The 230,686-nt window shown below is 72.2% G+C and carries 189 protein-coding genes, 4 tRNA genes and 1 riboswitch (2 of these 194 only partly in view); of the genes, 105 read left to right on the top strand and 88 right to left on the bottom strand.

Features of this window, described 5'->3' with window-relative positions:
* The 10 genes from LUU90_RS04835 to hemE form a co-directional block, all read right to left on the bottom strand.
* Window positions 1-134: the start of a hypothetical protein gene (locus LUU90_RS04835; protein ID WP_275002152.1), read on the bottom strand. The gene continues 544 nt to the left of window position 1, outside the view; only the first 134 of its 678 coding nucleotides appear in the window; it begins with the start codon at window positions 132-134; its stop codon lies beyond the left edge, outside the window.
* A complete protein-coding gene (locus tag LUU90_RS04830) occupies window positions 131-682 on the bottom strand; it encodes a hypothetical protein (protein ID WP_275002151.1) in 552 nt (183 codons plus the stop codon). Before LUU90_RS04830 ends, LUU90_RS04835 begins: the two co-directional genes overlap by 4 nt.
* A 2-nt stretch (window positions 683-684) precedes the next feature.
* On the bottom strand, window positions 685-2,094 hold the full coding sequence (locus LUU90_RS04825) for a hypothetical protein (protein WP_275002150.1): 1,410 nt from the start codon (window positions 2,092-2,094) through the stop codon (window positions 685-687).
* 1 nt (window position 2,095) lies between these two features.
* Window positions 2,096-2,383, bottom strand: a complete 288-nt coding sequence (locus tag LUU90_RS04820) for a hypothetical protein (protein WP_275002148.1) — start codon at window positions 2,381-2,383, stop codon at window positions 2,096-2,098.
* Between the two features lie 78 nt (window positions 2,384-2,461).
* Window positions 2,462-3,832, bottom strand: a complete 1,371-nt coding sequence (hemL, locus tag LUU90_RS04815; RefSeq protein WP_275002147.1) for a glutamate-1-semialdehyde 2,1-aminomutase — start codon at window positions 3,830-3,832, stop codon at window positions 2,462-2,464.
* Window positions 3,833-3,911: 79 nt separating this feature from the next.
* Complete coding sequence (gene hemB, locus LUU90_RS04810) at window positions 3,912-4,856, bottom strand: porphobilinogen synthase (protein WP_425596193.1); 945 nt, start codon at window positions 4,854-4,856, stop codon at window positions 3,912-3,914.
* A gap of 97 nt (window positions 4,857-4,953) precedes the next feature.
* Window positions 4,954-5,802, bottom strand: coding sequence for a uroporphyrinogen-III synthase (locus tag LUU90_RS04805; protein ID WP_275002145.1), 849 nt, complete (start codon window positions 5,800-5,802; stop codon window positions 4,954-4,956).
* Window positions 5,799-6,845: a hydroxymethylbilane synthase gene (gene hemC, locus LUU90_RS04800; protein WP_275002144.1), complete on the bottom strand. Its 1,047-nt coding sequence runs from the start codon at window positions 6,843-6,845 to the stop codon at window positions 5,799-5,801. Before hemC ends, LUU90_RS04805 begins: the two co-directional genes overlap by 4 nt.
* A 152-nt stretch (window positions 6,846-6,997) precedes the next feature.
* Window positions 6,998-8,692 carry a protoporphyrinogen/coproporphyrinogen oxidase gene (locus LUU90_RS04795; RefSeq protein ID WP_275002143.1) on the bottom strand — a complete coding sequence of 565 codons (1,695 nt, stop codon included), beginning with the start codon at window positions 8,690-8,692 and terminating at the stop codon, window positions 6,998-7,000.
* A complete protein-coding gene (hemE, locus tag LUU90_RS04790) occupies window positions 8,689-9,774 on the bottom strand; it encodes a uroporphyrinogen decarboxylase (protein ID WP_275002142.1) in 1,086 nt (361 codons plus the stop codon). Before hemE ends, LUU90_RS04795 begins: the two co-directional genes overlap by 4 nt.
* 49 nt (window positions 9,775-9,823) lie before the next feature.
* On the opposite strand from hemE, the gene LUU90_RS04785 reads away from it, so the two are divergent.
* The 3 genes from LUU90_RS04785 (at window position 9,824) to LUU90_RS04775 (ending at window position 14,074) form a co-directional block, all read left to right on the top strand.
* Window positions 9,824-11,305: a glutamyl-tRNA reductase gene (locus LUU90_RS04785; RefSeq protein ID WP_275002141.1), complete on the top strand. Its 1,482-nt coding sequence runs from the start codon at window positions 9,824-9,826 to the stop codon at window positions 11,303-11,305.
* Window positions 11,306-11,450: 145 nt separating this feature from the next.
* Entirely contained in the window at window positions 11,451-12,914 is a 1,464-nt protein-coding gene (locus LUU90_RS04780; protein ID WP_275002140.1) for a hypothetical protein, read from the top strand.
* Between the two features lie 248 nt (window positions 12,915-13,162).
* Window positions 13,163-14,074, top strand: coding sequence for a hypothetical protein (locus LUU90_RS04775; RefSeq protein WP_275002139.1), 912 nt, complete (start codon window positions 13,163-13,165; stop codon window positions 14,072-14,074).
* A gap of 54 nt (window positions 14,075-14,128) precedes the next feature.
* Here LUU90_RS04775 and LUU90_RS04770 read toward each other — a convergent pair whose 3' ends face one another.
* A complete protein-coding gene (locus LUU90_RS04770; protein ID WP_275002138.1) occupies window positions 14,129-15,454 on the bottom strand; it encodes a CoA transferase in 1,326 nt (441 codons plus the stop codon).
* A gap of 127 nt (window positions 15,455-15,581) precedes the next feature.
* Between LUU90_RS04770 and LUU90_RS04765 the strand changes: the two genes are divergently transcribed.
* The 7 genes from LUU90_RS04765 to LUU90_RS04735 all read left to right on the top strand — a co-directional run bounded on the left by LUU90_RS04765 (window position 15,582) and on the right by LUU90_RS04735 (window position 26,043).
* On the top strand, window positions 15,582-16,406 hold the full coding sequence (locus LUU90_RS04765) for a DUF5926 family protein (protein WP_275002137.1): 825 nt from the start codon (window positions 15,582-15,584) through the stop codon (window positions 16,404-16,406).
* 195 nt (window positions 16,407-16,601) lie between these two features.
* Complete coding sequence (locus LUU90_RS04760) at window positions 16,602-17,399, top strand: glycosyltransferase family 2 protein (protein ID WP_425596184.1); 798 nt, start codon at window positions 16,602-16,604, stop codon at window positions 17,397-17,399.
* A gap of 39 nt (window positions 17,400-17,438) precedes the next feature.
* The gene (locus LUU90_RS04755) at window positions 17,439-18,557 is read left to right on the top strand and encodes a diacylglycerol/lipid kinase family protein (protein ID WP_275002136.1); all 1,119 of its coding nucleotides are present in this window, start codon (window positions 17,439-17,441) and stop codon (window positions 18,555-18,557) included.
* A gap of 26 nt (window positions 18,558-18,583) precedes the next feature.
* The gene (locus tag LUU90_RS04750; RefSeq protein ID WP_275002135.1) at window positions 18,584-22,906 is read left to right on the top strand and encodes a hypothetical protein; all 4,323 of its coding nucleotides are present in this window, start codon (window positions 18,584-18,586) and stop codon (window positions 22,904-22,906) included.
* Between the two features lie 10 nt (window positions 22,907-22,916).
* Window positions 22,917-24,188: a serine--tRNA ligase gene (gene serS / locus LUU90_RS04745; RefSeq protein ID WP_275002134.1), complete on the top strand. Its 1,272-nt coding sequence runs from the start codon at window positions 22,917-22,919 to the stop codon at window positions 24,186-24,188.
* A gap of 93 nt (window positions 24,189-24,281) precedes the next feature.
* On the top strand, window positions 24,282-25,088 hold the full coding sequence (locus LUU90_RS04740) for an HAD family hydrolase (protein ID WP_275002133.1): 807 nt from the start codon (window positions 24,282-24,284) through the stop codon (window positions 25,086-25,088).
* Between the two features lie 103 nt (window positions 25,089-25,191).
* Window positions 25,192-26,043 (top strand): HAD family hydrolase, encoded by an 852-nt coding sequence (locus tag LUU90_RS04735; protein ID WP_275002132.1) that lies wholly within the window; start codon window positions 25,192-25,194, stop codon window positions 26,041-26,043.
* A 75-nt stretch (window positions 26,044-26,118) separates the two neighbouring features.
* Here the strand turns inward: LUU90_RS04735 and map are convergent, their stop codons facing one another.
* Window positions 26,119-26,898, bottom strand: a complete 780-nt coding sequence (gene map, locus LUU90_RS04730; protein ID WP_275002131.1) for a type I methionyl aminopeptidase — start codon at window positions 26,896-26,898, stop codon at window positions 26,119-26,121.
* A 289-nt stretch (window positions 26,899-27,187) separates the two neighbouring features.
* On the opposite strand from map, the gene LUU90_RS04725 reads away from it, so the two are divergent.
* The 3 genes from LUU90_RS04725 to LUU90_RS04715 all read left to right on the top strand — a co-directional run bounded on the left by LUU90_RS04725 (window position 27,188) and on the right by LUU90_RS04715 (window position 30,628).
* The gene (locus LUU90_RS04725) at window positions 27,188-28,582 is read left to right on the top strand and encodes an ABC transporter substrate-binding protein (protein WP_275002130.1); all 1,395 of its coding nucleotides are present in this window, start codon (window positions 27,188-27,190) and stop codon (window positions 28,580-28,582) included.
* Between the two features lie 130 nt (window positions 28,583-28,712).
* Window positions 28,713-29,705 (top strand): carbohydrate ABC transporter permease, encoded by a 993-nt coding sequence (locus LUU90_RS04720; protein ID WP_275002129.1) that lies wholly within the window; start codon window positions 28,713-28,715, stop codon window positions 29,703-29,705.
* Window positions 29,702-30,628 (top strand): carbohydrate ABC transporter permease, encoded by a 927-nt coding sequence (locus tag LUU90_RS04715; RefSeq protein WP_275002128.1) that lies wholly within the window; start codon window positions 29,702-29,704, stop codon window positions 30,626-30,628. Before LUU90_RS04720 ends, LUU90_RS04715 begins: the two co-directional genes overlap by 4 nt.
* 99 nt (window positions 30,629-30,727) lie before the next feature.
* On the opposite strand, the gene LUU90_RS04710 is transcribed toward LUU90_RS04715, so the two are convergent.
* Entirely contained in the window at window positions 30,728-31,276 is a 549-nt protein-coding gene (locus tag LUU90_RS04710; RefSeq protein WP_275002127.1) for a methylated-DNA--[protein]-cysteine S-methyltransferase, read from the bottom strand.
* Window positions 31,277-31,301: 25 nt separating this feature from the next.
* Window positions 31,302-32,837, bottom strand: a complete 1,536-nt coding sequence (locus tag LUU90_RS04705; RefSeq protein ID WP_275002126.1) for an AlkA N-terminal domain-containing protein — start codon at window positions 32,835-32,837, stop codon at window positions 31,302-31,304.
* Between the two features lie 148 nt (window positions 32,838-32,985).
* Here LUU90_RS04705 and LUU90_RS04700 point away from each other — a divergent pair, with 148 nt between their 5' ends.
* On the top strand, window positions 32,986-38,706 hold the full coding sequence (locus tag LUU90_RS04700) for a zinc ribbon domain-containing protein (RefSeq protein ID WP_275002125.1): 5,721 nt from the start codon (window positions 32,986-32,988) through the stop codon (window positions 38,704-38,706).
* 26 nt (window positions 38,707-38,732) lie between these two features.
* Here LUU90_RS04700 and LUU90_RS04695 read toward each other — a convergent pair whose 3' ends face one another.
* The 7 genes from LUU90_RS04695 to LUU90_RS04665 all read right to left on the bottom strand — a co-directional run bounded on the left by LUU90_RS04695 (window position 38,733) and on the right by LUU90_RS04665 (window position 44,979).
* Window positions 38,733-39,131, bottom strand: coding sequence for a GNAT family N-acetyltransferase (locus tag LUU90_RS04695; protein ID WP_275002124.1), 399 nt, complete (start codon window positions 39,129-39,131; stop codon window positions 38,733-38,735).
* Window positions 39,132-39,347: 216 nt separating this feature from the next.
* The gene (locus tag LUU90_RS04690) at window positions 39,348-40,319 is read right to left on the bottom strand and encodes an alpha/beta hydrolase (RefSeq protein WP_342469472.1); all 972 of its coding nucleotides are present in this window, start codon (window positions 40,317-40,319) and stop codon (window positions 39,348-39,350) included.
* Between the two features lie 29 nt (window positions 40,320-40,348).
* Window positions 40,349-41,281 carry an LppM family (lipo)protein gene (locus tag LUU90_RS04685; RefSeq protein WP_275002123.1) on the bottom strand — a complete coding sequence of 311 codons (933 nt, stop codon included), beginning with the start codon at window positions 41,279-41,281 and terminating at the stop codon, window positions 40,349-40,351.
* Between the two features lie 108 nt (window positions 41,282-41,389).
* Window positions 41,390-42,733, bottom strand: coding sequence for an MFS transporter (locus LUU90_RS04680; protein ID WP_275002122.1), 1,344 nt, complete (start codon window positions 42,731-42,733; stop codon window positions 41,390-41,392).
* Window positions 42,730-43,353, bottom strand: coding sequence for an ArsR/SmtB family transcription factor (locus tag LUU90_RS04675; RefSeq protein ID WP_275002121.1), 624 nt, complete (start codon window positions 43,351-43,353; stop codon window positions 42,730-42,732). Before LUU90_RS04675 ends, LUU90_RS04680 begins: the two co-directional genes overlap by 4 nt.
* A 151-nt stretch (window positions 43,354-43,504) precedes the next feature.
* The gene (locus LUU90_RS04670; protein ID WP_275002120.1) at window positions 43,505-44,266 is read right to left on the bottom strand and encodes a sulfite exporter TauE/SafE family protein; all 762 of its coding nucleotides are present in this window, start codon (window positions 44,264-44,266) and stop codon (window positions 43,505-43,507) included.
* Window positions 44,263-44,979, bottom strand: a complete 717-nt coding sequence (locus LUU90_RS04665) for a FadR/GntR family transcriptional regulator (RefSeq protein WP_275002300.1) — start codon at window positions 44,977-44,979, stop codon at window positions 44,263-44,265. Before LUU90_RS04665 ends, LUU90_RS04670 begins: the two co-directional genes overlap by 4 nt.
* Before the next feature lie 103 nt (window positions 44,980-45,082).
* Between LUU90_RS04665 and LUU90_RS04660 the strand changes: the two genes are divergently transcribed.
* The 3 genes from LUU90_RS04660 to LUU90_RS04650 are packed head-to-tail and all read left to right on the top strand — an operon-like array spanning window position 45,083 to window position 49,118.
* Window positions 45,083-46,414, top strand: coding sequence for an SLC13 family permease (locus LUU90_RS04660; RefSeq protein WP_275002119.1), 1,332 nt, complete (start codon window positions 45,083-45,085; stop codon window positions 46,412-46,414).
* A gap of 5 nt (window positions 46,415-46,419) precedes the next feature.
* Window positions 46,420-47,667 (top strand): CaiB/BaiF CoA transferase family protein, encoded by a 1,248-nt coding sequence (locus LUU90_RS04655; RefSeq protein WP_275002118.1) that lies wholly within the window; start codon window positions 46,420-46,422, stop codon window positions 47,665-47,667.
* A complete protein-coding gene (locus LUU90_RS04650) occupies window positions 47,664-49,118 on the top strand; it encodes a carboxyl transferase domain-containing protein (protein WP_275002117.1) in 1,455 nt (484 codons plus the stop codon). Before LUU90_RS04655 ends, LUU90_RS04650 begins: the two co-directional genes overlap by 4 nt.
* 69 nt (window positions 49,119-49,187) lie before the next feature.
* Here LUU90_RS04650 and LUU90_RS04645 read toward each other — a convergent pair whose 3' ends face one another.
* Both LUU90_RS04645 and cpt read right to left on the bottom strand, forming a co-directional pair.
* The gene (locus LUU90_RS04645) at window positions 49,188-49,988 is read right to left on the bottom strand and encodes a sulfite exporter TauE/SafE family protein (protein ID WP_275002116.1); all 801 of its coding nucleotides are present in this window, start codon (window positions 49,986-49,988) and stop codon (window positions 49,188-49,190) included.
* Window positions 49,972-50,529, bottom strand: coding sequence for a chloramphenicol phosphotransferase CPT (gene cpt / locus LUU90_RS04640; protein ID WP_275002115.1), 558 nt, complete (start codon window positions 50,527-50,529; stop codon window positions 49,972-49,974). Before cpt ends, LUU90_RS04645 begins: the two co-directional genes overlap by 17 nt.
* Window positions 50,530-50,648: 119 nt before the next feature.
* Between cpt and clpB the strand changes: the two genes are divergently transcribed.
* Together clpB and LUU90_RS04630 are read left to right on the top strand one after the other, a co-directional pair.
* Window positions 50,649-53,282 carry an ATP-dependent chaperone ClpB gene (gene clpB, locus LUU90_RS04635; RefSeq protein ID WP_275002114.1) on the top strand — a complete coding sequence of 878 codons (2,634 nt, stop codon included), beginning with the start codon at window positions 50,649-50,651 and terminating at the stop codon, window positions 53,280-53,282.
* A 331-nt stretch (window positions 53,283-53,613) separates the two neighbouring features.
* Entirely contained in the window at window positions 53,614-54,660 is a 1,047-nt protein-coding gene (locus LUU90_RS04630; protein WP_275002113.1) for a winged helix-turn-helix domain-containing protein, read from the top strand.
* Here the strand turns inward: LUU90_RS04630 and LUU90_RS04625 are convergent.
* Together LUU90_RS04625 and LUU90_RS04620 are read right to left on the bottom strand one after the other, a co-directional pair.
* Window positions 54,638-56,617: a septum formation family protein gene (locus tag LUU90_RS04625; protein WP_275002112.1), complete on the bottom strand. Its 1,980-nt coding sequence runs from the start codon at window positions 56,615-56,617 to the stop codon at window positions 54,638-54,640. The two genes, LUU90_RS04630 and LUU90_RS04625, sit on opposite strands and share 23 nt — an antisense overlap.
* A gap of 145 nt (window positions 56,618-56,762) precedes the next feature.
* Entirely contained in the window at window positions 56,763-57,587 is an 825-nt protein-coding gene (locus LUU90_RS04620; RefSeq protein ID WP_275002299.1) for an exodeoxyribonuclease III, read from the bottom strand.
* A 384-nt stretch (window positions 57,588-57,971) separates the two neighbouring features.
* Here LUU90_RS04620 and LUU90_RS04615 point away from each other — a divergent pair, with 384 nt between their 5' ends.
* The 5 genes from LUU90_RS04615 (at window position 57,972) to LUU90_RS04595 (ending at window position 64,404) form a co-directional block, all read left to right on the top strand.
* A complete protein-coding gene (locus LUU90_RS04615; protein ID WP_275002111.1) occupies window positions 57,972-59,489 on the top strand; it encodes an ABC transporter substrate-binding protein in 1,518 nt (505 codons plus the stop codon).
* A 25-nt stretch (window positions 59,490-59,514) separates the two neighbouring features.
* Window positions 59,515-60,462 carry an ABC transporter permease gene (locus LUU90_RS04610; RefSeq protein ID WP_275002110.1) on the top strand — a complete coding sequence of 316 codons (948 nt, stop codon included), beginning with the start codon at window positions 59,515-59,517 and terminating at the stop codon, window positions 60,460-60,462.
* Window positions 60,459-63,077 carry a dipeptide ABC transporter ATP-binding protein gene (locus tag LUU90_RS04605; protein WP_275002108.1) on the top strand — a complete coding sequence of 873 codons (2,619 nt, stop codon included), beginning with the start codon at window positions 60,459-60,461 and terminating at the stop codon, window positions 63,075-63,077. The genes LUU90_RS04610 and LUU90_RS04605 overlap by 4 nt, the downstream gene beginning before the upstream one ends.
* Before the next feature lie 93 nt (window positions 63,078-63,170).
* On the top strand, window positions 63,171-63,848 hold the full coding sequence (locus tag LUU90_RS04600; protein WP_275002107.1) for a hypothetical protein: 678 nt from the start codon (window positions 63,171-63,173) through the stop codon (window positions 63,846-63,848).
* A gap of 124 nt (window positions 63,849-63,972) precedes the next feature.
* The gene (locus LUU90_RS04595; RefSeq protein WP_275002106.1) at window positions 63,973-64,404 is read left to right on the top strand and encodes a rhodanese-like domain-containing protein; all 432 of its coding nucleotides are present in this window, start codon (window positions 63,973-63,975) and stop codon (window positions 64,402-64,404) included.
* 59 nt (window positions 64,405-64,463) lie between these two features.
* On the opposite strand, the gene LUU90_RS04590 is transcribed toward LUU90_RS04595, so the two are convergent.
* Together LUU90_RS04590 and LUU90_RS04585 are read right to left on the bottom strand one after the other, a co-directional pair.
* Entirely contained in the window at window positions 64,464-65,153 is a 690-nt protein-coding gene (locus LUU90_RS04590) for a response regulator (protein ID WP_275002104.1), read from the bottom strand.
* Window positions 65,150-66,481, bottom strand: a complete 1,332-nt coding sequence (locus LUU90_RS04585) for a sensor histidine kinase (protein ID WP_275002103.1) — start codon at window positions 66,479-66,481, stop codon at window positions 65,150-65,152. Before LUU90_RS04585 ends, LUU90_RS04590 begins: the two co-directional genes overlap by 4 nt.
* Window positions 66,482-66,676: 195 nt before the next feature.
* Here LUU90_RS04585 and LUU90_RS04580 point away from each other — a divergent pair, with 195 nt between their 5' ends.
* The 6 genes from LUU90_RS04580 to LUU90_RS04555 all read left to right on the top strand — a co-directional run bounded on the left by LUU90_RS04580 (window position 66,677) and on the right by LUU90_RS04555 (window position 71,994).
* On the top strand, window positions 66,677-67,681 hold the full coding sequence (locus LUU90_RS04580; protein ID WP_275002101.1) for a Bug family tripartite tricarboxylate transporter substrate binding protein: 1,005 nt from the start codon (window positions 66,677-66,679) through the stop codon (window positions 67,679-67,681).
* Window positions 67,678-68,283 carry a tripartite tricarboxylate transporter TctB family protein gene (locus tag LUU90_RS04575; protein WP_275002100.1) on the top strand — a complete coding sequence of 202 codons (606 nt, stop codon included), beginning with the start codon at window positions 67,678-67,680 and terminating at the stop codon, window positions 68,281-68,283. Before LUU90_RS04580 ends, LUU90_RS04575 begins: the two co-directional genes overlap by 4 nt.
* Window positions 68,276-69,778, top strand: a complete 1,503-nt coding sequence (locus LUU90_RS04570; RefSeq protein ID WP_275002099.1) for a tripartite tricarboxylate transporter permease — start codon at window positions 68,276-68,278, stop codon at window positions 69,776-69,778. Before LUU90_RS04575 ends, LUU90_RS04570 begins: the two co-directional genes overlap by 8 nt.
* Window positions 69,779-69,787: 9 nt before the next feature.
* The gene (locus tag LUU90_RS04565) at window positions 69,788-70,567 is read left to right on the top strand and encodes an SDR family NAD(P)-dependent oxidoreductase (protein WP_275002098.1); all 780 of its coding nucleotides are present in this window, start codon (window positions 69,788-69,790) and stop codon (window positions 70,565-70,567) included.
* Window positions 70,568-70,595: 28 nt separating this feature from the next.
* A complete protein-coding gene (pyrE, locus tag LUU90_RS04560; RefSeq protein ID WP_275002097.1) occupies window positions 70,596-71,171 on the top strand; it encodes an orotate phosphoribosyltransferase in 576 nt (191 codons plus the stop codon).
* A 94-nt stretch (window positions 71,172-71,265) separates the two neighbouring features.
* Complete coding sequence (locus tag LUU90_RS04555; protein ID WP_275002095.1) at window positions 71,266-71,994, top strand: hypothetical protein; 729 nt, start codon at window positions 71,266-71,268, stop codon at window positions 71,992-71,994.
* A gap of 38 nt (window positions 71,995-72,032) precedes the next feature.
* Here the strand turns inward: LUU90_RS04555 and LUU90_RS04550 are convergent, their stop codons facing one another.
* Window positions 72,033-72,809, bottom strand: coding sequence for an HAD-IIA family hydrolase (locus tag LUU90_RS04550; protein ID WP_275002094.1), 777 nt, complete (start codon window positions 72,807-72,809; stop codon window positions 72,033-72,035).
* Window positions 72,810-72,886: 77 nt separating this feature from the next.
* On the opposite strand from LUU90_RS04550, the gene LUU90_RS04545 reads away from it, so the two are divergent.
* From LUU90_RS04545 to fbaA, 8 genes are all read left to right on the top strand, one after another.
* On the top strand, window positions 72,887-73,903 hold the full coding sequence (locus LUU90_RS04545; RefSeq protein ID WP_275002092.1) for a DUF368 domain-containing protein: 1,017 nt from the start codon (window positions 72,887-72,889) through the stop codon (window positions 73,901-73,903).
* Between the two features lie 13 nt (window positions 73,904-73,916).
* Window positions 73,917-74,549: a TrmH family RNA methyltransferase gene (locus LUU90_RS04540; RefSeq protein WP_275002091.1), complete on the top strand. Its 633-nt coding sequence runs from the start codon at window positions 73,917-73,919 to the stop codon at window positions 74,547-74,549.
* Window positions 74,550-74,646: 97 nt separating this feature from the next.
* Window positions 74,647-75,192 carry a hypothetical protein gene (locus tag LUU90_RS04535; protein WP_275002090.1) on the top strand — a complete coding sequence of 182 codons (546 nt, stop codon included), beginning with the start codon at window positions 74,647-74,649 and terminating at the stop codon, window positions 75,190-75,192.
* A 3-nt stretch (window positions 75,193-75,195) separates the two neighbouring features.
* Window positions 75,196-76,299, top strand: coding sequence for an amidoligase family protein (locus LUU90_RS04530; RefSeq protein WP_275002089.1), 1,104 nt, complete (start codon window positions 75,196-75,198; stop codon window positions 76,297-76,299).
* Complete coding sequence (locus LUU90_RS04525) at window positions 76,296-76,892, top strand: SigE family RNA polymerase sigma factor (RefSeq protein ID WP_275002088.1); 597 nt, start codon at window positions 76,296-76,298, stop codon at window positions 76,890-76,892. Before LUU90_RS04530 ends, LUU90_RS04525 begins: the two co-directional genes overlap by 4 nt.
* Entirely contained in the window at window positions 76,889-77,575 is a 687-nt protein-coding gene (locus LUU90_RS04520) for a hypothetical protein (protein WP_275002087.1), read from the top strand. Before LUU90_RS04525 ends, LUU90_RS04520 begins: the two co-directional genes overlap by 4 nt.
* Window positions 77,576-77,678: 103 nt before the next feature.
* Window positions 77,679-78,914: an MFS transporter gene (locus LUU90_RS04515; RefSeq protein ID WP_275002086.1), complete on the top strand. Its 1,236-nt coding sequence runs from the start codon at window positions 77,679-77,681 to the stop codon at window positions 78,912-78,914.
* Window positions 78,915-79,101: 187 nt separating this feature from the next.
* A complete protein-coding gene (fbaA, locus tag LUU90_RS04510; protein ID WP_275002085.1) occupies window positions 79,102-80,121 on the top strand; it encodes a class II fructose-bisphosphate aldolase in 1,020 nt (339 codons plus the stop codon).
* 90 nt (window positions 80,122-80,211) lie between these two features.
* On the opposite strand, the gene LUU90_RS04505 is transcribed toward fbaA, so the two are convergent.
* Window positions 80,212-80,679: an STAS domain-containing protein gene (locus LUU90_RS04505; RefSeq protein ID WP_310243018.1), complete on the bottom strand. Its 468-nt coding sequence runs from the start codon at window positions 80,677-80,679 to the stop codon at window positions 80,212-80,214.
* Window positions 80,680-80,985: 306 nt separating this feature from the next.
* Between LUU90_RS04505 and LUU90_RS04500 the strand changes: the two genes are divergently transcribed.
* Window positions 80,986-83,292 carry a SpoIIE family protein phosphatase gene (locus tag LUU90_RS04500; protein ID WP_275002084.1) on the top strand — a complete coding sequence of 769 codons (2,307 nt, stop codon included), beginning with the start codon at window positions 80,986-80,988 and terminating at the stop codon, window positions 83,290-83,292.
* Between the two features lie 93 nt (window positions 83,293-83,385).
* Here LUU90_RS04500 and LUU90_RS04495 read toward each other — a convergent pair whose 3' ends face one another.
* A complete protein-coding gene (locus LUU90_RS04495) occupies window positions 83,386-83,790 on the bottom strand; it encodes an STAS domain-containing protein (RefSeq protein ID WP_275002083.1) in 405 nt (134 codons plus the stop codon).
* Window positions 83,791-83,921: 131 nt separating this feature from the next.
* Between LUU90_RS04495 and LUU90_RS04490 the strand changes: the two genes are divergently transcribed.
* The 3 genes from LUU90_RS04490 to purD all read left to right on the top strand — a co-directional run bounded on the left by LUU90_RS04490 (window position 83,922) and on the right by purD (window position 87,057).
* Entirely contained in the window at window positions 83,922-84,365 is a 444-nt protein-coding gene (locus LUU90_RS04490; RefSeq protein WP_275002082.1) for a DUF3151 domain-containing protein, read from the top strand.
* A 75-nt stretch (window positions 84,366-84,440) separates the two neighbouring features.
* Window positions 84,441-85,733 carry an adenylosuccinate synthase gene (locus LUU90_RS04485; protein WP_275002081.1) on the top strand — a complete coding sequence of 431 codons (1,293 nt, stop codon included), beginning with the start codon at window positions 84,441-84,443 and terminating at the stop codon, window positions 85,731-85,733.
* A gap of 34 nt (window positions 85,734-85,767) precedes the next feature.
* Complete coding sequence (gene purD / locus LUU90_RS04480; RefSeq protein ID WP_275002080.1) at window positions 85,768-87,057, top strand: phosphoribosylamine--glycine ligase; 1,290 nt, start codon at window positions 85,768-85,770, stop codon at window positions 87,055-87,057.
* A 25-nt stretch (window positions 87,058-87,082) separates the two neighbouring features.
* On the opposite strand, the gene LUU90_RS04475 is transcribed toward purD, so the two are convergent.
* Window positions 87,083-89,449, bottom strand: coding sequence for a substrate-binding domain-containing protein (locus LUU90_RS04475; protein WP_275002079.1), 2,367 nt, complete (start codon window positions 89,447-89,449; stop codon window positions 87,083-87,085).
* Window positions 89,450-89,512: 63 nt separating this feature from the next.
* On the opposite strand from LUU90_RS04475, the gene LUU90_RS04470 reads away from it, so the two are divergent.
* From LUU90_RS04470 to LUU90_RS04460, 3 genes are all read left to right on the top strand, one after another.
* Window positions 89,513-90,625: a LacI family DNA-binding transcriptional regulator gene (locus LUU90_RS04470; RefSeq protein ID WP_275002298.1), complete on the top strand. Its 1,113-nt coding sequence runs from the start codon at window positions 89,513-89,515 to the stop codon at window positions 90,623-90,625.
* 141 nt (window positions 90,626-90,766) lie between these two features.
* Window positions 90,767-92,170 carry a glycoside hydrolase family 6 protein gene (locus tag LUU90_RS04465; RefSeq protein ID WP_275002078.1) on the top strand — a complete coding sequence of 468 codons (1,404 nt, stop codon included), beginning with the start codon at window positions 90,767-90,769 and terminating at the stop codon, window positions 92,168-92,170.
* A 149-nt stretch (window positions 92,171-92,319) separates the two neighbouring features.
* A complete protein-coding gene (locus tag LUU90_RS04460; RefSeq protein WP_425596182.1) occupies window positions 92,320-93,078 on the top strand; it encodes an alpha/beta hydrolase family protein in 759 nt (252 codons plus the stop codon).
* Here LUU90_RS04460 and LUU90_RS04455 read toward each other — a convergent pair.
* Window positions 93,044-93,817: a hypothetical protein gene (locus LUU90_RS04455; protein ID WP_275002075.1), complete on the bottom strand. Its 774-nt coding sequence runs from the start codon at window positions 93,815-93,817 to the stop codon at window positions 93,044-93,046. The genes LUU90_RS04460 and LUU90_RS04455 overlap by 35 nt on opposite strands.
* Window positions 93,818-93,997: 180 nt before the next feature.
* Between LUU90_RS04455 and purS the strand changes: the two genes are divergently transcribed.
* The 3 genes from purS to LUU90_RS04440 are packed head-to-tail and all read left to right on the top strand — an operon-like array spanning window position 93,998 to window position 96,237.
* Complete coding sequence (gene purS / locus LUU90_RS04450; RefSeq protein ID WP_275002074.1) at window positions 93,998-94,294, top strand: phosphoribosylformylglycinamidine synthase subunit PurS; 297 nt, start codon at window positions 93,998-94,000, stop codon at window positions 94,292-94,294.
* Window positions 94,294-95,043 (top strand): phosphoribosylformylglycinamidine synthase subunit PurQ, encoded by a 750-nt coding sequence (gene purQ / locus LUU90_RS04445; protein WP_275002073.1) that lies wholly within the window; start codon window positions 94,294-94,296, stop codon window positions 95,041-95,043. The genes purS and purQ overlap by 1 nt, the downstream gene beginning before the upstream one ends.
* Window positions 95,044-95,070: 27 nt before the next feature.
* Window positions 95,071-96,237, top strand: coding sequence for a GNAT family N-acetyltransferase (locus LUU90_RS04440; RefSeq protein WP_275002072.1), 1,167 nt, complete (start codon window positions 95,071-95,073; stop codon window positions 96,235-96,237).
* Between the two features lie 4 nt (window positions 96,238-96,241).
* Here LUU90_RS04440 and LUU90_RS04435 read toward each other — a convergent pair whose 3' ends face one another.
* Window positions 96,242-97,048 (bottom strand): MBL fold metallo-hydrolase, encoded by an 807-nt coding sequence (locus LUU90_RS04435; protein ID WP_275002297.1) that lies wholly within the window; start codon window positions 97,046-97,048, stop codon window positions 96,242-96,244.
* Window positions 97,049-97,171: 123 nt separating this feature from the next.
* Here LUU90_RS04435 and LUU90_RS04430 point away from each other — a divergent pair, with 123 nt between their 5' ends.
* Window positions 97,172-99,664, top strand: a complete 2,493-nt coding sequence (locus tag LUU90_RS04430; protein ID WP_275002071.1) for a glycoside hydrolase family 3 N-terminal domain-containing protein — start codon at window positions 97,172-97,174, stop codon at window positions 99,662-99,664.
* 61 nt (window positions 99,665-99,725) lie between these two features.
* On the opposite strand, the gene LUU90_RS04425 is transcribed toward LUU90_RS04430, so the two are convergent.
* Entirely contained in the window at window positions 99,726-100,994 is a 1,269-nt protein-coding gene (locus tag LUU90_RS04425) for an O-succinylhomoserine sulfhydrylase (protein WP_275002070.1), read from the bottom strand.
* Window positions 100,991-101,440 carry a rhodanese-like domain-containing protein gene (locus tag LUU90_RS04420; protein WP_275002069.1) on the bottom strand — a complete coding sequence of 150 codons (450 nt, stop codon included), beginning with the start codon at window positions 101,438-101,440 and terminating at the stop codon, window positions 100,991-100,993. Before LUU90_RS04420 ends, LUU90_RS04425 begins: the two co-directional genes overlap by 4 nt.
* Window positions 101,441-101,640: 200 nt before the next feature.
* On the opposite strand from LUU90_RS04420, the gene LUU90_RS04415 reads away from it, so the two are divergent.
* A complete protein-coding gene (locus LUU90_RS04415; protein ID WP_275002068.1) occupies window positions 101,641-102,504 on the top strand; it encodes a phosphotransferase enzyme family protein in 864 nt (287 codons plus the stop codon).
* A gap of 6 nt (window positions 102,505-102,510) precedes the next feature.
* Here the strand turns inward: LUU90_RS04415 and LUU90_RS04410 are convergent, their stop codons facing one another.
* Window positions 102,511-103,725 carry a glycosyltransferase gene (locus LUU90_RS04410; RefSeq protein ID WP_275002067.1) on the bottom strand — a complete coding sequence of 405 codons (1,215 nt, stop codon included), beginning with the start codon at window positions 103,723-103,725 and terminating at the stop codon, window positions 102,511-102,513.
* The gene (locus LUU90_RS04405) at window positions 103,722-104,168 is read right to left on the bottom strand and encodes a GbsR/MarR family transcriptional regulator (RefSeq protein ID WP_275002066.1); all 447 of its coding nucleotides are present in this window, start codon (window positions 104,166-104,168) and stop codon (window positions 103,722-103,724) included. The genes LUU90_RS04410 and LUU90_RS04405 overlap by 4 nt, the downstream gene beginning before the upstream one ends.
* A gap of 163 nt (window positions 104,169-104,331) precedes the next feature.
* A riboswitch (SAM riboswitch) is annotated at window positions 104,332-104,445 on the top strand.
* A 31-nt stretch (window positions 104,446-104,476) separates the two neighbouring features.
* Between LUU90_RS04405 and LUU90_RS04400 the strand changes: the two genes are divergently transcribed.
* Window positions 104,477-105,895, top strand: a complete 1,419-nt coding sequence (locus LUU90_RS04400) for an aminotransferase class V-fold PLP-dependent enzyme (RefSeq protein ID WP_275002065.1) — start codon at window positions 104,477-104,479, stop codon at window positions 105,893-105,895.
* Between the two features lie 95 nt (window positions 105,896-105,990).
* On the opposite strand, the gene LUU90_RS04395 is transcribed toward LUU90_RS04400, so the two are convergent.
* The gene (locus LUU90_RS04395; protein WP_275002064.1) at window positions 105,991-107,532 is read right to left on the bottom strand and encodes an amidase; all 1,542 of its coding nucleotides are present in this window, start codon (window positions 107,530-107,532) and stop codon (window positions 105,991-105,993) included.
* 300 nt (window positions 107,533-107,832) lie between these two features.
* Here LUU90_RS04395 and LUU90_RS04390 point away from each other — a divergent pair, with 300 nt between their 5' ends.
* Complete coding sequence (locus LUU90_RS04390; protein ID WP_275002296.1) at window positions 107,833-108,645, top strand: mechanosensitive ion channel family protein; 813 nt, start codon at window positions 107,833-107,835, stop codon at window positions 108,643-108,645.
* A 158-nt stretch (window positions 108,646-108,803) separates the two neighbouring features.
* Here the strand turns inward: LUU90_RS04390 and LUU90_RS04385 are convergent, their stop codons facing one another.
* Window positions 108,804-109,700 (bottom strand): LLM class flavin-dependent oxidoreductase, encoded by an 897-nt coding sequence (locus LUU90_RS04385; RefSeq protein ID WP_275002063.1) that lies wholly within the window; start codon window positions 109,698-109,700, stop codon window positions 108,804-108,806.
* A 28-nt stretch (window positions 109,701-109,728) separates the two neighbouring features.
* Window positions 109,729-110,730 carry a helix-turn-helix domain-containing protein gene (locus LUU90_RS04380; RefSeq protein WP_275002062.1) on the bottom strand — a complete coding sequence of 334 codons (1,002 nt, stop codon included), beginning with the start codon at window positions 110,728-110,730 and terminating at the stop codon, window positions 109,729-109,731.
* A gap of 67 nt (window positions 110,731-110,797) precedes the next feature.
* On the opposite strand from LUU90_RS04380, the gene LUU90_RS04375 reads away from it, so the two are divergent.
* A complete protein-coding gene (locus tag LUU90_RS04375; RefSeq protein WP_275002061.1) occupies window positions 110,798-111,661 on the top strand; it encodes an alpha/beta hydrolase family protein in 864 nt (287 codons plus the stop codon).
* A gap of 149 nt (window positions 111,662-111,810) precedes the next feature.
* Here LUU90_RS04375 and LUU90_RS04370 read toward each other — a convergent pair whose 3' ends face one another.
* The 3 genes from LUU90_RS04370 to LUU90_RS04360 all read right to left on the bottom strand — a co-directional run bounded on the left by LUU90_RS04370 (window position 111,811) and on the right by LUU90_RS04360 (window position 115,574).
* On the bottom strand, window positions 111,811-112,755 hold the full coding sequence (locus tag LUU90_RS04370) for a MaoC/PaaZ C-terminal domain-containing protein (protein WP_275002060.1): 945 nt from the start codon (window positions 112,753-112,755) through the stop codon (window positions 111,811-111,813).
* A complete protein-coding gene (locus LUU90_RS04365; RefSeq protein WP_275002059.1) occupies window positions 112,752-114,119 on the bottom strand; it encodes a 3-oxoacyl-ACP reductase in 1,368 nt (455 codons plus the stop codon). Before LUU90_RS04365 ends, LUU90_RS04370 begins: the two co-directional genes overlap by 4 nt.
* Window positions 114,120-114,251: 132 nt before the next feature.
* Window positions 114,252-115,574, bottom strand: a complete 1,323-nt coding sequence (locus tag LUU90_RS04360; RefSeq protein WP_275002058.1) for an acetyl-CoA C-acetyltransferase — start codon at window positions 115,572-115,574, stop codon at window positions 114,252-114,254.
* A gap of 184 nt (window positions 115,575-115,758) precedes the next feature.
* Between LUU90_RS04360 and LUU90_RS04355 the strand changes: the two genes are divergently transcribed.
* Both LUU90_RS04355 and LUU90_RS04350 read left to right on the top strand, forming a co-directional pair.
* Window positions 115,759-116,496, top strand: coding sequence for a TetR/AcrR family transcriptional regulator (locus tag LUU90_RS04355; RefSeq protein ID WP_275002056.1), 738 nt, complete (start codon window positions 115,759-115,761; stop codon window positions 116,494-116,496).
* 98 nt (window positions 116,497-116,594) lie between these two features.
* Window positions 116,595-118,709 carry an acyl-CoA dehydrogenase gene (locus tag LUU90_RS04350; protein ID WP_275002055.1) on the top strand — a complete coding sequence of 705 codons (2,115 nt, stop codon included), beginning with the start codon at window positions 116,595-116,597 and terminating at the stop codon, window positions 118,707-118,709.
* Window positions 118,710-118,804: 95 nt separating this feature from the next.
* Here LUU90_RS04350 and LUU90_RS04345 read toward each other — a convergent pair whose 3' ends face one another.
* Window positions 118,805-119,104, bottom strand: coding sequence for a hypothetical protein (locus LUU90_RS04345; RefSeq protein WP_275002054.1), 300 nt, complete (start codon window positions 119,102-119,104; stop codon window positions 118,805-118,807).
* A gap of 282 nt (window positions 119,105-119,386) precedes the next feature.
* Complete coding sequence (locus LUU90_RS04340; RefSeq protein ID WP_275002053.1) at window positions 119,387-120,262, bottom strand: DUF2599 domain-containing protein; 876 nt, start codon at window positions 120,260-120,262, stop codon at window positions 119,387-119,389.
* Between the two features lie 77 nt (window positions 120,263-120,339).
* Here LUU90_RS04340 and LUU90_RS04335 point away from each other — a divergent pair, with 77 nt between their 5' ends.
* Window positions 120,340-120,996, top strand: a complete 657-nt coding sequence (locus LUU90_RS04335) for a hypothetical protein (RefSeq protein ID WP_275002052.1) — start codon at window positions 120,340-120,342, stop codon at window positions 120,994-120,996.
* Here the strand turns inward: LUU90_RS04335 and LUU90_RS04330 are convergent.
* From LUU90_RS04330 to LUU90_RS04320, 3 genes are all read right to left on the bottom strand, one after another.
* The gene (locus LUU90_RS04330; protein WP_275002051.1) at window positions 120,962-122,095 is read right to left on the bottom strand and encodes a T6SS immunity protein Tdi1 domain-containing protein; all 1,134 of its coding nucleotides are present in this window, start codon (window positions 122,093-122,095) and stop codon (window positions 120,962-120,964) included. The two genes, LUU90_RS04335 and LUU90_RS04330, sit on opposite strands and share 35 nt — an antisense overlap.
* Before the next feature lie 84 nt (window positions 122,096-122,179).
* Window positions 122,180-122,830 carry a response regulator transcription factor gene (locus LUU90_RS04325; protein WP_275002050.1) on the bottom strand — a complete coding sequence of 217 codons (651 nt, stop codon included), beginning with the start codon at window positions 122,828-122,830 and terminating at the stop codon, window positions 122,180-122,182.
* Window positions 122,827-123,933 carry a sensor histidine kinase gene (locus tag LUU90_RS04320; RefSeq protein WP_275002049.1) on the bottom strand — a complete coding sequence of 369 codons (1,107 nt, stop codon included), beginning with the start codon at window positions 123,931-123,933 and terminating at the stop codon, window positions 122,827-122,829. Before LUU90_RS04320 ends, LUU90_RS04325 begins: the two co-directional genes overlap by 4 nt.
* 220 nt (window positions 123,934-124,153) lie before the next feature.
* Between LUU90_RS04320 and LUU90_RS04315 the strand changes: the two genes are divergently transcribed.
* A complete protein-coding gene (locus tag LUU90_RS04315) occupies window positions 124,154-124,765 on the top strand; it encodes a hypothetical protein (protein ID WP_275002048.1) in 612 nt (203 codons plus the stop codon).
* Entirely contained in the window at window positions 124,762-125,313 is a 552-nt protein-coding gene (locus LUU90_RS04310) for a GNAT family N-acetyltransferase (RefSeq protein WP_275002047.1), read from the top strand. Before LUU90_RS04315 ends, LUU90_RS04310 begins: the two co-directional genes overlap by 4 nt.
* Here LUU90_RS04310 and LUU90_RS04305 read toward each other — a convergent pair.
* Window positions 125,295-126,215: an EamA family transporter gene (locus LUU90_RS04305; RefSeq protein WP_275002046.1), complete on the bottom strand. Its 921-nt coding sequence runs from the start codon at window positions 126,213-126,215 to the stop codon at window positions 125,295-125,297. The genes LUU90_RS04310 and LUU90_RS04305 overlap by 19 nt on opposite strands.
* Before the next feature lie 223 nt (window positions 126,216-126,438).
* On the opposite strand from LUU90_RS04305, the gene LUU90_RS04300 reads away from it, so the two are divergent.
* The 9 genes from LUU90_RS04300 (at window position 126,439) to purM (ending at window position 141,785) form a co-directional block, all read left to right on the top strand.
* Window positions 126,439-127,314: a glycoside hydrolase family 16 protein gene (locus LUU90_RS04300; RefSeq protein WP_275002045.1), complete on the top strand. Its 876-nt coding sequence runs from the start codon at window positions 126,439-126,441 to the stop codon at window positions 127,312-127,314.
* A gap of 151 nt (window positions 127,315-127,465) precedes the next feature.
* Entirely contained in the window at window positions 127,466-129,805 is a 2,340-nt protein-coding gene (gene purL, locus LUU90_RS04295) for a phosphoribosylformylglycinamidine synthase subunit PurL (RefSeq protein ID WP_275002044.1), read from the top strand.
* A gap of 140 nt (window positions 129,806-129,945) precedes the next feature.
* Window positions 129,946-130,908: an endonuclease/exonuclease/phosphatase family protein gene (locus LUU90_RS04290; RefSeq protein ID WP_275002043.1), complete on the top strand. Its 963-nt coding sequence runs from the start codon at window positions 129,946-129,948 to the stop codon at window positions 130,906-130,908.
* Window positions 130,909-130,956: 48 nt separating this feature from the next.
* A complete protein-coding gene (locus LUU90_RS04285; protein ID WP_275002042.1) occupies window positions 130,957-133,119 on the top strand; it encodes an RNB domain-containing ribonuclease in 2,163 nt (720 codons plus the stop codon).
* Window positions 133,120-133,254: 135 nt separating this feature from the next.
* On the top strand, window positions 133,255-133,668 hold the full coding sequence (locus LUU90_RS04280; RefSeq protein ID WP_275002041.1) for a sterol carrier family protein: 414 nt from the start codon (window positions 133,255-133,257) through the stop codon (window positions 133,666-133,668).
* A 363-nt stretch (window positions 133,669-134,031) separates the two neighbouring features.
* Window positions 134,032-138,594 (top strand): ExeM/NucH family extracellular endonuclease, encoded by a 4,563-nt coding sequence (locus tag LUU90_RS04275; RefSeq protein WP_275002040.1) that lies wholly within the window; start codon window positions 134,032-134,034, stop codon window positions 138,592-138,594.
* Window positions 138,595-138,708: 114 nt separating this feature from the next.
* On the top strand, window positions 138,709-139,008 hold the full coding sequence (locus tag LUU90_RS04270; protein WP_275002039.1) for a hypothetical protein: 300 nt from the start codon (window positions 138,709-138,711) through the stop codon (window positions 139,006-139,008).
* Between the two features lie 58 nt (window positions 139,009-139,066).
* Entirely contained in the window at window positions 139,067-140,614 is a 1,548-nt protein-coding gene (purF, locus tag LUU90_RS04265; RefSeq protein ID WP_275002038.1) for an amidophosphoribosyltransferase, read from the top strand.
* 61 nt (window positions 140,615-140,675) lie between these two features.
* The gene (gene purM / locus LUU90_RS04260) at window positions 140,676-141,785 is read left to right on the top strand and encodes a phosphoribosylformylglycinamidine cyclo-ligase (protein WP_275002037.1); all 1,110 of its coding nucleotides are present in this window, start codon (window positions 140,676-140,678) and stop codon (window positions 141,783-141,785) included.
* 59 nt (window positions 141,786-141,844) lie between these two features.
* On the opposite strand, the gene LUU90_RS04255 is transcribed toward purM, so the two are convergent.
* A complete protein-coding gene (locus LUU90_RS04255) occupies window positions 141,845-142,054 on the bottom strand; it encodes a DUF3073 domain-containing protein (protein WP_275002036.1) in 210 nt (69 codons plus the stop codon).
* A gap of 593 nt (window positions 142,055-142,647) precedes the next feature.
* On the opposite strand from LUU90_RS04255, the gene LUU90_RS04250 reads away from it, so the two are divergent.
* Window positions 142,648-142,857: a BldC family transcriptional regulator gene (locus LUU90_RS04250; protein ID WP_108495333.1), complete on the top strand. Its 210-nt coding sequence runs from the start codon at window positions 142,648-142,650 to the stop codon at window positions 142,855-142,857.
* Window positions 142,858-142,922: 65 nt separating this feature from the next.
* On the opposite strand, the gene LUU90_RS04245 is transcribed toward LUU90_RS04250, so the two are convergent.
* The 6 genes from LUU90_RS04245 to LUU90_RS04220 form a co-directional block, all read right to left on the bottom strand.
* Complete coding sequence (locus tag LUU90_RS04245; protein WP_275002035.1) at window positions 142,923-143,249, bottom strand: DUF3618 domain-containing protein; 327 nt, start codon at window positions 143,247-143,249, stop codon at window positions 142,923-142,925.
* Window positions 143,246-143,698, bottom strand: coding sequence for a phage holin family protein (locus LUU90_RS04240; RefSeq protein ID WP_275002034.1), 453 nt, complete (start codon window positions 143,696-143,698; stop codon window positions 143,246-143,248). The genes LUU90_RS04245 and LUU90_RS04240 overlap by 4 nt, the downstream gene beginning before the upstream one ends.
* Window positions 143,699-144,000: 302 nt before the next feature.
* Window positions 144,001-144,375, bottom strand: a complete 375-nt coding sequence (locus LUU90_RS04235; RefSeq protein ID WP_275002033.1) for a hypothetical protein — start codon at window positions 144,373-144,375, stop codon at window positions 144,001-144,003.
* Between the two features lie 99 nt (window positions 144,376-144,474).
* Window positions 144,475-144,547: transfer RNA gene (locus LUU90_RS04230), tRNA-Phe, on the bottom strand.
* Window positions 144,548-144,598: 51 nt separating this feature from the next.
* Window positions 144,599-144,672: transfer RNA gene (locus LUU90_RS04225), tRNA-Asp, on the bottom strand.
* A gap of 145 nt (window positions 144,673-144,817) precedes the next feature.
* Window positions 144,818-144,890: transfer RNA gene (locus LUU90_RS04220), tRNA-Glu, on the bottom strand.
* Between the two features lie 100 nt (window positions 144,891-144,990).
* On the opposite strand from LUU90_RS04220, the gene LUU90_RS04215 reads away from it, so the two are divergent.
* Window positions 144,991-145,335 carry a metallopeptidase family protein gene (locus tag LUU90_RS04215; protein WP_274992060.1) on the top strand — a complete coding sequence of 115 codons (345 nt, stop codon included), beginning with the start codon at window positions 144,991-144,993 and terminating at the stop codon, window positions 145,333-145,335.
* A 64-nt stretch (window positions 145,336-145,399) separates the two neighbouring features.
* On the opposite strand, the gene LUU90_RS04210 is transcribed toward LUU90_RS04215, so the two are convergent.
* On the bottom strand, window positions 145,400-146,689 hold the full coding sequence (locus LUU90_RS04210; protein WP_275002032.1) for a M15 family metallopeptidase: 1,290 nt from the start codon (window positions 146,687-146,689) through the stop codon (window positions 145,400-145,402).
* 514 nt (window positions 146,690-147,203) lie between these two features.
* Here LUU90_RS04210 and LUU90_RS04205 point away from each other — a divergent pair.
* Window positions 147,204-147,815, top strand: a complete 612-nt coding sequence (locus LUU90_RS04205; RefSeq protein WP_275002031.1) for an antibiotic biosynthesis monooxygenase — start codon at window positions 147,204-147,206, stop codon at window positions 147,813-147,815.
* Between the two features lie 32 nt (window positions 147,816-147,847).
* On the opposite strand, the gene LUU90_RS04200 is transcribed toward LUU90_RS04205, so the two are convergent.
* Complete coding sequence (locus tag LUU90_RS04200) at window positions 147,848-148,699, bottom strand: glycerophosphodiester phosphodiesterase (protein ID WP_275002030.1); 852 nt, start codon at window positions 148,697-148,699, stop codon at window positions 147,848-147,850.
* Between the two features lie 190 nt (window positions 148,700-148,889).
* On the opposite strand from LUU90_RS04200, the gene LUU90_RS04195 reads away from it, so the two are divergent.
* Window positions 148,890-149,390: a hypothetical protein gene (locus tag LUU90_RS04195; protein ID WP_275002029.1), complete on the top strand. Its 501-nt coding sequence runs from the start codon at window positions 148,890-148,892 to the stop codon at window positions 149,388-149,390.
* On the opposite strand, the gene LUU90_RS04190 is transcribed toward LUU90_RS04195, so the two are convergent.
* The gene (locus tag LUU90_RS04190; RefSeq protein WP_275002028.1) at window positions 149,365-150,813 is read right to left on the bottom strand and encodes an FAD-binding protein; all 1,449 of its coding nucleotides are present in this window, start codon (window positions 150,811-150,813) and stop codon (window positions 149,365-149,367) included. The genes LUU90_RS04195 and LUU90_RS04190 overlap by 26 nt on opposite strands.
* Before the next feature lie 156 nt (window positions 150,814-150,969).
* Window positions 150,970-151,042 (bottom strand) — tRNA-Lys (locus LUU90_RS04185).
* 222 nt (window positions 151,043-151,264) lie between these two features.
* Between LUU90_RS04185 and LUU90_RS04180 the strand changes: the two genes are divergently transcribed.
* A complete protein-coding gene (locus tag LUU90_RS04180) occupies window positions 151,265-151,549 on the top strand; it encodes an iron-sulfur cluster biosynthesis family protein (RefSeq protein ID WP_129782914.1) in 285 nt (94 codons plus the stop codon).
* A 122-nt stretch (window positions 151,550-151,671) separates the two neighbouring features.
* Here the strand turns inward: LUU90_RS04180 and LUU90_RS04175 are convergent, their stop codons facing one another.
* Window positions 151,672-152,439 carry a M50 family metallopeptidase gene (locus tag LUU90_RS04175; protein ID WP_275002027.1) on the bottom strand — a complete coding sequence of 256 codons (768 nt, stop codon included), beginning with the start codon at window positions 152,437-152,439 and terminating at the stop codon, window positions 151,672-151,674.
* A 189-nt stretch (window positions 152,440-152,628) separates the two neighbouring features.
* Between LUU90_RS04175 and LUU90_RS04170 the strand changes: the two genes are divergently transcribed.
* Window positions 152,629-154,155: a DEAD/DEAH box helicase gene (locus tag LUU90_RS04170; protein WP_275002026.1), complete on the top strand. Its 1,527-nt coding sequence runs from the start codon at window positions 152,629-152,631 to the stop codon at window positions 154,153-154,155.
* 130 nt (window positions 154,156-154,285) lie between these two features.
* Window positions 154,286-154,684, top strand: a complete 399-nt coding sequence (msrB, locus tag LUU90_RS04165; protein WP_275002025.1) for a peptide-methionine (R)-S-oxide reductase MsrB — start codon at window positions 154,286-154,288, stop codon at window positions 154,682-154,684.
* Window positions 154,685-154,700: 16 nt separating this feature from the next.
* On the opposite strand, the gene LUU90_RS04160 is transcribed toward msrB, so the two are convergent.
* From LUU90_RS04160 to acs, 11 genes are all read right to left on the bottom strand, one after another.
* On the bottom strand, window positions 154,701-155,246 hold the full coding sequence (locus LUU90_RS04160; protein ID WP_275002024.1) for a MarR family winged helix-turn-helix transcriptional regulator: 546 nt from the start codon (window positions 155,244-155,246) through the stop codon (window positions 154,701-154,703).
* A 188-nt stretch (window positions 155,247-155,434) separates the two neighbouring features.
* Complete coding sequence (locus tag LUU90_RS04155) at window positions 155,435-157,051, bottom strand: MDR family MFS transporter (protein ID WP_275002023.1); 1,617 nt, start codon at window positions 157,049-157,051, stop codon at window positions 155,435-155,437.
* Entirely contained in the window at window positions 157,048-157,551 is a 504-nt protein-coding gene (locus tag LUU90_RS04150) for a MarR family winged helix-turn-helix transcriptional regulator (RefSeq protein WP_275002021.1), read from the bottom strand. Before LUU90_RS04150 ends, LUU90_RS04155 begins: the two co-directional genes overlap by 4 nt.
* Window positions 157,552-157,750: 199 nt before the next feature.
* Window positions 157,751-159,193, bottom strand: a complete 1,443-nt coding sequence (locus LUU90_RS04145) for a sugar porter family MFS transporter (protein ID WP_275002020.1) — start codon at window positions 159,191-159,193, stop codon at window positions 157,751-157,753.
* A gap of 96 nt (window positions 159,194-159,289) precedes the next feature.
* Entirely contained in the window at window positions 159,290-160,294 is a 1,005-nt protein-coding gene (locus tag LUU90_RS04140) for an inorganic phosphate transporter (protein ID WP_275002018.1), read from the bottom strand.
* 1 nt (window position 160,295) lies between these two features.
* The gene (locus tag LUU90_RS04135; protein WP_275002017.1) at window positions 160,296-160,913 is read right to left on the bottom strand and encodes a DUF47 domain-containing protein; all 618 of its coding nucleotides are present in this window, start codon (window positions 160,911-160,913) and stop codon (window positions 160,296-160,298) included.
* A 336-nt stretch (window positions 160,914-161,249) separates the two neighbouring features.
* Window positions 161,250-161,849 carry a hypothetical protein gene (locus LUU90_RS04130; RefSeq protein WP_275002295.1) on the bottom strand — a complete coding sequence of 200 codons (600 nt, stop codon included), beginning with the start codon at window positions 161,847-161,849 and terminating at the stop codon, window positions 161,250-161,252.
* 82 nt (window positions 161,850-161,931) lie between these two features.
* Window positions 161,932-162,885, bottom strand: a complete 954-nt coding sequence (locus LUU90_RS04125; protein WP_275002016.1) for an NUDIX hydrolase — start codon at window positions 162,883-162,885, stop codon at window positions 161,932-161,934.
* A gap of 77 nt (window positions 162,886-162,962) precedes the next feature.
* Complete coding sequence (locus tag LUU90_RS04120; RefSeq protein WP_275002294.1) at window positions 162,963-165,218, bottom strand: RNA degradosome polyphosphate kinase; 2,256 nt, start codon at window positions 165,216-165,218, stop codon at window positions 162,963-162,965.
* Between the two features lie 324 nt (window positions 165,219-165,542).
* Window positions 165,543-166,505, bottom strand: coding sequence for a mycothiol synthase (gene mshD, locus LUU90_RS04115; RefSeq protein WP_275002015.1), 963 nt, complete (start codon window positions 166,503-166,505; stop codon window positions 165,543-165,545).
* Between the two features lie 100 nt (window positions 166,506-166,605).
* A complete protein-coding gene (acs, locus tag LUU90_RS04110) occupies window positions 166,606-168,636 on the bottom strand; it encodes an acetate--CoA ligase (RefSeq protein ID WP_275002014.1) in 2,031 nt (676 codons plus the stop codon).
* Window positions 168,637-168,841: 205 nt separating this feature from the next.
* Here acs and LUU90_RS04105 point away from each other — a divergent pair, with 205 nt between their 5' ends.
* Window positions 168,842-169,933: an NADH:flavin oxidoreductase/NADH oxidase gene (locus LUU90_RS04105; RefSeq protein WP_275002013.1), complete on the top strand. Its 1,092-nt coding sequence runs from the start codon at window positions 168,842-168,844 to the stop codon at window positions 169,931-169,933.
* Between the two features lie 512 nt (window positions 169,934-170,445).
* Here LUU90_RS04105 and LUU90_RS04100 read toward each other — a convergent pair.
* Window positions 170,446-171,276: an HAD family hydrolase gene (locus LUU90_RS04100; RefSeq protein WP_425596180.1), complete on the bottom strand. Its 831-nt coding sequence runs from the start codon at window positions 171,274-171,276 to the stop codon at window positions 170,446-170,448.
* A 290-nt stretch (window positions 171,277-171,566) separates the two neighbouring features.
* Here LUU90_RS04100 and LUU90_RS04095 point away from each other — a divergent pair, with 290 nt between their 5' ends.
* The 9 genes from LUU90_RS04095 to LUU90_RS04055 all read left to right on the top strand — a co-directional run bounded on the left by LUU90_RS04095 (window position 171,567) and on the right by LUU90_RS04055 (window position 177,948).
* Complete coding sequence (locus tag LUU90_RS04095; protein ID WP_275002012.1) at window positions 171,567-172,355, top strand: pilus assembly protein FlpE; 789 nt, start codon at window positions 171,567-171,569, stop codon at window positions 172,353-172,355.
* Window positions 172,352-173,512: a TadA family conjugal transfer-associated ATPase gene (locus LUU90_RS04090; RefSeq protein WP_275002011.1), complete on the top strand. Its 1,161-nt coding sequence runs from the start codon at window positions 172,352-172,354 to the stop codon at window positions 173,510-173,512. The genes LUU90_RS04095 and LUU90_RS04090 overlap by 4 nt, the downstream gene beginning before the upstream one ends.
* Entirely contained in the window at window positions 173,509-174,672 is a 1,164-nt protein-coding gene (locus LUU90_RS04085; RefSeq protein WP_275002009.1) for a type II secretion system F family protein, read from the top strand. The genes LUU90_RS04090 and LUU90_RS04085 overlap by 4 nt, the downstream gene beginning before the upstream one ends.
* A 148-nt stretch (window positions 174,673-174,820) precedes the next feature.
* Window positions 174,821-175,039, top strand: coding sequence for a DUF4244 domain-containing protein (locus tag LUU90_RS04080; protein ID WP_275002008.1), 219 nt, complete (start codon window positions 174,821-174,823; stop codon window positions 175,037-175,039).
* A gap of 3 nt (window positions 175,040-175,042) precedes the next feature.
* Window positions 175,043-175,387 (top strand): TadE family type IV pilus minor pilin, encoded by a 345-nt coding sequence (locus tag LUU90_RS04075; RefSeq protein WP_275002006.1) that lies wholly within the window; start codon window positions 175,043-175,045, stop codon window positions 175,385-175,387.
* A complete protein-coding gene (locus LUU90_RS04070) occupies window positions 175,372-175,770 on the top strand; it encodes an Rv3654c family TadE-like protein (RefSeq protein ID WP_275002005.1) in 399 nt (132 codons plus the stop codon). The genes LUU90_RS04075 and LUU90_RS04070 overlap by 16 nt, the downstream gene beginning before the upstream one ends.
* Window positions 175,771-175,827: 57 nt before the next feature.
* Window positions 175,828-176,841 carry an ABC transporter ATP-binding protein gene (locus LUU90_RS04065; RefSeq protein ID WP_275002004.1) on the top strand — a complete coding sequence of 338 codons (1,014 nt, stop codon included), beginning with the start codon at window positions 175,828-175,830 and terminating at the stop codon, window positions 176,839-176,841.
* The gene (locus LUU90_RS04060; RefSeq protein WP_275002003.1) at window positions 176,838-177,710 is read left to right on the top strand and encodes an ABC transporter permease; all 873 of its coding nucleotides are present in this window, start codon (window positions 176,838-176,840) and stop codon (window positions 177,708-177,710) included. Before LUU90_RS04065 ends, LUU90_RS04060 begins: the two co-directional genes overlap by 4 nt.
* Before the next feature lie 4 nt (window positions 177,711-177,714).
* The gene (locus LUU90_RS04055; RefSeq protein WP_342469422.1) at window positions 177,715-177,948 is read left to right on the top strand and encodes a helix-turn-helix transcriptional regulator; all 234 of its coding nucleotides are present in this window, start codon (window positions 177,715-177,717) and stop codon (window positions 177,946-177,948) included.
* A 3-nt stretch (window positions 177,949-177,951) separates the two neighbouring features.
* On the opposite strand, the gene LUU90_RS04050 is transcribed toward LUU90_RS04055, so the two are convergent.
* The 7 genes from LUU90_RS04050 to LUU90_RS04020 form a co-directional block, all read right to left on the bottom strand.
* A complete protein-coding gene (locus LUU90_RS04050; protein ID WP_275002002.1) occupies window positions 177,952-184,212 on the bottom strand; it encodes a SpaA isopeptide-forming pilin-related protein in 6,261 nt (2,086 codons plus the stop codon).
* 219 nt (window positions 184,213-184,431) lie between these two features.
* Window positions 184,432-187,038, bottom strand: coding sequence for a DEAD/DEAH box helicase (locus LUU90_RS04045; RefSeq protein ID WP_275002001.1), 2,607 nt, complete (start codon window positions 187,036-187,038; stop codon window positions 184,432-184,434).
* A gap of 148 nt (window positions 187,039-187,186) precedes the next feature.
* Window positions 187,187-189,007, bottom strand: coding sequence for a gamma-glutamyltransferase (gene ggt, locus LUU90_RS04040; RefSeq protein WP_275002000.1), 1,821 nt, complete (start codon window positions 189,005-189,007; stop codon window positions 187,187-187,189).
* 128 nt (window positions 189,008-189,135) lie between these two features.
* Window positions 189,136-189,684: a methylated-DNA--[protein]-cysteine S-methyltransferase gene (locus tag LUU90_RS04035; RefSeq protein WP_275001999.1), complete on the bottom strand. Its 549-nt coding sequence runs from the start codon at window positions 189,682-189,684 to the stop codon at window positions 189,136-189,138.
* 67 nt (window positions 189,685-189,751) lie between these two features.
* Complete coding sequence (locus LUU90_RS04030; RefSeq protein ID WP_275001998.1) at window positions 189,752-190,012, bottom strand: DUF6457 domain-containing protein; 261 nt, start codon at window positions 190,010-190,012, stop codon at window positions 189,752-189,754.
* An 11-nt stretch (window positions 190,013-190,023) separates the two neighbouring features.
* The gene (gene mobA, locus LUU90_RS04025; protein WP_275001997.1) at window positions 190,024-190,713 is read right to left on the bottom strand and encodes a molybdenum cofactor guanylyltransferase; all 690 of its coding nucleotides are present in this window, start codon (window positions 190,711-190,713) and stop codon (window positions 190,024-190,026) included.
* Entirely contained in the window at window positions 190,710-192,134 is a 1,425-nt protein-coding gene (locus LUU90_RS04020; RefSeq protein WP_275001996.1) for a molybdopterin molybdotransferase MoeA, read from the bottom strand. Before LUU90_RS04020 ends, mobA begins: the two co-directional genes overlap by 4 nt.
* 90 nt (window positions 192,135-192,224) lie before the next feature.
* Here LUU90_RS04020 and LUU90_RS04015 point away from each other — a divergent pair, with 90 nt between their 5' ends.
* Window positions 192,225-192,614, top strand: coding sequence for a VOC family protein (locus LUU90_RS04015; RefSeq protein WP_275001995.1), 390 nt, complete (start codon window positions 192,225-192,227; stop codon window positions 192,612-192,614).
* 3 nt (window positions 192,615-192,617) lie between these two features.
* On the opposite strand, the gene LUU90_RS04010 is transcribed toward LUU90_RS04015, so the two are convergent.
* The 5 genes from LUU90_RS04010 to LUU90_RS03990 are packed head-to-tail and all read right to left on the bottom strand — an operon-like array spanning window position 192,618 to window position 200,886.
* The gene (locus LUU90_RS04010) at window positions 192,618-193,835 is read right to left on the bottom strand and encodes an MFS transporter (protein WP_275001994.1); all 1,218 of its coding nucleotides are present in this window, start codon (window positions 193,833-193,835) and stop codon (window positions 192,618-192,620) included.
* A 1-nt stretch (window position 193,836) separates the two neighbouring features.
* Window positions 193,837-194,601 carry a respiratory nitrate reductase subunit gamma gene (narI, locus tag LUU90_RS04005; RefSeq protein WP_275001993.1) on the bottom strand — a complete coding sequence of 255 codons (765 nt, stop codon included), beginning with the start codon at window positions 194,599-194,601 and terminating at the stop codon, window positions 193,837-193,839.
* The gene (gene narJ / locus LUU90_RS04000; RefSeq protein WP_275001991.1) at window positions 194,592-195,338 is read right to left on the bottom strand and encodes a nitrate reductase molybdenum cofactor assembly chaperone; all 747 of its coding nucleotides are present in this window, start codon (window positions 195,336-195,338) and stop codon (window positions 194,592-194,594) included. The genes narI and narJ overlap by 10 nt, the downstream gene beginning before the upstream one ends.
* Window positions 195,335-197,014 carry a nitrate reductase subunit beta gene (gene narH, locus LUU90_RS03995; RefSeq protein WP_275001990.1) on the bottom strand — a complete coding sequence of 560 codons (1,680 nt, stop codon included), beginning with the start codon at window positions 197,012-197,014 and terminating at the stop codon, window positions 195,335-195,337. The genes narJ and narH overlap by 4 nt, the downstream gene beginning before the upstream one ends.
* Window positions 197,011-200,886: a nitrate reductase subunit alpha gene (locus LUU90_RS03990; RefSeq protein ID WP_275001989.1), complete on the bottom strand. Its 3,876-nt coding sequence runs from the start codon at window positions 200,884-200,886 to the stop codon at window positions 197,011-197,013. Before LUU90_RS03990 ends, narH begins: the two co-directional genes overlap by 4 nt.
* Window positions 200,887-201,141: 255 nt before the next feature.
* On the opposite strand from LUU90_RS03990, the gene LUU90_RS03985 reads away from it, so the two are divergent.
* Genes LUU90_RS03985 through LUU90_RS03975 form a run of 3 tightly spaced genes read left to right on the top strand, consistent with a single transcriptional unit; the run spans window position 201,142 to window position 206,512 of the window.
* Window positions 201,142-202,509, top strand: coding sequence for an MFS transporter (locus tag LUU90_RS03985; protein WP_425596178.1), 1,368 nt, complete (start codon window positions 201,142-201,144; stop codon window positions 202,507-202,509).
* A 2-nt stretch (window positions 202,510-202,511) separates the two neighbouring features.
* On the top strand, window positions 202,512-204,827 hold the full coding sequence (locus LUU90_RS03980) for a molybdopterin oxidoreductase family protein (RefSeq protein ID WP_275001988.1): 2,316 nt from the start codon (window positions 202,512-202,514) through the stop codon (window positions 204,825-204,827).
* Window positions 204,824-206,512, top strand: a complete 1,689-nt coding sequence (locus LUU90_RS03975) for an FAD-dependent oxidoreductase (protein WP_275001987.1) — start codon at window positions 204,824-204,826, stop codon at window positions 206,510-206,512. Before LUU90_RS03980 ends, LUU90_RS03975 begins: the two co-directional genes overlap by 4 nt.
* 79 nt (window positions 206,513-206,591) lie before the next feature.
* Here LUU90_RS03975 and LUU90_RS03970 read toward each other — a convergent pair whose 3' ends face one another.
* Window positions 206,592-206,774, bottom strand: a complete 183-nt coding sequence (locus LUU90_RS03970; protein WP_275001986.1) for a hypothetical protein — start codon at window positions 206,772-206,774, stop codon at window positions 206,592-206,594.
* A gap of 98 nt (window positions 206,775-206,872) precedes the next feature.
* Here LUU90_RS03970 and LUU90_RS03965 point away from each other — a divergent pair, with 98 nt between their 5' ends.
* The 5 genes from LUU90_RS03965 to LUU90_RS03945 all read left to right on the top strand — a co-directional run bounded on the left by LUU90_RS03965 (window position 206,873) and on the right by LUU90_RS03945 (window position 213,089).
* Complete coding sequence (locus LUU90_RS03965) at window positions 206,873-207,952, top strand: Fic family protein (protein ID WP_275001985.1); 1,080 nt, start codon at window positions 206,873-206,875, stop codon at window positions 207,950-207,952.
* A gap of 122 nt (window positions 207,953-208,074) precedes the next feature.
* Window positions 208,075-210,675: a nitrite reductase large subunit NirB gene (gene nirB, locus LUU90_RS03960; RefSeq protein ID WP_275001984.1), complete on the top strand. Its 2,601-nt coding sequence runs from the start codon at window positions 208,075-208,077 to the stop codon at window positions 210,673-210,675.
* Complete coding sequence (locus tag LUU90_RS03955) at window positions 210,672-211,106, top strand: nitrite reductase (NAD(P)H) small subunit family protein (RefSeq protein ID WP_275001983.1); 435 nt, start codon at window positions 210,672-210,674, stop codon at window positions 211,104-211,106. The genes nirB and LUU90_RS03955 overlap by 4 nt, the downstream gene beginning before the upstream one ends.
* Entirely contained in the window at window positions 211,103-211,945 is an 843-nt protein-coding gene (cobA, locus tag LUU90_RS03950; RefSeq protein WP_275001982.1) for a uroporphyrinogen-III C-methyltransferase, read from the top strand. The genes LUU90_RS03955 and cobA overlap by 4 nt, the downstream gene beginning before the upstream one ends.
* Before the next feature lie 52 nt (window positions 211,946-211,997).
* Complete coding sequence (locus tag LUU90_RS03945) at window positions 211,998-213,089, top strand: uroporphyrinogen-III synthase (RefSeq protein ID WP_425596192.1); 1,092 nt, start codon at window positions 211,998-212,000, stop codon at window positions 213,087-213,089.
* 89 nt (window positions 213,090-213,178) lie between these two features.
* Here the strand turns inward: LUU90_RS03945 and LUU90_RS03940 are convergent, their stop codons facing one another.
* A complete protein-coding gene (locus tag LUU90_RS03940; RefSeq protein WP_275001980.1) occupies window positions 213,179-213,676 on the bottom strand; it encodes a GyrI-like domain-containing protein in 498 nt (165 codons plus the stop codon).
* Between the two features lie 108 nt (window positions 213,677-213,784).
* On the opposite strand from LUU90_RS03940, the gene LUU90_RS03935 reads away from it, so the two are divergent.
* The 6 genes from LUU90_RS03935 (at window position 213,785) to LUU90_RS03910 (ending at window position 221,482) form a co-directional block, all read left to right on the top strand.
* Window positions 213,785-215,551 carry a SigE family RNA polymerase sigma factor gene (locus LUU90_RS03935; RefSeq protein WP_275001979.1) on the top strand — a complete coding sequence of 589 codons (1,767 nt, stop codon included), beginning with the start codon at window positions 213,785-213,787 and terminating at the stop codon, window positions 215,549-215,551.
* 56 nt (window positions 215,552-215,607) lie between these two features.
* Window positions 215,608-217,392 carry an RNA polymerase sigma factor gene (locus tag LUU90_RS03930; RefSeq protein WP_275001978.1) on the top strand — a complete coding sequence of 595 codons (1,785 nt, stop codon included), beginning with the start codon at window positions 215,608-215,610 and terminating at the stop codon, window positions 217,390-217,392.
* Between the two features lie 75 nt (window positions 217,393-217,467).
* The gene (locus tag LUU90_RS03925; RefSeq protein ID WP_275001977.1) at window positions 217,468-218,046 is read left to right on the top strand and encodes a sigma-70 family RNA polymerase sigma factor; all 579 of its coding nucleotides are present in this window, start codon (window positions 217,468-217,470) and stop codon (window positions 218,044-218,046) included.
* Entirely contained in the window at window positions 218,043-219,770 is a 1,728-nt protein-coding gene (locus LUU90_RS03920) for a hypothetical protein (RefSeq protein ID WP_275001976.1), read from the top strand. The genes LUU90_RS03925 and LUU90_RS03920 overlap by 4 nt, the downstream gene beginning before the upstream one ends.
* Window positions 219,771-219,911: 141 nt before the next feature.
* The gene (locus LUU90_RS03915) at window positions 219,912-220,463 is read left to right on the top strand and encodes a sigma-70 family RNA polymerase sigma factor (protein ID WP_275001975.1); all 552 of its coding nucleotides are present in this window, start codon (window positions 219,912-219,914) and stop codon (window positions 220,461-220,463) included.
* Window positions 220,460-221,482, top strand: a complete 1,023-nt coding sequence (locus LUU90_RS03910; RefSeq protein WP_275001974.1) for a hypothetical protein — start codon at window positions 220,460-220,462, stop codon at window positions 221,480-221,482. The genes LUU90_RS03915 and LUU90_RS03910 overlap by 4 nt, the downstream gene beginning before the upstream one ends.
* A 7-nt stretch (window positions 221,483-221,489) precedes the next feature.
* Here the strand turns inward: LUU90_RS03910 and LUU90_RS03905 are convergent, their stop codons facing one another.
* A complete protein-coding gene (locus LUU90_RS03905; RefSeq protein WP_275001973.1) occupies window positions 221,490-223,163 on the bottom strand; it encodes an oxygenase MpaB family protein in 1,674 nt (557 codons plus the stop codon).
* 333 nt (window positions 223,164-223,496) lie between these two features.
* Here LUU90_RS03905 and LUU90_RS03900 point away from each other — a divergent pair, with 333 nt between their 5' ends.
* The 6 genes from LUU90_RS03900 to LUU90_RS03875 all read left to right on the top strand — a co-directional run.
* A complete protein-coding gene (locus LUU90_RS03900) occupies window positions 223,497-224,120 on the top strand; it encodes a sigma-70 family RNA polymerase sigma factor (protein WP_275001972.1) in 624 nt (207 codons plus the stop codon).
* Complete coding sequence (locus tag LUU90_RS03895) at window positions 224,117-225,892, top strand: hypothetical protein (RefSeq protein ID WP_275001971.1); 1,776 nt, start codon at window positions 224,117-224,119, stop codon at window positions 225,890-225,892. The genes LUU90_RS03900 and LUU90_RS03895 overlap by 4 nt, the downstream gene beginning before the upstream one ends.
* Before the next feature lie 136 nt (window positions 225,893-226,028).
* A complete protein-coding gene (locus tag LUU90_RS03890) occupies window positions 226,029-227,150 on the top strand; it encodes a hypothetical protein (protein WP_275001970.1) in 1,122 nt (373 codons plus the stop codon).
* 67 nt (window positions 227,151-227,217) lie between these two features.
* Window positions 227,218-228,567: a M18 family aminopeptidase gene (locus LUU90_RS03885; protein WP_425596177.1), complete on the top strand. Its 1,350-nt coding sequence runs from the start codon at window positions 227,218-227,220 to the stop codon at window positions 228,565-228,567.
* Between the two features lie 402 nt (window positions 228,568-228,969).
* Entirely contained in the window at window positions 228,970-230,487 is a 1,518-nt protein-coding gene (locus LUU90_RS03880) for a helix-turn-helix domain-containing protein (RefSeq protein WP_275001969.1), read from the top strand.
* Window positions 230,484-230,686: the 5' portion of an HAD family hydrolase gene (locus LUU90_RS03875; RefSeq protein WP_275001968.1), read on the top strand. The gene runs 550 nt beyond the window's last position; only the first 203 of its 753 coding nucleotides appear in the window; the start codon lies at window positions 230,484-230,486; its stop codon lies beyond the right edge, outside the window. Before LUU90_RS03880 ends, LUU90_RS03875 begins: the two co-directional genes overlap by 4 nt.

Raw genomic sequence — 230,686 nt, 5'->3', positions numbered from 1 at the left:
CTGTCGTCGGCGATCTTGCCGTAGAACCCACGGAGCACGGTCGCCACGTTGGCCTTCGTGTCCCCCTGGACGGGCACCAGCACGAATCCGGGCGGCAGGACCAGCGTGTACGAGTGAGCGCGCAAGCCGGTCATGTGTCGTCCTTGGAGGGAGCGAATCGTTGTTCGGGGATCTCGACGCCCGGTGCGGGCTCAGGTGCGACGCGCCAGGAACGGGGAACGAGGCGCAGCCAGCCGAGCACGATGCGCAGCACGAGGAGTGCGATCCCGCCGAACACCACGTAGACGACGAGTGCCGCCGACCCAGGCACCGGCGCGTCCGCCGAGAGGAACGAGACGGCATGCATCCACGTTCCCCACAGCGTCATGAACCCGAAGAAGAGCAGCGCGCCACGCCCCACGACCGGCAGCCGCATGCGTCCAGCTGCCGGCGTCCTGGGGGCGCGGCCCGTGGAGCGGGGCAGGGGCACGGAGAGCACGACCATCGTGACGTAGAGCAGGGCCGGTATCCACGCCAGGGCACGCCAGACCACGAAGGCGAGGTGGTCGCCCGCTATCGGGCCGGCGAGGCTTTGCACCACGATGTTCACTGCTCCGCCGACGAGAAGCTCTGCGCAGATGCACAGGGCCAGCACGAAGAACAGGCGGTCCAGGAGCGATTGCTGCTGCTCGGCGATCTGCATCCTCAGTTGCCGACCCCTTCGACCGTCGCGCCGTCGACGCTCTTCCACCAGTCCCCGTAGGAGCCGAGGCCGTCGCCGACCGGGCCAGGGAGATCCCTGAACCCTGGAAGGCTGAGCTCGGCGTCGCCGACCGACCAGTCCTTGCCGTTGACGACGTCGTCGTGCCAGCCGATGCCGAACGCGCCCAGGCCCGCCCAGTTCATCGCGGCGGCGGACCCGGAGAAGAACGAGCCGAGTCCGCGCAGCCCGTCGTCGACCAGACCGCCGGCACCGTGGGACGTGCCGTTGGCGATCGCCCGGAAGACCGCTGAGTCGGTGCCTCCGGCCTGCCAGACCCGGCTGATGTTGCCGGTGCCGAGGTAGGCGGGGCGACCCGTGAGAGGCATCCCCCTGGGCAGCGCCCTGGCGAAGTCGTCGCTGACCTTCGCGGCCTCGTCGCCGTACCGGAAAGCGGCCCGCACCGGGCGGGTGAGCCTGGCGAAGACACCGGGCTTGGCCGCCGCCGTCCACGCGGCCCGGCTCGACCGGGTGAACCGGAGCGCCGAGGTGACGCCCTTGACGAGGCCGCCGGCCGCCGCGCCGACCCCGAGGGTAAGCAGCGCCACCGTGTCGAGGGCGACGTCCAGCCAGGACCCGTTCCCTGTCGAGGCCAGGGTCACGCTCAACAGGAGCGTGAGGCCGGCGAAGATCGCCGCGAGCAGCAGCAGACCGGGGAAGAAGAGGGAGAGCACGGCCAGCGCGGTCGCGATGAGCGACAGGACGTCCTTGAGCGCCTGGATCCAGCCCGCGTTGTCGCTCACCCAGTTGGCGAACTTGTCCCAGGTCGAGTCGGTGAGGCCGTCGGCGTCCATGGCCTCGTTGAGCCGGTCCTCGGCCGTGCGGGCCCGGTCCTCGACCGCTTGCCGCGCTTCCCTCCACAGGGTGTGGGCGTCCCGGAGCGCCTGGACGTGCGGTTCCGCGGCGGCTTCGAGGCGGCCGGCCTGCTGCTGGGGTGTGGGGCCGTCGTCGTCGGGCGTCGGCGCCGGAGCGTCCTCGGCCTCCGCGATCTGGCCCTGGTAGCGGCGCACGTCGTCGATGTTGGTGTCCCGTGTGCTGATCGCCGTCCGGGCGTCGGCCTGCGCATCGGCGAGGACCTGCGCGAAAGCAGCGAGCTCCGAGCCGGCTACCTCGTAACGGCCCTGGATCTTCTCCAGCTGCGGCACCACGTCCTCGGACTTGTCGAACATGGCGTCGGTCGAGTCAGCGATGTACCGCTCACGGTCGGCGTTGATGATCTTCAGGTCCTGGACGGCGCGCGTCACCAGGATGGCCATGTCCGAGTACTTGTGGGCATGGCTGCGGATTCCTTCGGCGTCGCCGGGGATCGTCTCGATCTCTTCGGCGTTCGCGAGTGCTGCGGAGATGTCGCTCATCTCAGGAACCCGTCAGCCCTTTGGCCATCTGGCGGTCCGCGTCCGTGAAGGTCTCGAAGATCTGCTTGCCGACCTTGTTCAGGTCCTCGACCTTTCCGATGAGCTCGTTCCGAGCACGGTCCCAGTCGTTGCCGAACTTCGAGACGCACCCGGACAGGCCGTCGTGCGGGATCATGCCGGCGAGTGCGTCGGCATTCGTCTCCGACTCGCGCAGGTTGGTGGCGATGAAGCCGAGCTTCTCCGCGGTGGTGTCGACTTGTGCCAGATCGACGTGCAGCTTCTCAGCCATCGATGCCCCTTGGTCCGGTTCGTGCCGGCCATCAATATCGCAGAGGGCGCGCCCTCTGTCGACGGGGACGACTACCCATCAGGCACGTGCCGCGGCTGCCGCTCTCGCCGCCGTGGGCAGGACGTCCAGGATGCGGTTCACCGCGGCGTCGTCGTGCGCCGCCGAGACGAACCAGGCCTCGAAGACCGACGGCGGCAGGTTGACCCCGGACTCCAGCATCGAGTGGAACAGGGCGGTGTACCGGAAGGTCTCCTGCGCCTGGGCCTGCGCGTAGTCGCGCACGCCCGACGCGGCGGCCAGCGGGCCGAAGAACACGGAGAACAGGGAGCCGGCCCGCTGCACGCGGTGCTCCACGCCGGCGGCGGACAGCGCGTCGCCGACAGCGCCCGACAGGGTCGCGGCCACCTCGTCCACCCGGGCGTACACGGCGTCGTCGGCCAGGCGGAGGGTCGTGAGACCCGAGGCGACCGCCACCGGGTTACCGGAGAGCGTGCCCGCCTGGTAGACGGGCCCGAGCGGCGCCAGGTGGTCCATGATCGACGCCGGCCCGCCGAGCGCCGCCACGGGCATGCCGCCGCCGATGACCTTGCCGAAGGTGAACAGGTCGGGCGTGTAGCCCTCGCCGCCGACGGCGCGGATCGCGTCGTTCTCGAGCCCCCACCAGCCGGACGGCCCCACGCGGAAACCGGTGAGCACCTCGTCCATGATGAACAGCGCACCGTGCTGGGCGGTGATCCGCCGGAGACCCTCGTTGAAGCCCTCGGCCGGCGGTACCACGCCCATGTTGGCGGGCGACGCCTCCGTGATGACCGCGGCGATCTCGCTGCCGCGCTGCGCGAACGCCGCCTCGACGGCCGCGAGGTCGTTGTAGGGCAGCACCAGTGTCTCGGCGGCGGTCGCCTCGGTGACGCCCGCCGAACCCGGCAGCGCGAGCGTCGCAACGCCCGACCCGGCCTCGGCGAGCAGGGCGTCCATGTGGCCGTGGTAGCAGCCGGCGAACTTGATGACGAGCGGCCGGCCCGTGAACCCGCGGGCGAGCCGGATCGCCGTCATCGTCGCCTCGGTGCCGGTGGACACGAGGCGCACCCGCTCGGCGGGAGGCACCCGGCGGCGCACCTCCTCCGCGAGGTCGACCTCCGCGAGCGTGGGGGCGCCGAACGACAGGCCGCGCGCCGCGGCCTCCTGCACCGCCGCGACCACCTCGGGGTGCGCGTGGCCCAGCAGCGCCGGACCCCAGGAGCAGACCAGGTCCACGTACTCGCGCCCCGACACGTCCGTGACGTACGGACCGCGGGCCGAGGCGAGGAAGCGGGGGTCGCCGCCCACGCTGCGGTACGCGCGCACCGGCGAGTTCACACCACCGGGGATCGCCCCCTGCGCACGCAGGAACGCGGCGTGGTTCGCCTCGGGGGCACGGCGCAGGCCCTGGGTCTCGATCGCTTCGCTCATGCCCGTCCTTCTCGTTGAGTGCTGGGTATTTGTGGTGTGGGTGGGTGCGGGGCAACAAATACCCAGCACTCAGCGGAGGTCAGCGGAGCCAGTCCGCAATCTCCAGGGCCCAGTACGTGAGGATCACGTCGGCGCCCGCCCGCTTGATGCTCGTCACCGACTCCATGACCGCCCGGTCGCGGTCGATCCAGCCGTTCGCTCCGGCTGCCTCGATCATCGCGTACTCGCCCGACACCTGGTACGCGGCAACGGGCACGTCGCTCCGGTCGGCGACGGCGCGCAGCACGTCCAGGTACGACCCGGCAGGCTTCACCATCACCATGTCCGCACCCTCGGCGAGGTCCAGGTCGGCCTCGCGCAGACCCTCGCGGGCGTTCGCGAAGTCCATCTGGTACGTCTTGCGGTCGCCCTTGAGCTCCGAGTCCACGGCCTCCCGGAACGGGCCGTAGTACGCGCTCGCGTACTTCGCGCTGTAGGCCAGGATGCTCGTGTCGACGAAGTCGGCGTCGTCCAGGGCGTCCCGGATCATCGCGACCTGGCCGTCCATCATGCCCGACGGCGAGATAACGTCGGCGCCCGCCCTCGCCTGCGCCACCGCCATCGAGGCGTAGCGCGTGAGCGTGGCGTCGTTGTCCACAGCCCCTGTGGACGTGAGGACGCCGCAGTGGCCGTGGTCGGTGAACTCGTCGAGGCAGGTGTCGGCCATGAGGACCGGAGTGGCCGTGCCCGCCGGGACCTCGTCCAGCACCGTGCGCGACGCCCGCAGCGCCCGCTGCAGGATCCCGTCCTCGGCGTCCCCCTGCGACCCGTGCGCGTCCTTGACCGCGGGGATGCCGAACAGCATGACGCCGCCCAGGCCCGCGTCCCGCGCGGCGCGGACGGCCTCGACCAGGGACTCCTCGGTGTGCTGCACCTGACCGGGCATGCTCGCGAGCGGCGCGGGCTCGGTCAGCCCTTCCTTGACGAAGAGCGGCAGCACCAGGTCGGCGGCGTGCAGCCGGGTCTCCGCGACAAGGCGGCGCATGCCCGGTGTGGCACGCAGACGACGCGGTCGGTACACGATCCCGGTGGAGCTCAAGGTGTCCTTCTCTCTGTTCTGACGATGGAGCGTGTTCTGTGCCTCAGGTCCTGACGAGTGCCTCGGTCACGGCGTCGGCGAGGGCCTCGTCCGTGGGTTCCGCGGCGACCGCGAGCACCGTGTGCCCGACGGCGCCCGCCGCGCGGGCCGACGGCTCCCCGATCGCGACGACCCGCTGCGGGCCCAGCTGGGCCGCGACCTGGCGGGCAGCCGAGCCCGAGGCGACCACGACGACGTCGTACGGCCGCCGAAGCTCCCCGGGCAGCTCACGGGTGACCGTCCGGTAGGCCGTCACGACATCGGCGGCCCACCCCTTGGCCGCAAGGCCGCCGCGGAGGGTGTCGGACGCGAGGTCTCCGAGCGGGAGGAGCACCCGTGGCGCGGGGAGGTCGTCCGGCGCCGCGGGGAAGGCCTCGGCGAGTCCCGCACCGGTGGCGGTTCCCGGGACCAGCGCGACCTCGAGCCCGTGAGCGGCCAGCGCGCGCCCTGTCGCGGGCCCGACGGCGGCCCACCGCACGGACGCGGTGGCCGGTCCTGCCGGGCGAGCCCGGACAACCGACTCCGCAGACGTGGTGTCGTCCCGGGCGACCTCCGCGTCCGGCGCGGGACCGAGCAGCGCGTCGACGGCGTTCACGCTCGTGAGGGCCACCCAGTCGTAGTCGCCCCGAGCGAGGCGCTCCCGGGCGGTGTCGAGCTCCGCCCGGTCGTCGACGGGTGCTCGTTCGATGACCGGCGCGGCCACCGGGTCGAACCCTCGCTCACTCAGCAGCGTGAGCAGGCCCGCGGCTCGCTCCGGGGTCCGCGCGACCAGCACCGCGGGCCGACGACCGGCCGATCCGGTTGACCCGGCCGGTCCGGGAAGTTCGGGAGCGGGCAGGGCCGGCTCGGTCACGCCTTCTCCGGGACCGTGGCGCTCAGCGGGGCGAGGCGTTCGGCGCCGTCGGCCAGCAGGTCCTCGGCCACGGAGGTGCCGAGCGCGCGGGCGACATCGTCGATCACGTCGGGTGCGACGTCCGGGGAGAGGAGGGCCTCGCCCTCGCTCGACATCTGCTCCGAGCCGTCCACGGCGGCGACCACGGCACGCAGCCGCAGCACGTCGCCGGACACCGTCGCGTGCGCCCCGACGGGGGCGGCACAGCCCGCCTCCAGGCGGGCCAGCACCGAACGTTCGGCGAGGACACCGAGGCGGGTCGGCCGGTGGTCGAGCCGGTGGATCGCCTCGGCGAGATCGGGCACGCGGGGTGCGTCGCCGGACTCGGAGGCGATGTCGGCCGTGCGGACCTCCACGGCGAGCGCACCCTGACCGGGCGCGGGGGCGACGACGTCGACGTCGAGCGCCTCGCTGATCACCTCGGTGCGGTCGAGCCGCGCGAGACCCGCGTACGCGAGGACGACCGCGTCGAGGTCAGCGTTCGGACCGAGCGCCCGGTCGAGGCGGGTGCCGACGTTGCCGCGGATGTCGACGACCTCCAGGTCCGGCCGGGCGGCGCGGATCTGCGCGGCTCGCCGGGGCGAGCCCGTACCGACGCGGCCTCCGTGCGGGAGGGTCGCGAGGGTCAGGCCGTCGCGGGCGCACAGGGCGTCGCGCGGGTCGGCCCGCTCGGGTGTCACGAAGGTGAGGTCGGGTGCGGGGGTGGTCGGAAGGTCCTTGAGGGAGTGGACGGCGACGTCGCAGCGCCCGTCGAGCAGGGCTTCCCGCAGGGCCGTCACGAAGACGCCCGTGCCGCCGAGGCTGGCGAGACTGCCGGTCTTCACGTCGCCCTCGGTCCGGATGTGCACCAGCTCGACCGGCCGGCCGGTCAGTTCCTCGAGGCGCTTGGCCACCAGACCGCTCTGGGTGGTGGCGAGGGCGCTCGCACGCGTGCCGAGAAGGATCGGCGCGGGGTCGCCCGGAGCGCTTCCGGAGGTGCTGACGGCGAGGGGGGTCGGGGTCACTATCCCAGTCTCTACCCGAACCCCCGTCGGGAGGAAACCCAAGGGCTCATCTCACATCCTTGCTGGCGCACTGTCAGAACGTTGTGTCAGAACCCGCCGTGTCCTCGCCGTGTCCTCGCCGTGTCGAAGGGCTCCGGCTCCCCGCCCGGGCCTCAACACCTGCCGTCCGGAGCCGCGCCCGGCTCCCCGAGCCGTTCGGCCGTGCGCCGCGCGTGCCCGACGATCGCCGCGAGTCCCGTCCCCGCGATCCAGCCGCCGGTGGCATCGAGGCCCCGCTCGGCCAGTACCGCCTGCTCGAACTGCTTGATCGCCGCCCGGTAGACCGGCGTCGGCGGCGGCAGCGACCCGTCCCAGCGCTGGTGCAGGCTGTCCCGCACCCGGCCGGTCAGGTCCACACCGAGCAGCGCAGACGCGTCGCGGGCGGCCTCCTCGGCGTTCGGCTCCGGCGTCGGCTCGCCGATCCGGCCGTAGCTGAGCCGCACCACGTGCCATCCGGGCCCGACGGCGTCGTGCACCCGCTGGGCCAGCCACGGCCACTTCGCGGTCGCGTGGGTCAGCGCCTTGGCGCGCACCGTGCCCGGCGCCGTGCCGGGAGCGACGAGCATCCCTGAACCGCGCGGGGCCGTATCGAGCTCGGGGGCCTCCAGGAGCAGCGTGACGAGGCGGATGTCCGCACCGCGCTCGGGCGCCGCCGGCGGGGTCAGGTCGCTGGAGAGCGCGAGTGGCGGAGCCGGTTCTCCGTACGGCGCGGGCGTGACTTCGGTCGGTTGCACGTCCTTCGTTCCGACTTCGGTCCTTTGCTCCGAGATCGGTCGTTCGATTGACCGATCTCGGGGCAAAGGACCGAAGTCGCGACCGGCGGTCAGCAAGGGACCGAAGTCGGGGCGCGTCGCGAGCACCAACCGTGCCGCGAGTACCGCCTGGCTCCCCTCGATGCGTACCAGCCAGTTGCCACCACCTGGTCCGGCCAGACCGGGATGGGCGGTACTTGTTCCGGCGGCTGCCGCAGCGTCACCGGGCGCCCGCTCCACCGCCGGCACCCGTTCCACACCGACCACCCGCGCGCCCAGCCGCACGTCCAGCCGCTCCACCAGGGCGTTCACGAGCGTGTGGACACCGCCGTCGAACCCGCGCACCGCCGAGCCCGCGGGAGCCGCCGCCCGCAGCGACGCCACCGCTCGCGAGAGGGACCGGGTCCGCGTGTACGCGTCGAGCAGCCCGGGCGCGACGGCGGCGACGTCGAGCCGGTCGAGCGGAGCCGAGTGCACACCGGCCGCTACTGGCGTCACCAGCCGGTCCGCCACGCGTGACCCGAGCCGCGACCGCGTGAGCGTCCCGAGGTCAGTGGTGTCGACGAGCCGCGCGGGCAGCACGCGGTCCAGCGCGCCGCGCAGTACGCCCGGCCAGCCGACGGCGCGGCGCACGTCCGCGGCCCACGGCCGCGAGGGGATGCCCAGCACCCCGGCGGCGGGCAGCGGGAACGCCCGGCCGGCCGCGTAGCCCCAGGCCGTGAGCCCCGCGGGCACCTCGACGCTCAGCCCCAGCTCCTCGGCCAGCCGCTCGACGACGCCACCCCGCACCGCGAACGACTCGGCACCGAGGTCCAGCGGCACGTCGGGCAGGGACTCGAACGCCCCGCCGCGGATCGGCCCGCCGGCCCGGTCGGCCGCCTCCAGGACGACGACGCGCAGCCCGCGGGCGGCGAGCGTGTGCGCGGCGACGAGCCCGCCGATCCCGGCCCCGACGACGACGGCATCGGCCGCCTCGGGCCCCGCCCGGTGGTCGAGCTCGTCGAGAGCGTGCGTGGTCTCGGCGGGCTCGCCCACAGGATCGGCGGGGTCCGTCACAACGAGTGCACCAGCTCGACCACGCGGGTCAGTACCGTCGGGTCGGTCTCGGGCGGCACGCCGTGGCCCAGGTTGACCACGTGCCCGGGCGCCGTGCGGCCACGCTCGACGACGTCGCGCACGTGCGCCTCCAGCACCTCCCAGGGTGCGGCCAGCAGGGCGGGGTCGATGTTGCCCTGCAGCGGCACCCCGGGCAGCAGTGCGGCGGCCTCGTCGAGCGGCGTCCGGTAGTCGATGCCGACGGCGTGGTCGGTGATCCCCGCCGAGACCAGCACGGACCGCATGGCCGGCAGCAGGTGCCCGGTGCCGGTGCCGAAGTGGATTCCGGGTACACCGGTGTCCGCGACGTAGGCCAGCGCCCGGGTCGACGAGGGCGCGACGCGCGACGTGTAGTCCGCGAGCGAGAGCGACCCCGCCCAGGAGTCGAACAGCTGCACGGCGCTCGCGCCCGCCTCGACCTGCGCGCGGAGGAACGCACCGGTGAGGTCGGCGGTCCACGTCACGAGCGCGTCCCATGTCGCCGGGTCGGCGTGCATCAGGGTGCGTGCGGCCAGGTGGTCCCGTGACGGCCGGCCCTCCACGAGATACGCGGCGAGCGTGAACGGCGCGCCGCCGAAGCCGAGGAGCGGCGTCGGGCCCAGCTCGGCGACGGTCAGCGCGACGGCCTCCCGGATCGGGTCCAGGGCCGCGTCGTCGAGCGACCGGGAGACGAGCCGCGCGACGTCGTCGGCGGTGCGGTACGGCTGGTCCATCACCGGACCGACGCCCGCCGTGATGTCCACGCCGACGCCGGCGAGCTTGAGCGGCACCACGATGTCGGAGAAGAAGACCGCCGCGTCGACCCCGTGCCGGCGGACGGGCTGCAGTGTGATCTCCGACGCGAGCTCCGGCCGCAGGCAGGCCTCGAGCATGCCCGTGCCCTGGCGGACCTCGCGGTACTCGGGCAGGGAGCGGCCGGCCTGGCGCATGAACCAGACGGGCGTGTGGCCGGCACGTTCACCCCGGAGGGCCTGCACCAGGGGCGCGGCAGAGGTCCGCCCGTCGGCGAGCGGATGAGCAGGGGCAATCGTGGTGGACTTCACGCTTCCCGATTCTGCCCTGCCGCGCCGGGGTGCATAAAGTTGGAGCACTGTGGTTCTCCTCTCCCTCACCGCCAGCCACCGCGAGCTCGACCTCGACGCGCTGGAACGCCTGTCCACGGGTTCGTCGTCAGTGGGTCGCGTCGTCGTGGGTTCGTGCGGCCCCGTCGCGGGCGCCGTCGTGATCTCGACGTGCAACCGCTTCGAGCTCTACCTCGACGTCGACGCGCCTCTGAGCGGCGACAGCGTGCGGCATGCGACGCGCCACGTGGCCGAGCTGGTTGCTCACGCGTCCGGCGTCACCGGTGACGTCGCCGCGCGCAGCTTCACCGTCCGCACCGGGCCAGAGGTCACCGAGCACCTGTTCGCCGTGGCGTCGGGGCTGGACGCGATGGTCGTGGGCGAGCGGGAGATCGCCGGCCAGGTGAAGCGCTCGCTCGCGGAGGCCCGTGAGCAGGAGACCACCTCCAAGACGCTCGAGCTGCTCTTCCAGACGGCGTCGCGCACCTCCAAGCGGGTCGGCACCGACACGGAGCTCGGCGCGGCAGGCCGGTCCGTCGTCGCGCTCGCGCTGGACCTCGCGGAGCGGGAGCTGCCGCCGTGGGACGGCACCCGCGCCGTCCTCATCGGCACGGGCTCGTACGCCGGCGCGTCCGTCGCCGCCCTCCGGGCGCGCGGCTGCGACGACATCCGCGTCTACTCGCAGTCCGGCCGTGCCGAGGTGTTCGCCGAGTCGCACGGCGTGCAGCCGGTGGACTCGCTCGTCGAGGCACTGGCGGATGCCGACCTGGTGGTCAGCTGCAGCGGCGCTCGCGGCCGCGCGCTGGCCGCCCGGCCCGAACCCGCAGACCCGGCGGTCGAGCCTGTCGAGACCACCGCACACGCTCCTGCCGGGACCCACCTCCCTGGCCTGGTCGGAGAACGCGGCCCCGAGGCGAGCCTCGGCCACGTGCTGGACGCCGCCGCGCTGGTCCGTGCGCGGGAACGTGCCGCCGACCGGGCCGGCGACGAGCCGGAGCCCCGGCCGCTCGTGATCCTCGACCTCGCGCTGCACCGCGACGTCGACCCGGGTGTGGCGGACGTCGAGGGTGTGCTGCTCTTCGACCTCGCCACGCTGAAGGCGCACGCCCCCGCCGTGGCGCACGACGTCGTCGCGCAGGCGCAGCGGATCGTGGACGCGGCCGCCCGCGGCTTCGAGGAGACCCGGCTGGGCCGCGAGGCCGACGCCGCGGTGATCGCCCTGCTGGACGAGGCGGAGGTCCGCGTGGTCGCCGAGATCGCCGACTCCGTCGGCCGGCTCACGGCCGAGCTGGCCGCGCGCGGTGAGCCTGCTCCGGACGACGCCGACGTCGACGCCATCGCCCGTCAGGTGCGCAAGCGGGTGCACGCCGAGCTGCACGACAAGATCGTCGAGGTCCGGGCGAAGGCCACCGCCGAGGCGCGGGCCGCCGAGGCCGCTCTGGTCCAGGGTGCTGAGGCCCTGACGATGGAGGCGTCCGCCCAGCGAGACGCTGATCCGTCCCGCCGCCGATAACACTTCTGGCGAGAACCGGCAGAACAAGCCGGACGGACCGGTTTCGAAGGTCCATTCCGGCCATCGTTACCTAATCGTAACAAGGGTGATTTTATTCACCCGGGGGTGAAGACTAGGTTCGGGGGCTCAAGGACCGAACGCGCTTATGCGCAACGAGATGCTGGAGCACCTTTTGAAGCACGCAGCACCCAAGAAGAAGACCGCATCGGCGGGCGCGCGGACCATCGCGACCGTCGCCATCGCAACCGCGGCCACGAGCATGGCCGCCCCGGCCATCGCCGCGGAGGCCTCGCCGCTGGACTCTCTCGGTGACCTCGGCACCACTGCCGAGGGCCTCAAGGCGGGCCTCCCCGCCCTCTCCTCGACGTCGGTCGACCTGAACGAGCTCACCGCCGCCGTTCCCGCGGCCGACGCGGTGACCAAGGCGACCAAGGCGACCAAGGCGCTTCCTGCCTCCATCGCCCCCACCACGGCACTCGCGCCGAACTACGAGCCGGCCCAGTTCGTGTCGGGCGCCGTGCAGGGCGCCGCACCCCAGGTCGTCTCGGGCGTCGTGAGTGGTGTGACCAACGGTTCCGCCGTCTCCGGCGTGACCGGCACCGCCCGCTCGGCTCTCGCGAACGTGCTCGGCGGCAGTGTCGTCGGCACCGCCACCGGCGTCGCCGGCGGCGTGCTGCAGGGTGACGTCGTGAACGGCGTCGCGGGCACCGCGACCGGCGTGGCCGGCGGGGTCGTCAACACCGCGACGGGCGCCGCCTCCGGCGTCGTCGGCGGCGTGGCCTCCGGTGACATCGTGTCCGGCGCCACGGGCACCGTGACCGGCGTCGCGGGCGCCGCGGTCGAGGGTGCGCCCTCCACCGTCGCCGACGTGATCCGCAACGTGCCGAACATCCTGGGCGGCGTGACCGCTCCGGTCGCCGGCCTCACCGCCAACCTGCCGGGCGTGCTCGGCGGCGTGGGCAGCGTGGTGAACAACGTCGTGTCGCAGGTTCCCGGCGTGATCGCCGGTGTCCCGGGTGTCGTGGCCAAGGTCACCACCCCGGCCGCCGGTGCGGTCGAGACCGTCGTGGGCGACGTCGCGGTGGACGGTGTCGTCAAGCCGGTCGCCACCCAGGTGGTCCCGGGCGCCGTCGGCTCGGTGCAGGGTTCCGTCGTCCCGGGCGCCACCGCGGCCGTGGGCAACGTGGCGGGCTCGGTCGTGCCGGGTGTCGTCGGCACCGTCAAGGGTGACGTCGTCCCGGGCGCCGTGAACGGCGTCGCGAAGCCGGTCGTCGAGGACGTCGTCCTCGGCGGTGTGGCCAAGGGTGTCGTCAAGGACAACGTGGTCGACAACGTGGCGAAGCCGGTCGTCAAGGACACGGTCGTGGACCGCGTCGCCAAGCCGCTGGTCAAGGACGTCGTCGTGGACGGCGTCGCCAAGCCGGTCGTGAAGGACGTCGTCGTGGACGGCGTCGCCAAGCCCGTCGTGGACACCGTGGGCAGCACCGTCAAGGGTGTCGCCGGCGGCGCTGTGACGGGCACCGTCGGTGGCGTCACCGGCGCCGTGGACGGCCTGACCGGCGGTGCCGTGAGCGGCCTCACCGGTGGCCTGCTCGGAGGCAACTCCTGATCTGAAAACCAAGAGGACCCCAGCCTCTTCGGACTTGACGTAGCAGGGTGGAGCGCCATTGGCGCTCCACCCTGTTTACGTTTTACCGCGCTTTGTCAAGGTTCCATTGATTCGCCTGTTGTTATCGGATCGTGACCATCGGATCAGGTTTTCCCGATCTACCCCTTTTTCCTTCTATTCCCGATCCGGTAACGTCGTCGCGTCCCCGGGTTCCGGGCCGTTGTAGCCGATCAGCTGGAGCAGCTCCCATGAAGCACGCCGCAGTCAAGCCTTCGTCCGTCGCCAGGTCCACGGCCTCCCGTGTCGTGGCGACGATCGCGCTCGCCACCGCAGCGACCGCCGTCGCCAGCCCGGCGATGGCCAACGAGGGCGGTGGCCACGGTGACCACCACGGCCACTCCGCGGACAACGGCCACGGCTACGACCGCGGTGACCGCCACGACCAGCGGCACGGCGGCCAGCAGCGGTCCGAGGCCCCGCGCTCGTACGAGCCCTCCGGCTACGCGGAGCCGAACTACGACATGCCCCGGTACGGGTCACAGCAGGGCGACTGCGACCGCGGCACCCAGAACCAGACCCAGAACCAGACCCAGAACCAGACCCAGAACCAGACCCAGAGCCATGGCGGCGACTGGCAGGGCCATGGCGAGTGGGACGAGAAGGACCGCGAGCGGGTGCGCGAGGCCATCCGCGAGCACATGGACGAAGCGGCCGCGCCCAAGCCGAAGCCGGCGCCCGTCAATGCCGCCGCGCAGCCCGCCGCGCAGCCCGCCACGCAGCCCGTGCAGGAGGCCGCCCCGGCAGAGGAGGCCGCGCCGGTGGTGGCTGAGGTCGCCGCCCCCGCGCAGGAGGCCGCACCCGCCGTGGCCGCGAGCCGGGAGCCGGCAGCGGTCCAGGCCCCCGGCCAGCAGTGGCAGGGCAGGCCGACGGCGGCCGACACCGCCGGGGCCGAGCTCACCGCCTACGTCCCGTCCGAGGGCGCGAACGTGGATGCCATCGAGCAGGAGGCGTCCGCGCTCACCGAGGCCACGCTGGACGCCCCGATCCGGCTCGCCACGACGGGCGCCGAGGCGGCTGCCCTGACGGCGGCGGCCGGCGCCCTGGTGGTCGGTGGTGCGGGCTCCCTCCTCGTCGCACGCCGCAGCCACGTCCGGGTCTGACTCCGCTGCCGGCCCTGCCGGCCGTGCCGGCCCTGCTGGGCGGGCAACCAGCCACTAGCTCGGCCGGGTCGGGAGCCAGGACGGTGCGTCCCGTCCCCACGGGTGCGCCGGGTGCGGGTAGTCGTCGTGCCCCGGGAGCGCCGGGCGTGCGGTGGTGACCCGGTCGTGCGCCACTGTCTCGGTACCCGGCGCCGGTGCGGCGGCCGGGTGCAACGGGTCCCGCCCCGGTAGGTCCAGCAGCCAGGTGCCGGTGCGCGCGAGCGACACCGACACGTCGCGGCCCGGCCCGTCGTCGCACAGGGTGAGCGCGTCGACGATCCCCGCCGCCAGCAGGTAGCCGGACGCATGGTCGAGGGCCTGGGCGGGCAGCGCCCCTGGTGCCCCGTCCCGGCCCTCCAGGAGGGCGATGCCGCTCGCCGCCTGGACTATCGAGTCGAACCCGCGTCGGCCGGCCCACGGGCCGCTGTCGCCCCATGCGGAGACCCGTCCCGTCACCACGTCCCGCGGCACCTCGAGCCCGAGGGCGTCGATCGCACCCGGCCGGTAGCCGGTGACAAGCACGTCGGCCACGTCGAGCAGTTCCTGGGCGGCGCGGCGGTCACGGGCATCCCGGAGGTCCAGGACCGTGCTGCGCTTGCCCTGACCCGTGTCGAGGTGCTGCCACTCGATCTCCACGGGGTCCGGCGGGTCGACGCGCAGGACGTCGGCACCGAGCAGCGCGAGCGTCCGGGTGGCGACGGGGCCCGCGATCACCCGGGTCAGATCCAGCACCCGGACACCCGCCAGGGGCGCCGCCCTGCCCCGCGCGGCGGTGGTGGCGAGACGAGCTCGTGCCACGGACCCGGTCCGGCGTCCGCCCGCCGCGGGCTCTGCTCGTGGCCCGGTCCGTACCAGGGGGCCGGACCCCGCGGCGCGCCCGGGCTCCGACGTCCGCCACTCCTGCTCGGTCCGCACACGCGCCACGATCGCCCCGACGTCGGCCGCGCGGTCCTCGAGCTCCTGTCCCGTCACCTCGGTGAGGCGCCGGGCGAAGGCGGGGCGCGCGACGTCGTCGGGCAGGCCGACCAGGGCCGTCAGCCGCGCCCGGTGGTGCGGGTAGTTGGCATGGGTGCGGACCCAGCCGTCGGCGGTGGGGAAGAAGCCCGAGAGCGGGGCGAACCCGTCCACGGGCCGCCCGTCGAGTGCGAGGACCCGGTCGGAGGCGAAGGCCGCGGCGAGCCTGGCCGGGTCGGGGCCGGGGTCTGGACCGGGAGTGCCGGGCCGGGTCGGATCGAACCCATCCGCCTGTCGGCCGGCCCGTGCGGACGCGCGCTGGACGGCCCGGACGGCGTCGAGGGCGAGGTCGAGGACGGGCAGGTGTGCGGCGAGCCAGGGTTCCACCGCTCCATCATCGGCCCCGTCCGTGTCGCGCCGCGGTCACGACGTGTCCAAGGACTCCGACCGACCACTCCCGAAAACATCACCGGCCGGACAGATCTGTGACCATGCGCGCGGATACACTCGCCGCATGGCCAAGAACTCCTCCCCCGACTTCGTGCTCCGGCCCTTCGAAGGTCTCCCCGGAGAGACCGACTGGGTCGCGATGCGCGAGATCGTCCCGTCAGCGACCGCGACGGCTCGTACGACCGCCGAGTACGGCTCCCGGGACGTGACGATCGTGACGCTGCTCCCGGGGGCGTGGACGGCGCTGCACCGTGCCGACGGCACCATCCTGCTCGCCGTCCAGGGGGTCCTCAGCACGGGTGACGTGAGCCGTGACCTCGCCGCGGCCCTCCTCGAGGCGCTCGAGCTCGAGCCGGGCACGGCCGTCGAGTCGGGCGAGCTGCCCGGTGCGGGACCGCGCCTGCAGGACGTGCTCGACACGAGCGTCCCGTTCGAGGTCACCGTGCACGACACGTTCGACTTCTGGCTCGACCCGAGCGCCGAGGTCACGCCGGAGCTCAAGGAGAACCTGGAGGACGCCGCCGACGGCGCCATCCCCACCGTCAAGGTGTCCTCGGTCGAGTCGGCGTACTGGTGCCGCATGACTCGCGAGTTCCTCCGCTGGGCGCGTCCCGAGCCGGAGGACGACCTGATCGACGCACTCTCTCGGCTGCACGCAAAGCGCGAGTCAGGGCTAGCAGGTGGGAAGTTCGTGGGAGCGTTTCGTGCGTCAGGGCTGGTCGTGCCCGTCTGGGAGCTGCCGAAGGGCACCGAGGCGGCCGATCTGGAGGGTCCGGCGACGGACCTCGGCGAGCGGCTCGCGAAAGCACTTTCCATCAAGGAGCCGCTTGATGCGAACGAGCGACGCGCAAGAGCAGGTATCGTCTCTCGGCAGGTCACCCTGCGTTAGTCCGGACCCCCTGGCCGGTCGTGCGCGAGCGGCCCGGAACGCGTCGGCAGTCACCGAAGATCGCCACGAGCGGTCCAGGTTTCGGCAACTAGCGGACCAAGGGAGTAGGATTCCAGGGGTAAACCTTTGCACTCACCAAGCAAAGGACTATCCGGTCACCCACCAAGGCAATTCGACGCTTCAGGCAGGACAGGTGTGAACGCTCTCCCGGTCGCGAAGACCACGCGTCCCGGCAATGCTCAGACAGGCAAGAACGTCCAACGGGTGGCGGCAGTCATCCCTGCGAAGGACGAGGCCGAGCGCATTGCCGCCACCGTGCGCTCTGCGCGTGCGATCCCTCACGTCGACCTCGTGCTCGTGGTCGACGACGGCTCCGAGGACGACACGCAGCATGTTGCGCGTGCCGCCGGGGCCGTCGTCGTGCGCCACTCGCACAATCGCGGCAAAGCGGCCGCGATGGAGACGGGCGCGGCCGTCGTCGCGATGCGCGACGCCGACGGGCGCCCTCCGCGCCTGCTCATGTTCATCGACGGCGACCTCGGCGACACCGCCGTGAACACGGCACCGCTCGTGCGCCCCGTCCGTGAGGGGGTGGCCGATCTCGCGATCGCGCTGCTGCCCAAGCAGGCCGGCGCGGGTGGCCGCGGCATAGTGGTCGGCGCGGCCCGCCGGGCGATCGAGGCGATGACGGGCTGGAGCCCGTCGCAGCCGCTCTCCGGCATGCGCTGCCTCACCCGTGAGGCCTTCGAGGCGGCGACCCCGCTCGCCCGCGGCTGGGGCGTCGAGACGGGCATGACCATCGACCTGCTCCGCAAGGGTTACGTCGCCGTCGAGGTGCCGTGCGACCTCAAGCACCGGGCGTCGACGAACGACCTCAAGGGGCAGATCCACCGGGCGGCGCAGTACCGCGACGTGCTGCTGGCCGTGAACGCGCGCAAGATGCGTGGCGCGGTGGACGCGGTGCGGCACGCGGGCTCCAACGTCCGCAGCTGATGGGCAGGTGCCACCGCACCGGCCCCGTACCCTGATCCCATGGGGTGGCAGGTCTGGCTAGGGATTGCCGCGATCGTCGTGGCCGTGCTGGCACTTGCCGTCGCCATCGGGGTCTGGACGCAGCAGGCGCGGATGCGGCGACGCGACCCCCATCGGGCGACACCCCAGAGCGTGCAGGCCGCGCCGCGGCTCGCCGTGGTCGTCAACCCGTCCAAGCACGCCGCGAGCGGCCTCCGGCTCCAGGTCCGGGCCCACTGCAACGCGCACGGCCTCCCGGAGCCGCTCTGGTACGAGACCACGGTGGACGACCCGGGCAAGGGTCAGGCACGGCAGGCGCTCGAGGACGGCGCGGACATCGTCGTCGCGGCAGGCGGTGACGGGACGGTGCGGGCGGTCGCCGAGACCATGGTCGGCGCCGGCAGGCCGATGGGTGTGCTGCCCGTCGGCACCGGCAACCTCCTGGCGCGGAACCTCGAGGTGCCGCTGGCCAGCGTGGACCACGCTCTCGACGTGATCGTGCACGGCCGCACGCGTGCGATCGACGTCGGCTGGCTGCGGGTGACGGAGTTCGCGGAGTCGCCCCGCAACGGCGACCACCCCAACCAGCCCGACCACGAGCCCGACACCGAGCGTGAGCACATCTTCCTGGTGATCGCGGGCCTGGGCTTCGACGCCGCCATGGTCGCGACCGCCGACGCCGGCCTGAAGAAGCGGGTGGGCTGGGTCGCGTACTTCGTGGCGGGGCTGTCGCACATGCAGGCCCGGCGGATGCGCGCCACGCTGCAGCTCGACGACAGCCCGCCCGTGGAGGCCCGCGCCCGCTCGATCATGGTCGGCAACTGCGGCATGCTCCCGGGCGGCGTCACCCTTCTGCCCGACGCCGTGCTCGACGACGGCGTGCTCGACGTTGCCGCCGTCGACGTCCGCGGCGGGGTGTTCGGCTGGGCTCAGCTGACGCTCGAGATCGCCATGCAGGGTGTGGGGGTGCGCAACGACCTGCCGGAGAAGCTGGGCCGCATCGACCACACCAAGGCGCGTCGCGCGCGGATCCGCGTGCCGGCGGGCGAGGAGGCCCAGGTCGACGGCGACCCGCTCGGGCGGGCGGTCGAGATCGACGTCCACGTCGAGGTGGGCGCCCTGCTGGTCCGCGCACCGTGACGGCTTGGGCCATTTACCCTGGGCGGGTGAATCCCCGTTCCACACGAGCTCTGGCCGTGCCCGCAGTCCTGGCCATGCTCGTGGCGGCCCTGCTGAGCCTGCTGGGCCCGACAGCCGCGTCGGCGGCGCCCGGGACCGACGCGGCGGATGGGTCCGAGCCCGCCGCATCCGGCTCCACCTCGTCCGCGAGACCCGCCGCGCCGGTGGTCGTGGTGGGCGTGGCGGGCCTGCGCTGGACCGATGTGTCACGCAGCACCATCCCGAACCTGTGGCACATGATCGGCGGCGGCTCGGTCGCCTCGATCAACGTCCGTACGGCGGATCCCGCGACGTGCCCGCTGGACGCGTGGCTCACGCTCTCCGCCGGCAGCCGGACGGTCTCGGCGGGTAGCGCCGAACGGGCGGAGGCGCCCGCCCCCGAGCGGCAGGACGGCGAGACGCCCGAGGCGCGCGGGGCGACGTCGTGCACACCGGTGCCCCGGGCGGTCGGCGGGGGCGCCGAGCCTGCCCCCGCGACGGTGGACCGCTGGGCCCAGCTCCCCGAGCAGGAGGAGGACCCGGACGAGGAGGAGCCCACCGAGGCCACCGAGGCTCCGGCACCCGGGCTGCTCGGCGAGATGCTCGCCGACGCGGACGCCTGCTCGACGGCGGTCGGCCCGGGCGCCGCCGTGATGCTGGCCCGCGAGGACGGGACGGTGGGCCGGTACGTCCCGTCGCTGGACGCACTGCTGGCGACCGGCGCGTCGGGGTCCGACGAGACGGGGTCGGACACGAGGCAGGGCGCGACCGGGACGGGCGAAGGACCGGCCGAACCTGCCTGGAGCGGCGTCCTCGCCGAGTGCCCGGTGACCGTCATCGACGCAGGGAGCCTTCCCGAGGGTCCCGAGCGGGCCGATGCGCTCGACGCGCTGGACAACACCCTCAGCACCCTGCGTACCGGCCTGCCGACCGGTACGCGGGTGCTCGTGGCGGGCATCGCGGACACCCCGCTCACGCAGCAGGGGCTGCAGGTGGTCGTCGACTGGGTGGTCGACGTGCCGCGCGTACGCTGGCTGACGTCCGACGCGTCGCGCAGCACCGGGTTCGTCCAGCTCACGGACCTGACGGCGACCGCTGCCGAAGCCGGCGGCGCCCTCCCCGACCCCGAGGCGGAGGAGCCCGAGCAGGGTCCCGTCGTCGAGGAGCCGGAGATCGACGGCATGCCCATCGTGGTGGGGGAGCCGCGTCGCACGACCGTCGCGCGCACCGTCGAGAACCGGCAGTACGTCAACGTGCTCGCCGACACGATCCCGGCACAGGTGCCGGCGTTCGCGGGCGCGATCGCCCTGTTCCTGCTGATCGCCGTGCTCGTGCTCGTCCTGCCCCGCCGCACGGGGCGGCCGCGCAGGGATCCCGGTCCCTACCGGCAGCGGCTCGCGCTGAGCGCCGCGCTGCTGGCGGTCTCGGCCCCGGCCGCCGCGGCCCTCGCGACCCTGACCCGCTGGTGGGTGTGGCCGGCGCCCGAGTTCGGCCTGGCCCTGTCGCTCACCGTCGCGACGGTTCTCGTCGCGATCACGGTGCGCGCCGTGTCCCGTCTGCTCCCCCCGGCCCCGTGGCGCAACGCCGTCGCCGCGGCGGGAGTCACCTGGCTGGTGTTCACCATCGACGGCAGCACCGGCTTCACCCTGCTGCAGGGTTCGCTGCTGGGCTCCTCGCTCGCCACCGCCGACCGGTTCTACGGGTTCTCCGACGTGGCGTTCCTGATCTACGCGGTGACCGGTCTCGTGCTCGCCGGTGGCCTCGCGGCCTACGTGCTGCGTGGCCACACGCGGCCCGGAGCCGGAGCTGGAGCCGGAGCCGGAGCCGCGCCGGGCGACGGCGCGCGTGCCCTCGGCGCCGAGCGGCGGTCCCGGCCCGTGTGGCGTGCGGTCGGCGTCGTGGCCGCCGTCGCGCTCGTGACCGTCGGGGTCGACGCGGCACCCTTCCTGGGCGACCGCCTGCGCGGGCTGTTCCTGCTGGTGCCGTTCGCGCTGGTCGCGCTGCTCACCGTCCGGTCCGACCTGCTCACCCGGTTCCTCGACGCGCGTGGCTGGCTGCCCTCCGGCAGGCCGACCGAACCGGTACGCCGAGTGCCGTCCGCCGTGCTCGGCCTGTCCGGTGCCCTGCTGCTCAGCCTGCTGTTCGCGGCGGCGGTGCTGCCGGTACCCGGCGCCGACGCCGCCGGTGAGGAGTCCGGCTCGCTCAGCACCGCGGCGCCGGTGGTGCCGCCGGGCGGCAGCGTCATCGTCATCGGCACCCAGGGGCTGCGCTGGACCGACGTCCAGCCGTCCCTGGACACCGGCAACGCGCCCGCACCCACCCTGTACGGCCTCCTGGCCGGAGGCGCGGACGCCGCAGGCCTGACCCTGCCCAACGGGCGCGCGGCGCGCTGCCCGGACAGCGGCTGGCTCAGCCTGTCGGCGGGCAGGCTCGCCGAGATCGCCGACGAGCGCGACGCCGACAACCACTGGATCTGCGACGACGTCTCCGTGACGCCGGCACGGGGCGACAGCCCCGCCGTCGTCGACCAGTGGGACCGCTTCCTGGAGCTGCAGCGCGGGTCGGGCTACGCCGCCCACCCGGGCACGCTCGGCGAGGCCCTGGCGGACGAGTGCACGACGGCGGTCGGGCCGGGCGCCGCGGTGGCGCTCGCCGACCGGGACGGCAGCGTGGGCCGGTACTTCGACCTCGACACGGCGGTGGCCACGGGGTCGGGCGCCTGGGACTGCCCGGTCACGTTCGTGGACGCCGGGTCCGCGCTCCTCGACGTCGCGCAGCGCGCGGAGCTGGAGAAGGAGCCCGACGGCAGGGAGCAGGTCGCGGCCCTCCGCGCAGGCCTCGTCTCCGACGTGGACCTCGCGGTGTGGCGCGTGCTCGATGCCGCGCCGGCGGACACGACGGTACTGGTGATCGACGTCGCGACCGTGCCGGAGCACGCCCTCGAGCTCGGGCTGGCGATGATGCGGCCGTCCGCGGCGAACGAAGGGCTTCCCCGCTACCTGGCCAGCACCGCCACCCGTACGGAAGGCGTGGCGCGTCTGATGGACGTGCCGGCGGCGGTGCTCGACGCCGTCGGCGTGGACCTGCCCGCCGACGTCGACCCGACGCCGCTGCTCCGTGGTGGCGAGCGGCCCGCCTCGGCCTGGCTCACCGCCGACGAGCTCGCCGACATGACGGCCCGCGACCACGTGCGCCGCGATGCCTACATCTGGCTCGTGGACGTGCCGTTCTGGGTGGGTCTCGCGCTGGCCGCGGTGTGCTGGTGGGTGCCGCGCCGACGCCGTGCGCGCGGGCTGGGTGACGTCCCCGGCACGTGGCGGCGTGCCGCCGAGGTCGCCGCTACCGCGCTCGCTGCCCTCCCGGCCGGCGGGTTCCTGGCCTCGTTGACGGGCTGGTGGCGGTTCGACCTGCCGGGGCTCGCGATAGTGGGTGCCACGGCGCTCGTGACGGCGGCCGTGGCCGGGCTCAGCCTGCTCGCCCCGCGGCGACCGCTGTGGGCCGCTCCGGCCGTGGTCGCAGGCGTCACGTTCGTCGCGCTCACGGTGGACGCGTTGTTCGGAACGCCCCTCAACCGGGCGGCGCCGCTCGGCTCGGCCCCGACGTACGGCGCCAGGTTCTACGGCTTCGGCAACCCCACGTTCTCCGTGTACGCGGTGGCGGCGATCGTGCTGGCGGCGGCGCTCGCCCAGCTGCTCGTGACCCGGGGACGCCGGATCCTGGCGGCGCTCGCCGTGACCGCGGTGGGGATGATCGCGATGGTGATCGTCGTCTGGCCGACCCTCGGCGCGGATCTCGGTGGCGGGCTGGTGCTCGTCCCGGCGTTCGTGGTGGTCGGCATGGCGGCCTCCGGGCTACGGCTCACCCTCTGGCGGTTCCTCTGGGTCGGGGCCGCAGGTGTCGGTGTGGTCGCGCTCGTCGGGGTCCTGGACTGGCTGCGGCCGCCCGAGGCGCGCTCCCACCTCGGCCGGTTCGTGGGTCAGGTGATCGACGGCGAGGCCGTGTCGACGGTGCTGCGCAAGGCTCTGTACGCGCTGAACTCGATCACCGGTGGGCCCACTGTCTGGGCCACGGTGCTCGTGCTCGTGGTGGTGGGGCTGGCGCTGTACGGCCCGGCGGCGTGGCGGCGTCGGCTGACCCCTGGCTGGTTCGTGCGCGCACAGGAGCGCTGGGAGTTCCTCCGGCCCGCACTCGTGGCGATGTGGGCGATGGCCGTGCTGGGCTCTCTGGTCAACGACTTCGGCCTGCGGATCGCGATGATCGCGCTCATCCCGGCGGTGCCGCTGCTCACGCTGGTCGCGCTCCGGACGAAATCGGCGGGACAGCCCCGATAGGCTCACCCCTGTGATCGATCTCCGACTTCTGCGCGACAACCCCGACGTCGTCCGCGCGAGCCAGGTGGCCCGCGGCGACGACCCCGACCTCGTGGACGCGGCCCTCGACGCCGACGCGCGCCGCCGCTCGTCCCTGTCCGAGTTCGAGAACCTGCGGGCGGAGCAGAAGTCCCTGGGCAAGCAGGTGGCCAAGGCGCAGGGCGACGAGAAGCAGGCGCTGCTGGCACGCACCAAGCAGCTCGCCCAGGACGTCAAGAGCCACCAGGCCACGGCGGCGGAGGCCGAGCAGGAGCTGGAGCGCGTGCTGTACTCCATCGCCAACGTGATCGAGGGCGCGCCCGCGGGCGGCGAGGAGGACTTCGTCGAGCTCAAGCAGGTGGGCGAGCGTCGCGACTTCGCGGCCGAGGGCTTCGAGCCGAAGGACCACCTGGAGCTGGGCGAGGGCCTGCGCGCCATCGACACCAAGCGGGGCGCCAAGGTCTCCGGTGCCCGGTTCTACTTCCTGACCGGCATCGGAGCTCGCCTGGAGCTCGCGCTGCTGAACATGGCGATGGATCAGGCGGTGCAGGAGGGCTTCACGCCCATGATCACGCCGACCCTCGTCAAGCCCGAGACCATGCAGGGCACCGGCTTCCTCGGCGCGCACGCCGACGAGGTCTACCGCCTGGAGAAGGACGACCTGTACCTGGTCGGCACCTCCGAGGTGGCCCTGGCCGGCTACCACAGCGACGAGATCGTCGACCTCTCGGACGGGCCGATGCGCTACGCCGGCTGGAGCGCCTGCTACCGCCGCGAGGCCGGCTCGGCGGGCCGCGACACGCGCGGGATCATCCGCGTGCACCAGTTCCACAAGGTCGAGATGTTCAGCTACTGCGCCCCGGAGGACGCGGAGGCCGAGCACCAGCGCCTGCTGGGCTGGGAAGAGACCATGATGGCCAAGGTCGAGCTGCCCTACCGTGTCATCGACACGGCAGCGGGTGACCTCGGCTCGTCGGCGGCCCGCAAGTTCGACTGCGAGGCGTGGCTGCCCACGCAGGAGCGCTGGCTGGAGCTCACCTCGACGTCGAACTGCACGACGTTCCAGGCCCGCCGCCTCGGTGTACGCGTGCGGACCGAGGACGGCTCCACCCGGAACGTCGCCACGCTGAACGGCACGCTCGGCACGACGCGCTGGATCGTCGCCCTCCTGGAGAACCACCAGCAGGCCGACGGCTCGGTGTACGTCCCGGAGGCCCTGCGCCCGTACCTGGGCGGCCTGGAGCTCCTGGAACCCACCAAGTAGCCCCACGCACAACCACGCCGCATCACCTGGTGTTCTGCCGTTCTCGTGGCTCCGGTCGGCTGGTGTTCATGTTTCGGTCGGTAGGCTGCGGGTGTGCCCAGCGACATCGACCGAAAGCTCCTCGTAGCCCTCGACATCGACGGCACGCTCGTCACCTATGACGAAGTGCTCTCCGATGCCGCGCGGGACGCCGTAGCCGCCGTCCGGGCGGCCGGGCACCACGTGGTGCTGGCCTCGGGGCGGTCGCTCATCGCGATGACGCCCATCGCGGCCGAGCTGAAGATCGAGGAGTCCTGGATCGTCGCGTCGAACGGCGCGGTGACCGCCCGCCTCGACCCGTCCGCCGGCATGGGCTACACGCTGGAGCGCGTCGAGACGTTCGACCCGCAGCCGGTGCTCCGCATGCTCAAGGAGGAGCTCCCGCACGCGCGCTACGCGGTCGAGGACGTCGGCGTCGGCTTCCGGATGACCGAGCTCTTCCCCGACGGGGAGCTGAACGGTGAGCACCGCGTGGTCGACTTCGAGGACCTCTGGGCGGGGCACGTCACGCGCGTCGTGGTACGCAGCCCCGGTGAGACCAGCGAGGAGTTCCACCAGATCGCCGCGCGCCTCGGGTTCGACGACGTGACCTATGCCGTCGGCTGGTCCGCGTGGATGGACATCGCCCCACAGGGCGTGACCAAGGCGTCCGCTCTCGAGGAAGTACGCAAGGAGCTCGGCGTGCCGGCCGAGAACACGGTCGCCGTGGGCGACGGCAGCAATGACATCGATATGCTCCGCTGGGCCCGTCGAGGTGTGGCCATGGGCCATGCGTCGGACACTGTTCAGGCGGCTGCGGATGAAGTGACCGGCTCTATCGAGGACGATGGTGTCGTAGAAGTGCTCAGATCTCTGCTTTGAGGGTAAAAATAGCCAACGGCTGACGCCGCGGGTGAAAGGTATCCGTGCAAAGGTATGGATCACCAGCCGAATGCCTGTACATTTGGGCGCGATCCGTCGAAGGGTGACGGCGCTCACGGTGCCATGGGGGTACGTGATGATCCTGGACGACCAGCCGGTGTCCATGCGTGTGCGCAACGATGCGCCTCACCTGGTCGCCCTCGACATCGACGGGACCCTGTTGGTCACCGGGCAGCGAGTGCCCGAACCGACGGTTCTGGCCGTGCGGCTCGTGCGCGGCCGGAAGCACCACGTGGTCCTGGCGTCGGGTCGGTCGTTGACGGGAATCCTGCCCGTGGCCAAGGAGCTGGGGATCACCGACGGCTGGGTGGTCGCCTCCAACGGTGCGGTGACGGCGCGGCTGTGCGACACCTGCGCCAACGGCTACATGCTCGAGGACGTGCTCACGTTCGACGTCGGCCCGGTCGCCCGGATGGCACTGAGCCGGTTTCCGGACGTGCAGATCGGTGTCGAGGAGATCGGCGTCGGTTATCGCGTGAACCGGACGTTCGCGCCGCACGAGGTCAACGGTGCGCAGCGGGTGGTGCCGGCCGACGGGCTGGGTGAGCTGCCCGCGTCGCGCGCGATACTGCGGGGCCCGGACGTGCTGGATCTGCTCGAGCCGCTCCGCCGGCACGGTGTCACCGCCACGCAGGCCGGTCCGGACTGGATCGACGTGACACCGCGGCACCTGAGCAAGGCGACCTCGCTCGAGAACATCCGCAGCACCCTCGGCGTCCCGCGGCACAACACGTTCGCCGTCGGGGACGGCCTGAACGACATCGAGATGCTGAGCTGGGCCGCTCGGGCGGTCGCGATGGGGCATGCCCCGGAGGCCGTGAAGGCGATCGCGCACGAGACGGTCGGCGACATCTCCCAGCACGGCGTGATCCAGGCGCTCAAGAGCCTGATCTGACCGACCTGTCGTTGGTCGGGCCGGCCGAGACCTGGTGAGGTCTCGACCGGCTCGGCCGACGCCGGGAAAGGCGGGTCAGTCGCGCGCCGTCAGGATCAGCGGACCGTCCTCGGTGATCGCGATCGTGTGCTCGGAGTGCGCTCCCCGGGACCCGTCCGCAGAGCGGAGCGTCCACCCGTCGGCGTCGGTGTAGATCTCGTCGGTGGTCTCGAGGAACCACGGCTCGACGGCGATGACGAGGCCCGGCTTGAGCGGGAAGCCGCGGCCGGCCCGCCCGTTGTTCGGCACGTGCGGGTCGCCGTGCATGGTGCGCCCCACGCCGTGGCCGCCGAAGTCGGTGTTGATCGAGTAGCCGGCGGCGTGCGCGACCTCTGCGATCGCCGCGGAGATGTCGCCGATCTTCTTGCCCGGCTGCGCCGCGGCGATACCGGCGTCGAGCGCGACCTCCGTGGTGCGGATCAGCTTCGAGTCAGCCTCGGCGCGGGCCGGGTCTGGCGTGCCGACCACGAACGACATCGCCGAGTCGGAGACCCAGCCGTTCAACGACGCGGCGAAGTCGATCGACAGCAGGTCGCCGTCCTGCAACGTGTAGTCGTGGGGCAGGCCGTGCAGCACGCCGTCGTTCACCGAGGTGCAGAGGGTCTTGCCGAACGGCATGGCGCCGAAGGACGGGTGGTAGTCGATGTAGCACGACTCCGCGCCACGGTCGCGGATCATCTTGTGCGCGACCTCGTCCAGCTCGAGCAGGTTCACTCCCACCCCGGCCGTCGCCCGGACGGCGAGCAGCACGTCCGCGACGAAGCGTCCCGCCGGGCGCATCTCCTCGATCTCGCGCGGCGTCCTCAGCTCGATCATGTCCGTCCTTCCGTAGGGGCACCAGGGATCTGGCGGCATAAGCCTACGTCCCGCCACCCACGCGCGAGCCGGAGGGTGAGCCGACACCTTGCGCGCAGGCGACCGCGGGTTTCACCTCGCTTGAGCCGCACGGGCGATTGCAACGGTTTCGTAATGCAAGGCGATGCTGTATGGGCTTGCATTGGACGGTGAACCACGGTTGCGTTGAGGAAGGGCAACCTGGCAGTCTGCCGGGCCGTACCCGCACGTCAGAGGGTTCTGAGCCCACGAAGCAGTGGAGGAGCACGAGATGACTATCCGGATGTCTTCCAGGCGTCGCACAGTCGCCCTAGCAGCGACCGGCGCGAGCCTGGCCCTGGTCCTGTCGGCCTGTGCCGACACAGATGACGGCGGCGGCGGCGGTGCGGGCGGCGACGGCGGCAACGCTGCGGCCCCTGAGCTCGACTGCAGCGTCTATGAGGAGTTCGGTGACCTCGACGGCACGACGGTCACCGTCTACACGACGATTGTCGAGCCCGAGGCGGAGACGCAGCAGAACTCCTACAAGCCGTTCGAGGAGTGCACGGGCGTCACCGTCGAGTACGAGGCCTCGCGCGAGATGGAGGCGCAGCTTCCCGTGCGTGTCCAGGCCGGCAACCCGCCGGACATCGCGATCCTGCCGCAGCCGGGCCTGCTGAACACCCTGGTGACGCAGTACGACGCCGTCCTCCCCGCCCCCGAGGGGGTCGAGGCCAACGTCGACGAGTTCTGGTCCGAGGACTGGAAGGAGTACGGCACCGTCGACGGCACGTTCTACGCCGCACCGCTGGGCTCGAACGTGAAGTCGTACGTCTGGTACTCACCCTCGATGTTCGAGGAGGCCGGCTACGAGGTCCCGGAGACCTGGGACGACATGATGGCGCTCACCGAGGAGATCGCGGCGACCGACGCCATCCCGTGGTGTGCTGGTGTCGAGTCCGGTGACGCCACCGGGTGGCCGGGCACCGACTGGATCGAGGACGTCGTGCTGCGCACGGCCGGTCCCGAGGTCTACGACCAGTGGTACACCCACGAGATCCCGTTCAACGACCCCCAGATCGTCGAGGCCTTTGACGCGGCCGGCGAGATTCTCAAGAACCCGGACTACGTGAACGGGGGCCTGGGCGGGGTCGACTCCATCGCCACGGCGACCTGGACGGATGCCGGCTACCCGATCCTCGAGGGCAGCTGCTGGATGCACCGTGCCGCGAACTTCTACCAGACGCAGTGGCCCGAGGGCACCGAGGTGGCGCCCGACGGGGACGTCTACGCCTTCTACCTGCCGGCGGAGACCACTGACGAGCGCCCGACCCTGGTGGCCGGCGAGTTCATCGCAGCCTTCGCGGACCGCCCCGAGGTCGAGGCCTTCCAGACGTACCTGTCGAGCTCGGACTGGGCCAACGCCAAGGCGGCGGCCACCCCGGCCGGCGGCTGGGTGAGCGCGAACAGCGGCCTGGACCCGGAACTGCTCGCGACGGAGTTCGACAGGCTGTCCGCCGAGATCCTGGCCGACCCGGCGACGGTCGCGCGCTTCGACGCGTCCGACCTGATGCCGTCCGAGGTCGGTACCGGCTCCTTCTGGGCCGGTATCACCGAGTGGTTCGCCTCGGACGCCAGCAGCCAGGAGGTCACGGACACCATCGAGGAGTCCTGGCCCAAGAACTGACCCACAGCTCTCGGCCTGAGTGACGTGCGGAGGCGCGGGACATCATGTCCCGCGCCTCCGTGGGCCCTGGGGCCGGGTACTCGGCCCGGGCGACGACGGCCGGACCGGACAACCAGGATCTGGAGGATCCATGGACTGGCTTCTGCGTGCCGGGGATGACCCGGTACACAAGTTCTTGCTGATGATCATCGCGATCGCGATGTTCGTCGTCGTGATGGCGCTGATCCTCTTCGTGGTGGACCGGCGACGGAACCCGTCGAAGTGGTTCGTGGCGGGGGGATTCGTCGGGCCTGCGCTGGTCCTCCTGACGGCCGGTCTGCTCTACCCGGCCGGCGGGACGATCGTGAACTCGTTCCAGAACCGCAACGGCTCCGAGTTCATCGGCTTCGACAACTACGCGCGGGCGTTCAGCGAGCCCGCCTTCGTGCTGGTGCTCGGCAACACGGCACTGTGGGTGCTGGTGGCCCCACTCCTCGCGACGTTCATCGGCCTCGTCTACGCGGTGGTGGTGGACCACAGCCGGTTCGAGAAGTTCGCCAAGGCGCTCGTGTTCCTGCCCATGGCCATCTCGATGGTCGGCGCGGGCATCATCTGGCGGTTCGTCTACGAGTTCAAGCCTGACCAGCCCGGCATCGAGCAGACCGGTCTGCTCAACCAGGTGATCGTGTGGTTCGGCGGTCAGCCGGTGCAGTTCCTGCTGGAGCGGCCGGCCAACACGTTCCTGCTCATGGTGGTGCTGATCTGGATCCAGACAGGTTTCGCGATGACCCTCCTGTCGGCGTCGATCCGAGCCATCCCGGTCGACATCGTCGAGGCGGCTCGCCTGGACGGGCTGTCAGGCTTCGGCATGTTCTGGCGCATCACGATCCCGAGCATCCGCCCGGCGCTCGTGGTCGTGCTGACGACCATCGCCATGACCACCCTGAAGGTGTTCGACATCGTGCGGACCATGACCGCGGGGCGGTACGGCACGTCGGTCGTGGCGAACGAGTTCTACGAGCAGAGCTTCCGCCAGAACAACGCAGGGCTCGGTGCCGCACTGGCCGTGCTGCTGTTCATCATCGTCATCCCGGTGATCATCTACAACGTGCGCCAGATGCGCCTGGCGGAGGAGGTCCGATGAGCACCACACAGCCGGCCGTGGCACCGACAGCGGTCCCGCCGCAGTCAGGCGTCACCGAACGGGCGCGCAAGGCGAAGAAGAGGCTGACCTCCCCGTGGGCGAGCGGGATCGCCGTGATCATCGCGATCGCCTGGACGGTGCCCACCTTCGGGCTGCTGGTCACGTCCTTCCGGCCCGAGCTGGACATCCGCCGTAGTGGCTGGTGGACGGTCTTCGGCGACGCGTTCGCGGGTGAGGGAGTGTTCTCCCTCCGCAACTACGAGTCGGCGTTGTTCGACAGCTCGACCAACCTGATCGACTACTTCGTGAACTCGCTGGTGATCACGCTGCCCGCGGTGTTCATCCCGATCACCGTCGCGCTGCTCGCGGCCTACGCCTTCGCGTGGATCGACTTCAAGGGTCGGGACATCCTGTTCGTCGCCGTGTTCGCGCTGCAGATCGTGCCCATCCAGATCACGCTGATCCCGCTGCTCTCCGCGTACGTGAGGACGGGGATCAACGGCACGTTCTGGCCGATCTGGCTCTCGCACTCGATGTTCGCGCTGCCGCTGGCGATCTTCCTGCTGCACAACTTCATGCGGGACATCCCGTCCTCCCTTGTCGAGGCAGCGCGCGTGGACGGGGCCGGCCACGTGAAGATCTTCTTCTCGGTGATGCTTCCACTGCTCACACCGGCCATCGCGGCGTTCGCCATCTTCCAGTTCCTCTGGGTGTGGAACGACCTGCTGGTCGGTCTGGTCATGGGCTCGACGAGCACGTCGCCGCTGACGGTTCGCGTGGCCGAGATGGCCGGTTCACGTGGTGGCGACTGGCACGTGCTGTCGGCCGGCGCGTTCATCTCGATCCTGGTCCCGCTGATCGTGTTCCTCGCTCTGCAGCGCTACTTCGTGCGAGGCATGCTGGCGGGCTCGGTCAAGGGCTGATCCGACCGATCCGGTGGCAGGCTCGATCCGGTGGTCGAGCTTGTCGAGACCTACGCAGGTCTCGGCAAGCTCGACCACCGGATCCTCTGTTCGACCAACTTAGCTTTCCCGGGCCAGCAGGCTCTCCTTGATCGGCAGCCCGTAGCGGAACCCGCCGAGCGTGCCGTCGGTGCGCAGGATGCGGTGGCACGGCACGAACAGCGCCGCCGCGTTCATCGCGCACGCCCCGGCAGCCGCACGCACCGCCGCCGGCCGGCCGGCCCGCACCGCGTACTGGGTGTACGTGATGCGCTCGCCGGCCTTCACCTCGCGCAGGACGTCCCAGGCGTGGGTCCGGAAGGGACCGCTCACCTGCCGCACCGGCACCCGGCCGGGTGCCCCGTGGTCGCCGTCGTAGAAGGCGCGGACGGCGTCCGCGGCCTCGGCGAGCACACCGCCCGACGGCGACGTCGCGGTGAGTCCGCCCGGAGCCGTACCTGACCGAAGGGTGGGGTGGACCAGGGCGAGCAGCGCGTCGAGGTCTGCGGTCCAGCCGGCGGCCAGCACCGCCTCCCGGGCCGCGGCGACGGAGGCACCTGGTGCCTCGGGCACCTCGTCGACGAGGATGCTGAACGGGCCGTCGGGGGTGGTGAGGGTCGTGGCGTGCATGGTGTTCCTTCCGTGGGACGAGCGGTCAGGCGGAGCGCCAGAGGTGCATGGCGGCGTACGAGCGCCAGGGCGCCCAGACCGCGCCGCGCCGGGCGAGCTCCTTGAACTGGTGGGGCCGGGGCTCCTCGGCGGAGACCAGGCCGAGGTTGCGGGCGCCGGCGAGCAGGGCGACGTCGCCGTCCATGAGGACGTCCGGGTCGCCGAGCACCCGCAGCGCCACGTAACCGGCGGTCCAGGGGCCGATGCCGGTCCGGGACACCAGGCGTCGGCGCAGGTCCTCGGGGTCGTCGCCGACGCTGAGGGCGAGGCTGCCGTCCGCGAGGTCGCGTCCCGCGGCGATCACGGTCGCCAGGGTCCGGGCGGGCAGGCGAAGGTGCGCCGAGGCGCCGTCGGCCACCTGGGCCGGGCCGGGGAACAGGCGCGTGAGGCCCTCGAACGCGGAGGCGTACGGCGTGCCGACACCCTTCGCGAGGCGGGTCAGGTGGGTGCGTGCCGCGGCGACGCTGATCTGCTGGCCCACGATCGCGCGGACCAGGAGCTCCGCCGGGTCCAGCGTGCCCGGCACCCGGATGCCCGGGACCGCGGCGACCGACGGCACGAGCACCGGGTCGGAGGCGAGCGCCGAGTCGACGGCGACCGGGTCCGCGTCGAGGTCGAGCAGGCGCCGTACCCGCGCGACGGCGACCGGGGCGTCGGCCAGGTCGGTGAGCTCGAGGTCCAGGTCGACGCGGCCGCTGCCCGGACGCGGCACGCGCACCTCGAACGCACCGGGGCCGTGGGGCAGGGCGACGGTCCGGGCGTACCGGAGGACGCTCAGGTCCGCCGACTCCACGCCCTCGACCGAACGAACGGCGAGGAATTCCAGTACGCCCCGTGCGTCGAACGGCTCCCGGACGGGCAGGGTGAGCGAGATCCGGACGGGCTCGCCGCCGGCCGTGGCGCCGGTCCCGCGGGCCGAGTCCTTCGCGGTGCGCCCGGAACGCCGGGCCCGCGCCCGCAGCTCCGACGGGGTCGCGCCGAAGACCTCGGCCACCGTGTCGTTGAACTGCCGGATCGAGCCGAACCCGGCCGCGAAGGCGACGTCGGCCAGCCGGAGGGAGGTGCCGACCAGGAGCGCACGTGCCGTCTGTGCGCGCTGCGCCCGGGCCAGCGCCAGCGGCCCCGCGCCCAGCTCGGCGACCAGGAGGCGGTGCAGCTGCCGTTCGGAGTAACCCAGCCTGGTCGCCAGCCCGGAGACGCCCTCGCGGTCCACCACGCCGTCGGCCACGAGTCGCATGGCACGGCCCGTGAGGTCGCGACGCAGGTCCCACGCGGGCGTGCCGGGGGCCGCCTCGGGCAGGCAACGCTTGCACGCGCGGAAGCCGGCCTCGTGCGCGGCGGCCGACGTCAGGTAGAACGCGACGTTCTCCGCCTTCGGCGTGCGCGCGGGGCAGGACGGCCGGCAGTAGATACCGGTGGTCCGGACCGCCGTGTAGAACTGCCCGTCGAAACGGGAGTCGCGCGCGGCGATGGCGCGGTAGCGCTCGGTGAACGCGGGATCGCGGAGCTCGACGTCGGTCATGGTCACCATCCTGCGCCCGGTCCGGACACGGCGGCTAGCGGGTTTCGGACACTGCGGTGGATGTCCCGGTCGGGGCGCTCGCCCGCCCCTCGGACTCACCCTGTGGATAGATGGCGCGCTTGCCGTCGACTCCGCCAGGATGGCGGGCATGCCTCCGACCTGGGCCGGCGACGTCGTCGCCCGCCTCACCGACACCACGAGGTGTCCTGCCTGCGGGGAACACCTCACGTCCGTCGTCTGCGCTGCCTGCGGGCTCGATGTCTCCGGACGACACGCGCAGGAGGTATGGCGGTTGTCCGTCGCCGCGGCGGAGACGCTCCGGGACCGGGAGGTGGCGCTCGACGCGATGCGGCGGGTGCAGGTCGCCGCGACGGGCGCTGAGCTCGATTCGGCGGTGCGAACGGCCGACAACCTGGGGCGTCCGGCCCGCGAGGTCGGTGCCGTGAACGCACCTGCGCCGGCACTCGCGTCGCCGTCGGCACCGTCCGCACTGCCGGCACCGGCGCCTGCACCGGCACCTGCACCGGCACCTGCAGCGTTCGCACCGCCTGCGCCCCGTCCGTCGGCGCCAGCCACGCCGCTACCGGTACCCACCTCGCCCGCACCAGTGGTACGTCGAGCGGAACCGGCGCGACCGATCGTGGCCGGCCCGCCGCAGCCCGCCGGCCCGTCCGGCGCCGCCGACCAGGACGCCGCACCGGCGTCACGCCCGTCCGGGCCCGGCATCTCGCTCCAGCCGATCCTCGCGGGCGCCGGAGCGGCACTGCTCGCCGTGTCGGCGGTGGTGTTCGTGTTCTTCACGTTCGGCGACAACCTGCTGCTGCGTGCTGTCGTCACGGGGATCGTCACGGCCACGGCGGTGACAGTCGGCGCGCTGCTGCGCCGAGCCGGGCTACGCACGACGAGCGAGGCCGTCGCGGCGCTCGCGGTGGTGCTGGCGTGGGTGGACGTCGAGCTCGGCATGCAGGCGGGCCTGCTCGGCGGGCTCGACCCGGCGCTGGCTCGGGCAGCGGTGCTCGCCGCCCTGGCACCCGGGTTCGTCGCGCTCGGAGCATGGCTGCGGGTGCGCTCGTGGGTGTCGGCAGGGCTGGTGTCGGCACCGACGGTGCCGGCGCTGGTGGCCATCGGCCTGCCTGCCTCGACGTGGTCGATGTGGTGGTGGGTGCCCGCGCTGCTGCTGGTCGGTGTCGTGGCATGGGCGGCTATGCGGGTGGCGCCGCTGGCCGGCGAGCGTTCCGGTACCCGGCTGGTCGCCGAGACCTGGGTGCTACGGGTGGTGCGAGCCGCGGGGCCGCCGCTCGCCCTGCTGGCCGCGCTCGGCGCCGAGGCCGTGTGGCCCAGTGCCGTGCCGGGTGCGACGGCGATCCTGTGGTCCGGCGTGGTGGCGTTCTCCGTGGTGCTCGGATCCTGGCTCCGGGTGCGCTCGTGGACCTCGGCCGGGTTGGTGTCGGCACCGGTGGTGCCGGTCCTGGTCGTGGTCGCCCTCCCGGGGGCCGCCGGGTCCGCGTGGTGGTGGGTGCTCGCGTTCGTCCTCGTCGCGGTGGTCGCCTGGGCGGCGATGCGACAGCTCCCGGTGCTCGTGCGGCGGCTCGGACCCGACATCACGTTCGACCTCGAGGAGAGTGTCCTGCGCGTGCTCCGCGCCGCTGGGCTGCCGCTCGCCCTGATCACCTCGCGAGGGGCCGAGGCGGTGCCACCGCTGACGGGGCCCGGTTCGACAGCGGTTCTGTGGTCCGGGGTGGTCGTCGTCTCCGCGCTCCTCGGGTACCGGCTGCGCGTCCGCTCCTGGACCACTACCGCTCTTGTCGCCGCGCCGGTGGTCCCCGTGGTGGTCGCACTGGGCCTGCCCGCATCCGTCTGGTCGGCGTGGTGGTGGGTGCTCGCCCTGGTGCTGGTGGGGCTCGTCGGCTGGGCGGCGGGCCGATTGCTACCGACGCTCTCGGAGCGGCACGGTACGGCGTTCGGCATCGAGACGGCCATGTTGCGGGTGGTGCGCGCGGCAGCCTTCCCGCTGGCGCTGGCGGCGTCCTTCACCGCGGAGGTCGTGCCGCCCCTGACACGGCTGGGGGCGACGACGGTGCTGTGGTCCGTGGTGGTGGTGCTTGCCGTGGCACTCGGCTACCGGCTCCGTGTGCGGGCCTGGCTGTCGGCCGCGGTGCTCGCCGCGCCGGCGGTGCCGGTGCTGGTGCTGCTGGGCCTGCCCGTCTCCGTGTGGTCGACGTGGCGGTGGGTACTGGCCATGGTGCTCGTCGCGGTCGTGGCGTGGGCGGCGATGTGGGTGCTCCCGGCACTCCTCCGGCGTCTCGACGCCCCGCCCGGATCACTGTTCACCGTCGAGGCGCGGGTGCTGCGGGTGGTGCGCGCGGCCGGGCTGCCCGCCGCCCTGGCGGTCTCGGCCCTGGCCGTCCTCACAGTGCCGGCCGCGACCCCGAACCCGCTGGGGACCACCGCCACCCTGTGGTCCGCCGTGGTCGTCACCGGGGCGGTGCTCGGCCACGTCCTGCGGGTTCGGGCATGGATGTCCGCAGCGGTCCTCGCGGTCCCGGCCGTCCCGCTGCTGCTCCTCGGCGCAGGCGACCCGCCTGATGGCTCGTGGCTGCCGGCGGTCGCTTTCCTGGCCGCGGCGCTTGCCACGCTCCTCGGGCGTGCCGCCCGCCTCGTGTCGGGACCGCGGATCCGGTCCCGGCTGCGTCCCGAGATCGCCGTGCTCGACGTCGGCGCGCTCGGGGCGGTGCCGCTTGCCGTGCTCCTCTCGTTCGTCGTCCGCCAGCCTGAGGGGCTGCCGGGCCTCGGCGGCACCGCGCTGCTCCTCGCGCTGACGGCGGTGACCGTCGCGGGCCTGCGGCGCGCCACCCACCACCGGCACTGGACGGTCTTCGGCGGTGTGCTCGCCGTCGCGGCAGGTGGGCTGCTGGGCTGGGTCGGCGAAGGGGCCGGAGCGGGCTGGGTCCCCTTCGGCGCGGCGTGCGTGTGGGCGGCGCTCGCGCTCCTGACCGCTCCGCGCCTGCTGCGCGCGGTGGGCATCGGCTCCGTCCGTGGGGCGCTGGCCCCGACCACCCGGGACGACCTGCTGCTGAGCGGCTGGCTGGTCGTGGCGGCCTCCGCGGTTCCGGCGATCATGCTGGTCCTGGCACGGGTGGCGGACGCCTGGGCGGCCGCCTGGTCGTCGCGGGGAGCCGGGTGGACGGTGCCCACCGATGCACTGGTCCCCACGGCGCAGGCCGGAGAGACGGCCCGGAACGCCGAGACCCTCTTCAGCCTGGACCTCACGTGGGCGCATCTGGGGACCATCGCCCTCGTCGTCGTCACGCTGCTGGCGGCACGGCTCGCCCCTCGCCGCCGGCGGCTCGAGGCCGTCGTCGCCCCGGTGGCCACGCTGGTGGCCGCCGTCGGGCTGGCTCTCGACCCGCGCCTCGTCGCGGTGGTGTCCCTCACCGCCGTGGCGCTGCTCGCGTTCACCCTCGTCGCCGCCACTGCCGACCGTTCTGCGGCCTGGCGTGGGCTGCGCCCGGCCGTCGCGGCGGCGCAGGGCGCGGTCAGGAACCTGGTCCGCGCGTCGGGGCGGCTGCGCGTGATCGGCGGGACCGGCCTCACCGGCGCCGACCTGCGTCTCGCCCGCGCCACGGCCCTGGTCGGGGCGTTCACCGCGACCGGGATGCTGCTCGCCTTCTCCTGGGTGTCGCGGCCCACGGCGGCCGGCGGTGCCCTCGCCGTCTGCGCGCTGCTGCTGTCACTGCGCGGCGTGCTGCGGCCGACGGCGCACCCGTGGCTGGTCGGTGCCGGGTACGCCTACCCCCTGGCCGTGCTCGGGGTGCTCCTCAGCTGGCTCGACCTGTCCACCGTCGCGGCGATCTGCACGGTCTCGGCCGTCGCCTCGCTGGTGACGATCGCGGTCACCCTCGGGGCACGCACCTCGCGGAACGAGTGGTACGTGGTGCTCGGTGTCACCGCCGGACCGTTCGCGGCGGGCGTGGTCACCGTGGTGCTCGAACGCACCTGGTGGTCGGCGGGTGCCGCCGCGGCCATGCTGGCGCTCGAGCTCGTGCTCCTGCTCACCACCCGGGTGGGCCTGGCCGGCGTCGTCCGCGCCGGAGCCGCGTTCCTGCTGCTGCCCACGGCGTCCGTCATGGTCACCAGCGCGGGCGCGATGATCCTGGAGGTCTCGGGGTCCCCGTACGTCCTGCCGGCCATCGCGGCGTGCGTGGCGGCGGTCGCCGGCGGAGCGGCGCGCGTCGCGGACCGGATATCGACCCGCGTGCCGGACGGCGGACCCGGGCTCGCCGCGGCGATACGCCGGAGCCTGGAGCGGTCCGCGCTGCTCACGGGCGCCATCACCGTCTTCCTCGCCTACGCGCGACCGGCGGCCGGGTCGGACGTCGCGGTCGCCGTGCTGCTGCTGCTCATGGCCGGCGCCGTGCTCGTCGCGCGCGAACCCGGACGTCGCCACGTCTGGCCGCTGGCCGGCGCGCTCGGACTCGCCGCGCTCTGGACGGCGCTGGGCGGTGGTGACGTCCGGCTGGTCGAGGCCTACACCCTCCCGCCGGCACTAGCCGCCGTGGCGGTCGGCGTACTCGTGGCCTGGCGCGCGGGACGCTCCGACCCGGGAGCCGCGGACGCGGCGACCACGAACGGGAGCGGCCCCGGTCCGGTCACCGCCGCGACGCATGCGTGGCGGCTCGCCGCCGTCGGAGCCGGGCTCGCCGTCGTGCCGAGCCTCCTGGTGCACCTGACCCGCGCCGAGCCCGCCGACTGGCGGGCGTTCGCCCTGGTGGGCGGAGCCGCGATCGTACTGGGGGTGGCGTACGCCCTGGACCTGCCGGCGGTGCGCCAGCGGGTCGCGTTCCTGCGCGACTCGTGGACACGTCCCGTGCGGCGCGGACTGGTCGCGGTGGGTGCGCTGGCCGCGCTCAGCGGCGTGATCGAGTCGCTGCACGTCGCACGCGAGCCGGTGAGCTGGCTCGCGTCCGCCGGGGAGCGCCGGCCCGGCCTGCCCCGGCAGACCTGGTACGACGGCGCCCCGTTCGGGGTACCGGTCGACGCCGGCTGGGTGTTCGCCGCCGGACTGGGCTGGGCGCTCGTGGCCGGGCTGCTCCTGGTCGCGGCGGCCGCTCTGGCCCGTCGGTCGGCGCTCGGCCGGACGGCATCGTGGCTCGACCGTTGGGGCATGGCACCGGGCCTGGTGCTCGTGACACTGGGTGCGGTGGCGAACACCCGCCCGGTGTGGGGCTCGATAGTGCTGCTGCTGGCCCTGGAGCTCGTGCTGCTCGCGGTGCTCGTGCTGGTCACGCGGCAGGCGGGACGCGCGGGAGTCGGAGCACCACCGTGGTTGGTCTGGCTGTGCGCCACGGCCGCCGCGATCGCCGCCTGGTCGCCGCGCGAGCTGCGCGTCGAGGCGTTCTCGGTGATGCTCGGCGCCGGCCTGATCTGGACGGGTGCGACGGCGCTGCGCCACTGGGTGGCGGCCGGCGAACCGAAGGAGACGTCGGGCACGCTCATGACCTGGCCTCTCGGCCACGGCGGTTCCTGGCGCACCATCGGCTGGGGCATCGCAGCCCTCGTCGGCCCCTCGGTGCTGTCCACCGCCACTGACCCGCTGACGATCCGTGCGTCGTGGGTGGTGCTCGCCGCGCTCGCGGCGGTCCTCGTCGGGTCGCGGCTGCGCCTGTCGGCACCGTTCTGGATCGGCGTCTGGACGCTGGCCGTCGAGGTGGTCGTCGTGTTCGCCAAGCTGGGCGTCGGCGTCTCACCGCTGCCGTGGATCCTCACGCTCGTCCCGGCCGCCGTCGTGCTGCTCATCATCGCGACGCTCGACGAGCGCAGGACAGCGGCCTCGGGAGGCACCGCGGCATATCTGCGCGACCTGCGCTGACCGGCCGGCGGGGGACCGGCGGTGGGCTAGCGGGGCTCGGGTACGGCGGCTCCAGCCGCCAGCCGGGCCTCGAGGCGGTCACGGACCTCGGGCCACTCGTCGGACAGGATCGAGAAGTACAGGGTGTCGCCCTCGGAACCGTCCGACGCGACCCGGTGCGCGCGCAGTCGGCCTTCCTCCTGGGCGCCGAGCCTCAGGATCGCGGCGCGCGACCGGTCGTTCCGCGCGTCACAGCGCAGCGCGACCCTGCGCAGGTCGAGCGTCTCGAATGCGTGCCGCAGCAGCATGAGCTTGCACGCAGGGTTGGTCGCGCCGCCCCACCAGGCCCTGCCGTAGAACGTCGAGCCGATCTCGACCCGGCGTTGCCCCGTGCTGAGCTCGTAGAACCGCGTGGTGCCGCGCACCTCGCCGTCGGGCCCGAGCACGGCGAAACGGGAGGTGGTCGGGGGCCGCGAGGGCCGCGTCCACGTAGCTCTCCATCGCCGGGGCGGTGTCCGGGGGCGCGGAGGTCATGCCGGCCCAGAGCTGGGCGTCGACCAGCCCGGCCAGGGCAGGAGCGTGGTCACGCGACAGCGGTTCGAGGCGGATGCCGTGGGTGGCGAGGCGGAGATCGTGCTGCATGGCGTCATCCCACCACGACCTCAGATGGTCGCGTCCAGCCAGTCCAGGACCGTGGTGAGGTACTTCTCGCGGGCCTGCTTCGCCGACAGCACCAGGTCGTGGGCACCGCCCTCGATGATCGCCACGTCGACCTTCCCGCCCAGCTTCGGTGCGCGGGCGTGCATGTGCGCGACGTCGAGGATGGCGTCGGTGCTCAGCATGACCGTCGCCTCCCCGCCGTCGGGCCCCGTCCGGTCGCTGGTGCACACGAGCGTGGGGCACTGCACGGCCAGCCCGCGTGCCAGCCTGCGGTGCCCGCGCCGGATCGCCGCCAGCCATCCCGCCCGCACGGGGAACCCGGCGTACGGCTTCCACCGCAGGTCGTACTCCCACTCGCCGCCGGTGGCATGGTGCAGGGCACGGCCGTAGTCCTCGCCGAGCGTGGTGAGCACGGTGCGCGGCGCGATCCGTCCGAGCACGTACACCGCCTGGGTGACGATGGTCCGGTCGGACCACTTGCCCCGCAGGTCGAACCACGGGCTGTTCAGCACCAGTGCCGTCACCTGGTCCGGCCGCGCGTCCGCGTACATCGAGGTGATCAGACCGCCGGTCGAGTGCCCCATGAGCACCAGCCCGGCGTGGCCGTCCTCGGCGATGGCGTCGGCGGCGGCATCGAGGTCCTGCTGGTAGAGCCGCAGGCTGTTGACCATGTTGGGATCGCCACCACCGGCCGTCCACGCGTCGATGGAGCGCCCGTGCGCGCGCAGGTCGATCGCGTAGAACGGGTAGCCCCGCCCGGCGACGGCCTCGGCGAGGTGCCGCTGAAAGAAGTAGTCCGTGAACCCGTGCACGTACAGCACGGGCGGGCGCCCGGCGCCGGGACCGTCCTCGGGCACGTAGCGGACGAGGGTCGCCTCGGCGCCCTGCGGCAGCCGCAGCGTGCGGGCCTCGAAGCCCACGCCCAGCACGTCCTCGGTCCAGGCGGTCCCGCTGTCGTCCATGGCACGGTTCACCGGGCCAGTCTGCCCCAGGTCGGGACCGGTCAGAATCCCGGCGGGAAGCTCGGCGGCCGGCTCGGGTCCGGCGGCGTCGCCTGCTCCTGCGGGTGCGCTGCCCCGGCGCCGTACGGAGCCGGGGCAGCGCCGTAGGGCTGGGTCGCGGGATGTACCACGGGGGCCGCCGCCTGCTGCTGGGGGAGCTGCTGGCGCGAGACGTGTGGCTGCGGGAACTGCGGGACGTCGGCCGGCTCCGGGCGCCGGTCCCGCACCCGCATCATCGCCTGCCACACGATGATGCCGATGAGCAGCAGGATGACCAGCCCGCTGAGGCCGAGCACGAGGACCATCCACTCGGGCACGACGGGCAGGGTCACCACCTCGGAGGCACCGGTCGCCTCGTCGGCGAGCTGCTCGGCCGGGCCACTGGCCGAGCCGCGTGCCCGGATCTCGACGGCCTCGCCCACCGTGGGCTCCCAGCGCACGGTGTTGCCGTCGATGGTGCCGTTCGAGCGCCTCACCTTGCCCGGGAACGTGATGTCGACGGTGACGCTCAGGTTCTCGATGGAGGCGCCGCCTCGGCTCTTGAGGCCCTCCTCCGTGAGGTCGAGCGTGCCGGACACCAGGTAGTCGCCGCCCTTGCGGACCACCTTGATCGGCCAGCCCACCTGGGCGCCGACGTCGCTGATCGCCACGTCGGGGTAGACGTACCGGGTTCCCGTATAGCCGTCCTGCTGGAAGTTCTCGGTGCGGACCGCGTCCTGCGCGGGGTCGTCCTGGCCCTGGGTCAGGGCGTCGATCACGCTGTCGGGCGACTGGCCGGTCTGGTCCAGGTACTTGTCCTCGACGGCCAGCACCACACTGGACGTCGCCGCGTCGTCGGCCTTCAGGTCCACCTCCACACCCATGCGCACGCACCCGGACAGAGTCAGGGTCAGTACGGCGAGGGAGGCGGCAGCCAGGACGCGGGTGCGGATCACCCAGACAGCATGCAGGGCGTCACCCGGTATCGAAAAGCCTGATTGAGGGGAGTTGTCCCCATGGGCGGGACGCCGGGTAGCAGGTATGAGGCGAGCTCGGCCGCCCGGTCAGGCGGCGGTGGGGGTGACGGGAGTGCCGGTCGCGGAGCCTACGTCCGCGCCCGGTGCGGGGCCGGCGGGGCCGGCCATCGCGAGCCTCCGCTCCCGCCGCAGCGCGGGCAGGAAGCAGGCAGCGCCGAGGGTGCTGAACGCTCCCGCGAGCACCATGGCCGCCTGGGTGGACAACAGGTCTGCCGCCCAGCCGAGGGCGGGAGCGGCCAGGGAGAACGCCGCGAACGAGAGCATGGACGCCATCGACAGGACCGTCGAGCGGTTCCGCGACTCGGCCTCGCGGTGCAGCAGCGCCTGGTAGGCGGGCCCGCACGCGCCGTGCAGGCTGTACGTCACGAGGTAGGCGGCGATCAGGCCGGCCGGACCGAGCGCCAGGCCCATCCACACCGCCCCGAGCCCGTTGAGCACGCGAGCCAGGATCGCCGTCCGGGCGACGCCGAGGCGAGGCGTGGCAAGGCCGGTGAGCGCCGCCCCGCCCGCGAACACCGCCCATCCCGCCGCGGCGGCCGGGCCGGCGACAGCCGCCCCGGCGGCGGTGCCGCCCAGCAGCTCGGACAGTCGGATCGGCTGGAATGTCTCGAACACCACCATGCCGACGCTCCAGAACACCTCGACGAGGAGCAGCCAGCGCAGCACGCGGTTGTCCTGTGCGAGCCGCAGACCGTCGCGGACGACGCCGGGCGCCTGGCGCGCCGATGCGAGCACGCGGCTTCGCCTCTGTGTGCCGTCGGCTGCGGGTGCCGGGCCGCGGGGCGCCTCGCGCACCAGGACCGTCACGGCGACGAGGTGGACCATCGCGAGACCGGCGTACACCGCGTAGGGGAGAGCCAGGGCCGACCAGGCGTCGAGCGGGTGCCACCAGACGAGACCGCCCGAGACGAGGGCACCGGCGGCTATCGAGACGCCCAGCACGGTGCCGTGCGCTGCCAGCGGCCGGTCGACGTCGGCACCGGGTTCGGTGGCGTGCACCGTGTCGACGAACCAGGCCTCCAGCGGTCCGGAGTCGAGCGCTCTGAAGGCGCCGGTGACCGCCGCCGCCAGGGCGAACGCCCAGAAGGTCTGCGCCGTGAGGAACAGGACGGCCGCCGCCACCTGGAGCACCGCCGCGACGACGAGCAGCGGACGGCGGCCCAGCGTGTCGGCCAGGCCACTGGTGGGCAGCTCGAGGAGGAACACGGTGAACCCGGTCACGGAGAGCGCCGTCAGGGCCTCGGTGACCGACAGCCCGCGTTCGATCGGCAGCAGCGTGGTCACCGTGACGATCAGCCCGACGGGGAACCACCGGGTGAGGGTCAGCAGCAGGAAGACCCGCCGCGCCCTGGCCGGCGTCATCGGGATCATGGCTGGTCCGTCCTGGTTCCGGCTTCGGGGCTGGTGTCGGTGTCCAGGTCCGGGATGTCGTCCGGTTCCAGCGGGTAGGCGGCGGTCCAGAGGGTCACGCGGCGCGCGTCCGGGGTGGGGTCGGCGTCCCGGTAGCGCTCGAGGACCTCGTCCAGCTCCCGGCGCAGCGCCTGGAGCTGCGCCGGGTTGACCGTGACCCAGGAGTCGCCCATGCCCGCAGCGTCCTGCCACTCGTCGGGCCACGCGTCGGCGACGTCGAGCCAGTGGCCGAAGTCGGTGCTGAACAGGCGCAGGTAGTCGCGCTCCAGCCAGCCGAGCGCGGTGGCGGCGTCCTCGTCGTGCGCCAGCTCCGTGCGCTCCCAGCTGTGGGAGCTCGTGGCGGCCCGCCACAGCCGCTGCTTGCCGGCCCCCTCGCCCGTGTCCGCCACGAGGCCGACGGACTCGAGCTTGCGCAGGTGATAGCTGGTGGCGCCGGAGTTGGTGTTCAGCTCCGTCGCGAGCGTGGTCGCCGTCGCCGGACCGCCGCGCCGCAAGGTGCTGAGCAGGCGCGAGCGGAGCGGGTGGGCGAGGACCTTGACGGCCTCGGGGGTGAGGCGGAAGTCGTCCTGGGGCGCGGTCATGCGAGCACAATAGCTCTGCACAAATGTTGTGCACAAGACTCGTGCACAAATTTTCTGCACGTGCCACAGCCCGTCACGCGGTCGTGGGTGCGATCGGGGCACCCGCAGCGGGCGCGTCGTCGCAACGACCACACTCCCGCCGAGGGTGGGGTCAGAGGAGCATGAAGACCGCGGTGCCCACGCCCGCCACTACCACGAGCACCCGGAAGACGGCCGGCGGCATCTTGCGGCCCAGGCGCGCCCCGACGTACCCGCCCACCACGGAACCGGCTGCCAGCAGCCCGATCGCGAGCCAGTCGAGGTCGGCGACCGCCACGAAGATGACGGTGGCCACGACGTTGGCGGCCAGCACGGCGAGGGTCTTGAGCGCGTTCACTATCCGCACGGGGAAGTCGGTCCCGAGCCCGAGCACGGCGGCCATCATCACGCCGGAGCCGGCGCCGAAGTAGCCGCCGTAGGTGCCCGTGAGCACGGCGAACACCACCGTGGCCGGGGACATGTCGTGCCGCAGCCGGGTGGGCTCGTTGCGGGTGCGGCGCAGCCACGCGCTGATCCACGGTTGCGCACCGACGAGCAGGCAGGAGAGCAGGATCAGCCAGGGCACGACAGCCTCGAACACCCCGGGCGGCAGCGCGAGGAGCAGGATCGCCCCGCCGACCGACCCGGCCGCGCAGGTCATGAGCACGACGGCCGTCGCACGGGGGTGCTCACGCAGCTCCTGGCGGTAGCCGAACGAGCCGCTCAGGCCGGCGGGCACCAGTCCGACGGTGTTCGACGCGTTGGCGACGACGGGCGGCAGCCCGACGGCGAGCAGCACGGGGAAGCTGAGCAGGGACGCGACGCCGACGGTCGAGGTCAGCACCCCGGCCCCGAGTCCGGCCCCGAGGACGGCGAGCTGCTCCCAGCCGGTCACTGCTCCTGGCCCCGGAGGAGGGCCACGTCGCTCACCATCTCGACGTGCGCGTGCATGGCGGCAGCGGCGGCCTCCGGGTCGCGGGCCCGGATGGCGTCCGCGATGGCCCGGTGCCCGTTGAGGGAGTTGCGGGGGCGACCCGGCTGGGAGAGCGACTCGATCCTGCTCTCCCGGATCAGGCTGGCGATCTCCCGCATGGTCTGGGCCAGGAGGTCGGAGTGGGCGGCGGCGGTCACGGCCCCGTGGAACTGCTCGTCTGCCTCCACGCCACGGTCTCCGTGGGTGATGGCCTCCTCCATCGTGTCCAGCGCCGCGTCGATCGCCGCCAGGTCCTCCTCCGTGCGGCGCTGTGCGGCCAGGGCGGCGATCTTGGTCTCCAGGGCGTCGCGGATGTCGATGATCTCGGGCATCCGGTCGGCGTGGGCGCGGATGGCCTCGACGATGCGGCTCTCGCTGTGCTTGCCGGTGAGGACGGTGCCGTCCCCGTGCCGTACGACGACGACACCGACCACCTCGAGAGCGACGAGGGCCTGGCTGAGGGTCGCCCGGCTGACCCCGAGGCGTGACGCGAGCTCGCGTTCGGGCGGCAGCCGGTCCCCGGCCTTGAGCCCGTTCTGCCGGATCCAGGCGGTGATCTGCTCCGCTACCTGCTCGTAGAGGCGCGTGCGGGTCAGCGGTGTCGGCAGTTCGGCAGAAGCCTTGGGGGTCACCAGCCGAGAATACTTGACAGAACCCCGACTGGACTATTGGCTAGGCCACTGATCCATCGTGCCACGTCGGTCAAAGGTGTCCGCCGCGATGGGAAGAGGAGTTCTCATGGGTCCTGAGTGGATCGCGATCATCGCGCTGGTCGCGTTGTTCGTCGCCGGGACAGTCCTGCCGATCAACATGGGCGCGCTCGCCTATGTGGCGGCCTGGTTTGTCGGCGTCTTCGCCCTGCACATGGATGAGAAAGAGGTTCTTGGCGGTATCAGCGCCGACCTCGTGCTGACCCTCATCGGTGTCACATATCTGTTCTCCATCGCCAAGAACAACGGCACCGTCGATCTCATCGTCTCCAAGGCGATCCAGGCAGTCGGGGGCCGGGTGGCACTGATCCCCTGGGTCATGTTCGCCGTGACGGCCCTGCTCACCGCCATGGGCGCCGCCAGCCCCGCGGCCTGCGCCATCATCGGCCCTGTCGCCCTGGGCTTCGCCCGTCGCTACAAGATCAACCCGCTCATGATGGGCATGTTCGTGGTGCACGGCGCCCAGGGCGGCGGGTTCTCCCCGATCAGCATCTACGGCACCATCACCAACTCGGTGATGTCTGACGTCGGCTATGAGGGCACCGAGATGGCGGTGTTCGTCGCGTCCCTCGCCATCAACACCGCGATGGCCGTGATCCTGTTCCTCGCACTCGGCGGACGTCAGCTGATGCAGGAGCGCGTGGACCCCGCCGAGGCTTCCGAGGCGGCCAGCCACGTCGTCGACGACCTGCACACCGGCGGTACGTCCGTGACGGCCAGCGGTCAGGGCGCCGGCGTCTCGACCACCACGCGCGGCACCGGCGTGCGCCGGGACCACGTGCTGACCCTCGTCGCGTTCGCCGCGGTGGCCACCACCGCCCTCGCGTTCGACATGAACATCGGCTTCGTCTCGATCACCGCCGCGGTGGTGCTCGCCATGCTCTCGCCGCAGCAGCACAAGGACGCCGTCAAGCAGATCGCATGGCCCACGGTGCTGCTCGTGGCCGGCGTGAGCACCTACGCGACGATCCTCACCGCGGCGGGCTCGCCCGAGTACATCGGCAACTGGGCCGCAGGCCTGGGCATCGCCGCCATCGGTGCGCTGGTGCTCTGCTACGTCGGCGGCATCGCCTCGGCGTTCGCGTCGTCGACGGCGCTGCTGCCGGTCATCATCCCGATCGCCGTGCCGCTCATCGCCGGCGGCGGCGTCAGCCCCTGGGCGATGGCGGCCGCCCTGGCCGTCTCCTCGACCATCGTCGATGTCAGCCCCTTCTCCACGAACGGAGCCCTGATGCTCGCCAACCGCCCGGACACGATCTCCGAGCAGGCCTACTACAAGCAGATCCTCAACTACGCCATCATCGTCACCCTCGTGGGGCCGCTGCTGGTGTGGGGCATCCTCGTCCTGCCGGGCTGGTGAGCACCATGACCGGACCCCTGGACGACGTCGTCGTCGTCGACCTCTCCCGGGCGCTCGCCGGGCCGCACGCCACGATGATGCTCGGCGACCTGGGCGCGCGTGTCGTCAAGGTGGAGGTGCCCGACCGAGGTGACGACACCCGAGGCTGGGGACCGCCGTTCGTCGGTGAGGAGGGTGCGCGCGAGTCGACCTACTTCCTGTCCGCGAACCGGAACAAGGAGTCGATAGCCCTCGACCTCAAGGCCGACGCCGACCGGGCGACCCTGCTCGAGCTCGTCGACCGCGCCGACGTGCTCGTGGAGAACTTCCGGACGGGCGTGCTGGAGCGGCTCGGTCTCGGCGTCGAGTCGTTGCTGGAGCGCAACCCGCGCCTGGTCGTGCTCTCGATCACCGGGTTCGGGCACGACGGTCCGGAGGGCGGCCGCGCCGGGTACGACCAGATCGCCCAGGGTGAGGCCGGCCTGATGTCGCTCACCGGGTCCGGTCCGGACGACCCGCAGCGTGTCGGGGTGCCGATCGGTGACCTGCTGGCCGGGATCTATGGCGCGTACGGCGTGCTCGCGGCGTTGCACGAGCGGCACACCACCGGCGTCGGCCAGGTCGTGCGGACGTCGCTGCTGGCAGCGGTCACCGGCGTGCACGCGTTCCAGGGCACCCGGTGGACGGTCGCCGGGGAGGTGGGGCACGCGCAGGGCAACCACCACCCTTCGATAGCGCCGTACGGTCTGTTCCGCTGCCGTGACGGCGCCGTCCAGATAGCCGTCGGGTCCGAGGTGCTGTGGCAGAAGTTCTGCCTCGCCTTCGGGCTGGACGCCGACGCGGAGGGCATGCGGAGCAACCCGGAACGGGTGGCCCGCCGCGACCAGATCATCGAGGTCGTCGAGGCGGCGTTCGCCGACGTGGACGCCGACGCGCTGCTCACCCGGCTCGCCGACGCCGGGATCCCGGCCGGCCGGGTGCGTACGCTCGACGAGGTGTACGCATGGGAGCAGACGGCGAGCCAGGGGTTGCTCGTGGACGTCCAGCACAGCAACCTCGGCACGGTGACGCTGCCCGGCCCGCCGCTGCGGTTCTTCGACACGGCCGGCGCCGAGGTCACGCGTCGGGACCACCAGGCGCCCCCGATGCTGGACGAGCACGCCACCCGCATCCGGGCCTGGCTCGACACGGCCCGGCCGGAGACGCAGGGCGCGGAGACGGACGGCACGGAGACGGACGGCACGGAGACGGACGGCACGGAGGTAGGCCCGTGACCCGCCGGTGGACCGCACGCGAGCTGCTCGACCTGGTCCTCGACGCGGACAGCTTCGAGTCCTGGGACGAACCGGTGGATACGTCGGGGCATCCCGCGGAGTACCGCGCGGTGCTGGCGGCGGCCGCGGACAAGGCCGGGACCGACGAGTCGGTGCTCACGGGCCGCGGGAAGGTCCGGGGCCGGCCCGTCGTGGTCGTCGTCAACGAGTTCCGCTTCCTCGGCGGCTCCATCGGCCGGGCCGCCGCCCGGCGGATCACCGCCGCCGTCCGGCGCGCGACGGCGGAACGCCTGCCCCTACTCGCGACGACGGCGTCCGGCGGCACCCGGATGCAGGAGGGTACGCCCGCGTTCCTCCGGATGGTCGAGATCTCCCGCGCAGTCATGGACCACCGCGACGCCGGCCTGCCGTACCTCGTGTACCTGCGGCACCCCACCACCGGAGGCGTGTATGCGTCCTGGGGCTCGCTCGCCCACCTCACTGTCGCCGAGCCAGGGGCTCTCATCGGTTTCCTCGGGCCACGCGTCGTCGAGGCGCTGACGGGCAAGCCGCTGCCCGACGGAGTCCAGTCCGCCGAGAACCTCGCCGCCAAGGGCGTGCTCGACGGCGTCGTGGCCCCCGAGAACCTCCCGGCGCTCGTCGATCGGGCGCTCGCGGTGCTGGTCGACCCGCCGGCACCGCCGTCCCTGCCGCGGCGGGCCGGCGAGCCCTCCGGCACGACGTCGGCGTGGGACTCCGTGCTGCGGACCCGCGCCGATGACCGCGTGGGCGTGCGGGACCTGCTGCGCTACGGCGCGTCGGGAACGGTGCGGCTGTCCGGCACGGAGGAGGGCGAGCGTGACGAGTCGATGCTGGTCGCGCTCACGCGGCTCGACGGCCGGCCGTGCCTCGTCGTCGGGCAGGACCGGACCAGGCAGAGCGACCGCACACCGATGGGCCCCGCAGCCCTGCGCGTGGCGCGGCGTGCGATGGGACTTGCCGAAGAGCTGCGGCTGCCCCTGGTCGCGGTGATCGACACACCGGGGGCTGAGCTGTCGCAGGATGCCGAGGAGGGTGCACTCGCCGGCGAGATCGCGCGCTGCATGGCGGCGCTGACCCGGATGACGGTGCCGACGCTGTCGGTGATCCTCGGCCAGGGCTGTGGTGGCGGTGCGCTCGCGCTGCTCCCGGCACAGGTCGTGATCGCGGCGGAGCACGCCTGGCTGTCCCCGTTGCCGCCGGAGGGTGCGAGCGTCATCGTGCACGGGGACACGACGCACGCCGCGCAGATGGCCGAGACGCAGCACGTGCGCGCCGTCGACCTGCTCGCGGAGGGTGCGGTCCAGCGAGTGGTCCCGGAACACGACGGCGACACCGCACGGGACGTGGCCGTCGCCGTGGCCGCGGAGTGCGCGGCGGTGCTGAGCCGGATGGAGCAGGGCGCCGACGCCCGTCACTCTTTCGAGGCCTAAGTTTATCCGCTCTGAACCGTTTCAGAAGCGAGGAACTTAGGCCTCGAAAGAGCGTAGGCCCGTACGTGCCTAGCGCTTCTGCTTCTCGAGGGCCTTGCGGACCTGCTGGGCCAGTGCGAAGACCAGGAGCGCGGCGAAGGCGATCGAAGCGACCCTGTCGGGCATGACCACAGACAGGCTGGCACCGCCGAACGAGAAGCCCGACGCCACCAGGCCGATGATCGCGGCGGTCCTCAGGCGGACCAGCCGGTTGCGGGCGTTGACCCAGGTCCCGGAGATGGCGGTGGGGATCATCGCGACCAGGGAGGTGCCCTTGGCCAGGGCGGGGGCGAAGTCGAACAGGGCGGACAGGCCCGGGACGGCGAGCTGACCGCCGCCGATGCCGAGCAGGCCGGACGCGACACCCATGACGAGGCCGAGCCCGATCATCCCTGCGCCGTCGAGCACGCTGGGCAGCCCTTCGGGAGTGTCGACCGATGGCGGCTCGCCGAACCCGTCGAGCAAGGACCGCACGATCCCCGCGACGAGCACCCCGACGAAGAGCCAGCGCAGCAGGGTCTCCGGGACGCGGGCCAGCAGCCGCGCCCCGACCACCGCGCCGATCACCGAACCCACGACGAGCAGCCCTGCGGCGACGAGGTCCACCGCGTCGTGCGTCAGGTACGGGATGGAACCGACGATGGCCGCGGGCAGGATCGCCGCGAGCGAGTAGGCGCTGGCGCGGCGCTGCGTGAGGCCGCCGAGCGAGGTCAGGAGGGGCACCATCACGATGCCGCCGCCCAGGCCGAACAGTCCGGAGAAGGCCCCACCGACGATCCCGACGAGGACGGCGCGAGGAGGTGTCAGGGATTCGTCAGTCTGCTCTGTCACCCCGCGATGATCTCAGGTGGGCTGCGATGGTCCGGGCGCAGTCCATCGACGCCGTGTGCGTGGTGTCGACCTCGAGGTGGTAGACGACGCCCTCGTGGACGAGGTCGGCCTGCTTGGCGGCCATGCCCGTGACGCGGTCGCCGCGGGCTGCCTCACGCTCCTCGGCGACCGCGGCGGCGCAGCGCACGCCGACCCACAGCGTGGGCACGTCGCCCAGCGCGTCGATCCAGCGGCGCTGTGACGCGGCGCCGCCGAGGAACACGTCGTCGACGACGATGTGCGCGCCCCCGCGCGCCATGGCGACGAGCCCCGTCATCCAGGCGTCCTGCAGCGCCATGAAGTCGTGCCCGACGTCGACACCCCCGTCGTTCGCGAACCCGATCCCGTCGCCGCCGGTGGTCAGGCGGGCGGGCATCGCGTCGACGAGGGTGTCGATGCTGAGGGACAGCCACGCCTCGGCGAGGACGGTCTGCAGGCTGCGCGCGATACCTGACTTGCCGGAGCTCGAACCGCCGTTGAGGACGACCACCTGGGTACTCATGCGGCAACGGTATGAGTGTGGGTGGCGCGCGCTACAGTGAATTTCAAGGTTGAGCGGAATAGACTCAACTTTGAGAGCGTTTTTCATGCGCAGACTTCAGCATCATCGTGGGAGGCCTCATGGACACCAAGTTCACGACCATGTCGCAGCAGGCGATCGGCGACGCGATCCAGTCGGCGTCCGCGGCCGGCAATCCTCAGCTCGAGCCGGTCCACCTGCTCGCGTCGCTGCTCCAGCAGGAGCGTGGTGTCGCGACCGGGCTGCTCGACGCGGTCGGGGCGAACGCGCAGGCGATCGGTCGGCAGGTGCGTGCGGCTCTCGTCGCGCTGCCCCAGGCCAGCGGGGCGAGCACCGCTCAGCCGAGCGCGAGCCGGGCCATGGCGACGGTCCTGGACCTGGCGTCCAAGGAGGCGCAGGGGCTCGGCGACGAGTACGTCTCCACGGAGCACCTGCTCATCGCCGTCGCGTCCGGTCAGTCGCCCGCCGCGCAGGTCCTGTCCGACGCGGGGGCCACCGCCGACGCCCTGCGCGCGGCGCTGCCCGCCGTCCGCGGATCCGGCCGGGTCACGAGCCCCAACCCGGAGGGTACGTACAAGGCCCTCGAGCAGTACGGCACTGACCTGACGCAGCGTGCCCGGGACGGAAAGCTGGACCCGGTCATCGGCCGCGACTCGGAGATCCGCCGCGTGGTCCAGGTGCTGAGCCGCCGCACCAAGAACAACCCCGTGCTCATCGGCGAGCCCGGCGTCGGCAAGACCGCCGTCGTCGAAGGGCTGGCTCAGCGGGTCGTCGCCGGCGACGTGCCCGAGTCGCTGAAGGGCAAACGGCTCGTCGCGCTGGACCTGGCCTCGATGGTGGCCGGGGCGAAGTACCGCGGCGAGTTCGAGGAGCGTCTCAAGGCGGTCCTGGAGGAGATCACGGCGTCGGACGGCGAGGTGGTCACCTTCATCGACGAGCTGCACACGGTGGTCGGCGCGGGCGCCGGCGGCGAGGGCGCCATGGACGCGGGAAACATGCTCAAGCCCATGCTCGCGCGCGGTGAGCTGCGGATGGTGGGCGCCACCACGCTCGACGAGTACCGCGAGCACATCGAGAAGGACCCGGCGCTGGAGCGCCGGTTCCAGCAGGTCTTCGTCGGCGAGCCGTCGGTCGAGGACACGGTGGCGATCCTGCGCGGCCTCAAGGAGCGCTACGAGGCGCACCACAAGGTGACCATCGCCGACTCGGCGCTGGTGGCGGCCGCATCACTCTCCGACCGGTACATCTCCGGGCGCCAGCTCCCCGACAAGGCGATCGACCTGGTCGACGAGGCCGCCTCCCGGCTGCGCATGGAGCTCGACTCGTCCCCGGTAGAGGTCGACGAGCTGCAGCGTGCGGTCACGCGCCTCGAGATGGAGGAGGTGGTGCTCTCCGAGTCGGAGGACGCGGCCTCCAAGGAGCGCCTCCAGCGCCTCCGGGCCGACCTGGCGGACCGCCGCGAGGCCCTCGCGGCGCTCACGGCGCGCTGGGAGTCCGAGAAGGCCGGCCACAACCGCGTCGGTGACCTGCGCGCTCGACTCGACGAGCTGCGCACCGACGCCGAGCGCAAGCTGCGCGAGGGTGACCTCGAGGGCGCCGCACGGATCCGGTACGGCGAGATCCCGGTGGTCGAGAAGGAGCTGGTGGCGGCGGAGGAGGCCGAGGCCGGCTCGGAGGACGGGTCCGGTCAGGACGGGCTGGCTCCGGAGCACACCGAGCCGCCGATGATCGCCGACAAGGTGGGTGCCGACGAGATCGCCGAGGTGGTCGCCGCATGGACCGGCATCCCGGCCGGACGGCTGCTGCAGGGCGAGTCCGAGAAGCTCCTGCACATGGAGGACGTCCTGGGGCAGCGTCTCATCGGCCAGAAGACGGCGGTGGCGGCGGTGTCCGACGCCGTGCGGCGCACCAGGGCCGGTGTCTCCGATCCTGACCGGCCCACCGGTTCCTTCCTGTTCCTCGGGCCCACGGGTGTCGGCAAGACCGAGCTCGCCAAGGCGCTGGCCGACTTCCTCTTCGACGACGAGCGCGCCATGGTGCGCATCGACATGTCCGAGTACGGCGAGAAGCACTCCGTCGCCCGGCTCGTCGGTGCGCCCCCCGGCTACGTCGGGTACGAGGAGGGTGGCCAGCTCACCGAGGCGGTCCGGCGTCGGCCCTACTCGGTGGTGCTGCTCGACGAGGTGGAGAAGGCGCACCCCGAGGTGTTCGACGTCCTGCTCCAGGTGCTCGACGACGGCCGCCTCACCGATGGCCAGGGCCGCACCGTCGACTTCCGCAACACGATCCTGGTGCTGACCTCGAACCTCGGCTCGCAGTTCCTCGTGGAACCGATGCTGTCCGACGAGGAGCGGCGCGAGTCCGTCATGACCGCCGTACGCGCCTCGTTCAAGCCGGAGTTCCTCAACCGGCTCGACGACGTGGTGGTCTTCGACGCACTGACGCTGGGCGAGCTCGGCAGCATCGTGGAGCTGCAGGTCGGTGCCTTCGCGAAGCGACTGGAGGACCGTCGGATCACGCTCGACGTGACGGAGGCGGCGCGCGAGTGGCTCGCTCTGGAGGGCTTCGACCCGGCGTACGGCGCCCGGCCGCTGCGCCGTCTGGTGCAGCGTGAGATCGGTGACCGCCTGGCGCGGCTGCTGCTCGCGGGCGAGGTCTCCGACGGCGACACGGTGGTCGTCGACCGCGCGGAAGGTGGGGGTCTGACCCTCGACCGCAGGGTGCTCACCGCCTGACCCTCGTCCCGGCGACCCGGTGTACGTCGTTCGACGTACACCGGGTTACGTCGGTCGATCGATGTGAGGTGTGCGGTTCACCTGGGATGCTGGTGACACGAGGGAACGGCCGCGAGGGAGCGGACGGGTGATCGACATCGGAGCGCGACATCGTGTGATGGTGTTGTGAAGGTGAGTGCCCGGTCGCCCAGAATCTGAAATCTCGCACGTCCCTCTGTGTGCGCGGGGTGAAACCGTGAGCGGCATGCCGCACTCGGTCCCGCGCGGTCAGGGCGCGCGGGGGGCGAGCCGACGGGGGCCATGGGAAGGGCAGACGGTCAGGGAGGGCCTGATGCTGCGGTTCCACTTCACTTCGGATGATCTTGCCCGGGTCCGGATCGCTCCGGGCCCGGACCCCATGTGGGAGGTGCTGCTCAGCGCACACGTGGTGAACCAGCGTTCGGGCATGCTGCTGTTCGGGCGCTGGCGGGAGCGTGTCGTGACCGGACTACCGCCGGCGGCACGGATGCTGTTGCGACTGACACCCCCGCGCGGGTACTCCCCGGACTTCCTCACACCGGTGACGGGCACCGACAGCTTCGAGACAGGGCTCGACGCGGTGCTGTCCACCCCGAGGGCACGGCTCCGCAACGACATCTCGGTGCTGGCACGTGGGCACAAGCCGCACCTCTGGATGCGCGATCTCGCAGACGGTTCCGCACCCGCCCTGCGTGGGCTCGGCGTCGCGATGCGCTCCTACTACGAGCAGGCGGTCGGGCCGTACTGGAGCGGTATCCGCGCCGCCGTCGATATCGACCGTGCGGCGCGCACCCGCGCCTGGGTGGAGGGTGGTACGGAGCGAGCGCTCCGGACGCTGCACCCGTCGGTGCGCTGGGAGCGCCCTGTCCTGTCGGTGTCGACGGCCGCCGACCGGGACGTCCAACTGGCCGGCAGGGGCCTGCTCATCATCCCGTCCTACTTCTGTGTCCGGGCTCCGATCACGCTGGCCGACGCCGAGCTGCCCCCTGTGCTGATCTACCCCATCGTGCACGAGCCCGCCGCGGCGGACCGGAGCTTCGAGGCCCGGGCCGACGGCGGCCGACAGCTCACCGCGCTCCTCGGCCGCACCCGGGCGGCGGTGCTGCGGGCGCTCGGCACCGGGGCCACGACCAGCGAGATCGCGCACCGGCTGGCGATCTCCCCGGCCTCTGCGTCCGAGCACGCCACCGTGCTGCGCAACGCCGGCCTGATCGCCAGCGGACGCGAGCGCAACACGGTGATCCATGCGCTGACACCGCTGGGCCGGACCCTGTTGGACGGATGCGCCGGGCAGGGGCCGGCGACGTTGGCGCCCGCCGCAACCGCCAGTGCCCCTGCTACTGCAGGAGATCCTGCGTGATCGGCTCGTCAGTGGTGGCGAGGCACAGACCGACCCGGTCGCCGTCGTCCCACGACTCCTCGCTGGGGCCCCAGACCACATAGCTCACGGAGTTCACGAGCTGGCTGGTGCGCGCGATCGGGCCGAGCTGCTTGGTGCCGCACACCTGCGCCACCCGCTTGTCGACCTCGTCACGGCCGGGCCAGACGGCGGCCTCGGCGAAGTCCGTGCGGCCCACCACCTGCGCGGTGTGCGCGGTGTCGCAGGGAACGGCGAGTACCTCGGAGATGTCGCCGTCCTCGGGGACCGTCTCCACGCAGGATCCGAGCACCAGCTGGAGCGGGTGAACCTCGCGCGGCTCCGCGATCATCGCCTCGATCGGCTCCCACTGCTGCTTGCTCACCATGTTGACGACGAGGGCGATCACCGCCACCACGGCCACCAGTGCGACCACTGCTCCGCCGATGAGCGCGAACCGGCGGCGCTTGGCGGCATCGTCGGCGGCGGTCGCCGGGCGCCAGCCGGCGTAGGTGGTCTCGGGCGCGTAGCCCTGCACGGCCGGGAACGAGTGTGCGGAACCACCGCGCGGCGACGGGAACGGCGACGGCGGCTGCTGAGGACCGGCGCCCAGGGGCTGGCGCGGCGCGCCCGGCTGGTGCTGCGGCGGTCCGGTGGGCGTCGGGAACGGGCTCGGCGGCGCGACGACCGGCGGGATGCGCGTCGAGGGCGACGCGAAGAGCTCGGGCGCCTCGGCCGGGGCCGGGGCCGTGGTGGACGGCTTCGCCTCCGCGGGCGCCTCCTGCTCGGGAGGTGCTTCCGTGGTTCCCGAGGGGGCAGGGACGGCGTCGGTCGTCTGCTCCTCGGACGTCTCGGCCTCGCTGACGACCGTGCGCGGCCCGAGCGCCTTCTTGTGTGCGGCGGAGATCGCGGCGAAGGAGAGTGCCTTGAAGTCGGAGGTCTCGTCGATGACGGGGGCGGTCGCGCCGTCCGACGACGTCCCGTGGCCGGGCTCGCTCGTACCGGCCGCCTTCGACGTGGCTGGCTCGCTGTCGGCCGTGTCGGGTGAGCCACCCGAGCCGGTCGGTTCCCCGTCCTTTGCCGGAACCTCGGGCACCGGGCTCTCGGCGGGCGGCGCCGGTTCGACCGGCGTCACGGCAGGAGACTGCGGCACCCGCTTCGGCAGCGCGGCCGGGGGCACGACGGTGATCTCCTCCGTGGGTACCGCGGCAGGCGTGGCAGGGCTCGGAGCTTCCGGCGCCGCTTCGCCGGGCTGCGCGGCGTCGGTTGCGGACTCAGCTGCGGCCTCGGTCGCGGCCTCGGGTTCGACCGCCGGCGCGTCAGGCTCTTCCTCCGCGGCAGGGTTCTCCCCGGCGGGCGCTGACGCGGTCTTCTCCGGAGCGGCGCCCTCGGCCTCCGCGTCCGCCTCGACCTGCCCGGAACCTGTTGTGGCCTCGGCAGGTTCGGTGCCCGTGGCAGCCGCGGCCTGTGTTGCGGGAGCGGCCTGTGCGGCGGGAGCGGCCGCAGGCTCGGGCTGAGCGGCGGGCTCGGCGTCCGCCGCACCGGCTCCAGCCGCTACGACGCCAGCTTCAGCGCTCCCGGCCTCAGCGTCTCGGGCCTCGACGTTTCGGGCCTCGGCGTCCCCGGCCTGCCCGGTCCCCGGCTCAGTGTCCTCGGGCTCGGGTTCGGGCTCGGGCTCCTCAGCCTCAGCGGCCCGGACCTCAGGCTCCGCATCATCGTCCCCGGCGTCCCCGGCGTGGGCCACGTCCACGTCCTCGGTCGCGCCATCGGCCGCGCCGTCCGCGTGCTCGGTCTCCTGCTCGGGAGACTCGGCGCCGTCCTCGGAACCGCGGTCGCCGGACGCGTCATCGACTGCGGGGTTCCGCTCCGCCTCGACCACGGTCGCCGAGTCGACAGGATCCGTGGCGGGGATCTTGGCGACTTCGGTGGCGGCCGGGGACTGGTCGGGCGTCGACGTCATGCAGGTTAACTTACCGACATTCGGCAACGACCTTGTCACCAGGACGACGGACGCTCCCGGTGCGCTCCGTTTATGGACAATTTCACCTGCGGATTTCCCCATCGACGGTGGAACCTCGGCGCCTCGTGCGCCGTACGCGAGGGCGTCAGTCGGCCAGGTCGACGATCACCGGGACGTGGTCGGACGCGCCCTTGCCCTTGCGCTCGTCCCGGTCGATGACGGCGTTCGTCGCACGGCCGGCGACGGCCGGTGACGCCCAGCAGAAATCGATCCGCAGCCCCTTGTTCCGCGGGAAGGCGAGCTGCTGGTAGTCCCAGTAGGTGTAGGTGTGCTCGTCCGGGATGAATTTCCGCGTGAGCTCCGTGTATCCCGCCTCGCCGAATGCGTCGAACGCGGCGCGCTCCGGCGGGGACACGTGCGTCTTCCCGGCGAAGTCGGCGACGTTGTACACGTCGGTGTCGAGCGGGATGACGTTCCAGTCACCCAGGAGGGCGACGGCGTCACCGGCGTCGGCCCAGGTCTGCGCCGCGGTGCGCAGGGTGTCCAGCCAGGCCAGCTTGTAGGTGTAGTGCGGGTCGCCGAGCGCCCGGCCGTGCGGCACGTACAGGCTCCAGACGCGGACGCCGCCACAGGTCGCGCCGATCGCCCGTGCCTCGATGGGTGGGACGACGTCGAGCAGCGGGTCCGGGCCGTCCTCGATGATCGCCTTGGCGAAGCCGGGCTGCCCCGGGAAGTGGGTGGCGACGTCGTCCAGGCCGACCCGCGACACGATCGCCACGCCGTTCCACTGCGAGAGCCCGAAGTGCGCCACCTCGTACCCGGCGGCCTCGAACGCCGCCGTCGGGAACTGGTCGTCCCGGCACTTGGTCTCCTGGATCGCCAGGACGTCTGCCTGGGACCGGTCGAGGAAGGCGAGCACGCGGTCGACGCGCGTGCGGATGGAGTTGACGTTCCAGGTGACGAGGCGCACCTGGTCAGCGTACGTGGGCACCAGGATGTCCGAGCGGTGCTCGACCGGATCACCGCGCACATCTCGCCGGACGTACTGCGGAAGGCCCGGATCGAGGCGCGTCTGCTCGCCACCTGATCGGCGACTTCGGTCCCTTGCACGCCACAGAAAATGACTTCGGTCGCTTGCTCTGAGATCGGTCAATCAAACGACCGATCTCAGAGCAACCGACCGAAGTCAGAGCCGCCCCCCGTGCAACCGACCGAAGTCAGAGCCGCCACCCCCGTGCAACCGACCGAGGTCGATGCGCTGACGCCTACCGGCGCCAGGACGGCGCAGCTGTGATTCCCGCCGCACTTCTCGGGCCCTGACCACCGTGATGTTCACCCCGACTACGCTTGCTCCGTGCAGATCCTCACCAGGCGTCGTGCCGTCGGCGCCGCCGTCGCCCTCACCACCGCGGCCCTGGTCGCGGCATGCTCGGCAGGTTCCGGCGAGGACACCGGAGGAGCCCGCACCGACGTCGTCGTCGGCCTGACGGGCGAACCGACCAACCTCGACTTCACGACGACGTCGGGCTCGGCCATCCCGCAACTGCTGATGAACAACGTGTACGAGGGCCTGGTGACGATCGACCAGGAAGGTGAGGTCCAGCCTCAGCTCGCCGAGTCGTGGGAGGTCAACGGGAACCGCACCGTCTACACGTTCGCGCTGCACGACGGCGTGACGTTCTCCGACGGCTCACCCTTCACCGCGGACGACGTCGTGGCGTCGATCGACCGGGTCAAGGAGGACTGGACGCTGAGCCTGAAGTCCAAGATGGACGTGGTGGAGAAGGCGGAGGCGACGAACGACACCGAGGTCGTTGTCACCCTGAAGCATCCGAGCAACGCCTGGCTGTTCGACATGGGCACGTCCGTGGGGGCCATGTTCCCGGACGACCTGTCCGCCGACCTGGCGACGGAGGCGGTCGGCACCGGCCCCTACACGGTCGAGGAGGTCGCCACGGGCGAGCACATCAGGCTCGCGGCCCGCGACGACTACTGGGGCGAGGCGCCCGCTATCCCTGACGTCACCGTCCGCTACTTCGCCGACGCCAACGCCCAGGCCAACGCGGTCCGCGCCGGCGACATCGACATGGCGTACAACATGCAGGCGCCCGACCTGCTGGCCGGCCTGGAGCAGGACGAGAGCCTGCAGGTCGTCGACGGCACGTCGACGGGCGAGGTCCTGCTCGCGCTGAACAACGCCGCGCCGCCGTTCGACGACCTGCGGGTGCGTCGCGCGATCATGTACGCGATCGACCGGCAGGCGGTCCTCGACACCGCGTGGGCGGGGCACGGCGAGCTGATCGGGTCGATGGTGCCGCCGACCGACCCGTACTACCAGGACCTGACCGATGCCTACCCGTACGATCCGGACAGGGCCCGCGAGCTGTTGGCGGAGGCCGGCGCCGAGGACCTCAGCATCACGTTCGACGTCCCGACCCGCCCCTACGCGGAGGCTGTCGCCCAGGTGGTGGTGTCGCAGCTCGAGGACGTCGGCATCGAGGCACGGATCGTCCCCGCGGAGTTCCCCGCCGTCTGGCTGGACAAGGTGTTCACCGAGCACGACTACCAGATGTCGGTGATCCTCCACACGGAGGCCCGGGACATGCTGACGATCTTCGGCGACCCCGACTACTACATCGGCTACGACAACCCGCGGGTCGCCCAGGCCGCCGAGAAGGCCGACCAGGGCAGCCCCGACCAGTACATGTCGGGGATGCAGGAGGTCGCCCGGATGATCGTCGACGACGCGGCGAGCGACCCGCTGTTCCTCTTCCCCAACACGGTGGTGGCTGCCGCCGGCCTGGAGGGCATCGCCGCGAACGCGACCACCGAGTCGATGGACCTGACCGGCCTGCGCTGGTCCGACGGCTGACCCGGCCCGACGCCGGACATCACCCGTGGCCAGACATCTCGCCTCGCACGTCGCCCAGCTCGTCGCCACGCTCCTCGTCGCGACGGCGGCGATCTTCGTGCTGCTGCGCGTGCTGCCCGGTGACCCCGCGATCGTTGCCCTCGGGATCGAGGCGTCCCCCGAGGCGCTGGCCGCCTGGCGCGCCGAGCACGGTACCGACGGCCCGCTCGTCGCGCAGTACCTGGAGTGGGTGGGCGCCCTGCTCACGGGGGACCTCGGTACGAGCTACGTGACGTCCCAGGACCTCACCCCGCTGGTCGCGGACCGGGTTCAGGTCACGGGCATCCTCGTGCTGCTCGGCATGCTGATCGCCCTGGTGGTGGCGGTGCCGGTGGGCACGCTCGCCGCCGTCTGGCACCGGAACGCGGGCGGCGTGACCCTCTCCGCGGTGAGCCAGGTGGGTGTCGCCGTGCCGAACTTCCTGGTGGGCGTTCTGCTCGTGGCGCTGTTCGCCGTGCGGCTGGGCTGGTTGCCCTCGGGCGGCTGGGCGGCGCCGGTCGAGGGGTTCGGGGAGTTCTGGCGGCACGTGCTGCTGCCCGCGGTCGCGCTGGGTTCCGTGCAGGCGGCGATCATCACGCGGTACGTGCGCAGCGCCGTGCTGGAGATCATGCGTGAGGACTTCCTGCGCACGGCGCGCGCCAAGGGGCTCACCTTCACGGGAGCGCTCGTGCGACACGGGCTGCGCAACGCCGGCGTGCCGATCGTGACCGTCGTGGGCGTGCAGATCGCGTCGATGCTGATCGGCGCCGTCGTGATCGAGCGGGTGTTCGCCGTGCCCGGCCTCGGCAGCCTGCTGCTCGACTCGGTGGGCAACCGTGACCTGCTCGCCGTGCAGTCGATCGTGGCGGTGCTCGTCGTCCTCGTGGTGCTGCTCAACTTCCTCGTCGACCTCGCCTACACCCTCCTCGACCCCCGGCTCAGGAGGGCGTCATGACCGACCCGGCCATGGTCGCCGTCGGGCAGCCGACGCCCGATCCCCGATCCCCGGCAGGAGCCCTCCGGCGACCTGCGGGACCGCGGCCGGTGACCCGGCGCCCCGGTGCGCACCCTCAGCTCGTGATCGGCGCGGTGCTCGTGGGACTGGTCGTCGTCACGGCCCTGGTCTCACTGGTCTGGACCCCGTTCGACCCGGAGCACGCGGGCGCCGAGCGCCTCCTGTCGCCGGGTGCCGAGCACTGGCTCGGCACCGACCGGTTCGGCCGCGACGTGTTCTCGCAGGTGATGGCGGGTGCCCGGATCACGCTGCTCGTCGGCCTGGTGGCAGTGGGAATCGCGGCGGTGGTGGGCGTGCCGCTCGGCGTGCTCGCGGGGATGCGCGGCGGACGGCTCGGCGCCCTCGTGATGCGCGGTAGCGACATCCTCCTCGCCTTTCCCGGACTGCTGCTCGCGATCGTGCTGGGCGCCGTCTACGGCGCGGGCACGGTGACGGCGATGATCGCGCTCGGCATCGGCTCGATACCGGCCTTCGCGCGCGTCGCGCGCAGCGGCACGCTGCAGGTGATGCGGTCCGACTACGTGGTCGCCGCCCGGGCGGCGAACCGCGGCGAGCTCGCGATCGCCGCACGGCACGTGCTGCCCAACATCGCGGGCACCGTGCTGGTGCAGTGCTCCGTGAACTTCGCGATCGCCGTGCTCGCCGAGGCCGGGTTGTCCTTCCTCGGCCTCGGCACGCCCCCGCCGACGCCGTCGTGGGGCCGCATGCTGCAGGAGTCGCAGCAGTTCCTCGGCGTCGCCGACCACCTCGCGATCGTGCCCGGCGTCGCCATCGCCGTGGCGGTGCTCGGGTTCAACCTGCTGGGCGACGGGCTGCGCGACGTGTACGACCCGCGGCTCTCCGCCGTCGGCCCGCAGGCCCCGGCTGCCGAGCCCGGACCGTTGGCCGAGCCCGGACCGGCTGCCGAGCACGGACCGTTGGTCGAGCCTGTCGAGACCCCGCACCAGTCGGTCGAGACCCAGAGACCCCCCGCCCTCGACATCCGTGACCTCACCGTCCGCACCGGTAGCGGCCGCCCGCTCCTGTCCGACGTCTCCCTCCGGGTGGCCCCCGGCGAACGTGTCGGCCTGATCGGTGAGTCCGGCTCGGGCAAGACCATGACGGCGCTCGCGGCGCTCGGCCTGCTGCCCGACGGCGTGGCGGCCACCGGGCAGGTGAACCTCGCCGGGGTGCCCGGGAACCTCCTGGACCGCAGTGAGCACGCCCTGGCGGGACTGCGCGGCGAGGCCGTGTCGATGGTCTTCCAGGAGCCGATGACCGCGCTGAACCCGCTCATGCGCGTGGGTCGCCAGGTCGCCGAGACGATGACCCTGCACGGTGCCACGGGCCGGACCGCGACGAGACGCGCCGCCGAGCTCCTGGCCGAGGTGGGCCTGTCCGACGGCGCCGCCCGGCGCTACCCGCACGAGCTGTCCGGCGGGCAGCGCCAGCGAGTGGTGCTGGCGATGGCCCTGGCGAACGACCCGGCCGTGCTGGTGGCCGACGAGCCGACGACGGCCCTCGACGTCACGGTGCAGCGCCAGATGCTGGACCTCATGGTGCGGCTGGTCGAGGACCGGGGCGCCGGTCTGCTCTTCATCACGCACGACCTGGCGGTGGTGTCCCAGGTCTGCGAGCGGGTGGTGGTGCTGCTCGACGGCGTGGTGGTCGAGGAGGGCACTGTCGCCGAGGTGTTCGCACACCCCCGGCACGAGTACACGAGGCGCCTGCTGGCGGCGTCGACCCTGGAGCCCCGCGCCGCGTCGTCCATCAGGTCCGAGGACCGGGTCACCGAGCCGCTGATCCGCGTCGAGGACGTGACGCGCACCTACCAGAGCCGGGGCCAGGCGGTGCACGCGCTGGGCGGCGTCTCCCTGGAGGTCCACGAGGGGCAGCGCTTCGGGATCGTGGGCGAGTCCGGCTCGGGCAAGTCGACGCTGCTGCGGATCGTTGCCGGGCTCGACCGTGCGACATCGGGCCGGGTCACCAGCGCCGGTGTGCGGCTGCCGGCCGCGCCGCACGAGCTGGGCGACCTGCGTGCCGCCCTGCAGCTCGTCTTCCAGGACCCGTACGGCTCGCTCGATCCCCGCATGACCGTGGGCGACATCGTGGCCGAGCCGCTCCTCAACCCCGCGAACGTCCGGGTCGGTGGCCCGCGGACGGCGTCGGCCCGCCGGGACGCCGTGCGCGAGATGCTCGATGCCGTCGGCCTGCCGCTCGACGCGACCGAGCGGTACCCCCACCAGTTCTCCGGCGGGCAGCGCCAGCGCATCGCCATCGCGCGCGCCCTGGTGTGCCGCCCCCGCATCCTCGTGGCGGACGAGCCGGTCAGCGCGCTCGACGTCTCCGTCCGGCGGCAGGTGCTCGACCTGCTGGCCCGGCTCGCGGACGAGCACGCCCTGACGCTGCTGCTCGTGTCGCACGACCTGGGCGTGGTGCGACACGTGTGCGACCACGTGGCGGTGATGCGCGACGGCCTCATCGTGGAGCAGGGGCCCGCCGAGCAGGTCTACGACCACCCGCGGCACGAGTACACGCGCACGCTGCGCGAGGCGACACCGGTCCTCCTCCGCTGACGCTGCCGTAGCTCGGTCCGAGTGCCGGACCCCCAGGCCACCCCGGTGACCTGCGGGTCTGCCGGCGCACGATGCGTGTAGCCTCTGCGCGACATGAGCGAGCAGACGACCAGCGGCGACAGTGATCTCCCGGGGCTCGACGCCGCCGCCCGGCGCGTGGTCGGGGTTGCTGGGAAGGCGCCGATCCGCGTGATCTTCGTGCCCGGGCTCGGCGACCGGCTGCCGCCCCTGGTGCACCTCCAGCGCGAGGCGCTGCGCACGTGGCGTGCCCTCGGCGTGCGCACCACCATGTTCCGCGTCCGCTGGTCCTCGGACGCGTCGTTCCAGGACCGGCTGGACCGGCTCGACGAGATGATCGAGCGCTACGAGCAGCGCGGGGAGCGCGTCGCGCTCATGGGTGCTTCCGCGGGAGCCGGCGCGGTTCTCGCGGCGTTCGCCCGACGCCGCTCGGTCGTCGCCGTCATCATCATCGCCGGCAAGTTCCTCGACCCCGAGGACATCATCAAGCCGGTCCTCCTGCACAACGCTCCCTTCGCGCAGTCGCTGTCGACGGTGCCGAAGCTCCTCGAGGGCCTGGGCCCGGACGACCGCGCGAGGATCCTCAGCCTGAGATCGGCCCGGGACGGTGTGGTCGACGACGAGGACACCCTGCTCGAGGGCGCGGTCAACGAGACGATGCGGGTGGTGGGTCACGTGATCGCGATCGGTTACGCGCTGATGTTCCGCGCGCGCAGGGTCGTCCGGTTCCTGCACGATGCGGTGACGGACTGACCTACAACAACCCGCGCGCATGGACCCTCCCCGGCGCTGGGCGTAGCGCGGCTTACGCACGTTTCAGAGAATGTGGGGGTCCGCCCTCTTGTCGCCGACGCCATCGCGTCCGCACACTCGGCCCATGACGACCTCTCAGGACACCTCCGCCGCCGTCGCGCACTTCGCCGGGCGGCTCGCCTTCGAGACAGATGTCGCCGACGTCCACGTCGCGCTCGACGGGAAGGACGCGGCGGACGCCCCGTTCACCCTGGTCGACGTCCGCTCCCAGGAGTCGTGGGACCAGGGCCACGTGCCCGGCGCGGTGCACCTGCCCAGCGGCAAGGTGCGGCTGCGCGCCGAGCAGGCCATCGACCGGGACAAGCCCGTCGTGACCTACTGCTGGGGCCCGGGCTGCAACGCGGCGACCAAGGCCGCGCTCGAGTTCGCGAAGCTCGGTTACGAGGTCAAGGAGATGATCGGTGGCTTCGAGTACTGGGTCCGCGAGGGCTTCGCGTACGACACGGTGAACGGCCCGGTCCAGCCGACGGCGGACCCGCTCGCTGCTCCGGTCTGATCGCTCCCGCCGGAGATCTGCTTCCACAGAGCGGTGCGACGGCCCGTGCCCACGGTGGGTCAGATCGGGCGGTAGCGGTTCTCCGGGCGGCCCGTCGCCCCGTAGCGCGGGCTGACCCGGGCGTGGCCCTCTGTGACCAGGTGCTCCAGGTAGCGGCGGGCGCTGACCCGTGACATCCCGACCGCCTCGGCGACCTCGGCCGCCGAGGCGTCGTCGGCCGGGCCGCACAGCCGTGTCAGTGCCTCCTGCACGAGGGTGCGGCTCCGCTCGGACAGGCCCTTGGGCGGCAGCGTGGTCGCGGACCGCGGCCCGGCCAGGAGCTGGTCCACCTCGTCCTGGTCGAGGGTGGTCTGCGCGCGCCGGACGTCCTCGCGCCGCTGCCACACCTCGTCGAGCCGCTCACGCAGAGCGGCGGACGTGAACGGCTTGACCAGGTACGCGAGCACACCCCCGGCCATCGCCTGCCGCACGCTGTCGAGCTCGCGTGCGGCGGTCGTCGCGACGACGTCGACGGGCGGACCCGGCAGCAGCCGCAGCCGCCGGAGCACGTCGAGACCGCCGATGTCCGGCAGGTGCAGGTCGAGCAGCACGAGGTCGGGTCGCAGCGCGGACGCCAGGCGCAGCGCGTCCGCGCCGTTCCGGGCCTCGCCCACCACCACGAACCGCGGGTGGCCCTCCACGAAACCCCGGTGCACGACGGCGACGGTCGGGTCGTCCTCGACGATGAGCGTCCGTGCCTGCTCGGTCATGGTGCCGCCTCGCCCGCGCCGGCAGCCGCTCGGAGGCGCCCGCCTGACGCGGACACCGGTACGGGCAGCTCGACGGTCATCCGCGCCCCGCCGAGGTCGCCGGTGCCGATGACCACCTCGCCGTCGCGCCGGTCCACGACCCGTCTGACCAGCGCCAGACCGATGCCACGGCTGTGCTCCCGGTCGCCGGGCACCTTGGTGGAGAACCCTGCCTTGAACACCTGGTGGTGCAGGTTGGCCGGTACGCCGGGGCCGTCGTCGTCCACCCGCAGGCGCAGGTGCGTGCCGTCCGCGTGCAGCAGCACGCGGACCCGACCCTCCGGGGCAGCCGCGTCGACCGCGTTGTCGATCAGGTTCCCGAGCACGACGAGCGCGTCCGTGTGCAGGGACGAGGCGTCCGGTGTGGTCGGCGGGTCGAGGGCGGACGCGTCGTCGACGTCGAGCGTGACGCCGCGCTCACGCGCCGTGATCGCCTTGACCAGGAGCAGGGCCGCGAGCTCGGGGGACCGCACGCCCGGTGCGACCGCCGACGCCGTGAGCAGTCCGCCGTAGCCCGACCGCTCGATGAACGCGACCGCCTCCTCGGTACGGCCCAGCTCCAGCAGCCCCGAGATCACGTGCACGGTGTTGGCGAACTCGTGCGACTGGGAGCGCAGTGCGTCGGTGAGGCCGCGGGTCTCCAGGAGGCCCGCGATGTCCTCCGGCTCCAGCAGGTAGATCCGGCGACGGACCAGGCGGGTCACCCACGCCGCGCACAGCACGCCCACCGCCGCGGCGGCCGCGAGCGCCGCGAGCAGCCAGCCGAGGTCCTCGGTCAGGTCGGCGCGCAGCTCGGACTCGAGGATGCCGACGCTGGCGGTGCCGATGACGGGGGCGGGTGAGGCGTCGTCGGCGGCGTCGCCGAAGACCGGGACCTTGACGCGCCAGGACGTGCCGAGCGTCCCGGTCTGGGTGCCGGTCCAGATCTGTCCGGACAGCGGCACGGAGGGGTCGGTGGAGACGGGTTGCCCGATCTGCTGCGGGTCGGGGTGGGAGTACCGGACGCCGTGCTCGTCGGTGACGACCACGTACGTCACGCCGGACGCCTCGCGGATGACCTCGGCGATCGGCTGGATCGTGGCGGAGGGGTCGTCGTCGTCGAAGGCGTCGTGGATGGCGGGCAGGCGCGCGACCGACTGCGCCACCCCGGCCATCCGGTCGACGTAGGCCTCACGGAGCTGTCGCTCCTGCAGGGCGACGGCCACGAACCCGGTGGTGCACACGAGCACGAGCACGATGACGACCTGCAGGACCAGCAGCTGCGCCCGGAGCGTCATCGCTCTTCTCACGGACGCCAGTGTGCACCGCGTGAGGGCAGGTGCGGTAGCCGGGAGGCCGCGATCAAAACGACCACAACCTTCGTTGCGACCACAACCGGGCCCGCGGGGTGGCCGCTCCCTACGCTCGCGCCGAGACGGACCGAGGGCCGGCAACGCAGCCGGCCCGGGTACCCGCATCTGCCGCATTCACTCAAAGGAGAAGACATGCGCATCATCCGAACCGGGGCTGCCCCCGTCGGGATCGTCCTGGCACTCGCCCTGGCGGGCTGCTCCAGCCTGGAGGCGAACGGTGGCGGCGGCAGCGACGCGGCCATCGACGAGCTCAGCATCGTGGTTCCCGCGGGGCCGGGCGGCGGCTGGGACCTCACCGGCCGCTCGATGCAGGCGGACATGCAGGAGGAGGGCCTGGTCGGCACCGCGACGGTGACGAACGTCGACGGCGCGGGCGGCACCGTGGGCCTGGCGAACATCGCCAACGCCACCGACCCGAACACGCTCCTGGTGATGGGTCTGGTCATGGTGGGTGCCGTCGAGACCAACGAGTCCCAGGCCCGGATCGAGGACACGACGCCGATCGCGCGCCTGACCGAGGAGCAGGAGGTCATCGTGGTCCCGGCGGAGTCGCCCTACGAGACCATCGACGACCTCGTCGAGGACATCAAGACGAACGGCAAGGACGTGTCGATCACCGGCGGGTCCGCCGGCGGCACGGACCACATCCTCGCGGGCATGCTGCTCCAGGCCGCGGGCATGCCCTCGGAGCACATCGTGAACAAGCTGAACTACATCGCCTACTCGGGCGGCGGCGAGTCGCTGGCGGCGCTGCTCGGCAACAACGTGAACGCGGGCATCTCGGGTATCAGCGAGTACGCGGAGCAGGTGCAGGCGGGTGAGCTGCGGGCGCTCGCGGTCTCCGGCGAGGAGCGCGTCGATGCTCTCCCGGACACGCCGACCCTGACCGAGGCGGGCTACGACGTGGTCCTGACGAACTGGCGCGGTGTGGTCGCTCCCGGCACGATCGACGAGGCCGAGAAGGAGGCGCTGACCACTGCCGTCACGGAGCTCGCCGAGTCCGACGCGTGGCAGGCGACGCTGGAGGAGAAGGACTGGGACGACGCCTTCCTCGCCGGTGACGAGTTCGACGCGTACCTCGACGAGAACATCGCGGAGATCCAGGTGGTGCTGCGGGACATCGGTCTCGTCCGGTGAGGCCCGACGACGCGGCGCCCGAGGCGCCCACCGAACCGGGTGAGCCGACGACGGAGACCGGCCCTCCGACGTCGGACACCCTCCAGCAGGGGCCGGCGGAGCGGCCGCGCCGCCGGTGGGGCGAGCTCGTGCTGGCCCTGGCCACCGCCGCCCTCGGGGTGTACGTGCTGGTGGCCGCCGGGAGTATCACGGTGCCGGGCTCGGCCAACACGCTCGGTCCGCGGGCCTTCCCCTACCTCGTGGGCGGCATGCTCGTCGCCGCTGGGGTGGTGCTGGTCGCGCTGGTCCTGAGCGGCCGGGCAGGTGAGGAGGAGGGCGGCGAGGACGTCGACCCCACCGTCCGGACCGACTGGCTGACGGTGGTGCTGCTCGTGATCACCCTGGTCGTCCACGTGTTCGCGATCAACGTCATCGGCTGGCCGTTCGCCGCGGCGATCCTGTTCGGCGGTGCCGCGGTGATCCTGGGGGCGCGTCCGTGGTGGCGTGCCGCCCTCGCCGGGCTCGTGCTGGGCCTGGTCGTCCAAGTGGTCTTCGGCGGGCTGCTGGGGCTCTCGCTCCCGGCCGGCCCGCTCCTGGAAGGGGTGCCGTTCCTCCGTGGATAACTTCTCCGCACTGCTCGAGGGGTTCGCCACCGTGCTGCACCCCGTGTACCTGCTGTGGGCGCTGTTCGGCGTGTTCATCGGGACCGCGGTCGGCGTGCTGCCGGGCATCGGCCCGGCCATGACGATCGCCCTGCTCCTGCCGCTGACCTACTCCCTGGAGCCGACGGCGGCGATCATCGTCTTCGCCGGCATCTACTACGGCGGCATGTACGGCGGGTCCACGACGTCGATCCTGCTCAACACGCCCGGTGAGTCGGCGTCGATCGTCACGGCGATCGAGGGCAACAAGATGGCGCGTGCCGGGCGCGGGGCGGCGGCGCTCGCCACTGCCGCCATCGGCTCGTTCGTGGCGGGCACGCTCGCCACGGTGGCGCTCACGTTCATGGCGCCGGTCGTCGCCCGGCTGGCCGTCCAGCTCGGCGAGCCGGACTACTTCGCCCTGATGGTGGTCGCGTTCGTCACCGTGGGCGCCCTGCTCGGCTCGTCGGTGCCGCGCGGCCTCGCCTCGCTCTCGCTCGGCCTGTTCCTCGGGCTGGTCGGCACCGACACCCTGACCGGCCAGCAGCGCTTCACGTTCGGCGTGCCCAACCTCGCGGACGGGATCGACGTCGTCGTCGTCGCCGTCGGGCTGTTCGCCGTCGGTGAGGCCCTGTACGTGGGATCCCGGATGCGGCACGGGAAGATCCAGGTGATCCCCGTCGAGAAGGGCTGGCGCACCTGGATGAAGCGCGACGACTGGCGGCGCTCCTGGAAGCCGTGGCTGCGGGGCGCCGCCATCGGGTTCCCGGTCGGCACCATCCCCGCCGGCGGGGCCGACGTCGCCACCTTCCTCTCCTACGCCTCCGAACGCCGGCTCGCCGGCAAGGAACGGCGCAAGGAGTTCGGCAAGGGCGCCATCGAGGGTGTGGCGGGTCCGGAGGCGGCGAACAACGCCGCGGCGGCAGGTGTGCTGGTCCCCCTGCTCACGCTCGGCCTGCCCACGACGGCGACCGCGGCGATCATGATCGTCGCCTTCCAGTCCTACGGCATCCAGCCCGGCCCGATGCTGCTGCAGAACGAGTCCGCGCTCGTGTGGGCGCTCGTCGCGAGCCTGTACCTCGGCAATCTCATGCTCGTGGTCCTGAACCTGCCGCTCGTCGGCATGTGGGTGCGCGTGCTGCGCATCCCGCGGCACTACCTGTACGCGGGCATCATCCTGTTCGGCGCGCTCGGTTCGTACGCGCTGAACTTCTCGCCCGTCGACGTGCTGCTGCTGGTGCTCATCGGTCTGGCGGGGTTCTTCATGCGACGGTACGGGTACCCCGTGGCGCCCCTGGTGGTCGGCATGATCCTCGGCCCGATGGCGGAGGACCGGCTGCGCCGCTCCCTCGCCATCAGCCAGGGCGACCTGAGCTACCTGGTCACCAGCCCGTTCGCCGCCACGGCGTACGCGGCGATCGTGGTGCTGCTGGCCGTGGGCATCTGGCTCAAGCGCCGGGAGCGTGCGGCAGCCTAGGCTGCCGCCATGAGCACAGCACTGATCACCGGCGGGTCCGCCGGCCTGGGTCTCGAGTTCGCGCGGCAGCTGGCGGCGGACCGGCACGACCTGGTGCTGGTGGCCCGCAACGAGGAACGGCTGAAGCAGGTCGCCGAGGAGCTCCGTGCCACCCACGGTGTGGCGGTCGAGGTGCTCCCGGCGGACCTCTCCCTGCCCGAAGACGTCGAGCGGGTCGCGCGGCGCCTCGCCGTCGTCGGGGGCCGGCCGGGCGAGGAGGGCCTGCACCCCGTGGGCCTGCTCGTCAACAACGCGGGGTTCGCCACGAGCGCGAGCTTCGCGGAGGGCCGCGTCTCCACGGAACGCCGCGGGATCGACGTCATGGTGAGGGCGGTGGTCGAGCTGACGCATGCCGCCGTCGGGCAGATGCTCGAACGGGACCGCGGCGCGATCCTCAACGTCGGCTCGGTGGCCGCCCTCACCGCGGGCGGCACGTACGCCGCCGCGAAGGCGTACGTGCGGACCTTCACCGAGTCGCTGGCGGTCGAGCTCAAGGGCACCGGCGTGACCGCGACGCTGCTGTCACCAGGCTTCACGCACACCGAGTTCCACGCACGGGCCGGTATCGCCGAGTCGGCGATCGTGCCCGAGTGGGGCTGGCTCGACGCCGAGTACGTGGTCCGGACCGCCCTGGCCGACGCGCGCCGGGGCGTCGTCCTGTCCACGCCGTCGGTGCGCTACAAGGTCGCTACCGCCGTGCTGCGGGCCGCGCCGCGCTGGGCCGTCCGCGCCGTCGGCAAGTACCGCTGAGTGACGGCGTGCCACGTACCCTTGCACCGTGAACGCTGACTTCTCCCCGACCCCGCGCGAGCAGCTGGCCGAGCTCATCAAGGAGCTCGCCGTGGTGCACGGCAAGGTGACCCTGTCCTCCGGCAAGGAGGCCGACTACTACGTCGACCTGCGCCGGATCACGCTGCACCACCGGGCGGCACCGCTCGTCGGGCACGTGCTCCTGGACCATCTCGAGGAGGTCGGGCTGGGCACCGCCGAGATCGACGCCGTCGGCGGGCTCACCCTCGGCGCGGACCCGATCGCCGACGCGCTGCTGCACGCGGCGGCCTCGCGCGGCCAGGACCTGGACGCGTTCGTGGTGCGCAAGGCGGCGAAGGCGCACGGCATGCAGCGCCAGATCGAAGGGCCGGACATCGCCGGGCGCAAGGTGGTGGTCGTCGAGGACACCACCACGACCGGGGGCTCGCCGATCACCGCCATCGAGGCGGCCAGGGCCGCCGGCGCGGAGGTGCTGGGCGTCGCCACGATCGTGGACCGTGCGACCGGTGCCGGCGAGAAGATCGAGGCGCTGGGCGTGCCTTACCACTACCTCTACGGCCTGGAAGAGCTCGGTCTCGCCTGAGTGACTCGGCTGGACTTCGCTATACCGTAACCGGGCCGTCTCGATATCACTTGCTGTGGAGACTTTTGCCTAGCCCTACGGTATCTTTAGGTTCATGGGGACATTTGTCGCTTTAGTCCTGCTCGTCATCGGCGTGGTGGCGTTCACGGTCGGTGCTGCGTACGTCATGAAACGCGGCCGTACGCAGGACGTCGCCCGGTGGGCGGAGGAGAACGGCTGGGAGTACGCCAGCACGGATCCGGTCCTCGCCCAGCGGTGGAGCGGCCGGCCGTTCGGCATCGGCCTGGACCGTGAGGCCCGCGACGTCCTGCGGGGCAGCGTCGACGGCTACGACATCGTCTCCTTCACCTACACGTGGCGCTCGGGTTCGCCCGGCGCCGACGCGCGCCGGGCCGGCCTGCGCCGCACGGCGCACGTCGTGGCGCTCGACGCGTTGCCGGGCGAGCCGGTGGTCGACCTGTCGCCCGAGGGCCTCCGTGAGAAGTGGCAGAAGCTCTTCGGTGCCCAGGACGTCCAGATCGACAACCCGGCGTTCGACGGGCAGTGGCTCGTGCGTGCCTCCGACGAGTTCTTCGCGCGCCGCGCCCTCGACGCACGGCTCGCGAACATCGTGATGCTGCCCGACTTCCACGGCTCCCGGCTGCGGATCGAGGGGCCCTCGGTGCTGCTGTGGCGTCCGGGCCGCACCGACGTCACCAACCTGACGGAGCGGGCCAAGCGGGTCGCCGACGTCGCACGGATCGTGCTGCCGCTGGAGAAGGGCGGGCCGCGCTTCGAGAGCGGTGGCGGTATCGGCGGCTTCGGGATCCCCGGCCTGACCTGACCGCCGGGTTCCTCGGACCAGGTCCTCGGACCAGGTCCTCAGACCAGGTCGACGATGTCCGCTATCGAGTTGACCACGTGGCTCGGGCGGAACGGGTACTTCTCGACCTCGTCGACCGAAGTCGACCCGGTGAGCACCAGGAACGTCTCCAGGCCTGCCTCCATGCCGCCCAGGATGTCCGTGTCCATGCGGTCCCCGACCATGGTCGTGGACTCCGAGTGCGCGCCGATCAGGTTGAGCGCCGACCGGAACAGCACCGGGTTGGGCTTGCCCACGTAGTAGGGCTGGCGGCCGGTCGCCGCGGTGATCATCGCCGCCACCGAGCCGGCGGCGGGCAGCAGCCCCTCCTGCGACGGCCCGGTCACGTCCGGGTTGGTGCAGATGAAGCGGGCGCCGCCGACGATCAGCCGGATGGCCTTCGTGATGGCCTCGAACGAGTAGGTGCGGGTCTCGCCGAGCACCACGTAGTCCGGGTCCGACTCCGTGAGCGTGTAGCCCGCCTGGTGCAGCGCCGTCGTGAGACCTGCCTCGCCGATCGCGTACGCGCTGCCGTTGGGGATCTGGTCCGCGACGAACTGGGCGGTGGCCAGGGCCGACGTCCAGATGTTCTCCTCCGGCACGTCGATGCCGCTGTAGGCGAGCCGGGCGCGCAGGTCGCGCGGAGTGAAGATCGAGTTGTTCGTCAGGACGAGGAACGGCAGCTCCTTGTCCCGCAGCGCCTTGATGAACTCGGGGCCGCCGGGCAGGGCCGTTCCCTCGTGCACCAGCACGCCGTCCATGTCCGTGAGCCAGGCTTCGGTGGTCCGTTCGATCATGGCCGTCAGCCTAGCGCCCGGGAGGTCCAGGTCGCGGGCGTGGTTCCGGCCCCGCGGTGGGCCGTAGGCTTTCGCGCGTGACCAACCTGTCCTCAGACGACACGCTGCCCCACGACGACACAGCCTCGCCGCAGGGCAGCACCACCCGCCCCGGTCCGGTCCGCCGTCACGCCGCCCCGTCCACCCGGACGCCGTGGTCCGCCGCGCTGGGCAACGGGCTCCGCGGCGGGATGGTCGGCGCGGCCGAGTCGGTGCCGGGCATCTCCGGTGGGACGATCGCGCTCGTCGTCGGCCTCTACGACGGTCTGCTCGGCGCGGCCAGCCAGCTCGTGCACGCCGCGCGCGAGCTCGTCCAGGGTGTCGCCGGAGGCCGGGGCCTGCGACCGGCCCGCGCCGCGCTGCGCCAGATCGACTGGCCGTTCCTCCTCCCGGTGCTCGTGGGCATGGTCGTGATCCTGCTCGTCTCGCTGAACACGATCGCTCCCCTGCTCGAGTCGAACCCGGTGCCGATGCGTGCGCTGTTCTTCGGCATGATCGCCGTCTCCGTCAGCGTGCCGCTGCGGATGATGCCGCACAGGTTCCGCGTGCTCGACGTCGTGCTGCTGGTCGGCGGCGCGGTCGGCGCCTACTTCCTCACCGGCCTTCCGGCGGCCGAGATCTCGGACCCGTCGCTCTGGCTGGTCTTCGTCGGAGCGGCGATCGCCATCAACGCGCTGGTGCTGCCGGGGGTCTCCGGCTCCTTCGTGCTGCTGGCCATGGGGCTGTACATCCCCGTCCAGGAGGCCCTGCACGACCGCGACCTCGCCTTCGTCGGGACCTTCATGCTCGGCGCGGCGGTCGGGCTGGGGTCGTTCGTCAAGGTGCTGCACTGGCTGCTGGAGCACCGCCGCCAGGGCACGATGGCGCTGCTCGCCGGCCTCATGATCGGCTCGCTGCGCGCGCTGTGGCCCTGGCAGGACGAGGCGGGCGGTCTGCTGGCCCCGCCCGGCGACATCCTGGTCCCGCTGCTGCTCGCCCTCCTGGGCGCCGCCGTCGTCGCCGTGGCTGTCTGGTGGGAGTCCCGCCGGGCCCCGGACACTGCGACGCCGGAATGACGGAGCCGACGGAGTGACGGAAGAGCCCGGCGAGACCCAGGTCGGCGTCGGCCCCTGGTCCGGCCCGCTGCCCGACGACCCGCGCTACGACCCGGAGCTCCTGGCCGACGGCGACCGCCGGAACGTCGCCGACCAGTACCGGTACTGGTCGGTCGAGGCGATCGTCGCGGACCTGGACACGCGCAGGCACCCGTTCCACGTGGCCATCGAGAACTGGGCGCACGACCTCAACATCGGCTCCGTGGTCCGTACGGCCAACGCGTTCAACGCGGCGGGCGTGCACATCGTGGGCCGACGCCGCTGGAACCGCCGCGGTGCGATGGTCACCGACCGGTACCTGCACGTGACCCACCACCCGGACGCGGCGGCGCTGGCCGAGTGGGCGGCGTCGGCCGGACCGGCGGGTGGGCGCCTCCCCGTCGTCGGCATCGACAACGTGCCCGGCTCCGTGCCGATCGAGGGCTACCAGCTCCCGCCCGAGTGCGTCCTGCTGTTCGGCCAGGAGTCCACCGGCCTGACGGCGGAGGCGCAGGCGGCCTGCGACGTCGTCCTGCACATCACGCAGTACGGCTCGACCCGGTCCATCAACGCGGGCGCGGCGGCGGCCATAGCGATGCACGCGTGGGCCGTGCGGCACGCGGGGTAGTCCGGCCGCCAGAAGTCGTGGCGGTCCGGACTCCACATCAGGCGGGGTGAGGGACGTCTTAAGAGGGCAAGCACATCCCACGCACCTGGAGGTCCACGTGACCAGCAGCACCCGCACCTTCCGCTCGAAGACCCTCCGACTCACCGCGATCGGCGTCGCGGCCACCGGCCTGTGCGTCGTCGGTGCCGGCATGGCAGCCGCGTCCAACCCGACCTCGGCCTTCGGCCAGGCGGTCGGCACCACCGTGCACGCCGTCGGCGTCGACTGGTCCGACATGCCCGACGGCTACACCCAGGCGCAGTACGAGGCCTTCTGGGCCGCCGAGTACAGCGGCGAGGACCTGATCGAGCTGCAGGAGCTGTGGTCCCTCGACGAGACCGAGACCAAGTCCCGCGCCGGCCAGATGCTCCTGGACGGCGAGGCGCTCCCGTTCGCGCCCGGCACGCACACCACCCCCGAGCTGCCGGCGGACGAGCAGGCGGCGATCGCGGCGTTCCTCGACGCCGGCCACACGGCCGAGGACGTCGAGACCCTGAGCGCGCTGTGGGACACCGAGTTCGTGGAGACGAAGGCCCGCGCCGGCCAGATGGTGCTCGACGGCGAGGAGCTGCCCCTGGGCTCGGCCACGCCGGCTGACAGCTGATCCGTGCGCCCGGCACCGCTGACGACTCGCCAGGAGGCGACCATCAACACCCTCACCTCGCGCATCGGCTTCGAGATCGAGCTGCTCGCGCCCGCCGGCTCGGACCGGCAGACGCTCGCGGACGCCGTCGCCGCTCGCGGTGGCGGCCGGGTGCACCGGTCCTTTCACACCGACAGCGAGCCGTCACCGGTGCCGGGCGTCGGGGTGTTCCGGCACCTGTCCCCCGCGTTCGACGTGGTCGACGGTGCCGGTTCACCCGTGGTGCGGCTCGTGGACGACATCACCATCGTGTCCGACCTGGCCGGGGCGTCCACCCGGGGGCACGAGGGCTGGTACCGCGTGCTGTGCGACGAGCCGCGCCTGCTGCGCCTGATCGAGCGGTGCACGGACCCCTACGCCGCCCTGGCCGACGTCCTGGCCCCGGTCGCCGACCTGTTCGGCACCCAGGTCGAGCTGCGGGGCGGGGCGGCGCGGGTGAACGACGCCGCGGGCGCCACCATCGCCGTCGTGATGCCGCTGCCCGCGGGCCGCGAGCGACCCTGCGAGATCGTCACGCCGCCGATCACGCGGGACCACGGCCGGAGGCTGGGCGAGCTGCTGGCACCCGCGCGTGACCTCGGGTTCACGGTTCCCGCCGAGGCCGCCGTCCACCTGCACCTGGACGGCGCTCCTTTCCGGCGGTCGCCCGCGTTCGCCAACCTGGTCCGGCTGTTCGGGCACTGGCGCGAGCCGCTGTGGGCGGCGCTGGGCACCAATGCGGCATGCCGGCGCCTCGCGCCGCTGCCCGAGGAGCTGGTCCAGCTCGTGGAGCGGGAGGACCTGTCCTGGGCCGAGCTGCGTACCGCCGCGCGCGAGACCGGCCTGACGAAGTACGCCGACGTGAACCTCACGCAGCTGGTCGCCACGAGCCCCGCCCGCGACACGGTCGAGGTGCGCCTCCTGCCCGGTGCACTGGACACGTCGGACATCGTCGGGCGGGCGGCGCTCGTCGAGCGCCTGCTGCTGCGGTGCCTCGACGACACACCGATACCGCGACCCGACGTAGCGGCGGCGCACGACCCGGAAGAGGCGCTGCTGGCCCTGACGACGGCGGGGGCCGGGCGATGACGACCTGGTTGCCGGCCGTCGGCCCGAGCAGCGCACCGACACCACGGGTGCAGGCGCAGGTGCCCGCTCGCGGTGCCGACGAGGGCGACCCGGCCCGGACGCTGGACGAGCTGGTGCGGACGCACCTGCCCGGGCTGATCCGCTACGCGACGGTCCTCGTCGGCGACCAGCACACAGCTGCCGACCTCGTGCAGGAGGTGCTGCTGCGTGCCCACCAGCGGTGGCGTCGGATCGTCCTGACGGATCGCCCCGACCTGTACCTCCGGCGCATGGTCACCAACGAGCACCTGTCGTGGCGCCGTCGCTGGCACGTGCGCATGATCCAGCCCACCGGCGACGACGCGCTGGCCCGGCACGGAGGCGCCGCGGGCGACCCCGCGGAGGACCATGCGGAGAAGGACGCGATGTGGCACCGCCTCGCGCAGCTCCCTCCGCGGCAGCGCACGGTGCTCGTGCTGCGGTACTACGAAGGGCTGGCCGACGCCGACATCGCGACCGTGCTCGGTACCTCGCCGGCCACCGTCCGCTCCCACGCCGCGCGCGCCCTGGCCACTCTCCGGCGCACCATCTCGACACACCTGGAGAAGCGATGAACCAGTACCGTCCCGACCGGCCGGAGGGTGAACCCGGCCACGACGAGCTCGCCGAGCTGATCGGTGCGGCCCTGCGCGCACGTGAGCCCGACGCCGCGGCCACCGCCGCCACGGCTCAGCGGATCGCCGCCACGATCGCCGTGGCGGCCGACGGCCGGAACGCCGTGGTGACCCCGTTCGTGCGGCGTGCGGGCGCGTTCGCGCTCACCGGTGTCGTCGCGTCCACGCTCGGCGTCGTCGGTGCGGGCGCCGCGGCGGCGGCGAACCCCTACACGGGCTTCGCGGCCGCGGTCGACGGTGTCGCACAGGCTGTCGGCGTCGAGTGGTCCGCCATGCCGGACGGCTACACCCGCGAGCAGCACGACGCGTTCTGGGGCGCCGAGTACACGGCGGGGGACCTGGTGGCGCTCCGCGACCTGTGGAACGTCGACTCGTTGGAGGCCAAGGCGCGCGCCGGGCAGCTGATCCTCGACGGCAACGCCGTCCCGGTGGCGCCGGGCTCGCACGGGTCGAACGAGGAGGTGCGCTTCCCCACCGTGGCGGAGCAGGACGCGTTCCGGAAGGCTGGGTACACCTACGAGGACGCCGAGCGGCTGGCCGACCTGTGGCAGGTCGGCGCGAGCGAGGCGAAGGCCCGAGCGGGGGACATGCTCCTCGACGGCGAGAAGCCTCCGCTGCCCTGAGCAGGCACGTCCGCCACCCGGCACCCGACCGCGGCGTCGGCCGGCGGACCCTTGCTTCCGGGCGGCCGCAGGGCCACGATCGTCGGGTGAACCGGAGCGTCGGATGAGTCCAGCACCCCTGACGCGGGACCGAAACTTCGTGGTCTTCTGGGGCACTCAGACGCTCTCGGTCCTGGGCGACTCCTTCTCCGTGATCGCCTTCCCGCTGCTCATGCTGGAGGCCACCGGTTCGCTGGTGCAGATGGGTCTGCTGACGAGCGTCATGGCGGCCGGTTCGCTCTCGATGGGCCTCGTCGGCGGGGCCGTCGTCGACCGGTTCGACAGGCGCAGGCTCCTGATCGCCTGCGACGTCGCCCGCCTGCTGCTGTTCGCGGCGGTACCCGTCTGCTGGGCGTTCGAGCCCCAGGTGTGGCTGCTGTTCGTCGTCGCGGGTGTCGCATCGGTGTTCGGGCAACTGTTCCAGATCACCTACATCACGGCGGTGCCCACCATCGTCGGCCGTGAACGGGTCGCCGACGCCAACAGCAAGCTCCAGGCCACCGCCTCGCTGGCCAGCATCGGCGGACCGGCGCTCGCCGGGCTGATCGCAGCGACGGTCGGCGTGACGGCGGCGATCGCCATCGACGCGGCGACCTTCGGCGTCTCGGCGCTCGGCCTGCTCGCCGTCCGCCTCTCGCGGGTGGCCCCCGCCGCGTCGGCGGACCGCCCCGGACTCGGACGCGATCTCCGGACGGGTTTCATCACCGGCGCGCGGTTCCTGTGGCGGCATCCGGTGCTGCGCGTGCTGACCATCTTCCTGACGGTCACCACGTTCGTCACGTACGGCCTGACCGACGTGATCATCTACCAGGTGCGCCACGGCCTGGGGGAGAGCGAGGACGTCGTCGGCTACGTGATGGCCGCCGCAGGGGCCGGGACGTGCCTGGCGGCGGTCCTGTCGGCCCGGTTGCGCCGGACGTTCGGCTTCGGCGCCTGCTGGATCACGGCCATGACCCTGTGCGGCCTGGCAGGCGTGGTGCTCGCGCTGAACCGCGACGCGGTGGTCATGGGAGCGGGCGTCTTCGTGTTCTGGTTCGGGCTCATGCTGGCGGCGGTCTGCTCGATGTCGCTGCGCCAGCTTGTCACGCCTGATCCCCTGCTCGGGCGGGTCACCGCGGCGTTCTGGACCATCCACTACAGCCTCGCGCCGCTCGGTGCCGCAGTCCTCACCGCGGCCGCCGACCGCTTCGGCGCGTCCGGGCCGTTGCTCGCGGTGGCGGTCATCTATGTGGCGGTGGTCGGCGTGGCGATCTTCACCCCGATCCGCGAACGCAACCCGGAGGACCGCCCCGCCAGCTGAGGCCGGAGCGGGTTCGAGAGGCGCCCGACGGCGACGAACAGATGAAAACCACAGTGTTCCGGCCGTTCGACTGTCGAACGGCCGCACACGGGCGCCTGTGGATCGTGGCAAGATCGATGGTGCATACCCGGGCGGCTTCGGACACTCTTGCGACCGCCCATCTCACCAGTCGTTTGGAGTTTCGCAGATGCCCATCGCAACCCCTGAGGTCTACGCCGAGATGATCGACCGGGCGAAGGCCGGCAAGTTCGCCTACCCCGCTGTCAACATCACCTCGTCGCAGACCGTCACTGCCGCACTTCAGGGCTTTGCCGAGGCGGAGTCCGACGGCATCATCCAGGTCTCCGTGGGCGGCGCCGAGTACGCGTCCGGCTCGACGGTGAAGGACCGGGTCTCGGGCTCCCTCGCGCTGGCGGCGTATGCCACCGAGGTCGCCAAGGGCTACGGCGTCAACATCGCCATCCACACGGACCACTGCACGGCCGACAAGCTCGACTCCTGGGTCAAGCCGCTGCTCGCGATCGAGGCCGAGCAGGTGAAGAACGGCGGCCTGCCGACGTTCCAGTCGCACATGTTCGACGGCTCCACCGTGCCGATCGAGGAGAACCTCGTGATCGCCGCCGAGCTGCTCGAGCTGTCGCAGGCCGCGCGCACGATCCTCGAGATCGAGATCGGCGTCGTCGGTGGCGAGGAGGACGGCCACATGGCCGAGATCAACGACAAGCTGTACACGACGGTCGAGGACGGCCTGGCCACCGTGAAGGCGCTCGGCGCCGGCGAGCGCGGCCGCTACCTGACCGCCCTCACCTTCGGCAACGTGCACGGCGTGTACAAGCCGGGCTCGGTGAAGCTGCGTCCGGAGATCCTGCTCGACATCCAGAAGGCCGTCGGCGCGGAGATCGGCAAGGAGAACCCGTTCGACCTCGTGTTCCACGGCGGTTCGGGCTCGACGGCGGAGGAGATCTCCGCGGCCGTCGACAACGGCGTCATCAAGATGAACATCGACACGGACACGCAGTACGCGTTCACGCGCCCCGTCGTCGAGCACATGTTCAAGAACTACGACGGCGTCCTGAAGATCGACGGCGAGGTCGGCAACAAGAAGGCCTACGACCCGCGCGCCTGGGGCAAGACGGCGGAGGCCGGCATGGCCGCTCGCATCGTCGAGGCCTGCCAGCAGCTCCGCTCGGCCGGCCACAAGATGTGACCCGACCGCTTGGGTGATCGGTAGAAGGTCAGGTGATCGGTAGTTCCAACTACCGATCACCTGACCTTTTACCGATCATTCCGGAAGGCGTCAGCCGCCCACACCCGCAGGGGTCGGAGCGCCGCCCGACGGCGGGCCGGACGGGCCGTCGTCGTCCAGCTCGAAGCCCGGGTCCTCGTCCACGATGTCGAGGAGGTCGCCGATCCGGGTCACCTCCAGCAGGAAGCGCACCGTCGGCGGTGCGCGCAGTACGCGCACCCGGTGCGGGCTGCGGCTCGCGAGGCGCGCGAGGAACGCGACGCCCGACGAGTCCATGAAGGTCACATGATGCGCGTCGATCTCGACCGGGAGACGTGACTCCTCGGCCGCGGCCGTGGCCTCGTGCAGATCACCGCCGATGTCGGCGTCGATCTCCCCGGAGAGCACTATCCGAGCACGTGAGCGGCCCACGATGACGTGGATGCTCGCGGGGTCGCCGATCTCGGGGGTCTGATGGCCGGGGTCCTGGGGGCTCCCGCCCTGCGGACCGCGCGGGGGGTCGTAAGTTCCGTCCTGCACGGTTCTCCTTCCGGGAGCAGTGGTCGTGGCGCTGTGTCGGTCCGATGATAGAGGTTGAGGTTCAGATCTCGGACCGTCCCAATCTACGGTTGAATGTCCTGCTGGAACAGCACCTCGAGCAAGAGATACCGTTGGGAGGGCATTTTGACCGATTCATCCGGTCTACCACCGTCCTCTCCGCCGCCACGGCACCCCGGCCTCTCCGTCTTCGGCCTCGGTCCGATCCGGGGCGGGACGTCGAACGGCAGTGCCAACGGGACGTCGAACGGAACGGCGAACGGAAACGGCTTCGAGACCAATCGGCCGGTGGTCCGTGCCGCGAGCGTGCCCCCGAGCATCCCGCCGAGCAACCCGCCGCTCGGCGCCTACCGGACGCAAGGTGCCGAGGCGCGCCGGCACACGTCGGCCACCGGCATCCCGCGCACCCTGCCGCCGTCGATCGGCGACGTGGTCCTGCGCGCCGCGGTGAACGTGGGCATCCCCGTGTTCCTCACCGGGCCCACCGAGGACGGCATGCCGATGCTCTGGGCCAACAGCGCCTTCGAGCACTACGCCGGCGTGCGGTTCACCGACTTCGCGGGGCACACCGTGCGCAGGCTCGGCGAGATGCTCGTCGAGCCGCAGGACCTCGAGCGCATGACCGAGCTGGTGAACGCCGGCCAGGAGGTGCACGCGACGGTCCGTTCGCACCTGCGCGGAGGCACCCACGGCTGGGCCCAGCTCACGCTCACCCCGGCGCGTGCGGGCCACAGCGACCGCATCACGCACTGGGTCGGGTTCAGCGTGGACGTCTCCGACCACATGGAGCGGCACGCCGCCCAGCTCGCCAGCCTCGAGGTCGAGCGGCAGCAGCGCGAGGACCTCGACCTCATCGCCCAGACGACCGAGATCCTGACCGACCTCGAGTACCCGTACGCCCTGCGCGACATCGCGGAGCTGCTCCAGTCGATGGTGCGCTGGGCAGGCTTCTACGTGAACGACGACGGCCTCAAGCACGCCGCCGGCGTCGACGTCGCGGCGCCGCCGAGCGGGCGCGGGCGCCGTCATGCCCGGTACATCGAGGGTGACAACATCGCGGACAAGACCGCGCGCCGCAGGCCGCAGACGGATGCGCTGGGCGACTCGGTCACCACGGGCCCCATGCCGATCCTCGAGGTGGTGGACTCGGTCCAGGACGTGCTCGACGGCGTGCTCGACGGCCCCGTCACCCTGCACCTCGACATCCCGCACGCGCCGCACTCGGCGTCGGGCTGGCTGCAGCGTGACCTCACCCTGCGCCTGGCCGACGAGCTGGGCAAGGCGCCTGACTCGGTGGTGGTGCACCCCGTCGCAGGACGGCGGGACGTGCTCGGGCTGGTCGTGATCGTCCCGGACGAGGACGAGCCGGGGGACTACGTCGAGGCCGACGAGGCGGACACGTTGCGCACGGTGGTGGAGGTGGTGGCCCGCCGCGCGGGCAGCGCCATCGACAACGCGCGCATGTACGCACGCGAGCACCGCCTCGCCGAGACCCTGCAGCGCGCCATGCTCCCCGAGCAGGCGGACGTCGCCGGGCTCGACGTGTGGACCTACTACGCGCCGAACGCCGAGCACGCCCAGGTGGGCGGCGACTGGTACGACGTGCTGCAGATCTCGCCGGAGCTCGTCGGGCTGGTGATCGGCGACGTCGTGGGTCACGACGTCGAGGCCGCCGCGACCATGGGGCAGCTGCGGTCGGTGGTGCGCTCGTACGCCTTCGAGCTGTCGACGCCGAGCCGTGTGCTCGAGCGGGTGGACCAGCTCGTGGCCGGCATGGGCATCCCGCGCTCGGCAAGCATGGTGTACGCCTCCCTGAAGCGCGAGGAGGAGCCGGACGTGTGGACGGTCGGCTACTCGCGTGCGGGCCACCTCCCGCCCCTCCTGCTGCGCGCGGGCGAGGTGATCAAGCTGGACGAGGGCGGTGGCGCGCTCGTCGGCTTCGGCTCGCGGGAGCGGACCACGGGCGAGGCGCGCCTCCAGCCGGGCGACACGCTGCTGTTCTACACGGACGGCCTGATCGAGCGACGCGACCGGTCCCTGCGCCTGGGCCTCGAGGCGCTGCTGGAGACGGCGTCGGCGATCACTGCGCGCGACGCCGCCGGAGTCGGCGAGGAACTGCTCTCGCGCCTGGCCGACGCGCCCGAGGACGACGTGGCGATCGTCGTCGTCCGCATCCCCGATCCGACGGGTGACGCCGGGGAGACAGCCCTGTCACCGCGGTGGCGGCGCTGGATGCTGCCGAGCGAGCCGTCCTCGATCGGCCGGGCCCGGCACGCCGTGCTGCGCACCTGCCAGGCATGGGGCATCGAGGAGTCCGCACAGGCGGAGCTCGTCGTGTCGGAGCTGGTGGCGAACGGCGTGCTGCACGGCTGGGGCCACATCGCGCTGCGCCTGTACGACACGGGGGACGGGCTGCGGATCGAGGTCGAGGACAACAACCCGGCACCGCCGGTCGCCACCGACGGGCACCCGAACCGCCTGGGCGGGTTCGGCATGCAGATCGTGGACCGGCTGGCCGAGTGGGGCTGGCGCCCGTCCGGCTCCGGAAAGCTGGTCTGGGCGAAGCTGCGCCGTCAGCCCACCCCGCCGAAGTAGGTCGGTTACCGAAGCCGGTCGGATACCGAAGCAGGTCTCGACGGACTCGACCACCGGTGGCCGAGCCTGTCGAGATCCAGGGTGGATAACGTTTTACGCAGTGGACACGTCGCGGTGGGATAACGGCGAGCCGTCGTCATCCCGCGATGTCAGGACCGCAAAACCCGAGTCAGGGGCGGAGGGCTCGCACGAGTGGTCGTCGTCGACGCGGAAGAGCTCCATCGCGCCGCACACCTCGAGCACGAACAGGTCGCGCTCGTCGGCGCCGCGGATCACGGTGGCGCCGCCCCGCTTGCGGCCGGCGTCGGCCAGCGAGATGAGGAACGCGGCCCCGGTGGAGTCCATGAACGTGACCCGGCACATGTCGATGACGAGCAGCTGTCGGCGGAGGCCGACGACGCGCGCTGCGATCTCCGGGAACTGGTCTCGTTCGGCGAGGTCGAGGTCGCCGGCGATCACGAGCGTCGTCGTCGTGGGAGACGTCGCGATCTCGATCATGTGTCGAGCGTAACGACTGTTGCTCGATCGCACCGGATGAAAGGCAAAATTCACCATCCGCGCGGGCGTCAGGGGTAATCCGGTGCGACCACCTTTGTCCACCTGTGCCCCGGAAGTGTGAGAATTTGTGCATGAGCACCCACGAGAACCTCCTGCAGGGCCCCGCCCCCACCCTGCTTCCCGACGACTTCCCGGCGGCTCGTGAGCGTCTGACCAGCGGCGACGACCCGGTCGATGTGGTCGCGTCGGCCCCGGCGTCGTCTCTCGTCTGGGCGGTCCTCGCCGAGGGCGCGCTCGCGGCCGACGACGCCGCCGGCAACGTCGAGGCCTACGCCTACGCGCGCACCGGCTACCACCGTGGGCTCGACGCGCTGCGCCGCGCCGGCTGGCGCGGGCAGGGTCCGATCCCGGCGGACCACGTGCCGAACCAGGGCTTCCTCCGGTCGCTTCTCGCGCTCTCGCAGGCGGCGCACCTCATCGGCGAGGAGGATGAGGCGGAGCGTTGCGCGAAGTTCCTCGTGGACTCCGGCACGTCGGTGGACGAGGTACGCGCCCTGGCGTCCACCACGAAGTAGACTCGGGCGCGGCCCGCGGGCGCCATCGGGCGCACCACGCGGAGCAACTCAAGCAATCCGAGAAGGTGGAGATCCATGCCAGGCGTCGTGCTCGTCGGGGCCCAGTGGGGCGATGAGGGCAAGGGAAAGGCGACGGACCTCCTGGGCTCCCGCGTCGATTACGTGGTCAAGTTCAACGGTGGGAACAACGCGGGGCACACGGTCGTCATCGACGACGAGAAGTACGCCCTGCACCTCCTGCCGTCCGGGATCCTGTCGCCGGGCGTGGTGCCGGTCATCGCCAACGGCGTGGTGGTCGACATCGAGGTCCTGTTCCAGGAGCTCGACGCCCTGATCGAGCGCGGTGTGGACGTGTCCAGGCTGCTGGTCTCGGGCAGCGCGCACATCATCGCCCCGTACCACCGCACCATCGACAAGGTGACCGAGCGGTTCCTCGGCAAGCGCCGGATCGGCACCACGGGCCGGGGGATCGGTCCGTCGTACGCCGACAAGATCAACCGCGTCGGCATCCGCATGTGGGACCTGTTCGACGAGAAGATCCTCCGTGCCAAGATCGAGGGTTCGCTCGACCAGAAGAACCACCTGCTCGTGAAGGTCTACAACCGGCGCGCCATCACGGTGGACGAGACGCTCGACGAGCTGCTCCAGTACGCCGACCGGCTCCGGCCCATGGTCACGGACACGGCCGTCGAGCTGGACAAGGCGCTCGCGGCGGGCAAGAACGTCCTGTTCGAGGCCGGTCAGGCGACGATGCTCGACATCGACCACGGCACCTATCCGTTCGTCACGTCCTCCAGCGCTACGGCGGGCGGCGCGGTGACCGGGTCCGGCGTCGGGCCCACGCGGATCGACTCCGTGATCGGCGTCATCAAGGCGTACACGACCCGCGTCGGCGAGGGTCCGTTCCCCACCGAGCTGTTCGACGACAAGGGCGAGTTCCTGCGCAAGACGGGCGGGGAGTACGGCGTCACCACCGGCCGCGCGCGCCGCACGGGGTGGTACGACGCCGTGATCGCCCGCTACGCGACCCGCATCAACGGGCTCACCGACATCGTGCTGACCAAGCTCGACGTGCTCACCGGCATGGAGAAGGTGCCGGTCTGCGTGGCGTACGACGTCGACGGTGTCCGCCACGACGAGATGCCCACCGACCAGACGGCGTTCCACCACGCGAAGCCGATCTACGAGCAGCTCGACGGCTGGTGGGAGGACATCTCCAAGGCCCGCGCCTTCGAGGACCTGCCGCCGAACGCCCAGGCCTACGTGAGGGCGCTCGAGGAGATGTCGGGCACCCGGATCTCCGCGATCGGCGTCGGCCCGAAGCGTGACGAGATCATCCCCCTCCACGACCTCATCCACCCGCGCTGAGTCCAGACCCCTCCCAAGAGAGCCCTCCGCCACAGTGAAGATCCTCGTCATCGGGACCGGTGCCCGCGAGCACGCCATCATCCACTCCCTGCACCGGGAGACCGCGTCCGGGGCCGCCGCCCACGAGCTCCACGCGGCGCCCGGCAACCCGGGTATCGCCGGGCTGGCCACGCTGCACCCGGTGGATCCGCTGGACGGCACGGCGGTCGCGGCGCTGGCCGAGCAGGTCGGCGCGGAGCTGGTCGTCGTCGGTCCCGAGGCGCCGCTCGTCGCGGGCGTGGCGGACTCCGTCCGGGCGGCGGGCGTGCCCGTCTTCGGGCCGTCCGGCGAGGCGGCCCGGCTGGAGGGCTCCAAGTCGTTCGCCAAGGAGGTCATGGCCGCCGCGGGCGTGCCGACCGCCATGGCGCACGTGTGCACGGACGCCACGGAGCTCGCCGCCGCGCTCGACGCGTTCGGCGCCCCGTACGTGGTCAAGGACGACGGCCTGGCGGCCGGCAAGGGCGTCGTCGTCACCGACGACCGCGAGGCCGCGCTCGCGCACGGCGAGGCCTGCCTGTCCCACGAGAACGGCCGCGTCGTGGTCGAGGAGTACCTCGACGGCCCCGAGGTCTCGCTGTTCTGCGTGTGCGACGGGGCGACGGTGGTCCCGCTGGTCCCCGCGCAGGACTTCAAGCGCGTCGGGAACGACGACGAAGGACCCAACACGGGCGGCATGGGCGCCTACACCCCGCTCGACTGGGCGCCGGCAGGCCTCGTGGACGAGGTGGTGAGCCGCGTCGCCCAGCCCACGATCGACGAGATGGCGCGCCGCGGCAGGCCGTTCTCGGGCGTCCTGTACGTCGGGCTCGCGCTCACCGGCCGGGGCACGCGCGTGGTCGAGTTCAACGCGCGCTTCGGCGACCCCGAGACCCAGTCGGTGCTGGCCCGGCTCATGACGCCGCTGTCGGAGGTCATGCTCGCCGCGGCTCGTGGCAGGCTCGCCGAGCTCGAGCCGCTGCGCTGGCGTCCCGAGGCCTCGGTGACGGTGGTCGTCGCGTCCGAGGGCTACCCCGAGCTGGCCCGGTCCGGTGACCCGATCACGGGCATCGAGGACGCGGAGTCGCTCCCCGGCGTCCACGTGCTGCACGCCGGTACGGGCCGCTCGGCCGAGGACGAGCTGGTCAGCGCGGGCGGGCGGGTGCTGTCCGTCGTCGCGCTGGGCACCGACCTGGCGGACGCCCGGCGTCGGGCCTACGAGGGCGTCGCGAGGATCGATCTCAAGGGTTCGCACCACCGCACGGACATCGCGCTCCGGGCGGAGCGCGGCGAGGTCACCGTCCCGTAGGACGGCGCCCGCGCCCGACGGCGGGTCAGCGCGCCACCCCCCTGCGCTCCCGGGCCGGCATGCCCGTGACGTCCATGAGCACGCCGATCATGCGCGCGCGGATCCCTGCGTCGTCGGTCACCGTGGTGGCCCGGCAGCGGACCCACATCTCGCGACCGTCGGCGGCGATCAGCCGGTGCTCCAGGTCGAGCGGCTCGGTGGCCCCGGCGAGCTGCCGGGCGATGGCCGTCTGGACCGCCCGCACGTCCTGCGGGTGCACCCGGCCGGTCCACTCCTCGATACCGGTGCACGAGGCGTCGTCGGGCAGGCCGACCAGGGCGCGCCAGGTGCGGGAGTAGAAGACCTGGCCGGTGGCGATGTCCCAGTCCCAGGTTCCCTCCAGCGCCACGTCCTGGACCAGGGCGTTGCGCTCGACCTCGGTGCGCAGGTCGAGCACGAGCGCCCGTTCCCGGCTCGCGGCCTCCGCGAGCGCCGCCTGCTGCCGCTGCAGCGAGGTGAGGCGGTCCTCCCGGTCGAGTGCGACGGCGACCATGGCCGCCCAGTGGTCGTACTTGTCGCGGGAGCTCGTGGCATGGATGTCCACGCCACCGCCGATCGCGAGCATGCCCCAGTCGCTCTGGTCGAACGTCACGGGCACCACGAACACGACGCCCTCGCCGGCCAGCGCGGGGGGCGGGAACTTGCTCACCGGCACGTGGGTTCCGACCATGGCCGTCGCCTTGCGGGACACCGCCGTGGTGCCGACGATCTCGAGCGTCCGCGCGCCGTTCATCCGGGCCGCCGCGGGCGCCGTACCGGGTACGGGCGCGCTCTCGGCGTCGGTCCAGAGGGCGAGCGTGGCGGGGCCGGGGTGGCCGCGCGGGAGCCAGGTGAGCGCGCGGATCGCCCGGCCGTCGGCGTGCAGCAGGTCGAGGTCGAGCTCGTACTGGTCGGTGATCGTCCGTTCGAGCCTGCCGGACCGGGCGAGCAGGGTCTGCGTGCACCCGGCGCTGAGGGCGACGAGCACGTCGGTGGCGGTGTGCGTGACCGCGCGGGCGCGGGCCGCGCGGCTGGGGGCGCGTGCCGCCTTCGTCCCGGCGTCACCGCCGGCGGCGACGCCCGGTTGGCCGGCGCTCCCGGGCTGGCTCGCGCTTCCGGCCGAGCCCCCGGCCGAGCCGACGGCTTGCGGACGCTCGGCGTGTGCTCGCTCGACGGGGACGGTCGGCACCTGGCCCCGTCGCACCTGCTCGCGGAACTCCTCCTCGACGGACCGCAGCGCGGGAATCAGCTGTTCGAGCGCCTCGGGGTGCGGCCGCAGCGCGCGGGTGCTCTCGGCGAGGCTGGTGAGGGTGGCCTGCGTGGGTGGCTGCCCCAGCGCCGCCGCGCTGCGGAACACGCGCTGCACGCCCCGCAGCCAGGAGTCGAGGTCGGCGCCGAGTCCGAGGCGGGCCTCCGCTCCGTCGAACGTCGCGCGTGCGACCTCGCCGAGCCGTCGCCAGGCCGTCGACCCCTCCTGTGCGGGTAGGCCTTCGACGAGCGCCCCCGCCCGCGCGTCGAGGCAGCCGCACGACTCGCGGGTGACGAGCGTCGAGCGGGACAGGTGCTGGCCCGCCACGCGTTCGCCCCGGATCCGGGCGAGCAGCAACGAGACGGCGAGCTCCCCGACCTGGTCGTGGTGCGGGTCCACCGTGGCGAGCCGGGGCCGCACGCGGGCGCCCGCCTCGGAGTGGTCGAAGCCGATGATCGCCTGGTCGGCCGGCAGGGACAGGCCCTGGACGCGCAGCGCGCGGGAGAACCCGATCGCGTTGCGGTCCGTCGCGGCGACCGTCGCCGTCGTGGGCAGGCCCGGGCCCCCGACGAGGGCCTGCGCGACGGTGGCCGCGCTCGCCTCCTGGTTGTCGGCGGTGCGGTAGAGCCACTCGGGCCGGGGCGTGATGCCGTGCGCGAGGAGCGTGGCGAGATAGGCCTCGTGCCTCTGGACGATGTCGGCCTGCCGGAGGCTGCCGAGGAACCCGATCTCCCGGTGCCCGTGCGCGATGAGGTGTTCGACGGCAGCACGGGTGCCGCCCTCGTTGTCCGGGGTCACCACGGGGGCGTCGATGCTCGTGGTGTGCCCGCTGACCAGCACGATCGGCGTGCCGTCGTCCTCGATCCGGAGCAGTGTCGCCTCGTTCACGGCCGAGGTGATGACGATGACGCCGTCGACCTGTCCGAGGCTGACGGACGCCGTGCCCGGCGGACGGTCCGGGAACTGCTCGCGTTCCAGGTCCGCCGGATACGTCTGGACCGCGACCACGCGGTGCCCGTCCGGTCGGACGGTGCGCGCGATCCCGGCGAGCACCCGCCCGAAGTAGTAGCCGCCGACCACCGGGGACAGCACCCCGATCACATACCTGCGCTTTCCAATAAGCATGCAAATACACCCGTCTTCGTTGACGCTGTGCAAAATTCACCCGAGGGTGCATGCTACGTGGTTATGGTCCCAACGTCGCGACCGAATGATCCCGAACTGTCAGATTGCCCGCCCCATCAGCGCCGACCGACGATTGTTGATGTCGCCAGAGCCGCCGGCGTGTCCACGGCGGTCGTCTCGTACACGCTCAACGGGCGCAGCGGCGTCTCCGCGACCACTCGCGAACGGGTGCTCCGGGTGGCGGACGAGCTGGGCTGGCGACCCGCCACCGCCGCCCGCTCCTTGCGCAGCGGTCCAGCGGCGGCGGCTCTCGTCGTCGTGCACGACCAGCCGTTCGGTACCCGTGCCGCGTTCCCGCTCGACCTCGTGTCGGGTGCGCTGCAGACCCTCGGCCCGGACACGCTCACGCTCGCCGTGCACGTCGCGGAGTCGCCCACGGGCGCGGCGCAGCTCATGGATCGCTGGTGGACGGAGCGCCGCTACGCGGCCTTCGTCGTCACGGGCGTCCGGGTCGACGACGCGCGGCTCGCGGCGCTGCGCACCCTTCCCGCCCCGGCGGTGGTGGTGGGGGCGGTGGTCGACGGCGCGCCCGCCACCTGGCAGCACGTGGTGCTGGACGACGGCGACGCCTTCGCGCAGCTGGGCGCCTTCCTCGCGGAGCTGGGGCACCGGCGGATCGCGATGGTCGCCGGGTCGGAGCGCCTCGTCGCGCCGGTCCGCCGGTCCGCCGCCCTGGCGGCAGCCCTCGTTCCGTACGGCATCGAGCTGCGCACCGTGGCCGGCGACGGTCCCGAGCGGGCTGCCGCGGCGCTGCGCCCGCTGCTCTCCGCGAGCGACCGCCCCACGGCGATCGTGACCGACGACGACGCCACGGCCGGCCTGGTCCTCGACGTCGCCCGACGGCTCGGCCTCGGCGTGCCGTGGGACCTGTCCGTCGTCGCGGGGACCGACTCGCCCGCGTGCTACCTGACGACGCCGTCGCTCACCGCGGTGCCCTACCCGGTCGAGGAGCTCGGCCGGGCGACGGGCAGGGCCCTGCGTGCGGCGCTCGGCACCGCGGCGTCCCGGCGTGCCGTGGGGGTCGACCCGACGGAGGGAGAGGCCCCGCCGTCGGGCACGGTGCCGGTGGGCAGGCTCGTCGTACGTGGCTCGACCGCACCTCCGGCCGGGAACTAATCGTTTAAGACGGTTCTGCCGGAGCACAAGGATAGGCAAAGTTGCGACATGCCACGGCGGAACGAGCCGCCGCGGTGCGCGTGTCGTCGCTCGGCCTCGAGCCGGTGCGGTACGCGCTCGGTACGGCCAATGGAGGTCACCGTGTTCACAGCACAACGCCGCTCACGCGGCACGTCCCCACGCAGGTCACGCACCGTGGCGGCGACAGCGGTCGGCGCACTCCTCGCCGCCCCCGCGCTGGTCGCCGTGAGTGCGCCGGCCGTCGCGCTCGAGGACAACCCGTTCGTCGGGGCCGGACAGTACGTCAACCCGGACTGGTCGGCGTCGGTCGACGCGGCCGCCGACCAGGTCAGCGATCCCGGCGTGGCCGCAGACATGCGGGCCATCGCCGACGAGCCGACATCGGTCTGGATGGACCGGATCGCGGCCATCGAGGGCACCGAGCGGCAGCACGGCCTGGAATGGCACCTCGACCAGGCGGTCGCCCAGTCCGGTGGCGCACCTCTGGTGTTCAACCTGGTCATCTACGACCTGCCGGGCCGGGACTGCCACGCCCTGGCGTCCAACGGTGAGCTGCCGGCCAGCGCGGAGGGGATGCAGCGGTACAAGACCGAGTACATCGACCCGATCGCCGCGCTGCTGAACCAGCCGGAGTACGAGAACCTGCGGATCGTCGCCACCATCGAGCCGGACTCGCTGCCGAACCTCGTGACCAACCAGTCCGACCCGGACTGCGTCACCTCGGCGCCGTACTACCGCGAGGGAGTGCAGTACGCCATCACGGAGCTGTACGAGGTCGGCAACGTCTACTCCTACATCGACGCCGCGCACTCGGGCTGGCTCGGCTGGCCCAACAACTCCAGCGGTGCCGCGCAGGAGTTCGCAGGAGTCATCGAGGGCAGCACCTACGGCTGGGACGCCGTGTCCGGGTTCGTCACGAACACCGCGAACACCACGCCGCTGGAGGAGCCGTTCCTGCCCAACCCCGACCTCCAGGTCGGCAGCGGCCAGGTCAAGTCGGCCGGCTGGTTCGAGTGGAACCCGGACTTCGACGAGGTCGACTGGACGGCACACCTCTACGACCTGATGGTCGCTCAGGGCGCGCCGGCGAGCATCGGCATGCTGATCGACACGTCGCGCAACGGTTGGGGCGGCTCGGCCCGGCCGACGGCGGTGAGCACCTCCACCGACCTCAACACCTACGTGAACGAGTCCAAGGTGGACCGCCGGAACCACCGCGGCGCCTGGTGCAACCCGTCCGGCGCGGGCATCGGTGAACGGCCGACGGTGACGCCGTCGGGCTACCCCGAGTCGCACCTCGACGCCTTCGTGTGGGTCAAGCCCCCGGGCGAGTCGGACGGCTCGTCGGTCGAGATCCCGAACGACGAGGGCAAGCGCCTCGACCGCATGTGCGACCCGACCTACCAGTCCAGCGAGCTGGGCGGAAACTACACGGGAGCTCTCGCGGACGCGCCGCTGTCGGGCCACTGGTTCCAGGCGCAGTTCGAGATGCTGGTCCGTAACGCCTACCCGGCCATCGGCTAGGAGCGGGTCGGGGGCTGAGCCGGCCGCCCGGAACGGCGGCCCGGCACGAGGGGCAGGGTCACAGCGCGGGGCTGTGGCCCTGCCCCTCCGTCATCTCCAGGAAACGTGGGTGGCGTTAATATCGCCCCCTGTCGACAGGGGGAGTGGTCGTGGCTGAGCGCGTCACGTTCGAGAGCACATCGGGGCCACGCCTCGCGGGCATCGTCGATCTGCCCGACGGCGAGGTGCGCGGCTGGGGAGTGTTCTCCCACGGGTTCACGCTGGGCAAGGACTCGCCCGCCGCGGCCCGGATCTGCAAGCAGCTGAGCTCCGAGGGCATCGGGATGCTCCGGTTCGACAACCTCGGCCTCGGTGACTCCGAGGGCGACTGGGGCGACGGGTCCTTCACGCACAAGGTCGCGGACACCGTGCAGGCGGCCCGGTTCATGGCCGACCAGGGCCGCCCGGTCCACCTTCTCGTGGGGCACTCGTTCGGTGGTGCCGCCGCGATCGCTGCCGCGGGGGACATCCCTGGTGTGCAGGCGGTCGCGACGATCGGCGCCCCGGTCGAGCCGCGCCACGCGGAGCACAACTACGACGCCGTGCTGGACCGCGTGTTCGCCGACGGCCACGCCCAGTGGATGGTGGGCGGCCGGGCGCTGACCTTGAAGCGGCACTTCGTCGAGGACGTACGCCGGGCCGACCTCCGGTCGAAGATCCGCGAGATGGGCTCGCCGCTGCTGGTGATGCACTCGCCGACGGACAGCACGGTGGACATCTCGAACGCCGGGGAGATCTTTCAGGAGGCACGGCACCCGCGCTCGTTCGTGTCCCTCGAGGGCGCCGACCACCTGCTCACCGCACCTGGCCAGGCCAAGCGCGCCGCCCGCATCATCAGCGCCTGGGCGGACCAGTACCTGACGGTGTGAGGTCGGCCCGTCCCCGTCCGGCCGTCCGGGCCGCGCCGGCGTGCGGCCTCCTGCGTCGCACCAGTGTCAGCGTCTCCGGCGTCGGCCGGTGGTCGCAGAAGGCCAGACCGTAGAGAAACGTGAGGACGACGGCGAGGACCACGAGCTCGCCGCCGTCCTCCAGCGCGGTGACGAGGACGTTCCACGGCTCGACGTGGGCGACGAGCATGTGCAGCGCGTCGATCACCACCCCGCACAGCACGAGCAGCCCGAGCAGCAGGGTCAGCACGCGTGAGGTGGCCCGCCACACCGGCGTCGCGAACCGGTGCCCGATCGCGAGGGCGGTCAGGAGCACGATCCCGACCATGCCGAACCACCCGATCTCGCCGAGCGGCTGTCCGTAGGGGTGCGGGAGGCCGAACGTCCCGTGGATCACGGTGCCCATCCGCTCGTGCAGCATGAAGTAGTCGTCGGCGAGCAGCACCGCGAAGACCGCCGACCAGGCGGCCAGGACAGCCTGCCGCTGCGTGGCGGCGAGATAGAGGGCCAGCCCGGACGCCCAGGCCGTGAACACGTACCCGATCATCTCGGGTACGGCGCGATCCTTGCCGAACCGGAAACCCTTCCAGTCGGGGACCCCGAGGAACGAGTGCGTCAGGTAGAGGAGGCCGAGGCCGAGCGTGACGGACATGGTCATCGCGAACATGCCGGCGACCGGCCGGTGGTTCAGTCCCAGGGCGGCGGCGACTCTGCTGCGCACGGTGATTCTCCTCAAAAAGGTCGGATCGGATCAGACTAACCATGCTGAAACGTGATGAGGATCCGAGGAGAAGCGGATGAGAGTCCTCTCATCGGGCGGGGACAGCGGGGCACACCGCCGCACAAGTAGACTCTCCCCGGAATTCCCGTCGCACTTTCCGCCTGTCAGCAAGGAGCCTTCGTGGGACGCGTTGTCGTCGAGGTCATGCCCAAGCCCGAGATCCTGGACCCCCAGGGCAAGGCTGTGGTCGGAGCGCTGCCGCGCCTCGGCTTCACCCAGTTCTCCGGTGTGCGTCAGGGCAAGCGGTTCGAGCTCGAGGTGGACGGTGAAGTGACGCCCGAGATCCTCGCGGCGGCACAGGAAGCCGCAGCCACCCTGCTGTCCAACCCGGTGATCGAGGACGTGGTCTCCGTCACGGAGGCCACCGAGGACGCCGACGTCGCCGGTGAGGCGAGCGGCGCGCCGGTGAGTGCCTGATGTCGGCCATCGAGCCGACGCCGGCCGCCACGTCGGTGCCCGGGATCGAGGGCGCCCGCATCGGCGTCATCACGTTCCCTGGCACGCTCGACGACCGTGACGCGGCGCGCGCCGTCCGCCTGGCCGGTGCCGAGGCCGTGTCGCTGTGGCACGCCGACGCGTCGCTGCAGGACGTCGACGCCGTGGTGCTGCCCGGCGGCTTCTCCTACGGTGACTACCTGCGCGCGGGCGCCATCAGCCGGTTCGCCCCCGCGATGGCAGCGGTGGTCGACGCCGCCAACGGCGGCATGCCGGTGCTCGGCATCTGCAACGGCTTCCAGGTCCTGACCGAGGCGCACCTGCTGCCCGGCTCGATGGTCAAGAACGACCACCTGCACTTCGTGTGCCGGGAGCAGTCGCTCATCGTCGAGAACGCGCGGACGGCCTGGACCAACGAGTTCCGCCGCGGGCAGCAGATCAAGATCCCGCTGAAGAACCAGGACGGTCAGTTCGTGGCCGACGAGCGCACGCTCGACGAGCTCGAGGGCGAGGGCCGCGTCGTGTTCCGCTACGACGGCTGGAACCCGAACGGCTCCCGCCGCGACATCGCGGGCATCACCAACGACCGCGGCAACGTGGTCGGGCTCATGCCACACCCCGAGCACGCGGTCGAGCGCGGCTTCGGCCCGGCCTCCGCCGAAGGGCCGCGCGCCGGCGTCGACGGACTGACGTTCTTCACGTCCGTGCTGTCCTCGCTGGTCCACGCGTGACCGTCGGTCCGGTCCGGGCAGGCGTGCATGGCCGCTGAGGTCCTCGCGGGTATCACCGTCGAGAGGGTGGGCTGGGACCACGCCGACGCCGTCCGCCTGCGTGCCGAGCAGCAGCAGGAGATCGACGTGCGGTACGCGGAGCCGGGCAGGCCCCCGGCGACCGGCCCCGACCCGCGCGATCAGGTCGACCCGTCCAACGTGTTCGCGACCCTGCTGCTGCGGGTGGGCGGCGAGCCGGCCGGACATGCTGCTCTGCGCGACCTGTCGGGGCGCGACGACTACCAGGGCGGCCGGCACCCCGAGGGGACGGCCGAGGTCAAGCGCGTGTACGTGGCGCCAGGGCACCGGGGGCGTGGGCTGTCCCGCACCCTGATGTCCGCGGCCGAGGACGTCGCACGCGCCGCCGGCGTGCGGCACCTGATCCTGGAGAGCGGGCTCATGCAGCCCGAGTCGCTGGGGTTGTACCTGCGCCTGGGCTACGACCCGGTCGAGCCGTTCGGGGTGTTCTCGGACGAGCCCGGGTCGCGGTGCTTCGGCAAGTACCTCGGTTCCGGATCCCGGCAGGATCGACCCACGGACGGCGACCCTGCACCGCTGGCCGCACCACATTCGCTGGTCGAGCCTGTCGAGACCCCCGCCCCGCAGATCCGCGAGGTGCCCTGGGACGACCCCGACGCCGCCACCCTCCGGCGCGCCATGTGGGCCTTCCACCAGGAGCGCTATCCCGAGCTGGTGCGCGACGTCGAGCGGCGCGGCGGCCACGACGTCGTCGACGCGGAGCGCGGGCGCTCCGCCCTGGCGACGTTCCTGGCGACCTTGGACGGGCGCCCCGTCGGCTGTGCCACGGTCGCGGCGGCTCAGGTGGGGCCGGAACATCTCGCGGCTGATCCCTTGCGCGGCGTCGCCGGGCTCGTCGCCGGCGGCTCCTCCGGCGCTCGGGACACGCGCGGCTTCGAGATGCGGACCGTCTTCGTGGACCCGGCCGCACGGCGCGCGGGTGTCGCGACGACCCTGGTCCGGCAGACCGAGGCCGAGGCCCGGAGCCGGGGCGGCCGCGCGCTCTATCTCGGCACGGGCACCCGGCAGCCGGAGGCGCTGCGTCTCTACGTGAAGCTCGGTTACCGGCCGGTGCTGCCGTACCCGCCGCACGACCCGGACAGCGCCGTGCTCCTGTTCCTCGGCAAACCCCTCTGACCGGTCAGGTCAGCGTCGCCCCCAGGTAGCCCAGCTGCGCGCGGACCGACGACCGGGCCGCGGGCAGCACCGACGGGTCGACGTCGGCGTAGACCACGCCGGTCACCGCGTCCAGGAGCTCGTCGGGGAGCGGCTCCCCGGCACCGGGCGCCCGCGTGCCCAGGGTCGCGAGTGCCGTGCGCACCTGGTCCAGCCGCTCCAGGCGGTGCTCGCGATACGCACGCACCGCCGCGCCGAGGTCCGGGATCACCGGGCCGTGCCCGGGCAGGCCCAGGACGGGGCCGGGCAGGTCCAGCGCGCTCAGCCGGTCGAGCGAGGCCAGGTAGTCCCCCAGCGCGCCGTCGGGCTCGGCCAGGACGGTGGTGCCGCGCCCCAGCACCGTGTCACCGGTGAGCACCACGCTGCCCGACGCCGGCTCGTCCGGCGCCGACACCACGAGGCACACCGAGTCGGCGGTGTGGCCGGGGGTCGCCAGGACCTCGACGCGCAGGCCCGCCACGCTGATGATCTCGCCGTCCGTCAGCGGCCCGACGGCCGCGCCGTCGTCACCGACCGCGCAGAACTCCGGCAGCGCGCCGCGCGACGGAGCACCCGTCAGCTCGCGGAACCGGGCCAGTCCGCCGGTGTGGTCGGCGTGCCGGTGGGTCACGAGCGCCAGGTCCACCGGGCCGGCCCCCGCCAGCGCGCCGAGGTGCGGTTCGAGCGCGGGGCCGGGGTCCACCACCACACAGCCTGACGCCCCGGGCGCACGCAGCACGTACGTCCGGGTGCCGTCGAGCGTCATCGGGCCGGGGTTGTCGGCGCGCAGCATCCGCGCAAAGGGGGCGACCTGGTCCACCGCATCACCTTATCCACTGGTCAACAGGGGTTGTGCCGGGGCGGACTCCGGTGTGTGATCGGTAAATCACCTCCCAAGGTCGAGAGGAACCCCAGGATGTCCGCCATCCACGGCACAGCGCGGAACCCCCGCGCCCGCACTGTTCCCGCACTCCTCGCCGCAACAGCACTCGCCGTGACACCCCTGCTCGGACCCGCCCCGGCCCAGCGAGCGGCGTCCGCGGCCGCGAACGCCGAGGTGGCCGTCAGCGGAGGCCCGGTCGTCTTCGTGGAGGACGGCCACACCGCGACCGTCACCGTCACGGTCCGGGCGGCCGACGGCGCGCCCCTCACCGCACCGGTCGACGTCGACTGGCGCACGGGTTCCGGAACGGCCACCGTCGACGCCGACTACGAGGCCGGCTCGGGCACGCTCCAGTTTCCGGCGGGCGCGCCGTCGGGCACCGAGCGCACCATCACCCTCCGCATCCGGGAGTCCGCGGCGGGCGAGACGGCCGAGACCGTCCCCCTCGCGCTGGAGTCGCGCGACGCGGACGTCAGGGCCGAACCCACGGTGATCGTGCGGGCACACGGCCTGCCCTACCTGAACGAGCGCCTGCCCACCGAGGAGCGCGTCGCGGACCTCCTGAGCCGGATGACGCTCACGGAGAAGGCCGGGCAGATGACGCAGGCCGAGCGCGGCAACGTGGCCGGCGACCCGGCGGTGATCACGGAGCTCGGGCTCGGCTCGATCCTCAGCGGCGGTGGCTCCACGCCCGCCCAGAACACACCGGAGGGCTGGGCCGACGCGATCGACGGCTTCCAGGAGCGCGCGCTCGCCACCCGGCTGCAGATCCCGATGCTCTACGGCGTCGACTCCGTGCACGGGCACGGCAACCTGGACGGTGCCACGATCCTGCCCCACAACATCGGGCTCGGCGCCACGCGCGACCCGCTGCTCGTGGCCCGGGCGGGACGCATGGTGGCCACCGAGACGAGGGCCACCGGCATCCCGTGGACGTTCGCGCCGTGCCTGTGCGTCGTGCGCGACGATCGCTGGGGCCGCACCTACGAGTCCTTCGGGGAGCACCCTGCGCTCGCGAGCGTGCTCGGCGGGGCGGCCGTGCTCGGGTTCCAGGGCACGCGCCTGGACAGCAGCCGGTCGGTGCTCGCGACGGCCAAGCACTTCGTGGCCGACGGCGACACCGCGTACGGCACGGGCGAGGGCGAGTACACGATCGACCAGGGCATCACCGAGCAGAGCCGCGACCACGTCGAGGACGTGGACCTGCCGCCGTACGTGGCCGCGCTCGCGGCCGGCGTGGGCTCGGTCATGCCCAGCTACTCCAGCATGGACTGGACCGACGACGGCCTCGGCAACCCGGTGAAGATGCACGCCCACGACGAGCTGATCAACGGGTGGCTCAAGGACGAGCACGGCTTCGACGGTTTTGTCATCAGCGACTACCAGGGCATCCACCAGATCCCTCCGCTCGCCTCCGACTCGCCCACCACCGAGCAGATCGTCACGAGCGTGAACGCGGGCGTGGACATGTTCATGGAGCCGTCGCAGTTCGAGCGGTTCCACACGCGGCTGGTGGCGGCGGTGCGGGACGGCGCGGTGTCGGAGGCGCGCATCGACGACGCAGTGTCCAGGATCCTCACCGCCAAGTTCGAGCTGGGGCTGTTCGAGGAGCCCTTCGCCGACCGGACGCACGCCGACGACATCGGCTCGGACCGGCACCGTGCGATCGCCCGCAAGGCGGTGGCGAAGTCCCAGGTGCTGCTCAAGAACAGCGGGCAGGCCCTGCCGCTGGACGACGACGCGAGCATCTACGTCGCCGGCCGCAGCGCCGACGACCTGGGCAACCAGGCCGGAGGCTGGACCGGCACCTGGCAGGGCTGGTCGGGCGACGTCACCGAGGGCACCACGATCCTCGAGGGCATCGAGGCCGCCGCGGACGACGTCACCTTCAGCGAGGACGCCTCGGTACCGACGGACGGGGCCGACGTCGGCGTCGTCGTCGTGGGCGAGACGCCGTACGCCGAGGGCTACGGCGACGTCGGGGGGCCCGAGTGGGCCTGGGACCCGGCCGACGGCGGTGTGCCCCGCGAGGAGAAGTCGATGGCGCTGCAGCCGGGCGACGCCGAGCTCGTGGAGCGGGTGTGCGCCGAGATCGAGACCTGCGTGGTCCTGGTCGTGTCGGGTCGGCCGCAGGTCCTCACCGAACAGCTCGGCGCCATCGACGCGCTCGTCGCGTCCTGGCTGCCGGGCACCGAGGGGGACGGCGTGGCCGACGTGCTGTTCGGTGAGCGTCGGTTCACGGGCAGGCTGCCGGTCTCGTGGCCGCGGTCCGCTGACGACCCGGTGGTGAACGTCGGCGACGCCGACTACGACCCGCTGTTCCCGTTCGGCTGGGGCCTGACGACGGGCGGTCGCGCGTCGAGCCTCGACCGGCACCGGCTGGAGCTGCAGGACGCGGTGCTGGACCCGGCGGACGGCGTCCCGGCCGCCGCGTCGAGGGCGATCGCCACGGCCGACGTGGCCCTGCTGGAGGGCAAGAAGGGCCGGGCCCACGGCATCCTGACCTCAGCCGCTGCCGCCGAATAGGTAAGGCCGTTCGCGACGGGCCCGACCACCGGTGGTCGAGCCCGTCGGGACGAGCCGGGGCTCAGCGCCCGGTCTGGTTGAGGGCCTGTTCCACGTCCTCGACGAGGTCCCGCGTGTCCTCCAGGCCGACCGACAGGCGCACCGTCGTCTCCGTGATGCCGACGGCCGCCCGGCCCGCCGCGCCGAGCTTGCGGTGGGTGGTCGTCGCGGGGTGCGTGATGAGCGACTTCGCGTCCCCGAGGTTGTTCGAGATGTCGATCACCTGGAGCGCGTCGAGGAACTCGAAGGTCCGCTTCTTCGCGGTCTCGACGTCGGTACCCTCCGGGACCGCGAGGTCGAACGTGACGACGGTGCCGCCGCCGCTCATCTGGGCGCGAGCGAGGTCGGCCTGCGGGTGGGAGTCGAGGAACGGGTAGCGCACCGCGCCCACCCCGGGGAGCGCCTCCAGGGCGTTCGCGACGGCGAGCGCACCCGCGCCCTGCGCCGCGATCCGCACCGGCAGCGTCTCCAGACCCTTGAGCAGCGTCCACGCGTTGAACGGCGACAGCGACGGCCCGGTGTTGCGGATGAACGTCTGCACCGGCCCGGTGACGTACTCGGACGAGCCGAGGATGGCACCGCCCAGCACCCGGCCCTGGCCGTCGATGTGCTTGGTCGCCGAGTAGACGACGACGTCGGCCCCCAGCTCCAGCGGCTTCTGCAGCAACGGGGTCGCGAAGACGTTGTCGAGCACGACCGTCGCCCCGGCGGCGTGCGCGAGGTCGACGACGGCGCGCACGTCCACGATGTCCTGCATCGGGTTGGAGGGCGTCTCGAAGAACACCACGTCGGCGGGCGTCGAGAGCGCCTCCTCCCACTGGGACAGCACGTGGCCGTCCACGTAGTCGGTGCGCACGCCCCACTTCTTGAAGATCTCCTCGAAGATCACCACGCTGGACCCGAACAGGGCACGGGCCGCCACGATCCGGGAGCCGGACCGCACGAGCGCCGCCAACGACGTGAACACCGCCGACATCCCGGTCGCCGTGGCGTAGCAGGCCTCGGCACCCTCCAGCAGGCGTAGGCGCTCCTCGAACGTGTGGACGGTCGGGTTGCCGTAGCGGGAGTAGACGAACCGGTCGATGTCGCCGGCGAACGCGGCCTCGGCCTCGGCCGCCGTGTCGTAGACGTAGCCCTGGGTGAGGAAGAGCGCCTCACCCGTCTCCTGGAACTCGGTGCGCTGGTGTCCGCCGCGCACGGCGAGGGTCGCGGGGCGGACGCCGCGGGGGAGCGGCTTGCGGCCGGACCCGCCGGGGTTCGCGTCGGGCGGGAACGCTCCGGTGACCGTCACTGCGCGCCGTCCGTCCAGGGGAGGCCGGCGACCTTCCAGCCCTGCTGGTCCCGGACGCCGTCGGCTCCCGGTGCGCCCTCGAAACCCTCCAGCACGTTGTACGACGGCGCGATGCCGGCCGCGGTGGCGAGCCGCGCGGCGCCGATGGAGCGCTGGCCGGAGCGGCACAGGAAGACGACCGGCCCGCCCGTCACGCCGGCGGCCTTGAGCTCCTCCAGGAACTGGGTGTTGGGGCGGCCGCCGGCCCGCACCCATTCGCTGAACACGGGCTGCTTCTCGAGGGATGTCGTGCTGGGGACGCCGATCGCGCGCCACTCGCCCTCGGTGCGGACGTCCACGAGGGTGGCGTCCGGGTCGGCGGCGAGCAGGTCCCAGGCCTGCTGGGGTGTGATGTCGCCGGCGTAGCCATCGGCGGGGCGGGCTTCGATGTGCGCGGGGACGCTCATGTGCTCCTCCATCGGTCGTGGCGGTAGCACCCTCGTCCGTCCTCGCCCTGCCAGGTCGACAGGGGCGGGAACGCTGGGTTGCTGCGGCGTCGTCGTGCCACGTCACTCGGCCGCTCGGGATGGTCGCTCGTGATCGTACGACACGACGTCCGGTGGGTGGGATGCCGTCTCGCTCCGCGGTCGGGGCTAATGTCTCCGGGATGGACGAGATGGTGGGCAAGTCTGTGGACAACGTTGTGGACAGCCCTGTGGACAAGGCTGTGGACAAGGCGGCGGACGACGCCGCGCACGACGCCGCGGGCGAAGCCGGCCACGAGCAGGTGCTGACCGGCGGCAACACCACCGGCGTCGTGCGGGTCGGCGACACGGTGCATCGCGCGGCCGGTCCCTGGACGCCCACGATCCAGCGGCTGCTCGCCCACGTCCGGGCCGCGGGGATGACCGAGGTCCCCGAACCCCTCGGGGTCGACGACCGGGGGCGGGAGATCGTCTCGTACCTCCCCGGCGACGTCCCCGGCTGGCCGGCGCCGACCTGGCTCTGGTCCGAGGACGTCCTGGTCGAAGCGGGTCGCCTCCTGCGGGGCTTCCACGACGCGACCGCGGGGTTCGACCGGTCCGACGCCGCGTGGCGCGTCCCCGCGACGGAACCCGCCGAGGTGATCTGCCACAACGACGCTGCGCCCTACAACATGGTCTTCCGCGACGGCCGCCTCGTCGGCCTGATCGACCTCGACACGGCCTCGCCCGGCCCGCGCGTCCTCGACCTGGCGTACCTCGCCTACCGGATCGCGCCGTTCTCCGGCGACGCCTTCGCGGGGGTCGGCTACGACGTCGGGCACCTGGAACCGATGGCCCGGCTCGACACCCTGACGGCGGCGTACGGGTCGCCGTTCCGCCGTGTGGAGGTGCTGCGCGCCATGGTCGGCAAGCTGGGCGACCTGGCCGGCTGGTCCGTGGCCCGGGCGGACGACGGCGGCCCGGCCGAGCTGCGCGAGCACGCCGCCATGTACCGCGCCGACGCCCGCCGGATCGCCGCGCTGGCCGACGCGGAGGAGCGCGGCTGACCGGCGTCAGCCCGCGGCGACCCGTTCGATGCGTGCGACGGCAGCGGACGCGCCGTCCTCCTCGCCGACCCGCGCCGCCGTCGCGCGCGCCGCGTCCGCCCTCGACGCCGCGTCGTCGATCGCCGCCGCCAGCCGGTCGCCGGTGAGTCCGCCGGTCAGCGGCGGGGCCGCGACGCCGATCTCGTGCACCCGCCGTGCCCAGAACGGCTGGTCCCCCAGGAACGGCTTGACCACCTGCGGTACCCCGGCCCGCAGGGCTGCGGCGACGGTGCCGACACCCCCGTGGTGCACGGCGACGGCGGTGCGCGGCAGCAGGAGGGCGTGCGGCGCCTGGTCGAGCACGTGGACGCTGTCCGGCACGTGCGTCGGCCGGAGCGCGCCCCAGCCGGTCGCCAGGATCGCGCGGCGCCCCGAACGGTGCAGGCCGTCGAGCACCGCGCGTGTGAAGGCCTCCGGATCCTTGGCGAGCATGCTGCCGAACCCGACGTACACCGGCGGCTCCCCCGCGTCGAGGAACCGGTCCAGCGCGGCGGGCGGCGTCCAGGCGCGGTCCGGCGGCAGGCTCCAGAACCCGGTGGGCGCGAGGTCCGCGGACCAGTCGTCCGGCGCTGGCAGCAGGTGCGGGCTCCACGCGTGCAGGACGCCGTCGCGGGCCACGCGTTCGGTGAGCCCCGGCATCGGGCCGGCCAGGCCGAGCACCTCGGACCGCCAGGTGCGGACCATGCGCCGGTACGGCGCCTCGACGACGCCGGCCAGCCGCCAGCTCGCCCGGTTGAGGAACCGCGGTGGCCGTACCGGGCTGAGGGGTGACGGGAACCGCGCCGTCGGCGTGAACAGCGGGACGGGTAGCGCGGCGATCGACGGCACCCCGAGCAGGTCCGCGAGATGGGTCGCGCCGAGCGACTTGGGGGCGTAGACCACCACGTCCGCGTCGCGGTCCCGCAGGGTGGCCAGGTCGTCGAGCCAGCGGCGCAGCAGGGGCAGCGCCGACCGGGCAGCCGTGAGCGACGCCCGGGTGCCCTTTCCCGCCACCTCCTCCTGGAGGGCGAAGATGCCGTCGTCGAGCGGTGCGACCGGGAGCCCGCGGGCCGCGGCGTCCTCGGTCAGCCGGCGCGGTGCGGCCAGCAGCGGCTCGTGACCTGCCCGGGCGAGCTCGAACCCGAGCGCGGCGAACGGTTCGACGTCGCCCCGGCTGCCCGTCGTGACCAGGAGGACCCTCATCGCGTGGCCTCCCACTCGTCCAGGAGTGCGGGGAACCGCTCGGCCATGAAGGCGTACATGTCGCGCATGTTCTCGAGCCGCTGACGGCGGCGGGGGTCGTCACCCACCGCGGCGAGACCGTGCGCCGCGAGCTCCTGGAACGCGTCGAACTCCGCCATCTTGGCCCGGAAGGCCCTGCCGAACACGTCCTCGGTGAGGCGGTACCGATCGCGCCGTTCGCCGCGGCGCCGGAACCGCTCGATCATGCCCGCCTGGTCGAGCTGGCGCAGGGCCACGCTCATGCTGCTCTTGGCGACGGAGAGCTGTTCGCACAGACCGGGGGCGTCCGCGCCGTCGTCGTCGGATGCGAGCAGGTGCCCGACGACGCGGCCCGCCGTACGGCTCAGGCCGAGCCGCTCGTAGAAGAGCCCGGCCTCCTCGGTGAAGTCCTCGATGGCGCTCATCCGACCAACGTACCGTATTGTTCGGATCGTTCCGAACCAACGGAACTCCAGGGCTGCGACATGCGCCGTAGCGGATCTCGGCGCGCGCGCGACGACCAGATCATGAGACCAGCATCTGAGACGAGCGTTGACAGGGGTTTTGGCGCAGCACAGGATGACGTCAGGTCATGAGTGCCAGCATCAAGCCCCGGCTCGCTGGTCGGCAACCCTCCTACCGCGGTGGGGTGCCCCGGGTGACGACCTGGCCGCGCGCAGCCGCGCGTGGCAAGCGCGGGGGAGCCTCCCCCAGGACTGTGCTGGAGGACGTCATGTCAGCAACCACCCTCGCCCGAGACGCCGCAGTGGCCGACGTCGCCCCGCTGCGCCCCGTGGTCGGCGGCGAGACGCTCGTTCCGCTCGTGGACGGCACCCGCGTGCCGTACGCCAACCTCGACGTCGCCGCGTCGGCCCCGGCGCTGCAGGCGGTCGCCGACCGCGTCACCCAGGTGCTGCCCCTGTACGCCAGCGTGCACCGCGGCGCCGGATACCTCTCCCAGGTGAGCACCGCGCTCTACGAGACGGCACGGCGCACCATCGGCGCGTTCGTCGGCGCCCGCGACGACGACCTCACGATCATCACGCGCAACACCACCGACTCCCTGAACCTGCTCGCCGGCTGCGTCCCCGCCCAGGCCGACGGCCGGCCGGGCCGCGTGCTCGTCCTCGACGTCGAGCACCACGCCAACCTGCTGCCCTGGCAGCGTGGCACGGACGCGACGGTGCTGACCGGCGGCTCCACCGTGGCCGAGACGCTCGCGCAGATTCGTGCGGAGCTGGCCGACGGCGCCGCCGACCGCCCGTTCGCACTCCTCGCCCTCACCGGCGCCTCCAACGTGACAGGGGAGTCGCTCCCCGTCGACGAGATCGTCGCGATCGCCCACGAGTTCGGCGCACGGGTGGTCCTCGACGGTGCCCAGCTCGTGCCCCACCGTCGCATCTCGCTCGAGACCACCGGCGTCGACTACCTCGCCTTCTCCGGCCACAAGACCTACGCCCCGTTCGGTGCGGGCGCCCTGGTGGGCCGCCGCGACTGGCTCGACGCGGGCACGCCGTACCTCGCGGGCGGTGGCGCCGTGCGGCGCGTGCGCGTCGCGGGCACCGAGTGGCACGAGGGCCCCGCCCGGCACGAGGCCGGATCGCCCAACGTCATCGGCGCCGTGGCGCTCGCGGCGGCGTGCGAGGAGCTCGCCGCGCTCGCCCCCGCCGACGTCGCGGCGCACGAGAACACGCTCCGCCGTCGGCTCGTGTCGGGGCTGGAGGCGATCGACCGCGTCGAGGTGGTGCGGGTGTGGGCGGACGCCGTCGACCCCGTCGGCGTCGTGACCTTCACGGTGGCCGGCTACGACCCGGGCCTCGTCGCCGCGTACCTGTCCGCGGAGCACGGGATCGGCGTGCGGGACGGCCGCTTCTGCGCCCACCCGCTGCTCGGCCGCCTCGGGTTCGACGCCGGCGCGGTGCGCGCCTCGGTGGGCGTCGGCACCGCCGGCGAAGAGGTGGAGCGGCTCGTCGCCGCCGTCGGCCGGCTCGTGACGGAGGGACCGCAGGCCGGGTACGACGTCGTCGACGGGCTGTGGGTCGTGACCGACGACCCGCGTCCCGTCCCGGAGGGTTCCGGCCTCGCGGGTCTCCTGGCGACCGCGGCGCTGGGCTTCGACGAGAACTTCGGCTGCCTCCCGGACGAGGACTGACCCTCCGCCGTTGGTCGAGCCCTCCACCGTGGTCGAGCCACACCCCGCTGGTCGAGCTTGTCGAGACGCCGGCAAGCTCGACCACCGACGCTCTGTCAGAGCGGGAATGCGCGGGGCCGCGGCAGCGCCGCCTCCAGCTGCGCCGCCAGCGCCAGCAGCGTGAGCTCGCCGCCGGGCCGGCCGATGATCTGCACGCCCATCGGCAGCCCGGCGGGCGCCTCGACCGTCGGTTCGGTCCAGTGCGTCGGAACGGTGATCGCGGGCAGCCCCGCGACGTTGAGCATCGATGTGAACGGCGTGTACTGGCACTGCTGCTCGAAGTTCCGCTCGGGGTTCGCGGCGTCGTACCAACCGATGGGCCGGGGCGTGAGCGCCAGCGCGGGCGTCACCACGGCGTCGTACACGCCGACCTGCGCGACGAGCGAGCGCTCGTAGTCGCTGAGCGTGCGGACGGCCTCGGCGAGCTGCCGCGCGGGCACCTCCCGGCCCGACCGGATCAGCCACTGCGTCAACGGCTCCAGCTTGCCGAGCGTCTCCACGTCGTCGATGGGTACCGCCGAGGCGCCGCCCATCCACAGGGTGCGGAACGCCGGGGCGTACTCGGGCGCCTCGGCCAGGACCGTCTCCTCGACCTCGTGCCCGAGCCCGGACAGGGCCTGCACGCCCGCGTCCAGCGCGGCCCGGGCCTCGGGTGACACGGTGATGGCGTAGAACGAGTCCCACGCCGACGAGGTGGTCACCCCGATCCGCGCGATGCCGCCGGCCGGCCCCGGCTCCCCGGGGCGCCGGGCCGGGAGCGTGGCGTGCTGGGCCGCCGTCAGGTAGGCCCCCGCCTCGTACGACGGCGCGCGCAGGGAGAACGGGTGCGCGACGTCGCCCCCGGCGCGGCGCGGGAGCATCGCCTCCAGCAGGAGGGCCGTGTCGGCGACCGTGCGGGCGATCGGCCCGTTCACGACCAGCCCGCCCAGCGAGTCGACGCCGCTGCCCGCGGGGAGCAGCCCGCGCGTCGGCTTGAGCCCGACGACGCCGCAGGCCGCGGCCGGGATGCGGACCGAGCCCCCGCCGTCGGACCCGGGGGCGAACGGCACCATGCCCGCCGCCACGGCCGCGGCCGCTCCGCCGCTCGACCCCCCCGCACCCCGGGTCAGGTCCCAGGGCGTGCGGGCAGGCGGGGCGCCGACGGGCTCGGTGTAGGCGGGGAAGCCCAGCTCGGGCGCGGCGGTCTTGCCGAGGCTGACGATGCCCGCGGCGTCGAGGATCTGGACGATCGAGTCGCTCTCCTGCGCCGGCGGCAGGTCCGCGAACGCGCGGGACCCGAACCCGGTCGGCACCCCCGCACGGTTCCACAGGTCCTTGTCCCCGGTGGGCAGGCCCCACAGGCTGCCCGACGCCGGGAAGGCGCCGTCGCGTCGCCCGTCCGGGCCCGACACGGCGCCGGCAGCCCTGACGCCGTCCCGCTGGAGCGCCGCGGCCCGCTCCCGGGCGAGCTCCGGGGTGACCGTGGCGAAGGCGCCGACGGTGGGGTTCAGCCGCTCCACCCGCTCGAGGAAATGGTCGGTGACCTCGGCGGGCGTGAGCTCTCCGGCGGCGAGGAGGTCGCGGAGCTCGACGGCGGTCCGCTCATGCAGGGCATCCATCCGGCCAGGTTATGTGCTCACTTGCGGTGGCGGGGGTCCGGGGCGGCGGGAGGAGAATTATCCCCTATGTCTCACCCGCTCTACAGCGGAATCAGCCAGATTCATGGACACGGCGACCGGCACTCAGCCGCCTGACCTGCGCACACATCCAACCGCGCGGTCAATTGATGCGCTGACGCACTGAATTCCGGCGCGCAGAATGCGCTTCTCCGGCATATGTTCGTGAGGTGCTGGCACCTTTATGGCACGCCACCGTGGTGTGCCGGAGGTGACCAAAAGGTCTCGAAGGGGGAGAGAACTATGCCATTCCTGAATGCAGGTCTCGCTGTACCGAACGCGGTCGACTGGCTGGAGCCGCTCACGAGCGCTCTCGGTGCGGTCGCGAGCTTCATACCGAAGCTGCTCGTGTTCCTGATCGTTTTCCTCATCGGGTACTTCATCGCCAAGGCGGTCGCCCGGTTCGTAGGGATGATCCTGACCCGGATCGGCTTCAACAAGGTGCTGGAGAAGGCCGGGGCCAACAGGCTCCTCGCCGGCTCGGGCATCGAGCCGATCACGCTGCTCACGAAGATCATCTACTACTTCATCCTGCTGATCACGCTGCAGCTCGCCCTGAGCGCCTTTGGGCCCACCAACCCGGTCAGCGCGATCGTGAACGACATCGTCGCCTGGCTCCCGAGCCTGGTCGTCGCAATCGTCATCGTCGTGATCGCCGGCGCCATCGCGAATGCGGTGAAGGATCTTGTTCTCAACTCGATGGGTGGCGTTTCCTACGGCCCGCTCGTCGCGAAGACGGTCTCATACTTCATCATCGCGCTCGGTGTTATCGCCGCCGTGAACCAGATCGGCATCGGCACCACCGTGACAATGCCGGTACTCGTGGCATTCCTGGCCACCGTCGCCGGCATTCTGATCGTCGGCGTCGGTGGCGCGATGATCGGCCCAATGCGTTCGCGCGTCGAGAATGTTCTCGACAACCTGTCGTCGGGCGGCGGCGCCGCTGCCACGCCCGCCGCGCAGACCGGCACCACCCCGGGTACCACGCCCGGCACCACGCCCGGCGCAGCACCCGGCACGTCCGGGTCGTTCGCGCCGCCGCCGCGCGACATCTGATCGCCTGACCGGCCGGCAACCCACGACGCCGGGGTCGCACCGTCACAAGACGGTGCGACCCCGGCGCCGTGCTGCCCGGGCTCAGCAGTCCCGGCCTGCCCGGTCGAGGTGCCGCGGGTGCCGTCCCTGCCGTACGCGCGCCACTCAGGGGGTGAGGGCTAGTCCTTGCGCAGCAGATCCTGGGCCGCACCCACCACCTCGATGAACCGCTCCAGGTCGGGGTCGTCCTCGGTCGGCTGGAGCGCCACGGTGTGCGCGCCCGCCTCGCCGTACCGCTGCACACCTTCGGCGATCGCCTGCGCGTCGCCCCACAGGGCGTACGTGGCCAGGCCGGCGTCGTCGGCGACGTCCTGACCCCACGCCGTGAGCTCGGCGCGCAGGCGTGCGACCGCGTCGGGACCGGTCGCGGCGGACACGTTCTGGATCACCGGGAACGGCGCCGACGGGTCATGGCCCGCAGCCGCCCTGCCCTCGGCGATCCGCTCGAGCACGGCAGGCAGCCCGGTCAGGCCGACGGAGCCCTCGAGGACGACGCCGTCCCCCACCTCGCCGGCGAGCCGCAGCGACTTCGGCCCGGTCGCCGCGACCGGCACCCGCACGGGCGCGGCGGGAGGCCAGTCCAGCGCGACGTCGTCGAGGGACACGTACCGGCCGGACGTGGTGACGCGCTCACCGGCGAGGAGCGCGCGCAGCGCCGTCGCGTACTCGCGCATGAGGGTCAGGGGCGAGGCGGCCTTGCCCCCGACCTGCGCCATCCACGACTGCACACCGTGCCCGATCCCGGGGACGAGCCGGCCCGGGAACATCCCGTCGACCGTCGCGACCTCCATCGCGGTGAGCGCCACGTTCCGCAGGGGCGTCGGCATGACGCCGATCCCGACGCGCACATGGTCGGTGGCGGACAGGATCGCGCCGGCCGCGGAGATGCCGCCGGTCTGGAAGCAGTCTTCCCAGAGCCAGATCTCCTCGATACCCGCCGCCTCGACGGCGCGTGCGAGCGGGATGATGCGGGACGGTGGAGTCGATGGGCGGATGATGCACGCCAGTGTGGTCATGGGCCTCACGCTGTCACGGAGCAGGCCGTCAGATCCAGCCCTTGCGCGCGGCGTGCCAGCCCAGCTGGATGCGGGTCGAGACGCCGGCGACGCCCATCAGCACCTTGACCCGTCGCTGCACCGTGCGAAGCGAGAGCCCGAGCTGGTTGGCCACCGACTGGTCGGTGAGGCCGGCCAGCATGAGCGCGAGGATCCGGCTGTCCTCGTCGTCGAGCTCGGCGGTGTCCGATCGCTCGCCCGGCCTGGGGAACGGGGTGGCGTCGCGCCACACGCTCTCGAACAGGGCGATCAGGGCGTCCAACAGCCCGGACGGGTGGATGATCAGCGCGCCCACCAGGTCGGGTGCCAGGTCGGACCCCTCGGTACCGGCCTCGACGACGGTCTGGATCGGCACGAAGGCCAGCCTGCGGTCGATGATGAACAGCTTGATCGGCACCCGCTCCGAGAACCGCACGTCCTCGCCGTTCTCGATCGCCTCGACGACGTCGTCCACCCGCAGCACGCCGGTGTCGAGGAAGACCCGGTCCACCACCACGCGGTACCGCACGCCGCGTGCGACCGCCTGGTCCTCGGCGGTGTTCTCGTCGGCGGGCATCACGAACACCGGCGGCTTGGTGAAGGACTCGACGGTCTCGCGCGCGCCCAGCTGGAGCTGCGTGATGCGGTGCTTCACGGCGTCGGCGCCGCGCACCACGTCGACGACGTCGGTGGCCGGTCGCAGCGCGGACGAGCGCCGGAACTCCTCCTCGAGCTCGATCAGCTCGACCTGCGCGGCGCGGATCTCGTCCTTGCGGCGGGCGAGCAGCGCACCCAGCGCTATCTCGGGAGGAGCCGCCTGAAAGCGGGAGTCGTCGGCGCTCTGCCGGGCCGCGAGGCCGTGGCCCTCCAGCGCACGGAGGACATCCAGGGCGTCCCCGGGGTCACAGCCGAGCCGGCGGCCCAGCTCCACCGCGTCGAGGGACGGAGAACCCACCAGGTCGCGGTACGCGAGTGCCTGCGACTGCGTCAGACCGAGCACGTCGCCGAGCATGGCATCCTCCCGCCGGATGAGGTTCGCAGCGCCCTGGCGAGGATACGGGATTGATAGCCTCCGGCACGTGAGCACCGAGGACGTGAGCTTTCCCGCCGCCGACGGCGAGTCGGTCGCCGGCCGCTGGTTCCTGCCGGACGGCGAACCGGTGGGCGTCGTGGCGATCGCGCCGGCGATGGCCATGCCCATGCGGTTCTACCGGCACCTCGCGGCCTGGCTCGCGGATCGCGGTTTCGCGGTCCTCACCTTCTCGTACCGCGGTTCGGAGCCCGAGCTCTACGGCCCGATGCGGGACTCGTCGGCGACAGCTCTCGACTGGTACCACGACGCGGAGCTCGCGGCCGGCCACGCCCGCACGCGGGCGGACGCCGTCGGCGTCCCGCTCACCTGGGTGGGCCACTCGTTCGGCGGCCAGAGCCTGGGCTTCCTGTCCGACGTCGGTGTGGACCGCTGCGTCATGGTGACCTCGGGGACCGGCTGGCGAGGCAAGGCCGCGCCGCCGATCAAGCGGTGGTCGCCGCTCCTGTGGCGCGTCATCGCGCCCGTGGCGATCGCCGCGGTCGGCTACTACCCGGGCCGCAAGCTCCGGATCCTGGACGACGTGCCCGGCGGCGTCATGCGGCAGTGGGGCCGCTGGTGCCTGCACCCGGACTACCTGTTCAGCGAGCACCCCGAGCTGCGGGACCGCTTCGCGAAGATCCAGATTCCGGTCGCGGCCCTCTGGACCAGCGACGACGAACTCATCTCCCCCGAGTCGATCCGGTACTGGATCCGGGAGTTCCCCCACGCCGAGGTCGAGCTCGTCGAGATGCGCGCCGCCGACCACGGCCTGAGCCGGATCGGGCACTCGGGCTTCTTCCGCCCGAAGCGCGCCGTCCTCTGGGACGAGATGCTCCTCCCGCGCCTGGCCACCGCCACCCCCGCGACGTAGGCACCGGCACCGGCGCTGGCACCCCCGCGAGGTAGGGCGCTGTCGGGGTGAGTACACGTCTGCGGGGTGTGTTGCTCTGCGTAGACACGGTCCACGCAGAGCAACACACCCCGCAGACGTAGGCATTGACCCTGCCCGACGCCGAGGCGTCAGAGAGGCTTGATCGTGCCCCGGAAGTGACGCGTGTCCTTGCCGGACCGCCAACCCTCGTACACGAACCCGCCCCCGCTGGTCGAGCCTGCCGGGGCCGCCTCCGCCGCGTACCGGATCGACACGTCGACCGTGCCCGGCAGCAGCACCGGCTTGAAGAACTCGACGGTCCACTCGTAGGCGTCGCCCCGTCGCGCCGGACCGACCTCGGCCAACGCCCGTGCCGCGGTGTACATCCCGTGCGCGATCGCCCGCGGGAACCCGAAAGCCTTGGCGCCCAGGCTCGAGGTGTGGATCGGGTTCTGGTCGCCCGACACCGCGCCGTACGCCCTGCCTGTACCGCTGCCGAGCTTCCAGCGCGCGGTCGGCAGGGGCGCCGTCCACTCCTTGCGCGGGGCCTCGGCGTCGGGCGCCGCGCCGTCGGGTGCCGTGAAGCCCTTGGCGAGGTAGGTCGACACGCCCTGGTAGGCGAGCTCGCCGCCGACCAGCACCTCGGCGATCAGGTCCACCTGGACGCCGCGGCGGTGTGCCCGGGCGTCCTGCGCCCAGGCCCGCACCGTCAGGACCTCGCCCAGCCGTACCGGCCGGAGCACCCGCGCCGTGTTCTTCAGGTGCACCATGCCGAGGAGCGGGAGCGGGAAGTCGCCCCGCACCATGACGGCGGTCGCCAGCGGGAAGGCCAGCACGTGCAGGAACCCGGCAGGCAGCACCTCGGAGGACGGCTCACCCAGCAGCCGCTGGTAGGCCGCCAGATGCTCGGCCTCGCCGGCGGTGTCGACGTCCGCCACCTGGTAGGCCACCTCGGGCAGCCGGACCGCACCCTTCGGGCGCTTGCCGGCGGAGCCGGCGAGACCCTTGGCGAACAGCCCGCCCAGGCTCGGCAGCTGGGCCAGCTCTGTCACGTCGAACGACGCCGGTGCGCCCGGCACTGTCAGCTCTCTCATTTGCCCAGCATGGACTGACCGCAGACGCGCAGCACCTGGCCGTTCACCCCGTGAGCGACGGGGGACGACAGGAAGGCGATGGCCTCCGCGACGTCGAGCGGCAGACCACCCTGCTGGAGCGACGGGATGATGCGCCGGCCCACCTCGCGTGTGGCGAACGGGATCGACCTGGTCATCTCCGTCTCGATGAAGCCCGGTGCGACGGCGTTCGCCGTGCCGCCCAGCTGCGCCACGAGCGGCGCGGTGGCGGCCGTGTGGCCGATCACGCCGGACTTCGAGTACGCGTAGTTGGTCTGGCCCTTGTTGCCCGCGATGCCCGACGTCGAGGCGAGCGACACGATGCGCAGCCCCTCGACCCCGGCGGCCAGCAGCTGCTCGTTGATGCGCAGCTGCGAGGCGAGGTTCACCGCGATGACGGCGTCCCACTGGGCGGGCTTCATGTTCGCGAGCAGCTTGTCGCGCAGGATGCCCGCGTTGTGCACCAGGATGTCGATCCCGCCGAGGTGCCGGGTCGCCTCCAGGATCTTGGTGCCCGCGTCGTCGGCGGTCACGTCGAGCTGCACCGAGGTGCCCTTGATCTCGTTCGCGACGGCGGCCAGCGACTCACCGGCAGCCGGTACGTCCACGACGACGACCTTGGCGCCGTCCCGGGCCAGGGTGCGCGCGATCGCGGCACCGATGCCGCGCGCGGCACCGGTGACGACGGCGACCTTGCCGGCGAGCGGCTGCTCCCAGTTGAGGTCCTCCGGCGTGTCCGACGGGCCGACGGGCAGCACCTGGCCGTCGACGTACGCCGACTTGGCGGACAGGAAGAAGCGGAGCGTGCCGAGCGCGGAGGCCGAGTCGACGGCGGCGCCCCCGGTCAGCTGTACACCGTTCGCCGTGGCGCCGGCCCGCAGCTCCTTGCCGACCGAGCGTGTGAAGCCCTCGAAACCGGCCCGGGTGGCGGCGACGGCCGGCGAGTCGCCGGCCTCCGGTGCCCGGGACACCACGACGACCCGGCCGTTGCCCGCGAGCCTGCGGAGCGTGCTGCCGAGGGTGAGCACTGCCTCCGAGACAGCCTCGGGGGACTCGGCGGACGTACCGACGAGCACGACGCCGCCCCAGCGGACGTCACCGGCGCCCTCGGTGGACCGGCGCACGTCGACGTCCCAGGCGAGCAGGGCCTTGGCGAGCGCGTCCGCGTCGCCGGCCGAGGCGTCGTCGGACACGACGAGCACCGGGCCGACGGTCAGCGGGGCGTCCGGGGTGTAGCGGCGCAGGATCGCGGGCCGGGGGAGGCCCAGCTTCTTCGCGATGGTCTTGGTGAAGCCGCGGTTCACGGCCACCGTGTACTTGTCGGACGGGGCGGACTGGTCAGCCACGAATTTCCTTCCGGTCTGGGGGGAGAGGCTCGATCGCGGGGCTCACACTGATTGGTATGCCGTGTGAGCCCGGCGCTTCACTGCGGGCGAGTGCCTCGTTCCTCGGCCCTCACCCTCCGTTGCGCTCTGGGCTCACACGGATTCAACGACGGCGACGGCGCCCAGGCCACCGGCGGCGCAGACCGAGATCAGTGCCCGTGCCGGGCGGCCGGTCTCGGCGGCCTTCGCGGCCACCAGCTTCGCGGCGGTGGCGATGATGCGCCCACCGGTCGCCGCGAACGGGTGTCCCGCCGCGAGCGAGGAGCCGTTCACGTTGAGCTTGCTGCGGTCGATCTTGCCGAACGCGCCGTCGAGACCGAGCTCGGTGCGGCAGTACTCCTCGTCCTCCCACGCGGCGAGCGTGGTCAGCACGGTGGAGGCGAACGCCTCGTGGATCTCGAAGAAGTCGATGTCCTCGAGAGTCAGGCCGTTGCGGGCCAGCAGGCGCGGCACCGCGGCGGCCGGCGCCATGAGGAGACCTTCGTGACCGTGCACGAAGTCGACGGCCGCCGTCTCGGCGTCCACGAACTTCGCCAGGATCGGCAGGTCTCGCTCCTCGGCCCACTCACGCGAGGAGAACAGGACGGCGGATGCGCCGTCGGTCAGCGGCGTGGAGTTGCCGGCCGTCATCGTGGCCGATTCGCCCAGCTTCGTGCCGAAGACCGGCTTGAGCTTGGCGAGCTTCTCGAGCGACGTGTCGGGGCGCATGTTGTCGTCGCGGGTCAGGCCCTTGAACGGCGTCACGAGGTCGTCGAAGAAGCCGGACTCCCAGGCGCGGGCGAGGTTCTGGTGCGAGTTGTACGCGATCTCGTCCTGCGCCTCGCGGCTGATCCCCCACTTGGCGGTGGTGATGGCCTGGTGCTCGCCCATCGACAGGTGGGTGCGCGGCTCGCCGGTGCTCGGCGTGGCCGGCGCCAGGTCCTTGGGGCGGACCGAGAGCAGAGCCTTGATCTTCGCGCCGGTGGTCTTGGCGTGGTTCGCGTCCAGGAGCGCGGCGCGCAGGCGGTCGCTGACGACGATCGGCGCATCCGACACGGTGTCGGTGCCGCCGGCGATCGCGGACTCGATCTGGCCCAGCTTGATCTTGTTGGTCACGGCGATGGCGGCCTCGAGACCGGTGGCGCAGGCCTGCTGCACGTCGTAGGCGGGCGTCGTGGGCGCCAGCGAGGAGCCCAGCACCGACTCGCGGATCAGGTTGAAGTTCTTGCTGTGCTTGAGCACGGCGCCGCCGGCGACCTCGCCCAGGCGCTCGCCCTGCAGACCGAACCGGGCGACGAGGCCCTCCAGTGCTGCGGTGAACATGTCCTGGTTGCTGGTCCGGACGTACTTCTTGCCGGCGCGGGAGAACGGGATGCGGTTGCCGCCGATGATCACGGCTTCACGCGTGGACGGGACGGGGGAGGGGGTAGTGGACACGTCGCTGTTCCTTCTCACTTCGTCGTCGGGCAAGTGGCTTCGTAGAACGAGCCTCGTCGAGGCCGGGACAGGCCGCGACCCGGTTCGCCCCGGGGTGGTGCCCAGGACTCACAGTACCTGATACTCTCAGTCTCGTGAGACGAATCACAAGACCTCTAGCGAGTCACGGTGAGGAGGTGGATCGATGAGCATCGGAGTCGATGGTCGTTCGACCCGCTGGGACGACCACCGCACGGCCCGTCGGGCAGAGCTCGTCCGCGCGGCGCGCAAGGCGGTGCACCGCCTCGGGCCTGCGGTCTCGATGGACGAGATCGCCGCTGCGGCGGGCACGTCCAAGTCCATCGTCTACCGGTACTTCGACGACAAGGCGGGCCTGCGGCTCGCCGTCGCCGAGACCGTGGTGATGCAGATGCACGACGCCCTGCGCGCCGCCGCGCAGCGTGCGGACAACCCCGAGATGGCGCTGCGCGAGATGGTGCGGGTCTACCTCGAGATGATCGAGAGCTCCCCCAACGTCTACTGGTTCGTCACGCGTACCGCTATCGGCGGCAACGAACCGGCGCCGGTCGAGAGCGGCCGTCGTGGTCGTCGTGCCGCCGCCGCCGAGGACGCGGCCGCCACCGTCCCGACCACACCCGTCGACCTCCACCCGCTGGGGGCCTACCTCGACTCGGTGATCGAGCTCGTCGCGGAACCGTTCGCGCGGGCCACCGACGTCCCCCAGGCGGACGCGGCCGCCTGGGCCGCCGGCGCCGTCGGCTTCGTGCGGGGCTCCGGCGAGTGGTGGCTCGGCCATCGCAACGTCGAGTCCAGCCCGCTGACCCGGGAGGAGCTGACCGAGCGCGTGACGCTCTGGCTCTGGACCGGTCCCGTGGGCGTGCTGCACCACAACCGTCCCGGATCCGCGACCGTCACCGCCTGACCTCACCGTCACCGGCTGACCCGACCGAACCGACCACTCGTAGACCCACCCTCCCGAACCCAGTACCTGGCCCACCGGCCGCACACCGAGGAGAACCGATGACGACCACCTCCGAGTCCGTGACCACCCCCACGGCCACCGAGGCCGCAGCGCCCCAGCCCCAGGCGCCTCGTCCGGCGTCGGGCACCCGCGTGGACGTGCCCGCCCTGCAGCGGATGCTGCTCGGCCGCTGGCCCGAGGAGCGCGCGGAGGCTCGTCGCATGGTGGCCGAGCATCCCGAGCTCTGGAAGCAGGAGGGCATCACCAAGGAGGAGCACCGGGAGATCGCCCTCGCGCAGATGAAGCAGATGGTGCCTTACGGCCATGTGCTGAAGGCCTTCCCGGAGCGGCTCGGTGGCCGCGAGCAGGCGGGTGCCAACCTGGTGGGGTTCGAGGAGCTCGTCGCCGCCGACCCGTCGCTGCAGATCAAGGCGGGCGTGCAGTGGGGCCTGTTCGGCGCCGCCATCCTGCACCTCGGGACAGAGGAGCAGCAGGACCGGTTCCTGCCCGGCGCGATGGATCTGAGCGTCCCCGGCGCGTTCGCGATGACGGAGACCGGCCACGGCTCGGACGTCGCCTCGATCGGCACGACCGCCACGTACGACCCCGAGACCGAGGAGTTCGTGCTCAACACCCCGTTCCGCGGGGCGTGGAAGCAGTACCTCGGCAACGCCGCGAAGCACGGTGTCGCGGCCACGGTCTTCGCGCAGCTCATCACCAACGGCGTCGACCACGGTGTGCACTGCTTCTACGTGCCGATCCGCGACCCGCAGACCATGGAGTTCCTGCCGGGTGTCGGCGGCGAGGACGACGGCCAGAAGGGCGGCCTCAACGGCATCGACAACGGCAAGCTGCACTTCACGAACGTGCGGGTGCCTCGGCGGGACCTGCTCGCCCGCTACGGCCAGGTGGCCCCGGACGGCACCTACACCTCCTCGATCGACAGCCCCGGCCGGCGCTTCTTCACCATGCTGGGCGCCCTGGTGCAGGGCCGCGTCTCGCTCGACGGCGCGGCGATCACGGCGGCGAAGATCGGCCTCGCGATCGCGACGAAATACGCCGACCAGCGCCGCCAGTTCTCGCCGTCGGCCGGTGCCGACGAGCTGACGCTGCTCGACTACGCGACGCACCGCCGTCGCCTCTTCCCCCGCATCGCCGAGGCGTACGCGATGCACTTCGCGCACGACGAGCTGCTCGACCTGTTCGACGCGGTGTTCTCCGGCCGCGAGGACACCCCGGCCATGCGCGAGGACCTCGAGACGACGGCTGCCGCGCTCAAGGCGACCTCCACCTGGTACTCGCTCGACACCCTGCAGGAGTGCCGTGAGGCCTGCGGCGGTGCCGGCTTCCTCTCGGAGAACCGCTTCACCGGCCTGCGCGCCGACCTCGACATCTACGCCACGTTCGAGGGCGACAACCACGTGCTGCTGCAGCTCGCGGCCAAGCGCCTCGTGGGCGACTACGGCAAGCGGATGGCCAAGGTGGCGAAGTCTCCCGGGGGCATGGCGACCATCGTGGCCGGCCAGGCCAAGGACGCGGTGCTGCACAAGCTCCCGCTGAAGCGCCTCGGCCAGACGGTGGCCGACGGCGGCCGTACGCGCTCCGCGGGCCGGCTGCTGGACGCCGAGGTGCAGCGTGAGCTCATCGCCGGGCGCTTCGAGGGCATGGTCGCGTCGACCGCGATGGGCATGCGGCCGGCGCTCAAGGCCGACTCGATCCGCGCGCAGGAGATCTTCGACGACAACCAGGTGAACCTCATCGGGTCCGCCGCCGCGTGGGCCGAGCTGGTGCGCTGGGACGCGTTCACGAAGGCCATCGGCAAGGTGTCCGACGCCGGTACCCGCAGGGTGCTGACCCTGCTCCGGGACATCTACGGCCTCACGACCATCGAGCGGCACCTGGACTGGCACCTGACCAACGGCCGCCTCTCGACGGGCCGTGCGAAGGCTGTCACGTCGACGATCGACCGGCTGCTCAAGGAGCTCCGCCCGCACGTGCTCGACGTCATCGACGCCTGGGGCTTCACGCAGGAGCACCTGCGTGCCCCGATCGCCGACGGCTCCGAGAAGGTCCGTCAGGACGAGGCTGCCGCGTACTACCGCGAGCTGCGGGCGAGTGGTACGGCGCCGATCAGCGAGAAGGAGCTGCGCAAGCGGGAGGCGCGGGGCGCCTGACGCGCGGGCTACCGCAGACGAGGGGCCTCGACGGGCTCGACCATCCGCTGGTCGGGCCCGTCGGGGCCCCTCGTCGTCCGCTGACGTGCGAGGGGTTACGCGGCGTCGGGCACCGCGGCCACGACGGGGACGGGAAGCTGCTGGACGGGAGCCGGGACCGGCTCGTCGTCCGCCTCTTCGTCGTCGACGGTGCGCGCCAGCGGTCCGCCGAGCGTCACGGGGGCGCCCTGCTCCGTCGCCGGCTCAGGGGTCGCCCGTACGGTCGCAAGAATGCCCGCCAGCCCGAGGAGGACGGCGAGCACGGTGAGTGGCACCAGCTGATAGGCGACCGTGAATCCGAGCAGTACGCCGCTGCCCACGGCGACGATCGATCCAAGGACTAGTACACGGGTCATCAGGAGCCTCCCTGCCAAGGTATCTCCGAGGAGCAATGCCTGACCCCAGGGGGGATCCCGTGGACCACCGGCCGTCGACGGATGGCGATCGAGTGCCTGGGAGCGCACGACGACATGAGCTGGGGTCCGGCTGAGCTGGGGCTCATCTGATTGTGTGGCGAGCCTGCCTCGCCGCCTTTTCCAGGAAACCCCAACCGGAGCCGGTTCGCACCTTGAATCACACCGCCGACGGTCACGAATCAGTCACGGCGCGGCCGTCTTCGGCGGAGAGGCGCGGTGGCGTCACACGGGGTTGCAGTGCGCGGTGGCGGTGAGGATGAGCCCGACATCGGGGCGCCAGGGCTCGAGGTTCCACGTGGCCTTGTCGGGCGCGCCCACCGCGTGGCACACGAGCTGGTCGCCCATGGTGCTGCTGCCGGCGTCCGGTTCCGCCGCCACCAGCTGGGTACGGATCAGGTCGAGCCCTGCCTGGCCGGCGTGCCGTGCCCAGTCGGTCGGGTCGACGGCGAGCGAGCGCCCGCCCTCGTTCTCGCCCCAGGTCGCGCTCTCGATCGCGTCCGTGCCGACCACGAACGCGACGGGCAGGGGACCGGTCCGCTTCGCCGTCCCGGCGGAGCCCGACCCGCGGATCACCCTGGGCCTGTCCACCTCGACCCTGGCCTCGGTGGCGCCGAGGTCGGTGACCTCGATGCGGGGCGCGTCGTTCCCGGTGCCCGACGCCGAGGCAGGCGGGCTGACCGCCGCGACGGGGGTGCCCTGGCCGTCCAGCACGGCGATGCTGCCGTCGCTGTCGACGTCGAGCGCGCCGGGCGAGTCGAGGGCGATGCGTGCCGAACCTCCGGGGGCGAGGCTGAGGGTGACCGTCCGCGTGCTCGGGCCGTCCTCGTCCGTCTGTACGGTGGCGGCCTTCCGCGTGACGATCCGCAGGACGACGTCGTCCAGGGTGACCGTGCTGGTGCGTGGCCTGGGCCGGCTGCGTTCGGGCGCCTCCGGCTGCTCGGACGGCTGGGACGACTCCGCCCCGGTGGGCGCCGGTCCGGCGTCGGCGCCGCGGGCGCGGTCCGTCCGGGCGGCCAGGTCGCAGCCGCTCAGGGCGAGGAGCGCGGCCAGTACGGCGCACGCGGCGAGGGGTGACCGGGCGGCTCGTCGGATCGGCACCTCCCCATTGTGCGGGTGGTCGGCACGGACCGGTGTGTTGGGTGGCGCGTGTCGGCTGCACCCTCTATGTTTAGAACATGCGTTCGAACAAGGTGCTGGTGACTCATGGTCCCGCCGATGTGCCGGGCCAGTCTCCGCGTGGTGCAGCCGCACCGCGCGAGTCGGGGTTCGCGAGCGGTTTCGCGAATCTCACGGAGGCGGTCGACGCTGTGGCGGCGGTCGACGCGCTCCTCGCCTCGCTCGCGGCGTCCCGGGCGGTGCTCATGGAATCCGTCCGGGAGTGGGTCGCCGACCAGCCCGAGCTGTTCGAGGCGCCGGAGGTCGACGCGGACGATCTCGCAGGGCTGGCACCCGAGCTCGTCGAGCAGCTGGCCAGGGCGCTGCGGGTGCCGGAGGGGTCGGCGGTGGCGCTCATCGAGGAGTCCCGTGCGCTGGTGCACGAGCATCCGCGGACGCTCGCCGCGCTGCGCGGCGGGCACATCACCCACGCGCACGCGCAGACGATCCTCGGCTACACGGACGGCCTGCGGCGGAGTAACCGGGTGGCGCTGGAGACCCGTCTGCTCAAGCGGGCGCGCACGACCACCCCGGGGGAACTGAGCATGGTCGCGCGCACCGAGCGCGAGCGTCGGCTGCGTCCGGAACGGCCCTCGGGAGCACCGGTCGTGCGTCAGGCGGCGGCCGCCCGGCGGCAGCGGCTCAGCGCTTCCCCCACAGGTCGTCCCATGCGGTGAACGGGTCGTCGGCGCGGTGGGACTGCTGCGCGCTGCCGCCTGCCGCCACGGCGGGGGCCTGGCTGCCCCACGTGGTGCTGCCCCAGGTCGGGCTGTTCCATGCCGGGGCGGCCGGGGCCTGCTGATCCATGCCGGAGCCGGCCGGTTCGGCGTCGTACGGGAGCCAGGCCTGCGGCGGCGGGGTCCAACCGAACTGCTGGTCGGACGTGCTCGTGCCGTGCGGCTCGGCGGCGGGGTAGGACGGGTAGTGCGGGGCTGCGTCATCGTCGACCGCTGTCGCGGGTTCGGGTTCCTGGTTCGGGTCCGCCCACTGCTGCGCCGTCTCGGCCGGCCCGGACCAGTGCGGGGCGGCGGCGGCCCTGTGCTGTCCCGGCTGCTGCCCCGGCCAGGGCGGCGTAGGGGCCGGCCGGTCCGGGTTGGCCGGCGCCTCGTAGCTCTCGGCCGCGTAGTTGTGAGCGCCGTAGGTCTCAGCGCTGTGGGCCCGGGCGGCGTAGGGCTGGACGCCGTCGTTCTGCCCCGGTGCGGCGACCGCGGCGAAGGTGGTGGTGGCGAGGTACTGCTCGAACGGCACGTCGAAGGTCTCGTCCTCCGACCAGGCGGCGTCCCAGGCCGCGGCGACCCGGGGCGCGTCGGCGTGCCGCCCGTCGTCGGGCATCGGGGGGAGGTTGATCTCGCCGGAGCCGTGCAGCACCTGGTCGTGCATCTGCCCGACCCAGTTGACCGCCAGCTCGAAGCGCATGGTGCCGAGCCCGTTCACGCCCAGCTCACCGCCCAGGGCGGGGTGCGGGTTGAACGTGTAGACATCCTCCTCGCCGAGGTGGATGCCCCGGCTCCGGGCATCGCGGACCAGGTCGTCCATGAGGTAGGTGGCGCGGCCCTCTGCCGACTCGAGCTCGGCGTACATGGTGACCGCCGAGGTCCAGCGGAGCTCGAGCGTGCCCTCGACCGTGTCCAGGAACCACCATCCGTCCAGCGACTCGAGGAAGATGTCGCCGAAACAGGTCGCGAAGCGCGGTGTCTGCTCGCGAAGCCCCATCCACTGCCATGAGGCAAGCCCGAACTCGAAGGCAACCTTCGGAAAAGTTCGAAGCAGCTTCATGTCCGAATGAAACCACTATCGGGTAAACGGCGGGAACCCCCCGATGACATCTTCGTTACGCGAGCACTCAATAGCGGCGCGGGCTCACGCGAGGCCCGACTGGTAGGCGAACACGACCAGCTGGGCACGGTCCCGTGCGGAGAGCTTGATCATGGCGCGCGAGACGTGCGTCCGGGCGGTCGCGGGGCTCAGGACGAGGTGCTCGGCGATCTCGTGGTTGCTCATCCCCTGGGCCACGAGGCGGACCACCTGGTGCTCACGATCGGTCAGGTCTCCGATCCGGGGGTGCGGCGCCGGTGCGCGCGGCGCCGCGGCCGTGAACTCCCTGATCAGGGTGCGGGTGGCCGACGGCGCGAGCAGGGCGCCGCCGTCGTGCACCGTGCGGATCGCCGTGACGAGGTCGGCCGGTGAGGTGTTCTTCAGGAGGAACCCGCTGGCCCCGGCGCGCAGGCCGTCCACGACGTACTGGTCGTGCTCGAACGTCGTGAGCACCACCACGCGCGTCGCGGTCAGGTCGGGGTCCTCGGCGATGCGCCGGGTCGCCTCGATCCCGTCGATGCCGGGCATCCGGATGTCCATGAACACCACGTCGGGCCGCAGGCTGCGGGCCTGGGCGACGGCGGCTATGCCGTCGGCGGCCTCGCCGGCGACCGCCATGTCCGCCTCCCCGGAGATCAGGGCACGCAGGCCCATCCGGACCAGGTCCTGGTCGTCCACGAGCAGCACCGAGATCATGCGACACCCCCAGCGGGCAGTACCGCCCGCACCTCGAAGGACCCATCGGCGGGACCGGCGTCGAGCCGCCCGCCCAGGGACTCGACCCGGTGCCGCATCCCGGTGATGCCGAAGCCCGCGACGAAACCGCCGTCCGCGGGGCGCGGATTGCGGACGCACAGCCGGACCATCTCCGGCTCGTACGCCACCTCGACGCGCGCCGTCGATCCGGCGCCGTGCTTGACGACGTTGGTCAGTGACTCCTGCAGCACCCGGTAGGCGGCGAGGTCCACGGCGTCGGGCAGCGGCCGGGGCGTGCCGCCGACCGCGACGTCGACGGCGACCCCCGCCGAACGCACCCGCTGCGCCAGCACGTCCAGGTTGGCCAGCCCGGCCGTCGGTGCGCGCTCGGGGCCCGCGGACGCGGTGGCGCCGGGCCGGATCACGGCAAGCGTGGTGCGCAGTTCGGTCAGCGCCTCGTTCGCGGCCTTCGAGATGGTCTCCAGCGCGGTCGTCGCGTCGTCCGGGCGGCCCAGGTGGAGCGCGATGTCAGCCTGCATCTGGATGGCGGCCAGCCCGTGCCCGACGACGTCGTGCACCTCGTGCGCGAGCTGCAGCCGCTCGTCGTCGCGTGCCTGCTGCTCCGCCGCCGCGTGCTCCGCCGCCCGGGCCTGGTGCCACATCTGCCGGGCGGCGCCGATGCTGAACGGTACCGCCACGACGGCGGTCGCCGGGATCAGCCCGATCGGCAGGCCCAGCGCCGCCGGGTGCGTGAAGACGTGGACCAGGAGCAGTGCCAGGGTCGCCGCGGCATACAGGAGCGCGGGCCGCAGCGGACGGTTCCGCGCCAGGGAGTAGACGGCCACGACGAGACACACCATGACCGGGCCGTACGGGTACGCGAGCAGCAGGTAGACCACGGTGGCGGTGGTGACCACGCACAGGGCGAGCACCGGCCGGCGGGTGCGCGGCAACGTCCCGAGCGCGGCCGTGACAGCCAGCGCGTACGCCAGGCCGTCGACCGGACGAACCCCCGGCGGGGTCTGCAGGAACGGCAGCGCCACGAGCGTGAGCGCCGTCAGCGCGGCAGTGACCCCCACGTCCACGAGACGCAGCCTTCCCATGTCCCCTCACCTCCGGTCCCACTGTGTCCGATGCCCGACCGGGCGTCACCCCCTGTGCGCCGTAGACCGCCGTACGTCCGGGAGCGTAGACGGGCCACCGAGCACACGTCGGGCGGCGCAGGACGAGTGCCGCCCGACGGCCGATCCCGCGGCGGACCTGGTCCAGGACGCTGGGACGCAGAGGCGTCGCCCGGCGTCCGACGGAGGAAGGGGCAGGACCATGAAGCTGGCACCGCGCGCACGGAAGGCAATACTGACGGTCCACATCGTGTCCGCCGGAGCGTGGACAGGCATCGACGTGCTGGTCGCCGTACTCGTCGGCGTAGGGCTCGGCGGCGGCTCGGACGCCGCCCGTGGCCTCGCCCTGCGTGCCCTCGCCGAGTTCGTGGTGACCCCCATGCTGGTCTCGGGGCTGGCCTGCCTGGCCTCGGGCCTCGTGCTCGGCCTGGCGACCAAGTGGGGCCTGGTGCGCTACTGGTGGGTGGCGGTCAAGCTCGTCATGAACGTGCTGCTGTGCGTCCTCGTCGTCGTGGCCCTGCGGCCCGGCATGGCCGGCGTCGGTGCGGCCGGCGTCGCGGTCGAGGCCGGTCAGGTCCCCGTCACGGACCTCTCCTCCCTCGTGTACCCGCCGACGGTGTCGCTCACCGCGCTTGCGGTGGCCACCATCCTTTCCGTGTACAAGCCGGGGGGACGGGTGCGGCGGCGCTCGCGGAGCGGGCCGGTGAGCGAGCCGGGGAGAGGGGCGGTGGGAAGGGTGGGGAGCCGGACCGGCACGGCGTCGGGGCGAGCGCAGCAGAGGGTGTCAGAGGCGCGGCCTACCGTTGTGGCATGAGCGACGAGAGCCAGGCGGCCTTGGTGCGAGCCGGTGAGCGACGGGCGGTCGAGGTGCGCGCTGCCGTGCCCGCCGAGTACGAGGCGGTCGGTGAGATCGTCGTCGAGGCGTTCTCCGCGGACGGGCAGCTCGACGCCCCCGACGCCGCGTTCTATGCCGACGTCCTCCGTGACGTCGCGAGCCGGGCGAGCGCCGCGGAGATCATCGTCGCCCTGGACGACGGCGTGGTGGTGGGCGGCGTGACGTTCGTGCCGCACGGCGGTCCGATGGCCGACATCGCCCAGGACGACGAGGCAGAGATCCGCATGCTCGGCGTCGCACCGGACGCCCAGGGCCGGGGCGCGGGGACCGCGCTCGTGCGCGAGTGCATCGCGCGGTCCGCCGGGACGCGGCGGATCGTGCTCTCCACCCAGACCGGCGCGCACGGCGCGCACCGGCTCTACGAGCGCCTCGGCTTCCGGCGCGAGCCCGCCCGTGACTGGGCGCCCGTACCCGGGGTGGACCTGCTCTGCTACGTCCTGGACCTGGGCTACCCGGCGGTGCCGTAGCGGGGCCGGCCCGGCCACCGCAACAGCCCCGACGTGATCGCCACCCCCAGCAGGAGGAGCAGGCCACCGCCCACCTCGGCCGCGTTCGGCACCTCGTCCAGCGCCAGCCAGGCGGCGGTCATGCCCACCACCGGGACCAGCATCGTGAACGGCACCACCGCGCTCGCCCGGTACCGGTCCAGCAGCGTGTTCCAGATGCCGTAGCCCACCAGGCTCGCGAGCCACGCCGTGTAGAGGGTGGACAGCACCGCCGCCCACGTGGGGTGCGTCAGCGAGTACCCGACGGCCGCAGGACCGTCCAGCACCAGGGCGAGGGCGAACAGCGGCACCGGCACCACGAGAGCCGACCACACGGTCATCGACAGGCCGGCCAGCGGGCTCTGCCTACCCCCGGCCGCCTGCGTCGCCGAACCCAGCCGGCGCACGATCACGTTGCCGGTCGCCCACGACGCCGCGGCCGCCAGCGTGAGCAGGAACGCGAGGGCGGGGGTGGCCGCCGACCGTCCGACACCGACGATCACCAGACCTACCGCGCCCAGCAGGACGCCGACGAGCTGTGGCGGCGTCGGGCGCTCGCGGAGGGCGACCGAGGCGAACAGGACGGTGAGGACGACCTGCGCCTGGATCACGAGCGAGGCCAGTCCGGGCGGCATGTCCAGCCAGATCGCCGTGTACATGAGGGCGAACTGGCCGAGGCTGAGGAACAGTCCCACCACCAGCACGTCCTTGAGGCCGGCCGCCGGCCGGGGGACCAGGAAGATCGCCGGGACCAGCACCACGACGAACCGGATCGCCAGGAACAGCATCGGAGGCACGTCGTCGACGCCGGCGTCGATGGCGAGGAAGTTGGTGCCCCAGATGATCATGACGAGCACGGCGAGGAGGGAGTGACGCAGGGGCATGCCGTCATCGTCGGCCGGGGCAACCCTGCACGTCCATCGTGTATCACTGGCTGACCGTTCAGCACCGCTGAAGGAACACGGCGGGCGTGTGACTACGTACTTTCACCATCTTGTCCCATCCAGCGGGTGAAAAGTACCGTCACCCCACCAACCAGTGCGATCGACCGCAGGCCCGCCCCGTCCTCTGTGCGGCGGGAGACACATCTTCGCGAAGGAGCGTCCGATGCGTAGCACGAGACAACGCACCATCCGCACCACCGTCACGGCGACCGCCGCCGCGGCCCTCGTTCTGTCCGCCTCGCTCGTCGCCTCCGCGGCGGCGCCTGAGGCGCCCGACGCCGGGTCGGCGCCGGCCACGCAGGAAGCCGCCCTCGGCGCGCTGACCTGGTCGGACGAGTTCGACGGCGCAGCGGGCAGCGCCCCCGACCCTGCCACCTGGAACCTGGAGACCGGCGCCGGGGGCTGGGGCAACAACGAGCTGCAGACCTACACCACCTCCCGGGAGAACTCCGCCCTGGACGGCAACGGCAACCTGGTCATCACCGCTCGCCAGGACGGCAACGGCGGCTACACCTCGGCCCGGCTGACCACGCAGGGCAAGGTCCAGCCGAAGTACGGCCACCTCGAGGCGCGGATCAAGATTCCCCGGGGCCAGGGCATCTGGCCGGCGTTCTGGATGCTCGGCGGGCAGATCGGCAACGGCGTCCCGTGGCCCGACTCGGGCGAGATCGACATCATGGAGAACGTCGGGTACGAGCCCCACATGGTGCACGGCACCCTGCACGGCCCCGGCTACTCGGGCGGCGCGGGCATCGGCGCGGCGTACACGCACCCGCAGGGCTGGTCGTTCGCCGACGACTTCCACGTCTTCGCCATCGACTGGGAGCCGGGGCGGATCAGCTGGTCGGTGGACGGCAACGTCTACCAGACCCGCACCACAGCCGACACGGGCGGCAACCAGTGGGTCTTCGACCAGCCGTTCTTCTTCCTCCTGAACGTCGCCGTCGGGGGCAACTGGCCGGGATACCCGGACGGGACCACGCAGTTCCCCCAGCAGATGGTCGTCGACTACGTCCGCGTGTACGACTCCCAGCTCTGACCGGCGCCCGGCCTGTCAGACGGACGGATCACGCCTGTGACCTGTGTGTCTGGCAGGTGCGGGTACCGGGCGACCGCCCTGCTGCGTGACGCGTCGTAGACTGGCGGGGCGCTCCGGCGCCCAGAAACCTACCCCGCTCGCGAGGAACTACATGACCGCGCCCGCGTCCCAGGCACCTTCCCGCCCGACCCCCGCCGTCCCGAGACTGGACACGGTGGAGACCGCTGCGGCCAACCCTGATGAGGTGCAGCCGTACGGAGAACTCGGACTCAAGGAGGACGAGTACCAGCGCATCAAGGACATCCTGGGCCGCCGCCCCACCGCGGCCGAGCTCGCGATGTACTCCGTGATGTGGAGCGAGCACTGCTCCTACAAGTCGTCGAAGGTGCATCTGAGCAAGTTCGGCGAGAAGGTCACCGACGAGATGAAGGAGCACCTCCTCGTCGGTATCGGTGAGAACGCGGGCGTCGTCGACATCGGCGACGGCTGGGCGGTCACCTTCAAGGTGGAGTCGCACAACCACCCCTCCTTCGTCGAGCCCTATCAGGGCGCCGCGACCGGCGTGGGCGGCATCGTCCGCGACATCATCTCGATGGGCGCGCGCCCGGTGGCGGTCATGGACCAGCTGCGCTTCGGCGCGGTCGACCACCCCGACACGGCGCGGGTCGTGCACGGCGTCGTCTCCGGCGTGGGTGGTTACGGCAACTCGCTGGGCCTGCCGAACATCGGCGGTGAGCTCGTCTTCGACGGCTCCTACCAGGGCAACCCGCTCGTCAACGCCCTCTGCCTCGGTGTGCTGCGGCACGAGGACATCCACCTCGCCAACGCCTCCGGCCTCGGCAACAAGGTGGTGCTGTTCGGCGCACGCACGGGCGGCGACGGCATCGGCGGTGCCTCGATCCTCGCGTCCGAGACGTTCGAGGACGGCGTCCCCGCCAAGCGCCCGAGCGTGCAGGTCGGTGACCCCTTCATGGAGAAGGTGCTCATCGAGTGCTGCCTCGAGCTGTTCTCGGCGAAGGTCGTGGAGGGCATCCAGGACCTCGGCGCCGCGGGCATCTCCTGCGCCACCTCCGAGCTCGCCTCCAACGGTGACGGCGGCATGCACGTCGACCTCGACGACGTGCTGCTGCGCGACCCCAGCCTCAACGCCGGCGAGATCCTCATGTCGGAGTCGCAGGAGCGCATGATGGCGGTCGTCCGACCCGACCAGCTCGACGCCTTCCTCGCGATCACCAGCAAGTGGGAGGTCGAGACCGCCGTCATCGGCGAGGTCAACGACTCCGGCCGCCTCACCATCGACCACCACGGCCAGCGCATCGTGGACGTCGACCCCAGGACCGTGGCGCACGAGGGGCCCGTGTACAACCGGCCCTACGCGCGTCCGGAGTGGCAGGACGCGCTGCAGGCCGACTCGACGACTGCGGCGGGCCTCGCCCGTCCGGCGTCGGGTGAGGAGCTGCGGGAGACCGCGCTGACGCTGCTGGCCTCGCCCAACCTCGCCTCCAAGGCGTGGGTCACGAACCAGTACGACCGGTTCGTCCAGGGCAACACCGCACTTGCCCAGCCCGACGACAGCGGCGTGATCCGCGTCGACGAGACAACCGGGCTCGGTGTCGCGCTCGCGACCGACGCCAACGGCCGCTACGGCAAGCTCGACCCGCGGACGGGGGCCGCGCTGGCCCTCGCGGAGGCGTACCGCAACGTCGCCACGTCGGGCGCGAAGCCGCTCGCCGTGACGGACTGCCTGAACTTCGGCTCGCCGGAGCACCCCGACTCGATGTGGCAGCTCGTCGAGGCGATCGAGGGCCTCGCCGACGCCTGCCAGGAGCTCGGTGTGCCGGTCACCGGTGGCAACGTCTCCCTCTACAACGGCACGGGTGAGCCCGGCCAGATCGACTCGTCGATCCACCCCACCCCCGTGGTGGGCGTGCTCGGCGTGCTCGACGACGTCAGCACCGCGCTCTCGTCCGGCTGGCAGACCGAGGGGCTCTCGCTCCTCCTGCTCGGCACGACGCGGGACGAGCTCGACGGTTCGGCGTGGGCCGACGTCGTCCACTCGCACCTGGGCGGCCTGCCGCCGCGCGTGGACCTGGCCGCGGAGAAGGCGCTGGCCTCCGCGCTCGTGGAGGCCCGGCAGACCGGGCTCGCGGCTGCCGCGCACGACCTGTCCGAGGGGGGCCTGGTCCAGGGCCTGCTCGAGGCGTCGCTGCGGTTCGGCATCGGTGCGTCGGTGGCGCTCGAGGGCGTGACCGGCCGGGACAAGGTCGACCCGTTCGTGGCGCTGTTCGCCGAGTCGACCGGCCGCGTGATCGTCGCCGTCGACCCCGAGCACGAGGGCGAGCTGACGCACCTCGCCGAGGACGCCGGTGTGCCGGTGCTCCGCCTCGGCACGACCGGCGGCGACGCCGTGGTGGTCGAGGGCCAGTTCGAGATCCCGCTGTCGGAGGCCCGCGAGGCACACGAGGCCACTCTCCCGCGCATCTTCGGCTGACTGGAAAGCCCCGGCGGGTGATCGGCAAAAGGTCAGGTGATCGGCAGCTCGGACTGCCGATCACCTGACCTTTTGCCGATCACCCGTCAACGGGGCCCCGGGCGCCACACTCGTAGCTGCGCAGCCGGTAGGGTCCGGGGGTGCGATTTGTCCATGGCTTCATCTCGTTAGTGCTCTGGATCATCGCGATCCCCCTGCTCCTCGTGGCCGTCGCCCGGGTCCTTCCGTTCGACAACGTGGTCCTGCTGCCCCACCTCGTGGCGTTCACACCGTGGGCGACGCTGCTGACGCTGCCGCTGCTGATCGTCGTGCTGTTCGCCCGCCGCCGGGTGCTGACGCTGCTGCTCGCGGTGGCGATGGCCGGCTACGTCTACTGGACGGCGCCCTTCTTCGTGCCGCCGGACACGTCGTCGGCGGCCGACCCCGCCGAAACCGGGACGCTGCGGGTCATGACGATCAACGCCCTGTACGGGGAGGCCGACGCGCAGAGCGTGGTCCACCTCGTGGCGTCGCAGCACGTCGAGGTGCTCGCGGTCCAGGAGCTGACGCCCGCATTCGAGGACGCCCTGGCGGACGCCGGCCTCGACGAGTTCCTGGCGCACAGCTTCACCGTGCCCGCCGACGACAGCCCGGCGGGCAGCGGGCTGTGGTCGTCAACGGCCCTGACCGACGAGGAGGAGCTGGCGGGCACGAGCTTCGCCATGCCGTCGGCCGTCGTCGGGGTGGGAGGCACCGACGTGCGGGTCACCGTGGTGCACCCGCATCCGCCGATGCCCACGGAGATCACCACCTGGCGCACCGAGCTCGTCAAGCTGACGGAGCAGGCGCACGCCGACGACACACCACAGATCCTGGCGGGCGACTTCAACGCCACCTACGACCACGCGACCTTCCGCGACCTGCTCGGCTCGCGCTTCGCCGACGCCACGCGCGAGTGGGGCGCGGGCCCCGCGGTGACCTGGCCGGAAGGCGGCCAGGTACCCGCACTGTTCGCGCTGGACCACGTGGTGGTGGAGAAGGACATGCCTGTCTCCGACGTCGTCACGATGCAGGTCCCGGGCACCGACCATCGGGCGGTCCTGGCCACGGTCGTCGTCGAATAGCACAGTGACACCGCGCGGGGAGCGCGGAATCGGCCTATGTTCGCAGATGTGCCGACTCGTCAGATGCGCCTCGCGCCCGCCGCCCCCGACGACGTGAGCAGTGCCCTCGCGGCGCTCCGCGCCGAGGTCGGTCTGCCCGCGATGTTCCCGCAAGACGTTCTCGAGGAGGCGCGGGCAGCGGTCGAGCAGGACTTCTCCGCCGGCCGCACCGACCGCCGCGACATCGAGTTCGTCACCATCGACCCACCCGGTTCCAAGGACCTGGATCAGGCGGTCCACGTGGAGCAGTCGGGCGAGGGCTATGTCGTGCACTACGCGATCGCGGATCTGGGCGCCTTCGTGACGCCCGGCGGAGCCCTCGACAGGGAGGTGCGCAAGCGCGGCCTGACGGTCTACGGGCCCGACGCACGCACCCCGCTGCACCCGAAGATCCTGTCGGAGGGCGCGGCGAGCCTCCTGCCCGAGGAGGACAGGCCGGCGGTGCTCTGGACGGTCACGCTGGACGCGCGCGGCATCATCACCGGCGCCTCGCTGGAGCGGGTGCTGGTGCGCAGTCGCGAGCGGCTCACCTACGCGGAGGTGCAGTCGGCCCTCGACGCGGGCACGGCGAGCGAGTCCCTGCAGCTGCTGGCCGATGTCGGGCGCCTGCGCCAGTCCCTCGAGTCCGCCCGTGGCGGCGTCTCGCTGGAGGTGCCCGAGCAGGAGGTGGAGCGTCGTGAGGACGGCACGTACACGCTGTCCTTCCGTCGCAACCTGCCGGTCGAGGAGTGGAACGCGCAGATCTCCCTGCTCACGGGCATCGCGGCGGCACACCTGATGCGCGAGGCGGGTGTCGGCATCCTCCGCACCCTTCCCGAGGCCGACCCGCGTGACGTGGCCCGCCTGCGCCGTACCGCCCGAGCGCTCCGGATCGAGTGGGCCGACAGCCTCCCGTACGCACGGCTGGTGCCGACGCTCGTGTCGCGGATCCCGGAGCACGCCGCGTTCCTCAACGAGGCGACGACCCTGTTCCGCGGGGCCGGCTACGTCGCGTTCGGCATGCCAGGGCCCGACGGCGCCCCCGTCCCACCGCCCGAGAGCACTCGGCACGCCGCTATCGCCGCCGACTACGCGCACGTCACCGCCCCGCTGCGGCGCCTGGTGGACCGCTACGCGACGGAGGTCTGCCTCGCGGTCTCGGCGGGTACCGCGGTGCCCGCGTGGGTGCTGGAGGCGTTGCCGCACCTGCCCGCCGTGATGGCCGAGACCGGCCGTCGCGCCTCCTCGTTCGAGCGCGAGTGCGTCGACATCGTCGAGGCATCACTCCTCGCCGACCGGCTGGGCGAGGAGTTCGACGCCGTGGTGGTCGACGTCGACGACGACACCAAGGACGTGCAGCGCGGTCTGGTCGTGCTGCGCGATCCCGCCGTCCGCGCACGGGTGACGGCCACGCGGCTGCCTTTGGGCGACGAGGTGCGGGTCAGGCTCACCGAGGCCGACGTCTCCGAGCGCCGTGTCATGTTCACGCTGGTCGGCGACCGCGCGATCGACACGGCGCCCGCGGCCGACCGCGGAGCCGGAGCCCAGGACGCGCCCGGATCCGGCGGGGCAGGCGCGGGAGGTGGCCGACGCCGTTCCACGTCCGGCCCGCGGTCGGTGCCCGGGTCGCGGTCGGCCGCCGGGGCGGCCCGGCGTGCGGCCGCACCCGCCCCGTTCGCGACGCCTGTCGCCGACGGCCCGGTACCCGCGCACGGGAGGATCCTGCGGTCCGGCGCCGAGCCCGGTCCGACGACGGGCCCGGAGCCGGACCCGCGGCCCCAGCCGAGCCCCAGCCCGGGACCGCGCCCGGTGCCGCGGCCACGCCCGGCCCCACAGCCGTACCCCCAGCCCGGCCCGAGTCCGCAGCCGGACGGCGAGGCGCAGGCAGCCCCGGCTCCCCGGCACCCGGGCCACGGCATCAGCTACCCGCCGGTGCGGCGGCCCGTGCGCCCTCAGGTCCGCGACGAGATGCCGCTGTCCGAGCCGTGGCCGCGGCACGCGCCCCCGAGCGGTTCGCCCCGTCGGCTCGCGCAGCCGCAGTCGCAGCCGGTGCCCGCGGTCGGGTCCGACGGGCTCCCGGACGTCGTGCGCGTAGCGGAATACCCCTCCGTGGCGTCGCTCGAGCTGCCGGTGGTCGTGGCGGCGGACCTGTTCGCGGTGGAGGGCCCGGGTTCGGACGTCTACCGCTACTGAGGCGGTGGTCCGCGATACTTGTCCCATGATCGACGTCGTCCACGCTCAGGTTACGTTTGTCGTGCCCGGAACCGACTTCACCGGCCTTGAGCAGTCCGGCTGGACGAGGTTCGGCGACTTCCTGGCGGTGCAGTAGTGTCCCCGCGGCGCCGGACGGACCCGGCGGCCGGGCGCACCGCGGTGGCCGCGTGGGCGCGGGGCGACGCGGAGCGCCGTGAGGTGACGACCGCCGTGCGGTTCACGCTGGAGGAGCTCGCCGACCGCGCTCCCGGCAACTCGGTGGAGGTGCGCGTGCCCCCGGCGGGCGCCGTGCAGGCGGTGGCCGGTCCGCGCCACACGCGTGGCACGCCGCCGAACGTGGTCGAGACGGACCCCGACACCTGGCTTGGTCTGGTCACGGGCGCGGTGACCTGGGCGGATGCTGTGGAGGACGGACGCGTCCACGCCTCGGGCGAACGCTCGGACATCTCCCACCTGCTGCCGTTGCCGGTCGGGCACCGGGCCGTGTCCGGGAGGAACAGCGCCCCGGAGGCTCCGGCTCCCGGGTGAACCGGGGCCGAGGTGGCGCGTGCCTGGCAGCGGATGTCGGTGACACCCGCTAGCCTCGGCGCTGATCAAGTCGATCGGTCGAGACAGGTTCACCCGGTGCGGGGAGGCCAGTTCTTCCGGCCGGTGCTCGACCGTAACCGCCGGTTCACAATGCAGTGATTGGTTGGTGGCGCTCGTGCCGGATCGCTCGCGCAACGAATGCGCGCCCGGCCGCGGCGATGCCGCCCACCAGGACGTTCAGCAGCAGTGCACTCCAGCCCGACCCTTCCCGGGTCGGCTATTGCAGAAGGAGTCAGCGTGAGACCCAGCACGCTCCGGTCCCCGCGACCGAACCCCCGATCCCGCGGAAGGGCCGCAGTCGCAGTGGTTCTCGCCGCAGCGCTCGCCGCACCCGCGACCGCGGCGTTCGCCGCGCCCGCGGCGACCACCGACGGTCCGGACTCCGGGCACGTCGTCATCAGCGAGGCCTACCTCGTGGGTGGCAGCGCCGGCCAGCCGTACCGGAACAAGTTCGTGGAGCTGTACAACCCGACGGACGAGCCTGTCAGCGTCGACGGCTGGTCGGTCCAGTACAAGTCCGCGACGGGCGCGTCGTTCTCCGGCGTCACCGCGCTGAGCGGCACCATCGCCGCCGGCGGTCACTACCTGGTGCAGGGCGCCTCGAACGCGACCAACGGCGAGCCGCTCCCCACGCCTGACGCCGTCGGCAGCCTCAACTCGAGCGGTACTGCCGGCGTGGTCGCGCTCGCGTCGCAGGCCACCGCTGTCACGCCAGCCAAGGGCGCCGTGCCCGCCGAGGGCGCCCAGGGCGTCGTCGACCTGCTCGGTTACGGCACCGCCGACACGTTCGAGACCGCTCAGGGCCCGGCCGGCCGGGGTACCGGTGTCGTCGGGTCGCTGGAACGTATCGACGACACGGGCGACAACTCGGCGGACTTCGTCTTCTCCGCCGAGGTGACCCCCGTCAACGGCGAGGGCTCGGAGCCCGAGCCCAGCCCCACACCGTCGGAACCGACAGAGCCGACAGAGCCCGGCGAGGTCACCCCGATCGCCGAGATCCAGGGCACCGGTGCCGCCTCGCCGCTCGTGGGCAAGACGGTGACGACCCGTGGCGTCGTCACCGCTGTCTATCCGACCGGTGGGTTCAACGGCCTGTACCTGCAGACCGCCGGGACGGGTGGTGGCCAGGACCCGACGCCCGGGGCGTCGGACGGCCTCTTCGTGTTCTCCGCCGCGGCTGCCGCCGACCTCTCGGCCGGCGACCATGTGGAAGTGACCGGCACGGTCTCCGAGCACAACGGGCTGACCGAGGTCACCCCGACGGCGGGCAGCTGGACCGTTCTGGACGAGCCGGCGACGGTCGAGCCGACCGTGACCGCCTGGCCCGCCACCGCGGCCGAGCGCGAGGCCCTCGAGGGGATGCTCCTCGCGCCGCAGGGCGACTTCACGGTGACGGACAACTACGACACCAACTACTACGGGACGGTCGGCCTGGCCGCCGGTGACAGCCCGCTGGTGCAGCCTACGACCGCCGGCCGCCCGGGTTCGGCGGAGTACGACGCGCAGGTCGCGGACAACGCCGCACGCGCGGTGCTGCTCGACGACGGTGCGTCGCTGAACTACAACTCGACCGCCAACAAGTCGAAGCCGCTGCCCTACCTGACCGGCGGTGCGCCGCTGCGCGTGGGCGCCGCCGTCACGTTCACGCGTCCCGTCGTGCTGGACTACCGGTTCGACGCCTGGGGGTTCCAGCCGACGTCGCAGCTGACGCCCGACGTCGCCGAGGCGGTCCAGCCGGCCACCTTCGAGAACACGCGCGAGGACGCGCCCGCAGAGGTGGGCGGCGACCTCAAGGTCGCGACGTTCAACGTGCTGAACTACTTCAGCACCACTGGTGACGAGCTCACGGGCTGCACCTATCACAGGGACCGCACGGGCGACCCGGTCACCGTCTCGGGCGGCTGCGACGCACGCGGCGCGGCCGAGGAGGAGGACCTGCAGCGGCAGCAGACCAAGATCGTCGCGGCGATCTCGGCGCTCGACGCCGACGTGGTGGCGCTGCTGGAGATCGAGAACACGGCGGCCCTCGGCGGCTCGCGCGACCAGGCGCTGTCGGACCTGGTGGACGCGCTGAACGTCGCCGAGGGTGCCGGTACGTGGGCCTACGTCGGCTCCCCGGCCGAGGTACCCCAGGCCGAGGACGTCATCCGCAACGCCTTCATCTACCGGACCGCCACGGCGGAGCCGGTGGGCGGCTCGACGATCCTGCTCGGCGACGAGGCGTTCCAGAACGCCCGTCAGCCGCTGGCCCAGGCATTCCAGCCCGCGGGCGGTGCCGCCGACGCCGGTGACGACGTGCTCGTGATCGCCAACCACTTCAAGTCGAAGGGCTCGGCCGGCCCGTGGCCCGGCGACGCGGACCAGCGTGACGGTCAGGGTGCGTCGAACGAGTCCCGCACGCGCCAGGCGACGTCGCTCGCGAGCTTCGCCGAGACGCAGGCCGCCGCGGCCGGGACCGACAAGGTACTGCTGGTCGGCGACTTCAACGCCTACGAGCAGGAGGACCCGATCAAGGTCCTCACCGACGCCGGCTACACGGACCTGGGCCCGACCACCGGCGAGTACACCTACAACTTCGACGGCATGGTCGGTTCGCTCGACCACGTGCTGGCCTCGCCGGCCGCAGCGGAGCTGGTGACCGGCACCGACATCTGGAACATCAACGCGTACGAGCCGGTGGCGAACGAGTACAGCCGGTACAACTACAACGCGTCGATCCTCTACGACGAGACGCCGTTCCGGTCGTCCGACCACGACCCGGTCCTGGTGGGCCTGGACCTCGGCGGCACGACCACCGAGCCCGGCTCCGTCGACCTGGACCTCGTGGCCATCAACGACTTCCACGGCCGCATCGACCAGAACACCGTGAACTTCGCCGGCACGGTGGAGGAGCTGCGGGCGCAGAACCCCGACGGCACCGCGTTCGTCTCGGCGGGCGACAACATCGGTGCCTCGCTGTTCGCGTCCGCGCTGCAGCAGGACCAGCCCACCCTCGACGTGCTGAACGCGCTCGGTCTGAAGACCTCGGCCGTCGGCAACCACGAGTTCGACCAGGGCATGGCGGACCTCACCGGCCGTGTCGCCGACGCCGCCGACTGGGACTACCTCGGCGCCAACGTCTACGACGCCTCCGGCGAGCCCGCGCTGCCCGAGTACCAGGTCGTCCCGGTGGACGGCGTCGACGTCGGTTTCATCGGCGTGGTCACGGAGGAGACGCCCACGCTGGTCACGCCTTCGGGCATCGAGGGGCTCGAGTTCGGTGACCCGGTCGAGGCGCTCAACCGCGTCACGGACGAGCTGCTCGACGGCGACCCCGCGAACGGCGAGGCCGACGTGGTCGTGGCGCTCGCGCACGACGGTGCCGGCGCGGGCACGCCCGACGGCGCCACGCTGGAGGACGAGATCGCCGCGGGCGGTCCGTTCGCCGCGCTGGTGCAGGACACCGACCCGCGCGTCGCGGCGATCTTCACCGGCCACACCCACAAGCAGTACGCGTGGGACGCGCCGGTCCCGGGTGCGGCGGGGGAGACCCGGCCGATCATCCAGACCGGCAACTACGGCGAGTTCCTGGGCCACGTCTCCCTGACGGTCGACACGGAGTCGTTCGAGGTCACCGACTACACCGTCGAGAACGTGGCGCGCACCACCACCCCGGCTGCCGAGCTGATCGCGACCTACCCGGCGGTCGCCGAGGTGGACACGATCGTGGACGCCGCGCTGGCCGAGGCCGAGAAGATCGGCGCACAGCCGATCGGCAAGGTGACCGCCGACGTCACCACGGCCTTCGCGGGCGGTTCGTACACGAACGGCGTCTACACGGGCGGCAACCGTGACGACCGCGCGTCGGAGTCGGCGCTCGGCAACCTGGTGGCGAACTCGCTGCGCGAGTCGCTCTCGAGCGACGACCGGGGCGGCGCCGACATCGGCGTCGTGAACCCGGGCGGTCTGCGCAACGAGCTCTACCGTGGCGAGGACGGCGTCATCACGTACGCCGAGGCCAACGCGGTGCTGCCCTTCGTCAACAACCTGTGGACGATCACGCTCACGGGTGCGCAGCTCGACGCGCTGCTCGAGCAGCAGTGGCAGACGGACGCCAACGGCAACCGCCCATCGCGTCCGTACCTGGCGCTGGGCCTGTCGGACAACGTCTCGTACACCGTGAAGACCGCCGACCCGAACGCGGCGCCCGGGGACAACGTCTCGTCGATCACGATCGACGGCGTGCCGGTCGACCCGGCCGCGGAGTACCGCGTCGCGACCTTCTCGTTCCTGATCTCCGGGGGCGACAACTTCCGGGCCTTCACCGAGGGCACGGACGGCCGCGACTCGGGCCTGGTGGACCGCGATGCGTGGATCTCGTACCTGGAGAGCGCCTCGCCGATCACCCCGAGCTTCGCCCGTACCCGCACGGTCGCCCCGGCCCTGCCGGGCACGGTCAAGGCGGGCGCCTCGACGGACGTCAGCCTGTCGGGCCTGGACCTCACCTCGCTCGGCGCCCCGCAGAACACCGCCGTCGATACCTTCCTGGTCCCGTCCGGCGGAGCGGCGGCCGACGGCGTCTCCCTCGGCACCAGCACGGTGTCCGGGGGTGCGACGTCGGCGTCGGTCACGGTCCCGGCGGGCACGGCACCCGGTGCGTACCAGCTCCTGGCGCAGGCTTCGCCGTCGGGCACCACCGCCCGGCTGCCGCTGACCGTGGAGGCGGCTGACCCCGTGGAGCCGGTCGCCCCCGCGTGGCAGCCGTGGAAGCTGTACTGGTGGGGTGACACCGTCTCGTACAAGGGCAAGGTCTATGTGGCGACCCGCCCCACCATCCTCCAGATCCCGGGTGCGTGGAAGCACGGCCCCTGGAAGCTCGTGAAGTAGTAACCCGACCGGCCGCCCGCCCGCTGGTCGAGCTTGTCGAGACCCGGGTCCCGACGAGCCCGACCAGCGGGCGGTCGTTTTCAGGCGCCCTCCCTGGACGCGTACCCTGGTTTCGTGAGTGAAACCCAGGTACCGAGCGACTCCTCCGACGACGTGGAGGTGCGCGACGTCATCGATCCGACGAGCGTGCGCCGGGCTCCGCGGTACAAGGCGTTCTTCTGGACGGGCGCGCTGGTCGGGATCGTGCTCGGGCTGAGCCTGTCGCTCTACCTCGTGAACTCGCCCTCGGGTGCGGCCATGATGAAGCCCGGCGTGTACGTCACGGTGCTCACGGCGTTCGTCACGATGGTGACCACGCTCCTGGCGGGCCTGTTCGCGGTGATCGCGGACCGTCGGAGCCTGCGCGGCCGCTGACACGGAGGTCACAGGCCGGGCTGGCACCTTCGATCCTGCTGCATGGGATACTCGGAACATGCCTCTGCGCGGAGATGGCCGACTGAACCACGACCTCATGCCCGGCGAGAAGGGCCCCCAGGACGCATGCGGCGTCTTCGGGGTCTGGGCACCTGGCGAGGAGGTCGCCAAGCTTGCGTACTTCGGCCTGTACGCACTGCAGCACCGTGGGCAGGAATCCGCGGGTATCGCCACCAGCAACGGTGAGCAGATCCTCGTCTACAAGGACATGGGGCTCGTATCCCAGGTCTTCGACGAGACGGCCCTGAACGCCCTGACCGGTCACATCGCCGTCGGGCACTGCCGGTACTCCACCACTGGTGGTGTGACCTGGGAGAACGCCCAGCCCACGCTCGGCGCGACGGCGTCGGGCACGGTGGCGCTGGGCCACAACGGCAACCTGACCAACTCGGCAGAACTCGTGAACCTCGTGGCCGAGCGCTACGGTGCGCAGCGCCGGGGCGAGCTCGCGCGCGGCAACACGACGGACACCGCACTCATCACCGCGCTGTTCGCCGGCGACGCGGACCGGACCCTCGAGGCCACGGCGCTGGAGGTGCTCCCGCGCCTGCGCGGCGCCTTCTCCCTGGTCTTCATGGACGAGAACACCTTGTACGCGGCGCGTGACCCGCAGGGCGTGCGCCCGCTGGTCCTCGGCCGCCTCGACCGCGGCTGGGTGGTCGCCAGCGAGACCCCCGCTCTGGACATCGTGGGCGCGTCCTACGTGCGCGACGTCGAGCCGGGCGAGCTCATCTGCATCGACGCCGACGGCATGCGCTCGGAGCGCTTCGCCGAGGCCGAGCGGGCCGCCTGCGTCTTCGAGTACGTCTACCTGGCCCGGCCGGACAACACCATCAACGGCCGCTCGGTGCACTCGGCACGCGTCGAGATGGGGCGACAGCTGGCGCGCGAGCACCCCGTCGACGCCGACCTCGTGATCCCGACGCCGGAGTCCGGCACGCCGGCCGCCGTCGGCTACGCGGCGGAGTCCGGCATCCCGTTCGGGCAGGGCCTCACGAAGAACGCCTACGTGGGCCGTACCTTCATCCAGCCGTCCGACACGCTGCGGCAGCTCGGCATCCGGCTGAAGCTCAACCCGTTGCGCGAGGTCATCAAGGGCAAGCGCCTCGTGGTGGTCGACGATTCCATCGTGCGCGGCAACACCCAGCGCGCCCTGATCCGCATGCTGCGTGAGGCGGGCGCCGCCGAGGTGCACGTGCGTATCTCGTCGCCGCCGGTGAAGTGGCCGTGCTTCTACGGCATCGACTTCGCCTCGCGCGCGGAGCTCATCGCGAACGGCCTGGGGGTCGACGAGATCGGGCAGTCGCTCGGCGCCGACAGCCTCGGCTACATCACGACCGAGGGCATGATCGCCGCGACCGAGCAGCCCAGCTCGCAGCTCTGCGCCGCCTGCTTCACCGGCAAGTACCCGATCGAGCTGCCGCCGGACGACCAGCTCGGCAAGCACCTCCTCGAGCAGGCCGAGCTGCCGCTCGGTCCGCCTGAGGACGGCCTCAAGCGCCTCGCCGTGCGCACCGGCGGCTCGACCGCGCTCGATCACCCGTGACCACACGCAGCTTCACCAGCCACAGCGCTTCACCCGCCCCGACCACCCTCATGGAGCACCAGTGACATCCGAAGGCCTGACGTACGCCGCCGCCGGCGTCGACACCGAGGCGGGCGACAAGGCCGTCGAGCTCATGAAGGACGCCGTGCGCCGCACGCAGGGTCCGGCCGTGCTCGGCGGCGTGGGCGGCTTTGCCGGCCTCTACGACCTGTCGGCCTTTCAGGGCTACCGTGCGCCACTGCTCGCGACGTCCACGGACGGCGTCGGCACCAAGGTGGCGATCGCCCAGGCGATGGACAAGCACGACACGATCGGGTTCGACCTGGTCGGCATGGTCGTCGACGACATCGTCGTGATGGGCGCCAAGCCGTTGTTCATGACCGACTACATCGCCACGGGCAAAGTGGTGCCGGAGCGGATCGCGGACATCGTGCGGGGCATCGCCCAGGCCTGCGAGGTGGCGGACACCGCCCTCGTGGGCGGCGAGACGGCCGAGCACCCGGGTCTCCTGGAGCCGGACGAGTACGACGTCGCGGGGGCGGCCACGGGCATCGTGGAGGCCGACAAGGTCCTGGGCCCGGACCGGGTGCAGCGCGGCGACGTGCTGATCGCGATGGCCTCCAGCGGACTGCACTCCAACGGCTACTCACTGGTGCGCGCGGTGATCAAGCAGGCAGGCTGGGCCCTGGACCGGCACGTGGACGAGCTGGGCCGTGCGCTGGGCGAGGAGCTGCTGGAGCCGACACGCGTCTACGCGACGGACTGCCTGGCCCTGGCCGCGGACGAGGCGGCACAGGTCCATGCGTTCACCCATGTGACCGGTGGTGGGCTCGCCGCGAACCTGGCACGGGTTCTTCCGGCAGGGATGGTGGCCACGGTCGATCGTGCGTCCTGGGACGTGCCCGCGGTGTTCCGCATGGTGCGCGACCTCGGCGGCGTGCCGAACCGCGACCTGGAGAACACCCTGAACCTGGGCGTGGGCATGGTGGCGGTCGTAGGAGCCGACGGCGCGGACGCGGCGCTCGCCCGGCTGTCCACGCTGGGCGTACCCGCGTGGACGCTGGGGAGCGTCGATACCCTGGATGCCACTGCGGCGCAGGAGAACCTGGTCGCAGGGACAAAGGGTGTGTCCGGCGGTGCGGTCAGACTGGTGAACGACTACCGACCGTGACGTGCTGAGAAGCCTGGTCGAGGACCGGGCGCGGTGCCGGCGCAGACGCGCCGGCACCCTCAGCGCGTATTGTCTTGCTCTGCCCAGTCGGAGTACCTGTTGTCGTACTCCTCGTCCTCCGGTGACTCCCACCGCGACTCAGTCGCCACATCCGTGTGGGAACCCCCGCTGAGCTCCTGCTCGAGGGCGTGATAATTGGTGTCCGGGCTGTAGTACTTCAGCGCGCGAGCAACCTTGGTCTGCTTTGCCTTCTGACGGCCGCGGCCCATGGCTCCGACCCCCTCAACGTAGGAGCGGGGCGGCACCGTGCATGGACGTGCGGCCCCGTGGCGTTTCGTCTGTCCAGGTTCCAACGTTACATGCTGGTACGGCGTTTCTTCCAGTCCGTGAGCGTGATTCGTCCCATCCTCCGATGTGACATTCAGATCGATCGGGCTTCACCCCTGCCCACGGACTCGATCGGCCACCTGGCAGTACCTTGACGCAGCGTTTGCCATGGGCGGACCTGTGCCGCGTGCCAGTCCCCGGCCTCCGTCCTGCCGTTGGCCATCTTGCCCTCCGGTCCAGGCCATGCGGCTCCGGTGCTTTGCCGATACCTGGGTGATGCACGGATGTCTCCTGGGCGCGTTCGCGGAGCGTTGCGATGGTGCGGTGTCCGGGGGGTGGATAGCGCTGTCGGCGTGTCGCACGTGTCCGGGACTCGCCCGAAACGGACGCGCGTGGCGAGTCTCGGAGAAAGTGAGGAAATAAACCCCGTCCCCAAGTCGCCTAAATCCCGTTTGCTGCTAACAATGGTGCAAGAGCGGGTGTCGTCAACCGCCTGGTACGGCCAGGCCGGCACCGTTCCGGAGGAGGTGCGGGGATGTCCATCCACGGAGAATCCGAGGTCCTGCTCACGCCTGCCGAGGTAGCGAGCTTGTTCCGTGTTGACCCAAAGACAGTAACGCGTTGGGCAAAAGCGGGAAAGCTCTCGTCGATCCGGACACTTGGCGGTCACCGCCGCTACAAGGAGTCCGAGGTACGGGCGCTGCTCGGTGCGGCAGCGGACAGCTCGGGCGACTCCGACAACTAGTCGGAAGTCGTTGACGGATTGGTCGGCAAGTAGGACGAAGGCGCGCCGGGTGCTGCCCCCCAGCATCAGCCCCGCGCGCGCCTGAGTACAGCGGTCACGGCAACCGCCGTGCCCAGGACCACTAGACCTAGCGTGGCTCCTATCAGAATCTTGGCGTTGCGGGCCCGGCGCGGATCTTGCGCCGGGCCGTTCTTGTTGCCGAATGCTCCGGTGGCCATCGCGCCGGCGTCGCTCGCGGCCTGCTTGGCCTCGCGGGCAATGCGGGAGGCCTGATAGCTCGGGCTCAGGCGGGTCGTCAGCTCGTCGATGGCTGCGGCGAGATCCGCACGGGTGCGGAGAACCTCGGCCTCGAGCTCCTGGCTGCTCGGTGGCGGTGTAGTCGGTGTGCTCATCGGTGCATCCCCTCCTTGATCGACGCGACGTCATCCTTGACCCGCTGGACGCTCTCGGGCTTGGCGGTGCCCTTCTTCAGCAGCTGCACGCCGACCAGCGCGAGGACAGCGATCACGAGCAGCATGAAGCCGCCTACGGCGAGCGCTGACAGCCAGAGCGGCCAGACGGTCCCCAGGCCGAACACGGCGGCCAGGAGCAGTACTCCGACCGCGTAGATCAGGATCAGGAGAGCGAAGACCAGCAGTCCGATGCCGATGCCGGACTTCTTCGCCTTCTCGGCAAGTTCCGCCTTGGCGAGCGCGATCTCCGCCCGCACGAGCCGAGACGCCTGTTCGGAGATCTGTTCGACGAGCTTCCCCAGGGATGCGGGGCGCTCAGGTTCCGGCGTGTCTGCCGGGGCGCTACCTGCTGCCCCCGTGTGGCTGTCGATCTTCACGTCCTCGATCATCTGCCCTCCCGTACCGCCGATTTCGGCCTGCGCCGCTGAAGACAACTCAACAGGCGAAGTGGGCACGGGGCAATTCCTGGCGCGGCGTGGCTTCGAGGAAAAGAGATGAAGGGAACCATGCTCGAATGGGCATTTACTGGAAGGAATTGCCTTGGAGTCGTCTGAGGATGATGTTCACGGCTTCTGGGAAGCGCGGCTTAGGGCGCGATGATCGGCCGGTGAGGGGCCCGGCCGATTACTGTGTCGCCCCTGCGGCGCATCAGCATGGGCATGGGCATGGGCTTCAGAGGGCCATGGCCGGCTCAGCCTGGCACGCCGCCCCAGGTCACGAGCTGGTCAGCGAGGACGCTGACGAGGAGCAGGCCACCGAGCGCCCACACGGCCACGAGGCCATTGCGTCGGCCGACGGTCAGCAGGAGGGCGGTCACCGCGCTGTAGCCCAGCGAGATGACGATCGCGGAGATGAACGCAGGAGTGAAGCGGGCTTGTGGTGAACAAGCGGGCGGCGGGGGATGGACCAGCGCGCACGCCGTCCCGGGCTCGGGTGGGTAGGCGGCGGACCAGATGCTCACGAGTGCCCAAGCGGCGATCGCGGCAGCGGCGACGAGTTCGAGCGCGAGCACGACTGCTCGGAGCGTGTCGGTGGTGCCCTGGTCGCTCGCGTCCGCGTCTCCCACGATCCGTCAGCCTAGCGGGACGCCCGCCGGTTCGGTGGCGAATCGAGCGGAGAAACGCAGAACCCCCGGAACCATGATGGTTCCGGGGGTCCTTGGCTGTGGCTCCGACCGGCGTCGATCCGGTGACCTTTCGATTTTCAGTCGAACGCTCTACCAACTGAGCTACAGAGCCCTAGCGCGAACGCCCGGATAGTCGAGACCGACAACCCGGGCGCCTCTCGCGCGACCCTGACGGGACTTGAACCCGCGACCTCCGCCGTGACAGGGCGGCGCGCTAACCAGCTGCGCTACAGGGCCTTGAATGCTTACCCGCATCCGGGGGGCTCGTTCCGAACCGTGAGAACCCTAACCCATCCCGGGCCCGAATCTGAAATCAGATTCGGACTCCGGCGGGATGACCTGCCTCACAACTGCCGAAACAAGGCTCTGACGAGCCCCTTCGTACCCCCAACGGGATTCGAACCCGTGCTACCGCCGTGAAAGGGCGGGGTCCTAGGCCGCTAGACGATGGGGGCTGGGACCTGGCAAGTCTACAGGCGCTCGGCGGCCCCGCTGCACGGTCCACGAAGTGGTCCCGAACCGGCCCCGGTCAGGGATGATGGGTACGTGGTGGAGATGACGCGAGAGGACTTCGAGACGGCGGTCAGCGAGGGGCTGGACCTCGTCCCGCCGGACCTCGCGGCGCAGATGGACAACGTGGTGGTGCTCGTCGAGGACGATGCCCCTGCTGAGGATCCGGAGCTGCTCGGGCTCTACGAGGGGGTGCCGCTCACGGAGCGGGACCACATGTGGGCCGCGGGTGCGCTGCCGGACCGCATCACGATCTTCCGCAACCCGACGCTCGCGTTCTGCGAGACGCGTGAGGATGTCGTCGAGGAGGTGGCCGTGACCGTGGTGCACGAGATCGCCCACCACTTCGGGATCGACGACGAACGGCTCCACGAGCTCGGCTGGGCATGACGAAGCCGGCCCTGCGAAGCTGTGCTTCGCGGGGCCGGCTCACCGTACGGGACCGGGCACGAGGTCAGTACGAGGTGCGGTACTCCCAGTGCCAGGCCTCGGGCTTGCTGCCGCCGGCCTGGGCCCAGGCCGGCAGCTTCCAGCCGTACTTCCCGGCGTTGGCGACCATCCAGGCGTGCTCGGCGGTACCGAACGACTGGATGCCGCCGGACAGGTCGACAGCCTGACCCCAACCGTGGTTGGAGGTGCCGGGCACGGCCGCGAGGCCGCCCTTGGTGGCAGCGACCGACAGCTGCTCCCCGTAGGAGCGGTACCCGTCGGTGACGTCAAGGTTCCGGCCGAACGCCGCGCGGAAGGCACCGTTCAGGTCCTCGAGCTCGGCGGCGGCGTCGCACCGCAGCTTCTCGCCGCCCGCCCAGCTCAGACCGCAGAGCACGTCGGACGGGATCTGGCCGTTGCCATAGCGCTGTGCGGCCCGGGCCATCGCCTTCGCCTCGGCGGCGCGGGCAGCGGCCTTCTCCCGTGCCTCGACGGCGGCACGCTCGGCGGCGCGAGCCGCACGGACCTCGCGTGCCTTCAGGACGGCTTGCCGCGCGGCCTCGATCTCCTCGGGCGTCGGTCCCGCCTTGACGGACACGACCGCGTCGCCGTCGACCTGGGTGATGAGCCGCTGGAGCGACGTCGTCGCCTTCTCGATGGAGGCGGCCGACGGCGCCGCCGCGGCGGCAGGCGTCTCGGTGGCGGCCTCGGAGTCGGGCTCCTGCGCTTCGGCGGTCGTGTCGACCGCGCCCGCGAGCGGGGTCTCGAGGATCGGGAGGTCGGTGGTCGCCTGCTCACTGATCGGGGTGACCCCGGTGACGGCGCCGGCCAGGTTGGTCGGCTCGGTGGCCGCGGCCTGAGGGCCCTCCTCGGTGGCCTTCTCTGCGGCTGCTTCACGGGCGGCGCCGTCCGCTGCCCGGTCGGCGAGCGAGGTGCGCTCGCTGTCCCGGGACGCGGCAGCGGCCTGCCGTGCACCGACGATCGTCGTGCCGGACGCGTCGCGCGCCTGTTCCAGCGTGGACCGCAGCTTCTGGGCCGCCACGCTGAGCCGCTTGCGCTCCTTGCCCCCGAGGTCGCCCTCGCGGGAGACGTAGCTCGCGTCGCTCAGGACGGCGTTCGCCTTCGCTGCGGCGGTTCGGACCGCGGGGTCGGTGGCCATGGCGCCAAGGGACATGGCGCTGGGCTGCGTGCCGCGCTCGCCGGCCGACGCGGTGCTCGGGGAGCCGCCGTCGTTTCCGGTGAGGCTGACCGCCGCTGTGGCGGTCAGGGCCACGGAGGTGAGTGCGGCGGCTATCGCGAGGGACGAGCGGCGCACCAGGGGATGAGATGAGTGCTCGACGACGGCAGCGTGCGCTCCGCGTGTGCCCGGGCGCCGCGTACGACGGGGGGCGAGCGCGTGGTCGCCGCGCGTCAAGGATGCACCTGGGACTCGGGGGCAAGGACAAAGCACGCCGTACGGGGCGCGACGGGGTTCGGCGTCTGGGGCACGCTGAGCTTCCGTTTCTGCGGCTGCGCACGACGGCACCGTGAGGGGCTGATCCCTCGGACGGACGGTGACGAGTGCGTCGACTGCGGTCAGGCCATGGCGCGCGATGTGTCGCGGAGGTCATGGCGGTCGCCGCGTGGAACCGGGCCAGAAAGGCCCAGGGGGTTGGTTCCATGCGGCGACATTCAATGCTGAACGACCGTCCAAGAGTTATGTAACCCCCTCCACGGAGGCGTGCCTCACAAAAACTGAGCGCAGACGGTGCTGCAGAAGTGAAGAGGCGACAACCTGGGGTGTGCGCGCTCACATTGATGGGTGCAGGGCCATGCGTGAGACTTCGGACATGGCCCATCACGAACAGGCCGCGAACGGATCCGTGCCCACCCCCGCCGGACAACCCGTCACCGTGTCCATCCACCGCATCGTCAACCCCGACCACGTTCCTGAGGTCACCCGCTGGGTGCAGTCAGGCGTCAACCTCGCCAACCGCTGGCCCGGCTTCCTCGGCTCGGGCTGGATCCGCGCCGCCGAGGGCTCCCGCGACTGGCACATGCTCTACCGCTTCGCCGATGCTGACCGGCTCGCCGCCTGGGAGCAGTCCGCCGAGCGCCGTGACTGGCTGGCGCAGGGCACCGGCCTCGTCGAGGAGCTGCGCTACCAGCAGCGGACGGGTATCGAGGGCTGGTTCGACGACCCCGCACGGACGGACGAGCCGGCCGACGTCGCGGCCTCCGTCGTGCCGCCCCGGTGGAAGCAGGCGACGAGCATCTGGCTCGGGTTCTTCCCGGTGAACCTGCTGTTCACCGCCCTCTTCACCTACCTGGTACCCGGGTGGGACGACGTGGCGCTCGTGCTCAAGGTGCTGATCTCCACCCTGATCCTGACGCCGATCATGGCGTACTGGGTGCTCCCCTGGGTGACTCGCCGCCTGCACGGCTGGTTGCACCAGACATAGCCCCGTAGCGCGGGATCAGGCGGCCGTGCGGGTCAGGCCCGGGTGGCGACCACCCGAGGAGCCGGTGCGCGCCTGGGCCGCCGCAGCCGGATCCCGCCACGCCCCGGTGCCGACCCGATCACCGCGCGGTCGGTCCGTCCGGCGAGCCAGCCCGCGAGCCGCTCCGGACGGTCGGTGATGACGGCGTCGACGCCGGTGCCCTCGTCGGTGTCGACCAGAATGGTCCATGCGGCCGGGTCGTTCGCCGTCCAGGACATGACCCGCAGGCCGGCGGCATGCAGGCGGGACACCAGCCGCGGGCTGTTCGCCACCGCCGCGACCGACGGGTTGCAGGCGACCACCCGGAGCCGCTCGCAGAGCCGCAGCAGGCCGGGCGGGTCGAACGAGACGAGCAGGCCGCCCGGCAGGTGCGGCGCGACGTCGCGCACGGTCGCGACCGTGCCCGGCCAGAAGCTCTGCACGAGCACCCGGTCGTCGAATCCCGCGGCGGCGATCGTGGCGGTGACCCGTTCGACCTGTGCCGTGCTCCACGAGCCCTTGAGCTCGAGCAGCAGGTCCGTGTCCGGGTGGCGGGCCAGCACGCCCAGCACATCGGCGAGGCTGGGCACGCGTTGGCCGGTGAACGCGGGAGAGAAGCGCGAGCCGGCGTCCAGCCCGAGCACCTCGGCCGAGGTCAGGGCCGAGACCTTGCCGGTGCCGTCGGTGGTGGCGTCGACGGTCTCGTCATGGATCACGGCGCCCACGCCGTCGGCGGTGGGCTGGAGATCGATCTCGACGGCGTCCGCGCCCGCGCGGCACGCGGCCTCGACCGCGGCGAGCGTGTTCTGCGGGGCTACCGCGGAGTAGCCGCGGTGGGCGATGACTGCGGGACTGGCGACGGCCATGCTGACCTCCGGGTCTGCGGTTCACTCACCACGCTAGGCCGGTCTCGTACGGCTTCCCAGTGGGGGCCAGGCGAATTCCGGGAGTGTTCCGGGACAGTTCACCGCCCGGCCCTGAGGACGCCGTGTCGGCCACCCGGGCGAAACCCACCGGATGCGCGGATTCTCAGCGCCGGGTGGTTTCATGTGCGCCATGGTCCGACCCGTCACCACCACCTCGGCCGGCTGCCGCGCCCGCGGGGCCCTCGTCGCCGTGGCCGCGCTCGTCCTGCTCGCCGGTTGCTCGGCCGATGGAGATGCCGACGCCGACGCCGGGGCGAGCGCATCGCCGTCGAGCAGCGTGAGCGCCGCACCCACCCCGAGACCCGACCCGGACGCGCCCTTGAACGCGAACCAGGCGTGCGCCGCGATGTACGTCGACGGCGACAAGACGCTCGAGGAGCGCATCGGTACGGCGCTCGTGGGTGCGAGCGACGGGCTCGACGGCACGTCGGCCGACCAGATGCACGCGATGGCGATGGAGCTGGGGCGGCTCGAGCCGCGTGTGCCCGAGGAGTTCCAGGACCCGCTCGAGAAGATCCGGGTGCCGTTCCTGCAGCTGCAGGAGGCGCTCGACCTTGCGGAGGGTGGGCAGGTCGAGCTCGACATCGCCTCGACCGTCGCGGGTCTCAAGGAGTACGAGAAGCTCTGCTGACCTCTTCGAAGATGCCCTGGCCCGGCGTGAGCACACGGCGGGGGTCGTACCGGCTCTTGGCGCTGCGCACCGCGGGCCAGCGGTCGCCGTAGTGGGCACGCCAGTCGGCCGGGGTCAGGTGCAGGGCGTTCACCGGGTAGTTGGCGCCGCCGACCGCCCGGACCTTGGCGTACAGCGCGTCGTTCTCGGCGATGAGGCGCTCCGCCTGCGCGTCGTCGGGCGGGCTCACCGCTCGCAGCAGTGCGAGCAGGAAGAACACCGGGCCGTCCGGGACCATCACCTGAGGGCGCGTGACCAGTGACCGGTTGGTCGGGTAGAGCAGGGCGACACCACCGGCGTCGGCGGGGTTGAGCGTGGTGAGGAGCTCCGTGGTGATCTCGTCGACTGCTGCGTCGGGGACGAACACGTTGATCCAGGGGCAGGGCAGGCGGAGCGCCTCGACCTGCTCGACGGTCTCGTAGATGCGGTTCAGCCAGTCGAAGAACGGCAGGTCCGCGACGTCGATCCCGGCGGGCGCGAGGCCGGCCACCAGGGCGTCGTCGTCGGGGGGCTCGCTGGTGAACCAGGCCCCGCCCTCCAGGACGAACGCGAAGCCGTCGTCGTCGGTGGGGACCAGCTGGCCCTCCAGGTAGTCGAAGCGGCCGTCGGCCAGGGCCGTGCGCTGGGCTGCCGTCAGGTCGGTGACCTGGGGATAGGTCAGCGTGTAGACGCGGGTCATGGCCGGGGCCGCCACGAGCCGGACCGTCGCACGCACGATGACGGCGAACTGGCCGAGCCCGCCGAGCACCGCCTCGAACAGGTCGCGCTCGTGGTCGGCGGAGCAGGTCACGAGTTGGCCTTCGCCCGTGACCACCTCGAGCTCGATCGTGTTGTCGACGAGCAGCCCGAAGTGCTGGGAGGTGCCACCGATACCGCCGACGCTCAGCGTGCCGCCCACCGACAGGCCGAGGTAGTCCGTGGTGACGGGGGGCGTGACGCCGTCCGCCAGGGCCGTGCGGACCAGGTCGAGCCATTGCACCCCGGCGTCGACCACTGCCCGGTCGGGAGCGATCGAGTGGATGGTGGCGAGGGTGCGGGAGTCGATGACGACGCCGCAGTCGGCCTGCGCCTGCCCGAACGTCGAGTGACCCTGCCCACGCACCGCGACCGTCAGGCCGTGCTCGTTCGCGAAGCGCACCACCGCGACGACGTCGTTCACGGAGCCCGGCCGTAGCACCGCCCGCGGGCGGTGGTGGACCAGACGCCCGTAGTCGGTGGCCGCCTCCGCGAGGGACGCGTCGTCCGTGACGAGCTCGCCGTCGAGGTGAGGGATCTGGACCGCCCCGGCGTTCTCCGGGAAGCTGGTGAGCCAGTGCGACGTCACCGGGTCGAACGCTACGACGGCGGCGCCTGCCAGGAATGTGCGGCGGTCGAGCTGTGCCATGTGAACCCCTCAGCCTCGGGTGGGCGACCACGGTACCGGTCGCGTAGCGCACAATGGTGCGCGTTCCGTGGATGTGCTGTCAGGAGTGGCCCGGCTGTGCCTCGACCGTGAGGGGTCCGGGTCAGGATGAATTGACTGATGACGACGCTGTCACGGTGGGCCCCCCGGGGATCGAACCCGGAACCCGCGGATTAAAAGTCCGCTGCTCTGCCAGTTGAGCTAGAGGCCCGCGCGCCCGGGATCCGGGCGGCGCGAGTAGAAAGCCTACCGGTCAGGCGCGCCCGACGACGTCGTGCCGCACAGCGGGGCACCGTACGTGCTCTGTCCGCGCCTGTCATGCGCTGTCTCACCCACCGGGAGATATCGGGCTAAATGCGTCTCACGCTTGCGGTGACGGAGAGGGCTTGGTTCGGTGGTCGGGACCGCGGAGAACCAATGTGAGGAGCTCAACGTGCTCACCGTGACCGACAATGCCCGTACGGCCGTCCAGGACCTCGCCCAGCAGGCTGGTGTGCCGGTCGAAGGCGGGCTGCGCATCGCGCAGGCGTCCGGCCAGCCCGGCAACTTCGAGCTCGCGCTGGTTCCGGCCCCGCAGCCCGACGACCAGGTCGTCGACGCCTCGGGTGCCACCAACGTGTTCGTCGAGGCGCAGGCCGCACCTGCTCTGGAGACGCTGACCCTGGACACCGACCCCGGTGCCGAGGGCCCGGGCTTCGTGCTCACGCCCAAGGCGTGATTCCTGGCGCCCGCACCCGGGCGCCAACCCGAGCAGGCTGAAGTCCGCTTGTACCAAGCGTTTGGGCCCAGAACTCACCGGAGTTCTGGGCCCAAACGCTTGGTACAAGCGGACGTTTTGCGTCAGAGCGCGACGCCGAGGATCCATGCACCGCCGAGCGCCAGCGCACCCAGCGTGACCAGCAGGAACAGCGACACCCAGAACAGGCCGGCGACACCGGTCAGGCGGGCGAGCATGTCGGCGTCGGACGTCCGGGCGTGGCCCCGGGAGCGCTGGATCTGCAGCTCGAACACGGGGCGCACCGCACCGAGCAGCAGGAACCAGGTCACGGCGTAGGCGACGGCGCTCTGCACCTCGGGCTCCAGGAACCAGGTGACGAACACGAGCGCGGTGCCGCTGACGAGGATCGACCAGAGCCCGAACCAGTTGCGGATCTGCAGGAGCAGCAGCGCGAGGAGCGCCACGAGCAGCCACAGCAGGCCGACGGCGTAGCCCAGCTTGAGCAGCCATGCGGCACCGAGGCCGATGATGCCGGGCCCCACGTAGCCGGCGAACGCCGTGATGACCATGCCCGGGCCGCGGGGCTTGCCGCGGGAGACGGTGAGGCCGGAGGTGTCGGAGTGCAGCCGGATGCCCTCGAGCTTGCGGCCCGAGAACAGGGCGGCGAGGCCGTGCGACGCCTCGTGGGCGATGGTGATCACGTGGCGCGTCACGTGCCACAGGGGCCGGAACAGGACGACGACCAGGGCGATCGCGCACATGCCGAGCACCATCACGTTCGACGGCGGGTCCACGGGGGTGACCGCGTTGGTCCAGATGGTGCCCAGCACGTCGCCGATGGCGGCGAACGGCCCGGCGGAGCTGGTCGCTGCGGGAATCATGCGCCACATAGAACCACACCGAACGTGACGTGCGCCGCAGCCACCGTCACCGAGACATGAGATAGTTGGTGGTCGTGGGCGGTTTCAGCTGCCCGACGTCGTGGCCCCGGCCCGGGTTAGCACCCGCCGCCCGGTGTGAGCACGGCGGACCACCGGCGCGAACCGCGCCGCCACCGAGCCCGAGAGGCCCAAACTCCTTTGACTACCTTTGCCGACCTCGGTCTGCCCGCGCCCGTTCTGCGCGTTTTGACAGACCGCGGCATCACTTCGCCGTTCCCTATTCAGACGGCTTCCCTGCCGGATTCCCTGACCGGTCGCGACGTGCTCGGCCGCGGCCGCACGGGCTCCGGCAAGACCCTCGCGTTCGCGCTGCCGGTCGTGACGCGTCTCGCGACGTCCAGCGCCCGTTCGGTCGCGGCGGGGCAGCCGCGTCGTGGGACGGGCCGCCCCCGGGCGCTGATCCTGGCCCCCACGCGTGAGCTCGCGAACCAGATCGACGAGTCGATCGCCCCGCTGGCGCAGGCACTCGGTCTGAAGACCACCACGATCTTCGGCGGCGTGGCGCAGTCGCGCCAGGTCACCGCGCTCAACGCCGGCGTCGACATCGTCATCGCCTGCCCCGGCCGGCTCGAGGACCTGCTCGGCCAGCGGCACCTCACGCTCGACGACGTCGAGATCACCGTGCTCGACGAGGCCGACCACATGGCCGACCTCGGGTTCCTGCCCGGTGTGAAGCGCATCCTCGACCGCACACCCTCGCGGACCCAGCGCCTGCTGTTCTCGGCCACGCTGGACAACGGCGTGGACGTCATCGTGAAGCGTTACCTGCACCAGCCGGTCACCCACTCGGTGGACGACGCCGCCGCGCCGCCGCCGCAGATGACGCACCACATCCTCGCCGTGGCCGACAAGGACGCGAAGAAGCACGTGGTGCACCAGCTCGCACAGGGCACCGGTCGGCGCGTGCTGTTCATGCGGACCAAGCACCAGGCCAAGAAGCTCGCCAAGCAGCTCACCGCCGCGGGCGTGCCCGCCGTCGACCTGCACGGCAACCTCGGCCAGGGGGCGCGCGAGCGTAACCTCGCCGCGTTCTCGTCCGGCGACGTCCGGGTGCTCGTCGCGACGGACATCGCCGCGCGCGGCATCCACGTGGACGACGTCGAGCTCGTGGTGCACGTGGACCCGCCCGCCGAGCACAAGGCGTACCTGCACCGTTCCGGGCGGACGGCGCGTGCGGGTTCCGGCGGCGACGTCGTGACCATCATGCTGCCCGAGGAGCGCGGTGACGTGCGTGACCTGACCCGCAAGGCGAAGATCACCGCTCGTCCCCAGGACGTCCGTCCCGGTGACGCGACGGTGACCAGCCTGGTCGGCGAGGTCGCACCGTACGTGGAGTACGTGGAGCCCGCCCCGCAGCCGCAGGGTCGTCAGGGCCAGCCGCGCAAGCAGGGCGGACGCTCGCGATCCGGAGCCCAGGGCACGGGCCAGACCCGTGGTCAGGGCACGGGACAGGGTGCTGGGCAGAGCGGTGGCCGGCAGGGCCAGGCGCGCAGCCAGGGCGCCGGCCAGACGACCGGCCAGCGCGGCGGCGGTCGGCCGGCGTCGGGCGGCGGACGCACCGCTGCCGACCACTTCCCGAGGACGGACGGCGCGGGCGCGCCTCGTCGTCGTCGGGGCGGCCGTGGCCGTGGCGCGGGCAGCACCAACGCCTCGGCCGCGAGCTGACCACCTCGTAGCACCGGCTCGTCACCGCGTGAGCCCCCGGACCCGTCAGGGCCGGGGGCTCACGCGTGCTCAAAGGGTGCGCGGGAACACCGCGGACCGGAGGAAGGTTGGTATGCGCGGAGGTGTCGACATGACGTACAAGGTCTCGAAGTCGGACGAGGAGTGGCGCAAGGAGCTCTCGCCCGAGGAATTTGCGGTGCTGCGACAGGCGGGCACCGAACGGGCGTGGACGGGCGAGCTGCTCGACGAGAAGCGCACCGGCGTCTACCGGTGTCGCGCGTGCGACGCGGAGCTGTTCCGGTCGGACACCAAGTTCGACTCGCACTGCGGCTGGCCGTCGTTCTACAGCCCGCTCGCGGGCGACTCCGTCGAGCTGATCGAGGACCGTTCGCTCGGCATGGTGCGCACCGAGGTGCGTTGCGCCACGTGCGGGTCCCACCTGGGCCACGTCTTCGACGACGCGCCCCAGACCCCCACCGGCGACCGGTTCTGCATGAACTCGGTGAGTCTCACGTTCGAGGAAGGCTGACGGGAGGCAGGGCGGTTCAGCGACCGCTCTGCTTCCACGCCACGATGTCCGCCGAGTAGCGGTTGAGGAGCCTGGCCAGCTGTGCGACCTCTTCGGTCTCCCAGGTGGCCAGCGCCCCCTCCAGCATGGCGACCCGGCTGGAGCGTGCGCGGTCGAGGCGGGCGGCGCCGTCGGGCGTGAGGGTGATGCGCTGTCCGCGGCTGTCCTCCGGGTCGACGGTGCGTTCGACCAGGCCGAGCTCCACCAGGCGGCTGAGCTGCCGCGACACGGTGGCGCGTCCGACACCGAAGAAGGTGGCGAGGTCCGAGCCGCGCGCGCCGGGCCGCTCCGAGATGTGCGCGAGGAGCGGATACGCACTGGCGTCGAGCTCGGGATGAACCCGGCGGGCGATCGACGTCCCGGAGGACTGCGCGCGGCGGATCAGCAGCCGGATCTCCCGCTCCAGACCCTCGAACGGCGCAGCGGTGGCTCCGTTGTCACCGACCGCGTCGTCGGCACCGTTGCCGGCGGCGACCTGGTCGTCGGACGCGTCCGTACCGGACCTGTCTGTACTCGAGAGCATGCGCCCATGATGACGGGTCAAGCCCTCGGATCACAGCCCGTAGGCCCGAATTCCCCCGATCACCGCCGTTCGTCGACCGGCATGTCGCGGCCGGGGCGGCTCGTCACCGTCCCCTGAACCCGGCCCGACGTGCCGGGACCCTCGGGCCGCCGGAGTGGCCAGAGGGTCCCGCACGTCGGATCGGCCGGTCAGTTCCCGGCCGTCTCCAGGTCCTTCAGCTGGTCGATGCCGGAGCGGTGGCCCAGCGGGACCTCCTTGATCAGGGACACGCAGAGCAGCGCGACGAGGGCCAGCGGGACGGCGGCGAGGAAGATGTCCGCGATGCCGTCCGCGTACGCCTTCTCGACGACCTCGACCAGGATGTGCGGGAGCGACGCCAGGTCGGGCAGGGTTCCGCCGCCGGAGGCTAGCGCCGACGGGTCGATCCCCTGCTTCGCCAGCTGCGGTGCGATCTCGGCGACGCCGTCCTGCAGGCTGGTCTTCACGCTGTGCCCCAGGACCGCGCCGAGCGCCGAGACGCCGAGGGCGCCCCCGAGCGAGCGGAAGAACGTCACGGTGGACGTACCCGAGCCCGAGTCCTTGATGTGCAGCGTGTTCTGCGTGGCCAGCACCATGTTCTGCATGAGCAGGCCGACGCCTGCCCCCAGGACGAACAGGTAGATCGAGACCAGGACGAACGACGTGTGGTAGTCCAGCGTCGACAGGAGCAGCAGGCCACCTGTCAGGAGCACGCCGCCGGTGACCATGTACGGCTTGTACCGGCCCGTCTTGGAGATCAGCTGCCCGCCGATGGTGGAGGACAGGAACAGGCCGACGACCATCGGGATCGTGTAGAGGCCGGACTCGGTGGGCGTCTTGCCGCGCGAGAGCTGCATGTACTGGCTGAGGAACACCGACGAGCCGAACATCGCGACACCCACGGCGACCGACCCGATGACGGCGAGCACCAGTGTGCGGTTCTTGAACAGGTACATCGGGATGAGCGGGTTCTTGACCCGCAGCTCCACGAGCACGGCGATCGCCAGGATCAGGAGCGAGCCGCCGACCATGACAGCCGTCTGCCAGGAGAGCCAGTCGAACTCGGTCCCTGCGAAGGTGATCCACAGCAGCAGGGTCGCGATGCCGACAGAGATCAGCGTGGCGCCGATGAGGTCGATCCGGACGGAGCCGCGGGGTCGCTTCGGAAGCTTGAGCGTCATCTGCAGCACGATGATCGAGGCCACCGCGAACGGCAGGCCGACGAAGAAGTTCCAGCGCCAGCTGATGGCGTCCGTGAGGAAGCCGCCGAGGATCGGGCCGCCGACCATGCCGATACCCATGATCGAGCCCATGAGGCCCATGTACCGCCCGCGCTGACGCGGGCTGATGATGTCGGCGATGAGCACGGCGGACAGGGCCTGCAGACCACCGGCACCGATGCCCTGGAAGGCGCGGAAGGTGATGAGCTGCCCGGTGTCCTGCGCGAACCCGGCGGCGGCCGCCGAGAGCACGGAGATGATCAGGGCGATCTGGATCAGCGTCTTGCGGTTCGCGAGGTCGGCGAGCTTGCCCCAGATAGGGGTGGAGATCGTCGAGGTCAGCAGGGTCGCCGTGACCACCCAGGTGAACGCCGACTGGTTGCCCTCGAGGTCGGTGATGATCTTCGGCAGCGACGACGAGACCACCGACATCGCCAGGACGGAGACGAACATGCCGAGGAGGATCCCGGACAGCGCCCGGAGGACCTCGCTGTGCGTCATGGCGGGTGGTTCGCCCTGGAGGTGGTCGGGCTCGACCACGAGGGACTCGGTGTGGGGGCTGGTCATGCAAACTCCTGCTGGTTCTGGGGTGATCTCCGGTGCGCGGTGTCCGCACTGATGGTGTCGACGAGACGGTCCAGCGTGCGGGTCGCCTCGGCGAGGTCTTCGGGCGACCAGGCGGCGAACGCCCGGTCGATCAGGTTCGTGTACTGCTCGGCTGCCTCGGCCGCCAGGGCGTGTCCGGCATCGGTCAGCTCGACCGTGCGGACCCGCCGGTCCTCGGCGTCGACCGTGCGGACGACGTAGCCGGCGTCGGCCATCGTGCTGACCTGGCGGCTCGCCACGGAGAGGTCGACACGCAGGTGTGTAGCGATGTCGGTCAGTGAGGCCGGGCCGCACCGCGCGAGCAGGTGCAGCACGGCCACACCGGACCGGGGCCAGTCGAGCTCGTGGGCGATCCGTGCCGCCGCTTCCCGTTGGGCGCGCGAAAGGCTCTGGAGCGCGGCGAGCAGGGCGACGGCCGGAGCTTCGGTGCCGGACGGCGTCCGGCTGGTCGGGGAAGTCATCGTGCCTCGCAATTGATTGCTTAGAGCAACTATATAACGATGGTTGCCGAATGCAAGCGTTCTCGGGATGTCGCTGTGCTGTCCGGTATGTGACGTGCACAACACCGGGGCCGGGCGGTCCGCCCGGCGCACGAGAACGGCGCCGCCCCCACCGTGGTGGGGGCGGCGCCGTCGTCGATCGGCTGGACCGGTGCTCGGGTCAGGCCTTGGTGCGGCTCTCCTCGCCCATGTCCTCGAGCTCCACGCCCTTGGTCTCGCGCACCTTGGTGAGCACGAAGAAGAAGCTCAGGGCCGCGAAGCCCGCGTACATCAGGTACGGCACGCTGGCACCGAACGCGGACAGCATCGGCGGGAACGTCATGGTGATGGCGAAGTTGGCGATCCACTGCATGGCGGCCGCGACACCCAGCGCGGCGGCGCGGATGCGGTTGGGGAACATCTCGCCGAGCAGCACCCACACCAGCGGGCCCCACGAGGCGCCGAAGAAGACCACGAACGCGTTGGCGCAGACCAGTGCGACCATGCCCCAGGGCCCGCTGAGCGAGATCTCGCTGCCGGAGCCGGTGGCCTGGGTGAAGGCGACGGCCATCAGGCCCAGCGACACCGTCATGCCGGCCGAGCCGATGAGCAGCAGCGGGCGGCGGCCCACCTTGTCGATGAGGGCGATGGCGATGAACGTGACCACGACGTTCGTGACCGCGGTGATGGTGGAGACCAGGAACGCCTGGCTCTCGTCGAACCCGACGGCCTGCCACAGCGTCGTCGAGTAGTAGAAGATCACGTTGATGCCGACGAACTGCTGGAAGACCGACAGCAGGATGCCCACCCAGACGATCGGCTTGAGACCCAGGGTGCTGCCTCGGAGTGAAGCCTGGGCGGCGTTGGCCTCGTCGATCGCGATGCTGCGGTGGATCTGGACGAGGCGGTCGTCGACGTCCTCGTCGGGGCCGAGCACGCTGGCCAGGACGGCCCGAGCCTCGTCGTCGCGGCCCTTGCCCGCGAGGTAGCGGGGCGACTCCGGGATACGCAGCGCGAGGATGCCGTAGACGGCGGCCGGGACCACGGCGACCAGGAACATCCAGCGCCACGCCTCCCAGCCGAGCCAGAGCACGTTGGCGGCGCCGCCCGCCGACTCGGCGAGGATCTGGTCCGAGAGGAGCGCGGCGAAGATACCGACGGTGATCGCCAGCTGCTGCAGCGAGCCGAGCCGGCCCCGCATGGCGGCGGGCGCGATCTCCGCGATGTACGCGGGCGCGATGACCGAGGCGATACCGATGCCGACGCCGGCCATGAAACGCCAGATGCCGAGGTCCCAGGCGGAGAACGCGACCGCCGACAGGATGGACGAGACGAAGAACAGGATCGCGCCGAGCACCATGACCCGGGTGCGGCCCCAGCGGTCGGCCAGCCGCCCGCCGGCCCACGCGCCGAGCGCACAGCCGAGCAGCGCGACGGCGACCACGAAGCCGGTCACCGAGGGGTGCAGGGAGAACTGGCCCTCGATGGCGTTCACGGCGCCGTTGATCACGGAGCTGTCGAAGCCGAACAAGAAGCCGCCCACCGCTGCGGCGAAGGCGAGGGCCGTTGCTTTGCGGTGGGCTGATCTGGCGCCCGCGGTCGGGGCCGATGGGGTGGTGCTCATGCGATCGATGCTAAGTCTCACCCGGCACGAGTCGCGCGCGGAGCGCCTCGTTGTGAAAAGCGTCTCTGGCCGGCACGTCCTGGGTGCTGGTCCGGATCAGACCAGGAACGGGAAGAGCGCCCACGTCGCGAGCGCGGCCACCAGGGCGGCTGCGGGGATGGTGAGAACCCACGCGACGGCGATGTTCCCGGCCACGCCCCAGCGCACCGCGGAGAGCCTGCGGGTGGCGCCCACGCCCATGATCGCCGAGGTGATCGTGTGGGTGGTGGAGACCGGGGCGTGCAGCGCGAACGCGTTCACGTACAGCACGAGGGCCGAGACCGACTCGGCGACGAAGCCACGTGCCGGGTCGAGCTCGATGATCTTGCGGCCGAGGGTGCGCATGATGCGCCAGCCGCCCGCGTACGTGCCCGCGGAGATGGCGGCCGCCGCCGAGAGCTTGACCCAGAGCGGGATGCCCTCGTCGGCGTTGGCCCAGCCCACGGTCAGCAGCGCCAGGTAGATGACGCCCATGGTCTTCTGCGCGTCCTGGAGGCCGTGGCCCAGCGCCATGGCGGCGGCCGAGGCGGTCTGCGCGATCCGGAAGCGGCGGTTCGTCCTGGCGGGTGACGCGTAGCGAAAGATCCACATGACGCCGACCATCACGGCGAACGCGAGGCCGAAGCCCACGAGCGGCGAGATGATCATCGGCAGGACGACCTTGTCCACGATCGCGGACCAGTAGACGCTCATACCGCCCGCGAGCCCTGCGCCGACCAGCCCGCCGATGAGCGCGTGCGTGGAGGACGACGGCAGGCCGAACCACCAGGTGATGAGGTTCCACACGATCGCGCCGAGCAGGGCGCACAGCACGACCGTCAGCTCGGCGTGCGTGCCGGCAGCCTCGAGGTTGACGATCGACGTCGCGATCGTCTCCGCGACCTCGGTCCCGAGGAGCGCGCCGGTGAAGTTCATCACGGCCGCCATGAGGAGCGCCACCCGCGGGGTGAGCGCCCGGGTCGAGACCGACGTCGCGATCGCGTTGGCGGCGTCGTGGAAGCCGTTGGTGTAGTCGAAGCTCAGGGCGAGCGCCACCACGAGGACGACAAGGGCGACCTCCAACTCAGGACTCCTTGAGAGCGATGGTCTCGACCATGTTCGCGACCTTCTCGAAGCTGTCCGCGGCGTTCTCGAGGACTTCCACGATCTCCTTCAGCTTCATGAGCAGGACGGGGTCGCCGGCCAGGTCGTCGAAGAGCTGGGCGAGGAGCTTGCGGTGCAGCTTGTCCGCCTGGTTCTCGAGCCGGTTCACCTCGACCCAGTAGTCGGCGAGCTTGTCCATCGAGCGCAGGCGGGGCATGGCCTCCGCCGTCAGCTCCGCACAGCGCTGCAGCACCTGGACCTGCTCCGACACGCGGTCGGGCAGAGCGTCGACCTTGTAGAGGACGATGAGGTCGGCGGCCTCGTCCATCTCGTCCATGCAGTCGTCCAGCGCCGAGGCGAGACCAGAGATGTCCTCGCGGTCGAACGGCGTGACGAAGGTCTGGTTGAGGCGGCGCATGATCGAGTGCGTGGCGTCGTCCGCGAGATGCTCCACCTCGTGCATCTCTTCGGCGAGCTTCTCTCGCCCCGCCCGGTCCGCACCGAGCAGCTCCGCCAACAGGGACGAGCCCCGGACGAGGTGCTGGGCGAGCGCGGCGAGCAGGTCGAAGTACTTGGTGTCGCGCGGAGTAAGGCGCACGAGGGCTCCCGTTCTAAGGGCTCTGGAACAGGCTCAGCGTAGAGCTGTTGCCGACTATCGCCAATTTGCAAGGTTGCGCTTTGGTAACCCGTGACAAACGGCACGGGAGCGTGAGCAGAGTTCCGCCGACCACGTTGTCGACCAGAAAAGGGAGTTTGGAGCGACGCCGAACCGGGAGCGCCTCTCGGCGCGGGGCCGCTCGTAGCGGCTTGAGGTGGAGCCCGGGGCTTCCGCAGCCCGGCGTCGCCTGCACCATCCTAATGGCGTGTGCGGATCTGCCAAGGGGGTCGGACGTCACAGTGTCCGTGCGTACCGCCCGCTTGACAGGGTGGCGGCCTACTCGAGCGAGCCGTTCCGCCACAGGCCTCCGGCTCGTTCCAGCTCTTCCGCGGTACGCAGCAGGGAGCTGGCGCTGCGGGTCATCCGGGTGGCGCCGGTGGGATCGGCGACCTCGCGGGAGTCCGCGTCGAACGCGGCTCCGGTCGACAGGATGCGGCAGAACGCGCCGGCCCGTTCGAGGGCGACGCCGAGGTCACCGGTGAAGACGCCCGACAGGACGGCGTCGGCGAGGATCCGCAGGTCACCGGGCTCCGGAGGGCTCGGGACACCCGCCACGGCCTCCTGGACCGGTGCGGCTTCCACACCGAGCCGATACCGGAGCATGACGGTAGCCATGTCCCGGCGTACCCACTCGCGCAGCACGTAGAGCCGCCAGAGCGCGCCGGGAAGGGACACGGCGGCGGCGTCCGCCCACAGGCCCGCCACCGTGTCGAGGCCCTCGTTCTCCACCAGGTGGATGAGCCGTTCCACGACCGCCGGGTCCTCGGTCGTGCGGGCCCGGTCCACGAGGGCTCGTGCCGTGGCGTGCGCCACCTCGTCGCGCAGCGCGGGGTCCACCTCGCCGGGAAGCGCCTCGGCGTCCCGGGGGTCCAGCATGGCCGGCCGTCTGGGCGGTCGTTGGTCGCTGCTCATGGTGTCCGATAGTGCGCTGAAGTCGGGCTTGTGTCCACCACGGTCGTCACCAGACCGGGGGGCAGACCTTCTCGGTCGCCACCACCCGCGGTCCTGAGGTGGTGTCGGCGACGTGCGCCACCAGCGCCTCGCCCGGCTCGAGGAACGGGTCGGTGGAGGGCAGACCCTCCGCGACCGCGCGCGACGCGTGCTGGCCCAGCACGTCCAGCACCGTCGGCAGGACCGGGCGGTGGGTGCAGATCACCGAGGACTCGGTGGTCTCCTCCAGGAGGTCACGCACCGTCGCGGCGACGCGCGACGGCGACCGCTCGTGCTGTGCCTCGGTGAGGTACTCGCTGTAGCTCGGGCGCAGGCCCGCGGCATGCACGTACGGGTCGATCGTGGTCGCGCAGCGCTCCCACCGTGAGCTGATCACGTGCTCGACGCCGTAGGCCGCCAGCACCGGGACCAGGGCGGCCGCCTGTCCGTGCCCGAGCGGGGTGAGCGGGCGGTCCCGCTCCGAGCCGTGCCACCCGGTGCGCGGGACGGCCCGGCCATGTCGTGCGATGACGAGCGTCCGGGTCTCGAGCACGCCCTCGGCCTCGGCGGCCACCAGGGCGTTCAGGGGTCCCCGGTCGGATGTCCTGGTCAGGCGGTGCTCGGCCTCGTCCACGTCGAACCACTCGGTCCGGTCGACCTCGTCGCGGTCGACCGGCGCCACGGGCGCACGTGCCGTGAGCGACGCGCTGTCGTGCCCCTTGCGGGCACGGCGCGCCGCCCAGTAGTGCACGCGCTTCACCGTGCCGTCGGGGGTCAGGTACTGGAGACCCGGCAGGGGCCTGCCCAGCACGATCTCCTTGCCCGTCTCCTCACCGACCTCGCGGATCGCGGCGCCCTGGAAGGACTCCCCGATCTCGAGCTTGCCCTTGGGCCACGACCAGTCGTCGTACCGTGGACGGTGCACCAGCTGGACCTGGAGCGCGCCGCCACGACGGCGCCACACGAGCCCCCCGGCGGTCATGATGACCGGGGTCTGCATACCCGCGGTGGGGGAGGCCGTCGCCGTCGGACCTGTGCCCACCACCGACCGCCGGCCGGTCACCGGACGGGCTCGAGCCGACGGCGCTGCCGCTGGATGAGGACCGCCTGCAGGTCACGGAGGCCGTTGCTCTCCGCGGCCGGGGTCGGACGCTCCCAGCTGCCGTCGGGCATGAGGTGCCATGACGCCGTCGTGTCGGCCATCGACTCGTCCAGCAGGCCGATCAGCTCGCCCACGTGCTGCGGGTCGGAGATCCGGATGAGCGTCTCGACCCGGCGGTCGAGGTTGCGGTGCATCAGGTCGGCCGAGCCGATGAACACCTCGGGGCCGGACTCCGGACCTTCGGCGAGGGCCGGGCCAGCCGAGTTGGCGAACGCGAAGATGCGCGAGTGCTCCAGGAACCGGCCGAGGATCGAGCGGACACGGATGTTCTCGCTCAGACCCGGGACGCCCACGCGGACCGCGCAGATGCCACGCACCACCAGGTCGACCTGCACCCCGGCCTGTGAGGCCCGGTACAGGGCGTCGATCACCGTCTCGTCGACCACCGAGTTGATCTTCATCTTGACCCACGCCTCGTGGCCGGCACGAGCCGCGTTGGCCTCGCGCTCGATGCGCTCGACCAGGCCCGAGCGCACGGCGCGGGGCGCCACGAGGAGCCGGTGGAACGTCGACTTGGGGGCGTACCCGGAGAGCTGGTTGAACAGCCGGGTCAGGTCCTGGCCGACGTCGGAGTTGCAGGTCAGCAGGCCGTGGTCGGTGTACAGGCGTGCCGTCTTGGGGTGGTAGTTGCCCGTGCCGACGTGGCAGTAGCGCAGGAGCGAGCCGTCGGGCTCCTGGCGCACGACGAGCGACAGCTTGCAGTGCGTCTTGAGGCCCACGATCCCGTAGACCACGTGCACGCCCGCCTCCTCGAGCTTGCGTGCCCAGGAGATGTTGGCCTCTTCGTCGAACCGGGCCTTGATCTCGACCAAGGCCAGTACCTGCTTGCCGGCCTCGGCGGCGTCGATCAGCGCGTCCACGATGGGCGAGTCGCCCGACGTCCGGTACAGCGTCTGCTTGATCGCCAGCACGTGCGGGTCCGCCGCGGCCTGCTCGAGGAACGTCTGCACGCTCGTCGAGAAGCTGTCGTACGGATGGTGCAGCAGGATGTCCCGGCGGCGGATCGCGGCGAACACGTCGGTCGGCTTGGAGCTCTCCACCTCCGCGAGGTGGCGGTGCGTGGACGGCACGAACGGCGGGTAGTGCAGCGATGTCAGGTCGAGGTCGGCGATGAGGTTGAGGCCCGTGAGGTCCAGCAGGGCGGGCAGCTCGTAGACCTCCTCGTCCTTGACCCCCAGCTCGCGGACGATCAGGTCGCGGATGCGCGGGCTGATGTCCTTGGCGATCTCCAGGCGCACCGGCGGTCCGAACCGGCGCCGGAGCAGCTCCTTCTCCATGGCCTGGAGCAGGTTCTCGGCGTCGTCCTCCTCGACGTCCACGTCCTCGTTGCGGGTGACGCGGAACGTGTGGTTCTCCCGCACCTCCATACCGGGGAACAGGTAGTCGAGGTGCTGGGCGATGACCTCCTCGAGCGGCACGAACGAGAGCGGACCGCGCTGCGGGTCGGCCTTCTTGGTGCCGGGGCGTCGTGGCTTGCCCGACGCGTCCACGGCGATGAAGCGCGGCAGCAGCGGCGGCACCTTGACGCGCGCGAAGTGCTCCTTGCCCGTCGCCGGGTTCGCGACGACGACCGCGAGGTTGAGCGAGAGTCCCGAGATGTACGGGAACGGGTGGGCAGGGTCGACGGCGAGCGGGGTGAGCACCGGGAAGATCTGCTTGCGGAAGAACTTGTGCAGCCGCTCCTGCTCCTTGGTGTCCAGCTCGCCCCAGTGCACCAGCGTGATGCCCTCACCGGCCAGCGCGGGCTGCACCTCGTCCTCGAAGACGCGCGCGTGCCGCTCCATGAGCGAGTGCGCCTCCTCCGAGATCCGCGAGAGCGCCTGACGCGGGCTGAGCCCCGACGCGCTCGTGACCGCGATTCCGGTCGCGATGCGGCGCTTCAGGCCGGCTACGCGCACCATGAAGAACTCGTCCAGGTTCGACGCGAAGATGGCCAGGAAGCGGACACGCTCCAGCAGCGGTATGCGCGGGTCCTCCGCGAGCTCCAGCACTCGCTTGTTGAACGCGAGCCAGCTCAGCTCGCGGTCCGCGAACCGGTCGACCGGCAGCGGCCCACCGAGCACCGGCTCCAGCAGGCTGGTCCCTTCCGGGCTCTCCGCGATGTGCTCCGCGATGTGTGCGGCCAGGCTCGCGTCCAGGGAGTGCGGGTCCATGATGTCGTCCGCCGAGGCGCCTCCCGGCGCCGGAGCGAGAGTCGGAGCGGGCGTCGGAGTCGGCGTCGGAGTCGGCGCGGCAGCCTGCTTGGTCTTCTCCGCGACCTCGGCCGTCGCCAGTCCGTCGGTCGTCTTCCCCGGCCGGTCCCGGTGCCCGTCCGGCGCTCCGTTCATGCTCTCCGTGCTGACCGTGCGAGGGCTCTGCTTCATGAATCGACCATTCTTGTCCCGGGGCCTGGCGGAGGTGTGCCCAGCGCTGTCCTTCATGTCATTCATGGTGTCACCGTTCGGTACACAGTGGGTGACGCTCTCGGAGAGCGTTCGTCACGGGCGGGCATACTGCACGTGTACGGCGGCAGGGGTGAACCCGGCCCGCTCGTACGTCGCCCGAGCGGGCGTGTTGTCGCCCTCCACGTAGAGCACGGCGCGCGTCGCGCCGGTGCGGGCGAGGTGCGCCAAGCCGACGTCGGTCATCAGGCGGCCCAGGCCCTTGCCCTGGTGGGCCGGGTCCACGCCGACCACGTAGATCTCGCCGTCGCGGGCGCCGTCCGGCTGGCCCGGTTCCGTCTTGGTCCACAGGAAAGCCGCGGGCTCGGTGGCGCCCTCCGGCACGAGCAGGAAGAAACCTTCCGGGTCGAACCACTCCTCCGCCTGCCGCGCCCGAAGGTCGTCGAGGGTCATCCGGCCCTGCTCCGGGTGGGTGGCGAACGCGCGGGCGTTCACAAGGAGCCAGGCGTCGTCGTCGGCTCCCGGGCGGAACGTGCGCAGCCGGTAGCCGGCGGGCGCCGCGGGGAGCTCCGGCGTCGCCGGAGAGGCCGGGGCGGCCGCGGCTGTGGGGCGGGCCAGGAAGAGGAGCTCGCGCACCGGCCGCAGGCCCGCGGCCCGAGCGAACTCGCGAGCCGGCTCGAGGTCGCCGTGCGCCCAGACCCGCAGGTGCTTGCCGTGCTGTCCGGGCTCGCCCGAGCGGGACGGGAGCGTCGCGTCACGCTCGGCGGTCTTGAGGAGCATGCGTCCGTGCCCGTTGCGGCGGTGCTCCGGATGGATCACCAGCTCGGCGCTCGCGGTCTCGCCCGAGCGGTCGACCTGCACGTAGCCGATGGTGCTGCCCGCCGTGGTGTGTGCAACGACGTGCGTGATCCACTCCGCGTCCGTCCCCAGGTGGAGCAGCGGCTGTTCGGAGAGCGGCGCCACGCCGTCGTGCGACTCGGCGGCCGCGGCCAGGTCTCGGACGGCCTGCTGGGCGTCGGCGTCGAGCGGGCCGATCTCGATGGGGGCAGCGATACGCATATGCCCATCTTCTCGCGCCGGTCGGACTGGTCGCACCACGTCCCTCGTGGGTCGAGCCTGTCGAGACCGGGTCTCGACAGGCTCGACCAGCGGAGCGCGGTCAGTCCTCCGACGTCGCCGCCGGAGCCTGCAGACCCGCCGTGATCAGGTCCATCACCGAGGAGTCGGCGAGCGTGGTGGCATCGCCCACCGCCCGGTCCTCGGCGACGTCGCGCAGCAGGCGCCGCATGATCTTGCCGGACCGGGTCTTGGGCAGCTCGGGCACGACGAGGATCTTCTTGGGCTTGGCGATGGGGCCGATCTCCTTGCCCACGTGGTCGCGCAGCGCCTTCTGCACCTCGGCGGCGCCCTCCGGCGTCGACGCCCGGTTCGCGTGCTCGCCGCGCAGGATCACGAACGCGACGACGGCCTGGCCGGTCGTCTCGTCGTTCGCGCCGACGACGGCGGCCTCGGCCACTATCGGGTTCGACACGAGGGCCGACTCGATCTCCGTGGTCGACAGGCGGTGGCCGGACACGTTCATGACGTCGTCCACGCGGCCCAGCAGCCAGATGTCGCCGTCCTCGTCCTTCTTCGCACCGTCGCCGGCGAAGTACAGGTTCTCGAACCGCGACCAGTACGTGTCCTTGTAGCGTTCGAGGTCGCCCCAGATGCCGCGGAGCATGGACGGCCACGGCTCGGAGAGCACGAGGTAGCCGCCACCACCGTCGGGCACGGGCTTCGCCTCGTCGTCGACGACGGTGGCGACGATGCCGGGCAGGGGGACCTGGGCCGAGCCGGGCTTGGCCGCGGTGACGCCCGGGAGGGGGCTGATCATGATCGCGCCGGTCTCGGTCTGCCACCACGTGTCGACGATCGGGGTCCGGTCGCCGCCGATGACGCGGCGGTACCACATCCACGCCTCCGGGTTGATGGGCTCGCCCACCGAACCGAGGACCCGCAGCGAGGAGAGGTCGAACTTGCCCGGGATGTCGTCGCCCCACTTCATGCAGGTGCGGATCGCGGTCGGCGCGGTGTAGAGGATCGAGACCTTGTACTTCTCGATGAGCTCCCACCAGCGGCCGCGGTGCGGGGTGTCGGGTGTGCCCTCGTACAGGACCTGCGTCGCACCGTTCACGAGCGGGCCGTAGACCACGTAGGAGTGGCCGGTGACCCAGCCGACGTCGGCGGTGCACCAGTAGACGTCGGTCTCCGGCTTCAGGTCGAACACGTTCTTGTGCGTGTACGCGGTCTGCGTGAGGTAGCCGCCGGTGGTGTGCAGGATGCCCTTGGGCTTCCCGGTGGTGCCGCTCGTGTACAGGATGAACAGCGGGTGCTCGGCCTCGACGGCGACCGGCTCGTGCTGGTCGGACTCGGCGGCCAGCGCCTCGTGCCACCACACGTCGCGGCCCTCCACCCACTCGACGTCCTGCTCGGTGCGCCGGACGACGAGCACCTTCTGCACCGACGTCGGGGCGGCGCCGTCCTTGGGCGCGAGCGCCTCGTCGACGGCCGGCTTGAGGGCCGAGGGCGCGCCACGGCGGTACCCGCCGTCAGCGGTGATCACCAGGGTGGCCTCGGCGTCGGCGATCCGGCTGCGCAGGGCGTCCGCGGAGAACCCGCCGAAGACCACCGAGTGCGCGGCGCCGACGCGGGCGCAGGCCAGCATGGCCACCACGGACTCCACGAGCATCGGCAGGTAGATGACCACGCGGTCGCCGGTCCGCACACCGAGGGTGGTCAGGGCGTTCGCCGCGCGGGACACCTCCTGCTGCAGGTCGGCGTACGTGACCGTACGCGTGTCGCCGGGCTCGCCCTCGAAGTGGATGGCGACCCGGTCGCCGTGGCCCGCCTCGACGTGGCGGTCCACGGCGTTGTACGCGGCGTTCAGCGTGCCGTCCGCGAACCAGCGCGCGACCGGGGCGCCGCTCCAGTCGAGGGTCTCGGTGAACGGGGTCTTCCAGGTCAGGAGCTCCCTGGCCTGCTCGGCCCAGAACTCGAGGCGGTCCGCCGACGCCTTCTCGTACAGGTCGGCCTTCGCGTTCGCCTGGGCCGCGAACTCCTCGCTCGGCGGGAAGCTGCGGGACTCGTGCAGAAGGTTCTCGAGGCTGGGGCCGGATGCCGGGTCCGACGTCGGGTTGGTGTCTGTCACGGTGTGACCTCCGGTGCGCGTCTTCGCGTTTCGTTTTCGAGCAGATACTTGGCGCTGCCTTGACGTTCTCTCTGCCCGGTGAGTGTAGTCCCGGATGGTGACAGCCCTCACAATCCGTGGTCACTCCCTGAGACACGGCACATCGGCCCAGGGGGCACGGAGTCCTGCCTCGGAATGGCCCGGCCACCGGCCACGTTGCCCCGGCGTGAGCCTTCTCTTCGAACCGATCACCCTCCGTGAGCTGTCCGTTCCCAACCGGGTCTGGCTGTCGCCGATGTGCGAGTACTCCGCGTCGGACGGGATGCCGAACGACTGGCACCTGGTGCACCTGGGTGCCCGGGCCGTCGGCGGGTTCGGGCTGGTGCTGACCGAGGCGACCGCCGTCGTGCCGGAGGGGCGCATCTCGCCCCAGGACACGGGGATCTGGAACGACGAGCAGACGGATGCCTGGAAGCGCATCGTCGACTTCGTGCACGAGCGCGGGGCGCGCATCGGTATCCAGCTCGCGCACGCGGGGCGCAAGGCGTCGACCTTCCGCCCGTGGTCCACGGCGCAGGGCACCGTCCCGGTGGCCGACGGCGGGTGGCCGACCCTCGGCCCGTCGCCCGTGGCCTTCCCCGGCTACGACACCCCGGCAGAGATGACCGCCGCGCATGTCGCCGACGTTCCCGAGCAGTTCGCCGCGGCGGCGCGCCGCGCACGGGAGGCCGGGTTCGACACCGTCGAGGTCCACGCGGCGCACGGGTACCTGCTCCATCAGTTCCTTTCGCCGCTGGCGAACTCCCGCACGGACGAGTACGGCGGGTCCGCGGACGGCCGCTCGCGCCTCGTCGAGGAGACGGTCGCGGCGGTGCGGTCGGCGTGGCCCGACGAGCTGCCGGTGCTGGTGCGGCTGTCCGGGACCGACTGGCGCGACGACGGTCTCGGGGTCGACGACGTCGCGGCGGTCGCCGGACGCCTGAGCGCGCTCGGCGCGGACCTGATCGATGTGTCCACGGGTGGCGTGGCGCCGGCGTCCATCGCCGTCGGGCCGGGCTACCAGGTGCCGTACGCGCGCCGGGTACGGGAGGTCTCCGGGCTGCCGGTGAGCGCCGTGGGGCTGATCAGCGAGCCGGCCCAGGCCGAGCAGATCCTCGTGGAGGGTTCTGCGGACGCCGTCATGCTCGGCCGTGAGGCGCTGCGGGACCCCTACTGGCCGCTGCGAGCGGCGCACATCCTGCGCGAGAAGATCGGGACCCTGCCCGTGGACTCCGGGGTGGGAATGCAGCCGCAGTATGCGCGTGCGCAGTGGCGGTGACCTGGCGGAGGGCCGAGCGGTGAGCGCGATTCCTGTGCCTGCGGCGTTTCAACGCCGGGAGGAATGGCGAGCGCGGTGATTCTTTTCCAGCCGGTACGCATTCCGCGAAACGATTCGCCGTGCGGCCGGGCTCCTCACATTTTCCGTTCGCGATCCGGAAGTGCAAGGGCCCGGCCACTGCGGTGGCGAGATCTCGGTCTTCGAGCACGGCGCCCGGGAGCATCCTCAAGCCGGGTGCCGCTCTCACCAGCTGGACGGGGTGACCATGCGCCTCGCTTGCCGACCGATCGGGTCAACACCCTTTCGGTCCCCAGAGCACGGTCCCTTCCGCCCTGAATGCTTGCTGTGAACACAATCACACTGCCTTCTGCTAACAAAAGCAACCGGAGCGGACTCATCTTCACAATTGCCAATTCCTGTCATGTCAGCAATTGGCTGCGAAAATCTTCGGCCTTGCCTTGGCTTGACCTGATGTGGTGGATCGATCGACCTTGAGCGAATGTCGTGCGCGTTCAGCCGCGCCGGGCCCGGCGTCGGGCAGCCCGCCAGATCAGCCAGACGGCGACCCCCACCGCCGCCACGCCGACCACGGCGATGACCGGGACGGGTTCGATGCGCGGGCGCAGCGCGATCGGACGAGTGAACGCGAGGACACCCCAGCCGGACTCGGCGGCGCGCCGCTTCAGGACCCGGTCCGGGTTGACCACGTAGGCGTGGCCGACGGCGGCCAGCATCGGGGCGTCGGTGATGGAGTCGGAGTAGGCGAAGCTCTCGGCGAGGTCGTACTCCTCGCGCGCGGCGAGCCGGCGCACACCCACCGCCTTGTTGTCGCCGTAGTTGTAGAAGTCGATCTCGCCGGTGAAGCGGCCGTCCGCGACGCTCATCTGCGTGGACAGCACGTGATCCGCGCCGAGCGCGGCGGCGATGGGCTCGACCAGCACGGCCGCAGACGCCGACACCACGACCACGTCCCGTCCCGCCGCGTGGTGGTCGGCGATGAGCTGCACCGCTTCCGCGTAGACGTACGGGTCGATGAGCTCGTGCACCGTCTCGGTGACGATCTGCCGGACCTTCGCCACGTCCCAGCCGGTCACGAGCGACGACAGGTGCGCGCGCATCCGCTCGGTCTGGTCGGCGTCGGCGTTGCCGATCATGAAGACGAAGTGGGCGTAGGCGCTGCGCAGCACGTCGGCGTGCGAGAGCAGCCCGCCCGCGAGAAACGGCTTGGAGAAAGCCGCCGACGAGCTCGTGGCGATGATCGTCTTGTCGAGATCGAAGAACGCGGCGGTACGCGGGGCGCGCGACATCGGTCGAGGGGCGATCTGGGGAACCTGCTCGGTCACGCGACGAGCCTAGCGGGGCGGCCCGTCCGCGCGGGCCAACGGTGTGGTGTGCCGCCGTCCGGATGAAACTCCTCCGTTCGATCCGCAGACCCTGGTCACGGTGGCACGGGGGAGCTAGCCCGACCACAACCACGACTTTCCCCAGCCTGTGCACAACCGGACGGGCCCGGGCACCTCCGCACCGTGACGAACGCCCAACCTGAATCCGGGAGCCCGGGCAGCCAGCCGGGGCGAGGACCGGGTCGCGGGCCCGGACGGAGGCCCGGGACAGCCCGGGCGAGGAGGCGGCGATGGTCAGCACAGCGGGCGGCACGGTGCCGGAGCCGGGGCGGGTGATCGGCGTGGTCGGGGCGTGCGGGGGAGCAGGCGCGTCGGTGGTCGCGGCATGTGTGGCGCACGGCCTGCGCCGGGGCGGCGAGCGCGCCACGCTCGTCGATCTCGACGCCCACGCACCGGGCACCGACCTGCTCCTCGGGGCCGACGGCGGGCGCGGGGCGCGCTGGCCGGACCTGGTCGAGGCGCGTGGCGAGGTCGACGGCGCCGGAGTGGTGGCGGCACTACCGCGGTGGGGCACGGTGCCGGTGCTGAGCGGCACGGCGTCCGGAGCGCCGTCGGACGACGACGTGGTGCTCGACGTCTGCCGCGGACTGGTGCGGTCAGGCGAGACCCTGGTGCTCGACCTGCCACGGCCGGGTGCGTGGGGGACCGCCACCCGCCGGGGCGCGGGCGCAGCGGCTGAGGCACCGGGCAGCGACGGGCTGGCGGTGCGCACGCTGCTCGCGGGGTGCGACACGGTACTGCTCGTGGTGCCGCTGACCCTGCCGGCGACCGTGGGTGCCCGACGTGTGCGCGACGCCCTGCGCGGCGCCGGTGTGCCCGACGTGCGCGTAGTGGTGCGTGGCCCGGCTCCCGGCGCTGTCGATGAGGACGACGTCTCCGCCGCCCTCGAGTTGCCGGTCGTCGCCGTGCTGGGCCGTGACGCGGGACTCGCCCGGGCCGTCGAACGGGGCGAAGGGCCGGCGATGTCGCGTCGGGCCCCGCTCGGCCGGTTCGCTGCCGACGTGGCGGCCGCCCTGTGAACGCGCCCGTCGGCGAGATATCCCTGCTCGACGACGTCCGTGCGCGCCTCGCGACAGGCGGCACCGGCGCGGGCGCCGCCGTCCGCGAGGCGGTGCGGGACTCCGGGCGGGTGCTCGGATCGGACGCGCTCCGGGACCTGGAGCGCGCCGCCCGCGCGGAGCTCACGGGTGCCGGACCGCTGCAGTCGCTCCTCGACGCCCCCGACGTCACCGACGTGCTGGTCAACGGGCCCGACGACGTCTGGGTCGACCGCGGCGGCGGGCTCGAGCGGGTGCCGGTGCGTCTCGGGTCGGCCGCCGGGGTGCGAGCGCTGGCCGTCCGGCTCGCCGCGCTCGGCGGCCAGCGGCTCGACGACGCGTGCCCGACCGTGGACGCCCGTCTGCCCGACGGCACCCGCCTGCACGCGGTGCTGGAACCACTGGCCGAGACCGGCGCGGTGATCTCCCTGCGGGTGCTCCGCACCCGAGCGTTCACGCTCGACGAGCTGGTGGCGGGCGGCGCCCTGCCGAGCCAGTGGGCCGGCCTGCTGCGCTCCCTGGTGCTGCGGCGAGCGAACGTGCTCATCAGCGGCGGCACCGGCACAGGAAAGACGACCTTGCTCGCGGCGCTGCTCTCCCTGGTGCCCGACGACGAGCGGGTGGTGACCGTCGAAGAGGCCCGTGAGCTGCAGCCCGCGCACCCGCACGTGGTGCACCTCGCCGCCCGTCGGGCGAACGTCGAGGGTGCGGGCTCGGTGGACCTCGCCGACCTCGTGCGCAACGCGCTGCGCATGCGACCCGACCGGATAGTGCTCGGCGAGTGTCGCGGCGCTGAGGTGCGCGAGGTCCTCATGGCCATGAACACCGGGCACGACGGCGGGTTCGCGACCCTGCACGCCAACGCCGTAACCGTGGTCCCGGCCCGGCTGGAGGCGCTCGCAGGGCTGGCGGGCATGACTCGCGAGGCGGTGGCGGCACAGGCCGCCGGCGCCCTGGACGTGGTGCTGCACCTCCGGCGGTCGTGCGGCGTCCGGTACCTGGCGGAGATCGGGCTCGTGGGACGCGAGCCGGGCGGGGAGCTGGAGGTGCGGTCGGCCGGGCGGTGGGACGGCAGCGGTGGCTGTGCGGTCGAGCCGAACGCATGGGCCGAGCTGACAGGCCGGTACGGGCCGTGGTGAGGATCGCGGAGTCGTTGGGCGTCGGTCTGCTCGTCGCGATCGGTGCCTGGCTGGTGCTGGCACGCGGGGGCCGTCGGCTCCGGGAGGTGCTCGGTCCTCCGGCGCCGGCGCCCGCCCCGGAGCCGGGTGCCATGACCGGTGCTCTCACCGGTGTCGTACCGGTGATCGACGTGACGTCCGCCGCGCACCAGGGCCGCTCGACCCGTGCGGGCCGCGGACCCCGTGCGGGACGGGGCCCCGGCGCTGATGTCCGGGTGGTCGTGATGCAGGTGGTCGCGCTGCTCAGGGCCGGGTCGTCTCCAGGGGTGTCGTGGTCGCGTGCGGCCGACGTGGGCGTGGACCTCGCGGGTGTGCCCGACGTCGACGAGCTCTCCCGGCTGCTCGGCGTACGGCATGCGGAGGCGGTGGTCGCGGCGACCCGGCTCGCGCTCGACGTCGGGGCGCCGCTCGGGCGGGTGCTGGAACAGGTCGCCGGAACGCTCGTCGCGGAGGCCGAGGCGAGAGCCGAGCGGGACGCGGCGCTCGCCGGTCCCCGGACGACAGGGCGGCTGCTCATGTGGCTGCCGATCGTCGGCGGGTTCCTCGGGTGGGCGCTCGGTGCCGACCCGGTCGGCACGGCCACCGACGGCGGCATCGGCAGCCTGGCGGTGGGTGCAGGGCTCGTGCTGCTCGTGGCCGGCCGGGTCTGGTCGGACCGGCTGGTGGCCGCTGCCCGTGGCGCTGATCAACCCGGCGTGGACGTCCAGGTCGTGGTGGAGCTCGTGGCCGCAGCTCTGCGCTCCGGGGCCGGGGTGCCACGAGCGCTGGAGGCCACCGGCGTGGCGGTCGGGGGAACCGATGGGGTGGAGCTCACCAGAGCCGCGCACGCTCTCGTGCTCGGGGCGGACTGGGAGCGCGTCTGGACCGGCGTTCCCGCAGAGCTCGATCCGATGGTCCGGGCGCTGCGCGGTGCCTGGCTGGACGGTGCCGCGCCGGGCGAGGCGCTCCGGGCCGCCGGCGAGGAGGTGCGGCACGAGCGCAGGGCCACCGCACGGACCGCGGCCGCCCGGCTCGGAGTGCGGCTCGTGCTCCCGCTGGGCACCTGCTACCTGCCTGCGTTCGTGCTGGTGGGCCTGGTTCCGGTGCTGCTGGCGCTGGGGATCGACCTGCTCGCCGGCTGAGCCGACATCGGGCAGGAACCAGAGCTTCGGCGCGCTCACGTGCGCCGATGCCGTCCGCCGCACGGCGGGCGGGGCCCGCGGCAGCGGGCCGTGGAGAAGGTCCGCTTGCGGACCGTGGTGCCCGGAGACGGGCGGACAAGGAGAAGACATGACGGCGAAGACAGCGGTGGCCTGCCCCGAACCGGAGGACCAGGCGGAGACGGCGGTCGACGAGCGTGAGTCGGAGAAAGGGCTGGCCACTGCCGAGTACGCGATCGCCACGATCGCCGCAGCCGGGTTCGCGGGAGCCCTGATGGTCATCCTCAAGGGCGGTGACGTGAAGGCGATGCTCACGTCCCTGGTCCAGTCGGCGCTCACGATCGGCTGACCCATGACGGAGCGTGGGTCGGAGCGGGGCACGGTCACGGCGGAACTGGCCATCGGGCTTCCCGTCGTGGTCCTCGTCCTCGTCGCCGTGCTCACCCTCGCGGCCGCGTCCACGGCGCAGATGCGCGCCATGGACGCGGCCCGCGCGGGGGCGCGTGCGGTGGCCATCGGGGAAGAAGGGCCTGCGGTGAGTGCGGTGGTGGACCGGGTCGGCGGCCCCGAGGCCGAACTGGTGCTCGCGCACGAGGGCGAGTGGGTACGGGTGACCGTGACGCGGCCGGTGGCAGGCGGCTGGTTGTCCGGGACGTTGCGGGCCACCGGCACGGCGACGGCATGGGCGGAGCCGTGAGGTCGGGGCGCCGGGACCCCGAGCGTGGAGCCGGGACGGTCCTGGTGCTCGGGATCGTCGCCGCGATCCTGCTGCTGGCCGTCGGGATCGCGGCGCTCGGCGCCGCCCAGAACGCGCGTGGCGCGGCGCAGGCGGCGGCGGATCTCGGAGCGCTCGCCGGTGCCACCGCGCTGCGGGACGGTTTCGATCCGTGCGGTACGGCAGGGGCCGCCGTGTCACGCAACGGAGCGGAGCTCGCTTCCTGCGCGGTGCTCGGTGGCGGTGTCGTGCGAGTGGTGGCGACACGGGTGGCGACCGACCCGGGTGGTGTCCTCGGCGAGGCGCGGGCGAGTGCGCAGGCCGGGCCACGAGCCGGCGTACCGGGTCTCGGCGCCGAAATGTAGTGACATGCGTTCAGTACGACCCGTAGTATTCCTGCTATGAAAAGTACGGAGGATGCGATGAGCGCGCGGGATGCGCCTCCGCCGTCGGGCGACGTGGCGCTCGATGTGCGCGACCTACGAATGCGGTACGGGACGAAAGATGTCCTCACGGGGGTCTCGTTCGAGGCCCGCCGGGGCGAGGTTCTGGCCCTGCTCGGCCCGAACGGTGCGGGCAAGACCACCACGATCGAGATCCTCGAGGGGTTCCGCATGCGGTCCGCCGGCGAGGTCCTGGTACTCGGCCAGGACCCCGCGCACGCCGACGAGGCATGGCGCGCACGGCTCGGTGTGGTGCTCCAGTCGTGGCGCGACCACGGCAGATGGCAGGTGCGAGAGCTGCTCGGGTACCTCGCACGGTTCTACGTCCCGTACTCGACCCCTGAGGTCACGCGACCCTGGGACGTCGACGAGCTGATCAGGATGGTGGGTCTCGCGGAGCATGCGAACGCGAAGGTGCAAAACCTCTCGGGTGGTCAGCGACGTCGCCTGGACGTGGCGATCGGCATCGTGGGGCGGCCGGAGCTCGTCTTCCTCGACGAGCCGACGGCGGGCTTCGACCCGCACGCGCGCCGGGAGTTCCACGACCTGGTGCACCGCCTGGCGGACTTCGAGAACACGACGATCCTGCTCACCACGCACGACCTCGACGAGGCCGAGAAGCTGGCCGACCGGATCATCGTGCTCGACGGGGGCACGATCGTCGCCAACGGTTCCGCGGATCAGCTCGCGCGCGAGCTGACCACCCAGGCGGAGGTGCGCTGGACGTCCGGCGGGCGCCGGCACGTCCACGCCGTGACCGAGGGTGACCCCACAGGCTTTGTCCGAGGCCTGCTCGCGCAGGACCAGGAGGTCACCGAGCTCGAGGTCAAGCGAGCCAGCCTCGAGGACACCTACATGTCGCTCGTCCACCGGGCCGAGACCAGCGGTGCCGAGACCAGCGGTGCCGAGACCAGCGGTGCCGACAAGAACACCGCCGCTGCCGGCGGTTCCGGCCAGGCCCTGTCCGAGCGGACCGAGGAGGTGCAGTCATGACCACGACCACGACCACGCGAACCGACGCACGGTGGGCGGCAGTGCGTGCCGGGCTGTCCCGGGGCTGGCTCGAGACCAAGTACTCGATCCGGGAACCGGGCGATCTTGTCTGGACCCTGGCGTTCCCGGTCATCTACCTGGTGGTCCTCCTGTTCATGCGGGGCAGCACGGTGCCCGGGATGGACTTCGCGCTGGGCGCCATGGTGCTGCCGAGCCTCGTCGGCATGTCGATCGGCTTCGGCGGGTTGACCGGCCCGGCCAGCACGATCGCCGTCGACCGGGAGGACGGCACGCTGCTGCGGGCGAAGGCGACACCCAACGGGATGATCGGCTACCTCGTCGGCAAGATCCTGATGTTCGCGCTGACCACCGCGGTCAGCCTGGTGGCGCTCGTCATCCCGGCGTTCGCGGTGGCCGGAGACCTGCGGCTCGACGCCCGCACCTTCGTCCTGCTCGTCCTGATCTTCCTCGTCGGGATGCTCGCCACGGTGCCGATCAGCGTCGCGCTCGGCTCACTGCTCAAGCGGGCCTCGCAGACCGGTCTGCTGTTCCTCGGCTCGATGCTGCTCATCGTGCCGTCGGGCATCTTCTACCCGATCACGGCGCTGCCCGAGTGGGTGCAGTGGGTGGGACAGGCGTTCCCGTACTACTGGCTCGGGCTGGGTGCCCGGTCGGCGATGCTCCCGGAGTCCATGGCGGCGGCGGAGATCGGCGAGTCATGGCGCACGGCCGAGATGTTCGCGGTGCTCGGCGTCTGGGCGGTGCTGGGTGTGGTGCTCGCGCCGATCGTGCTCCGCAGGATGGCCCGCCGCGAGTCGGGCTCCACGGTGGCGGCGGCAAGGGAGCGCTACATGAGCCAGGGGTACTGAGTTGGTGGCAGAGCAGTCCGACGTCGTCCACAACCGCATAGCGATGCTGCGCGCCGAACGCGGCGTGTCGCGGCGGGAGCTCGCCGAGGCGCTCGGCGTGCACTACCAGACCATCGGGTACCTCGAGCGGGGCGAGTACAGCCCGTCGCTGCACCTCGCCCTGCGGATCGCGGAGTACTTCGGGGTGGCTGTCGAGGTGGTCTTCTCGACGACGCCGTTCAAACGCCTCGGCGAGTAGCCCTCAGTGCTGCGCCCCTGTCCGGGGCCGGGCGAACCGGGCGAGCAGCGCGCCGGAGGCGACGAGGAAGGCGGCGGCGAGCAGGACCTGCCACGCGACGCCGCCGGTGGCGGCGAGCGGGGGAGATCCGTCCGGCCCGACGTCGTGCGTGGTGGACGGGCAGCCGTCCGCAGAACAGGGGGACGATCCCGCGACCGTCAGCTGGTTGCGGATCGTCTCCCCCGCCGCGTCCTCGTCGACCCGGACCTGATAGGTCAGGACCTCGTTCCCGGACAGGCTCGGGACGGTCCACGTGAGCAGCGTCCCCTCGAGGTCCGCCGCGCCGGCGGTGGTGCGGATACTGCCCGGCACGACGGTGGCATGCGGCAGCACGTCCGAGAGGTCGTCCGGCACCACGGCTCCCGTGACGGGCCCGTTCGCGAGCTCGCTCGCGGTGACCCGATAGGTGATGAGGTCACCCGGACGGACCGACGTGCCGGACGCAGGGTCGCTGTCCTTGGCGACCGCCCACGTCGGACCCGTGGCCCGCCGGTCGCGGAACGTGACGAGCGCGAAGTCGGTGCCCGCGTTGCCGGCGTCGACCACCACGGGATCGCTGACCGGCTCCTCCGGCATCAGGTACCCGTCCGGCGCGGCGGTCTCGACCCAGAAGTACGTCCCGAACAGCAGACCGTCCACCGAGCACGTGCCGTCGTCCCCGGTGATGCACGAGTCGACCACCTCGTCGGTGCCGAGGCTGTAGGTCCCGTCACCGTCGTCCAGCACCAGGTCGAACTCACCGCCCGGTAGGACACGGTCGTCCTCGGCATCCAGCTTGCGGACCGCCAGGGTCGAGGTCAGCTGCGGATCACGAAAGACCGACGGCGGCATCGCCGTGCCCGCGTTGCTCGCGTCGACGACCACCGGGTCGCCGACCGGGGCGTCGGGCAGCTCGTAGCCCTGCGGTGCCGCGGTCTCGACCCAGAAGTAGGTGCCGAAGTCGCGCTCGCCGATGGTGCAGGTGCCGTCGTCCCCGGTGGTGCACGAGCCGACGAGCTGGTCGATCTCGGGGTCGTAGGCCCCGTCGCCGTTGTCGAGCACCAGGTCGAACTCGGCGCCCGCCAGGGGCTCGTCGGTCTGCGCGTCGAGCTTCGACACGGTGAGCTCCGAGAACAGCCGCGGGTTGCTGAACGTGAACGTGTTCGGTGCGCCCGCGTTGTCGGCGTCGACGACTATCGCGTCACCGACCGGGTTGTCCGGCACCGGATAGCCGGGCGGCGGGTCGGTCTCCACCCAGAAGTACGTGCCGAAGTCGAGGCCGCCGACCGAGCAGGTGCCGTCACCCCCGGTCTCGCACGAGCCGACGACGGTGTCGCCCTCGTCGTGCCCGCCGTCGCCGTTCGTGTCGAGCACCAGGTCGAACCCCGCGCCCGCCAGCGGCTGCCCGTCCTCCGAGTCGACCTTCTGCACCGTGAGCTCGCTCAGGACCCGGGGGTTGGAGAAGTCGACAGCGAGGTCGTCGCCGGCGTTCTCGGCGTCGATCGTCACGATCACGCTGGTCCGGTTCACCGGCACCTCGAAGCCGGGCGCCGGCGCGACCTCGTACCAGTAGTAGTCGCCGAAGCGCAGCCCGTCAGCCGAGCACACGCCGTCCTCGCCGGTGGTGCACGGGTCACCGAGGGGCTCGTCCGGGCCTTCCGGGCCGTCGGCCACACCGTCGCCGTCGTCCAGGTAGAGCTGGAAGACGGCGCCCGCGAGCGGGTCGCCGCTCTCGCCGTCGAGCTTGCGCACGGACAGGCTCGTGAGGATCTGCGGGTCCCGGAAGGTCGTGACCGCGAGCTCGCCGCCCGCGTTCTGGGCGTCGACGACGATCGGGTCGCTGACCGTCTCCTCGGGCAGATCGTAGCCGGGAGGGGCGGCGGTCTCGACCCACCAGTACGTCCCGAAGACGAGGTCGCCCACCGAGCAGGTGCCCTCGTCGCCCGCCGTCTCACACGATCCGGCGACCGGGTCGGTGCCCTCCTCGTAGGTGCCGTCGCCGTCGTCGCGCACCAGGTCGAACGCCCCGCCGGCGAGGGCGGCGCCGGTCTCGGCGTCCAGCTTCTCGACCACGAGCGTGGAGCGGATCTGTGGGTCCTCGACCACGAACGGGTCGATCTCGGTGCCCGCGTTCGTCGCGTCGAGTGTGATCACGCTGCCGGTGCGGTCCGCGGGCAGCTCGTAGCCCGGCGGCGCGGCCACCTCGAACCAGTAGTAGTCACCGAAGTCCAGCCCGCCGACCGAACAGCTTCCGGCGTCGCCGGTGGTGGTGCACTCGTCGACGAGATCGTCGTCGGGGTCGGGCGCCACGCCGACCCCGTCGCCGTCGGTGTCGCGATACAGACGGAACACCCCACCGGCCAGTGGGTCCTCGGTCTGCGCGTCGAGCTTCTGCACGGTGAGCGCGGAGAGGAGTCGCGGGTCCGCGAATGCGGTCGCGGGCAGCTCGGTGCCCGCGGTGGAGGCGTCGACGGTGACCATCGCGCTCGTGCGGTCGTCCGGCAGGTCGTAGCCGGCAGGTGCGGCCACCTCGAACCAGTAGTAGGTGCCGAAGTCCAGCCCGTCGAACCCGCAGGTGCCGTCCTCACCCTCGGTCGTGCACGTGCCGATCTGCGTGTCGTCCGGGTCCGGGCCGTCGCCGGTCACGCCGGCCTCCCCGTCGCCGTCGGTGTCGAGGTAGAGCGCGAACTCGCCACCCGCCAGCGGCGCCTGGTCCGACGCGTCCACCTTCTGCACGTCGAGCCGGGAAAGGACCCGCGGGTTGGAGAACTGGACCGTCAGCGCCTCGCCGGCGTTGGCGGCACCGATCGTGACGATCTCGCTGGTCCGGTCGTCCGGGACCTCGTAGCCGGGCGGCACTACGACCTCGTACCAGTAGTACTCACCGAAATCGAGGTCGGTGACGGTGCAGAGGCCGTCGCCGTCGTCACCAGTGGTGCACAGGTCGCCCACCGGCTGGTCGGCACCGGCAGGGCCGTCGGCGACGCCGTCGCCGTCGTCCTGGTAGAGCTGGAACACCGCACCGTCGAGCGGCGCGCCGCCCTCCGCGTCGACCTTGAGCACCGACAGGTCGGTGCGGAGCCGGGGGTCGGCGAACGTCGTGACGGGGAAGGTGCCGCCCGCGTCGGAGGCGTCGACGACGATCATGGCGCTCGTGCGGTCGGCGGGCAGCCCGTACCCGGGTGGAGCGGCGACCTCGAACCAGTAGTAGGTGCCGAAGCCCAGGCCGCCGATCGAGCACGTGCCGTTCGTGCCGTCGGTGGTGCAGGTCTCGACCTGGGTGTCGTCGGGGTCGGGTGCGTCGCCGGTCACACCGTCCGCACCGTCACCGTCCTCGTCGAGGTACAGCGCGAACTCGGCCCCGGCCAGCGTCGTCCGCGGGTCCGACTCGTCGACCTTCTGGACCGCCAGCGTCGAGGCGACCTGCGGGTCTGCGAACGTCGTCTGCTCGATCGTGCCGCCGGCGTTGGTGGCATCGACGGTGATCATGGCGCTGGTGCGGTCCGAGGGGAGCCGGTACCCCGCGGGTGCGCTGGTCTCGAACCAGTAGTAGGTGCCGAAGTCGAGGCCGCCGACCGAGCAGGTCCCGGCGGGGAGGCCGGTGCTGCAGGTGCCGATCAGCGTGTCGTCGGGGTCGGGTGCATCGTCCGCCACGCCGCCCGCGCCGTCACCGTCGTCGTCGCGGAACAGGGCGAACTGCCCGTTCTCCAGCGGCTGCTGGGTGCTGCCGTCGACCTTGCCCACCACGAGCTCCGAACGCAGGCGCGGGTTGTCGAACGTCGCCCAGGGCAGGTCGGTGCCCGCGATCTGGACGTTGATGGTGATGGCGCCGGAGACCTGTGGGTTCGCCGGACCGTACCCCGACGGCGGAGCCGTCTCGACCCAGAAGTACGTGCCGAAGTCCAGGCCTCCGACTGAGCATGTGCCGTCGGGACCGGTCGTCTCGCACGAGGCGACCACCTCGTCCGTCTCCGGGTCGTACTCACCGTTCTGGTTGGTGTCCGCGACGAGATCGAACGCGGCACCTGCCAGCGGCGCGCCACCGTCGGCGTCGAGCTTCTGCACCGTCAGCTCGGACAGCGCGCGCGGATCCTCGAAGGTGGAGATCTGCACCACGTCGACGTTCTCGGCGGTGATTGTCACCGGTGCGCTGAACCGCGGCTCTGGGAGTGTGAAGCCCTGGGGAGCCCGGACCTCGACCCAGAGATAGGTCCCGTAGTCGAGCCCCTCGACCTGGCAGGCACCGGGGCCCAGCCGTGTGACCTGAGCGAGGGTGACGCACTCGCCGACGAGCGTGTCGCCGTCCGAGGGCACGCCGTCGCCGTCGTCGAGGAGGAGCTCGAAGACCGCACCGCCCAGTGGCTCTCCATCGGCCGCGTCGACCTTCTCGACCTGCAGCGTGCCCGCCGCCCGCCCGTTGGCGTAGGTGAAGGTCTGTGTCGCGCCCGCGTTCGCCGCGGTGACCGGGATCAGCGGACTCGTCCGGTCGTCCGGCATGACGTGGCCAGGGGGTGGTGACACCTCGTACCAGTAGTACGTGCCGAACGGCAGGCCGGTGACCGTGCACAGGCCGGTGCCGTCGCGCCCGGTGGTACACGGCTCACCGACCGGCTCGTCGCCCTCGTCGGGCTCGTCGCCCACGCCGTCGCCGTCGTCGAGGTAGAGCTGGAAGACGGCGCCGTCCAGGAGCTCGCCATCCACCACGTCGGTCTTGCGCAGCGTGAGGTCGGTCAGGACCTGCGGGTCCTCGAACGGCGCCGTGATCGCCACGTCCGGCTCCGCCGCGGTGATCTCGATGCCGCTCGCCGACACCTCGTCGCCGGGCGGCAGCTCGTAGCCGGCGGGCGGGGTGACCTCGGTGACCGTGTACGTCCCCGTGGGCAGGTTGGCGGCGGTGAGCAGTCCGTTCTCGGGGTTCGCACCCGGGGATCCATCGTTGTCGGTGATCTCGAAGTCGATGTTCCACGGGTCGGCGGCGGCCGCGCCGGCGGTGCCCTGGACCCGGAACGTGGCGCAGCAGACCAGCTCGCCCGTGGTGGCGTCGCGCTTCTGCCAGGAGATGGAGCCGAGCGAGTTCACGAAGGTGAGGGTCTCGTCGGCGGACTCGCCGGGCGTGACGGTCTGCGGGCCGGCGCCGAGATAGCCCGGCGGCGGACCCGACTCGGTGACCGTGTACTCGATGCCCGGCTGGACGGTGGGGATGCGGATCACGCCGTCGGCGGGGTCGGCGTCGTTCGCGTCGTTGTCGGCGATCTCCAGGCTGTCGCCGGTCCCGTCCGGCAGGGGGTTGGGCGACACGGTGAAGGTCGAGCCGCCGACGGCGTTGCCCTGTTCGTCGTCCTTCTCGATGGTCAGCTCGGCGCAGGTCGACTCGATGGCGACCGGCTGGTGCAGGTGGTCCTTGAGCTGGGCGGTCGCGCCGCCAGAGGTCGAGCGCACGTTCATCGCGATGAAGTCGCTGAACCCGCACGACTCCTCGCCGAAGAGCGTGCTGATGTTCAGGCCGAACTCGAGGAAGAGCTGCGCCGCGCGCTGTCCGTCGGGCAGGGTGATCGTCGAGTCGTTCACGCGCCCCTCGACGTCGGTGGCGGGCGCTCTTTCCCAGCTGGTGTCCGCAGGTCCGACCCAGCGGTCGATCGCGAGGACGGTCAGCCCGGAGCCGGATCGCTGGAGGGTGACGCGGAGGTCGCCCCCCGACCGGTTCGGCACGGACACGCCGTTGCCGTTGACCGTGTTCTGTCGCTGGTTGAGCTCGAGGTACCAGGTGACCTGCCCCTGCGTCGCGAGCCTGTTCCAGGCGAAGAAGCCGTAGAGGTCCCCGTCCACCACGCGGTCGTACGCCCAGACGTTCTGGATGTCCGAGGCCCCGGGAGCGTTGCCCTGCGCCGCGTTGCGCCACTCGGAGAGCGGCTCGTCCTCGTGTCCGCTGTCGAGCACCGTCGTGTCGCCGCTGCCGATGCCGTCGACCACATGCGCTGTCGCGCTCTCGACGGCGGGCGTGCCCCAGTCGTCCCCCTGCGGATCGACCGGAGCCGTCGACGTCGTGCTGTTGTCGAACCCCTCGTAGAAGTTGCCGTCGATCTCGAAGTTCCCGATCACTACGTTGCCCGTGCCGTTCCCCTGTGCCGGGGGAGTGATCACGCCGCTCAGCGCTGTGGCGAGGGATATCGCGAGTATCGCCCGCGGAATGCGGGAACGTGCGCCGCTGGTCGGGATGGTCTCGGTTCGCTGTGACGGCTTCGGCACACCCGGCTCCTCATCGCCCAGACGCGGAACGACAGCCATGACAGTCACGGCTGCCACTCCATTGGGCCCGTCGTGAGCGAGGGGCGCAAACGCAATGAAATGCATGTTTCTGCGGTGCGCGGCAGCGGTGCGCGGCAAAGGCGGGCGCGGCTTCCGTGAAATCGCCCAGGAAATGGCGGCGAAATGACGCCGAATGCTCTGAGGGGCCCGACGCCGGAACTACGCGGGCTGCGGGTCGTGCGACAGCACCGCGTCCAGGAGACGCACGGCCGCCGCCTTGTCGAGCGGCGCGTTGTACGAGCCGCACTTCGGCGACTGGACGCACGCCGGGCACCCGTCGGCGCACGGGCAGGCCGCTATCGCGTCGCGGGTGGCCCGGAGCCATGTGGCGCCCAGGTCGTAGGCGCGTTCGGCGAATCCTGCGCCGCCCGGGTAGGCGTCATAGACGAACACGGTCGCCTCGCCGGTGTCGGGGTGCAGCTCGGTCGAGACCCCGCCGAGGTCCCAGCGGTCGCACGTCGCCAGCAGCGGCAGCAGCCCGATCGACGCGTGCTCGGCGGCGTGCAGCGCGCCCGGCGCCTGCTCGGGGGTGATGTCGGCGGCTCGCAGCACGAACTCGGGCACCGACCACCAGACGGCCACCGTGCCGAGCGTGTGCTCGGGCAGCTCCAGCTGCTCGGTCCCCAGCACCTGCATGTCCGGTATACGACGCCGCTGGAAGCTCACCACCTGCGACGTCACCTCCACCGGGCCGAGACCCCAGGTGATCGGTCCCCACTCGCGCGTGACCAGGTCGTGGCCGGGCGCGTCCTCGCCGTCACTCTCGGCGCCCGGGACGCCGGACGTCTCGGCGTCCTCGCCCCAGCCCTCGATGGCCACCGACATGACCGAACGGGACCAGGTGCCGTAGTCGAGCTTGCGCCGCTGCACGACGGCGGTGTGGTCGGTCAGGTCGAGGTGCGCCACCACGTAGGTGGTGCCCTGGTGCACGTAGACGGCACCGTCGTGCACCTGACCGTCCGCCGATGAGGCGTCGACGGTGCCGAGCATGCGGCCGGTGCCCTGCTCCACCACCCGGACGGGCGTACCACCCGCTCCCCGCAGGTCCGTGAGGCCTGCCGCGGCCTGGTGGTGGGTCCAGTACCACCCGGAGGTCCGACGCCGGAGCGCACCCCGGGCGACCAGCACCTGCAGGATCCCCCGGACGTGGTCGGGGTCGCCGAACGCCGCGAGGTCCTCGGCCCGGATCGGCGCCTCCTGTGCCGCTGCGCACAGGTGCGGCGCGAGCACGTGCGGGTTCGCCGGGTCGAACACCGTGGCTTCGAGCGGGGCGTCGAACACTGCCTCGGGATGCGTCACGAGGTAGGTGTCCAGCGGGTCCTCCCGCGCGACGAACGCGACCAGGCCGTCCGCTCCCGCGCGTCCCGCACGGCCCGCCTGCTGCCAGAGCGACATGCGCGTGCCCGGCCACCCCGCGATCAGGACGGCGTCCAGGCCGGAGATGTCCACACCGAGCTCGAGCGCGTTCGTCGTCGCCAGTCCGAGCAGGTCGCCGCTGCGGAGGGCCTGCTCCAGCTCCCGGCGCTCCTCCGGGAGGTAGCCGCCGCGATACGCGGCGATCCGCCGGGCAGCGTCGGGGGCGGCGTGGCGCAGGTGGTCGCGAGCCTGCTGGGCCACCGACTCCGCGCCGCGTCGGGAACGCGTGAACGCGAGGGTGCGCGCACCCGCCGCGGACAGGTCGGCGAGCAGGTCGGCGACCTCCGCGGTCGCCGACCGGCGCGGATGCTCCGGCGGCACCTCGGTCGCCACCGGCTCGGCCTCCGGATCCGGCTCGGGCTCAGCGGCGGGCAGCGCCCAGGGGTCCGGTTCGTCGTGGCGCGCCCGGCGCATCGACGCCGGCTCATCGCCGCGCCCAGCCCCGTGCGCGTCGCCGCCGTCGCCGTCCGCGGGCGGGCGCCAGCCGGCGATCTCGGGCGGCTGCCAGAGGACCACGGTGCGGCGTCCGGAGGGTGAGGCGTCCGCGGTCACGGCGGTGACGTCGTCGGGTGTGACGCCGATGAGGCGGGCCGCGCTGACCGCCGGCTCCGCCGTCGTGGCCGAGGCGACGACGAAGGTGGGCGAGCCGTCCCCGTACCGCACCGCGAGGCGCGCGAGTCGCCGCAGCACCAGGGAGACGTGCGCGCCGAAGACGCCGCGATAGGCGTGCCCCTCGTCGACCACCACGTACCGCAGCCCCTTCAGCAGCCGGGACCAGCGTCGATGGTTCGGCAGCAGGGCGTAGTGGAGGAAGTCGGGATTCGTCAGCACGACGTCGGCGTGGTCTTGCACCCACGAGCGTTCCTCGCGCGCGGTGTCGCCGTCGCACGTCGCGACGCGGACGTCGCGGGTCCCTGCGGCGTCGAGGATGCGTTCGAGCGCGCTCAGCTGGTCGGCGGCCAGGGCCTTCGTGGGGCTGAGGTAGATCGTCGTCGGGCGGATGTGCGCCGACCGGATGTTCCCCGGATCGAGCGTGGCGGCGGCGGCAGCGGTCCGGACCGCGGAGAGCGCGGGGAGCCAGAACGCGAGCGACTTGCCCGACCCGGTAGACGTCGCGAGGGCCGTGTGCCGGCCCTGGTGGACGAGGTCGGCGGCCACCGCCTGGTGCGTCCACGGCCGCTGGACGCCGAGCTTCCGGTACCCCTGCACCAGCGTCGCGTCGGCCCAGCGGGGCCAGTCGGAGTGCTCCGCGGTGCGCTCCGGGAACGTGCGCGACGCCGTCAGCCGCTCGGCGCGCGCGCCACCGGCGAGCAGCACGTCGAGCAGGGGATGGATGGGGTCGTCGGGCACGGTGCACAGTCTCGCACCGGTGGCGCCACGGTGGTGCCGGAGGCCGAGGAGTTCACCGGAGCGGATCAAGGGACCGGCACGTCCACGACGTGCCGGTCCCTCGAACCAGGTGATCGGTCCGGATCAGCGATCCGGGTCAGCCGTCGCCTCAGGGCACCGCCGGCCGCACCACGCGCGCCGACCCGCCGCCGAGCCGGGTCGGCTCGGCCACGGCGGTGAGCAGCCCGTCGGGGCCGATCTCGATGGCGGTCGCCGCACCGATCGTCACGTCCGGCACGAGCTGGTGCCCGTACCCGGACAGTGCGGTGCCGTAGCGATCGATGAAGCCCTGTTCCGCGGTCGTCCGCGCCGAGTTCTGCGGTGTCGCCCGCGGCGCGGCGATCGCTTCCTCGATGGTCATGCCCAGGTCGATCCGGTTGATCAGCATCTGCATGACCGTCGTGATGATCCGCGAACCGCCCGGCGACCCGAGGGCGAGCACGGGGCGTCCGTCGGCCAGCACGATCGTCGGCGACATGGACGAACGTGGCCGCTTGCCCGGCTCGATCCGGTTGGGGTCGTCGGCGTCGTACTCGATGCTGAAGTCCGTGAGCTCGTTGTTCAGCAGGAACCCGCGACCGGGCACCACGATCCCCGACCCGCCGATCTGCTCGATCGTCAGCGTGTACTCGACCACGTTGCCCCACCGGTCGGCGACCGTCAGGTTGGTCGTCGACGTGCTCTCGGTGTCCTCCGGCTCGGACGCCGGTGCGGCCGGCTCGTCGCACACGCCGTCGTACGACCGGGCGTCCCCCGCCGCGACGGGCTTGGCGGCCGCGGCCGCGGGGTCGAGCAGGCAGGCCCGTTCCTGTGCGAACGTGTCGTCCAGCAGCCCGGACACCGGCACGTCCACGAAGTCGCCGTCGCCCAGGTAGGCGGCCCGGTCCGCGTACGCCAGCGCGCTCGCCTCGATGTAGTGGTGCATCGCCGCGGAGTCGTCCAGGGACGCCAGGTCGAACTGCTCGAGGATGTTCAGCGCCTCGCCCACCGTGGTCCCGCCCGACGACGGCGGCGCCATCCCGTAGACGTCGTACCCGCGGTACGAGACGACGGTGGGGTCCCGGTCCACCACCTCGTAGGACGCGAGGTCCTCGGCGGTCATCGAGCCGGCGGGCACGGGGAGCTCGGTGCCCGGCGCCACGGGCGGCGTCTGCACGGCGTCCGCGATCTCCTCGGCGAGAACTCCCTCGTAGAACGCGTCCACGCCGCCCCGCGCGAGCAGCCGATACGTCGCCGCGAGGTCCGGGTTGCGGAACACCGAACCGACCTCGGGCGCCTCGCCGTCCGGCAGGAAAAGCTCGCTGGTGGAGGTGAGCGCCTCGAACCGCTCCTGGTTCGCCACCGTCTGGTCGTGGAAGAGCTGGTCGACGACGAAGCCTTGGTCGGCTACCTTCGTCGCCGGCCGCAGCGCCTGGCGCAGCGACGTCGTACCCCACCGCTCCAACGCGCGTTCCCACGTGGCGGGCGTTCCCGGCACGCCGACGCTGACGCCGCCGGTGACCAGGTCGGGATAGAACGGGTACGGCTCGCCGGTCGCCGGGTCGACGAAGGCGTCGTGCTCGATCGCCCCGGGCGCCGTCTCCCGCCCGTCGATGGTCTCCACCTGACCGGTCGCGGCGTCGTAGTGGACGAAGAACCCACCGCCACCGATCCCCGCGCTGTACGGATCGGTCACGCCGATCGCCGCGGCCATCGCGACAGCGGCGTCGGTGGCGTTGCCACCCTTGCGGAGCACCTGCAGGCCCACCTCGGAGACGACCGGATCGAGCGAGCTGACCGCGCCGCCGTACCCGGTCGAGGTCGGCACCCGCGGTGGGACGGGCTTCGAGCCGGTGGCCGTGGCGGCCGGGCTCGCCGCGAGGGCGCCGGCCAGCAGCAGGGCGAGCACGCCGGTGACTGCCGACGAACGAGCGGCGGATCTCTTCTTCATAGGCCTTTGCGCTCCTGACGTGTACGTCGTTCCCACAGCGGGACGGCACGGACTACGACGTACTGTCGGTGCAAAAGGGTGCTGAGCGGAATCAAGCGCGTGATATCCGAGCCTGGTCCGCGGGCCGATCACAGGTCGAAGAGCGTGGGCTGCTCCAGATAGACGCCCTCGGTCTCCAGCATCCGTAGCTTGGTGCGCGGGCCGCCGCGGGCCGAGAACCCGCCGATGCGGCGGCCGGCCGCCAGCACACGATGGCACGGCACGATGGGTGGGAAGGGGTTGCGACCCATGGCCTGCCCCACGGCCTGGGCTGCCCCGGGAGCGCCCAGCTCGGCCGCCACCTCGCCGTATGTGCGGGTCTCGCCGGGCGGGATGGCGCGCACCACCTCGTACACACGGCGGTCGAAGTCGGGCACTGCGCCCATGTTCAGGGGAACCTCGGCGAGGTCGCCGACGCCGTCGTCGAGCAGCCGGACCAGCGCGTCGACGGTCGGCGCCACCCGCGTGGGCCGGGCCTCGACCGCTCCTGGGTACCAGCCACGCACCGCGCCCCGGACCTGGTCGGCGCCGCCGTGCGGCAGTGCCGAGCCGACGATCTCCGCGTTCTCGTCCCAGACGAGCGCGCACTCGCCGATCGCCGTCGGGATCACCGCGAACTCGAGCCTGGTTCGGTCCATGCGCCACACCCTAGGCGGGACCACCGACACCCTCGGGTCCGCTGCTGAACCGGTCAGCCGGTGGCCCTCAGCTGTTGCCCCAGCGCGCCGCGAGGTTCGCCGCCTTCTCCGCCGCGTCCGGTCCGCCGCTCGCCGTCGCGCCCATGTCTCCGGCCGCCGCCAGACCTGCCGCGAATCCCACCGCGTAGGTGGTGACCGGTGCGGCCGGCCGGGCGACGGCGTGCGCCGCGTCGCGGGCCAGGTCGAGCACCGCCCCGACGTCGACGGTCCCCGGCGGAAGGCCGAGCTCCTCCTCCAGCGCCGCTACCCAGCTGTCGAGGTCTGTCATCTCGGGTCCTTTCAGTTGTCGGCGGTCGTCCCACCGGTCTCGCCGGTTGTCGCCCCGAGCCGGGCCGCATCCGCCGGGGTGTCGATGTCGTCGCTCCAGCCTGCCCGGTCCGGCACCTCCACGCAGTGGAGCCCGCCGACCAGGTGCTTCATCGAGGCACCATCCGTGGTGATCCCACGGAGCGCCGCGTCGAGGGCGGCGCGGCGATACAGGCCCACCAGCCACTGGGCCCGTCCCGCGCGCACCAGGTAGGCGCCGTCCACGGGTTCACGTGAAACAGCCTGCTCCAGGAGTGTGATCGCCCCCGCGGCGTACGGCACGTCCACCGCCAGGAGCAGTACCCAGGGCGCTCCCGGAGCCGTGAGTGCGCGAAGACCCGCCGCCAGGCCCGCGGCCGGACCGCCGAACGGGGGATCCTCCCGCGTGAGCACGGGCGTGTGCCGGACTGCATCCGGCGGCGCCTTGCTCGGCGGCGTCTCGCTCGACGGCGCCTCGGTCAGCGCGTCGGCGAGCTCCGGGGGGCCGACCACCACGACCTCTCGGGCCCGGCCGCTCGCCGTGAGCGCCCGGTCGAGCAGCCGCTCGCCGTCGACGACGAGGCGGGCCTTGGCCGTGCCGCCCAGCCGCGTGGCCTGGCCGCCGGCCAGCACCACGGCGTCGTGGGTGATCGACGGCGGCGTCTCGGTCGGGCGCACCGTCATCGCAGCATCAGCACCTGGACGAGGTCTCCGGCGCGCACCTTTTCCACGTCCGGCGGGACCAGTGCCAGGCCGTCGGCGGTGGCGAGCGCGGAGAGGGAGTGGTGGGAGCCCGTGGGCACGACGCCGCGACGTTCCGCGCCGGTGCTGCCGACCGCGCCGACGTCGGGCAGCGGGGCGAGCCGGACCGGAAGGACGAGCAGCCGCCCGGGTGAACCGGACCAGTCGGCCGCGGCGGCGAGTCGTACTGCGCGGGGTGCGTTGCTCTGCGTAGACAATGTCGACTCGGAGTAACACACCCCGCACACGTGGTGTCGCCCCGAGGCCTCCTCGCCACGAAGACGGTCGATCGCCGGGCGCGCGAACAGCTCGAACGACGCGTAGGCGCCCACCGGGTTGCCCGGCAGAGCCAGCCACGGCACGCTGCCCCAGCGGGCCAGCGCCTGGGGCTTGCCGGGGGACATGGCGACGGTGGCGACGTCGACGTCGGTCGCGCCGGAGCCGCCTTCCGGCCCGGACTTCGACGCCGCGAGGACCTCCCGCACGACATCCGCGGCGCCTGCCGACACGCCGCCGGCGGTCACGATCAGGTCAGCGCCGCCACCGTCGGCACTCCCACCGTCGGCACTCCCACCGTCGACACTCCCACCGTCGGCGCCCCTGTCGGCCCGCACAGCCCGCACAGCCCGGTCGAGCGTGCGACGGAGGGCCTCCGGGTCGTCGGGCACCGGGCCGAACCGGACGACGTCGGCGCCGGCCGAGCGGGCGGCTGCCGCGAGCATCGGCCCGTTGGAGTCGGTGATCTGCCCCGGGCCGAGCACGCCGCCCAGAGGCACCAGCTCGGACCCGGTGGAGATGACGGCGACAAGCGGCCGGCGCCGGACCGGTACGCGCACCGCCCCGGATGCGGCGAGCCCCCCGACCAGCGCCGCCGTCACCTCCGTCCCGGCGTGCGCGAGAAGTTCCCCCTGGCGTACGTCCTCGGCCGCGCACCGGACGTGCGGCCGGGGCTGCCGGGTGAGCGTGACGGACTCCTCCGCCCGGGGCGCGCCCGCGACGAACCGGCCGGTCGAGGTGCGTTCCACGGGGATCACGGCGTCGGCACCGGACGGGAGCGGGGCACCGGTCATGATCCGCACGGCCTGTCCCGCCCCGACATCGGCCAGACCGCCCGGCCCCGCCGCGACGTCGCCGGTCACCCGGAGCGTCACCGGGCTCCCGTCGGGCGGCAGGTCCGCCAGCCGCACGGCGTATCCGTCCATCGCGGCGCTGTCGAAGGGCGGGACGGAGGTCGCGGCGTACAGGTCCTCGGCGAGGACCGAGCCGAGCGCGTCCTCGAGGTCCTGCGTCCCGGCGCGCAACGGGGCGACCAGGGCGAGCACGTGCTCGACGTGCTCGGTGACGCTGCGCGCCTGCGGCTCCATGTGTCCGACCATAGGACAGCCGGGGACGATGGTGGTTTCGGAGCCCGCACAGCCTGTCGGCGAGTGGTGTGAGCCGCCATAATCGCTGCCATGCGCCTTCACCACGTCCAGGTTGCCTGCCCACCCGGCGGCGAGGACGCCGCCCGCCGCTTCTACGGCGAAGGCCTCGGCCTGACCGAGGTGCCGACGCCGGAAGGGCTCGCGGGCCGGGCCCTCTGCTGGTTCCGCGACTTCGACGAGGAGGGCCGCACGACCGCCGAGATCCACGTCGGCGTCCAGGAGCCGTTCGCGCCCGCCCGCAAGGCGCACCCGGCCCTCGTGGCCGACGACGTGGCGCACCTCGAGTCCATCGGTGCCCGCCTGGAGGCGCTCGGTTTCGAGGTCACGTGGAAGGACCGCTACACCTTCGACGGTTATGAGCGCTTCCACGCGTTCGACGGCGCGGGCAACCGCGTGGAGGTGCTGACGCCCGTCGGGTGACGCTCAGCCCTGCGCGCCCCTGCGCACCGGCCCCAGGGTGAACAGCAGCGTCGCCAGACCGGTGGCGGCGAGCAGCGCGAAGCCGATGCCGTAGTCGCCCTCGAACTGGTACACCGCTCCCATGACGAGGGGCGGCACGAACCCGCCGAGTCCACCGGCGGCGCCGACGACGCCGGTCACCGCACCGACCTTGTCGCGCGGCGCCACCTTGGCCACCAGCGCGAACGTTGCCCCCGACGACGCGCCCAACGCCGCCGCGAGGCCGAGGAACGCGATGGTGCCCACGGGTACCAGGCCCGGCTGGAACGCGACGACCGCAGCCAGCAGCGTGACCACGGCGAAGCACCAGAGGGACACGTTCACCGGCCCGAGCCGGTCGGACAGCACCCCGCCCACCGGCCGCATCACGACCGCGAGCACCACGAACCCGGCGGTGCGGGCCGCGGCGTCTGCGGCCTCCAGGTCGTACGCGTTGGCGAGGAACGTGGGCAGGTACACACTGAACGCGACGAACCCGCCGAAACCGACCGCGTACAGCCACGAGAGCTGCAGGGTCGCCGGGATCTTGAGGATGGACCAGGTGCGCGCCCACATCCCGCCGGCGCTTCCCGCCGCCCGGCCCGGTGCGTCCCGCAGCAGGAACCACGAGGCGACCGCGAACGCCGCGAGGATCACGGCGACCAGGACGAACGGCGCCCAGCGCCCGAACGCGTCGGCGAGGGGCACCGTCGTGAACGACGAGACGGCCGTGCCGCCCATGCCGACCCCGAAGATCCCCAGCGCGGTCCCGCGTCGCTCGGGCGGGAACCAGGCGTTGACGAACGGGACACCGACCGCGAACGTCGTGCCGCCCAGGCCCAGCAGGAACCCGCCCACGAGCAGCGCGACGTACGAGTCGGCGACGAGTCCCACGAACAGGACGGGGAGGATCGTCAGGGAGCTCAGGAGCGGGAACATCACCCGGGCGCCCAGGCGGTCGGTGAGCGCGCCCACCGGGATGCGGCCCACGGAGCCGACGATCACGGGCACGGCCACCAGCACCGACTGCTCGACGGCGGACAACCCGTACTCGACCCCGTAGGCCTGCCCGAGCGGGCTGATCAGCGCCCACGCCCAGAAGTTGATGGCGAACCCCACCGTGGCCAGCGCCAGCTGGATCGTCGGCGAGGTTCCCGCTGTCCCGGCCCCGCGGCCTTCCGCGGTGGGCTGTGCCTGCGTCATGTCAGCTCCTCTTCCGGGGGTCGGTGGACGGTTCCCAGCCGGGCCGCGGACGGTGCGACCCGGATCCTCCGGACGCTGCGCCGGACCGGGCGTCGTCGCGCGAGCGGTAGACGACGTAGGGCCGGAACAGGTACCCGACGGGTGCGGAGAACGCGTGCACCAGGCGCGTGAACGGCCACAGCGCGAACAGCAGGAACGCGGCGACGACGTGCACCTGGAACGCGACGGGCACGCCGACCATCAGTTCGGGCTGCGGCTGCAGGTACCAGAGGGAGCGGAACCAGGGAGAGATGGTCTGCCGGTAGTCGTACCCGTGCGCGGTCAGGAGCTGGGTGGTCGCCGTGGCCCAGGCCCCGGACAGCACCGACAGCCCGAGCATCGCGTACATGACCTTGTCCATCACCGTCGTCGCGAGGAACACCGCGCTGGTCACCCTGCGCCGGTAGATCAGGATGAGCAGTCCGAGCACGAGCACGGCCGACGCCGCCGCACCGGCCAGCGCCGCGACCAGGTGGTAGACCCCCTCGGGGATGCCGACCGCCGCGGTCCAGGTCTCCGGGATCGCCAGCCCGGCGACGTGCCCGAGGATCACCACGAGCAGCCCCAGGTGGAACAGCGGCGAGCCGAGGCGCAGCAGCCGCGACTCGTACAGCTGGGACGAACGGGTGGTCCAGCCGAACTTGTCGTAGCGGTACCGCCACACCGACCCGACGACCAGCACGGCGAAGGTGACGTACGGCAGCACCACCCAGAGCATCACGTCCATGGCAGAGCCCTTCCTCCGGCGTCTCCTCCGACGTCGCCCCCGAAGCCCGGCAGCCCTGGCAGCCCGGACAGCCCGACCAGCTCGGCGGGCGGGCCCTCCGCCACGAGGGTGGCCACGCGGTCGAGCGTGCGCGCGTCGACGGGCGGGAGGGTGAGACAGACGGCTTCGACGGCGGACACCCACGGAGAGTCCTCGGCCGCGAGCGCCGAGCGCAGCACCTCGATGCCGTCCCGGTGCGCGGCCAGGAGCGCTCCGGCGATGCGCGCCCCGTCGTGATCGGCCCGGGCGGACAGCTCCAGGACGCTCGCCAGGTGGTCGGGCAGCTCACCCCCGGTTACCTCCCACCCGACGGCGCGGTACGCCTCCGCGAACCGCAGCAGCGCGGCGCCACGCCGCCGGGTGTCGCCGGCCGCGTAGTACGACAGGTACAGCGTGCAGCGTCGCTTGAGGTCGAAGGTCGCGACGTAGGCGGCCTGGAGATCGTGCGGGTCGCCGTCGGCCAGAGTCGTGGCGAGCCGGGCGAGCCGCTGCGCCACGGGCTCCGGCAGCTGCCCGACGGCGGAGCGCACCTCGTGTGCGGCCGTCACCGTCTTCTCGTCGGGATAGGCCAGCAGGAGCGACGCGGCCATGTGGGCGAGGCGCCGGTCGGCGTCGGACAGCGCGACAGGAGCCAACGGATCGGCCTTCGACCGTCGGGACCCACGCAGCCCCGGCCAGGGCAGGAAGGAGCGGCTCACGATGCGTCCCCGTCCCGGGCGACCGTCGAGCCGGTGTTGCCCGACGGCGGGAACAGGCCCGCCGGCCGGCCGTTGCCGTCCCAGTTCAGGAGGTTGACCCGGCCCGGTGTGGAGGGGCCGTTCGGGGAGTCGGCAGTCTGCCGGGACGACAGGGCGTGGAAGTTCTCCACGGCGACCGGCACGGGCGGACCCGAGGACTCGCCGAGCGGGCCGGCGCCTCCCATACCGGGACCGCCCTCGTAGTCCAGGGAGCAGGCGATCTCCTCCAGGTCGCGGGCCTGCTCGGCGTGCGCGGAGGGAATCACGTACCGGTCCTGGTACTTCGCGATCGCCAACAGCCGGTACATCTCCTCGACCTGCGGGCCGGTCATGCCGACGGCGCTCGCGGTCTCCTCGTCCGGGGTGTTGCCCAGGTTGACGTCGCGCATGTAGGAGCGCATGGCGGCGAGCCGGCGCAGTACCCGTTCGACGGGCCGGGTGTCACCGGCGGTGAACAGCCCGGCGAGGTACTCCAGCGGGATGCGCAGGCGCGAGATCGCGGCGAACAGGGTGCGCGGGTCCTCGCCGTCGTTCCCGGAGCTCGCGACGACGTCGACCACCGGGGAGAGCGGCGGGATGTACCAGACCATGGGCAGCGTCCGGTACTCGGGGTGCAGGGGGAGCGCGACCTCGTAGTCGCTGATGAGCTTCCAGATCGGGGACGCCTGCGCGGCCTCGATCCAGTCCTCCGGGATGCCCTCGCGGCGGGCCGCGGCGACCACCTCGGGGTCATCCGGGTCCAGGAAGACGGAGCGCTGTGCGGCGAGCAGGTCGTGCTCGTGCTCGACGGCGGCCGCCTCGCCCACCTTGTCGGCGTCGTACAGCACGAGGCCGAGGTACCGCAGACGACCCACGCACGTCTCGGAGCAGACGGTGGGCAGGCCAACCTCGATGCGCGGGTAGCAGAGCGTGCACTTCTCGGCCTTGCCCGTCTTGTGGTTGAAGTAGACCTTCTTGTACGGGCAGCCGGTGACGCACATGCGCCAGCCGCGACAGGCGTCCTGGTCCACGAGGACGATGCCGTCCTCGGCGCGCTTGTACATCGCGCCGGACGGGCAGGACGCGACGCACGACGGGTTGAGGCAGTGCTCGCAGATGCGCGGCAGGTAGAACATGAACGTCTGCTCGAGCTCCTCGGCGACGTGATCACCCATGTGCTTGAGCACGGGGTCGTCCTGCATGGTCGCGGTGGACCCGGCGAGGTTGTCGTCCCAGTTGGCCGACCACTCGATGTTCATGGGCTTGCCGGTGAGCAGGGACGTGGGCCGGGCGACCGGGGTGTGCGCGCTCTGCGGGGACGACAGCAGCATGTCGTACTCGTACGTCCAGGGTTCGTAGTAGTCCTGGATGGACGGCATCTTCGGGTTGGCGAAGATCGTGGCGAGCTTCTTGAGCCGCCCTCCGGCGCGCGGCTTGAGCCGGCCGCGCTTGGTGCGGACCCAGCCACCCTGCCACCGCTCCTGGTCCTGGTAGGTGCGGGGGTAGCCGAGACCGGGCCGGGTCTCCACGTTGTTGAACCAGACGTACTCCGTGCCGGACCGGTTGGTCCACGCCTGCTTGCAGGTCACCGAGCACGTGTGGCACCCGATGCACTTGTCGAGGTTCATCACCATCGACATCTGGGCCATGACCTTCATTCGTAGCGCACCTCCTGGGAGCGACGCCTGACCACCGTCACCTCGTCGCGCTGGTTCCCCGTCGGCCCCAGGTAGTTGAAGGCGTAGGACAGCTGGGCGTACCCGCCGGCCAGGTGGGAGGGCTTGAGCAGGATCCGGGTCAGCGAGTTGTGGATGCCGCCGCGCAAGCCCGACGCCTCCGCGATCGGCACGTCGACCGTGCGGTCCGTGGCGTGGTGCATGTAGACGGTGCCCTCCGGCATGCGGTGGCTCACCACCGCTCGCGCCACCACGACGCCGTTGCGGTTCACGGCCTCCACCCACTCGTTGTCGACGACGCCGATCCGGGCGGCGTCGGCCGGTGACATCCAGATGTTCGGGCCGCCCCGCGAGAGCGACAGCATGAAGAGGTTGTCCTGGTACTCGGAGTGGATCGACCACTTGGAGTGCGGGGTGAGGTACCGGACGACGACCTCGGCCTCCGCCCCCGCTGGCCGAGCTTGTCGAGACCCGGGAGTGGTCTCGACAGGCTCGAGCCCCGGGGAGGAACCCGACAGCGGAGGCGAGTCCGGGAACAGCCGGTGCAGGTCCAGCGGCGGCCGGTACACGGGCAGCTGCTCCCCGAGCTCCACCAGCCAGTCGTGGTCCAGGTAGAAGTGCTGCCGTCCGGTCAGCGTGTGCCAGGGCTTCAACCGCTCCACGTTCACGACGAACGCGCTGTACCGGCGTCCGCCGTGCTCGCTGCCCGACCACTCCGGCGACGTGATCACGGGGGTGGGCCGTGCCTGCACGTCGGCGAACGTGATCCGCCTGCCCTCCTCCTCGCGGGCGAGGTCCGCCAGCGGCCTGCCCGTGCGGTGCTCCAGCCGTTCGAAGCCCTGCACCGACAGGCGGCCGTTGGTGGTCCCGCTCAGCGCCAGGATCGCCTCGCACACGTGCGTGTCCCGGTCGAGCCGCGGCCGTCCGGCCACGGGCCCGTCGGGCACCAGCCCGTTGAGCTCGCCGAGCCGTCGCACCTCGGCGTCGGGCGAGAAGGCGACGCCCTTGGTGACCATGCCGAGGCCTTCGGTCAGCGGACCGAGCGCCGCCATCCGGGCTGCGAAGGCCGGGTAGTCGCGCTCGACCTCCACGATCTTCGGCATGTTCACACCCGGGACCAGGTGGCGTTCCCGGAAGGGGACGGCGGCGTCGGTCAGGGTGCCGTGGGGCACGGCCATCTCGTCAGGGGTGTCGTGCGCGAGAGGCGACGCGACGACGTCGTGCCGCACGCCCAGGTGGTCCACCGCCATCGCCGAGATCTTCCGGGCTATCGCGTGGAACGCGGCGAAGTCGGTCCTGGTCTGCCAGGGCGGGTCGATGGCGGGGTTGAACGCGTGCACGAACGGGTGCATGTCCGTGGACGACAGGTCGTGCTTCTCGTACCAGGTTGCGGCGGGCAGCACGACGTCGGAGAACAGCGTGGTGCTGGTCATCCGGAAGTCCATGGTGACGAGCAGGTCGAGCTTGCCGCGCGGGGCGTCGTCGCGCCACGTCATGGACCGTGGACGGCGCTCCGGCGTGGACTCCTCCGCGAACACCGCGGAGTCGGTGCCCAGCAGGTGCTTGAGGAAGTACTCGTTGCCCTTGCCGCTCGACCCCAGGATGTTGGCCCGCCAGACCGACAGCACACGTGGGAAGTTCGCCGGGTCGTCGGGGTCCTCGACGGCGAACCGCAGCCGCCCGGCCTTGAGCTCGTCCACCACGTGCTCCGCCGGCTCCTTGCCCGCGGTGCGCGCCTCGTCGGCGAGGTCGAGCGGGTTGCGGTCGAACGTGGGGTAGCTGGGCATCCAGCCGCGCTGCGCCGAGTCCACCAGGGTGTCGGCGGTGGTGCGGCCGGCGAACGTGCCGGGAGCCAGCGGCGAGGCGAGGGTGTCGGCGGGCAGCCCGTCGTATCGCCACTGGTCGGTGGCCAGGTACCAGAAGGCCGTGCCGATCATCTGCCGGGGCGGGCGGACCCAGTCCAGCCCGCCCGCGTACTGTGCCCAGCCCGTGACCGGGCGGCACTTCTCCTGGCCGACGTAGTGCGCCCAGCCGCCACCGTTCACGCCCTGGCAGCCGGTCATCGTGGTCAGCGCGAGGAACGCGCGGTAGATGGTGTCCGAGTGGAACCAGTGGTTGGTCCCGGCGCCCATGATGATCATCGAGCGGCCGCCCGAGTCGACGGCGTTCTGGGCGAACTCCCGCCCGATACGGGCCGCCGCGGCCGCCGGCACCCCGGTGATCTCCTCCTGCCAGGCGGGGGTGCCGGGCGCCGGGTCGTCGTAGCCGTCCGGCCACTCGCCGGGCAGGCCGGGCCGGCTCACGCCGTACTGGGCGAGCATCAGGTCGAACACGGTCGTCACCAGGTGCCTGCCGACCCGCCGTACGGGTACCCCGCGGACGACGACGCCCTTGCCGCCGGTGTGCAGATCGCCCGCCGGTCCGCCGCTGTTGGTCGAGCCCTCCGCACCGCTGGTCGAGCTGGTCGAGGCCCCAGGGACGACGTCGAACCGTGGCAGGGCCACCGCGGCGGTCCCGACGGGCTCGGCCGGCGACGGGCCCACGACGTCCGCGACGCTCAACGCGGGGTCCACGTCCCCGAGGTCCAGGTTCCAGCGCCCTTCGTCCGCCTCCCCGTAGCGGTGGCCGAGGGTCCCGTTCGGCACCACGGGCCGCCCGCCCGAGTCCAGCAGCACGGGCTTGAAGTGCGGGTTCGCCTCGGCGTCCGCGCCGGGCAGGACGTCGTCGGACAGGTCCGCCGCCGTCAGGAACTTGCCGGGGACGTAGGCGCCTCCCGCGGCGTCCTGCCCGAAACCTGACGCTGTGTCGGGCACGGGCTCCAGCCGCACCAGGAACGGGGAGTCGCTGTACTGCTTCAGGTACTGCTCGAAACGGGGCGTGCGCCGGTCCACCAGGTACTCGCGCAGGATCACGTGTCCCATGGCGAGGGCGAGCGCGCCGTCCGTGCCCGGGTGCGGGGCGAGCCAGGCGTCGGCGAACTTCGTGTTGTCGGCGTAGTCCGGGGAGACCACCACCACCTTCTGACCGCGGTACCGCGCCTCGGTCATGAAGTGGGCGTCGGGCGTGCGGGTCACGGGGACGTTCGAGCCCCACATGATCAAGTACGCCGCGTTCCACCAGTCCGCGGACTCCGGCACGTCCGTCTGGTCCCCGAACACCTGCGGGGAGGCCACGGGAAGATCCGCGTACCAGTCGTAGAAGCTGAGCATCGTGCCGCCCAGCATCTGCACGAACCGGGCTCCGACCCCGTGGGAGACCATCGACATCGCCGGGATCGGCGAGAACCCGGCGACGCGGTCCGGCCCGTACCGCTTGATCGTGTGCACGTGAGCGGCGGCGACGATCTCCGCGGCCTCCTCCCACGTGGCCCGCACCAGCCCGCCCTTGCCGCGTGCCCGCTTGTACGCGGCGGCGGTGGACGGGTCGGCCGTGAGCTCGGCCCATGCCTCCACCGGGTCGTTCCCCTGCCGCCGGGCCGCGCGGTAGGCCTCGAGGAGCACGCCGCGGACGTACGGGTAGCGGACCCGGGTGGGTGAGTAGGTGTACCAGCTGAACGCGGCGCCGCGCGGGCACCCGCGGGGCTCGTACTCGGGGGAGTCGGGGCCGACCGAGGGGTAGTCGGTCTGCTGGGTCTCCCACGTGATGATGCCGTCCTTGACGTACACCTTCCAGGAGCACGAACCGGTGCAGTTCACCCCGTGCGTCGACCGGACCACCTTGTCGTGCGACCACCGGTCCCGGTAGAAGGAGTCGCCGTCCCGGCCGCCTTCCAGATACAGGCGGCGCAGGTCCTCGGACACCTCCCCGCGGCGGAGGTGCCGACCCAGCCTGACCAGTGCGTCCTTGGCGGCCATATTTTTCAGTCTCACCCGACCGGGGTGAACGCGCTACCGCACCGGAGGCCGGGCGGCGAGCAACCTCTCACATGGTGAAGCGGGCGACTGTGCGTTCTTCCTTACGGTCGATTAACTGCTCTTTGTCGGGCGATGAAACACCGCCTCCCTAGGTTCATACGCGTCGGTCCGACGTCGGGCCGGCCCCGGATCCGGCGCCTGTCGATCCGGGCGCGCCCGGCGTCGTCGGGCATACGCCCATGCAGGGAGGACAACGTGTCCACTCCGACAACACGCGACGACCAGACCTCGGCCGCGAGCGAGCCCACCGGCTCGATCGCCACCGAAGCGGCGCCGAAGTCAGCGGTCCAGCGGCACACCGGCCGCTGGATCGACCACTGGGACCCCGAGGACAAGACCCTGTGGGAGGACGGCGGCCGCCGGACCGCCCGCCGCAACCTCGTGCTCTCGATCTTCGCGGAGTTCCTCGGGTTCGGTGCCTGGGCCCTCTGGTCGATCGTCGTGCCGCAGCTGCCCGCGGCCGGCTTCGACCTGACCGTCGACCAGATGTTCTGGCTCATCTCGGTGCCCGCCCTCGTCGGTGCCACGCTCCGTATCCCCTACACGTTCGCGGTCCCCGTGTTCGGCGGCCGCAACTGGACGATCGTCTCGGCGCTGCTCCTCCTGCTGCCGATCGGCGCCCTGATCGGCACGGTCGGCGACCCGACCACCCCGTTCCCCCTGCTGCTCGGTGCGGCGGCGCTCGCAGGTCTGGGCGGCGGCAACTTCGCGTCGTCGATGGCGAACATCTCGTTCTTCTTCCCCGAGCGGGAGAAGGGTGCGGCCCTCGGCTGGAACGCCGCAGGCGGCAACATCGGCACGGCGGCCGTCCAGCTCGCCGTGCCGCTCGTCATCGTGACCGGCGCGGGAGTCGCGCTCGACCGGGCCGGTCTCATCTTCATCCCGTTCATCCTGCTCGCCGCGTTCCTCGCCTGGCGCTGGATGGACAACCTCAGCACCGCCAAGGCGGACCCGCGCTCGTTCGGTGTGGCGGTCCACGACAAGCACACGTGGATCATCAGCTTCATCTACATCGGCACGTTCGGTTCGTTCATCGGGTACGCGGGAGCGTTCCCGACGCTGCTCAAGGCCGAGTTCCCCGACGTCGCGCTGCCGCTCGCCTTCATGGGCGCGCTCGTCGGCTCGATCGCCCGCCCGCTCGGCGGGATCCTCGCCGACCGGGTCGGCGGCATGATCATGACCATCGCCTCGTTCGGCGTGATGGCGCTCGGTGCCATGGGCGCGATCTGGGCGCTCGGGACGGGCAGCTTCCCCGTGTTCTTCGGCTCCTTCCTCATCCTGTTCGTGGCCACGGGCGTGGGCAACGGCTCGGTCTACCGGATGATCCCCGCGGTCTTCCGGGTCAGCGGCGCGACGGCGAAGGCCGCCGCCGGGTGCATCGGCATCGCCGGCGCGATCGGTGCGTTCGGGGGGTTCCTCATCCCGCGCGGGTTCGCGCTGTCCACCACGGCGGCCGGGTCGCTCGTGCCCGCCCTGTGGTTGTTCATCGGGGTCTACGCCGTGATGGCGTTCGTGTGCTGGTTCGTCTACGGACGCGGCGCCATGGCAGAGGCACGGGTCTGAACATGCTCGCTTCCCCCGGAACCACCGTCGACTCGCACTGCCCCTACTGCGCGTTGCAGTGCGGGATGTCGCTGACGCGGGCCCGTACGGACGTGACGGCCGCACCCGAGGTGCAGCCCCGCGACTTCCCCACCAACCGGGGCGGTCTGTGCCAGAAGGGCTGGACGTCGGCGGCGGTGCTCGGGGCGTCCGACCGGCTCGTCACCCCGCTGGTCCGGGGCGCGTCCGGTGAGCTGGAGCCGGTGAGCTGGGACGTGGCGCTCGACCTCGTCGCGTCCCGGCTCGCGGCCCTGGCCGCGGAGCACGGCCCCGGGTCGGTGGCCGTGTTCGGCGGGGGCGGGCTCACCAACGAGAAGGCCTACGCGCTCGGCAAGTTCACGCGCACGGTGCTGCGTACCCCCAACATCGACTACAACGGCCGGTTCTGCATGGCCTCGGCGGCAGCCGGGATGAACAGGTCCTTCGGCGTCGACCGCGGTCTGCCCTTCCCGTTGTCCGACGTCGGGGGTGCGCAGGCGGTGCTGCTCCTCGGCTCGAACCTGGCCGAGACCATGCCGCCGGCCGTGCAGCATCTCGCCGGGGCGCGGGCGGCGGGCGGGCTCGTCGTCGTCGACCCGCGACGGTCCGCGACCGCCCGGCTGGCGGACCCTGCGTCGGAACAGCCCGCCGGTGGCGTGCACCTCGCGCCCGTGCCCGGCACGGACCTCGCCGTCCTGCTCGGGCTCCTCCACGTGGTGCTCGCCGAAGGACTCGCCGACCGCGCGTACCTCGCGGAGCGCACCACCGGGTTCGACGACGTCGCGCGCTCGGTCGCAGGCTGGTGGCCGGAACGGGTCGAGTCCGTCTCGGGCGTTCCCGCCACCGAGCTCCGCCGGGTGGCTCGGCTGCTGGCCGCCGCCGCGCCGGTACACGGCGGGGCCGGCGCGTACGTGCTGACCGGCCGCGGCGTCGAGCAGTCCACGCAGGGCACAGCGACGGTCACGGCGTCGATCAACCTGGCGCTCGCCCTGGGCCTGCCGGGCCGGGTCGGGTCGGGCTACGGCGCCATCACCGGGCAGGGCAACGGGCAGGGCGGCCGCGAGCACGGCCAGAAGGCCGACCAGCTCCCCGGCTACCGCAAGATCGACGACCCGGCGGCACGCGAGCACGTCGCGGCCGTGTGGGGCGTCGACCCGGAGACGCTGCCCGGACCGGGCCTCCCGGCGGTGCAGCTGCTCAGGTCCCTCGGCACGCCGGGCGGGCCGCGCGCGCTGCTGGTGCACGGGTCGAACCTCGTGGTCAGCGCACCCAACGCGAGCAGCGTGATCGAGCGGCTCAAGAGCCTCGACCTGCTGGTCGTCTGCGACTTCGTGCCGAGCGAGACGGCGCTGCTGGCCGACGTCGTGCTCCCCGTGACGCAGTGGGCCGAGGAAGAGGGCACCATGACGTCGCTCGAGGGGCGGGTCATCCGCCGTCGCGCCGTCGTGGCGCCCCCGGGCGAGGCGCGCTCCGAGCTGTGGATCCTCGCCGAGCTGGCGCGCCGGCTCGGTGCGCCCGAGGCGCTGGCGTTCCCGACCGACCCGGCGGTGGTGTTCGACGAGCTGGCCCGCGCCTCCGCGGGCGGCCCTGCCGACTACTCCGGGCTGTCCCACGCGCGGCTCGACGCCGACGAGGCCTCCGGTGGGCCGGGCCTGTTCTGGCCGGTACCCGCCGCGGCGGCAGGCGCCGCAGCGCCCGCCGCAGCCGTGGGCACGGCCGCCCCGGCGGAGCATCCGGGGACGCCGCGGCTCTTCCTCGAGCGGTTCGCCACACCCGACGGGCGGGCGCGCATGGTCGTCGTCGATCACGTGGGCCCGAGCGACGACGTGCGCCCCGGTGCTCCGTTCTACCTGGTCACGGGCCGGGTGCTGCAGCACTACCAGTCGGGCGCGCAGACGCACCGCGTGGCAGAGCTGGAGCGCCTCGTGGCCGAGCCGTACGTCGAGCTGCACCCGATGCTGGGCTTCCGCATCGGGGTGCCCGACGGCGCCCGCGTGCGCCTCACCAGCTCCCGCGGCCGGGTCGAGGCCGTCGCGCGCTGGACCGACGCCGTCCGCCCCGACACCGTCTTCATGCCGTTCCACTGGAGCGGCATCGGTTCCGTCAACCAGGTGACGACCGACGCGACCGACCCTGTCTCCGGCATGCCGGAGTTCAAGGTCTGCGCCGTGGACGTCACGGTGGCTCCGGCAGGGGCCGAGCCTGTCACTCCGCCGGTCGAGCCGGTCGAGACCCTGGCGACATCGGGTCTCGACAAGCTCGACCGGCGGCGTCCCATAGCGAAGGAGCTCTCGACATGAACCTACGTGTCCCCGTGAAGGTGGTCGTGGTCGGCTTCGGGATGGTCGGCTCGCGGCTCGTCGACGAGCTGCTGCGCCGCGAGCCCGAGGCGTTCGACATCACGGTGCTCGGCGCCGAGCCGTACGAGCCGTACAACAGGGTGCTGCTCAGCGACGTGGTGGCCGGCCGTACCGACGTCGCCGCCATCACCATGCCCCTGCCCGACGGCGCCCGGGTCAGCGTGCTCCGGGGCGTCACGGCGACCGGCATCGACCGGGAGTCGAGGGTCGTGACCGCTGACGACGGCACGACGCACCCCTACGACCACGTGGTGCTCGCGACCGGCGCGGCGGCCCGCATCCCGCCGATCCCCGGCCTCCGCACGGCCGACGGCGGCCTGCCCGCCGGCGTGCACGCGCTGCGCACCCTCGACGACGCCCGCGAGATCGTCGCCGCCACCGTGAACGCGCCGCGCGTCGTGGTGGTGGGCGGCGGCGTGCTGGGGCTGGAGGCCGCCGTCGGGCTCGCGGGCCGAGGGCTCAGCGTGACCCTGATCCACAACGTGCCGTCCCTCATGGAGCGCCAGCTCGACCCGGAGGCCGCGGCCGTCGTCCGGTCGGGCCTGGAGGCGCAGGGCGTCGCGGTGCTGCCGAACTGTCTGTCCAGCGAGGTGCTCGTGGCAGGTGGACGTGCGGTGGGGATCCGGGTCAAGGGCAACCCGGACCGAGTCCCGACCGGCGACGGGGGTGCGGCGCAGCGCGACGAGGTGGTCGCCGCCAGGCTCATCATCTTCTCCGTCGGCACCATCCCCGAGACCGGGATCGCCGCGGAGGCGGGACTCTCGACGGACCGCGGCATCGTCGTCGGCCACGACCTCGCCAGCCCCGACGACCCGCGTGTGCACGCGATCGGCGACTGCGCGCAGCCGCCGGAGGGCTCGCGCGGGCTCGTCGCCGAGGGCTGGGACCAGGCGCGCCGGCTGGCCGAGAAGCTGGTCTCGCTGGTCGAGCCGGTGTTTGCGCTGGTCGAGCCTGTCTCCTCGCTGGTTGAGCCTGTTGCGACCCCCGCCGAGCCCACCGCCCACCTCCGCCTGCCGCACGACGCCGCCCAGCCCAGCATGGCCGTCCGCCTGGGCGCCCTGCTGGCGGGCGGCGCGACCACGCGCGCGCAGTCGGACCGGGGCATCGACACCCGCGGGACCGACGTCGTGAAGGTCAAGGGCGGCCCGCTCAGCGTCACCACCATGGGGGTCTGCGGGCCGTCACGCCCCAAGGGTGCGACGCAGCGCGCGGTCCGCCTGGCCGACCCGGCGGGCGGCCGGTACGTCGAGGTCGTGGTGTCCGACGGCATCCTCGTGGGCGCCACCTGCGTGGGCGACCCGCGGGTCGCCGCCGACCTCACCGCCGCCTACACGCGCCGCACCCCGGTCCCGGTGGACCCCGCGTTCCTGCTGCTGACGCCGGTGATGCCGACGGCGGCCCCGGCGTCGTCCCCCGAGCACATGCCGGACGACGCGGTGGTGTGCCGGTGCAACGGCGTGACCAAGGGCGACATCACCGAGTCGTGCGGAGCGGGTGCCCACACGGTCGAGGAGGTCGCACGCGACACCCGGGCGACGACGGGCTGCGGCTCGTGCAGGGACGCGGTGTGCGGGCTGGTCGACTGGCTGCAGGAGACGAAAAACCCGGTCCCAGAACCGGCATGAGGCGTGCTTTGTACCCAGCGGTTGGGCCCACAACTCACTGCGGAAACGGGCCCAATCGCTGGGCAGATGCGGACCCTGGTTATGCCGGGCTCGTCCACTCCAGCGTGTAGCGGAAGAAGAGGCGGCGGCGGATGCTTGCGCCCGGCAGCACCCGGCGTGCCACACCGGAGATCTCCGTGAACGTCTCGGCGGCGTCCCGCATCGGCATCACCGGGCCGCCGCCGTCCACAGACTGTGTGACGGGCCGCGGATGCCTGATCATCCCGACCAGCGGGTTGAGGAGCGACGACGGCACGTCCCAGGCCAGGTCGGCGAGGCTCTCCGCCCGCGCCAGGCCGACGACGAGTCCCGCCGCGGATCGTGGAGTGGACTCCCGACGTCGCAGCCGACCTCGCTGCTGATACGGAGGAGGCGGCCGCTGCCCTGAGCAGGTTCGACGACTACGCTCGCGCCGTACTCGGGGAGTCGAGCCCGTCGCTCGGGCCGATGAGCTCCATCCTGCTGCGGACCGAGTCCACGTCGTCGTCGGAGATCGAGGACCTGACAGCTGGCGCAGGGCAGCTCGCGCTCGCGGAGATCGACCAGTCGACGTCGGACAACGCGCGGACCGTGGTCGCCAACGTCCGTGCCATGGAGGCGGCGCTCGACCTGGCAGACAGTCTCGATATCGCCGCCGTGCTGGAGATGCACCGGGCGCTGTTGTCAGGCCAGCGAGGCTGGGAGGAGCACGCCGGCCAGTGGCGCGACCAGCTGGTGTGGATCGGGACGAGTTCCGTGAGCCCGCGCGGAGCGTCCCACGTGGCGCCGCAGGCAGCGCTCGTACCGGGGGCGATGGAGGACCTGATGGCCTTCGTCCGCAGGGACGATCTTCCCGTCGTCGTTCAGGCTGCCGTGGCGCACGCTCAGTTCGAGAACATCCACCCGTTCACTGACGGGAACGGCAGGACAGGCCGCGCGCTCGTGCACTCGATGCTCCGTGCCAAGCGACTGGTGACGAGTACGACGGCGCCCGTATCGGCGGGCCTGCTGAAGGACACCGATCGGTACTTCCGAGCACTCACCGCCTACCGTGACGGGGATGCGCGGCCGATCGTCGAGCAGTTCTCTGCTGCTTCGCGGTTCGCAGCGACCGCGGGGGCGCGCCTGATCGACGACCTCGCGGCGCAGCTCGAGCAGTCTCGCGACCGGATGGCCGGCCTGCGTCCTCAGGCCTCGGCGTGGAAGGTGCTCCCGTACCTGCTCTCCCACCCGGTGCTCAATGCGAGCTACCTGTCCGACCAGGTCGGTCTGGGGGCGCAGAGCGCACAGAACGCGCTTAGCCAGCTGGCCGACGCCGGCGTTCTGGAGGAGCGAACCGGCCTGCGCCGTAACCGGGTCTGGCAGCACCCCGGCATCCTCGGAGTCCTGGACCACTTCGCGCAGAGCCTGATCCGCGCCTGACCCGACTGCACTCACTGCACTCACTGCACTCACCGGCCTCCTCCCGGCCCTGTGAGGAAGATGTTCGGCCCGGGTAACCACCGGCGCACCAGCGCGAAAAACCCGCGCTCTACGGTCAAGACATGGTCAACTCCGGCGGTTCTCAGCACCTTGTCGTGATCGGCGGTGGCATGGTCGCGCAGCGGCTCGTCGAGGCGCTGCGCGCCCGGGACGACGCCGGTCGCTACCACGTCACCGTCTTCGCGGAAGAGCCACGCGCGCCCTACGACCGGGTGGGGCTGACGCGCTGGTTCGAGGACGGTCCCGAGGGCATCGCCCTGGGCGACCCCGCCCTCTGGGCCGACCCGTACGTCACCCTGCACACCGACCGGAAGATCGAGTCGATCGACCGCGAGGCCAAGACCGTCACCGACCGGCTCGGCCACGTCCACGCCTACGACGAGCTGGTGCTCGCCACCGGCTCCAGCGCCGCGATGCCACCGATCCCGGGCAACGACCTGCCCGGCGTCTTCGTGTACCGCACCATCGACGACGTCGCCGCGCTGCGGGGCTGGGTCGAGCAGAAGCGCAAGAGCTATCCCGAGGGCAAGCCGGTGCGCGGTGCCGTGATCGGCGGCGGCCTGCTCGGTCTGGAGGCCGCGGGTGCGCTCACCGCGCTGGACGCGCAGGCCACGGTCATCGAGTTCGGTACCCACCTCATGGGCGTGCAGGTCGACCTCGGTGGTGGCCAGGCGCTAAAGCGCCTCATCAACGGCAAGGGCATCGGTGTGCGCGCCGAGACCGCGACCAGCCAGATGAAGCCGCACCGGCGCACCGGCCACGTCGGCCGGCTGGACTTCGCCGACGGCGGGCGGCTCGACGTCGACGTCGTCGTGGTGGCCACCGGCGTGCGGCCCCGCGACGAGCTCGCCCGCGCGGCCGGTCTGCCGGTCGGTGAGCGCGGCGGCGCCGTCGTCGACCTGTCCTGCCGCACTGAGGACCCGCACATCTGGGCCGTCGGCGAGGTGGCCTGCATCGAGGGCCGCTGCATCGGTCTCGTCGCGCCCGGCAACACCATGGCCGAGGTGGTCGTGGACCGGCTGCTCGGTGGCCTCGCGGAGTTCCCCGGCGCGGACACCGCCACCAAGCTCAAGCTCTCGGGCGTCGACGTCGCCTCGTTCGGCGACGCGCACGCCCGCACCGAGGACGCCGTCGAGGTGGTCTGGGCCGACCCGGTGGCCGGCGTCTACAAGAAGCTCGTCCTGTCCGACGATGCCCGCACCCTCCTGGGTGGTGTCTTCGTGGGCGACGCCGGACCGTACGCCAGCCTGCGCCCGATGCTCGGCGCGGAGCTGCCGGGCGACGACCCGAGCGCGTTCCTCCTGCCCGAGGGCGGCGGCGGCGCACCGAACCTGGAGCTGCCCGACGAGGCGAACGTCTGCTCGTGCAACAACGTCTCCGCGGGGGCGATCCGCGGCGCCGTCACCGAGCACCAGTGCACCGACGTCCCCGGCGTGAAGGCCTGCACGCGCGCAGGCACCACGTGCGGCGCCTGCCTCCCGCTGGTGAAGAAGCTCGTCGACACCGAGCTGGAGCGTGCGGGTATCGAGGTCAGCACCGCGCTGTGCGAGCACTTCGACATGTCCCGCGCCCAGCTGTTCGACGCCGTCCGGGTCGCCGACCTGCACTCGTTCAGCGACATCGTGGCCCGGTTCGGGACCCCGGTGGTCGGCAGCCGCGGCTGCGACATCTGCAAGCCCGTGGTCGCCTCGGTCCTCGCGTCGCTGGGCAACGGCCACATCCTGGCCGGTGAGCAGTCCACGCTGCAGGACACCAACGACCACATGCTCGCCAACCTGCAGAAGGACGGCACGTACTCGGTGGTGCCACGGATGCCCGGCGGTGAGGTCACGCCGGAGGGGCTGATCGTCGTCGGGCAGGTCGCCAAGGACTTCGGGCTGTACACGAAGATCACCGGCGGCCAGCGCATCGACATGTTCGGCGCGCGCGTCGAGCAGCTGCCGGACATCTGGCGGCGGCTGGTCGACGCCGGCTTCGAGTCCGGGCACGCCTACGGCAAGTCGCTGCGCACGGTGAAGTCGTGCGTCGGGTCGACGTGGTGCCGCTACGGCGTGCAGGACTCCGTGGGCATGGCCGTCGAGCTCGAGCTGCGCTACCGCGGCCTGCGCTCACCGCACAAGCTCAAGATGGGCGTCTCCGGCTGTGCCCGCGAGTGCGCCGAGGCGCGCGGCAAGGACGTGGGCGTCATCGCCACGGACAAGGGCTGGAACATCTACGTGGGCGGCAACGGCGGTCAGACGCCGCGGCACGCGAAGCTGCTCGCCGAGGACCTGACGTCCGAGGAACTGCTGCGCACCATCGACCGCTTCCTCATGTACTACGTCCGCACGGCCGACCGCCTGCAGCGCACCGCGCCGTGGATCGAGGAGGTCGACGGCGGCCTGGAGGGCGTGCGCGAGGTCATCATGGAGGACTCGCTCGGCATCTGCGCCGACCTGGACGCCGCCATGGCCCGCCACGTCGAGAACTACGAGGACGAGTGGAAGGCCGTGCTGGAGGACCCGGAGAAGCTGCGCCGGTTCTCGTCGTTCGTCAATGCCCCCAAGGACGCCGACCCGTCCCTCGCCTACGTGGAGGAGCGCGGCCAGCGCCGTCCCGCCACGGCTGAGGAGCGCGCGTCCGGCGTCGTCATCGCAGGCCCGAAGCTGGAGGTCCGAGCATGAGCTCCGACGACGTGTCAGAAGCGCAGGCGCCCGGGACGACCCTGGTGTCCGACGGCCCGGTCCGCTGGGAGCGGGCCTGCCTGCTCACGGACCTGTTCCCCGAGCGCGGCGCGGCGGCGCTCTTCGGCGACGTGCAGGTGGCGCTCTTCCGTCTCGCGGAGGACCCGGCCGACCCGGTTCAGGCCGGCCAGGTCTACGCGGTGCAGAACCTCGACCCGTTCTCCGGGGCGCACGTGATGTCGCGCGGGATCGTCGGCACGCGGGCCGGCGTGCCCACGGTGGCCGCCCCGGTCTACAAGCAGGTTTTCTCCCTGCTCACGGGCGAGTGCCTGGTGGCGGCGGACAAGACCCCGAAGGGGGACCTGCCGGCGGACCTGGTGACCTACCCGGTGGAGATCCGGGACGGCGTGGTCCACGTGGGCCTCCCGTGACAGCCGCCTCGACGACGGGCCGGGTGACGCTGGTCGGGGGTGGGCCCGGGGCGGTGGACCTCTTGACGCTGCGGGCGTGGCGCGCGCTGCAGTCCGCCGACGTCGTGGTCGCGGACCGGCTCGGGCCCGTCGAGATCCTCGCCGAGCTCCCGCCGCACGTCCGCGTGGTCGACGTCGGCAAGGAACCCGGACGGCACCCCGTGCCGCAGGAGCGCATCAACGAGCTGCTCGTGGAGCACGCCCTGACGGGCGCGCACGTGGTGCGGCTCAAGGGCGGCGACCCCTTCGTGCTCGGCAGGGGCGGCGAGGAGGTCATCGCGTGCGTGAGCGCCGGCGTCCCCGTGGAGGTCGTGCCCGGGGTGACGTCAGCCGTCGCCGTGCCCGGCCTTGCCGGGATCCCGCTCACCCACCGTGGGGTCACCACGGGCTTCCACGTCGTCTCCGGCCACTGCGCCGCCGGGTCCGCCGACTCCCTGGTCGCCGGGTCGGACGGTGCGGCTGACCTGCCCGGACCGCTCGACGCCGCCGCCGTGGCCTGCGTGCGTGATGCCACGGCTACTCTTGTCGTACTGATGGGGGTGCGGTCCCTCGGCGCGATCGTGGCGCAGTCCCTGGCCGCAGGCGCCGATCCCGCAACCCCGGTGGCGATCGTGGAGAACGGTTCCACCGCGGAGCAGCGCGTCACCCGGGCACGTCTCGACGAGGCCGCCGGTGTGGCGGCGGTTCGCGGGGTGCGGTCACCTGCGGTCGTCGTGATCGGCCGTGTGGCAGCGGAAGGACTCCTGGTCGGAACGGTGGAGGATACGAGTGAGCGACGTCTGGCAGGTGCCGGTGTCTGATGTCGCAGCGCCTGCGCACGCCCAGGCGACCCACCCGACGCTGGGCCAGGTCATGGCCGGGGCGACGGTTCTCGTCACCGCCGAGCGCCGGGCCGCCGAGCTCGCAGCGGCGCTGGAACGACGCGGCGCCACCATCCGGCACGCGCCCGCGCTGAGCATGATCCCGCACGTCGACGACGAGACCCTGATCGCCGCGACGCGCGCGATCTTCTCCGCCCCGCCCGACGTCGTCGTGGTCACCACCGGGATCGGCTTCCGCGCCTGGATCGAGGCCGCCGACGCGCACGGCCTCGCGGAGCCGCTCCTCGACCTGCTCCGGAAGACCCGGATCGTGGCGCGCGGCCCGAAGGCCCGCGGCGCGATCCAGGCCGCCGGACTGCAGGCCGACTGGGTCGCCGAGTCCGAGACGTCCGCCGAGGTGGCGGAGGTGCTGCTCAGCGAGGGTGTGCAGGGTCTGCGCATCGCGATCCAGCACCACGGCGCGGGCGCCGACGGTCTGGACGAGGTCTTCGAGAAGGCGGGCGCCCAGGTCGCCAGCCTCGTCGTCTACCGGTGGGGACCGGCGCCCGATCCAGCGGCGGTGCGCGCCTCGGTGCACGCGCTGGCCGACGGCGAGATCGACGCCGTCGTGTTCACCTCCGCCCCCGGCGCCGAGGCCTGGCTGCGGACCGTCGAGGAGGAGCGGCTGCTCGACCGCGTGCGCGCGCGGTTCGTCGACGGCGGCACCGTCGCGGCCGCCGTCGGACCCGTGACGGCGAAGCCGCTGGAGAGCCGGGGCATCGTGCCCCTGCAGCCCGAGCGCGGCCGGCTCGGGGCGCTCGTCCGCGCGCTGGTGGGCCACTACGAGCACATCGACTCCGTGGCGCTGGGCACCGTCGCCGGGTCGCTGGTGATCCGGGCACGCGTGGCGGTGCTGGACGGGAAGGTGCTCCCCCTGTCGCCGACGGGCGTCGCGGTGCTGCGGCTGCTCGCCGCGGCCGAGGGCGACGTCGTGCCGCGCGAGCAGGTGCTCGCCGCGCTGCCGGGCGACTCGCAGGACACCCACGCGGCGGAGGTCGCGATCGCGCGCCTCCGCGAGGCGGCGGGCCGCCGCGACCTGATCCGCACCGTGGTCAAGCGCGGCTACCGCATCGAGCTGGCCTGACCTTCTCTTCGAAGTCTACGTTTCTCCCTTCTGAACCGATTCAGAGCGGAGGAACTTAGACCTCGAAGTGGGTTGTGGGGGTCGGCGGATCAGTCGGCCAGCTTGAACGCCAGCTCCGTGTCCCACTCGGCCATGTCGGGCTGCTCGCGCGGGTCCGTGAGGTAGAACTCGAACCGGCCGGCCCACGCATCGCCGGCATCGGTGTCGTGCCGGTCGAAGGTGAGCCCTTCCCCGGCCGCCCACTGCAGCAGCGCGCCGGTCACGTCGATCAGCTCGTCGGGGTGCCCGTGGTGGACGGTCGTCACGTACCGCCCGGCGGGGACGGTGCCGAGGGTGACGTCGCCGGACGGGGTGAGCGCGGCGTCGTCAGGCACGGGGAAGCCTGCCTCGACGACGAGCTCGGCCGCCATGTCGATCACGTGGAAGCGGAAGAACAGCGGGCCCGCTGGATGCGTGTCGCGCTCGGCCAGCCAGGCCACGATCTCGGGGATGCGGTCCGCTATCTTCGCGAACCCCGTCATGGTGACGTTCTCGGTGATGCCGACGGTAGGTGTCTCGGGGCGTGTCTCGACACGGAACTGGCTCATGCTGGGGGGACCGACCGGGAGCACGGAACTCATCGGCGGCCCTGCTGTACGGGCTCAACGTTCCGCACCCTCCGTCCGTTACGGGTGGCGGGACGAGAGGAGACCGACATGGTCCAGTGGGAAGCCGAGCTGACGGAGCTCGTGGTCCGCCGTGGTGGTGCGCTGGTGGGGTACGCGTACTCGCTGACCCGCGACAAGCCGCAGGCCGAGGACCTGGTGCAGGACGCGCTGGTCAAGGTCTACTCCCGGCTGCGCCGTCCGGCGCCCGCGGGTAACCGGTCGAGCCGGGTGAACCTGGACTCGCAGGAGGCGACCAACGCGGAGGGCTACGTGCGACGCGCGATCCTGACCATCTACCTGGACGGGTACCGGCGCAGGAGCCACTGGACCGGCCTCAAGCACCTCCTCGCCGACGACGCCCACTCGCCCGGGGCGGACCGGGTCGCCACCGCCAGGGTCGACGTGGGCGTCGCGCTGCGGCGGCTCACCCCGCGGCAGCGCGAGGCGGTGACGCTGAGGTTCTTCGAGGACATGACCGTGCCGCAGATCGCGGCGGCTCTCGGGACGAGCCAGGGCACGATCAAGCGGCACCTGTCGGACGGGTTGGCCCAGCTGCGTGCCCTGCTCGCGGAGATGGAGGCACCCGAGATGGAGACGTCGCTGGAGGACCGGATCGGCGCCGTGTCGGGCTCGGTGCGCCGTCGTCGTACCGCGAAGGTGGGGGCCATCGGCGGCGCGTCGCTGGTGCTGGTCGGCCTGCTGGGCGTCGCCGCGCTGTGGGGGCCCGGCCGGATCCTGTCCGACCCGGTGCCGCCGGCCACGCCGAGTCCCACGGTGTCGAGCCAGCCGGTCGGCGCGGGGTGGACACCGACTGGCTGGGAGAGTCTGGGCGAGCAGTACCACTGCGGTATGGAGGTGACAGAGCTCGTGTCGTCGTCCGACTCGGTGCGCGTCGAGCTCACGGGAGACCTGAGGTCTTCCGACGGCCTTGAGTTCGCCGACGGCGACGCACTCGTGGATGGTCTCGCCGCTCCGATCCGGATAACCCGGACCGATGCCGTGGGTCCGGCACTTCACGGCGGGTACCCCGCACTGGTCTTTGCGCAGAACGGCCAGGTGGTCGACATCGGTCCGGGCTGGTTCGAGGGGGGCTACACACTGCCGGACGCCGGCGCGTCTGTGGATGACCTCGCCGAGGCAAGAGCCACCACCGCGTGCGGGCAGTGGACGATGCCGGACGTGCGGGAGGAGTACCTTGACCAGCGGCCGGCCGGCACCTACGACGTGTACGCGGTGGTGCAGTGGGGCGACGGCTTGGCGGTCAGCGAGCCGGTCACCATGGAGGTCCCCGCGCTCGACGTGCCGGAAGAGGAGCCGCTGACCGTCGGCATCCGTGACGGCTACCAGCCGCCGTGGCTCGAGGGCACGAACCTGGCCTGTGGGGCCTATGCGTCCGGGATCCCGGGTAGCTGGCAGGCGCCCTGGGCGCGATCGGTCCTGGAGCTGAGGGCCGAGGACCGGCGGGACGGCGCCCCTCAGGACGAGGCGACCGTGACGTTCACCGAGACCGAGGGCGAGCCCGTCGACACCACCCGGACGCCGTTCACGACCGTCTGGCTCAGTGACGGGCGGGTGGTCGGTGTCGGCCGCGACGTCTGGTCCGATCCGGTGGAGCCCCTTCGCGTCGACGCGAGGGGCGAGACGTCCGTCGTCGTGCGGATCGAGCCCGACGTGACGTGCCTCGAGAACCCGGACGCCGGCCTGCCCGCCGGGGTCTACGACGTGTACGCCGTCACGGAGCTCGATCCGGGCTCGGGCGGAGAGCGGCAGTTCCTGTCCGCGGACGTTGGGTCGGAGTACGTCGTCGAGGACTGACTCGCCTTTTCTCACCAGCGGCATCATCGTTCTGCCGTTCCCGCCCGTCAGGAACTATGAGCACGGGAGAGGGGACGTCACAGATGGCGCAGTGGGAGAGCGAGCTCGAGGAGCTCATCGTGCGGCGTGGTCGCGCGCTGGCGGGATACGGGTACACGCTGACGCGGGACCGGCTGCAGGCCGAGGACCTGGTGCAGGACGCGCTGGTCAAGGTGTTCTCGCGCCTGCGGCGTCCGCCGCGCGAGCCGGCCGACGGCGGGCAGGTCGTGGACGTGGACCAGCCCCGGCTGACGAATGCGGAGGCCTACGTGCGCCGGACGATGCTGACCATCTATCTGGACGGCTATCGCCGGCAGAACAGCTGGACGGGCGTCAAGCACCTCCTGGCCGACGAGGACCGCGCGCCGGCGGCGGACCGTGTCGCGACGGCCAAGGTCGACGTCGGCGTGGCGCTGGCCAAGCTGTCCCCACGGCAGCGGGAGTCGGTGGTGCTGCGGTTCTTCGAGGACATGACGGTTCCGCAGATCGCGGAGACCCTCGGCACGAGCCCCGGCACCATCAAGCGGCACCTCTCCAACGCGATGGACGTGCTGCGCGTGTCGCTCGCGGAGATCTCGGCGCCGGAGATGGAGACGTCGCTGGAGGACCGGCTCGGCGCGGTGGCGGGTTCGGTACGCCGTCGCCGGGCGGTGAAGGTCGGCGCCCTCGGTGGGGCCACGCTGGCGCTGGCGGGCCTGCTCGCCGTCGCGGCGCTGTGGGGGCCCGCGCGGCTGCTGTCCGAGCCGGTCCTGCCGGCCACCCCGAGCCCCGAGACCTCGGTGCAGGCGGTCGGCACGGAGCTCACACCGAACCAGTGGCGCGAGGTCGGCGGCACGTACCGGTGCGGCATGGAGGTCACGGAGCTCACGTCCACGTCCGACGTCGTCGAGCTGGAGCTGACCGGTGCCGCCGAGGCCGAGGAGAACGGCCTGACCGCACCCGTCCGCATCACCCGGACGGATACCGACGGCCCGGACCTCGACGGCGGCTACCCCATGCTGGTCTTCGCGAAGGACGGTCAGGTGGTCGACCTGGGCCCGGGCTGGAACGAGGGCGGCTACGCGCTGCCCGACGCCGGCGGCTCCACCGTCGACCGCGCGGAAGCCGGTGCGACCACCACGTGCGGGGACTGGACGTCCGGCATGATCTACGAGACCTTCCTGGACGCGCGACCGGCCGGCACCTACGACGTCTACGCGGTCATGCCCTGGTACGGCCGCGACAAGACCCACCTGGCCGTCAGCGAGCCGGTCACGATGGAGGTTCCGGAGCTCGAGGTGGCCGACGTGGAACCGCTGGACGCCGCCTTCCGCGACGGCCTCCAGCCCGAGTGGCTCCAGGGCACGAGCCTGGCCTGCGGCGCCTATGCGTCGGACATCCCGGCCGGGCCGCACGTGCTGTCGGAGCGGTCGGGCCTGACGCTCACGACCGGGTTCGACGCGGCAGCTCCACCCATCGGCAGGCTGTGGGTCAACGTCACCGAGATCGAGGGCAAGGCTGTCGATACGACCCACACGCCGTTCACCCTGGTCTGGGTGAACGACGCGGGGCGGGTGGCCGCCGTGGGGCGCGACGTCTGGTCCGAGCCGGTGGAGCGACTGCGGATCGACGCAGGGGGTGAGGCCCGCGTCGTCGTGCCCTTCGACGAACCCGACACGACCTGCCTGACGCAGCCCGAGCAAGGGTTCCCGGACGGCACCTACGTGCTCTACGCCGTGACGGAGATCGATCCCGGGGCGGACGGCGATCCGCAGTACCTCGCCGTCGAGATCGGCCCATGGGAGTACCCGCTCGAGGACTGACCAACGAAACCCTCGCACGGCGCGTCATGGTGGATGTGGAGACGATGACAGCACACACGCACCTGGGGGGTGGCCATGGCGGGATGGGAGCACGAGCTCGATGAGCTCATGCGAGTGCGCGGCGGCGCGCTCGTCCGCTATGCCTACATGCTCTCGGGCGATCGAGCGCTCGCCGAGGACCTGGTTCAGGACGCGCTGGTCAAGGTCTACTCGCGGCTCCGCGGACGCCCTGCCGTCTCCGGGGCGGTGGGCGTGGCCGAGGGCAGCCGGGCGCACGACCTCGACTCACCGTTCACCAACGCCGAGGGTTACGTGCGGCGTGCGGTGCTGACCATCTACCTGGACGGCTACCGCAAGCGGCAGCGCTGGACCGGGATCAAGCACCTGTTGGCCGACGACCCCAGCACCCGGGGCGCCGACCAGGCCGCCTCGGCGCGCGTCGACGTGATGGCCGCGCTCGCGCGGCTCGGTGCCCGCGAGCGGGCCTGCGTGGTGCTCCGCTACTTCGAGGACATGACGGTGCCGCAGATCGCGGACGCCCTGGGCACCGCCCAGGGAACGGTCAAGCGCTACCTGTCCGATGCCACCAAGAACATGCAGGAGTTCCTGCGCCCCGACGACTTCCGACCTGCCGAAGGGAGGGCCGCCCGATGAACATCGACCGGAACGACAGCGGATACGACGACAACGACTTCCTGAGCGGCGCGCTCCGTGGCGCCGCCGACACGATGCCTGGCGGGGAGGTGGACGACCTGCACGTCTCATTCGGAGTGGTGCGTGACCGTGTGCGGCGCCGTCGTGCGGCCAAGATCGGCGGCCTCACGGGTGCGAGCCTTGTACTGGTCGCCGGGATCGCCTTCGGTGCCACCCAGACTCCGTTGCTGGACCGCGGGCCGGTGCTGCCGGGACAGTCCGAGAGCGCGTCCGCCACCCCCTCTCCGAGCGGGGCCGCGACGCAGGCGCCGGATTCCGGTCCGTCGGCGACGCCCGCGCGGAGCGTCATCGAGGACGGGTACGCGCCGTCCTGGATCCGAGACCTGGGGGCCGGGCTGGAGTGCGGCATGCCCGTCGAGGACCTTGAGCCGACGGCGACCGGGTGGTCGGCGGCGGTGGCCGGTGACATCTACGCACGGACCTCGGACCAGGACGGCACCCCCTCGACGACCTGGGGCATGTCAGCGCTGGTCTCGGGGACTGAAGGAACGCTCGACGCTCCTCCGGTGCTGGTGTGGAGCCAGGACGGTGTGGTGGTGGACCTGGGAACGAACGTCTTCGAGGGATCCGTCCAGAGCGCGCCGCTGCTCAGCTCCGAGACCGGTGACGTCACCGAGGCGCAGGGGGGCGCGTTCACGTCGTGCGCGCCGGCCGACGGCGACGCGGGACAGATCTTCGAGACGCCTCTTCCCGAGGGCGACTACGAGGTACGGGTGGTCGCCTTCCCGCAGGTCGCCTCCGGCCAGTGGGCGACGGCGGTGAGCGAGCCGGTGGAGGTTCGCCTCGACGCCGACGGCGCGCACAGCGCGACGGGTACGCGTGGCGGCGACGCGACGATCGAGCCGCCGGAGCCCGCCGAGGGCGAGCTCTCCCGGTTCGTGCTCGACCGGAGCACGGACCGGGTCACCGCGGAGCTGACGCAGTTCCGCTCTGTGACCACCGGCACGCCGTCGGTCACGGCGCAGTGCGAGAGCTCCGACCCGGACGACGTGGTGCGCTACGAGGTGGTGCAGCCGTCCATCAACGAGTCGTTCGCGTCGGGCGAGGTGCCGTGCGACGGTTCCACGTTCGAGTCGAAGCCCGTGGTCGGCGGTGGCGAAGACGTGGTGGACATCCGGCTGACGAGCGTGCCGGACGGCGTCGCACGCCTCTGGGCGACCCTCGCCCCGAACGCCGGCGGCGGGGACGCCGCCGGCGACTGCTCCGCGGACGGCCTCGGCCTGGCGTACGACCCGGCGAACTCGCCCAGCGCGGGCGCCGGGGCCACGGCGGAGGCCATCGTCGATGCCGCGCTGGCCTGCGACTCGGACCGGCTCGTCGAGCTGGCGACGCAGTACCCGACGGAGCTGCTGATCCCCGCCGAGCCCGCCGAGCAGGTCTTCGCGCTGCCCGAGGACGAGTCGCTGCACTACCTGACCCTGGTCGGGCTCCTCGCCGGTACGGTCGGGGCCGACCAGGGAGACGGGACGGTCGTCTGGCCCCGGGTCGCGCTCGACGAGTTCCGCGACTCGGACGAGGCCTGGGACGAGGTGGTCGAAGCCGGCCTGCTCACCCAGGGAGAGGCCGACGCGCAGCGTGCTGATGCGCAGGGGTTCGGCTACACGGGGATGCGGATCGGGATCGACGACGCCGGCAACTGGCGGTACTACTCGGCCACCCCCTGACCCGATTGGTCGGACCGCTGTCCCAACGTTTACCGTGCCCCGCTCGTATCTCTGTGCGAGCGGGGCACAGTGCCCGCCAGGAAGAGGGGACGGGCGCATGGCCGAGCAAGCGATCCGACAGGGGCAGGACAGGGGCGCGTGATGAGCGCACGCTGGGACGACGAGCTCACCGACCTCGTCACGACCCGAGGGCGCGCTCTCGTGGGATACGGGTACGCGCTGACGGGTGATGTGCGGCGGGCGGAGGACCTGGTCCAGGACGCCCTGGTGCGCGTCTTCCGGCGGTTTCGCCGCCCCGAGGCGGCAGGTACCGAAGGTCGCACGGAGTTCGCCCTGAACGACGACGGGAACCACGCGGGCATCGAGGCGTACGTGCGCCGGACGATGCTCAACCTCTACGTCGACGAGAGCCGTCGTTTCGCGCTGTGGCGCAAGGCCGAGCCCAAGCTGGCGGTGCCGGACGCGGTGAAGGCGCCCGCGTCGGACATCACTGCCCGCGCGGACGTGACGGCGGCGCTGCGAGGGCTCAGCCCGCGCCAGCGTGCCTGCGTGGTGCTCCGCTTCTACGACGACCTGACAGTGCCCCAGATCGCCACGACCCTCGGCCTCTCGCAGGGCACCATCAAGCGCTACCTGGCCGATGGGATCCACGCGCTGCGTGGGGTGCTGGTGCCGGAAGGAGAACTCATATGAGCGGGCACGACGACCTCGGGTTCGACTCCGATCTCGGCCACGGCCGCGACGTCCTGAAGCAGACCATCGGCGCGCTCGTCGACGGCGCCACACCCTCGGGCGTGCCCAGCACCCCGGAGAAGAATCTCGGTCTCCTGCGCCGCAGGGTGCGCACCTGGCGCATCGCCAAGGCAGGAGCGGTAGGGCTGACCAGTGCCGTGGTGGTCGGCGCGCTGGCCTTCAGCACCGCGCAGGCCACGACCTGGAACAGGGCCGAACCGCTGCCCGGCCGGCCGACGGTGCAGGCCACCGACACCGGGCCGATGCCGTCGGAGATCCCGACGACGCTCCTCCCACCGAGGCCGACCATGTCCCCGAGCCCTTCGCCGTCCGCGTCACCGTCGGTCATCCCGGATGCGGCACCTTCGGGAACCCCGTCCGGGGAACCGGACCCGGAGGCGAGCGACTCGTCCACGGACAGCGGTTCGGGCGAGGTGCTCACCGCGCCGTTCGACGACGGGTACCGGCCGTGGGGGGACGCGTATCCCGTGTGGTGCGGGATGCCGACTGCCGACCTCGTGTCGACGAGTCCGACGGTGTCGATCGAGATCGTCGGTGACCTGACCTACGAACGCGGGTCAGGAGGAACGATCCCGGTCCGGCTCACGGGGGAGATGCCCGGGTACGCCGAACCCGGAGGCAGTGGTGGCACGGAGTCCATCGGAAGCCAGGCGTTGCTGATCTGGTCGCAGGCTGGGCGTGTGGTCGACCTCGGCGAATTCTGGAGGGAGAACAACTACGACATCCCGCCGGCGCTCAACGACACGGGAGAGTCGACGGGTGTGGCCAGCCCACCGCCCTACAGCAGCTGCACCGAGGCGGACCTGGCTGTCGGAGACCCGTACGGCTACGACAACGTTCGTGCGGCCGGTACGTACCAGGTGCAGGCCGCGCAGATCCACGGCATCGGCGAGGCGGGTGGTCCCGACTACCAGGAGCACCTGGTCATCAGCGCACCCGTCACGGTGACGATCCCCTGACCACGTGTCAGCCGCCGAGGCCACCCGGATGGTCTCGGCGGCTGACAGGTCGGTGAGGTTCCGGCAGGTAGCTCGCCAGGATCGCGTCGCTCCGGCGTCGGCCCCACCGCTCGAGGCGCTCCCGGCCCTGCCGGGAGCGTCCGCGCACGTGGTACCGCCAGATGTTGAGCGGCAGCAGGTAGGCGTGCGCCCACGGCGGGCGCTGCGGCAGATCGAGCTCGCGCATGCTGCGCAGCCCGAGGAACGCCGTCAGCATCGACAGCAGGCGCTCCCGTTCGAACCACGCCCGGAACGGCTGCCACCAGGACGGCCCGCGGTACGTCCGCTCGGCCTGCGCGGCGACCACCGCCCGGGCGAGGCGCGGCCCGGCGTCCGAGATGCCGGCCTGCGCGAGCAGCACGTGGTAGCTGATGCGGTGCCGCTCCCACTCGTCGTCGACCAGGAAGTCCGGGTGCACCCCGAGCAGATGCCCCACCCACTTCCACAGGTGCATCAGGGCACGGCTGTCCGACGGCGAGATGCGCACGCCCAGCGCCCGGCACCCGAGGATCAGGGTGCCGTCGAACAGCCCGAGCGTCGCCGCCTGGTCCGCCTGGTTGATCGGCAGACCCCAGCGTGCGGCGTCCCACGGCTCAGCGGTTCGTCCGCCCCTGCCGGTGACCGGGTCGGCGAACGACGCGCTGACCAGCGCGTGCATCGCCCGCACGTGCGCGGTGGCCCGCCAGGCAGCGGCGAAGGGCCGGAGCGCCCCTGGCTCGGACAGCCCGACCGTCCACTCCTGGGTCTCCGCGAGCCGTCGCAGGGTCCCGCCGGTCAGGGCGCCGGTCGCCGCGAGCAGGTCCGTCGGCCCGCCGAACCGGTACCCGCCGACGAGCGACAGCTGGAGCAGCACGTCGCCCGCGTTCTGCCCGAGCCTCCGCTGCACGGCGGCACCCTCTTCGATCAGGTTCCAATCCACCCAGTCGGGCACGCTGGTGACCTCGTCGAGGAACCGGCGCAGCGCCTCCGGCAGGTCGGTGCCGGGTTGGGTCCGATGCTGTGGCGCGGCCTCGGGTCCGGGCGGTCGTCGTAGTGCCGGCTCGAGTCCGGGCGGTTGCGGGAGTGCCGCGCTGAGATCGGGTGGTTGCGGGAGTGCCACGCCGGGACCGCTCGGTTGCCGGGATGCCGCACTGAGATCGGTCCTCTGCACGCGTCTCGTACCGACATCGGTCCCTTGCTCCGACATCGGTCGGTTGAATGACCGATCTCGGAGCAAGGGACCGATCTCGGCGTCGGGGGTGTGCAAAGGACCGATCTCAGTGGTGCGGCGGTGCAAGGGACCGATCTCGGTGTCCAGGTCCAGGTTGTGCGACGGACCGATCTCACGATCACCGGCGCCCCTCAGATCTCCAGCACCGACGCCCGGACCCGCCAGTGCCGCCCGGAGCTGCGCGTGGGTCACCCGGCCAGGCGTCCCCGCAGGTAGCCGCATCGCCGCGGCGAGCGCCGCTCCGGCGTCGTCCTCCTCGAAGAACGCGCGGCCGATCCGGTCCAGGAGTGCCTCGTCCACATCGCCCGCGCGCCCGAACAGCCGCAGCGGCCGGCCGATCCGCGCCCCGCGCGCCTCGGCGGAGCGGAACCGGCGGGGGTACGCCGGCACGGCGGACCGGCCGAGGTCGTTCGCTGCATGCCCAGGCACCATGCCCCATCCTCACCTGCGAGAGACCCACACCAGAAGTGCGTCGGCACATGCGTTGCGACCGCCTGCGGCAACTCGGCCCTCCGGTCCCGTGTGCTGACCTGTGTTCAGCAGGCTCGGCAGGGCCGTCACTCATCCGATAACGGCTGTCCTGCGCCTGCTGAACGACAGTCAGCATCGGGGCCGCGCTGGCCCGCTTCAGGGGGAGCATCGCCCGGTTCAGGGGGCGGAGCCTCGGTCAGCTCGGGCAGGGGTTCGAAGCCCGATGCCGGTCTGCCCCAACCTGGCGGCCCGTTGGTTCGTCGATACGGTCAGGACAGCAGGAAGGAGCCGGCAATGGGCTGGCACGAAGACCTGGAGATGCTTGCCGCGCAGCGTGGCAGCGTGCTCGTCGGGTACGCGTACACGTTGTGCGGCGATGTCCGGCAGGCCGAGGACCTGGTGCAGGAGGCGTTGGTCAAGTACTGCTCCCGTCTGGTGCGGCCGGGTGGTCGGCGCGGGGCCGCGGCGTCGGGAATGCGCACCGTGCCGTTGAACGGGCCGCACCGGCCGGGAGCCCCGCCCGAGCGGCGGGCCGTGGAGTACGCCGAGGCGTACGTGCGCCGCATGGTGCTGAACCTGTACCTGGACGGCTGGCGCCGCCGCAAGAGGTGGGCGGACATCGAACCCAGGATCGCCACGGACGACCACGTGCGGTTCCCCGACTCGGGCATCACGGCCCGCGCGGACGTGGTGCAGGCGCTCTCCCGCCTCTCGCCCCGGCAGCGGGCGTGCGTGGTGCTGCGCTACTTCGAGGACATGACCATCGACCAGGTGGCGGAGACGCTCGGGAACGCTCCGGGCACCGTCAAGCGCCACCTCCATGACGCGCTGCACGTCCTGCGGGACGTGCTGGATCCGGCCGGGACGGCCACGACAGGACCGGCCGGATCGGCCACAGCAGAAAGGGCAGTGCGATGAACCAGCACGACGACGGCGCGGGTCCGGACCACGGCTGGTCTGACCCGGCGGAGGCAGGCCTCCTGAAGCAGACCTTCAGCGCGATGGCCGACGGCGTGGACCCTGCGTCCCCGACCGGGCCCGCCGCGGCCATGACGGCGATGAGCAGGCGGGTGCGGCGGCGTCGGGCGGCGAAGCTCGGCGGGCTCGGCGGTGGCGCGCTCGCCCTGGCCGGTGCGCTGGTGCTCGGGGCGGGGCAGCTCGCGCCCGTTTCCCCCGACCAGTCCGAGGTGCTTCCGGGAACGTCCGCGTCCGCGCGGCCGGTCGTGCAGGCACCCGCGCCCGACTTCAAGCTCAAGGACGGGCACCAGCCGGCCTGGCTCGCGTGGAGCGACCTGACGTGCGGCATGCCGGCGGCCGACCTGGAGACCACGGCGTCGGGCTGGTCGGTGGCGCCGGCCGGTGACATCTACGCCCGGACGACCGACATGGGCGGCGAGCCGACCACGTCGTGGGGCATGGCGGCGACGATCGACGACGGGCCGGTCGTGCTCAACTCCACGCTCGCGCTGGTGTGGAGCCAGGACGGCGCGGTCGTGGACCTGGGTCCCGACCCGTTCGACTCGGCCGGCGAGCCGGGGCGTGCGCCCTTGATCGGGTCCGACCCCGCGGGCTACCTCGAGGCCGAGGGCGCCGCGGGGTCGTCCTGCTCGCCGTCCGGGACGAAGGGCGACCCGGTCTACGCGTCGCCGCTGCCCGCAGGGGAGTACGAGGTGCGGGTCGTCGCGTTCCCGCAGGTCGGCTCGGGCGACCGGGCGACGGTGGTGAGCGACCCGGTGCCGGTTCGGATCGACGCCGAGGGCGCGCACATGCTGACCGGGAACCGAGGCGGCGAGTCGACGATCGAGACCCCGGCGCCGATCGACGGCGAGCTCGCGCGGTTCGAGCTGGACCGCAGCACTCGATGGGGCACGGTGGGCCTGACCCACCGGGGCTACCCGCCGGCACCCGCCGTGTCGCTCACCGCGCGGTGCGAGAGCTCCGACCCGGGTGACACCGTGCCGCTCGAGGTGGTGCAGCAGAGCACCGGTCAGGCGGTCAGGTCCGGCGTGGTCACCTGCGACGGCAACGAGACCGTCCTACCGTTCGGTGCCCTCGGCATCAGCGAGGGTGCGCTCGACATCCAGGTGCCGTTCGGGCAGGTCGTGCCTGATGGCGTGGCTCGGCTCTGGGCGGTGCTCGCGCCCTCGGCAGGCGCCGGCACCGCGGCCAGGGCCGCGGCGGGAGACTGCTCGGCGGACGGGTTCGAGAGCCCCGACGACGCCCCGAGCCTGCCGGACGGTGCCGCGGGGGAGACCGCCGAGGCGATCCTGGAGGCGGCCCGCGGCTGCGACTCCGGACGGCTGATCGAGCTGGCGACGGCATCCGGGGCCGAGCTGATGCTCCCCATGGAGGCCCCGGAGGCGACCTTCGCGCTTCCCGAGACGGCCGCGCTGCCGTACCGGACGCTGGCCGCGCTGCTGGGCGGCACCACCGGCGGGGTTCGCGCCGAGCAGTCGGTCGAGGGCGGGCAGATATCCGAGACCGTCGTGTGGCCCCGGGTGGCGCTGGACGAGTTCGCCGGCTCCGACGAGGCCTGGCGGGAGGTGGTGGACGCGGGTCTGCTCACGGCCGACGAGGCGGCGGCGCAGCGGGCGAACGTCCAGTTCGGGTACCAGGGCATGACCGTGAGCATCCACGAGGACGGCACCTGGAAGGCCTTCTCCGCCGTCGGGTCGTTCGCCCGCGAGTAGCCCGCGAGCACCTGAACGAGCTGCGACGCCTCCGGAACCCAACGGTCCGGAGGCGTCGTGCGTCCTAGGGGGTGAAAGCCAGGGAAGCACTGGCAGACGCGACCGGCCTGAGCCGGTCACATCAAGGAGGCGCACCATGAGCAACGACCACCGCGGTCAGGGCGACGGCCCGCAGGGCCGGACGGGTTCGACGACAGCGACTGCCCCCGGGCCGCGCCGGCGCCGGACAGCTCGGACGGCCGCCGTCTGCGGCGGTGTGCTGGCCCTGGCCGGAGCATCCGTCCTGGGCACGACGCAGCTCGCCGCGGCCGGCCTGCCGACGCCGCTGTCGTCGTGGTCGGAGCAGGCGGCGTCGTCCGACGCGCCGCCCCTGGCCGTGGACCAGCCGGAGCTCCTGGTCGGCACCGCGCTGGAGTGCGGAGCGGACCTCGCCGACCTCACCTTCGCCGAGCACGTGCGGCTGGCCGCCACCGGCGACCTGAGCACCGAGTCCGTGCACTACGAGGGCGCGTGGTCCACGCACTCCGCCCTGCCGCTGCGAGCGGCCGACGCCGCAGGCGGCGACGCTCCGGAGGACGACCTGAACTCGCCCACGTTCGTGTGGGTCGACCAGGACGGCACGGTCGTCGACCTCGGTGGCTGGGACGAGTACCCCATGTACCTCGCGCACGAGGACACCGGACCGCAGGCCCAGGAGGACCGGACCTCGTCGTGCGCCGCTGACGGCGCCGGGCAGTGGCTGCCGGACGGCACCTACGACGTCTACCCGATGACCGTCGAGTACTCGACGGGCACGCTCGTGGCGGGAGACCCGCTGCCGGCGACGATCGTGGACGGCGGGCCGCGGTGGGCGCCGGGTGGTCTGAAGGCGCCCGTGCCGTTCGACCTGCCGGGGCACCCCGACCAGACGCTGGTCCCCGAGCACGCGCTCGCCAGCGCGGTGGTCGACCGCACCGGCCAGTGGGAGCGGAACGACACCTACCGGGTCGTCCGGCCCGACGCCGACCTGGTCGAGGGCGAGCGGTACGAGCTCCAGGCGCGCTGCACGTCGTCCGACCCGGACGACGCGATCACGTACCGGCTGGTCGGCGAGTGGGGCGACGTCACCGGGGAGATCGCGTGCGACGGGCACGACCGCACCGACGGGCCGTGGGGCTACACGCATCCGGTCGTCCCGGGCAGCCCCACCGGTGTCGAGCTCACCGACGTGCCCGACGGCGTCGCGCTCGCCTATGCCCGCCTGGCCCTGGCCGGCTGACCCACCCGTGGCCCACCGTCGGTCGAGCAGCGAAAGTGCTCGGGCGGCGGGACGACATAATGGCTCGGTGACTGCCCAGACATCTCCCGCCCGGTCCGTCGACCCCATCCAGCCCTCCGTGGTCCCGGACGCAGCCCGCGCGCACGTCGCGGACCTCGGCGCCCTCGTGGCGGCGTCGCCGTCGTCCTACCACGCGGCCGAGGAGGTGGCCCGGCGCGCGGAGGCGGCCGGCTTCACCCGCCTCGCGGAGGACGCCGCCTGGGCGGTGGCCCCGGGCGGTCGCCACGTGGTGGTCCGGGACGGCTCGGTCATCGCCTTCGCCCTGCCCGACGCCGCCGGCCCCACCACCGCGTTCACGATCGTGGGCGCCCACACCGACTCGACGGGCTTCAAGCTCAAGCCGAAGCCCACCACCCACGGCGCCGGCGGCTGGTGGCAGGCCGGCGTCGAGGTGTACGGCGGCCCCCTGCTCAACTCGTGGCTCGACCGCGAGCTCGAGCTGGCCGGGCGGATCGTCACCCACGACGGCACCGAGCACCTCGTGCGCACCGGCCCGATGCTGCGCATCCCGCAGCTCGCCATCCACCTGGACCGCGGCGTCAACGACAACGGGCTCACGCTGGACAAGCAGCGCCACACCCAGCCCGTCTGGGGGCTCGGCGACGCGGAGAGCGCCGATGTCCTCGCGGCGCTCGCGGCGGATGCCGGCGTCGACCCGGCGACCATCGGCGGGTACGACGTCGTGCTGGCCGACACGCAGCCGGCCCGCGCCTTCGGCGCCGGGCAGGCGCTGTTCGCCTCGGCGCGGCTGGACAACCTGCTCTCCACCCACGCGGGACTGACGGCACTCCTGCGGGCGTCCTCGCCGGGCTCGACCAACGGGGCGGGCTCGATCCAGGTGTTCGCCGGATTCGACCACGAGGAGATCGGCAGCGCGTCCCGCTCGGGCGCGGCGGGACCGTTCCTGGAGGAGGTGCTGACCCGCATCTCGGCGGCCCTGGGCGCCACGGCGGACGAGCGGGCGCGGGTGTTCGCGAGGTCGCTGCACGTGTCGTCCGACGTCGGGCACGCGGTGCACCCGAACTATGCCGAGCGGCACGACCCGGCCAACCACCCGGTGGCAGGCGGCGGCCCGATCCTCAAGATCAACGCGAACCAGCGCTACGCCACGGACGCGCACGGCGCCGCGACGTGGAGCGTGGCCTGCGCGACGGCAGGGGTGCCAACCCAGGAGTTCGTCTCGAACAACGCGCTGCCGTGCGGATCGACGATCGGACCGATCTCCGCGACGCGTCTGGGCATCCGCACTGTGGACGTCGGGGTGCCAATTTTGTCGATGCACTCGGCGCGCGAGCTCACCGCCGTCGTCGATCCTTGGTACCTGGCGCGTGCGATGGAGTCCGTTTTCGCGCGATGAAACGTCGAATCCTCCTGGAACGGGCCGCTAGGGCGGTTAATCGGAGTGACCTGGGCTTATGCATGTTTCGTTGGTTCTGTCCCGGTCTACAATTGGCGTAATTCGGGCACTAGTTGGACGATTGTCCAAAAAAGACCACGGCTGACCTGCGAAAACGTACGCTCTCAGGTAGCCGCTGGTCTGGAAGAAAATACCTAGTACTGTCCGGATGCATGGACCTCAGGGGGGTGATACCACTGTGGTCATCCGAGCCGTGAACTCGGCAAAAGAGAAATGCCGGACCCTCAGGAGCCCCCGTTGCCTCGTGCCACCGTTCGCACTTGCGCCCGATGCGGTTGTGTACTCAGCCGTTACAACTCCGAAGCTCGCTGCGCCGCGTGCCGGCGCACCGAGTCAGTGCCCGTGGTCTCACTGCCCAGCGTGCCGACGCGGGTCTGGCAGGACGAAGCCGTCCGGTCAGCCCTCGCGGACTGGGACTTCGGGCAGGTCAGCCGCATGGTGCGGCAGCTCGTCCCGCTGCGCCAGGAAGATGTGGCGGCCCTGACCGGGCTGAGCCAGTCCTACCTGTCGATGCTCGAGTGCGGTGACCGCCGCCTCACCGACGTCTCGCGGGTGGTCCAGTTCCTCACGGGCCTGGGCACACCGCCGGACCTCGTCCGGCTCCCGCTCCCCGGGATCAGCCCGCTGCCGGACGCCGCCGCTCCCGCACGCACCGCCGCGTCCGGCCAGACCGCGCCGGAGCCGGAGCCGGTGACGCCCACGGCGCCGGACCCGATGCTGCCGTGGACGGCGGACCGCATGCTCACCGCGCTCCGCCTCGCGCACGTCGCCGACAACACGGCGGACTGGCTGCCCACGGACGCCAACGGCCCCGTGTCGGCCACGGCGATGGCCGAGGCAGCGGGGACCGACACTCCGCGGCCGGCGTCCGGCATCGCGCTGAACTCGATGATCCAGCGCTGGGACGCCGAGCAGGCCGAGCCGCTGCGGCGCGCCACCGCCGGCACCCGGGTGTCGCACGAGCTGTGCGGACACCTGCAGGGCACGCTGGACGAGCTGCGGGTCATGGACAAGGGCTCGGGCAGCGGGGCGGTGGCCGACCTGGCCCGCGCCCACCTCGCCCTGGTCGTCCGCGTCCTGGAGCGCAGCACGTACGACGAGGTGACGGGCCGCCGGCTCACCGCCGTCGCTGCCGACACCGCTACGCAGGCCGGCTGGTTCGCGTTCGACGCGGGACGTCCGGACGCGGCGCGCGCGTACATGCTCGCGGGTCTGCGCGCCGCGCATGCGGCCGCCGACGACCGGCTCGGTGCCGGGGCGCTGTCCTACCTCGCGATCCACGGCTACTCCAGCGGCGACCCGCGCGACGCCGTCCGCGCCGCCGAGGCGGGCCGACGTCGGATCGCCCGGCTCGACGCACCTCACCTGTCGGCGACGCTGCTCACCCGTCAGGCGCGCGGCCATGCCGCCGCGGGCGAGGGCGAGGCGGCACGCCGGGCGCTCGGCGAGGCCTCGGAGCTGTGTGCCCGTGGCCGCGGCGAGGACGACCCGCACTGGTTGTACTGGATGAACGAGGGAGAGATCCACGGGCAGTCCGGGTCGGCGCACCTCGCGCTCGGCAACACGGCCCTCGCCGTCGAGAGCTTCGGGCACGCGATCCAGGCCGACCGCGCCGGCGAGCGCCGCACGCACGGACTGTTCCTGAGCCGGGCGGCTCAGGCGCACGCCAGGGCGGGCGACCTCGACGCCGCGTGCGCGACGGGCGACGAGGCGGTCAGCATCGCGGAGACCGTGCAGTCGGCGCGGCTGCGGGAGCACCTGCGCGACCTGTCGGCGGACCTCCGGCGCGGCGGGTCGTCGAGGCGGTCCGGGGTCGGCGCCCGGGTGCTGACCGAGCGGATCGCGGCCCTCGCGTCGTGACCGCACCGGTCACCTCCCGCGGTGATGCCAGGGCCCTGGTGCTCTGGGACATCGACCGGACGCTCGTCTACGTCGGGGAGGTGGATCGGACGGCATACCGGGAGGCGTTCGCCGAGGTCGTGGGCCGACCTGCCGAACGCCTTCCGGCCAAGGGCACCGGAATGACCATGCCGCTGGCGATCCGCGGGCTCCTGGAGGA

Source organism: Promicromonospora iranensis (assembly GCF_028994775.1).
GTDB lineage: Bacteria > Actinomycetota > Actinomycetes > Actinomycetales > Cellulomonadaceae > Promicromonospora > Promicromonospora iranensis_A.
Note: the sequence above shows the minus strand (reverse complement) of the source record. Positions and strands in the feature narration are given on the sequence as shown.

Bases quoted from the DNA above. Each gene is read 5' to 3' on its own strand.
- LUU90_RS04325 (WP_275002050.1), bottom strand. From the start codon at position 122,830: ATGATCTCGGTGCTGCTCGTGGACGACCAGGACCTGGTCCGGATGGGC.
- LUU90_RS04520 (WP_275002087.1), top strand. From the start codon at position 76,889: ATGAACCAGTACCGTCCCGACCGGCCGGAGGGTGAACCCGGCCACGAC.
- LUU90_RS04485 (WP_275002081.1), top strand. From the start codon at position 84,441: ATGCCAGGCGTCGTGCTCGTCGGGGCCCAGTGGGGCGATGAGGGCAAG.
- LUU90_RS04070 (WP_275002005.1), top strand. From the start codon at position 175,372: ATGGGCGGAGCCGTGAGGTCGGGGCGCCGGGACCCCGAGCGTGGAGCC.
- LUU90_RS04700 (WP_275002125.1), top strand. From the start codon at position 32,986: ATGCCTCCGACCTGGGCCGGCGACGTCGTCGCCCGCCTCACCGACACC.
- LUU90_RS04405 (WP_275002066.1), bottom strand. From the start codon at position 104,168: ATGAGCGCCATCGAGGACTTCACCGAGGAGGCCGGGCTCTTCTACGAG.
- LUU90_RS04255 (WP_275002036.1), bottom strand. From the start codon at position 142,054: ATGGGCCGCGGCCGTCAGAAGGCAAAGCAGACCAAGGTTGCTCGCGCG.
- LUU90_RS04555 (WP_275002095.1), top strand. From the start codon at position 71,266: ATGGGGACATTTGTCGCTTTAGTCCTGCTCGTCATCGGCGTGGTGGCG.
- LUU90_RS04515 (WP_275002086.1), top strand. From the start codon at position 77,679: ATGAGTCCAGCACCCCTGACGCGGGACCGAAACTTCGTGGTCTTCTGG.
- LUU90_RS03970 (WP_275001986.1), bottom strand. From the start codon at position 206,774: ATGATCAGGCATCCGCGGCCCGTCACACAGTCTGTGGACGGCGGCGGC.
- LUU90_RS04440 (WP_275002072.1), top strand. From the start codon at position 95,071: ATGGCCGCTGAGGTCCTCGCGGGTATCACCGTCGAGAGGGTGGGCTGG.
- LUU90_RS04240 (WP_275002034.1), bottom strand. From the start codon at position 143,698: ATGATCGAGGACGTGAAGATCGACAGCCACACGGGGGCAGCAGGTAGC.
- LUU90_RS04015 (WP_275001995.1), top strand. From the start codon at position 192,225: ATGCGCCTTCACCACGTCCAGGTTGCCTGCCCACCCGGCGGCGAGGAC.
- LUU90_RS04010 (WP_275001994.1), bottom strand. From the start codon at position 193,835: ATGACGCAGGCACAGCCCACCGCGGAAGGCCGCGGGGCCGGGACAGCG.
- LUU90_RS04390 (WP_275002296.1), top strand. From the start codon at position 107,833: ATGCCATTCCTGAATGCAGGTCTCGCTGTACCGAACGCGGTCGACTGG.
- LUU90_RS04335 (WP_275002052.1), top strand. From the start codon at position 120,340: ATGCGTTCGAACAAGGTGCTGGTGACTCATGGTCCCGCCGATGTGCCG.
- LUU90_RS03940 (WP_275001980.1), bottom strand. From the start codon at position 213,676: ATGAGCCAGTTCCGTGTCGAGACACGCCCCGAGACACCTACCGTCGGC.
- LUU90_RS04300 (WP_275002045.1), top strand. From the start codon at position 126,439: ATGCGTAGCACGAGACAACGCACCATCCGCACCACCGTCACGGCGACC.
- LUU90_RS04035 (WP_275001999.1), bottom strand. From the start codon at position 189,684: ATGGACCGAACCAGGCTCGAGTTCGCGGTGATCCCGACGGCGATCGGC.
- LUU90_RS03895 (WP_275001971.1), top strand. From the start codon at position 224,117: ATGAACCAGCACGACGACGGCGCGGGTCCGGACCACGGCTGGTCTGAC.
- LUU90_RS04380 (WP_275002062.1), bottom strand. From the start codon at position 110,730: ATGCTCGGCGACGTGCTCGGTCTGACGCAGTCGCAGGCACTCGCGTAC.
- fbaA (WP_275002085.1), top strand. From the start codon at position 79,102: ATGCCCATCGCAACCCCTGAGGTCTACGCCGAGATGATCGACCGGGCG.
- ggt (WP_275002000.1), bottom strand. From the start codon at position 189,007: ATGAAGAAGAGATCCGCCGCTCGTTCGTCGGCAGTCACCGGCGTGCTC.
- LUU90_RS04200 (WP_275002030.1), bottom strand. From the start codon at position 148,699: ATGGCCGTCGCCAGTCCCGCAGTCATCGCCCACCGCGGCTACTCCGCG.
- clpB (WP_275002114.1), top strand. From the start codon at position 50,649: ATGGACACCAAGTTCACGACCATGTCGCAGCAGGCGATCGGCGACGCG.
- LUU90_RS04030 (WP_275001998.1), bottom strand. From the start codon at position 190,012: ATGACAGACCTCGACAGCTGGGTAGCGGCGCTGGAGGAGGAGCTCGGC.
- hemB (WP_425596193.1), bottom strand. From the start codon at position 4,856: ATGCGCCGCCTTGTCGCGGAGACCCGGCTGCACGCCGCCGACCTGGTG.
- LUU90_RS04565 (WP_275002098.1), top strand. From the start codon at position 69,788: ATGAGCACAGCACTGATCACCGGCGGGTCCGCCGGCCTGGGTCTCGAG.
- LUU90_RS04410 (WP_275002067.1), bottom strand. From the start codon at position 103,725: ATGAGGGTCCTCCTGGTCACGACGGGCAGCCGGGGCGACGTCGAACCG.
- LUU90_RS03945 (WP_425596192.1), top strand. From the start codon at position 211,998: ATGGCCGGGGCGACGGTTCTCGTCACCGCCGAGCGCCGGGCCGCCGAG.
- LUU90_RS04600 (WP_275002107.1), top strand. From the start codon at position 63,171: ATGAGCGAGCAGACGACCAGCGGCGACAGTGATCTCCCGGGGCTCGAC.
- LUU90_RS04655 (WP_275002118.1), top strand. From the start codon at position 46,420: ATGACCGGACCCCTGGACGACGTCGTCGTCGTCGACCTCTCCCGGGCG.
- LUU90_RS04330 (WP_275002051.1), bottom strand. From the start codon at position 122,095: ATGAAGCTGCTTCGAACTTTTCCGAAGGTTGCCTTCGAGTTCGGGCTT.
- LUU90_RS04350 (WP_275002055.1), top strand. From the start codon at position 116,595: ATGACGACCACCTCCGAGTCCGTGACCACCCCCACGGCCACCGAGGCC.
- LUU90_RS04435 (WP_275002297.1), bottom strand. From the start codon at position 97,048: ATGCTGCGCGCCGACAACCCCGGCCCGATGACGCTCGACGGCACCCGG.
- map (WP_275002131.1), bottom strand. From the start codon at position 26,898: ATGATCGAGCTGAGGACGCCGCGCGAGATCGAGGAGATGCGCCCGGCG.
- LUU90_RS04190 (WP_275002028.1), bottom strand. From the start codon at position 150,813: ATGGCACAGCTCGACCGCCGCACATTCCTGGCAGGCGCCGCCGTCGTA.
- LUU90_RS03980 (WP_275001988.1), top strand. From the start codon at position 202,512: ATGCTCGCTTCCCCCGGAACCACCGTCGACTCGCACTGCCCCTACTGC.
- LUU90_RS04680 (WP_275002122.1), bottom strand. From the start codon at position 42,733: ATGATCCCGATGACGCCGGCCAGGGCGCGGCGGGTCTTCCTGCTGCTG.
- LUU90_RS03900 (WP_275001972.1), top strand. From the start codon at position 223,497: ATGGGCTGGCACGAAGACCTGGAGATGCTTGCCGCGCAGCGTGGCAGC.
- LUU90_RS04065 (WP_275002004.1), top strand. From the start codon at position 175,828: ATGAGCGCGCGGGATGCGCCTCCGCCGTCGGGCGACGTGGCGCTCGAT.
- LUU90_RS04370 (WP_275002060.1), bottom strand. From the start codon at position 112,755: ATGAGAGAGCTGACAGTGCCGGGCGCACCGGCGTCGTTCGACGTGACA.
- LUU90_RS04095 (WP_275002012.1), top strand. From the start codon at position 171,567: ATGGTCAGCACAGCGGGCGGCACGGTGCCGGAGCCGGGGCGGGTGATC.
- LUU90_RS04675 (WP_275002121.1), bottom strand. From the start codon at position 43,353: ATGACCGCGCCCCAGGACGACTTCCGCCTCACCCCCGAGGCCGTCAAG.
- LUU90_RS04250 (WP_108495333.1), top strand. From the start codon at position 142,648: ATGTCCATCCACGGAGAATCCGAGGTCCTGCTCACGCCTGCCGAGGTA.
- LUU90_RS04155 (WP_275002023.1), bottom strand. From the start codon at position 157,051: ATGACCAGCCCCCACACCGAGTCCCTCGTGGTCGAGCCCGACCACCTC.
- LUU90_RS04120 (WP_275002294.1), bottom strand. From the start codon at position 165,218: ATGGACCCGCACTCCCTGGACGCGAGCCTGGCCGCACACATCGCGGAG.
- LUU90_RS04415 (WP_275002068.1), top strand. From the start codon at position 101,641: ATGGACGAGATGGTGGGCAAGTCTGTGGACAACGTTGTGGACAGCCCT.
- LUU90_RS04310 (WP_275002047.1), top strand. From the start codon at position 124,762: ATGAGCGACGAGAGCCAGGCGGCCTTGGTGCGAGCCGGTGAGCGACGG.
- LUU90_RS04080 (WP_275002008.1), top strand. From the start codon at position 174,821: ATGACGGCGAAGACAGCGGTGGCCTGCCCCGAACCGGAGGACCAGGCG.
- LUU90_RS04705 (WP_275002126.1), bottom strand. From the start codon at position 32,837: ATGACCGACGTCGAGCTCCGCGATCCCGCGTTCACCGAGCGCTACCGC.
- LUU90_RS04470 (WP_275002298.1), top strand. From the start codon at position 89,513: ATGGTCCCAACGTCGCGACCGAATGATCCCGAACTGTCAGATTGCCCG.
- LUU90_RS04345 (WP_275002054.1), bottom strand. From the start codon at position 119,104: ATGACCCGTGTACTAGTCCTTGGATCGATCGTCGCCGTGGGCAGCGGC.
- LUU90_RS04630 (WP_275002113.1), top strand. From the start codon at position 53,614: ATGCTGCGGTTCCACTTCACTTCGGATGATCTTGCCCGGGTCCGGATC.
- LUU90_RS03910 (WP_275001974.1), top strand. From the start codon at position 220,460: ATGAGCGGGCACGACGACCTCGGGTTCGACTCCGATCTCGGCCACGGC.
- LUU90_RS04320 (WP_275002049.1), bottom strand. From the start codon at position 123,933: ATGGGAAGGCTGCGTCTCGTGGACGTGGGGGTCACTGCCGCGCTGACG.
- LUU90_RS04720 (WP_275002129.1), top strand. From the start codon at position 28,713: ATGGACTGGCTTCTGCGTGCCGGGGATGACCCGGTACACAAGTTCTTG.
- LUU90_RS04715 (WP_275002128.1), top strand. From the start codon at position 29,702: ATGAGCACCACACAGCCGGCCGTGGCACCGACAGCGGTCCCGCCGCAG.
- LUU90_RS04605 (WP_275002108.1), top strand. From the start codon at position 60,459: ATGACCGACCCGGCCATGGTCGCCGTCGGGCAGCCGACGCCCGATCCC.
- LUU90_RS03930 (WP_275001978.1), top strand. From the start codon at position 215,608: ATGAGCACGGGAGAGGGGACGTCACAGATGGCGCAGTGGGAGAGCGAG.
- LUU90_RS04820 (WP_275002148.1), bottom strand. From the start codon at position 2,383: ATGGCTGAGAAGCTGCACGTCGATCTGGCACAAGTCGACACCACCGCG.
- mobA (WP_275001997.1), bottom strand. From the start codon at position 190,713: ATGACGGTGCGCCCGACCGAGACGCCGCCGTCGATCACCCACGACGCC.
- LUU90_RS04595 (WP_275002106.1), top strand. From the start codon at position 63,973: ATGACGACCTCTCAGGACACCTCCGCCGCCGTCGCGCACTTCGCCGGG.
- purF (WP_275002038.1), top strand. From the start codon at position 139,067: ATGCCTCTGCGCGGAGATGGCCGACTGAACCACGACCTCATGCCCGGC.
- LUU90_RS04580 (WP_275002101.1), top strand. From the start codon at position 66,677: ATGCGCATCATCCGAACCGGGGCTGCCCCCGTCGGGATCGTCCTGGCA.
- LUU90_RS04305 (WP_275002046.1), bottom strand. From the start codon at position 126,215: ATGCCCCTGCGTCACTCCCTCCTCGCCGTGCTCGTCATGATCATCTGG.
- LUU90_RS03920 (WP_275001976.1), top strand. From the start codon at position 218,043: ATGAACATCGACCGGAACGACAGCGGATACGACGACAACGACTTCCTG.
- msrB (WP_275002025.1), top strand. From the start codon at position 154,286: ATGACGTACAAGGTCTCGAAGTCGGACGAGGAGTGGCGCAAGGAGCTC.
- purL (WP_275002044.1), top strand. From the start codon at position 127,466: ATGACCGCGCCCGCGTCCCAGGCACCTTCCCGCCCGACCCCCGCCGTC.
- LUU90_RS04175 (WP_275002027.1), bottom strand. From the start codon at position 152,439: ATGTGGCGCATGATTCCCGCAGCGACCAGCTCCGCCGGGCCGTTCGCC.
- LUU90_RS04780 (WP_275002140.1), top strand. From the start codon at position 11,451: ATGCGCAACGAGATGCTGGAGCACCTTTTGAAGCACGCAGCACCCAAG.
- LUU90_RS03890 (WP_275001970.1), top strand. From the start codon at position 226,029: ATGAGCAACGACCACCGCGGTCAGGGCGACGGCCCGCAGGGCCGGACG.
- LUU90_RS04725 (WP_275002130.1), top strand. From the start codon at position 27,188: ATGACTATCCGGATGTCTTCCAGGCGTCGCACAGTCGCCCTAGCAGCG.
- LUU90_RS04160 (WP_275002024.1), bottom strand. From the start codon at position 155,246: ATGCTCTCGAGTACAGACAGGTCCGGTACGGACGCGTCCGACGACCAG.
- LUU90_RS03925 (WP_275001977.1), top strand. From the start codon at position 217,468: ATGGCGGGATGGGAGCACGAGCTCGATGAGCTCATGCGAGTGCGCGGC.
- purQ (WP_275002073.1), top strand. From the start codon at position 94,294: ATGTCGGCCATCGAGCCGACGCCGGCCGCCACGTCGGTGCCCGGGATC.
- LUU90_RS04775 (WP_275002139.1), top strand. From the start codon at position 13,163: ATGAAGCACGCCGCAGTCAAGCCTTCGTCCGTCGCCAGGTCCACGGCC.
- nirB (WP_275001984.1), top strand. From the start codon at position 208,075: ATGGTCAACTCCGGCGGTTCTCAGCACCTTGTCGTGATCGGCGGTGGC.
- LUU90_RS04205 (WP_275002031.1), top strand. From the start codon at position 147,204: ATGGCCCATCACGAACAGGCCGCGAACGGATCCGTGCCCACCCCCGCC.
- LUU90_RS03935 (WP_275001979.1), top strand. From the start codon at position 213,785: ATGGTCCAGTGGGAAGCCGAGCTGACGGAGCTCGTGGTCCGCCGTGGT.
- LUU90_RS04660 (WP_275002119.1), top strand. From the start codon at position 45,083: ATGGGTCCTGAGTGGATCGCGATCATCGCGCTGGTCGCGTTGTTCGTC.
- LUU90_RS04400 (WP_275002065.1), top strand. From the start codon at position 104,477: ATGTCAGCAACCACCCTCGCCCGAGACGCCGCAGTGGCCGACGTCGCC.
- LUU90_RS03955 (WP_275001983.1), top strand. From the start codon at position 210,672: ATGAGCTCCGACGACGTGTCAGAAGCGCAGGCGCCCGGGACGACCCTG.
- LUU90_RS04150 (WP_275002021.1), bottom strand. From the start codon at position 157,551: ATGACTTCCCCGACCAGCCGGACGCCGTCCGGCACCGAAGCTCCGGCC.
- LUU90_RS04420 (WP_275002069.1), bottom strand. From the start codon at position 101,440: ATGAGCGTCCCCGCGCACATCGAAGCCCGCCCCGCCGATGGCTACGCC.
- LUU90_RS04385 (WP_275002063.1), bottom strand. From the start codon at position 109,700: ATGACCACACTGGCGTGCATCATCCGCCCATCGACTCCACCGTCCCGC.
- LUU90_RS04315 (WP_275002048.1), top strand. From the start codon at position 124,154: ATGAAGCTGGCACCGCGCGCACGGAAGGCAATACTGACGGTCCACATC.
- LUU90_RS04475 (WP_275002079.1), bottom strand. From the start codon at position 89,449: ATGCTTATTGGAAAGCGCAGGTATGTGATCGGGGTGCTGTCCCCGGTG.
- narI (WP_275001993.1), bottom strand. From the start codon at position 194,601: ATGGACGTGATGCTCTGGGTGGTGCTGCCGTACGTCACCTTCGCCGTG.
- LUU90_RS04830 (WP_275002151.1), bottom strand. From the start codon at position 682: ATGCAGATCGCCGAGCAGCAGCAATCGCTCCTGGACCGCCTGTTCTTC.
- LUU90_RS04195 (WP_275002029.1), top strand. From the start codon at position 148,890: ATGGTCCGACCCGTCACCACCACCTCGGCCGGCTGCCGCGCCCGCGGG.
- LUU90_RS04075 (WP_275002006.1), top strand. From the start codon at position 175,043: ATGACGGAGCGTGGGTCGGAGCGGGGCACGGTCACGGCGGAACTGGCC.
- LUU90_RS04755 (WP_275002136.1), top strand. From the start codon at position 17,439: ATGGGGTGGCAGGTCTGGCTAGGGATTGCCGCGATCGTCGTGGCCGTG.
- LUU90_RS04020 (WP_275001996.1), bottom strand. From the start codon at position 192,134: ATGGAGCCGCAGGCGCGCAGCGTCACCGAGCACGTCGAGCACGTGCTC.
- LUU90_RS03915 (WP_275001975.1), top strand. From the start codon at position 219,912: ATGAGCGCACGCTGGGACGACGAGCTCACCGACCTCGTCACGACCCGA.
- cpt (WP_275002115.1), bottom strand. From the start codon at position 50,529: ATGAGTACCCAGGTGGTCGTCCTCAACGGCGGTTCGAGCTCCGGCAAG.
- LUU90_RS03990 (WP_275001989.1), bottom strand. From the start codon at position 200,886: ATGGCCGCCAAGGACGCACTGGTCAGGCTGGGTCGGCACCTCCGCCGC.
- LUU90_RS04060 (WP_275002003.1), top strand. From the start codon at position 176,838: ATGACCACGACCACGACCACGCGAACCGACGCACGGTGGGCGGCAGTG.
- LUU90_RS04245 (WP_275002035.1), bottom strand. From the start codon at position 143,249: ATGAGCACACCGACTACACCGCCACCGAGCAGCCAGGAGCTCGAGGCC.
- LUU90_RS04625 (WP_275002112.1), bottom strand. From the start codon at position 56,617: ATGACGTCGACGCCCGACCAGTCCCCGGCCGCCACCGAAGTCGCCAAG.
- LUU90_RS03975 (WP_275001987.1), top strand. From the start codon at position 204,824: ATGAACCTACGTGTCCCCGTGAAGGTGGTCGTGGTCGGCTTCGGGATG.
- LUU90_RS03905 (WP_275001973.1), bottom strand. From the start codon at position 223,163: ATGGTGCCTGGGCATGCAGCGAACGACCTCGGCCGGTCCGCCGTGCCG.
- mshD (WP_275002015.1), bottom strand. From the start codon at position 166,505: ATGCGTATCGCTGCCCCCATCGAGATCGGCCCGCTCGACGCCGACGCC.
- narH (WP_275001990.1), bottom strand. From the start codon at position 197,014: ATGAAGGTCATGGCCCAGATGTCGATGGTGATGAACCTCGACAAGTGC.
- hemL (WP_275002147.1), bottom strand. From the start codon at position 3,832: ATGAGCGAAGCGATCGAGACCCAGGGCCTGCGCCGTGCCCCCGAGGCG.
- LUU90_RS04490 (WP_275002082.1), top strand. From the start codon at position 83,922: ATGAGCACCCACGAGAACCTCCTGCAGGGCCCCGCCCCCACCCTGCTT.
- LUU90_RS04765 (WP_275002137.1), top strand. From the start codon at position 15,582: ATGGCCAAGAACTCCTCCCCCGACTTCGTGCTCCGGCCCTTCGAAGGT.
- LUU90_RS04125 (WP_275002016.1), bottom strand. From the start codon at position 162,885: ATGACCGCCGGGGGGCTCGTGTGGCGCCGTCGTGGCGGCGCGCTCCAG.
- LUU90_RS04430 (WP_275002071.1), top strand. From the start codon at position 97,172: ATGTCCGCCATCCACGGCACAGCGCGGAACCCCCGCGCCCGCACTGTT.
- LUU90_RS04525 (WP_275002088.1), top strand. From the start codon at position 76,296: ATGACGACCTGGTTGCCGGCCGTCGGCCCGAGCAGCGCACCGACACCA.
- LUU90_RS04550 (WP_275002094.1), bottom strand. From the start codon at position 72,809: ATGATCGAACGGACCACCGAAGCCTGGCTCACGGACATGGACGGCGTG.
- LUU90_RS04395 (WP_275002064.1), bottom strand. From the start codon at position 107,532: ATGGATGCCCTGCATGAGCGGACCGCCGTCGAGCTCCGCGACCTCCTC.
- LUU90_RS04130 (WP_275002295.1), bottom strand. From the start codon at position 161,849: ATGCTGGACCCCCGGGACGCCGAGGCGCTTCCCGGCGAGGTGGACCCC.
- LUU90_RS04590 (WP_275002104.1), bottom strand. From the start codon at position 65,153: ATGACCGAGCAGGCACGGACGCTCATCGTCGAGGACGACCCGACCGTC.
- LUU90_RS04825 (WP_275002150.1), bottom strand. From the start codon at position 2,094: ATGAGCGACATCTCCGCAGCACTCGCGAACGCCGAAGAGATCGAGACG.
- LUU90_RS04355 (WP_275002056.1), top strand. From the start codon at position 115,759: ATGAGCATCGGAGTCGATGGTCGTTCGACCCGCTGGGACGACCACCGC.
- LUU90_RS04145 (WP_275002020.1), bottom strand. From the start codon at position 159,193: ATGAGCACCACCCCATCGGCCCCGACCGCGGGCGCCAGATCAGCCCAC.
- LUU90_RS04495 (WP_275002083.1), bottom strand. From the start codon at position 83,790: ATGATCGAGATCGCGACGTCTCCCACGACGACGACGCTCGTGATCGCC.
- LUU90_RS04710 (WP_275002127.1), bottom strand. From the start codon at position 31,276: ATGCACGCCACGACCCTCACCACCCCCGACGGCCCGTTCAGCATCCTC.
- LUU90_RS04215 (WP_274992060.1), top strand. From the start codon at position 144,991: ATGACGCGAGAGGACTTCGAGACGGCGGTCAGCGAGGGGCTGGACCTC.